Source organism: Spiroplasma endosymbiont of Melanargia galathea (assembly GCF_964031075.1).
Taxonomy (GTDB): Bacteria; Bacillota_I; Bacilli_A; order Mycoplasmatales; family Mycoplasmataceae; genus Spiroplasma_A; species Spiroplasma_A apis.
This window is the reverse complement of sequence record NZ_OZ035000.1, coordinates 461370-692055: the sequence shown is the minus strand read 5'-3', so window position 1 is coordinate 692055 and position 230686 is coordinate 461370. Positions and strand designations below refer to the sequence as shown.

At 25.8% G+C, this 230686-nt stretch carries 196 protein-coding genes, 1 pseudogene, 1 CRISPR repeat array and 1 other annotated feature (2 of these 199 only partly in view); of the genes and pseudogenes, 44 read left to right on the top strand and 153 right to left on the bottom strand.

Going from position 1 to position 230686, the window contains the following annotated elements; all coding sequences use genetic code 4:
• Positions 1-32, bottom strand: partial view of an amino acid permease gene (locus AAHM92_RS03100; protein WP_500221889.1) — the 5' portion only. The gene continues 1348 nt to the left of window position 1, outside the view; the window shows 32 of its 1380 coding nt (coding positions 1-32); it begins with the start codon at positions 30-32; its stop codon lies beyond the left edge, outside the window.
• Positions 22-1059 carry an alpha/beta hydrolase gene (locus tag AAHM92_RS03095; protein WP_500221887.1) on the bottom strand — a complete coding sequence of 346 codons (1038 nt, stop codon included), beginning with the start codon at positions 1057-1059 and terminating at the stop codon, positions 22-24. Before AAHM92_RS03095 ends, AAHM92_RS03100 begins: the two co-directional genes overlap by 11 nt.
• Before the next feature lie 210 nt (positions 1060-1269).
• Here AAHM92_RS03095 and AAHM92_RS03090 point away from each other — a divergent pair, with 210 nt between their 5' ends.
• Positions 1270-3588, top strand: coding sequence for a lipoprotein (locus AAHM92_RS03090; RefSeq protein ID WP_500221885.1), 2319 nt, complete (start codon positions 1270-1272; stop codon positions 3586-3588).
• 172 nt (positions 3589-3760) lie between these two features.
• On the opposite strand, the gene AAHM92_RS03085 is transcribed toward AAHM92_RS03090, so the two are convergent.
• Positions 3761-4621, bottom strand: a complete 861-nt coding sequence (locus AAHM92_RS03085) for a DUF7941 domain-family protein (protein WP_500221884.1) — start codon at positions 4619-4621, stop codon at positions 3761-3763.
• Between the two features lie 893 nt (positions 4622-5514).
• On the opposite strand from AAHM92_RS03085, the gene AAHM92_RS03080 reads away from it, so the two are divergent.
• The 4 genes from AAHM92_RS03080 (at position 5515) to AAHM92_RS03065 (ending at position 11031) form a co-directional block, all read left to right on the top strand.
• The gene (locus AAHM92_RS03080; protein ID WP_500221882.1) at positions 5515-7824 is read left to right on the top strand and encodes a hypothetical protein; all 2310 of its coding nucleotides are present in this window, start codon (positions 5515-5517) and stop codon (positions 7822-7824) included.
• A 157-nt stretch (positions 7825-7981) separates the two neighbouring features.
• Entirely contained in the window at positions 7982-9013 is a 1032-nt protein-coding gene (locus AAHM92_RS03075; RefSeq protein WP_500221880.1) for a formate/nitrite transporter family protein, read from the top strand.
• Between the two features lie 180 nt (positions 9014-9193).
• Positions 9194-10009 (top strand): hypothetical protein, encoded by an 816-nt coding sequence (locus AAHM92_RS03070; RefSeq protein WP_500221878.1) that lies wholly within the window; start codon positions 9194-9196, stop codon positions 10007-10009.
• A gap of 317 nt (positions 10010-10326) precedes the next feature.
• On the top strand, positions 10327-11031 hold the full coding sequence (locus AAHM92_RS03065) for an ATP-binding cassette domain-containing protein (protein ID WP_500221877.1): 705 nt from the start codon (positions 10327-10329) through the stop codon (positions 11029-11031).
• A 198-nt stretch (positions 11032-11229) separates the two neighbouring features.
• On the opposite strand, the gene AAHM92_RS03060 is transcribed toward AAHM92_RS03065, so the two are convergent.
• Complete coding sequence (locus AAHM92_RS03060) at positions 11230-11583, bottom strand: hypothetical protein (protein ID WP_500221875.1); 354 nt, start codon at positions 11581-11583, stop codon at positions 11230-11232.
• A gap of 291 nt (positions 11584-11874) precedes the next feature.
• Here AAHM92_RS03060 and AAHM92_RS03055 point away from each other — a divergent pair, with 291 nt between their 5' ends.
• The 6 genes from AAHM92_RS03055 to AAHM92_RS03030 all read left to right on the top strand — a co-directional run bounded on the left by AAHM92_RS03055 (position 11875) and on the right by AAHM92_RS03030 (position 21033).
• Entirely contained in the window at positions 11875-12783 is a 909-nt protein-coding gene (locus AAHM92_RS03055) for a hypothetical protein (protein WP_500221873.1), read from the top strand.
• A complete protein-coding gene (locus tag AAHM92_RS03050; RefSeq protein WP_500221871.1) occupies positions 12771-13892 on the top strand; it encodes a hypothetical protein in 1122 nt (373 codons plus the stop codon). Before AAHM92_RS03055 ends, AAHM92_RS03050 begins: the two co-directional genes overlap by 13 nt.
• Before the next feature lies 1 nt (position 13893).
• Positions 13894-16527 (top strand): endo-beta-N-acetylglucosaminidase, encoded by a 2634-nt coding sequence (locus AAHM92_RS03045; protein WP_500221870.1) that lies wholly within the window; start codon positions 13894-13896, stop codon positions 16525-16527.
• 1146 nt (positions 16528-17673) lie between these two features.
• Positions 17674-18912, top strand: coding sequence for a TRM11 family methyltransferase (locus AAHM92_RS03040; protein WP_500221869.1), 1239 nt, complete (start codon positions 17674-17676; stop codon positions 18910-18912).
• Positions 18913-20125: 1213 nt separating this feature from the next.
• A complete protein-coding gene (locus tag AAHM92_RS03035) occupies positions 20126-20500 on the top strand; it encodes a hypothetical protein (protein ID WP_500221867.1) in 375 nt (124 codons plus the stop codon).
• 62 nt (positions 20501-20562) lie between these two features.
• Entirely contained in the window at positions 20563-21033 is a 471-nt protein-coding gene (locus AAHM92_RS03030; RefSeq protein WP_500221866.1) for a hypothetical protein, read from the top strand.
• Between the two features lie 91 nt (positions 21034-21124).
• Here AAHM92_RS03030 and AAHM92_RS03025 read toward each other — a convergent pair whose 3' ends face one another.
• The 4 genes from AAHM92_RS03025 to AAHM92_RS03010 form a co-directional block, all read right to left on the bottom strand.
• Positions 21125-21337: a hypothetical protein gene (locus AAHM92_RS03025; RefSeq protein ID WP_023789573.1), complete on the bottom strand. Its 213-nt coding sequence runs from the start codon at positions 21335-21337 to the stop codon at positions 21125-21127.
• An 87-nt stretch (positions 21338-21424) separates the two neighbouring features.
• A complete protein-coding gene (locus AAHM92_RS03020; RefSeq protein WP_500221864.1) occupies positions 21425-21580 on the bottom strand; it encodes a hypothetical protein in 156 nt (51 codons plus the stop codon).
• Positions 21559-21798, bottom strand: coding sequence for a hypothetical protein (locus AAHM92_RS03015; RefSeq protein ID WP_500221863.1), 240 nt, complete (start codon positions 21796-21798; stop codon positions 21559-21561). The genes AAHM92_RS03020 and AAHM92_RS03015 overlap by 22 nt, the downstream gene beginning before the upstream one ends.
• 362 nt (positions 21799-22160) lie before the next feature.
• Positions 22161-22469, bottom strand: a complete 309-nt coding sequence (locus AAHM92_RS03010; RefSeq protein WP_500221861.1) for a hypothetical protein — start codon at positions 22467-22469, stop codon at positions 22161-22163.
• A gap of 225 nt (positions 22470-22694) precedes the next feature.
• Between AAHM92_RS03010 and AAHM92_RS03005 the strand changes: the two genes are divergently transcribed.
• The 10 genes from AAHM92_RS03005 (at position 22695) to AAHM92_RS02960 (ending at position 34222) form a co-directional block, all read left to right on the top strand.
• The gene (locus AAHM92_RS03005) at positions 22695-23081 is read left to right on the top strand and encodes a TraM recognition domain-containing protein (RefSeq protein WP_500223118.1); all 387 of its coding nucleotides are present in this window, start codon (positions 22695-22697) and stop codon (positions 23079-23081) included.
• Between the two features lie 182 nt (positions 23082-23263).
• On the top strand, positions 23264-23491 hold the full coding sequence (locus AAHM92_RS03000) for a hypothetical protein (RefSeq protein WP_500221860.1): 228 nt from the start codon (positions 23264-23266) through the stop codon (positions 23489-23491).
• A 126-nt stretch (positions 23492-23617) separates the two neighbouring features.
• Positions 23618-25363, top strand: a complete 1746-nt coding sequence (locus tag AAHM92_RS02995) for an AAA family ATPase (RefSeq protein ID WP_500221859.1) — start codon at positions 23618-23620, stop codon at positions 25361-25363.
• A gap of 144 nt (positions 25364-25507) precedes the next feature.
• On the top strand, positions 25508-25660 hold the full coding sequence (locus AAHM92_RS02990; protein WP_500221857.1) for a hypothetical protein: 153 nt from the start codon (positions 25508-25510) through the stop codon (positions 25658-25660).
• An 18-nt stretch (positions 25661-25678) separates the two neighbouring features.
• Positions 25679-26359 (top strand): hypothetical protein, encoded by a 681-nt coding sequence (locus AAHM92_RS02985; protein ID WP_500221855.1) that lies wholly within the window; start codon positions 25679-25681, stop codon positions 26357-26359.
• Between the two features lie 623 nt (positions 26360-26982).
• Entirely contained in the window at positions 26983-27666 is a 684-nt protein-coding gene (locus AAHM92_RS02980; protein ID WP_500221853.1) for a hypothetical protein, read from the top strand.
• 476 nt (positions 27667-28142) lie between these two features.
• Positions 28143-28317: a binding site (T-box leader), on the top strand.
• A 41-nt stretch (positions 28318-28358) separates the two neighbouring features.
• On the top strand, positions 28359-31010 hold the full coding sequence (locus AAHM92_RS02975) for a valine--tRNA ligase (RefSeq protein WP_500221851.1): 2652 nt from the start codon (positions 28359-28361) through the stop codon (positions 31008-31010).
• On the top strand, positions 31003-31530 hold the full coding sequence (locus AAHM92_RS02970) for a GNAT family N-acetyltransferase (RefSeq protein WP_500221849.1): 528 nt from the start codon (positions 31003-31005) through the stop codon (positions 31528-31530). The genes AAHM92_RS02975 and AAHM92_RS02970 overlap by 8 nt, the downstream gene beginning before the upstream one ends.
• A gap of 135 nt (positions 31531-31665) precedes the next feature.
• A complete protein-coding gene (locus tag AAHM92_RS02965; protein WP_500221848.1) occupies positions 31666-32193 on the top strand; it encodes a hypothetical protein in 528 nt (175 codons plus the stop codon).
• Between the two features lie 163 nt (positions 32194-32356).
• Positions 32357-34222 carry a ComEC/Rec2 family competence protein gene (locus AAHM92_RS02960; protein WP_500221846.1) on the top strand — a complete coding sequence of 622 codons (1866 nt, stop codon included), beginning with the start codon at positions 32357-32359 and terminating at the stop codon, positions 34220-34222.
• 16 nt (positions 34223-34238) lie between these two features.
• Here AAHM92_RS02960 and rpsT read toward each other — a convergent pair whose 3' ends face one another.
• The gene (gene rpsT, locus AAHM92_RS02955) at positions 34239-34481 is read right to left on the bottom strand and encodes a 30S ribosomal protein S20 (RefSeq protein ID WP_023789539.1); all 243 of its coding nucleotides are present in this window, start codon (positions 34479-34481) and stop codon (positions 34239-34241) included.
• Between the two features lie 132 nt (positions 34482-34613).
• Between rpsT and holA the strand changes: the two genes are divergently transcribed.
• The 7 genes from holA to coaE all read left to right on the top strand — a co-directional run bounded on the left by holA (position 34614) and on the right by coaE (position 41994).
• Positions 34614-35564 carry a DNA polymerase III subunit delta gene (gene holA / locus AAHM92_RS02950; RefSeq protein WP_500221844.1) on the top strand — a complete coding sequence of 317 codons (951 nt, stop codon included), beginning with the start codon at positions 34614-34616 and terminating at the stop codon, positions 35562-35564.
• A gap of 25 nt (positions 35565-35589) precedes the next feature.
• Positions 35590-36960 carry a hypothetical protein gene (locus AAHM92_RS02945; protein WP_500221843.1) on the top strand — a complete coding sequence of 457 codons (1371 nt, stop codon included), beginning with the start codon at positions 35590-35592 and terminating at the stop codon, positions 36958-36960.
• 77 nt (positions 36961-37037) lie between these two features.
• Positions 37038-37316, top strand: a complete 279-nt coding sequence (locus AAHM92_RS02940; RefSeq protein ID WP_500221841.1) for a hypothetical protein — start codon at positions 37038-37040, stop codon at positions 37314-37316.
• The gene (locus AAHM92_RS02935; RefSeq protein ID WP_500221840.1) at positions 37309-38403 is read left to right on the top strand and encodes a hypothetical protein; all 1095 of its coding nucleotides are present in this window, start codon (positions 37309-37311) and stop codon (positions 38401-38403) included. Before AAHM92_RS02940 ends, AAHM92_RS02935 begins: the two co-directional genes overlap by 8 nt.
• A 42-nt stretch (positions 38404-38445) precedes the next feature.
• On the top strand, positions 38446-39750 hold the full coding sequence (locus AAHM92_RS02930; protein ID WP_500221838.1) for a phosphatase PAP2 family protein: 1305 nt from the start codon (positions 38446-38448) through the stop codon (positions 39748-39750).
• 123 nt (positions 39751-39873) lie between these two features.
• Positions 39874-41376, top strand: coding sequence for a hypothetical protein (locus tag AAHM92_RS02925; RefSeq protein WP_500221836.1), 1503 nt, complete (start codon positions 39874-39876; stop codon positions 41374-41376).
• Between the two features lie 42 nt (positions 41377-41418).
• The gene (gene coaE, locus AAHM92_RS02920; protein WP_500221834.1) at positions 41419-41994 is read left to right on the top strand and encodes a dephospho-CoA kinase; all 576 of its coding nucleotides are present in this window, start codon (positions 41419-41421) and stop codon (positions 41992-41994) included.
• Between the two features lies 1 nt (position 41995).
• On the opposite strand, the gene AAHM92_RS02915 is transcribed toward coaE, so the two are convergent.
• The 20 genes from AAHM92_RS02915 to AAHM92_RS02820 form a co-directional block, all read right to left on the bottom strand.
• The gene (locus AAHM92_RS02915; protein WP_500221832.1) at positions 41996-42685 is read right to left on the bottom strand and encodes a hypothetical protein; all 690 of its coding nucleotides are present in this window, start codon (positions 42683-42685) and stop codon (positions 41996-41998) included.
• A gap of 156 nt (positions 42686-42841) precedes the next feature.
• Positions 42842-43477, bottom strand: a complete 636-nt coding sequence (locus tag AAHM92_RS02910) for a SprT-like domain-containing protein (RefSeq protein ID WP_500221831.1) — start codon at positions 43475-43477, stop codon at positions 42842-42844.
• Position 43478: 1 nt separating this feature from the next.
• Positions 43479-44780 carry a DNA polymerase IV gene (dinB, locus tag AAHM92_RS02905; RefSeq protein WP_500221829.1) on the bottom strand — a complete coding sequence of 434 codons (1302 nt, stop codon included), beginning with the start codon at positions 44778-44780 and terminating at the stop codon, positions 43479-43481.
• Positions 44773-45594, bottom strand: a complete 822-nt coding sequence (locus AAHM92_RS02900; protein ID WP_500221827.1) for a TlyA family RNA methyltransferase — start codon at positions 45592-45594, stop codon at positions 44773-44775. Before AAHM92_RS02900 ends, dinB begins: the two co-directional genes overlap by 8 nt.
• 11 nt (positions 45595-45605) lie before the next feature.
• Positions 45606-46409, bottom strand: coding sequence for a hypothetical protein (locus tag AAHM92_RS02895; RefSeq protein WP_500221825.1), 804 nt, complete (start codon positions 46407-46409; stop codon positions 45606-45608).
• An 18-nt stretch (positions 46410-46427) separates the two neighbouring features.
• On the bottom strand, positions 46428-48065 hold the full coding sequence (locus AAHM92_RS02890) for a 1-deoxy-D-xylulose-5-phosphate synthase N-terminal domain-containing protein (protein WP_500221823.1): 1638 nt from the start codon (positions 48063-48065) through the stop codon (positions 46428-46430).
• Positions 48066-48116: 51 nt separating this feature from the next.
• Positions 48117-48323: an exodeoxyribonuclease VII small subunit gene (gene xseB, locus AAHM92_RS02885; protein ID WP_023789511.1), complete on the bottom strand. Its 207-nt coding sequence runs from the start codon at positions 48321-48323 to the stop codon at positions 48117-48119.
• A gap of 14 nt (positions 48324-48337) precedes the next feature.
• Complete coding sequence (gene xseA, locus AAHM92_RS02880) at positions 48338-49663, bottom strand: exodeoxyribonuclease VII large subunit (protein ID WP_500221821.1); 1326 nt, start codon at positions 49661-49663, stop codon at positions 48338-48340.
• An 11-nt stretch (positions 49664-49674) separates the two neighbouring features.
• A complete protein-coding gene (locus tag AAHM92_RS02875; protein WP_500221820.1) occupies positions 49675-51141 on the bottom strand; it encodes a hypothetical protein in 1467 nt (488 codons plus the stop codon).
• A 4-nt stretch (positions 51142-51145) separates the two neighbouring features.
• A complete protein-coding gene (locus AAHM92_RS02870) occupies positions 51146-51562 on the bottom strand; it encodes a transcription antitermination protein NusB (RefSeq protein ID WP_500221818.1) in 417 nt (138 codons plus the stop codon).
• 92 nt (positions 51563-51654) lie between these two features.
• Entirely contained in the window at positions 51655-52644 is a 990-nt protein-coding gene (locus tag AAHM92_RS02865; protein WP_500221816.1) for a lipoprotein, read from the bottom strand.
• Between the two features lie 54 nt (positions 52645-52698).
• Complete coding sequence (gene rmuC, locus AAHM92_RS02860; protein ID WP_500221814.1) at positions 52699-53811, bottom strand: DNA recombination protein RmuC; 1113 nt, start codon at positions 53809-53811, stop codon at positions 52699-52701.
• 74 nt (positions 53812-53885) lie between these two features.
• Entirely contained in the window at positions 53886-54650 is a 765-nt protein-coding gene (locus AAHM92_RS02855; protein ID WP_500221813.1) for a TMEM164 family acyltransferase, read from the bottom strand.
• A gap of 59 nt (positions 54651-54709) precedes the next feature.
• Positions 54710-54904, bottom strand: coding sequence for a hypothetical protein (locus tag AAHM92_RS02850; protein WP_500221811.1), 195 nt, complete (start codon positions 54902-54904; stop codon positions 54710-54712).
• Between the two features lie 277 nt (positions 54905-55181).
• The gene (locus AAHM92_RS02845; RefSeq protein WP_500221809.1) at positions 55182-55316 is read right to left on the bottom strand and encodes a hypothetical protein; all 135 of its coding nucleotides are present in this window, start codon (positions 55314-55316) and stop codon (positions 55182-55184) included.
• Positions 55317-55442: 126 nt separating this feature from the next.
• Entirely contained in the window at positions 55443-56270 is an 828-nt protein-coding gene (locus AAHM92_RS02840) for an MIP/aquaporin family protein (protein ID WP_500221808.1), read from the bottom strand.
• Between the two features lie 183 nt (positions 56271-56453).
• Entirely contained in the window at positions 56454-57353 is a 900-nt protein-coding gene (locus AAHM92_RS02835) for a deoxyribonuclease IV (protein ID WP_500221806.1), read from the bottom strand.
• A gap of 10 nt (positions 57354-57363) precedes the next feature.
• On the bottom strand, positions 57364-58251 hold the full coding sequence (locus AAHM92_RS02830) for a riboflavin kinase (protein ID WP_500221804.1): 888 nt from the start codon (positions 58249-58251) through the stop codon (positions 57364-57366).
• 16 nt (positions 58252-58267) lie between these two features.
• Positions 58268-58570, bottom strand: a complete 303-nt coding sequence (locus AAHM92_RS02825) for a hypothetical protein (protein ID WP_500221802.1) — start codon at positions 58568-58570, stop codon at positions 58268-58270.
• 9 nt (positions 58571-58579) lie between these two features.
• The gene (locus AAHM92_RS02820) at positions 58580-59266 is read right to left on the bottom strand and encodes a hypothetical protein (protein ID WP_500221799.1); all 687 of its coding nucleotides are present in this window, start codon (positions 59264-59266) and stop codon (positions 58580-58582) included.
• A 124-nt stretch (positions 59267-59390) separates the two neighbouring features.
• Between AAHM92_RS02820 and plsY the strand changes: the two genes are divergently transcribed.
• On the top strand, positions 59391-60170 hold the full coding sequence (gene plsY / locus AAHM92_RS02815) for a glycerol-3-phosphate 1-O-acyltransferase PlsY (RefSeq protein WP_500221797.1): 780 nt from the start codon (positions 59391-59393) through the stop codon (positions 60168-60170).
• Between the two features lie 241 nt (positions 60171-60411).
• Here the strand turns inward: plsY and AAHM92_RS02810 are convergent, their stop codons facing one another.
• The 8 genes from AAHM92_RS02810 to AAHM92_RS02775 form a co-directional block, all read right to left on the bottom strand.
• Positions 60412-61107 (bottom strand): MBL fold metallo-hydrolase, encoded by a 696-nt coding sequence (locus AAHM92_RS02810; protein ID WP_500221795.1) that lies wholly within the window; start codon positions 61105-61107, stop codon positions 60412-60414.
• Between the two features lie 246 nt (positions 61108-61353).
• A complete protein-coding gene (locus tag AAHM92_RS02805) occupies positions 61354-61569 on the bottom strand; it encodes a YneF family protein (RefSeq protein WP_023789479.1) in 216 nt (71 codons plus the stop codon).
• A gap of 53 nt (positions 61570-61622) precedes the next feature.
• Positions 61623-63593, bottom strand: a complete 1971-nt coding sequence (gene tkt, locus AAHM92_RS02800; protein WP_500223117.1) for a transketolase — start codon at positions 63591-63593, stop codon at positions 61623-61625.
• A 218-nt stretch (positions 63594-63811) separates the two neighbouring features.
• Positions 63812-64030: a DUF896 domain-containing protein gene (locus AAHM92_RS02795; RefSeq protein ID WP_500221793.1), complete on the bottom strand. Its 219-nt coding sequence runs from the start codon at positions 64028-64030 to the stop codon at positions 63812-63814.
• 12 nt (positions 64031-64042) lie between these two features.
• A complete protein-coding gene (locus AAHM92_RS02790; RefSeq protein ID WP_023789473.1) occupies positions 64043-65005 on the bottom strand; it encodes an ROK family protein in 963 nt (320 codons plus the stop codon).
• 78 nt (positions 65006-65083) lie between these two features.
• A complete protein-coding gene (gene yqeH, locus AAHM92_RS02785) occupies positions 65084-66382 on the bottom strand; it encodes a ribosome biogenesis GTPase YqeH (RefSeq protein WP_500221791.1) in 1299 nt (432 codons plus the stop codon).
• Positions 66369-66959, bottom strand: a complete 591-nt coding sequence (locus AAHM92_RS02780; RefSeq protein ID WP_500221790.1) for a YqeG family HAD IIIA-type phosphatase — start codon at positions 66957-66959, stop codon at positions 66369-66371. The genes yqeH and AAHM92_RS02780 overlap by 14 nt, the downstream gene beginning before the upstream one ends.
• Before the next feature lie 46 nt (positions 66960-67005).
• Positions 67006-67968: a hypothetical protein gene (locus AAHM92_RS02775; protein WP_500221788.1), complete on the bottom strand. Its 963-nt coding sequence runs from the start codon at positions 67966-67968 to the stop codon at positions 67006-67008.
• 93 nt (positions 67969-68061) lie between these two features.
• On the opposite strand from AAHM92_RS02775, the gene AAHM92_RS02770 reads away from it, so the two are divergent.
• Positions 68062-68880, top strand: a complete 819-nt coding sequence (locus tag AAHM92_RS02770) for a hypothetical protein (RefSeq protein ID WP_500221786.1) — start codon at positions 68062-68064, stop codon at positions 68878-68880.
• Positions 68881-68909: 29 nt separating this feature from the next.
• On the opposite strand, the gene AAHM92_RS02765 is transcribed toward AAHM92_RS02770, so the two are convergent.
• The 12 genes from AAHM92_RS02765 to rpsU form a co-directional block, all read right to left on the bottom strand.
• Complete coding sequence (locus tag AAHM92_RS02765; protein ID WP_500221785.1) at positions 68910-69728, bottom strand: hypothetical protein; 819 nt, start codon at positions 69726-69728, stop codon at positions 68910-68912.
• Positions 69718-70668 carry a hypothetical protein gene (locus AAHM92_RS02760; protein ID WP_500221783.1) on the bottom strand — a complete coding sequence of 317 codons (951 nt, stop codon included), beginning with the start codon at positions 70666-70668 and terminating at the stop codon, positions 69718-69720. Before AAHM92_RS02760 ends, AAHM92_RS02765 begins: the two co-directional genes overlap by 11 nt.
• Positions 70669-70793: 125 nt before the next feature.
• Complete coding sequence (locus AAHM92_RS02755) at positions 70794-71318, bottom strand: hypothetical protein (RefSeq protein WP_500221781.1); 525 nt, start codon at positions 71316-71318, stop codon at positions 70794-70796.
• Between the two features lie 76 nt (positions 71319-71394).
• Positions 71395-73194, bottom strand: a complete 1800-nt coding sequence (gene thrS / locus AAHM92_RS02750; RefSeq protein ID WP_500221779.1) for a threonine--tRNA ligase — start codon at positions 73192-73194, stop codon at positions 71395-71397.
• Positions 73195-73206: 12 nt separating this feature from the next.
• Positions 73207-74460 (bottom strand): serine--tRNA ligase, encoded by a 1254-nt coding sequence (serS, locus tag AAHM92_RS02745; RefSeq protein WP_500221778.1) that lies wholly within the window; start codon positions 74458-74460, stop codon positions 73207-73209.
• Positions 74461-74606: 146 nt separating this feature from the next.
• Positions 74607-76235 (bottom strand): sulfite exporter TauE/SafE family protein, encoded by a 1629-nt coding sequence (locus tag AAHM92_RS02740; protein ID WP_500221776.1) that lies wholly within the window; start codon positions 76233-76235, stop codon positions 74607-74609.
• A gap of 8 nt (positions 76236-76243) precedes the next feature.
• On the bottom strand, positions 76244-76618 hold the full coding sequence (locus tag AAHM92_RS02735) for a RidA family protein (protein ID WP_500221775.1): 375 nt from the start codon (positions 76616-76618) through the stop codon (positions 76244-76246).
• The gene (gene ilvA, locus AAHM92_RS02730) at positions 76619-77854 is read right to left on the bottom strand and encodes a threonine ammonia-lyase (protein ID WP_500221773.1); all 1236 of its coding nucleotides are present in this window, start codon (positions 77852-77854) and stop codon (positions 76619-76621) included.
• 97 nt (positions 77855-77951) lie between these two features.
• Positions 77952-78896: a Holliday junction branch migration DNA helicase RuvB gene (gene ruvB / locus AAHM92_RS02725; RefSeq protein ID WP_500221771.1), complete on the bottom strand. Its 945-nt coding sequence runs from the start codon at positions 78894-78896 to the stop codon at positions 77952-77954.
• Entirely contained in the window at positions 78883-79449 is a 567-nt protein-coding gene (locus tag AAHM92_RS02720) for a helix-hairpin-helix domain-containing protein (protein ID WP_500221769.1), read from the bottom strand. The genes ruvB and AAHM92_RS02720 overlap by 14 nt, the downstream gene beginning before the upstream one ends.
• 59 nt (positions 79450-79508) lie before the next feature.
• Positions 79509-80060 (bottom strand): hypothetical protein, encoded by a 552-nt coding sequence (locus AAHM92_RS02715; RefSeq protein WP_500221768.1) that lies wholly within the window; start codon positions 80058-80060, stop codon positions 79509-79511.
• A gap of 139 nt (positions 80061-80199) precedes the next feature.
• Entirely contained in the window at positions 80200-80364 is a 165-nt protein-coding gene (gene rpsU / locus AAHM92_RS02710; protein ID WP_023789442.1) for a 30S ribosomal protein S21, read from the bottom strand.
• 150 nt (positions 80365-80514) lie between these two features.
• Between rpsU and coaBC the strand changes: the two genes are divergently transcribed.
• Positions 80515-81699 carry a bifunctional phosphopantothenoylcysteine decarboxylase/phosphopantothenate--cysteine ligase CoaBC gene (gene coaBC, locus AAHM92_RS02705; RefSeq protein ID WP_500221766.1) on the top strand — a complete coding sequence of 395 codons (1185 nt, stop codon included), beginning with the start codon at positions 80515-80517 and terminating at the stop codon, positions 81697-81699.
• Here the strand turns inward: coaBC and AAHM92_RS02700 are convergent.
• The 25 genes from AAHM92_RS02700 to udk all read right to left on the bottom strand — a co-directional run bounded on the left by AAHM92_RS02700 (position 81682) and on the right by udk (position 106265).
• Entirely contained in the window at positions 81682-83469 is a 1788-nt protein-coding gene (locus AAHM92_RS02700) for a PTS transporter subunit EIIC (protein WP_500221764.1), read from the bottom strand. The genes coaBC and AAHM92_RS02700 overlap by 18 nt on opposite strands.
• 13 nt (positions 83470-83482) lie before the next feature.
• Complete coding sequence (locus AAHM92_RS02695; RefSeq protein WP_500221762.1) at positions 83483-83905, bottom strand: hypothetical protein; 423 nt, start codon at positions 83903-83905, stop codon at positions 83483-83485.
• 251 nt (positions 83906-84156) lie between these two features.
• The gene (locus AAHM92_RS02690; RefSeq protein ID WP_500221760.1) at positions 84157-85170 is read right to left on the bottom strand and encodes a hypothetical protein; all 1014 of its coding nucleotides are present in this window, start codon (positions 85168-85170) and stop codon (positions 84157-84159) included.
• Between the two features lie 331 nt (positions 85171-85501).
• Positions 85502-85885, bottom strand: coding sequence for a hypothetical protein (locus AAHM92_RS02685; RefSeq protein ID WP_023789432.1), 384 nt, complete (start codon positions 85883-85885; stop codon positions 85502-85504).
• 248 nt (positions 85886-86133) lie between these two features.
• Positions 86134-86295: an IS3 family transposase gene (locus tag AAHM92_RS02680; protein ID WP_500221757.1), complete on the bottom strand. Its 162-nt coding sequence runs from the start codon at positions 86293-86295 to the stop codon at positions 86134-86136.
• Between the two features lie 38 nt (positions 86296-86333).
• On the bottom strand, positions 86334-86846 hold the full coding sequence (locus AAHM92_RS02675; RefSeq protein ID WP_500221756.1) for a DDE-type integrase/transposase/recombinase: 513 nt from the start codon (positions 86844-86846) through the stop codon (positions 86334-86336).
• A gap of 39 nt (positions 86847-86885) precedes the next feature.
• Positions 86886-87332 carry a helix-turn-helix domain-containing protein gene (locus AAHM92_RS02670; protein WP_500221755.1) on the bottom strand — a complete coding sequence of 149 codons (447 nt, stop codon included), beginning with the start codon at positions 87330-87332 and terminating at the stop codon, positions 86886-86888.
• A gap of 129 nt (positions 87333-87461) precedes the next feature.
• Positions 87462-89291: a hypothetical protein gene (locus AAHM92_RS02665; RefSeq protein ID WP_500221753.1), complete on the bottom strand. Its 1830-nt coding sequence runs from the start codon at positions 89289-89291 to the stop codon at positions 87462-87464.
• A gap of 1013 nt (positions 89292-90304) precedes the next feature.
• Positions 90305-90484, bottom strand: coding sequence for an IS3 family transposase (locus tag AAHM92_RS02660; protein ID WP_500221751.1), 180 nt, complete (start codon positions 90482-90484; stop codon positions 90305-90307).
• Positions 90485-90557: 73 nt separating this feature from the next.
• Positions 90558-90833, bottom strand: a complete 276-nt coding sequence (locus tag AAHM92_RS02655) for a DDE-type integrase/transposase/recombinase (protein WP_500221749.1) — start codon at positions 90831-90833, stop codon at positions 90558-90560.
• Between the two features lie 3 nt (positions 90834-90836).
• Positions 90837-91070, bottom strand: coding sequence for an IS3 family transposase (locus AAHM92_RS02650; protein ID WP_500221748.1), 234 nt, complete (start codon positions 91068-91070; stop codon positions 90837-90839).
• A 39-nt stretch (positions 91071-91109) separates the two neighbouring features.
• Positions 91110-91556 carry a hypothetical protein gene (locus tag AAHM92_RS02645; protein WP_500221746.1) on the bottom strand — a complete coding sequence of 149 codons (447 nt, stop codon included), beginning with the start codon at positions 91554-91556 and terminating at the stop codon, positions 91110-91112.
• Between the two features lie 181 nt (positions 91557-91737).
• The gene (locus AAHM92_RS02640) at positions 91738-91887 is read right to left on the bottom strand and encodes a hypothetical protein (protein ID WP_500221744.1); all 150 of its coding nucleotides are present in this window, start codon (positions 91885-91887) and stop codon (positions 91738-91740) included.
• A 12-nt stretch (positions 91888-91899) separates the two neighbouring features.
• A complete protein-coding gene (locus tag AAHM92_RS02635; protein ID WP_500221742.1) occupies positions 91900-92067 on the bottom strand; it encodes a hypothetical protein in 168 nt (55 codons plus the stop codon).
• Positions 92055-92357, bottom strand: a complete 303-nt coding sequence (locus tag AAHM92_RS02630; RefSeq protein WP_500221740.1) for a Fic family protein — start codon at positions 92355-92357, stop codon at positions 92055-92057. The genes AAHM92_RS02635 and AAHM92_RS02630 overlap by 13 nt, the downstream gene beginning before the upstream one ends.
• Positions 92358-92793: 436 nt before the next feature.
• A complete protein-coding gene (gene deoC / locus AAHM92_RS02625) occupies positions 92794-93459 on the bottom strand; it encodes a deoxyribose-phosphate aldolase (protein WP_500221738.1) in 666 nt (221 codons plus the stop codon).
• Between the two features lies 1 nt (position 93460).
• Positions 93461-94447 (bottom strand): Gfo/Idh/MocA family protein, encoded by a 987-nt coding sequence (locus AAHM92_RS02620; protein WP_500221736.1) that lies wholly within the window; start codon positions 94445-94447, stop codon positions 93461-93463.
• Positions 94447-95034, bottom strand: coding sequence for a hypothetical protein (locus tag AAHM92_RS02615; RefSeq protein WP_500221734.1), 588 nt, complete (start codon positions 95032-95034; stop codon positions 94447-94449). The genes AAHM92_RS02620 and AAHM92_RS02615 overlap by 1 nt, the downstream gene beginning before the upstream one ends.
• The gene (nagA, locus tag AAHM92_RS02610; protein ID WP_500221732.1) at positions 95024-96169 is read right to left on the bottom strand and encodes an N-acetylglucosamine-6-phosphate deacetylase; all 1146 of its coding nucleotides are present in this window, start codon (positions 96167-96169) and stop codon (positions 95024-95026) included. Before nagA ends, AAHM92_RS02615 begins: the two co-directional genes overlap by 11 nt.
• Positions 96170-96242: 73 nt before the next feature.
• Entirely contained in the window at positions 96243-97472 is a 1230-nt protein-coding gene (gene scm1, locus AAHM92_RS02605; RefSeq protein ID WP_500221730.1) for a motility-associated protein Scm1, read from the bottom strand.
• 41 nt (positions 97473-97513) lie between these two features.
• Positions 97514-99712, bottom strand: coding sequence for an SF1B family DNA helicase RecD2 (gene recD2, locus AAHM92_RS02600; protein WP_500221728.1), 2199 nt, complete (start codon positions 99710-99712; stop codon positions 97514-97516).
• Between the two features lie 72 nt (positions 99713-99784).
• Positions 99785-102409: a DNA topoisomerase IV subunit A gene (parC, locus tag AAHM92_RS02595; RefSeq protein ID WP_500221726.1), complete on the bottom strand. Its 2625-nt coding sequence runs from the start codon at positions 102407-102409 to the stop codon at positions 99785-99787.
• 11 nt (positions 102410-102420) lie between these two features.
• Positions 102421-103392 carry a hypothetical protein gene (locus tag AAHM92_RS02590; RefSeq protein WP_500221724.1) on the bottom strand — a complete coding sequence of 324 codons (972 nt, stop codon included), beginning with the start codon at positions 103390-103392 and terminating at the stop codon, positions 102421-102423.
• A gap of 28 nt (positions 103393-103420) precedes the next feature.
• Entirely contained in the window at positions 103421-105361 is a 1941-nt protein-coding gene (gene parE / locus AAHM92_RS02585) for a DNA topoisomerase IV subunit B (protein WP_023789412.1), read from the bottom strand.
• A 262-nt stretch (positions 105362-105623) separates the two neighbouring features.
• Positions 105624-106265, bottom strand: a complete 642-nt coding sequence (udk, locus tag AAHM92_RS02580) for a uridine kinase (RefSeq protein WP_500221722.1) — start codon at positions 106263-106265, stop codon at positions 105624-105626.
• A 191-nt stretch (positions 106266-106456) separates the two neighbouring features.
• On the opposite strand from udk, the gene AAHM92_RS02575 reads away from it, so the two are divergent.
• The 3 genes from AAHM92_RS02575 to AAHM92_RS02565 all read left to right on the top strand — a co-directional run bounded on the left by AAHM92_RS02575 (position 106457) and on the right by AAHM92_RS02565 (position 108361).
• Positions 106457-107059, top strand: a complete 603-nt coding sequence (locus AAHM92_RS02575; RefSeq protein WP_500221720.1) for an FMN-dependent NADH-azoreductase — start codon at positions 106457-106459, stop codon at positions 107057-107059.
• Between the two features lie 77 nt (positions 107060-107136).
• Positions 107137-108099 carry a GMP reductase gene (locus AAHM92_RS02570; RefSeq protein ID WP_500221718.1) on the top strand — a complete coding sequence of 321 codons (963 nt, stop codon included), beginning with the start codon at positions 107137-107139 and terminating at the stop codon, positions 108097-108099.
• A gap of 82 nt (positions 108100-108181) precedes the next feature.
• Positions 108182-108361 (top strand): hypothetical protein, encoded by a 180-nt coding sequence (locus AAHM92_RS02565; protein ID WP_023789404.1) that lies wholly within the window; start codon positions 108182-108184, stop codon positions 108359-108361.
• A gap of 63 nt (positions 108362-108424) precedes the next feature.
• On the opposite strand, the gene AAHM92_RS02560 is transcribed toward AAHM92_RS02565, so the two are convergent.
• From AAHM92_RS02560 to AAHM92_RS02540, 5 genes are all read right to left on the bottom strand, one after another.
• Positions 108425-109738, bottom strand: a complete 1314-nt coding sequence (locus tag AAHM92_RS02560; protein ID WP_500221716.1) for a hypothetical protein — start codon at positions 109736-109738, stop codon at positions 108425-108427.
• A gap of 23 nt (positions 109739-109761) precedes the next feature.
• Entirely contained in the window at positions 109762-111033 is a 1272-nt protein-coding gene (locus tag AAHM92_RS02555) for a hypothetical protein (protein ID WP_500223095.1), read from the bottom strand.
• Positions 111034-111675: 642 nt separating this feature from the next.
• Positions 111676-112596 (bottom strand): hypothetical protein, encoded by a 921-nt coding sequence (locus AAHM92_RS02550; protein ID WP_500223093.1) that lies wholly within the window; start codon positions 112594-112596, stop codon positions 111676-111678.
• Positions 112574-113431: a hypothetical protein gene (locus AAHM92_RS02545; protein ID WP_500223091.1), complete on the bottom strand. Its 858-nt coding sequence runs from the start codon at positions 113429-113431 to the stop codon at positions 112574-112576. The genes AAHM92_RS02550 and AAHM92_RS02545 overlap by 23 nt, the downstream gene beginning before the upstream one ends.
• 375 nt (positions 113432-113806) lie before the next feature.
• Complete coding sequence (locus AAHM92_RS02540) at positions 113807-114964, bottom strand: hypothetical protein (RefSeq protein ID WP_500223089.1); 1158 nt, start codon at positions 114962-114964, stop codon at positions 113807-113809.
• Positions 114965-115703: 739 nt separating this feature from the next.
• Between AAHM92_RS02540 and AAHM92_RS02535 the strand changes: the two genes are divergently transcribed.
• Positions 115704-115934 (top strand): hypothetical protein, encoded by a 231-nt coding sequence (locus tag AAHM92_RS02535; RefSeq protein WP_500223087.1) that lies wholly within the window; start codon positions 115704-115706, stop codon positions 115932-115934.
• A gap of 1002 nt (positions 115935-116936) precedes the next feature.
• Here the strand turns inward: AAHM92_RS02535 and AAHM92_RS02530 are convergent.
• The 6 genes from AAHM92_RS02530 to AAHM92_RS02505 all read right to left on the bottom strand — a co-directional run bounded on the left by AAHM92_RS02530 (position 116937) and on the right by AAHM92_RS02505 (position 123315).
• The gene (locus tag AAHM92_RS02530) at positions 116937-117848 is read right to left on the bottom strand and encodes a lipoprotein (RefSeq protein WP_500223086.1); all 912 of its coding nucleotides are present in this window, start codon (positions 117846-117848) and stop codon (positions 116937-116939) included.
• Positions 117849-118043: 195 nt separating this feature from the next.
• A complete protein-coding gene (locus AAHM92_RS02525) occupies positions 118044-119909 on the bottom strand; it encodes a hypothetical protein (RefSeq protein WP_500223085.1) in 1866 nt (621 codons plus the stop codon).
• A 163-nt stretch (positions 119910-120072) separates the two neighbouring features.
• The gene (locus AAHM92_RS02520) at positions 120073-120582 is read right to left on the bottom strand and encodes a lipoprotein (RefSeq protein WP_023789386.1); all 510 of its coding nucleotides are present in this window, start codon (positions 120580-120582) and stop codon (positions 120073-120075) included.
• A gap of 347 nt (positions 120583-120929) precedes the next feature.
• Positions 120930-122342, bottom strand: coding sequence for a glycoside hydrolase family 1 protein (locus AAHM92_RS02515; protein WP_500223084.1), 1413 nt, complete (start codon positions 122340-122342; stop codon positions 120930-120932).
• On the bottom strand, positions 122332-122739 hold the full coding sequence (locus AAHM92_RS02510; RefSeq protein WP_500223082.1) for a hypothetical protein: 408 nt from the start codon (positions 122737-122739) through the stop codon (positions 122332-122334). The genes AAHM92_RS02515 and AAHM92_RS02510 overlap by 11 nt, the downstream gene beginning before the upstream one ends.
• Before the next feature lie 36 nt (positions 122740-122775).
• The gene (locus AAHM92_RS02505; protein ID WP_500223080.1) at positions 122776-123315 is read right to left on the bottom strand and encodes a hypothetical protein; all 540 of its coding nucleotides are present in this window, start codon (positions 123313-123315) and stop codon (positions 122776-122778) included.
• 719 nt (positions 123316-124034) lie between these two features.
• Here AAHM92_RS02505 and AAHM92_RS02500 point away from each other — a divergent pair.
• Positions 124035-124415 carry a hypothetical protein gene (locus tag AAHM92_RS02500; RefSeq protein ID WP_500223078.1) on the top strand — a complete coding sequence of 127 codons (381 nt, stop codon included), beginning with the start codon at positions 124035-124037 and terminating at the stop codon, positions 124413-124415.
• 19 nt (positions 124416-124434) lie between these two features.
• Here AAHM92_RS02500 and AAHM92_RS02495 read toward each other — a convergent pair whose 3' ends face one another.
• Genes AAHM92_RS02495 through AAHM92_RS02485 form a run of 3 tightly spaced genes read right to left on the bottom strand, consistent with a single transcriptional unit; the run spans position 124435 to position 128391 of the window.
• Entirely contained in the window at positions 124435-125682 is a 1248-nt protein-coding gene (locus AAHM92_RS02495) for a hypothetical protein (protein ID WP_023789379.1), read from the bottom strand.
• A gap of 11 nt (positions 125683-125693) precedes the next feature.
• A complete protein-coding gene (locus AAHM92_RS02490; RefSeq protein ID WP_500223076.1) occupies positions 125694-127631 on the bottom strand; it encodes an ABC transporter ATP-binding protein in 1938 nt (645 codons plus the stop codon).
• Between the two features lie 28 nt (positions 127632-127659).
• A complete protein-coding gene (locus AAHM92_RS02485; RefSeq protein WP_023789375.1) occupies positions 127660-128391 on the bottom strand; it encodes a hypothetical protein in 732 nt (243 codons plus the stop codon).
• 70 nt (positions 128392-128461) lie between these two features.
• Here AAHM92_RS02485 and AAHM92_RS02480 point away from each other — a divergent pair, with 70 nt between their 5' ends.
• Entirely contained in the window at positions 128462-129154 is a 693-nt protein-coding gene (locus tag AAHM92_RS02480) for a hypothetical protein (protein ID WP_500223074.1), read from the top strand.
• A gap of 16 nt (positions 129155-129170) precedes the next feature.
• On the opposite strand, the gene AAHM92_RS02475 is transcribed toward AAHM92_RS02480, so the two are convergent.
• Genes AAHM92_RS02475 through AAHM92_RS02465 form a run of 3 tightly spaced genes read right to left on the bottom strand, consistent with a single transcriptional unit; the run spans position 129171 to position 132643 of the window.
• The gene (locus AAHM92_RS02475; RefSeq protein ID WP_500223072.1) at positions 129171-130985 is read right to left on the bottom strand and encodes a M3 family metallopeptidase; all 1815 of its coding nucleotides are present in this window, start codon (positions 130983-130985) and stop codon (positions 129171-129173) included.
• Between the two features lie 49 nt (positions 130986-131034).
• Positions 131035-132018, bottom strand: coding sequence for a hypothetical protein (locus AAHM92_RS02470; RefSeq protein ID WP_500223070.1), 984 nt, complete (start codon positions 132016-132018; stop codon positions 131035-131037).
• A gap of 13 nt (positions 132019-132031) precedes the next feature.
• The gene (locus AAHM92_RS02465) at positions 132032-132643 is read right to left on the bottom strand and encodes a LemA family protein (protein ID WP_023789367.1); all 612 of its coding nucleotides are present in this window, start codon (positions 132641-132643) and stop codon (positions 132032-132034) included.
• A gap of 500 nt (positions 132644-133143) precedes the next feature.
• On the opposite strand from AAHM92_RS02465, the gene selD reads away from it, so the two are divergent.
• Both selD and AAHM92_RS02455 read left to right on the top strand, forming a co-directional pair.
• On the top strand, positions 133144-134130 hold the full coding sequence (gene selD, locus AAHM92_RS02460; protein ID WP_500223068.1) for a selenide, water dikinase SelD: 987 nt from the start codon (positions 133144-133146) through the stop codon (positions 134128-134130).
• 2 nt (positions 134131-134132) lie between these two features.
• A complete protein-coding gene (locus AAHM92_RS02455) occupies positions 134133-134762 on the top strand; it encodes a hypothetical protein (RefSeq protein WP_500223115.1) in 630 nt (209 codons plus the stop codon).
• Here the strand turns inward: AAHM92_RS02455 and prdA are convergent.
• From prdA to AAHM92_RS02430, 5 genes and pseudogenes are all read right to left on the bottom strand, one after another.
• Positions 134651-136273 (bottom strand): annotated as a pseudogene (prdA, locus tag AAHM92_RS02450) (D-proline reductase (dithiol) proprotein PrdA); the annotation flags it as partial. The gene AAHM92_RS02455 and the pseudogene prdA overlap by 112 nt on opposite strands.
• A 39-nt stretch (positions 136274-136312) precedes the next feature.
• Entirely contained in the window at positions 136313-137635 is a 1323-nt protein-coding gene (locus AAHM92_RS02445; RefSeq protein ID WP_500223066.1) for a proline reductase-associated electron transfer protein PrdC, read from the bottom strand.
• A 95-nt stretch (positions 137636-137730) separates the two neighbouring features.
• The gene (locus AAHM92_RS02440) at positions 137731-139572 is read right to left on the bottom strand and encodes a hypothetical protein (RefSeq protein WP_500223064.1); all 1842 of its coding nucleotides are present in this window, start codon (positions 139570-139572) and stop codon (positions 137731-137733) included.
• A gap of 144 nt (positions 139573-139716) precedes the next feature.
• The gene (locus tag AAHM92_RS02435; RefSeq protein WP_500223062.1) at positions 139717-140262 is read right to left on the bottom strand and encodes a hypothetical protein; all 546 of its coding nucleotides are present in this window, start codon (positions 140260-140262) and stop codon (positions 139717-139719) included.
• A 113-nt stretch (positions 140263-140375) separates the two neighbouring features.
• Complete coding sequence (locus AAHM92_RS02430) at positions 140376-140981, bottom strand: hypothetical protein (protein ID WP_500223060.1); 606 nt, start codon at positions 140979-140981, stop codon at positions 140376-140378.
• A 230-nt stretch (positions 140982-141211) separates the two neighbouring features.
• Between AAHM92_RS02430 and AAHM92_RS02425 the strand changes: the two genes are divergently transcribed.
• On the top strand, positions 141212-141673 hold the full coding sequence (locus AAHM92_RS02425) for a hypothetical protein (protein WP_500223059.1): 462 nt from the start codon (positions 141212-141214) through the stop codon (positions 141671-141673).
• 218 nt (positions 141674-141891) lie between these two features.
• Positions 141892-142239, top strand: a complete 348-nt coding sequence (locus tag AAHM92_RS02420) for a hypothetical protein (protein ID WP_500223057.1) — start codon at positions 141892-141894, stop codon at positions 142237-142239.
• Positions 142240-142414: 175 nt separating this feature from the next.
• Here AAHM92_RS02420 and AAHM92_RS02415 read toward each other — a convergent pair whose 3' ends face one another.
• From AAHM92_RS02415 to hisS, 18 genes are all read right to left on the bottom strand, one after another.
• The gene (locus tag AAHM92_RS02415) at positions 142415-143338 is read right to left on the bottom strand and encodes a carbohydrate kinase family protein (RefSeq protein ID WP_500223054.1); all 924 of its coding nucleotides are present in this window, start codon (positions 143336-143338) and stop codon (positions 142415-142417) included.
• Between the two features lie 3 nt (positions 143339-143341).
• Positions 143342-144790, bottom strand: a complete 1449-nt coding sequence (locus AAHM92_RS02410; RefSeq protein WP_500223053.1) for a GH32 C-terminal domain-containing protein — start codon at positions 144788-144790, stop codon at positions 143342-143344.
• Positions 144791-144807: 17 nt separating this feature from the next.
• Complete coding sequence (locus AAHM92_RS02405) at positions 144808-146709, bottom strand: PTS transporter subunit EIIC (protein ID WP_500223050.1); 1902 nt, start codon at positions 146707-146709, stop codon at positions 144808-144810.
• A gap of 16 nt (positions 146710-146725) precedes the next feature.
• The gene (locus AAHM92_RS02400) at positions 146726-147424 is read right to left on the bottom strand and encodes a GntR family transcriptional regulator (RefSeq protein ID WP_500223048.1); all 699 of its coding nucleotides are present in this window, start codon (positions 147422-147424) and stop codon (positions 146726-146728) included.
• A gap of 202 nt (positions 147425-147626) precedes the next feature.
• Positions 147627-148976: a DUF2130 domain-containing protein gene (locus AAHM92_RS02395; RefSeq protein WP_500223046.1), complete on the bottom strand. Its 1350-nt coding sequence runs from the start codon at positions 148974-148976 to the stop codon at positions 147627-147629.
• Between the two features lie 859 nt (positions 148977-149835).
• Complete coding sequence (locus AAHM92_RS02390) at positions 149836-150867, bottom strand: hypothetical protein (RefSeq protein ID WP_500223045.1); 1032 nt, start codon at positions 150865-150867, stop codon at positions 149836-149838.
• A 408-nt stretch (positions 150868-151275) separates the two neighbouring features.
• On the bottom strand, positions 151276-151608 hold the full coding sequence (locus AAHM92_RS02385; RefSeq protein ID WP_500223043.1) for a hypothetical protein: 333 nt from the start codon (positions 151606-151608) through the stop codon (positions 151276-151278).
• A gap of 11 nt (positions 151609-151619) precedes the next feature.
• Positions 151620-151805, bottom strand: coding sequence for a hypothetical protein (locus AAHM92_RS02380; protein ID WP_500223041.1), 186 nt, complete (start codon positions 151803-151805; stop codon positions 151620-151622).
• 101 nt (positions 151806-151906) lie between these two features.
• Positions 151907-152182 (bottom strand): hypothetical protein, encoded by a 276-nt coding sequence (locus tag AAHM92_RS02375; RefSeq protein ID WP_500223039.1) that lies wholly within the window; start codon positions 152180-152182, stop codon positions 151907-151909.
• 73 nt (positions 152183-152255) lie between these two features.
• Positions 152256-153908, bottom strand: a complete 1653-nt coding sequence (locus tag AAHM92_RS02370) for a hypothetical protein (protein ID WP_500223037.1) — start codon at positions 153906-153908, stop codon at positions 152256-152258.
• Positions 153909-154316: 408 nt separating this feature from the next.
• Positions 154317-155357, bottom strand: a complete 1041-nt coding sequence (locus AAHM92_RS02365; protein WP_500223035.1) for a hypothetical protein — start codon at positions 155355-155357, stop codon at positions 154317-154319.
• Positions 155358-155379: 22 nt separating this feature from the next.
• Complete coding sequence (locus AAHM92_RS02360) at positions 155380-156282, bottom strand: hypothetical protein (RefSeq protein ID WP_500223033.1); 903 nt, start codon at positions 156280-156282, stop codon at positions 155380-155382.
• Positions 156276-157715 (bottom strand): Z1 domain-containing protein, encoded by a 1440-nt coding sequence (locus AAHM92_RS02355; RefSeq protein WP_500223031.1) that lies wholly within the window; start codon positions 157713-157715, stop codon positions 156276-156278. The genes AAHM92_RS02360 and AAHM92_RS02355 overlap by 7 nt, the downstream gene beginning before the upstream one ends.
• Positions 157708-159525: an ATP-binding protein gene (locus AAHM92_RS02350; RefSeq protein WP_500223029.1), complete on the bottom strand. Its 1818-nt coding sequence runs from the start codon at positions 159523-159525 to the stop codon at positions 157708-157710. Before AAHM92_RS02350 ends, AAHM92_RS02355 begins: the two co-directional genes overlap by 8 nt.
• Before the next feature lie 55 nt (positions 159526-159580).
• Positions 159581-160846 (bottom strand): DNA cytosine methyltransferase, encoded by a 1266-nt coding sequence (locus AAHM92_RS02345; RefSeq protein WP_500223027.1) that lies wholly within the window; start codon positions 160844-160846, stop codon positions 159581-159583.
• A 445-nt stretch (positions 160847-161291) separates the two neighbouring features.
• Positions 161292-163181, bottom strand: coding sequence for a DNA/RNA helicase domain-containing protein (locus AAHM92_RS02340; RefSeq protein ID WP_500223025.1), 1890 nt, complete (start codon positions 163179-163181; stop codon positions 161292-161294).
• 165 nt (positions 163182-163346) lie between these two features.
• A complete protein-coding gene (aspS, locus tag AAHM92_RS02335; RefSeq protein ID WP_500223023.1) occupies positions 163347-165068 on the bottom strand; it encodes an aspartate--tRNA ligase in 1722 nt (573 codons plus the stop codon).
• A 5-nt stretch (positions 165069-165073) separates the two neighbouring features.
• Complete coding sequence (hisS, locus tag AAHM92_RS02330) at positions 165074-166309, bottom strand: histidine--tRNA ligase (RefSeq protein ID WP_500223021.1); 1236 nt, start codon at positions 166307-166309, stop codon at positions 165074-165076.
• Positions 166310-167772: 1463 nt separating this feature from the next.
• Between hisS and AAHM92_RS02325 the strand changes: the two genes are divergently transcribed.
• Positions 167773-169356, top strand: coding sequence for an ATP-binding cassette domain-containing protein (locus tag AAHM92_RS02325; RefSeq protein ID WP_500223019.1), 1584 nt, complete (start codon positions 167773-167775; stop codon positions 169354-169356).
• Positions 169357-169482: 126 nt separating this feature from the next.
• Here AAHM92_RS02325 and AAHM92_RS02320 read toward each other — a convergent pair whose 3' ends face one another.
• Positions 169483-170796 carry an FtsX-like permease family protein gene (locus AAHM92_RS02320; protein WP_500223017.1) on the bottom strand — a complete coding sequence of 438 codons (1314 nt, stop codon included), beginning with the start codon at positions 170794-170796 and terminating at the stop codon, positions 169483-169485.
• On the bottom strand, positions 170797-171507 hold the full coding sequence (locus AAHM92_RS02315; protein WP_500223015.1) for an ABC transporter ATP-binding protein: 711 nt from the start codon (positions 171505-171507) through the stop codon (positions 170797-170799). It lies immediately after the preceding gene.
• A gap of 532 nt (positions 171508-172039) precedes the next feature.
• Between AAHM92_RS02315 and AAHM92_RS02310 the strand changes: the two genes are divergently transcribed.
• Positions 172040-172231, top strand: a complete 192-nt coding sequence (locus tag AAHM92_RS02310) for a hypothetical protein (protein WP_500223013.1) — start codon at positions 172040-172042, stop codon at positions 172229-172231.
• A 273-nt stretch (positions 172232-172504) separates the two neighbouring features.
• Positions 172505-172819, top strand: coding sequence for a hypothetical protein (locus AAHM92_RS02305; protein ID WP_500223011.1), 315 nt, complete (start codon positions 172505-172507; stop codon positions 172817-172819).
• 1557 nt (positions 172820-174376) lie between these two features.
• Here AAHM92_RS02305 and AAHM92_RS02300 read toward each other — a convergent pair.
• From AAHM92_RS02300 to AAHM92_RS02120, 37 genes are all read right to left on the bottom strand, one after another.
• Positions 174377-175096 carry a hypothetical protein gene (locus tag AAHM92_RS02300; protein WP_500223010.1) on the bottom strand — a complete coding sequence of 240 codons (720 nt, stop codon included), beginning with the start codon at positions 175094-175096 and terminating at the stop codon, positions 174377-174379.
• Between the two features lies 1 nt (position 175097).
• Positions 175098-176015 (bottom strand): lipoprotein, encoded by a 918-nt coding sequence (locus AAHM92_RS02295; RefSeq protein WP_500223008.1) that lies wholly within the window; start codon positions 176013-176015, stop codon positions 175098-175100.
• A gap of 925 nt (positions 176016-176940) precedes the next feature.
• Positions 176941-179289, bottom strand: coding sequence for a PTS fructose transporter subunit IIABC (locus AAHM92_RS02290; RefSeq protein ID WP_500223006.1), 2349 nt, complete (start codon positions 179287-179289; stop codon positions 176941-176943).
• A gap of 10 nt (positions 179290-179299) precedes the next feature.
• Positions 179300-180238 carry a 1-phosphofructokinase gene (locus AAHM92_RS02285; RefSeq protein WP_500223004.1) on the bottom strand — a complete coding sequence of 313 codons (939 nt, stop codon included), beginning with the start codon at positions 180236-180238 and terminating at the stop codon, positions 179300-179302.
• A gap of 3 nt (positions 180239-180241) precedes the next feature.
• Positions 180242-180964 (bottom strand): DeoR/GlpR family DNA-binding transcription regulator, encoded by a 723-nt coding sequence (locus AAHM92_RS02280; RefSeq protein WP_051372143.1) that lies wholly within the window; start codon positions 180962-180964, stop codon positions 180242-180244.
• A gap of 81 nt (positions 180965-181045) precedes the next feature.
• Positions 181046-181321, bottom strand: a complete 276-nt coding sequence (locus AAHM92_RS02275; protein ID WP_023789247.1) for a SemiSWEET family sugar transporter — start codon at positions 181319-181321, stop codon at positions 181046-181048.
• Positions 181322-181639 (bottom strand): SemiSWEET family sugar transporter, encoded by a 318-nt coding sequence (locus AAHM92_RS02270; RefSeq protein ID WP_500223002.1) that lies wholly within the window; start codon positions 181637-181639, stop codon positions 181322-181324.
• Between the two features lie 327 nt (positions 181640-181966).
• Positions 181967-184168: a S8 family serine peptidase gene (locus AAHM92_RS02265; RefSeq protein WP_500223000.1), complete on the bottom strand. Its 2202-nt coding sequence runs from the start codon at positions 184166-184168 to the stop codon at positions 181967-181969.
• A complete protein-coding gene (locus AAHM92_RS02260; RefSeq protein ID WP_500222998.1) occupies positions 184149-185159 on the bottom strand; it encodes an ATP-binding protein in 1011 nt (336 codons plus the stop codon). Before AAHM92_RS02260 ends, AAHM92_RS02265 begins: the two co-directional genes overlap by 20 nt.
• A 355-nt stretch (positions 185160-185514) precedes the next feature.
• Positions 185515-186876: a hypothetical protein gene (locus tag AAHM92_RS02255; protein WP_500222997.1), complete on the bottom strand. Its 1362-nt coding sequence runs from the start codon at positions 186874-186876 to the stop codon at positions 185515-185517.
• 1455 nt (positions 186877-188331) lie between these two features.
• Positions 188332-188895: a lipoprotein gene (locus AAHM92_RS02250; protein WP_500222996.1), complete on the bottom strand. Its 564-nt coding sequence runs from the start codon at positions 188893-188895 to the stop codon at positions 188332-188334.
• Between the two features lie 847 nt (positions 188896-189742).
• Positions 189743-189973, bottom strand: coding sequence for an N-6 DNA methylase (locus AAHM92_RS02245; protein ID WP_500222994.1), 231 nt, complete (start codon positions 189971-189973; stop codon positions 189743-189745).
• A gap of 892 nt (positions 189974-190865) precedes the next feature.
• Positions 190866-192515, bottom strand: a complete 1650-nt coding sequence (locus AAHM92_RS02240) for a hypothetical protein (RefSeq protein ID WP_500222992.1) — start codon at positions 192513-192515, stop codon at positions 190866-190868.
• Positions 192516-192561: 46 nt separating this feature from the next.
• Complete coding sequence (locus AAHM92_RS02235) at positions 192562-192765, bottom strand: IS3 family transposase (protein WP_500222991.1); 204 nt, start codon at positions 192763-192765, stop codon at positions 192562-192564.
• Between the two features lie 1094 nt (positions 192766-193859).
• A complete protein-coding gene (locus AAHM92_RS02230; RefSeq protein WP_500222989.1) occupies positions 193860-195158 on the bottom strand; it encodes a hypothetical protein in 1299 nt (432 codons plus the stop codon).
• Between the two features lie 179 nt (positions 195159-195337).
• A complete protein-coding gene (locus AAHM92_RS02225; protein ID WP_500223113.1) occupies positions 195338-195520 on the bottom strand; it encodes a mannonate dehydratase in 183 nt (60 codons plus the stop codon).
• The gene (locus AAHM92_RS02220; protein ID WP_500222988.1) at positions 195477-195764 is read right to left on the bottom strand and encodes a mannonate dehydratase; all 288 of its coding nucleotides are present in this window, start codon (positions 195762-195764) and stop codon (positions 195477-195479) included. Before AAHM92_RS02220 ends, AAHM92_RS02225 begins: the two co-directional genes overlap by 44 nt.
• An 85-nt stretch (positions 195765-195849) precedes the next feature.
• A complete protein-coding gene (locus AAHM92_RS02215) occupies positions 195850-195987 on the bottom strand; it encodes a hypothetical protein (protein ID WP_500222987.1) in 138 nt (45 codons plus the stop codon).
• A 44-nt stretch (positions 195988-196031) separates the two neighbouring features.
• Positions 196032-196163, bottom strand: a complete 132-nt coding sequence (locus AAHM92_RS02210) for a DpnII family type II restriction endonuclease (RefSeq protein WP_500222986.1) — start codon at positions 196161-196163, stop codon at positions 196032-196034.
• A gap of 112 nt (positions 196164-196275) precedes the next feature.
• Complete coding sequence (locus tag AAHM92_RS02205) at positions 196276-198396, bottom strand: UvrD-helicase domain-containing protein (protein ID WP_500222984.1); 2121 nt, start codon at positions 198394-198396, stop codon at positions 196276-196278.
• 504 nt (positions 198397-198900) lie between these two features.
• Positions 198901-199197 carry a DDE-type integrase/transposase/recombinase gene (locus tag AAHM92_RS02200; protein WP_500222983.1) on the bottom strand — a complete coding sequence of 99 codons (297 nt, stop codon included), beginning with the start codon at positions 199195-199197 and terminating at the stop codon, positions 198901-198903.
• A 169-nt stretch (positions 199198-199366) separates the two neighbouring features.
• Positions 199367-202189, bottom strand: coding sequence for a hypothetical protein (locus tag AAHM92_RS02195; RefSeq protein WP_500222981.1), 2823 nt, complete (start codon positions 202187-202189; stop codon positions 199367-199369).
• A gap of 821 nt (positions 202190-203010) precedes the next feature.
• A complete protein-coding gene (locus tag AAHM92_RS02190) occupies positions 203011-204183 on the bottom strand; it encodes a hypothetical protein (protein ID WP_500222979.1) in 1173 nt (390 codons plus the stop codon).
• Positions 204183-204509 (bottom strand): CRISPR-associated endonuclease Cas2, encoded by a 327-nt coding sequence (cas2, locus tag AAHM92_RS02185; RefSeq protein WP_500222977.1) that lies wholly within the window; start codon positions 204507-204509, stop codon positions 204183-204185. The genes AAHM92_RS02190 and cas2 overlap by 1 nt, the downstream gene beginning before the upstream one ends.
• Entirely contained in the window at positions 204502-205443 is a 942-nt protein-coding gene (cas1, locus tag AAHM92_RS02180) for a type II CRISPR-associated endonuclease Cas1 (protein ID WP_500222976.1), read from the bottom strand. Before cas1 ends, cas2 begins: the two co-directional genes overlap by 8 nt.
• A gap of 226 nt (positions 205444-205669) precedes the next feature.
• Positions 205670-208347: a CRISPR direct-repeat array (repeat unit 36 nt; unit sequence GTCGTCTATTCCTTAGATATGTCAGATAACTAAAAC).
• A 6-nt stretch (positions 208348-208353) separates the two neighbouring features.
• A complete protein-coding gene (gene cas9 / locus AAHM92_RS02175) occupies positions 208354-211803 on the bottom strand; it encodes a type II CRISPR RNA-guided endonuclease Cas9 (RefSeq protein ID WP_500222974.1) in 3450 nt (1149 codons plus the stop codon).
• 436 nt (positions 211804-212239) lie between these two features.
• The gene (locus tag AAHM92_RS02170; protein WP_500222972.1) at positions 212240-213676 is read right to left on the bottom strand and encodes a glycoside hydrolase family 1 protein; all 1437 of its coding nucleotides are present in this window, start codon (positions 213674-213676) and stop codon (positions 212240-212242) included.
• The gene (locus tag AAHM92_RS02165; protein WP_500222970.1) at positions 213663-216110 is read right to left on the bottom strand and encodes a glucose PTS transporter subunit IIA; all 2448 of its coding nucleotides are present in this window, start codon (positions 216108-216110) and stop codon (positions 213663-213665) included. Before AAHM92_RS02165 ends, AAHM92_RS02170 begins: the two co-directional genes overlap by 14 nt.
• A gap of 249 nt (positions 216111-216359) precedes the next feature.
• Positions 216360-217991 (bottom strand): APC family permease, encoded by a 1632-nt coding sequence (locus AAHM92_RS02160; protein WP_500222968.1) that lies wholly within the window; start codon positions 217989-217991, stop codon positions 216360-216362.
• 311 nt (positions 217992-218302) lie between these two features.
• Positions 218303-219952 carry an amino acid permease gene (locus tag AAHM92_RS02155; RefSeq protein ID WP_500222966.1) on the bottom strand — a complete coding sequence of 550 codons (1650 nt, stop codon included), beginning with the start codon at positions 219950-219952 and terminating at the stop codon, positions 218303-218305.
• A gap of 311 nt (positions 219953-220263) precedes the next feature.
• A complete protein-coding gene (locus AAHM92_RS02150; protein ID WP_500222964.1) occupies positions 220264-220389 on the bottom strand; it encodes a hypothetical protein in 126 nt (41 codons plus the stop codon).
• A gap of 146 nt (positions 220390-220535) precedes the next feature.
• On the bottom strand, positions 220536-221354 hold the full coding sequence (locus AAHM92_RS02145; protein ID WP_023789204.1) for a hypothetical protein: 819 nt from the start codon (positions 221352-221354) through the stop codon (positions 220536-220538).
• Positions 221355-221462: 108 nt separating this feature from the next.
• On the bottom strand, positions 221463-223199 hold the full coding sequence (locus tag AAHM92_RS02140) for a hypothetical protein (protein WP_500222962.1): 1737 nt from the start codon (positions 223197-223199) through the stop codon (positions 221463-221465).
• Between the two features lie 64 nt (positions 223200-223263).
• Positions 223264-225570 (bottom strand): RelA/SpoT family protein, encoded by a 2307-nt coding sequence (locus AAHM92_RS02135; RefSeq protein ID WP_500222959.1) that lies wholly within the window; start codon positions 225568-225570, stop codon positions 223264-223266.
• A 111-nt stretch (positions 225571-225681) separates the two neighbouring features.
• Positions 225682-226398, bottom strand: coding sequence for a hypothetical protein (locus tag AAHM92_RS02130; RefSeq protein ID WP_500222957.1), 717 nt, complete (start codon positions 226396-226398; stop codon positions 225682-225684).
• Positions 226399-227219: 821 nt separating this feature from the next.
• Positions 227220-227732: an adenine phosphoribosyltransferase gene (locus AAHM92_RS02125; RefSeq protein WP_500222955.1), complete on the bottom strand. Its 513-nt coding sequence runs from the start codon at positions 227730-227732 to the stop codon at positions 227220-227222.
• A gap of 17 nt (positions 227733-227749) precedes the next feature.
• Positions 227750-230686: the 3' portion of a protein translocase SecDF, variant type gene (locus AAHM92_RS02120; protein WP_500222954.1), read on the bottom strand. 960 nt of this gene lie beyond the right edge of the window; 2937 of the gene's 3897 nt are visible here — the last part of the coding sequence; the start codon falls outside the window, past its right edge; it ends in the stop codon at positions 227750-227752.

Sequence of the window (230686 nt, the reverse complement as noted above, 5' to 3'; positions counted from 1 at the left end):
ACTGTTCAAAAACCCATCTTTTTATTTTTCATTTATTAATTTCTCACTTTCTTTTGCAAATTCTAGTGTTTTAGTTATATATTCATTGTAATAATCACTAATCATATAAACGTGTTCTGAGCCTTCTGGTGTCCATATTTTACTAATTGGGGGATTAGGTTCGCTCTTAACCTTTTTTTCATACATATCTCAACTCATTTCATATGCAATGAAAGTGTCTCCTTTTCCATGTACGAAAAATATAGGAATGTTCTTGTTTAAATTCATATACTTCAATAAGTTGTATTTATTTTGATTAGTCTTTGTCAATTTACTTAATTTCTTTGTATAACCAAAACTAACTATTCACCAAGGCTTCTTAAATAAATTATTTTGTATGTAGTATCGATATTGCAATTTGATACTACTAAATCCACAATCAGAAACAACTCAACTTATTAGGTCTTTATAATTACCTTTTTGCGAGTATAGAACAGATGTTGAAGCTCCCATGCTATTTCCTATTAAACCAATGGATGTAACTTTATGTGTCTTTTTAAGATCTTCAATTATTGCATCCATCATTTCAATTGAAGAGTAACCGATATCTGTGTTTTCACCATAACTTTTTCCATGCGCAAATGAGTCGAATGTTAGTATATTATATCCTTTTTCATAAAAGTGTCTAACTAATCTTAATCCTAAGTATTTATCTTCAGTTCAGCCATGCAAACCAAAAACTCATTTGCTAGAATTATTTACTATTGCTTTTAAACAACTTATATTACCTTTATCGGTTTGAATTTGATATTCTTGGAGTTCATCTTTTTCAAATGATTTGAATTTTAAGCTCATTTTTTCTAAGTCTCAATAGTGGTATTCTAATGTATTCGTTTCTGTGGGTATTTTTTTATAATATTCACTATTACCTTGATATCTACCAAATCTCGGGTAAGTAAAACAAAAGTCTCTAAAGTTATTGAACCTTCTCTTGGAGATGATAGCGACTATAGGAAATAACATAATTGTCGAAAATACTCTACTGAAATTGTACTTATATTTTTTAGTTGTTTTTGTCATATAAACCTACTTTAAGTGTTTTTCACAATAACATTTTAAAGTTAAAAAAATGAATTATTTTTTCAGAGTAAAAAATAATTCATTAGGTTAATAAAGGCGACAGTTATGAGTATTTGTAAAATAATATATTCTTTTGAAAATTTTTTATTTATCTTTCATTTTAAGCTACTTAATTTATAAATGTTGTATTATTTATAAGAGGTAAAAAATATGAAGAAAATATTAAACTTATTATCATCAATAACGCTAGTGGGTTCAACACTTGTAACCGTTGTTTCATGTAGTAAAAAGAACATAAAAAACGAAGGTAGTTCGGCAACTAATAATCAAAAAGAAATGATAGAAGGTGCTGAATTTATGACTAGACTTATTATTGGTGGTAGACACGAAAATTTAAACTACAATTTAAATGAAGTCCTTTCAAGCTTTATTACACCATCAAATACTGCACTTAAGTTACCAACAACATATTCTTATAACGGAAAAGATATAGATTTATCTAAAAAACTAAATAGTTTTAAAAACGTATTGGCTCCTGGATTAAACACATTCAATAATGATAGTTATTTAGGCGTTTATGCTAGTTACATAATGGGTATGTATGATGATGATTTTTATAAAAATATTATATCTCCTGAAAACAATAAACCTTATTTTGAAGATACCTTTTCTGATAAAGGGAATGTTGGAAATAATAAAAAGAAAGATAATGCTTTTGGGTACTTAGCTGGTTTGAATAAAGACATAAATCTATCTTCTAATCAAGAAAGACGAAATCTAAGCTGAGGTATTCAAGATACTGGTGCATTAACAAACTTCTTGTTAAATAACGGTTTAGATGGTGGTTTTCCTGGTGAGGTGAATAGAACAAAAGGTACAGATTCTGACCCAGAGGATAAAGATGGTGGAACAAATGCTAGTGGTTACTTATGATACAATAGTGTAATTAGTAATCCTAACCCTAGTTCTAAAACTAATACAAGAGAGACTAGACCCAAAAAATATGACAACATAAATAAAAAATTAAAAAATAATTTAAAAATAACAGGGATGTCAGGTCCAAACAGTTTTGGATCTAAGATTGAATATAATAAAAAGCCTTTAGAATTTAACAATACGGGTTCTCTTTTTGTTAATAAAGCTGGTGAGTTAAATGTCAATGGAAATATAAATGCCATTGGAAGTATGTTGGATAATATTGTGGAAACAGAATCTGGTGCCTTAATACTAGGGGAACTTTTGAGTTATATCTTACCAATTAAAAGAATAACATCAGGATATACTGCTCAATTAACTCAAAATAATGGTTTTGGTATGATAAATGATGCATGAAAAGGAATTTATAATTTACTTAAGTCTGACGAGTATTCTGGTGCAAAAACGTTTTTAGAAGAACAAGGGTTTAAATTAAAAAATAAAGATTATTTAAATTTGGATGATGCTTTATCATTTGGTCTCAAAGACAATATAGGTTTCGAGCAACTTTATAAAACTCAAAATAATGATAAAGAAGAAGGTAAAAACGGAACTAATGCAAAATATATAATTAAGTTCATTGAAGATATTGAAGCTTTTTATAAGAATTTAAAGGATAATGACAAAAATAAGTTTGCTGAAATAATTATCCTAGACAAAGAATCCCCTTTTTTCAAAGCCTATGAATCTAAGTTATCTATCATAGACAATGAAGGATCGTTGTGAAAATCAGTTATTAAAGAAGATGGATCAGGTGGTATAAAACTTTTAAACATCATAAAAAGAGTATTTCAAGATGCAACTAACGATAAAATAAAAGAACAAGTTGAAAATGCAAAAGATTTTATGGAAGATATTGGAAATAGTAATTATAGTACTTATTCATTGGCGAATAAAAAAGAATATCTAAAAAGGTTAGGTTATGTTGATGGTAAATATGAGAAAGGAAGTTTCTTACAAAGATGCTTTGAAGGTTTAAAAGATTCTTCAATACCAGGATCTATTGAAATCGCTGGGTTATTATCTGGATTCAAAAACATTGCATCTAATGAAATGAAAGAATTACATGAAAACGTCATTCAATATTTATATGAAGATAAATATTGAAAACAAGATAATATTGTTTTATCTACCACAAGCAGTACAAGTATTGGTGGTAAAATGGAGTTTGAATTAACATACACTGGTAACGGGGATAAAACTTCCAATGCATCAACACAAACAAAAGAAGTAAATGTTCCAGAAAACTTTAATCCATATCAAACTAACATCAAACATCAACAAGATGTTGCTAATTCCTTGAAAAGAAAAATAGATGAATCAAGAATTTCAGGTGAAGTTTTAGTAAAAAATAAAAGTTTCGGTTGAGATTGAGATGACGACAAGTTTATAGCATATGACGGGTTAGGTAATTATCGTGACTACAAACCTGTGAATAATAAATATAAAGTCGTTTGAGAAAATATCAGTCAAGACCCTCAAGCACCTTATTGAGTAGTTACTTCTATCAAATGTTTTAATGAAAATGGAAAACAATTTTACAATATCTACTAAAAAAATCTTTACTTTTTTAAGTAAAGATTTTTTTAGTATTCGATACTTAATAATACTAATAAAAACTTTGAGTTTTACAGTACTTTGAAGTATTTTAAATAAATTTAGACAAAAAAACATTGTAATTAGTCATACAATGTTTTTTATAAATAAATATTAAATTAATATTTTATTATGCTTTTGCGTTTTGTAGAGTGTATGTTACGACAACTTGTCCAGTGTAGTTTGATGAATCCTTAGCTTTTATAGTTGCATTAGCAGCCTCTGCCTCTCCAACCAATTCAACATCATTTGTAGTTAAATTAGAGCTTGAGTTAGCAGTTTTAATTGCTACTAGTAATTGATCAATAGTTGGTAGTTTTGATTGGTTTTTCAAATCGATATTTCCCAATTGCTTTTCTGCTACAACACTATCTAAAGATTTTTTAGCCTCTGCTTTTTTAACAGTGTATGATACTTCAACAGTTCCAGTATATTTTGATGAATCATCTTTAGCTTTTATTTTTGCATTTGTAGATGTTGCTTTTCCATCTAATTCAACATCATTTGTAGTTAAATCAGAGCTTGTGTTTTTAGCTTTGATTGCTTTTATTAATTGATCAAGAGTTGGAACTTCTGCATCACTTGCAATTTCTATTTCTCCTAATGATTTTACTTTTACAACACTTTCTAAAGTTGCTTTTGCTGCTGCTTTTTTAACTGTGTATGTTACTTCAACAGTTCCAGTATATTTTGATGAATCAGTTTTAGCTTTTATTTTTGCTTTTGTAGCTGTTGCTGCTCCATCTAATTCAACATCATCTTTAGTTAAAGTAGAACTTGCGTTTTTAGCTTTAATTGCTACTAGTAATTGATCAAGAGTTGGAACTTCTGCATCACTTGCAATTTCTATTTCTCCTAATGCTTTTACTTTTACAACACTTTCTAAAGTTGCTTTAGCTTCATCTTTTGATTTATTACCACATGAAACTACAGCAGATCCTGTTGAGGCTACCATTCCCATTGCCCCTAATAATCCTAATAATTTTTTCATAAATTTGTTTTTCCTTTCAAATATTAACCACTTATGTAATTAATATTTATAAAATTATATATTAAAAAAGTTTTTATATCAACTTAAATGTTTGAAATTAAAAAAATATTTCATTATTAAGTTGTAATGCATTGATTTTTTTCATTTTTCCTCTACGATTAAGTTTGTATGGAAAAGGGGAACATCTATGAAACTTAATAATAAGAATGCTTTAAGATGTTATCTTTTCTTTTATTTTTGCTTGTCATGAACAAAATTTGTATTACGTCATCTTAAATTATCAGTTATGACGATAATTAGCGGTTATTCTATAATAACTAGATCTTTCTTTTTAAGCAAAATTAACTTTGTTAGTATTAAAAACAAACTTATTTATTCTTTAAACATTTTACATTTTTCTATTTTATTTATTTTTGCAATTTATATTTATGTAACTAATTTTAATATGTTTGATTATGACACCATTTTGGATTTAGGATATACACTAAAGCTATTGTTTTTCCACGGTAATTTTGTAAAACTAATTATCATGACGCTTTTATATTTGGTGGCATTTTTCTTCTTTTGTTTGCTTTGATTTAACATACTTATAACATATGTATTATTAATAGATTTTTTGATCATTAAATTAAAAAAATACATTGTTAAAAATATTAATCATTCTTCAATAATAAATATAAAATCTAAGTTTATATTGGTCAACTTAAATTTTAGTTTCATACTAAAATCATTTAATAACATTACCAAGAATTTATTAAATATTCGAAAAAATAGTGTAGTACTCAAAGTTAATACTATTAAAACTAAAATTACTATTGATTTAAAAAACGGTAATACTCCCCCAAATTTAATCCTTATCTAAACAAAAATGGATAGGAAAAAGGAGAGATTTTATGAAAAAATTACTTAATTTTTGGTTGGCTGGAAGCTTATTGACAACTTCTTTATCATCAGTTATTTCTTGTAACAAACCAAAAGTAACATCTAAAAAACAAAAGGAAACAAATAACCAAAAAGATATGCTAGAGGGGGCAGATTTCATTTCAAGATTGGTAGTTGCCTCAAGACATGAGAATTTAAACTACAATTTAAATGAAATTTTATCAATGTATTTAACACCCAATAACTCTGTTTTGAAAGTTCCAACAAGTTATGTATATAACAATCAAGAAATCAATGTAACCGAAAAAATTAGCAAATTCAAAAGACTTTTAGAGCCAAATTTAGACTTATTTGATGACAATCATTTTACAGGGATGTACGCAAGTTACGTTATGGGTATGTATGATAATGAGTTTTATTCAAATTTTATAACTGAAGGTAGTGATAATGCAGTTTATTTTAATGATACATTTTCTAAAGAAGGTAACACTGGTAACAATAAAAACAAAAATAATGCAACTGGTTATGCTGCAGGTTTAAATAGAGATATTAACTTAGCAAAGGAAAAAGAAAGAAGATCATTAAGTTGAGGTATACAAGATACTGGAGCATTAACTAATTTTTTACTTGTTAATGGATTAGATGGTGGTTTTCCAGGTGATGCAAATAGTACTATTTCACCAATGAATCCAGCAAGTGACAGATTAGGTGGTACCAATGGTGGGGGTTATGCTTGATATAACAGTTTGATAAGTTCAACAAAAGGTAACAAAAACGCAAACGGTATAAAACAATTAGATGTCAATCGAAAGTTAAAAAACAAACATATCGAACTAATAAAAAATGAGAACAAAGAGAGCTTTGGAACAATATTACAAGAAAATGGTGCCGAAATAGAATTTAATAATACAGGTTCTTTACTTGTTAAAACTGCTGGTGCATTAAACTTTGATGCTCATATTAATAACATCGGTAGCTTTTTAGATAATATTTTTGAAACAGAATCTGGAGCAATGATATTAGGTGAATTGATGAGTTATTTATTACCAGTAGTTCCAATGTCTAGCAAAAACGGTTTTGACGCGCAAGCAATATCTCAAGTTGAAGGTTTTAAATTGGTGACATCAACTTGAAGTGCGTTAAAAAATATAATAGACAATGAAAATGTCAAAAAATATTTACAAGGAGTTGGACTAGATATTTCAAAAAAAGCTTACTCTAATTTAGATAAAGCACCAAACCCAGGATCATCAATAGCAGGGAATGAAGATCAAATTGGATTTGATAAGTTATATGGGTTAATGCCAAACGACAAAGAAAATAATGGAACTAATGCCAAGTACATTTTAAATATGATTGATGATATAGAAAAAGTTTATTCAAATTTAAAAGACTCTAAAAAACAAGAAGAGTTCGCAAGAATGATGTTCATGGATGACTCACCATTTAAAAAAGCATTTGAAGAACAATTAAAAAGTATCGACGCAGATGGAAGTTTATGAGAAAATACCATCCAAAAAAATGGTATTGGTGGAATCAATATTATGTCGCTTATGAAAAGACCATTCGAAGATGCAATTAATGACGATATTAAAGAGGAAATGAATAAAGCTGCTGATTATATGAGAGAACTTCAAAAAAAGAAATTCACTAGTTTGAATTTAAAAGAGAAAAAAAATTATTTAGAAATGCTTGGTTATAAAAATGGAAAATTCACCAAAGATAGTTTTCTAGGAAGAGCTTTTGAAGGTTTAAAAGATAAAAATATTAGGGGAACTAAGGAACTGGAATATATTTTTAAAGGCTTTAAAAATAAATTATCAAATAAAATGAAAGAACCACATGATAAAGTATTTAAATACTTAGTTGATGATGAATTCTGAGATAAAAATGTAACTTATGTTTCTTCAACAAGTAATACAAGTATTGGAGCAAAGATGGAGTTTGATTTAACATATAAAGGAAAGGGCGACACTACTTCAAATGCTTCAAAACAAACAAAAGAAGTAAATGTTCCAGAAAACTTTAATCCTTATCAAACAATAAAAGATAATCAAAAAGATGTTATTGAAAAGTTAGGAAGTAGAATAGACACTTCTAGAATTTCTGGGGAAGTATTAGGCGTTAACAGTGGTGTTATTAGTAAAGAGGATCTCAAAGCTTATGATGGTTTAGGAAACTATAATACATATGAGTCAGTTGAAAATAAATATAAAATAGTTTGGGAAAATATCAGTATAGACCCATCTTCACCACATTGAGTTATTACATCATTTAGATCTTTTAATAATGAAGGTAACGAATTCTTTAATATTTATTAAAATGTTGCAAAAAAATAACATTAACCGCCGAGAGTGGCGGTTTTTTTCATTTTCTCCACTTTTAGTAGATTTTTTTCCAAATTAGTATAAAATTTTTCTAAGTTTGGATAAAGATTTATTTTAAATTTAGTTCAGACAGTTTGAAAGGAGTTATAAAATGGATTTAAATAATATTGATAAAGAAGAGCTTTTAAAAGTTGAAAAACCACTTTATTTATTTGAACTTGGTTATGTTGAAGCGTTAAAAGCTGTTGGCGATACAATAAAATTTTCAAATATGAAACATTTTATATTAGGAATATTAGCTGGAATTTGAATTGGGGTTGCTTTTACTGCTGCATTTTATGCATCATATGCAATATCAGCACCATCTGCACAAAAAATACTATTGGGGGTAGTTTTTGCAACCGTCCTTTCTCCAATCTTTTTTGTTGGTGGTCAGTTTTTAACATCATATTTTTTTATTACTTTTAGTGTCATAAAAGGATCGGATAAAGTGATGACCCTATTAAGAGCTTTTGCCTTTATTTATCTAGGAAATATCATTGGTCAGCTATTTTTTGCTGTTCTATGACAATTTAGTAGTTTTGGACAGGATTTAGAAATGAATACTTATTTATATAATGTTGGTGTCTCTAGATTATTTGATATTGGTAAATCAGCATTAGCATTATCAGAATTTAATACAGGAAACATTTCTGTTAAGGATTATGCTATTACTATTCTTAAATGTCTTTTTTCTGCTATGATGTGTGGATTTTGCGTTACTGCTGCATTACCTGCATCTAAGTCTGTAAAAGGTACAAACGACCTTTGTGCAACTATATTTTTAATGTCAGTTATGATTTTCTTATTTGCAATTTCTGGTTATCAACACTGTGTTGCTAATTGATATTTATATATATTAATTTTGTTTCAAGCAATCTGTCAAAACGATATTTTAATGCATGGTATTCATCAACACTCATCCATTATGGTATTTATTTACTTAGTAATATTCAATTTACTGCCAACATTGCTTGGAAACTTTATTTCTGCAATTTTACTAGGTTGATTACTACATTTAATTAATAAAAGAATGAGCAATAGATATATAGCTTATAATGGTGCAATCAATAATGTTTCAAGATCTCTAAAACTTCAAAAAAAAGTAGAGGAAGAATATTTAAACTCTAAAAAAAACAAGTAACTTTGAGAAATAAAACTACTATTAAGTAGTTTTATTTTGCCAAGTTTTTAAGAGGTTATTGGTTAGTTATCCTTAGTTTTTTATACAGCAAATATGAAACTTAAAAAAATTTTTTCATATTTTAGTTATAAAATATATACATAATGTATTTAAATTCATAAAAGAAAGGTAGTATAAACAATGGTTTTCATAAGAGGCAATAAAAAATCATTTTTAGAGTCAAAAATTAGTTTGTCATTAGTCATTTTATGTTCAATTTTTGCTATACTTCCTTGCTTAGATATTCTTTTCAAAAATGAGTTTGGAGTAAAAGCTTATTTTACTGCTAAGTCAACAATAAGTTTTGTAATCTCTTTGATTTTTATAAAGATCTTTGTATTTCAATTCAAAAATTTTGTAAAAAGTTATAATGAGGAAAAGAAAAAAATCACTTCTTACTTTTACTTTTTTAAGAATAAAATGTTTCATAATATTATAAAAACAGGTTTAATTTTAACAATATTTATCTTATTAACTTTTTACTATATTAACTTTTTACAAAAAAGTGAATTTACTGAGAATTTTTCAAGAAATAACGGTTTGATTTACAAGCAAGGTAGTTACTGAGATTTAAATTCTGTCACAGATATAATGAATATTTTTAATAATTATTATGTTAAAAACATAATTTATCTATTGGTGTCTTCATCATCATTGTTTTTTGTTATTCTTGGAACAGGTATTATTATATCTTATACTTGCTTAAAAGTCTCAGAAGTAAGAATGCAAAGAAAAATTATTAAAAGTATTGAAAAAGTATATAGAATGTCAAAAATATCTAATAAAAAAGAGTCTAAATCAGAGTTTAAGAAATTCTTACTTGAAAAACAAGCTGAAAATAGAATTGTTTTTATTGAAACTTATTTATATACTTTATATAAAGTTATTTTTAGTGAGGTTAAAATACTTCGAGATACTAAAAAGGCTACAACCCCACCATTAGAAAGATACATTTAATATTTACAAGTGTGATTTCTAATTGCTAATTAATTTTTTAATAAAATAATATATTAATAATAATAGTCGGGATAAATCGCCAGAATTTTTATAATTTAAGGCGATTTTTTTTTGTAACATGAAAAGCAATTCATAAACTTTTTATATAGTTGTGAATTGATAATTTTAACTACATTTAAAAGTTTCTAGAAAAATTAAGGTTATAATAAAATAAATATAATTTTTTTTTAAAATTATATAAAAAAGACAACAAATGTTTTTCTTTTTAAAAATTGATTTAAATAAAAATTTTAAATCAAACAGGGAGGATAAGAAAATTGATTGAGATTAAAAATATTACAAAAAAATACGGAAATAAGGTTGCCTTAAATGATGTATCATTAAACATTTCTAAAGGTGAAAATGTAGCGATAATTGGCGCAAACGGTAGTGGTAAGTCAACCCTTGTAGAAATTATTTGCGGAATCCAAAAACCTTCAAGCGGTAGTGTAAAAATGTCTAAAAATATAGACGACATAATCGGTATACAGTTTCAGGAAGGTAACTGGCCGACAAAAACAAGACCTTTAGATTTAATAAAGTTTTTTAAAGGGCAAAAATGAGCAGAGGATAAGTATGTTGCAGAGATTTTTGAAATCTTTGAAATTGAAGAAATCTATAAACGCGATATTAATAAACTTTCACTAGGTCAAAGACAAAGGTTAAATTGCTTTTTAGCAATTATTAACGATCCATCATTGGTTGTTATAGATGAACTTATAACTGGTCTTGATTTGAGAATACATTTAAAACTTCTTTCATTTTTTGAAAAGATGAAAGAAAGTAAAGAGAAAACTTTATTGATAGTTTCTCATATACCTGACGAAATTGAAACCTTGTGCGATAGATTGATTGTTATGAAGAATGGGAGTATTTACGAAGATATAAAATTAAATAAGGTTATTGACGATCACAAAACAGTAAAAAACTTTTTAGAAAATCATTTTAGAAATTCGAAGGTACAAAATGAAATCAAAAATTAAATTTACAAATTTAAATAGGTTACTTTTCTTAGTGACAAAGATTCTTTTCAAAGACCCAAAAATTTATGTTGTTTCAATTTTGATCCCGATGGTATTATCATTCTTACTTTATTGAGTTTGAGGAAAAATGATTGTGAATGTTATTTATACACCTCAGTTATTTGGATTTTTATCAATAGGAAGCATAATGGTTGGATTTTATCTTTCTCTTGTTGTTACAGAATGAAAGTCAACTAACTTCTTGAAAAAAATAAAAGGGTCTGGAATATCGTCATTAGACTTAATGCTTGTTCTTTTTGTTAATGCTATTATCTTTTCTTTTATTTCAATTGTCTTTTCTGCAAGTCTAGCTGCAATAACAACTAGATTTATACCAATGTTTCCAATTGACTTTTCTATGCTGATTAATGCAACTTGATACATTTGAATATTTTTTCTACTATCAAGTTTCTTAATGTCAATTGTTTCTTTAATGATATTTATATCAATTTCAAATATTTCAAACAATAAATATATCATCTTAGCAATCAATACAGCAGCACTATTTATCATTATATTACTTTGTGATTTAACAATTATTCCTTATATCACATCTAAGATAAAGTTTATTGCTGTTTTAGAATATTTAAACCCTTTGAAATATTGTGTATGAATAATATATTTAATCACATCGTACCAATTCCTAGATAGTTTTGGAATACAACAAATATTATCTACAAATAATATAAGTGGTTTATTTGTATCTTTTAACAATATATACATACCTTTGTTCATATCAGTTTTAGTTCTAATATCTATGTGTCTATATATTAAATATAAATTTAGTTGAGGGGTGAAAAATTAATGAATAATTTAACTTCAAAAAACAGTTTTTCTAGAACTATTCTATTTACTTTTTGTTCCTCAATTAAATCTTTTAAACTTTATGTGTACATGATACTAATACCATTTATTGTTTATTTGTTTGCTTATTTTTATACATCTAATTTTGACTTAAAAGTAGTAAATCCTGCAATTATGGTAGTCAAACTAACATTACCATCTATTTTCTCGATCTTTTTCATTACTTCAATGATTTCTGATTGAAATAATTCAGTATTTAACAAATATCTTTCAATATTTAAACTAAAAAAGATATATATGATACTTTCTATATTGTTGGTTTTTGTTATTTTAAATATTTTATCTTTATTTATCTTTATGATACTTTGCTCAACTGTAGATATATTTCTTCAAAATAAATCATTTTTAAATGCATTGAATCTTAACTATTATAAGGAACTTGTTAATCAAGATACAATTACTTTTTTATCAACTTTTAGAAGAACACTGGGAATTATATTTGTGCTTCTTTTATCTATTATATTTAGCTTTATTTATGGATATTTCGTTGGAACTTTGATAAAGCAAACTGCTTTAGCACAACTTATCAATATTTTGATAATATGTTTGATACTAATATTTAGCGAACATATAGTCAGTCCAAACGATGCAACTTTTACAAACAAAATAATGTATTTTGGATATTTGATTCCAAATAAATATTTAACTTGATTGATCTATTTATTTTATATCGATATACAAGTTGATAGTGGGTTGATTAATCTAGTAATCACTAACTTAACGACTCATCTGTTTACAACAAATTACTTAATTACTTTCTCAATTATTAGCGTTGAGTTTGCAACAATCGTTGGTCTATATTTAACTACTTTGTATCTTAAAGAAAGGAGACTAACATGAAAAAATTAATTCTATCTATACTATCTACATTCTTACCGATATCAATTACTTGTTCATCAATTTCTTGTTCTATTTCTAATTATAATGAATCAAAAATAGATGATATTCTAAATTTTAGAGAAACAAAGGTTGATTATAAATATATGAATAATTGACAAGACTTGTTACTGCAAAATGCCACAACTCTTGCTAAGTATTTCAAAGAGTTTAATAATAACGTTTATGCAGAAGCAAGAAAATGGAGAAAAGGAAATATTAACTCTCTAAAATCACAATTTCAACCGTTACCTCAAAAAAATTTGGATAATGATATTTATGAAACTAAAATATTCGTTGATTTAGAATTTCCATATAAAAACTCCCCCGAAACTCCTGTTAATGGTTCATTAGTTGCTGCATCAACCTTAGGAGAAGAAGAATTTATTCAAGTTTATAATTACAAATATCTTAAAGATAAGGGTTATATTTTTAAAGTTAATATAACTTCTGAAGGTTCATCCAGTTTAGATTTACCAATTAGGTTAGTAAATGAGAATGAACCTATCGATGAAAATGGTGCAATTTATTTCAAGGGGAGTGATACAGAAGGTTCGTCGTATATTAATATTGAAGCGATTAAGGATAATAAAACTTTAAATTTTAAACTTAATGTTAATAATTATAAAAATGACAATGTATATTTTTTACAGTGGAGAACGTTTGTTTATCTTAAATATTATCTTAGCGAACAATACGTTATGCAGTCAATTGCAGCTTGTTACTTAGTTCAAATTTATGCTCAAATGATGTATAATGCTTGCTACAATAGTCAAAAAGACTTAACAGCGAAACTTCCTTTATTAGATTCAAGGATGTTAAATTTATTGTTTTGTGCTAAGAACTTCAGTATGTTTCTAGGGTATATAGAGTTTTGGGCATCAGTTGATGATGAAGAATTAGAAAATACTAGTTATTATTTCTCATTCGATTTTTATGTTCACCCTATATTCAACTCAAGTAATCCAAATGATACTCAAGTTTTATTTAGTAACCCGGTATTAAGACTCTCAAATAAGCTTTTGAACTTTGCAATAAAATCAGCTGAGAAGTATGAAAGTTTGAATAGAAAGGAAAACTAAAATGAAAAAATTAATAAACTTTATGTTATCCTTATCTATCGTACTACCAACCACTCTATTTGTAGTATCGTGCAATATTGGTGAACTATCATCAAACAAGTTTCTTTCTTCTTTGAAGGATTTTGATTGAGAAAAAGATTCAAGGGGAAACGACATTAATGTACCTACAGTTAGTGATGATTATTTACTTAAGAATGAATCAGACTTCAATTTTGAGGAATCAAATGAAATTGTAGAACCTAATTTCAAAGGAAGTTATTTTGATTACGATGTGCTTGACACAAATTTCAAAGAATCGTCTTCATTAACAAAACAAGCGGTTACAGGAGTACCTATAAATAAAATATATTCATCAGGTAATACTTGAGCGGAGTTTGGAATTACTTCAAAAGCAAGAAAAGGGCTTAGAGCTAATACTATCTTGGAATGAAACAATAATAAAGACATTGATTTAAAATACGGTGTTTCATCTGAAAAATTACAAAAACGTACCAAAACTGCTTTAAAGTCAGTAGAGACACAAGACGAAAGAATCTCATTCGGAGACATTAGAGATCATTCGAGAGTAAATGGTTCATATCAAGCAACTAACGTTGGAACAAGAAACACATTTGAAAAAACTATTTCAAATTATCAATATAGAGACTATTTATTTGATTGAGGTCAACACGGTAACATCTCGCCACCTGCTGCAGATGTGATAGACGCTGGACATATCAATGGAACACCTGTATTTGGACTAATTTTCTTATCTGGATATGGTGGTCTTTCAAGAAATGACGTTGCGGACTTTTTAGAAAAAAACTCTGATGGTACATATAAAATTGTTGATGTTTTAATTGATATGGCTATAACTTATGGATTTGATGGTTGGTTCTTTAATGATGAAGCAAATGGTGGTTGACCAAATGGTACAGTAACTCCATCAAATTATGCTTTTGATGTTGTTAAGCAATATAGAGATAAAACTAAAAATAGTAACGATGAAAAAAAGAAAAACTTAAAATTAGCCTATTATAAAGATAGCGCAACTTATGACCAAGTTAATGGAACACCTACTTATGGTGACTATGTCAAAACTGCAGAATACGCAGACATTGCTCAATTAGATTTTAGAGTTACTCCAGATACAAATAATCGTTACTTAACTGATAACAAAATAAATCCTAATAAAGTTCATAATCTAATTGAATTATCAGCAAACTATGGATTTATTGGTAACTATGATTTTAGAAATTTAGTTTATGGTAAAGCAAGTACGAATCCAAATGAAAATGAATACAACAAAAATATCTATCAATCTTTTTCTTCTTTTTCGGGTGCTGGTTCAGGGGAATTTGGTAGTCAAGCATTCCAAATAGCAAACAAAAATGTTGATTTGACAAATTATCAACAAAGATTAAACTCGTTCTTATATGCTCAACAAGTAGCTAATTTATATGAAAATTATATGTTCTCAGGTGTAAACTCTTCATTATCGTCAAAAGACAAAGGTTTAGATGCTAGTTACCGTAATAATGTTTCCAATATGATTAAAGCCGATCCAAGAATTGACACAGGGAATGAAAAAGTTGATGATAATAATCCAATTTATAAAGTTTATGATTATAAAGAAAATAACGGATTAATTTCTAATAGTTTCGGGATTGGTAACATTATTCAAGAATTTACAACAATCAATGATGAAAACTTAGCAGATAAAGGTGGTATAAAATCAAACTTTTCACTTGGTAATGGTATAACTTTCTTAAATAGAAACAAAAAAGGTAAGTTAATAACAAAAACTAGCAATTATCCATGAACAAATAGAAGATTCACAGACTTAAACCCTACATACAATTTTGATATGAAACAAAATAAGCAAAATAATTTATCTTCACTACCTATTAACGGTGGTTTGAATGGTTTTTATGATTACTATGATGTTTATCAAAAAGGTAACTCACTCGCTTTTGGAGGACAATTAAAACTAGATGGTTCAATTACTGAAGGGTCTTGAAAAGCAAATTCTACTTATGATTGGAATATAATGGGTAGCAACCTTTCAAAAGATTCTTATGACATCAGTTTTATAGTGAAAGCAAGTCATGATAACCAAGTGTTGAATGATGTAATTAAAAATATAAATGTACTTACTACTTTTACTAATGATGGGAAAAGAGAGATAATCGAATCTCATAAACCAGTTATTGAAAATCTAGAAGATGGTTGATCAAGAATTACAATTAAAAATATTGCAACATCAAAAGAAAAAACTCTAGCTAAAATTGGACTTAAAATTAATGTAAATGATAATACACAATTTAAGTTTAATGTTGGTGAGTTTAATATCAGCAAAACTACTAATCCTTATAAAGGTGCTAAAGTTCAAAAGTTAAGTTCAGAAGCTATCATAACAAGAGGAAATGGAAATACAAATGTTCGATTAGAATGAGAGACAGACAATAATAATTATGATTATTTCGAAGTCTATTATAATCTAGACAATAAATGATATCGTGTTGGTGAGTCAAAAATCAAGGCAGCATATATACCAAATCTGCCATTTAATGAAAATATGCTTAAAATTGGATTAAGACCTGTTACACAGGATGGAAAAAATAATACATTAAGCATTTTCAAAATAAAATTATAAAATTTAATACTCGAAATGATCGATAACTAAAATTATCAAAATAAGAAAATTCTCTAAGTAATTATTGTGTTTAAAAACATAAATCCTACAAGGAGATTTTTTTTTTTTTTTATGAAAATTTGTACCTTGAGAAATACGTCATATTATTATTTGATACCAAATATGAAGTTGTGATTAATCATTATATAATCAACGTTTAAATACAAAAAATTAATCAACATAATGGAAAGGGAAAATCAACATAAAATAACAAGAGTTATTAATTTGTGATTTAAATAAAAAATTAAATTTACTAGAAGTGAGAAATGTAGTAAAAAAAATTTAAATGAATCAATATGAGATAAGCGTTTAATAATAAAGTATCATACGACTATGAATGAATATTTAAGAAAAGTAATTAATATATGAATTTCAGGAATAAATATAGCTTGTAACAAAAGAAAATTACTTTGAGTGCAATAAAGATGGCAATTAATATATGAGTTTTAGGATTATATTGACATCTAGAATTAAAACATTGATTTTTAAGCTCAAATAAAAAATCGATGTGAAATGAATATTTGTAAATAAGATTTATATAAAATACAAAATTAATTAATCTTGAGTTACAAGATCACATATACGTTTAAACAAAATATTTTTATTTATGTTTATTAACAATTAAAATCTTATTAATCATGAACAATGTTTTTTCTTTATCAAAGAATAAAAGTTTTATAGGAAAATTCTTAAAATGTTTTTATTCATATAATTAAGGCATTTGAAAGTCTGATCTTGAAATTGATAATGTAATTTAGTAAACCCTTATATTTCCGAATAAATAGGCTGAAAAAAATATTACTATTTTGTCAAAAACCTAATAATACGAAAGAAACAATCTCGTTAGGAAATCAACCAATTAGTGAAGCGAGATAATTATGCAAAAGTAAAAGGATATTGAATAAAATTAAACAAAAAAAAGTTTATTTATGTCAAAACAAAGATCAGTTTTAAGTTTGATGATTTTTTTTTGGAATTGGTTATACTTCACACGTTAATTTTTTATTAAATTTCGTAAATGTGTTAAGGTAGAACAATTTAGTATGAATAATGTTAAAAAAGCAAAATTTTAAATAGAATCTTCTAAAATAAATATAAAATTAAAATATGAAAATATATGATAAAAATTGAAATTTTAAAGATTTTAGTATGAAAGAATTAGTTCACGGGATACATCCTTATCCAGCTATGCTTATGCCGAGAATTATAAGAGCCATACTAAAGGAAAATGAAGATATTAAAAGTTTTTTGGATCCTTATATGGGCTCTGGAACTTCAATTGTAGAAGCACAAATGCAATGTGTAGATAAAATATATGGAGTAGATTTAAATCCTTTGGCTGTATTAATTGCAAAAGTTAAAACAGACACATATAATATAGACTTACTTAAGTCAGAGATACAAAAATGTATTGATTTTGATTTTTTACAAATTGATTTCAAGATGTTTACATTTAATATAATTGATACGTGATTTAAGAAAAACACTATAGAGGATCTTTCAAAAATAAAAAGTTATATAGATAAAGAAGTTAGTTTGGAAAATAAAAACTTTTTCAAGGTTTGTTTTTCAGAAACTATAAGGGCTTGTTCTATGACAAGAAATGGAGAATTCAAGCTTTATAGAATTCAAAAAGAAAAAAGAAATCTTCATAACCCTAACGTTTTTGATTGCTTTTTCAATATATTAAAAAACAATTTATTTATGATAGAAGAATATTCAAACTTCAAAAAAAGAAGTATGATAAAGTTGTTTAATAAATCGGTTTTAAACATTAGTGAACAAGATATTCCTGACAATTCAATCGAACTTGTTGTTACATCTCCACCTTACGGAGATAGTAGAACCACTGTAGCTTATGGTCAATTCTCGAGATTATCAAATGAATGGTTAAATATTGAAAATGCTAATAAGTTAGATAACTTGCTTATGGGTGGCACAAAAAATACAGAGGATAAAAATTATGTTTTCGATATTAAAGAACTCGACGAAACAATAAACGAGATAAAAGAAAAGGAAAAACATTTCAAATCTAAAAGATATTTAGAAGTAATTTATTTTTTTGTAGATTATTATAATTCTATAAAAACGGTTTCTAAAAAAGTTAAAAAAGGTGGAGTAGTCGTATATGTTGTTGGGAACAGAAGAGTGAGAAATATAGAAATACCATTGGATGATATAACGGTAAGAATGTTTGAGAAAAATGGTTTTAAACATAAAAAAACAATAATAAGAGATATTTTGAATAAGAGAATGCCTAGTTTAGCTTCAAACTCAAATAACAAGGTTGGTGTTATTCCAACTATGTCTAAAGAATATATAGTTATAATGTGTAAAGTTACCTAAGGTAACTTTTTTATTATTTATTTAGGAGAAAAAATGGAGACTATTAATAATGAAGTGGGTCTAGTGAATCTTACTTACAATGTTTTATTTAAAACATGGATTCAGACATCTACAAAGAATTAGTCACTCATTTTCATTCAAGTGAAGAATCCATTGAAAGCGTGTTGACCTACAAAATAGACTTAATATATTAACTTATTTAAAGTATCAAAATGTTAAAATGTATCTATTTTTTTCATTTTTCCTTACTTAAGAAACAAAAAAACATAATAAATAAAGTTAGAATTTTAGAAACTGTAAAGAACTTTGCAATTAATAAAATTTTGGTCAACCTAAAGGTAATATTTTTTTTATTATAAAAGATAGAATTGAATAGAAGTGTGGTTGATTTAATATATTACACGAACGAAAATTAATGACTCAAGCTTAGATGATAAATATTGTGTAGATAGATATATTGAATTCATGATAACTATTCAATTCTATTAGCTAAATGATCGACAATTAATCAACAATAGCAATGATAATTGAAGATGTTCAAAAACAGAAAAAATTCACTCATTTGATAAAATGTAATATGAAAATTTAAGTTTCACAATCAAAAAGTTAAAATTAATGGAAGTTTGTATATACCCAATAAATTAAAATAGAAAAGCAACAAATTCAAGGGGTAGGAGATTAGGGAAATCTACAAGAATAGATAATATAAATTATAAAAATATGATAGGTGATGTGAATACTTTTAAAAGAAAACTCATCTTTTAATATATTCCTAAAAGTTCTATCATTTAGTTCCATAAATATTCATTATATAAGTTATTTTTTTTGTATACTAAAATATGGTATGTTAAACTCAAAAAAATCTATATTTTTTATCAAACATAATTAGAATAATAACAAAAAATACAAAAAGTATCAAATTGAAAAAAGTCAGCTAACGCCAGCACTGTTATTTTATAACTGTAGAACTTAATTTTCCAAACTATAAGCAATTTTAATTTTTTACTTGAGAATAATTGAAACTTTTTTGATTTGAATAAACCGAATCAAAAAGTCCAATACCCCCTTATTTTTTCCCACAGCCCTACTTTATTGACATTTTTTGCTTTTAATATATGATTATATAAAGAAAAAATGTGAATTATATTTAAAAAATTATTAGCTTCTATATCAGTTTTATTAAAAGAAAGGATATAAAAATGAAAAAAATATCATGCTCGCTTACATCAATGTTTTTTTTTTAATAAATTCAGGGGTTATTGTAAATGCATGCAATGCCAAGCTTTTTGATCCAGATGCACCTAACATAAAAGTTTCTAACATAGAATTGAATAAAAATAAATTAAGTGAAACTAGTACAATAGAAGTACCTGAATATTTAGACGGAATAACATTAACAGCTACTGAGGATCAAAATGATCCTAATACAGCTTACAAATTGAAATTAGAAAAACAACCTACGAAAAATAATTTAATTGTAAGCTTTACTGTAGATAAAGATAATTTACCAGATAATGATTATGAAGAAGTATATCGTGTAACATATGGAGAATATGTAGCAGGTTTTCTTATACGTTTCATTGTATAAGCCCAATTAATAAATTAATTTATTAATAATTTTATTTAACTAAGTAAAAAAAAGAAAGGATAATGCACATGTTTATTGATTATGTATTTCAAACAATTTTTTTTGTATGCAGTTGATGTACATACAATTATTATAAAAAAGATTATAAAGAAAAAATTTTGAATAAAAACCCAATAATATTTTATTTATTTTGAGGAATAATTCAATTGATTGTAATAATTTCATATTTTATATTTCTTACAATATATTTATTAAATAATTTAAAAAATTTAGATTACTTATATATTCCTTTTACAACATCTGCTGGAATATGTCTATTACTTTTATATATAAAACAAGTATGATTTTATTGATCAATTAGAAGATTGATCTTAGAAGTTGTGTTAAAAGATGAACATAAATCTAAAAAAGTAGCTAGTGGAATCAGTTCATTTATTCCTATAATTGGGTATTTTACAACTTTAATATTTTATTTTTGAAGTCAAAAACAACTATTAAATAACGACTTTAAATTAAAATCAATATGATATTAAGGATTTTAAAAAGCAATTAGTTTATTTTTATAGTAATATGTGTTAAAAATAACCTGTCAATAATAAGCAATTATGTCCCAAAATACAAGAACTAGTAAATAGATCTTGTATTTTTTTTATTGAATAGATATCAGTTTGAATACCTTCACGGAGTATCAATTTTAGAAATCTTTATATTTTCACATTCTTCTTCAAACAAAGTATCTTTATTTTCATATAATCTGTTATCTTCAACTTCAAACAGGTTATAAATTTCATTCCCATAAGATGCAAACAATTTATCTTCACTAGTTTGCATAATCATTATCTTTATTTAGGTTTTAGATAAACTGGTGTAAAACCAACGCAAGCAAATCATTTTTGTTTTGAAAACTAATACTGTGACCACTATCTATAACTCGCTCTGTTCTATATGAAATACAATATTTTCATCTTTATCAAATGGTCTTTTAATGTTTGCTAAACTTTCTATTGGAATACAAAACATTGCGTAATATTGTTCAATTAACATTGGTAAATGTTCGTTTAATTTTTCAATGCTATTCAATCCCATAGTTCTAATCAGTGAGGTCATCTATTTTGTAATGTACCAAAAGTTCTTTCAACAAGAGCTTTTTCTTGAGGAATAGAAGTAGTTTTTGTTCTAACTCCTAATGAATGAAAAATAAATTGTAATTGAGTCTTAGAAACACTATTTCCCTCTAGATCTCTATTATTTTTACTACTAAAAACATTTCTATTATCACTAACATTTAACTCTGGCAAACCATAAGTTTTAAATGCTAATTTATAGATTTTGTAGTAACTTTCAGTAGTCTCTTGTTCACTAAAATAACCAACTAAAATTCTTTTGCCTGCTTTATCAATTACAAAATGTAAATGACATTTTATATCTTTGATTCATTGATGATTTGAAGCATCAGTTTCATAAATCTCTCCAAATTTTGTTATTTTTCTTTGACTTGGATGGGGTTTACTTGTTATAATTCATTTTGAAATATACTCTTCTAAAAAATTTTTGTGCTTTGCGGCTTTTAAATTTCTACGAATATCATTTTTTTGTTTTTCTATGTAAAGTTTCGATTAAAATTTTTTCTTGAAGCAATATTTTTCTAATTGAAGATTAACTAATTTTGTTTTTTTCAAACTAATTCTCAATAATGTTTAATGCTGAAGTCATAATATGTACTTTTAAATAGTTCAACAATTTCATCTTTTGTACTTTGTTGAATTTTATTAATTGGTGTCTTAAAAGAGGTTTTGTGAATAAAAGCTTTTGGCCCAATTTTTTTATACTCATTTAATTTTCTTCTTGTATGTTTAATGCTATATCCAAGTTGAAATGCAGTATTTTTAATTGAGTCTTTATTTAGAGATAGTTCTTTAATTAATCTTAGTTGTTCTTGTTTCATGGTGTTTAAAAAGTTCCTTTTCATAATTTCATCCATTTATTATAAATGAGTACATAATCGCTTCTTATTCATATAAGAAAAAGAAATTAAACTTATTTTTTTAGTATTTTTTTAAAATTAATGTGATATTAAAAATTTAAATAAAATTAATTAAAAAGTAGTTTGATTGATTTAGCTTATTTTTAAAATTAGAACCAGTTTCTAATTTTAAAAAATCTTTATGCCCCTTAAAATTTCTCACGACCAAATTTAATTAAATATGGTAAAGAGCAATTAGAAAGAGATGTGATTTTTTATCAAGATAAGTTCGGTAATTTCCCAGCAATTACAAATTTTGCAACCATATTAACAGTATCTAGAGGAAGAAGAATGTTTTTTAATTTAGTATTGCAGTCTTTTGAACAATTAAGTTCAAAATATGGAACTGATACTGCAAGTACAATAATGGCTAACTGTTTACTTACTGTTTATTTGAAGTCAGCATCAACAAAAACTCACGAGCAAATCTCAAAAATGTGTGGTGATACTAATGTAGAGGTAAAAAATAGTAGTCGAAATATTTACAAAAACGGTATAAAACATTTTCTTATCATCTGCAAAAAAACCCCTTGATTGAACCAACAGATATTAGATTAATATTTCCTCCCGATAAAACTCAAAATAACAAATATGCTATTGTAATTTAACAAGAAGCAAACCCAAACATAGTAACATATGAATATTTTTACAAAATTAAAGAATTTTTTAATATAAAAGTTAAAGATAAAGATATAAAGTTAAATAGGTCCATTAATTTTGAGAAAGACTACTTTATAAATTTGTTCAATTTAGATATAAAATCTAAGGTTATTAATGAAGAAATATTAACTGATGATGTAAATTTAAATGAAGCTTTTAAAAAGGAAAAAAATACTACTAGAGAAGATATATTTTCAATTTTAGAAGACACAAGTAATCAAGATATTGATAAATTATTGGATTTAAAGACTAAAGAACGAAATATAAGAAATGATTTGTACATATTACAATCTAAATCAGAAGATTAATTATCAAGTGAAGAAAAAGAAGAAATAAAAAGACTTCAAAAAGAATTAAAGTCTTTAATAAAACAAATTCAACACCTTTTATGGTGTTTTTTTGTTATTATTTATGTAAGCGAAAGGATAATTAAAATGAAAATTAAATTTTGAATAGAAAATTTTAGAACAATTACAGAAAAAAATATGATTGAAATTAATAGCGATCAAATTACTCATATTTTTGGTATGAATAATTCTGGTAAAAGCAATTTATTTGATTCTATTGCATGATTTTTTAATAAGCTAAAAGATACATCAAATATTCATACTTTTTTAACAGATCAAGGCTTAATGAAATATTTTAATAACTATGATAAATATAAAAATACTCATCCACCTAAAGTAAGAGCAAAAATAGCTATAAAGTGTTTCTCTTTATCGGGTTTTGATGATATTTTTTATTTCAAAGAATTAGTTGAAAAATTTGATTTGGATTTCAAAGTTAATGAAATTAACTTTGAGTGTACAAAAGAATTTTCAAAGGGATATATTGATCTATTTTATAATTACTATGAAAATTATGAAACTGATCTATCAAAATTTTATAATTCTTGTTATAAAAAATTTGCCAATTTTTGACCAAATAATATATTTTTAGAATTAGAAAATAAAGGCTCATCTACTTTTGTTCCTGATTTAAATATAAATGATTGAGAGCAAAAAATTTTGAATAATAAAATAACAGGTATAACTAAAGGAATTAAAGATGAAATGCTTTATTTATATAAAATTTTAATTAACTTATATTATAAATTAAAAACAGAAGGCAATAATATAATATCTTATGAATGGAAGTGTGAATACATTTCAAATTTAGAAGTAGAAAATCAGATTTTGCAAAGATTTTCATTAGATAAATATTTCAATAATAAAGATGATTCGAGTAGAACATTAGAAATAATTTTAAATTCTATTGAATCTAATGATCAAAAAATAACTGATCTTTTAAAAAAATATTATAATTTAAATATTGAAGATTCTAATGATAATTTGGTTAAACAAAGTATGAAAAAAAATATAATAAGCTTATTTAATACAAAATTTGAGAATATTTTTAAAGAGTTAGAAATGACAAAAAAAGCAATATGTGATATTAATGATAATGAATTCTTAATACTTATTGAAGAAATTGAAACTACCAATGAGCTATTATTTAATCATCCTGACCCAAATAAACAAAGTTCTGGATATAAATCTATAATTTGGTTTATTGTTTTATTTAGTTCTTCAATAAAAACAGAATACTATACATTATTATTACTTGATGAACCAGATAAACATTTACATTACAAATTGCAACAAAAATTGGCAAATTTTATTAGAAAAAATATTAAAAATACTAATAAATATAAAGTATTTATTAGTATAATTTCACACTCACCATATTTTATTGAAAATTTTTCAGAAGAACAAATTTTAATGATTGATTCAAATAAAAAAGGTGAAACAAATATTAAACAATTGAAAGATTTTGAAGATATTTTGGATGAATCATTAATTCCAATTGTTTCAATAAGTTTATATAAAAAATGATTCGAGGATTATTTGAAAATTGTAAATGACCCAGAAATGTATTTTCTTATTTTAGAAGATGATAAAAATATAAAAAAAATTTCTATTATTGAAAATTCAATAGATAGAATATATGAGAATAAAAATTTTAAAATTAAAGTAGTCAAAAAAGATTATATAAATATCCCATTTAAAGAATCTACCGTTAAAATTAATGATATATTAATTTTAAATAGTATTTTAACCACTACATTTAGGGGAAATAATTCAAAAAAAGCTATAATTACTAATCATTTAGTAGAATGCTTATTAAATGAAAATGAATAATATTTATGTTATACTTAAATTAAGGTAAATAGAGCACTAGCAGCGCTAGGACTCTATTTTTTTGTTTAAATTAATATTTTGTTACTAGCAATTGCTAGTTTTTTATTTACCAATTTTCCCTGGGGAAAATAGAAAGGTTTAAAAATGATTATACAAGATGAAATTTATGCTTATAGTTGTGAACTATGTTGTATTGATCTAAAGGAAGAAAATATCAAATTAATAAGTTCGTATAAACAAGGAGCAAAAACGCTTTTGAAGTTTGTAACAATTTCTATAAAGAAAATTTCATTTTAAAAGAAAGGAATATTAAATATGTTGTTTAATAGAGATTTTTATAAACAAGAATTTATAACCATGGATAAGAGTATTAGAGTTTTTGTTAAATTAAAAGATTCTGCTACAAAAACTTATCAAGAAATGTTTAAAAAAGATAATGAAATAACTTGTCAAATAATGTTTAAAAAAGATAATGAAATTTGAACAGAAGGAGAGAGTTTGATTACTTTCAACGATTGAACTAAAATAGTAGATAATAATTTGAAAATAGGAAGTTATAATATATATAATTCTCCAATAAATGATTATGACTATAAAAACATCTTATCGGGTTCTAAAAAGAAAGAATGTTATGGTTTTATAGGAAATTTAGATTTCTCTTTCCCTAACCGTGAAAATAAAGATATAGATACTTACTTGACTTTTAAATCACTGTTTAAGGACTTAGTGGAATATAATTTAAAACTCAAAGATGAAGATATTCAACAAAGTTGAGAAAAGAACTACATGAAGAATCGTTATATTGATTATTTAGCTGATAATTTTAAAAATAGTACTATTTGAAATAGTTTAAATAATAACGAAGAGTTACCAATAATGTTTGATACAGACCCTGATTGTAATATTATTGTTAATGTTGCAAAAAATGATGTTAGAACTAGTTATTTGAGTCGTGAACCTCTAATTTTAAATGAGCAGTTTTTAAAAGATTTTTAAAATAATTACTACAAAAATTTAATATTAGATAAAAATGAAGGGATGAGAGAAAAAAAGGGGGTAAAAAATAGATCGAGTAAATATTTATAACTGATGTAAAAACAGTTTTTATTTTGATTAAAAAAAGGAAATAAGGTGATTTAAAGCGCAAATACGCAAATAATGAATAAACATAACTTAATTAAATGTGCTGTGATCTGCTAAAAATTAAAAAAAGTCATGACTAACTTAAAGTAAATAAATCAAATATCGCTAAAAAAATAAAAATGTATGCAATTTTAATTTATTGTATTGCATAAATGAGAAATTAAAAAAAAGGAGCGATTATATTTACCCCTAACTAAGTAAAGTTTCTTTAAATGATTTAAATTTAAATAAAAGTTAAATATAATAAAGATATTAGGAGTTGCCTCAATATCTTTCAACTAAATATGTTGAAAGCCAGTAAAAGTCGAAAAAAGATATACTAAATAAACAAAAATTAAAATTGAGGCTTGAAAATTATGAATACAAACAAGTAAGTTAAAAAATTTAAAAAAGATTATGAAAAAAACTTATTAAAAGCTATTTTTTTTGAATCTTTTACTGAATTTAATAGTTTTGGAAAGTATACTTCTCAAAACGTGCCTTTAGTAAAACATGGTTATGAAGAATATATTTATCCTGATATATCTAATTTAAAGCAAAATGATAAAAGAAGAAAGAATCTAGAATTTAAAAATGAAGAGACAAAAGTATATTTGAATATAAAAATAAATCTTGAGAAATTAGAAAAAGATGATTGATATAAAAAAGAAAGCTTTGATATGTCACTCTTTGTACAAAAGTATGTAGAATTCGATTTTAATCGTAATTTTGCAAGATTTTTAGATAAGTTTAAAAGATCGTATCATTTATTTGTTGAAGGTTACATAAAAACTACCTATATTAAGATAAAATATATCAGATGTGATGCAGCTAATAGTATTTATTACAATAACGAGAACAACGTGAAAATTTATGAAAATTATAATTCGGATGAACATAGTGATTTTTTGAATAATGCAAAAGCTTTAAATGATGTATTTAATAATTTTCATTTTAGAAATTTTAGATGTAGTTTAAGTAATTCCTCGAGTAGGGAAAGATTTTTTCAAGAGTTATTTTTTAAAGGTGATCAAAAAATAGGATTGATATATTATGAATTGACGCCTACTTTAACTTGCAAAGGATTAGAGTTAAGTAAAAATTGATTTATCAAAAACTGAATGTTCATTTTAAATCCAGTCTTCTCAATAGTTTTGACTCTACTAGGTTATTTTTTATAATTTTTTCAAATAAAAATCGCATCTAAATTTATCATAACTTCTTAGATGATTTTGTAAGAGTGTTGTACACTGGTTAAATTCAGATATTTATAAGTGAAATAATAGTTTCTTATTTACTCATTTGTTTGAATCAATTAAAACAAGGTTAATAAAATGCTTTATTTTAAAATAAGTACAATAATAAAACAAAGCCTTATAGAAAAAAATATCTAAGTATTCACTAAGATTATAGTAATGAAGTAATTTATATGCATATATAATTATAGTAATTAATAAACTTATATGAAAACAATTATAAGATGCTTTGGGTTAAAAAACCTATATAAATACTATAAGAATCTCAAGATATATTTTAATTAATATCATTAGTTCATAAACCAAGATATATAAAAACTTAAAGGAGCGAAAAGTAACGAAAGTTTAGACTTTAAGCATGTAGGTTGAGTATATAAATGATTAAAACCCAAAAAAAGTGTATAATATTTCTAGACATAAGGAGTAGGTATCTTTATTCTTCCAGAGAGTTAGTGGTTGGTGCGAACTAATATTATAAAATACCGAAGGTTGTATGGTTAATTAAATTAAATATTTTAGAGTGGACTCACTATTGAGTCAATCAGGATGGTACCGCGGATTTAATTCGTTCCTTATATATAAGAAGGAACGATTTTTTTATTTAAAAAGGAGAAAGTATGAAAAAAGAGTTAGAAAAAAAATATAATCACTTAGCAGTGGAAGAAAATAAATATGATTTTTGAATGGAAAAAAATCTCTTTGTAGCAGAAAATGATTCAAATAAACCACCATATTCAATTGTTATTCCTCCCCCAAATGTAACTGGTAAGCTTCATTTAGGTCACGCGTGAGATGGTGCCCTACAAGATGCACTAATTAGATACAAAAAACTATTTGGCTATGATACCTTGTGAATTCCTGGAATGGACCATGCGGGAATTGCAACTCAAGTTAAAGTTGAACAGAAATTAAAGGAACAAGGAACTTCTAGATATGAAATAGGTAGAGCGAAGTTTTTAGAAAAAGCTTGAGAATGAAAAGAAGAGTATGCCAATACTATCAGGGAACAATGGAAAAAACTTGGTTTAAGTTTAGATTATACAAAAGAGAAGTTTACATATTCTCCAGAAATGAATAAAATTGTTAATTTTGTTTTTGTAGAAATGTATAAAAAGGGATTGATATACAAATCTAAAAGAATAATCAATTGAGATCCTAAACAAAAAACCGCTATTTCTAACATCGAGGTTATTTACAAAGAAACAAATGGTGGGATGTACCACTTCAAATATATTTTAGAATCTAATAGTGATAAATATTTAGAAGTAGCTACTACAAGACCAGAAACAATGTTTGGTGATGTTTGTGTTGTTGTGAATCCCAACGATAGTCGTTATACAGACTTTATCGGTAAAAATGTTATAAATCCAGCTAATAAGCAAGTTATCCCTGTTATAGCAGACGAATATGTCGATATAGCATTCGGAACTGGGGTTATGAAGTGTACACCCGCACATGATATTAACGATTTTGAACTTGGCTTAAAATATAATTTGGAAATGCCAATTTGTATGAATACAGATGGTACTTTAAATGAGCTAGCTAAAGATTTAGAAGGATTAGACCGTTTTGAAGCAAGAGAAAACTTGGTTAAAAAATTAAAAAATGAAGGAACATTCATAAAAAAAGAAGATATTGTCCATCAAGTAGGTTATTCTGAAAGAAGTGGTGCTATTGTTGAACAATATCTATCAGAACAATGATTTGTTAAAATGGAATCTCTAGCAACAGAAGTTATTAATTTACAAAATTCTGAAAAAGAGATAAACTTTTATCCTTCAAGATTTAATGAGGTTCTTTTAAAATGAATGGAAAACGCTAATGATTGAACTATCAGTCGTCAGTTATGATGAGGGCATCAAATACCAGCTTGATATCATAAAGAAACAGGTGAATTATATGTTAATACCAATCCACCAACTGATATTGAAAATTGAGTACAAGATGAAGATGTTTTAGATACATGATTTTCTTCTGCTCTATGACCTTTTTCAACAATGGATTGATCATCAACCAAAGATTCATATTTAATGAAAAGATATTTTCCAGTTTCAACAATGGTTACAGGTTATGATATTATCTTCTTTTGAGTAGCTAGAATGATTTTCCAAAGTCTTGAATTCACAGGTTATAAACCGTTCGAAAACGTTCTAATACACGGACTTATTAGGGATGAAGAAGGCAGAAAAATGTCAAAATCACTTGGCAATGGCGTGGACCCTATGAAAGTTATCGAAGATTATGGTGCTGATGCATTAAGATTTTTTCTTTTAACTAACTCAACCCCAGGTCAGGATTTACGTTATAGTGAAGAAAAAATAAGATCAAGTTGAAACTTTGTAAATAAAATTTGAAACGCTTCAAGGTTTGTCATGATGTATATTGATGTTATTCCTGATGAAACAAACTTTATTTTAAGTACGTCAAACTTTTCTTTTGAAGATAACAAACTAGAAAAATGAATATTAAATCGCTTGTCTGTTACTAAAAAAGAAGTTAAATCTGCTATGGACAAGTTTGAGTTCACAATTGCTGGCAAAGCTTTATATAATTTTATTTGAAACGATTACTGCAGCTGATTTTTAGAGTTAGCAAAAGCTAAAATTGGTGAAAATAATAAAGCTGCAGTAAAAACTAAAGAAACTCTTGGATATGTACTTAAACATATACTTATAATGTTGCATCCATTCATGCCTTTTGTGACAGAAGAAATTTATCAGAATTTTGATTTAAAAGAATCTATAATGTTAGAAAGCTGAAGTGAAGTTAATTTTGCATTTGAGAATGACTTATTTGAAGAAGTTATTTTAGAATCAATAACAAAAATACGTGAATTTAGAGCAATACATAACATAAAAAATTCTATTTCATTATCTTTTTACCTTAATTGTTCAACCTCTCAGGAGTCAGAAAAAATAAAAAGTCTTGTAAATATTTTGAATAAGTATTTAGGTTTATTATGTAATTCAAATGTTTCATTAGAAAAAGCTCCTTCAAATGATATTACTTCTATACCTTTATATGATTGTTTTTTAGAAATATTAAATAGTGATTTCATCGATAAAGAAAAACAGTTACAAGAACTGATTTCTAAGAAAATAGAATTAGAAAATGAAATTACACGAAGCAAAAACTTATTAAATAATGAAAACTTTCTAAAAAAAGCTAATGCTTCTAAGGTCGAAAACGAAAGAAAAAAATATGATCAGTATGAAATTCAATACAATATAATTTTAGAAAAGCTTTCGGATATCAATAAAAATGATTAAATGAAAACCAATTAAGTTCATTGGTGGTGAAAGAATTAATTTAATTCGGTGTGAAGAAAAATATAAACATGATATATTTGAGTATTGTAGTGACGAAAAGATAAATTATTTTCTTTCATTTGAAGTTCATAAATCAATTACTGATACAGAAAAAAATATTCAGGAATATTATTTAAATGAACCAGAAGGAAAGTTTCTAATTGAATTAAAAAATAATAACAAGGTTATAGGAGCGATAAATATAAGAAGTTATGAGAAAGATTATGCAATAGGTTATGTTGTTAATAAAAGTTTTCAAAATCTCGGATATTGTACAGAGGCTGTAAAAACTTTAACTGACTTCGCATTTGAAAAATTTAAATATAAAAAAATATATGCTTTACACGATATTGAAAATGTACCATCGGAAAGAGTCATGGAGAAAGCAGGATTCATAAAGACTGGAATGTATTATGATACTATCAACAAATACAATAAACCCGCAAAAGATTGTGTGCATCTTAAAAAAATACAATCTTAAAATTTTATAAAGATAATAAAAAATCCTTAAATAAGCGATGATCGAATTCTATCAAAGGTCTATCTCGCCTAAAGGTTTTTTTTTTTTTTTTTAAAAAAAAAAAAAAAACGTACGAATATATTTGTGGAGGTTACTTTGAAAAAGATTCATTACTTTTTTATTATTTTAATTTTGTTATTAATTGCATTTTGTATTTTCTTATTTACTCGTAACAACAGTACAGCAACTATAAATAAAATTGACAACAAGATTACTCTGAAAGTTAAATATAACATACAACTAAAGGATAAAAATCTTATGCCTGATTATATTGAAAATATAAAAGATGCAAAAGATGAGTATGATTTATTAAAGAAAAATAAACTCCTACATTTGTATAATATTTTTTACGTAGAAAGTAACAAAGATTACAAAAGTAAAAAAATAATAAACTTATTGCCAAAAGAACATATACAAACTATAAAAGTATCAAGATTTAAAACTACCGTAGGGTTTTTTGAAACTAGGGGAATATCAACCAATGTTAGTAATAAAACCGTAAAAATATTTACAGATTATTCATTAAGTTTCGAAATGTGTTTAACAAAACTTAAAAAAATCTATGTTGGGAGTGATTATAATAGGCAATTTTTTAAAGAAGCTTTATGGCGTTTGGTTAACTAATGTTAACTACATCATATTGACAGCTATTAATATTGTATTAGTTTGTTTAACAAAGAAACTTAATTCTGATTATTTTATTTGATCAATTTACTCGATTCTATTTTTAACATACCTGATTGATATCAAAAATAGCTATAAATTCCTAATAGTGTGGGTTATATTTTTGTGTCTATTTTTAATTTTCTATAAATACAATCTGTTTGTAATCAATAGTATAAATTTTTACCAAGTCTATGACGTCAAAGATAACTATTTTCTCTTATCGAAGGGACTAGATAAATATTATTTAAGAGTAGGGGAGATAAAATTAGCGGTAGGGGAGTATGTAAAGATAGTAGGGGAGTTTAAAAAACTCAATGGTTATGCTAACTTTTGAGAGTTTGACTTTGGTTCTTATTTAAATGACAAAAATGTTATTTATGAAATAATGAATTATACAATTGAAAAGTATAGCTTCCATAATTTACGTTATTATTTCTTTAATAACAATCAAGGTACTGAATTGATGAACCTATTTTTCTATCAACAAAGAACAAATGACCCTATCTATAAAAATCTTGTTGAGTTAGGTTTAAGTTTTATGTTAAATCTGAGTGGTTTTTATTTATACGGTATAGCTTTGATTTTTAATAAAGTTATTTTTAGAAAATGCAAAAAACTTCAAAATTATAAAATAATTTTTACTTTTTTACTTTTGATTTATTGTTATTTATTAAGGTGACCAAGCATTTTACTAAAATTTATTATATTTTCATTCATAAATTGGTTTGCCAAAATAAGGGGTATCACTCTGAAACGGACAATAAAAAACTCCTTGGTATGGAGTATAATGCTAATTTGAGACCCTTTATATGTATATAATATTGGTTTTATATACTCATCGGTAGTTATTGTGTTTTTAAAAAAGTTTCAAAATAGAAGAATGTTTTCTAATATAGTATTGAATTTTATAAATTTAAATTTAGTGTTTATTCCTATTCAAATGTACTTAGATTATAAAGTTTTTTGAATAAGTGAAATACAACAAATGTTCTTGCTTCCAAATATTTCTATTTGCTATTTTTTATCTTTTTTTGGGTTTCTTCAGTTTCTTGATCCTATATTTACTTTTTTTTATTCCACTTTAAATGAGACAGTCGCTTTCTTGAAAACTAATAATGTCATTACTCACTGTGGACATTTCAGTGTTTTTTTGATATTTGCTTATTATTTGTGTTTGTTTGTTTTCGTGAAAAGTGAATTAGCTCGTAGAATAACAAAAAATTTAATAAAAGTGACGTTACTATTAATCATATTTTTTATGATTCAATGAAATCAATTTAAATTAAACTATTCATCAGTTGATATGTTAAATGTTGGTAATGGAAACAGTTTTGTATTGATACATCGTGGTGAAGCTTTTTTATTTGATACAGGTAAAGGTAAGGGTGGTTATGGTAAAAATCTTTTAAAAGATTATTTGAACTATCTCGGGGTTCGTACTGTCAATACTGTTTTTATTTCACATAATCATGAGGACCATTATAATTTATTGGAAACTATCAAGGATGAATATAATATTGAAAATATTTTTTACAACTATGACAAGGTGCAATATTTTAGTTATAAGGATTTAAAAATAGACAACTTTGTCGAAAATGGAAATAAAGATGAGAACGATAATTCACAAATCTCAGTCGTCAAAATTGGAAATAGAAAAATGGTGTTTACGGGTGACACTACTAAGAAAAGAGAATATAGAGTTATAACGGAAAAAAGATTTATAGAATCTATTGGAAATGGAGTGGATTTATTTCAAGTGGGTCATCATGGAAGTAAGACAAGTAGTTCAAAAGAATTTATAAGCTTATTAAAACCAAAGTATTGTTTTATTTCTGGTGAAAATATTCCTAGTAGACCTTTCCCTAATATAGAAACTATCAATACTTTGAATGAAGTTCACTGCAAAACTAGTGTTACATATTCTAGGCATAGCTTTAGATATGAAATTGATGACAATATTGTTAGAGAAATAAAAAAAGAGTTATAAAACTCCCATAAAATAATTATTTCATCAATCTTGATTTTTCTCTAGCTGCTTTGTTTGCTTTTCAAATTCCTTTAGTTACTGATTTATCAATTAAGCTCACTGCAGTATTGATTAAAGTTGTTTGTTCTTCAAGTCCATCTTTTTTTGCAAGCGCTGCTTTTTTGATAGCAGTTTTGACTTGACTTCTAAAAGCTTTATTAGCCAAACGAGATTTTTCGTTAGTTAAAATACGTTTCTTTTGTGATTTAATATTTGCCATCTAATTCACCCCTTTATAGTAAAATTTCACATATACAAAATGATTATAGAGTATTTTGGACAGCAAAACAAATAAAAATACAATATTTTACAAAAAATAGTGTTTAATTATATTGAAAGAAGAGTGTTAAGTATGTTTTTTATCTATTCTAGTGACAATTATTTAATAAAAAAACAAGTAGAAAAAATAACTAAAAAACTAACGTCTGATCAAGATTATGAAATATATACATATTCTTTGATAGATCACTCAATAAGAAATATCGATGAACAAGCCAAAACATATTCTTTATTTAATACCAAAAAACTAATAATTATTAATGATTGCTGGTTTATGAATGAATCAAAAGTTAAATTAAATAGTGACTTTGATTTAAAATATATTGAGAATTTTCTAGAATTAAAATCAAATAATGTTACCTTTATATATACCTTAAACAGTGAAAAAATCTCAAAAAGGCTAAAAATAGTAAAACTTTTTGAAAGTAAAGTGAAAATTATCAAACTTGATCAACCAACATTTGAAACAAAAAAAGAATTAGTTATAAAAAAACTGACCACTTTAAATAAGGAGTTTGAAGAAGATGCAATTTTAGCATTTTTAGAGTTAATACCGATAGACATGTCTATTTTTTCAAATGAGTTGAACAAATTATTGAGCATAGAAAAAAAGATAACTAAGGAAGTTATTAACTCATTTTTCAACAAATATATGCAATATGACACTTTTGAAATAGCCAATGCATTTTTGACTAATGATATTGAAAAATTTTTAAAAAGCTGAAAAGATTACTCAGAAAGTAATAAAGATATATTCGGGTTTTTGATGCTTTTAGCAAATAGTTTTATAATACTAAGAAACGCAATAATATTAAAAGAAGAAGGGCAAAGCAATTCACAAATAGCTTCATATTTGTCTCAAAACCCCTACAGAATACAAAAATTAATGGAGCAAAATAAGTGAGATATCACACAAATTAATGATAAAATCAAATTGTTATATATATTAGATAAAAGTATCAAAGAAGGTATTATCGATAATAAGATTATTCCTTCTGTAATGTTGTTAAAAATGTTTGTTTAATATAATTTGAAAGGTAAAGATTGTCTTGGAAGCACAAAAAATATATGATAGCACTGTAATTTCTTTATTTAATATCGTAAAGAATGAAAAATTAAGAACAAAAATTGTTTTGGATGATAATTTTAAAGAACAAGTAATTCAAATGGTTAACAATCTACTTTTTTTAGAAGTAGAAGAAAAGACTTTGTATAAGGATATAAAATGAAGTCCTATTTTTGGAAAGTCAATTGTAAACATCTTAAAACAAAAAATTAAATTCGAAAAACCAGATAATAAAAAACTTGAAGACATATATGCCGATTATTCTTATACACTTACTTTTTGTTTAAATAATTACAGTGTATCTAGAAATGAATTGAATAATAGTTTGATTGATATCAGTGAGAAAGAAATCCAATTAAATAGTAGAGTATCAGAAGAAATGAAAAATCTTTATAATGAAGATACAAAAGAAAACCCAACTGTTGAAGTGGTGGAAAAATCTAATGAACAACCTAATCAATCAAATAGTAATGCCAACCAAAATTTCAACAACAACTATAACTATCAGGGTGAAGCTATACCGATCCCACCAATGCAAGATCCAAGATTTTACCCATATTTGACTAAACCTAAGTATATTAGGTGAGTGAAATTAGTATTTGGTGTTATGTTCGGCTTGACAGGGTTGTTCTATCTTGTTCTTAATCTATTATTTTTATTTCAAAAACAAAATGTAGGAGCATCTGTTGATGAAATTAAAGATTTATTTGAAAATTGAAAATTCCTTGGTGGAAAAACAGGGATTATCGATAGTGGTTCTTTACTAGGAATTAAATCAGGTCAAGCCAATTACGTTATGATTATTTTAATAATGTTACTGCTTTCATGAATTGTTTATACAATAGTTGCACCACCGAAGAGATACAGAGAACAATTTGTTTTTCCAATTTATAACCTTATTGTTCCAGTAATATTCCTTGTCGCTATCGTTATAACACCTGGGATTGGCGGGTTTTCATATATTTTTGGTATGAATGATTTAGAAAAAAATATTACAAATCTCCTTTCTACTCAAAAAGATATTCAAATAAATGATGGAGATATAAAAAGATTAGTAGATTTCTTAGTAGGTAAATTTAATCTACCTTTAATAAAAGCGGTTATTTGACTATTATTTGTATTTTTAATAGCATCATTCGCATCATTAATAGTGTTGATTTCAATTAATCCAAGATTAGATAGACAAAAAGTTATCAGAGCTACACAAGAATACCAAAAACTAATTAATGAAGCTCTTCAAGGTCGCAAATATCAAATGGACCCAACTTTATACGAAAATCAAGAAGAGGTTGACAATTTCTACAGAAAAATTAAAGAGAAAAGAGAAGGTCGTAACAAACCTAAAAATGATTAGACAAAAAAATCAAACTATATAATTTAGTTTGATTTTTCATTATAATAATATTATAAAGTAATTAGAAGGTGTGTATTATGGGTTATTATTATCGTCATCAGTTTAATTTTTCAACCCACAGCATTCACAGAATTCGTCAAAGACTTTTACTTCCTAATGAAGAAGAGTTTTTATTAAAAGAAAAGGTACTTGACTTGATTGAAAGCTCAACTGAACACTTTGAAACTACAAAATACATTTATATTAAAGTTAATAAAAAAGACATTTTTTTAGTTATAGATATAGGTACGAAGACCATAATTACAGCAACACCGATTTCTCCAACTAAACAATTATGATTGATTGAGAATGAGTAAAGAGGATAAAAACATGTTCGAAAAGTATAATGAAATTTCAGAAAAAAAAAGGATCAAAAAGAACTTAATATTACCAAGTAGTTTTTTAGATAAATGAATAAGTACCAAAGAAGATGGTACAAAATGTTTTAAATATATAGATTTTCAATCAGATGAGATAATTGAAGTTGATGTATACAATGAACCTCTCATAAATGTTTTGTTCTCTTGAGACACGAGTTTTAACATTGATAGAATAAATAAAAGATATAATCAAATCTCAAAAATTGCAAAGTCTATAATCGAAAGAAGAGTAGATAAAGAACATGGTTATATTTCTTTGACAGGTAAAGAAGTTCTTTTTATAAAATATTTCTATTTTTTAGTTAGTTTACTAAATGGCGACTACAAATATTTTTTTATGTCTAGGGATAAAAGATATAGACTTTTCGATGCTGTAAATAAAGAAACACCATCAGAAGTTAGAAGAACAATCTTATCAATAATAAGTTATGTTATATTTGAAATGTACGATTACATATTTACTTCTAGAACTTTTGAAAGTTTATATGATTATGTAGAAAACTCAGGAATAAATTTTAGTGAACAAGAATATAAAAAACAAATAATAATTCCTAATGATGTTGATCTTGAACAAAATTATAAGTTTGTCGATTATTATTTTCACAATATTGTAAATAATACTTTTTTAAAAATGTATAAAATCTCAATGTTGGAAAAATCTTCATTCCTACTTACTAACAAGACAATTGCACATTTTATGGATGAAAAAACAAAATTAAATGTTTTGAGCGTTTTTGTTGTTGATCCTAGATTTGCATTTGGTTTAGTTAATATGGGACCTGGTAGAGGTGAGTACCGACCTATGTTTAAATATTTAACTAGTCAAAATAAAATGGATAGAGAAAATATTTCTGCTTGTGTAAAACCTGAACATATAATTGAAGAAGAGGGTATCTATTTAGGAGAAACTCAAAAATTCTCGTTTAAACCATTCGAACTTGTAGAGAATCAAATTCGTTTAATTAATGATTGTCTTACTTATCGAGATCTAAAACTTGACTTTGAACAATTCTTAAAATATTAAAATCACTAGTTAAATATTTTTGCAATATTTGTGGAGGACCTTATGATTATCAAAGATAAAAAAATGTTCAGGTTTATTTTTATTCCCGGAGCAATTGTGTTTATTTTAAGTTTCTCTGCTTTTATTTATGCAAGCCCTTGAGAAAATGATTTAGAGTTAGCTAAAATATTTGAAAAAGCATTGAGTTATGAAGTTTGAAAGTATTGGTCACAGTATTATTTGATGGCTGGTAATATGGATTTATCTGTCTTATTTTTATTATTAGGGTCGATATTATTACAAACGCATTTTCAATATATGAGAATAAAAAAACCAGCATCTTGATACTCTAATCAACATTGATTAACAAAAAGTATAATCATTTTTGCTGGGACTGCTTGATTAAGCGCATGAGCATATGAACTTTGTACTTTGTTTTTTGTGGACAATGGAATTGGTTTAGGTAATGATATAGAAATATTTGATAGTATAAAATATAAAATTGTTGGTAAGTTAGTTGCTTCTTCTTACGAACTACCATTTTTATTTTTTATTATGTTTTATATGATCGTAAGGTTCCCAAAGCGTAAAGATATTTTTGAACAAGAGTATTGAATTGACGCCATCAAAGGTTTGATGTTTCTTTTTTTAAATTATTTTATTATTGTTTTTTTAAAAGTTTTATTTGGTAGACCTTATTACTACAATATCTTCTTTGGTGATTTTTATTCTAAATTTAGCGAAGATTGAAAACAAAGTTATTTGAATTCAGGCTTAAGGTTCGGCAGTTTTGATGAATTAACTAATGGTTATACGAGTAATATAAACGGGGAATGACCATGATGAAAAGTTAATGCATTCTTTTTACGAGACAATAACTCTTTTGCGGGTCGAAGTTTTTTTGATTATGCTTTTCCTTCTGGTCATGTTGTATCAGCATTTACTAACGGAATATTCATTTATTTACTTGTTGGAAAAAATAAAAAACGTAAGTTATCAAATTATAAAATAATATTGATGTATATCATAACTTTACACGCAATTTCAATGAATTTTGCAACGGTTGTTATGAGAGGGCATTATATTACAGATACGTCATTCTCTATTTGTTTGTGTTTGGTATCAATACCCATTATTAATAGATTGGTGGACAAAAATGTCTGAAAATTTGTAAACAAATCAAGAATGAAGAGACAACTTGAAAACGAAGGTTTATTTATAAATAAAGGGCAAAATATAATTTTTTATGTAATCAATAATAATAGAAATAATTATATAAGTACTTTTAAAGCATCTAATGAGCATAAAAAAGAGAATTTAATTAAAAAATATTCAATAACTGAATCTAAAATTAAAAAGAATAATTAATATTAGTTATATAATTAATAATTTTTTATAAACACACTTAAATTAATTATTTATTACTCATTTGCTTATATAAAGTAACTTAATATTATATAATAACTTTAAGATAGTTTTGGAGGAAATGTTTTGAAAAAAATAAAGATTTTAAAAAATAATAGAAAATCTAAATTTATGTTAATTTCACTAGCTATTTTTGCTTTTTTATACCTCTTATTCGGAACTCTAATGTTTTTCTCACCAGCAGTTATTGGTGAAACAGGAATTGATGAATCATTCGAAAAAATATACTCATTATTCTATGACAGAGACTACAAGAGAATGCCAAGTATATTAAGTTTTATTTTTTACAAAGATGGTTATTTTATTTTTGTACCAAATAAATTTACATTATTTTATCTACCGTGGATTATAGGTGGCTCAATTTTATTTTTGATTCTAACCAGAATTATTATTCATAATGTAGGTTATAATAACAAAACTAAAAAAGGAGTTGCAAGAATAGTTAAACCTATTAGGGGTTATCAACTAACAATGATAATTTGTTGAATAGGTATAGTATTATTGGTATTAGGAAGTTTAATCACCTTGAATGCTTCTGCACCATTCTCGATAGGACTTTTATGAGAATATAGTTTTAAAGGCACTCCTATGGTTAATTCAGAAATTGTTAAATCCTTGTCAGATATATTAACAGAATCAGCAGATAAACTTTATAAAGCATTCTACTGACCTAGTTTAGTTTGGTTTTACGATGGTTTAATTTACATGGCAGGTGATAATGAATTATTGAAATGAGGGTGAATTCTAATGCCAACATTATTAATATTGCCTATATTATTTATATCTTTTATTGGTGTTATTATAGGAGAATGTGCTTGATGAAATATCAATATAGCTGTTTTAAAAGATATTGATGCATACGTTGGGACACAATTAACTCCTGAGTATGAATATGTTAAAAAGCCAAATCTGAAATCAATAATATTGGAAGCTAAAGAGAACAAAAGTCAAACAAGTGAGTTGAGTAACGAGAAGGAAGAATTGAAGCGAAAATGTTTAAATTATTATAGAACATTATTGAAAATGCTTGAAATATCTAAAAATACTAATAGCAGTCTTTATACAAAAAATAAGAATAAATATGATTTTATTGTTAAAACTAAAGACTCACAAAACTGAAACTTTATTTTTGAGGAGATCAAAGAGAATTTTCAAGATTTAACACATACTGATCAAAGATTTGTAAAAATGATTGAAAATTTAACCAAAAGAAAAGATTTAAATATTTTTGGAAGGTATCTTGATGATTTAACAGAACTAATTAATGATTATTGAGTTGCAATTGAAACATGAAATATTTTAGTTGCTGAAAGTGTTGTAGAGCAAATATTTGCAATCGCATTTAGAAAAGAAGCATTACTTGCAAAGGTTGGATATTGCATCAAAGAAAGATTGACAACTCATTTCAGACATATACAAAAAGAAGCTAATTATCTTAGAAGACTTGATGAAGCAAAGCAAGCTGAAGACTATGAAGATTATCGAGATACTTGTCTAGAAGTTCTTCAATTAATGTCTCCTATCAAAACAAAGCTATCTAATTATGCCAATAAAATAATATATAATTAATCTAATCTAATGTAAATTAGATTTTTTTGTGGAGGGTTTATTTTGAAACTGGTAGGAGTAAGTGGTTTTATTGGTAGTGGTAAAACAACTTTATTAAAATATGTTAAAACTATGAAAAATGTTTTAGTCATCGAAGCTGATGAAATAGCAAGAGAATTTTTATATCACAAAGATGTTGTGAGATTTATTGAAAATAATGTATCAGAAGCAATAAAGGATAATATAATTGATAAAAGTATATTGAGAAATATTGTATTTAATAACACATTTTTAAATAACCAATTTACATCTCTCATGTGACCGCTTATTTCAAATAAAATAAAAACAATAGTTTCTAATAATATGGATAAAGATATGATAGTTGTTGAAGCTGCTATGATCAATGGTATTGATATGAAGTTTGATAAGAAAATACTATTAAAGAAAAAATGAACTAAACGTTTTTCTGATACTTTGAAGCGAGATAAAAGGGGAATGAATGAGTTTAAAAAAATAACTAAGTATCAAAAAGAACAATTAAAAAATTGTGAGTTCGATTATGTTATTAAAAATAATTATAATATTTCACAATTTCATAAACAAATAAAAAAAATTATAGACGAAATCTTAATGAGTTAGTCTATAATTTTTTACTTTTTGTTTTACTATTATTATTTGTTATTTTTTCTTTTACATTTTGTGGTTTGGTTGTTTTTTTTGTATTACTAGAAGTTGTCTTAACTGTCTTTAGTTTAGTATCATTCAAATACCCAACTTTTTTTAAAGCTTCTTTAACAGCGTTTTGAATTAACTCTTGTGTTTCTTCTTCTGTGAATAATTTTTTACTTTTGTTTGATTCTTCTAACTTTTCTTCTTTAATAGGAGGTGTAGATTTTTTTTGTTTTTTGGGTGAAGAACTTTTATTTTTCTTTGTTGTTATAGGCTCAACGATAGGGGAGTTATCAGTTTTGATAATATCTTCCCCTCCTAACATTTTTCTTCTCAGTGATGCCATTCTGTCAGATATTTCTTCTTGAGTAACTGGTTTAGAGTCGGTATCACTATCAATCCCAGTTTTTTTAGTGTACTCTTCCTTTTCTTTTTTTATTTTTTCTTTAGCTCTGGCTAAAATATCTCCCAGAGTACCTTTTTGTGGCTTTCGCTTTGCTTCTTCTTTAAGTCTTTCTTCTTCTGTTTGTATCCCGTGCAACCTTCTTACCTTAGCTCCTAAATCATTCTCAATATTAGAAACCTTTTTAGTTACATTTTGTAGCTCACATACGTGAATTTTTAAATGTGTGGGACAAAATTTTGGTGCGAAACCTGACATGTGCTTACCTCCAGTAGTCTTAAAGTAGACTTTAATATACTAATTTTACCATTTTTTTTAAACTCAAAACAATAGGGGGTCAAAAAAAGTAACTTATAATTATATTATCCGAATAAACCAAATACATCAAATAAAGTGTATATTTAAATATACACTTTATTTGATGGTAAGAGTTAAATCACAATCTAAACATTTTAAATTTAGTTCTTTTGAACTACTTATCTTTAAGTTGCAACCTAAGCAAGTGTAAGTATTTCTACTACTATACCCCTTTTGTGCTCTATTTATTGCATAGTTATGTTTAAGACTAAATACAGATTTATTAAAATCTAGTTTTTCGTCTATTATTTTTTTTAAACTTTCACTAGGTTCTGTAAACATGAAACCTTTTTTAGAATTTGTACCATCACCTCTCACAGTTTTAGGTAACGAAAGTTCCACTCTTAATGCCGCATCTCTAAATTTTTTATTATGTCTCTGATTGTTTTCAACATCTTTTATTCCGTTTTCGTAATTGAATTGATGTACCATTTCGTGTAGCAAGATGGCTATTATATTATAATAATCACCGTCTAATGAAGATGTTCATATTGTGATTTGACTCTCTTTTGAACTTCAATTATCATTTGGTTCGAAAGTACCTTGGGTTAAAACTTTTCTACGTCTAATGTTATTTTCTATATTGATTTGAACAGAATGCAGCTTTCCTTCAAAAAATATTTGATTAAGTTGCCTATGAATTGATCTCAATTCTAAAATGATATCATCTAATTTAATATCTACTTGTGACATGTTATTCACCTTTTCATTTATCCATTATTTGTTTGTTTGATAAATGTACATCATCATTTTTTAAATATTTACTTTGACTTCGATTTTTTTCATTATACATCAATAATTTATTACCAGTGAAGATAAATTCTTTACCAAACTTGATATTTAAATCATAAATTATTCTTTCAATAAAATTTAAATTAGCAGTATCGTTTAAATCAATTTCATCGAAGGTTATTTGTTTCTTCTCTTCTATCTTATTTGATAACTTGGTTAATCGAACTCCTAATAACAAGAGTGGATCACCTTCTCAAATATCATAAAGACATTCTTTCGCAACTGAATAAATAACTTCGACATCATTTGTTGGATCGGTGATAGTTTCTTGTCTTATTAAGTGTTTCTTTCTTTCCTTCTTGTTGTATTCGCCATGACTATCACTTAAAAATTTTACAACTATAGCAATAGTTTTACCAACCAAATATCTTTTCTTTGCTCTTTCACTAACTTTTAGTGATAATTCGTATATTATTTCTTCAATTTCATCTTTGTTGGTTGTTGTAAAATGAAGTGTCATCTCGTTTCCAATAGATTTCAACTCACTAGACTCTCTAGTTACTGAATCATCACCTATACCATTCGCTCAATTTCATAAAACATAGCCACGTTTTCCGATGGAAGATATTACAGCATTGACATCAGCTTTCGCTAAATCTCCAATAGTATTAATATCTAAGCTCTTCATAATTTTTTCAGTAGCTTCTCCAACCATATGCATTTCTTTTATTGGTAATGGTCATAATTTTTCTGGTATATCTTTTTCTAATAAGAACGAAATTCCAAAAGGTTTATTGAAATCAACTGCAGTCTTTGCTAAAAATTTATTTGTACTAATTCCAATTGAACAAGTTAAACCTGTTTCTTCGAATATTTTATTTAAAATCGCTTGAGCTGTTCTCTTTACTGTGCCATGTTTTTTTCAAATATTAGTCACATCTATATAGCATTCGTCGATTGAAGCTACTTCAAAATTTTTTGTAAAGTGTTCGTATATTATATCAAAAACCCTATGAGAGTATTGTATATAAAGATTAAAATCACTTTCAGCAATATATAAGTCCGGACATAATTCTTTAGCTTTAAACACTGGTGTTCCTGCTGAGATTCCAAACTTTCTTGCATTATAACTTGCAGTTGTAATTATTGCTCTTCTATTGGTTGATGCCACAACAACATTTTTATTTTTTAAACTCGGGTCCTTAACCATATGACAACTTGCAAAAAAAGCATCCATATCTAATAAGAAAATAACTTTATTCATTGTTAACCTCAAAATATTTTCAAGCAGTTTCAACTATATCTAATATGTTATTTATTGTAGGTTGTTCATGACTAACATTACTTAGTTTTTCGATGTAACAAATGTATTCAATATTTTTCTTTTTATTTCCTAAAATAGGGGAAAAATCAATTCCGTTTACTCTGAAATTATTAGCATTACAATAATCAACTACCCTACTTATCGCTTTTTTATGATCCATCTTAGAGTTGATTTTTCCTTTTTTAACATCTTCTTTGTCTAATTCAAACTGAGGTTTTATTAAAAGTACACCAAAAGTATTATCGTCAACTATATCTTTTAAAGGTTTTAATATTTTATCTAAGGATATAAAACTCACATCACAACAAAAAAAATCAATGTTTCTATTGAAATGTTTTCTTGTTACATTCCTAAAATTAGTTTTTTCCATAGAAGTTACCCTTTTATCGGTTCGTAACCTATAATCTAATTGATTTGTACCAACGTCCACAGCAAATACATGATTTGCTCCGTACTGTAAACAGCAATCTGTAAAGCCACCAGTAGAGCTACCAATATCTAAACAAACTTTGTTTGTTATATCTAATTTTCATAAGTCTAAAGCCTTTGATAATTTAGCTCCAGCCCTACTTACAAATTGGTTATCCTCATTTACTAAGTTTAGCTTTATTTTTTCACGATCAAATAATGTTCCTGGTTTAGTTATTTTTTCATTATTGACAATAACCTTTCCATCCATTATTAAACCTCTTGCTTTGCTGCGAGTCTCAACTAGTTTTAAGTCTAATAAAATTTGGTCCAACCTTTCTTTCATCCTTTCACCTCCTATTTAAATCTTTTTCTTTTTGCATTTATCTTTTCTTTCTTTAAATTCAATGCCTCAAGTTTTTTTTCTTTGTCAGCATTGTGGTAAAGAATATTTTCTTCAATTATTCACCCTCTAATTTTCTTAAATATTTCTGAACCATATGTATCAATAAAGCCTTGTTTAATTTTATTTAATTTTTTCATATATCTATTGCATGTTAAAGACATTCTTCTATTTAATTTAAGTTTATTATAATTACCTTTGTTTAAATTATTTGCTATTTCATTTAAACACTCTTGTTTTTCTTCTTCTGAGTTCAAATAAATTTCTTTAACTTCATCGGATAAAGTTTCATTTTTATTATCTGATTCTTCTTGGTCTATAATACTTTGTGGAGATAAAATTGTTTTCATATCATCAGAATTTAGTTCTTTAGTGGTTTCCTGTATATATGGTTGAGATAAATTAAAAATATTTTTTTTAATTGGTTTAGGTTTAGTGAACTCCTTTTTTAGTTCTTTTATTTTTTCTGGAAAATCTAAATTATAGTGTTCTGGAAAATCATCATACATGTTTTTGTTAAAAATATTTAACTCTTCAATTAATGTTTCTTCACTACCTGTTGGTATGACAATTTTATTATTGTATTCTTGAAATATTTTTTTATCATTCTTTTCTTTTATATGTAGTATTTCTTTTATTTGATTTAAATTTTCAAGAAAGCTTTCTAATTTTTTTTCAGATTTTGAGTCTAATAAATTATTTAAAAGTTCTTCTTCTGCTATTTTTTTAAGTCAGAACTCTTTATCTGTATCATTCATAATTTACCTCCTATTGTACTAATTGTTTTTTAAAATTATATTCACTATATCTTCTGAATCCATTTTCAAATAACTTAGCAAATCTTTTTTAGAACCGTGATGAATATCATTTCTATTTAAAGCATAACTATATATATTATCTTTCTTTTTATAAAATAAATCTATGTTTGTAAATAAATTATTTTTATTTATAACTTGTTCGTATACATAAATTTTATTTTCTTTATGTTTTTCCAATAATTTTTCATCTATGGGGTTTATAAATCTGGCATTTATTAAATTTATAGGATAGTTGTTATTGGTTATGATGTCGTAAAACTCTTTTAAGATCACACCGTATGTAATTATAGTTGATGAGTTATTTTTATTGTAAATAACTTCCACTCATCCTTGATCATTTTGATTTTCATTATAATTTAAATTTATCACTTCTGCTTTTTCATATCTTATGAATAATTGTTTTTTGTTATTAACAATTAAATTTTTTATATTTGAAATATCGCTTGAAGTAGCTGGACAATAAATAATTGTGTCATTGAAATTTTGGATTAAACTAACGTCATAAATTCCGTGATGACTTATACCTGTTGTATAATTTATACCTGCTCGGTCTATTAGAAAAATAATATTTAAGTTATTTCTAAAAATATCGTGTGTTAACTGATCAAACATTCTTTGGAAAAATGTTGAGTACACTGATATAAAAACCGTTTTACCCAAATTAGCCAACGAGCTTGCAACTAGTGCTGTTAGTTCTTCGTTTATACCACAATCTATGACGTTTTTAGGATAATTTTCCCATAGTTTTGTGAAGCCACTGGCATTAATCATTGCAGGACAAATCAAGTAGGAGTTTTTGTTAAAACAACTTTCAATAAGTTCAGGTATTTTTTTTTGAAATGTATTATTTTTATTTTCTTCTATTGTGTGATTGAATGTTAATTCCTTTTCACCATTATATTTAAATCCTTTTTTAGTTATCACATGTATGATTACATGATTGTTGTATTTTTCACATTCATTGAAAGCATCAAATAATTTGGAAAAGTCATGACCATCATCACAATATACATAGTTGAATCCAATTCCTTCTACATATGATCTTAAGTTCTTTATTTTGATGGAGTTTCTACCAATTGCTTCATTATTATCATTAACAATAGTTATAGTTTTATTTTCACTTTTAATCAAGTTTAACAACCCTGCATTGGTATATGAACCGTAAAATGCAGCATCTCCAACAATAGATATAACTTTTTTTTCTGATTGCCCAACGCTATATCCCATAGCATATCCAATTGCTGTTCCGCTATGACCTGTTGATATATAATCAAAATCACTTTCTGAAATCTCTTGAAAGTTAGAAATACCATTAAATTTATTTATAGTTTCAAATGTTTCTTTTCTATCTGTAAGAAGCTTATAAACATGAGATTGATGTCCTGTGTCAAAAAGATAAATATATTTTTCTGGACTATACCTCGAAAGTAAGGCAATAGTTAGTTCTACTACACCAAGATTACTTCCGATATGACCACCATTCAAGTTTGTAAAATTAATAAGATAATTCCTTATTTCCTCAGCCAAGGAAGCAAGAGTATCAGTACTTTCACAACCTGATAGATCATTGTAATTATTGATTTCCTTTCAGTTCATAAACATCAACCCCCCTCTCTATATTTAAACATAAAAAGACCTAAAAAGGTCTTAATTAAAATCTTCTAACTCATCATTATCTAGAACTTTTTTTATTTCACCTTCTAAAGTTTCTAGTTGAGTTTTTGCTTGAGATATGATCTCCTTACCTTCTTTAAATAAATTAATTGACTCCTCCATTGATGTATTTGGGTCGTTTAATTTATTAGATATTAACTTAATATTTTCTAACATTTCATTAAAACTTTTATTTGACATTCTTTAATTCTCCTTTAATTTTCTACTTTCAAATTGATTTTACCGTCAATCAGAATAGCTTCTATGTTATTTTGTTTGTTGATACTTGTGACTGATTTTATTATCTTTTCATCTTGTTTTAAAATTGCAAAACCGTGTTCTAAAGGTTTTAGAGGGTTTAATAAATCTAACTTTTCATCTAATTGGAAAATACTATTTTTCAATACATTATAGTTTTCTAATAATTTTTTGTTTCATCCTTCATTGGTTGCAATTAAATAATTTTTTGTTTTATCAAAATTATGTTTGAATAGGAATCTTACATTGTTGATGTGGTTATTTAAACTTGTTTTTGCCATTTGGAATTTTCTAATTAAACTTTCATTCAAATAGTTATCCAAGTGAGATAATTCTTTATCCATGAATAAAATTTTATTTATCAAAACTTTCTTTTGTTCGTTCTCAAAATTTAATATTTTATTTTTTTCAATATTTATTTTATTTGATAACACATTACCCAACTCTTTTAGTTTATTATTTAAAGCTTGGATCAAGTTAGTTTTCTCAGGCGTAGCTCTTTCCCCTGCGGCTGTTGGTGTTGAAACTCTCAAATCAGCAACATAATCGGCCAATGTTACATCAGGTTCGTGTCCTACAGCAGAAATAATGGGAATATTAGATTTATAAATTGCTTCCAATACTGCCATTTCGTTAAATGTTCATAAATCTTCATAACTTCCTCCACCTCGACCAACAATCAGTAAATCTAATTTTTTATGAAATCTATTAGCCTTCATTATTTTATTAGCGATATCATTAGCTGCAATTTCTCCTTGTACTGATGCTGGGAATAAATAAATATTTACTGGTGGATATCTTCTTTTAGCTGTTGTTATAAGATCCCTTACTGCATCTCCCGATGCAGCTGTAACAATACCGATATTTTTTGGAATTTTAGGAATATTTTTTTTGATTTCATTATCAAATCAACCCTTTTGTTTCAACTCATTATATCGTTTATCATAAATTATCGATAACTCACCTATACCATCGAGCTTAACATTCACAATTGTAAATGTTAATTTTCCTGTTGGTTTATAAAAACTAAGTGATCCTGATGCGATAACTTCCGTACCTTCTTGTGGATTTAAGTTGATAAACTTTTGTGCATTACTTTTTCAAATAGCACAATCTATTTTCGCTTCATTATCTTTCAAAGAAAAGTATATATGACCTGATTTGTTATAAGTAAGGTTTGCAATTTCACCTTTTATATTGATATTTTTAAAATTATTTGATGACTCTATAAAAAATTTTAAGTTTTCATTCAAATCTTTAATTTTTAAAACTTTTGTTTCCAAAATGTATACCTCTAATTATAGTTTTCTAAAATTAATTTGATTTCCTTCGTTGTCGTTATGACTTTCATGTATAACTGATAATAATAGTGATAGGAATTAAGGTCTAAGTTATTTGTCTTAATTATTTCTAAAATGCGTTCGCAAGAATTGTTGACTAAGACATGCAATTCTTTCAATGTGATACCATCTAATGATGAATGGTTTCATTTATTTTCTGTGTTATTCAAACTCACATTAGTATTACTTTTTCATAATTCCTTAAATAGATCAATATATCGATTCAAACTTTCCTTCAATTTGTTGGAGTCAAACTTGAATGAATCTATATCACTATAATTATTATCGCTTAATAATTTATCAATTAGTAAGGTGTTTTTGTTTTTAAAAATATTAAATTCGTGAGGTTCATTGATGTCAACAGTTTTCAAAAGATCACTATCTTCTCACATACTTTTTTCTTGTGCAGAAAAATTATCATCATCTTTTAAAGTTTCTTCTAATAGTGTTTGATCTTTTAAAATTTCTTCTCAATAATTATTTAAGATATCAGTTGGCTTTATTGGCTCTGAAACGTTATCTTGACATAACAACTTTTTCAAATCTTCTAGATTTTCAAAATTATATATTTCTAAAGTTTTAATTAAGTTGAATAAACTAGTATTTCTTATTGAGATTACGGGTGTATTATTTTTTAACAATTTTAAAAACGTACTTATATTATTCAAATACAAAGATTTATAAAGTGAATTCATTTTAACATTATTGTAAAAAATAACTAGTGTGTTTTCAGTAATTGCATCCTCACTCATTTTTATTTTTTTCTCTAAAGAATCACTATCGACTTCTATGTATGTATTCATAAAAATTTTAAATTCGGGTATTATATGAGAATTTAAGTAGTTTTTTCAATCGTTTTCAAAGTTTAAACTTGTATTTTTAAATTTGTAATTTGTAATATTGTTAAATAATGAAACATCGTAATTTGCAAAATCATTTAATAGGTCTGTTTGCAAGTAATTCAACATCGAGTGATGAAATATGAATTTATGAAAGTAAACCTTATTGTATCAATTCATATTTTTTATACTTAAATTCTTATTTGTATGTTTTGCTATTTTATTTACGAGGTCAACCATTTTTTTATTTTCTTTTGTTACATTATTGGCTCCAATTATAAGAATATTATCATACTCTTTATTCTCAATTTTTTTTGTTGCTTTAGAATTATAATTAGTTAAATATTTGTAATTGTTTTCTGTAAAGTTTTTTTCAATTATTTTCTTTAAATAATGAACAGCTACAAACTCAGAAAAGCCTTTATTCAAAAAACTTTTTTCTACATTATCAAACTTTTCTAATTTTGTTTTATAGATATAGTTCTTGAAATCAATCATAAAAAAAACCCGTATTTTTTCTTTAACTTCAAGAAAAAGTTTTTGTGCTTCTGAGATTAAAGTATCATAGTTTTTTAATTCCACAATATTAACCTTCCTTAATAGGATTTATTTGATCTAAAACTGCATTGATGAATGTTGGGTTTCAGTTTGGTAAAAATTCTCTTACTAACTCAATTGATTCGTTGATAATAACAGGTTTAGGAATATCTGTTTCGCTTATTTCGTAGACACCATTTAATAATATAGCCTGAATCATTTTAGGTAATCTATCTCAACTTCATGTTTTACCAATGAAAGGTTTGATGATGAAATAAGCTTTCTCACAATAATCTAAGTTATTTAACAAATACTCACTAGTTTTATCATCAATATTTTGTAATTGAAATCCATCAAGAACGTCTTGCTTTACTCTATCAATATTTTCATCGAGAATAAGCGCTCTATAAATCATTTGAATAGACATTCTTCTTCTTTTTTTCAAAAAACTAACACTAAGAGCCATTATATTTACCTCACTCAATAATTGTTTATATTATAACAAAAAAAAGACCTTGAAAAAGTCCATTTTGTTTATGAAGTTATTTTATTTTACTATTATTTTACTATTATTATACCTTTGATACATTTTATAGTAAATTTTTGACCAAAGATGGTTGCATCAAAACTTTTTTTAGCATCTAATTGTGAAACTGAGGTTGTTTGAATATTATCCCCGATTTTTTCCTTGTATCCAATTAAATAGTTTATTAACATTTCAGAGCTAAAGTTTTTATACTCTTCTGTTTTAGATTCATCTGTTGAGGATTTTCTTGTGTCTTTTTTTATTAGACTATTTATGAATAAGGTATGATTAAGATTCTTGTTTAAAGCTTTTAAAATTTCTACTTTCAAATCTAACTCTGTTAGTTCACCCTTGACATTTTCGTCTAAATAAAATGTTGGATTATTAGTAGTTTCTTGATCTGTTGATGCTTTCATATTGTTATTTCAATTTTTTAATAATTTTAAATTTTCATTTCAACCGATTACATATGTGTAATTATCATCAGCGCTTGACTTTGAATTTAAATAAATTGTATGTTTATTTGTAACATTGAAATCGATAATTCCCAAGTTGTCACTTTTTAAATAGAATGTAGCCATTACAGGTTCATTACTTGATAAACCAGTATATTCTAAATAGTCTTTTAAATTATCAATATTGATTTCTTCAGCTTCTTTATTTTTTTGTGGATTATCAAAGTAGACTTTAACATCTTCCTTATTGAACTCGGTATATGCCTTTTCTTGACTACTTTCATCACCATCTGTTGCACTAAATCGATATGCAACTAGTTTAGATAAAGATAGTTTTAATTTATCTTTTCAATTATTTTCATTTTGAAAACTTTCCTCAACTTTTGATTTTACATAAAATTCTGATAAAGATATAGTTTTGAAATTATTTGTATTTCAAAGCTTTCCAATATCCGAGATGCTATTGAATTTTTTATTTGATGTAGATGTGTTGCATGAGATTACCATAGAAGTGATTGGAGTTGTAACAAGACCAACTGATGCAATTAGAGATAGAATTTTTTTCATTTTTTCACCTATTCTTATTTAGAATGATTTTATCATAAAAGTAATTTAGTAATCTTATAATTTAATTTCACTAATTTCTTCAATGTTGCTTTCATTTAATAATTTTTTATATATATTTTTCAAAGATGTTTCCTTTACTTTTACTTCTTCATAGCTTTTCGAAAGTTTAACAATATTTGAGAATAACTCTTCCATTTTGGCGTCATAATTTTCTATATATTTCATTGTTTTAATAAGAACTTCTACCTTTTTATCGAATTTACTAATATCATCGAATAATGACATATACTTGTCAACCGACTGAAGAATCGCCATCAATGTACTTGGACCTGCTATTATTACTTTTTTCTTGTATGCATTGTCTATTATATCTGTATTAGCATTTATGTAAGAGAATATTCCCTCACTTGGGACAAACATTATGGCATATACAGTGTTATCTTCGCTACTAACATATTTTGATGTTTCTTTGACTCTTGCATTAACATCTTTTTCAAACTGTTTAACTAAGTCTTTATAGTTATTTGAATCGACTTCTGCATTTAGAAGCGCTGTATATGCATTGAAAGGAAACTTAGAATCAATCGGTATATTAACAAATTTTGAGTCATCACCTTTAATGAAAAGATCGACTATCAGTTTTTTACCTTCATTAAGTTTTTTCATTGTATATTGTCTTTCATAGATCAAATTGTGATTTTTGATAAAACCTGTTAAGTTAGAAAATATTCTTTCTAGTAAATACTCCCCTGAACTACCCGCCTTATTATTCTGACTTAATAGATTGTCTAATTTATTAACTTTTTCTTTTACTTCTGCTATTGGTAGCGATTGTTCTGCCACCTTAGATATCATTGACCTAACAATTTCGTTTGCGTTTACTAGTTTATCTTGTGTTTCTCTGGTTTTTTCTGCAATGATTTCTCTAAAATTATTTTGAACATTGTATAAACTTTCTTGTTGTTTATTCATATTTTCTAATAACATTACTTTCAACTCACTAGAACTCTCAGAGTTAGTTTTGTCAAACTCTAGTTTTAAATTTTCTAGGTCAGTTTTTCTAACACCATCAGTGCTTTTTACTGATTTTTTAAAAACAAATATGAAAATCAAAACTAAAACCAATACTATTAGTACTATCAATAACGATAATGAAGCTGTTTGCATTATAAATCTCCTTTATTTTCTCGAATATTATTTTACTCGCATAACTTAATCATAATAAAAAAAAGTAATATAAATTACTTTTTAGACAATTTTAACTCTCTTTTTTCTTTTACTTTGATTAAAAAATTCTCTCACCAAGTATTATGAACTTTGGTACCTTCTTTTATATAAATTGGTTTGAAAAAGTAGGTAAAGCTCAATCCAATAAATACAAATGGGACACCCCCAACAAATGTTATCAATAATTGTAAAGGTCTTTTTAGATGAGTGATATTAAATGCACCAGCAACATCACCAATTATGAAATTTTGATCAAAGTAAAGATTATATACTTCAACACCAAATACCACTATAAAACCTGTAACTGCGCTTCAAACTATTGAATCTTTTGAAAGTTTATAGTCTGTATAACCATATAAATAAATATACATTGCAGTAAATAGAGTACAAGCATGAGATAAGTAGAAAGTGAAAAAGTTTATATCTCACAAAACTGGTTTTTCTGTTGGAAAAATAAATGTCACAACAGGACCCATTATCATATATGGGAAAAAGCAATTTAGAGTTCTTTTATTTGGATAGATCAAAATCACAATTGCAGCTCATGCTGATAATGAACAGAAATACAATAAGAAGTAGTCTGCAGGGTTACCTCAACCATTAACTCTTAAATGTAAATATCATGTTCTTTGGAGTTGAACAAATAGTAAAAATACTATTAATATAAGTCTTATTGATGTGTAAGTTTTTTTATTTTTATAAAATTTCGGAAATAATGATAGTGAAGTTCATAAAAATAAAGAGAGAAATATTGCTAATAATCATGAAAATATAACCATAACGGCCTCCTTGAATACTATAAGTTTACTTTTAAAAAAGTAAAAAAAATTTTCATATGTTAATATTTGTGATATTTGGTTATTAGTCCTAATACCGACCTAAAGTCAGAAATAACTCATTTTTCAAATATATTATTAAATATTTCGAATTGTCTTATTTTATTATTATTGAATAAAATAATTACTAGTAATAAAGGTATTAGATAATCAGGTAATTCCATTATAGTTGTAGCTGCTTGCAAAATTTCTAACACTAATATCGATCCAAAAGTTAGGATTTTTATTAAATATGCATTAAAAAACAATAAAATCACTCATTTCTATACTAATAATAAAATAATTTATGAGAATATTATATAAAAAAATATATTTTATAAATAATTTTTAATTAAGTAAATTATTTTAAGTATTTTTCTCGTTATTTCCATCTATTATAAAAGTTTCTATTTCAAACAAACTATCTTCCTCTTTATTTGATGTCATTGAAAGTTTTCTTACAGTCAAACACTTACTTTAGTTGATTCACCATGGTTATTTTTTTTGATTTTTCTTCAAATTTGACATTAAACAAATTTGTTTTTGGTTTTTTAAATAGTAAGACTGAACTGAAGAAACGATCATTAAAACAATCGCTAAACTAGTAACTAATTTTGATGTCCTTTTCATTTTATGACCCATAAACTTAACTTATAAAATTACACACTTATAAAAAAATGTGCAACAAAAAAACACTTTATATAAATATTATGACAACAGTCGTAATTTTTTATATAAAGTGTCTCAATAATTTTTTTATATTGATTGTAATCCTAAGAATACACCTGCTGCCAATGTAGCACCTAGTAAAGGTCCTACGATTGGAACTCATGCATAGTTTCATTCTGCAGATTTCATTGATTTATTTGGTAGAGGTAGAATTGTGTAAATAATTCTAGGGGCTAGATCACGAGTAGGATTTAAAGCTGGACCAGTAATTCCACCAGCTCCAATAACTAAAGTCATAACTAAAAGTCCTGCTGTGATTCCAAAAATGAAGTTTTTAGAACTTTCAGTTAAATCGAATGTCCCTTTTCCGGCTGCGAAATATAAATCTGCACCCTTTAATCCTATCAATAGAATAAAAGTACATACTGTTTCTACACAAAAAGCTATTAAAAATTGTCCTTTTACTGAAACTTTATCGCTTTTGATTCTTGTTGTTGCGTGCATTGCAAAAATTTTGCTTGAGTCATCAGTTTCTTTAAAACTAATATAAAATAAACCATCTAATACTAATTGTGATGCCATTGCTCCAACAAACTGTGCAAGCAATGCAACTGGTACTAGTCAATAACCATGTTCAAATGTATTTCCTTTACCTCCAATTTGCAATATTATATCTAAAAGTGTTGCTGCTGGGTTTAATTGATGGTTTGAAAAACCTGAACCAATTACCCCTATGAATACAGCAAGTCCATAACCAATACCAACACCAAGTCAACTTAGTCCACCTACTGGTCTTTGAGTACCTTTTGTAGCTTTTAGGTCGTAGCAAGCTACTGCACCATTTCCTAAGAATATAAGAACAAATGTTCCTAGAAATTCACTAAAAAAGAATTTTAATGCATAATGATAATCCATAAATGTTACCTTTCTATAAAAGAGACAAAAAAAATAAAACTAAATACCGTTTAATTTTACAAATTTTGACCAAGATAATAATAACATTTTTTTGAGTTTTTTTCTAAAATAGTATTTTTTTTCGTTATTACAGTTGTATAATATTTTGCTTTTTTTAAATAAAAAAAATAAAAAAAAGATTTGCTAAATCTCAATGTCAAATCTTTTCTCAAATGTATTTTGTTTCAATAGTTCTATTTCATCTTTGTATGGACTGTACTTGCCATCAATTCAAGGTGTTTCTAAAATTATTGGAATATCTTTAAAAAGTGGATTATGCACAATACTTGCTAATGCTTCAAAACCTATATGTCCATAGCCAATGTTTTGATGACGGTCTTTGTGTGCTCCAATTGGATTTTTTGAATCGTTTAAGTGTATTACCAATAGTTTGTTTAAACCAATCATTTGGTCAAATTTTTTAACAACTTGATCAAAGTTATTTTTAATATCATAACCAGAATCATGCATATGGCAAGTATCAAAACAGACCCCTATTTTTTCTTTATGTTTCACATTATCTAATACATACTTCAAATCTTCAAAGTTAGTACATATTTCTGTACCTTTGCCACTCATTGTCTCTAGAGCCACCTTTACTTCTATATTTGGTAACTCATCATAAACTTTATCTAAACCTAAAATTAAGCTATCAAGAGCCTTGTTTTTAGGGGCGCCAACTGCCGCCCCTGGATGTAACACTAAAAGTTTAACTCCTATTTGTTCTAATCTAATCAATTCCTCTTTTAATAATCTAACTCCTAAATCAAATGTCTCTTGTTTAACGGAATTAGCAAGATTGATGGTATAAGGTCCATGACATACTACTTTTTCAATATCTATGTTATTTTCTTCCAAAAGCTTTTTAAATTCGCTTATATTTAATTTTTCTACTGCTGTTCTAATGGTATTTTGCGGTGCACCAGTAAAAAACATTAGTGTATTAGCGTTGTTACTCAACGCTTCTAAAACACTTCCAATAAGATATTTATTCTTTGAATTCATACCTACATGACTACCTAAATAAAATTTTTGTTTTTCCATTTTTATCTCCTTAAGAAATGTTTATTTCTCTTTGTCTAACTTTTTCAACATCTTGTTTTAAAAGTTCCTTTAATTCTTCTATTGTATTAACCTTTTTATTATTACGAAGTTTGCAAATTGGTGTTATTTCAACTTCTCAGCCATAGATATCCTTATCAAAATCTAAAATGTTTATTTCTAATACTTTTTGATTTAACTCATTTATTCAGTAACAACCAGCACCTTTATAGTTTTTTGCAAGATGCTTTATATGCACATCACAATCGTAAACTCCTTCTGATAATAAGATTGGCTCAGGGGTTAATAAATTTATTGTTGGAAACCCAAGGTTTCTACCCATTTTTTTACCCTCAGAGACTTTCCCAGATATTTTGTAATAAAGACCCGTTTTTTCTTTAAATTTTTTGAAATCGGCTTCTAATAGGATTTTTCTTAAGGAGTTTTTTTGCTCATCAATAGTTTCTTCGATAAGAAAACAATTATTATTCCAGAATTTTTTAAAGAACTCACTTGAAAAAACTATCTTATTTTTTATTTTAAAATTATCAACAACAATTATTTTTTTTATATTTAGAAATTCATAAAGATTTGAATGCAGATACTCTTGATTATCGTTGGTTGTAAAATCATTAAGAACATAAAATATAACGTTAGTGATATTCTTTTTATCTGCTAGTTTTTTAATATTTTCGTAGTTTCATAGTCCAGTATTGATTTCGCTGGTTACTGGTACCAATAAGGTTGTGTTTAATTCATATTTTTTTGCCCACTTTTTAAGGTTTGATACTAGTTCCTCTTCGTAATTAGATCAATTTTCAAAGTCACAAACTAATGCCATACTTTCTTGTAAATTGATCATTATTCTAGATAAGTTATTGTAAAAAAATGAATTAACCATTAAAACCTCCTGATTATTATTTTTCTTTATAATTTTCTATTTTAGTTTTTATTATCATCATTTCTAACTCAACAAATCCTAAATTATTTTTTATTTCGTGTAGCTTTTCGAATATTTCTGGTTTAGATTTCCTTCTTGTTAGATGAAAATAATAAGCAAATAAACCAAAGACTGGTAATATAAACCAAAAGTATAAATTCTTTCTTGCTTTTTTTTCGTAAAAATTTTCTTCTTTAGTTAAAACTTCTTGCTTTTGCTTTTGCTTTTCCAACGAGTTATTAAGATCGTCTAATGACATATCATTATATTTTTCAAACATATAATTCCCCTATTCTACTTTAACAATGCTTAGCAATATTTCGTTTATAATATGATTCATTGATTGAAATACTATTTTGATTTCGTTTGTGTGAGCTAAAAATTCCTTTTTTTCACTTTCAATACCAACAGCTTCAAGTGATGCGTAAATATTCTTTGTATCTTGCAAGAATTTTACTAAGTTTTCTGAACTTGCCAATCCTTCAACGAAGTCATCCTTATTATTAATATCATTGATTATATTTATTAAATCTTGTCCAAATTTTTTATTTCATTTCAATATATTAAAAGATTCGATTAAGTTCAAATAATTATATGTATAATTTTTGATTTGAGTTTCAAAGAAAGGAGCAACGTATTCCAAGAAAAATGTACCAGGATTTATTTCCATTGTCATTTCTATCCCAATAGAATATTTCTTTCACTCATTTTCTGTAACAAAGAAATAATGATACCTTTGTAAAAATAAAGTCAACATCAAGCTCAACTCAAACTTATCGTCGGTCAAGTTTTTTTCGAAAACATTATTTAATCCCTCGTAAAGAGTTTTCAAGTTATCGGTTTTAGCTAAAACAATTATTTCAGATACGTCTTTCTCGCTAAGTTTGTAATCTTTAGATTCTATTAATGAATGAACATCTTTTTTGTATAAATTAAAAATTATTTTTTTTAAATCTATTTTGTTGTATAAATTCATTTTTTATTCCTTCTTATGATTTTTTGGTAAATCACATTTATTTTATCTTATTTTAATATACATAACCACCCTTTTGTAGTATCATAATTAATAGTTCAAAATAAAAGTATAGGAGTGTTAATTTATGTTTGTGATAGGTACGATTTTAGCATCAATAATTGGTTATTTTGTTGGTAGTTTCTCATTTTCAATTACTGTTGTTAAAATTAAAACCAAAAAAGACATAAGGCAAGAAGGAAGTAAAAATGCTGGTGCCACTAACGCTAGTAGGATATTGGGTAAAGCATGAGGAGTTGTAATTGTTTTTTTAGATGCTTTTAAAATACTATTCACAGCAATTATTGCAATGCTATTTTCTTACATACCGTCTCCAGCATTCAATGAGACTAGTTTCTTTGTAGCATCTTTTTTTGCGGTTTTAGGTCACTGTTTTCCAATTTATTATAAATTCAAAGGTGGTAAAGCGGTAAGTTGTTTTTTTGGTTTAATGATGGTTACAAATTGAGCTATCTTATTAGTGTTTTTTGGTCTTTGATGATTAATATTACTAATAACCAAAAAAGTAAGTGTTGCATCAATATTTTCATCAATTATTTCTATGATTTTACTTTGGGTCCCACAAATAACTGGTGGAAGTTCATTCATAATAAATGGAATAGAATTTTTCACCCCTATTTATGATAATGGTAATCATTTGTGTTGATTCAATTACTTATATGTTTGAAATAAACATAGCTATTTCGAAAGTTTCTTAACAATGAACATTGTTGTGACAATGTCAACAATAGTTTTAATTTTAAGACATATACCTAATATAAAACGTTTAATCAAAGGTGTTGAGCCAGCTTATTTAAAATCTAAAAAAGATAAAAAAGAACAAACACTTTCGAATGAAAAGAAATAAAATTTACATAATCCTCTTTGAGTAAATAAATATAGTGATTCGTCAACTACGCTCATTGAGGATTTTTTTTATTATTAAATATCATAAAATACATTTTAAGATTTAAGTTCAATTGATAATTAGTTTTCAAATCATGTTTATAAAGTATCGTAGATATTTCGGTACTATAGTAGTGATTAAAAATAATTCTCCCTTAAAGTAAAAAAAAAACAAATACTTTAAAGTATCTGTTTGAATGCTATTATTTCTCTTTGTTTTTTTTGGGAAAAATGTATTTAAAATATCTTTTTTTTATTATATTACTTTTTTCATATACATCACGAATCGTGAATCCACAATCAAAATGACCCGGATATATTGAGTATTCTCGAGAATAAGTTTCTAAGATTCATTTAATATTTTCTAAGATGCTTTGATTACTTTTCTCAGAAGGTTTTGAATTTAAAACATCAAACTTTAAAAACAATGAGTCCCCATTAAATAAACTCTTAAGATCAACAAAATCTAACATTATAGAACCAATTGTGTGTCCTGGTTTAGTATAAATTTGTAAATTATAACCATTTACCATCATTGAACATTGTTCTGTAATAACTCTTAAGTTTTTTATTGGTTTTGCTGCTCAAGGTTTTTCAAGAACATCATAAAGACCACTAGTGTTTTTGCTTGGATCAAATAATGCCATTAAATCATCCTTACCAATATATACATTAGGATAATTCAATATTTCTGTTATTTCATTTATTCCATAAAAGTGTCCAAAGTGTCCATGTGTTATGAAAATATCTGTGATTTCAATATTGTTGTTGATAGCAAAATCGATTATTTCACGATATTTTCGAAAAGCTGTATCAATTAAAATTCCTTTTTTGTCCTCATTATAAATAAGATACGCATTTGTTCTTTTAAAATCTATATCGCTAAAAATTTGTATCACAACATTCACCTTCTACTTAACTTTTATAAGACCTTTATGATTATACATATTATTAATCTAAAAAGTCTTTTATTTTAATTTATTTTTTTTAAAAATACATTAATTTTCTTATGTGTTTTATTCTTTAGTAATTTGTATCAATCATCGCAAAGTATATTTTTTGTTACCCTTCAAATGATTGCATTGAATTAATAAACAAAACTCAGCCATAAAAAGTTTAAAAAAAAAGCACATTGGTGCTTATAATTATTTACCTCTTTTAACGGCATTCATTGTTTTTTTGATATCTGCTTCAGTTGGTTTACGACCCATGCTTCTATACATTGCTCTGATTTGATTTTCATTGATTGGGGGATTATCTTTTAATTGTTTTTGAATTATTTTTCTTGTTATTATAAAACCTAAAATTCCACCAACAAGAGCGGCAACGATAGCTATTATAAGGACTCCTCATCATACCATAATTTAAATTCCTTCCTATGTAAATTTTACTTTAATATTAATATAACATAAGTTTATTGATTTATAAACTTGACGATTTTTTCTGCTATTGACTTAGCGTTAAAATCTAAGTGATTCATGATTGCATCATAAGGTGCAGAATATCCGAAATTATCGATACCAAAGGCAACTCCATCATCACCTAAAAATCTATGTCAGCCATAAGTTGTTCCTAATTCAATTGAGAAACGTTTGGTTTGTTTGTTAATGATTTTATTTTGATAATTTACATCTTCTTTTAAAAATGCATTCATATTAACCATAGAAACTACATTTACTTCAAATCCTTTGTTTTTAAGAATTTCTTTTACTTCTAAAGCGATTAATACTTCACTTCCTGAAGCGATTAGTGTGATAGAAGGATCATCAACTTCACTAATTAAATAGGCACCTTTTTTTACATCATCAAAAACATTTTTGTGATCAAGTTCTTTCAAGTTTTGTCTAGTTGCTAGAATTACACTTGGTTTTGTTTTATCTTCCAACGCATGCAGATAACTTGCTTGAACTTCAGCCATATCACAAGGTCTAAAAACGTTTATGTTTGGTATACTTCGTAACATTGCTAGTTGTTCAATTGGTTGATGGGTCGGTCCATCCTCTCCTACCGCTATTGAATCGTGTGTGAATATAAATAAAGTTTGTAGTTTCATCAATGATGCAAGTCTTATTGCTGGTTTTAAATAATCAGCAAATACAAAAAACCCTGAAGAAAACGGAAGAAGTCCACCATGCAATGCTATTCCGTTATTGATAGCAGCCATAGCAAACTCTCTTACACCGTACATAATGTTTCTACCCAGTTTATTTTTGTAATCGTAGTTACCATCGGCTCCCTTGGCCTTAGTTGACTCTGCTAAATCGGCGCTCCCACCAATTAAAGAAGTTATATTAGAACTTAGTAGATTTAAAACTTCACCAGATGATACTCTTGTTGCTTGATCGACTTTTTTATTTAAAGATTTTAACTCCCCTATTTCTATTTTATAATCCTTGTTTAATGAAACTTCGAATTCACTGGCTAGTTTTGGGTTTTCTTTTTTGAACTCCGCAAAAGTTTTAACCCACTCTTCATTCGCTACAACTCCCCTATCGTAAACTTGTGTTTTATAGTAGTTGTAGACATCTTGATCAACATTAAAATCATCATTTTCTCAGTTGAAATATTTCTTTACATTTACGATATCTAGTCCTAAAGGAGAACCATGAACCTTAGTTGTTCCTTTGTTTGTTGAACCAATCCCAATTATTGTTTTAACTTCAATATATGTTGGCTTATCAGAATTTTTTGCAATTTCGATAGCCTTCAAAATGTCGTCTAAATTTTCACCATCTTCAATTTTCAAAGTATGTCATCCCGCTGCTTTAAAACGATCGGCTATGTTTTCTGATTGGGCAATTTCCACTCTTGCATCTAATTGAATATCGTTAGAATCGTGTAAAACAATTAGTTTATTTAATTTATATCTTCCAGCAAAAGAAATAGCTTCATTTGTAACCCCTTCTTGTAAATCTCCATCACCACATAAAATGTAAGTATAGTGATCAACTATCTTATGTTTTTCTGTGTTATATTTAGCTGATAAATGGCTCTCTGCAAGAGCCATTCCGACACCCATAGCCATACCTTGCCCCAATGGACCTGTCGTAGCGTCTACACCCTCTGTGTGTCCGTATTCTGGATGTCCTGGAGTTAAAGAATTTAACTGTCTAAAATTTTTTAAATCGTCTATTGATAAATTAAAACCTGATAAATGTAACGCAGAGTATAACAATGCGCTACCATGACCAGCACTTAATACAAATCTATCTCTATTAATCCAACTTGGATTAGAGGGATTAATATTCATCACTTTAGTGAAAAGTGTGTAAATAATAGGAGCTGCACCCAATACTATACCTGGATGTCCTGAGTTTGCCTTATTAATTGATTCAATACCTAGAATTCTCATTGCATTTAAATTCTTATTGTTTTTGTTCATTATTCGAATACCTTACCTTCTAAGATAATTATATATTTAGATACATATAATATAGATTAAGAAATAAAAAAACTTCTAATTAATTTTAGATTCAAATTATTTATTGTTGATGCAAATTCTGTTTCATTTTACTTAAGTTTTTTCATTATGTATAATGAAAAAACTTTATTTTTTATTTACGCCTTAAAAACGTATGATAAAAAATAAAGTATTGCAATCTATTAAACTTGTTGCTTTAAATCCTTGATTTTTTGTGGCGTTATATCTTCACCACTTTCATTTACAACTTTTATACTTTTTAATTGCTCTAATAATCCCTCTCTGAACAAACTAATATACTTTTCTCTTAAGAAATCTCTTTCTTCTAATTCTTCATTAGTTAATTCTCTTTCTTTTTTTATTCTTGCTAATTCGTTAATTCTATCTAATAATTTTTCCACAAAATTTTCCTCTTAAAATATTTTTCAGTCATTTAAGGCATAATAAGCTGTTCCAATCACTGCTGCATCATTTCCTAATTGACCAATTTCGACAATGATTTCATCGGCGAAGTTTTTTATAATATATTTTTTTATATTTTTATAGATAATATTTACTAATAAATCACCCATATTACCAAGTCCACCAGATATTATTATTGCTTCTGGATCTAATGCATTTACCATCGTTGCCATATGCATTATTAATGGGTTCAATGCTCTTTCTAGTAGCTCTAAAATAGCGACCGGCTCATTGTTTTCTTCATAAGTTGATACGATATCTTTTGTTTGGAAAGATTCTATTTCTTTGAAATAAATTGCAGCAGGGTGATTTGGTTCTTCTCTAAAGGTATCTTCAAAAAACTTAGCAATACCTGGTCCTGAAGAAACTGGCTCAATACATCCGGTTAATCCACATTTACAAATGTATTTATCTTGGTATACACCACCACCGTGACCAAATTCTCCTGCAAAACCTCTTGCTCCAGAAATTAATTTTCCATCTAAAACAACAGCACCACCGATACCACTACCAATTGTATAAAAAATAATTGAGTCATGTTGTTTTGCAGCCCCAGTTCAAAATTCTCCTAATGCAGCTGCATTAGCGTCATTTAAAACAAATATGGGTTTTTTGAAAAGTTCTTCAGCTTTGTCTTTTAAATAAAAGTTACTTCATTCTAGGTTTGCAGAATATCTTACAATTCCTAACATGTGATCCACAAAACCAATTGCTGCTATGCCAACTTTATCAATATCATCTTGGTAATTGATACCTACTGTTTCGATGCCTTGTACTATTTTTTCATATAAGTTTTCTAATAATCTTGAATTATCATGTTCAACATAAAATTTAGCTTGTATATCACCGTATTGATTAACCAAACCAACTTTTGATGCATTCACGCCTAGTTCAATGGATAAAATTAATTTCATAGTATTTACCCCCAAAAAAGAATTTCTTCATATTCATAAAAAATATCTATTACTATTATATATATAATTTCCTAATTATTAAATCATTGCAGGTAATAGAGATATTTTAACCCCGAATTCTGTAACTGGTACAGTTACAGATAATTTCAAACCATTGTAAGATCTGAAATTTATTCAGCCTAATCCTGAAATGTTTATATCGTAGTAACTTTCATCAATAAAATCAAATACTTTTGTTGTAAATTTAATACTATTATCCTTCAATCTAGGTGAAAGATTGTGTCTATTTTTTCTAAAATACCTATCAGTATTAGCTTCTTTTGTTCTATGTAATGGTAACTGTTTATTGACGTAAAAATGAAAATTCGTCTTTAATACTTTATTTTTTTTATTGTCAATATTTTCACCTTCTAAAAAGGTAAACCATCCTAAACCACCATAAAAAATAGTTTGACCAGCTAGTAACTGATATGTAACTTGTTTAATTTCTTTTTGAAAGAAAAAATAATCTCAATAAGATGGTGCTGTTGCTATAGCTATGTGATTATGTTTTACTAAACCGGGTGTATCGTAAATGAAATTAGATTCTGTGAAGTTTATTTTTATTTTATCTAATGTAGTGTTTACGTATTTTGAAGTTACAATTGAAGGTATTTGACTGTTAGCCTTTAAGCAAGCATTGATCAAACTAGATTTTCCAGCATTTGATATTCCTATAATGTATTGGTCATATTCAACAGATTTTAATTCATTAATTAAATTATAAATATATTGATTTTTTATTGAAGAAGTTAGAAGTATTTTTGAATCTTTAAGTGGCGAACTTGAAAAAAGACTACGCACATATTTATAAATTTTCTCTTTTTTTACCGCTTTTGGTAGTAAATCTATCTTATTTACCAAAATTACAACTTCTTTTTTTGATATTAGTTGCTCTAATCAAGTTAATCGGCTTCCAGGTAGATCGAATATGTCAACCACATAATAATATCTTATTTTATCTGTGGTTCTATTTATATTATCTAATATATCTATGAAATCTTTGTCATTTATTTCTTGTTCAACTAATCTATTATAGTGTTTTATTTTAAAACATCTTAAACAGTAATCTTGATTTTTAACATCGATAGCAAAACCAGGTTTAGTATCGTCATTTGTCTGTAGTTCTTTCCCACAACCAACACATTTTTTAGGACCACCTGAGTTGATGTTGGTTGTATTTCCGATTCCAGGTTTTATTTCATGTAAACTAACTTTATTTTTTTGTTTAAATTTTCTTTTTTTTGGACTTTCAATATGATCAATGAGAATTTTGTCTTCCAAAATATCAATATCTTTTTCAATATCCTCTAAATTATTATCGCTAGAGTATTTCATAATTACCTCCTAAATCTCCTTCATTATAAAAACCTTCGTGAAGTATATTTTTTTGTGCTAATTTTTTTAATAAGTGTTTTTCTAAGAACTGAACAAATTTTCCCTCACTATTATTTCTGTTTATTGGTGACACTAATATACTTTTAATATGTGCTCTATTAGCTACTAAGATATCAGTAACTACTTGATCTCCAATAAGCACCATTTCGTGTTCCTTATAAGACAATAATTTTTTAACAAGTCTCATTTTACCAAGCAAAGGTTTTTTACAATCTCAAAAATAGTTAATAATACCAGCTTTTTTTGCAAAATTTTCTACCCTACTTCTTATATTGTTTGAAAATAAAACAAACTCCATATTATGGGCATAAACATTCTTTACAAAGTTAATTACATCAGTGCTTGGAATTCTCTCATTTCATCCGATTAATGTATTATCCATATCGCACAAAATCAATTTTATTCCATTATTTTTTAATGAGTCAAGATTAACTTTTTTGTAATTTTCTAGGTAGATAGAAGGTTTGAAATAGTTTAATAGTAGAGAAATACCATTTGTTTTCACTTTATTTTCCAAAAAATAACACCTCTTAACAAATATAATTATACATTAAATTGATTTCCTACTTCTTATTTGTATTACTTAGTATGTCACTTTTTTTGATATAACTGTTTTTAGACAAAGGTAAGTAAGTAAACTCGTAAACAAACGCTAAAAAGAAAAGTACTTTTAAGACATCGTTGTAACAATGGTCTATCACTTTTTTAATGATCTTATTCAATTCTCGATATTGTTCGAAACTCATTTTTTTATTTACTGGGTAGGAATAAAAATTATAGGCACTGCAACACATACTGTAAATGTCTTCATTTTCTTGTTTTAATGTATTTTCAGATATTAAAGCAAATCAATCAAAGAACTTTTTACTACTTGTTAAAGCTATAGAGTCGTGTCCCTGTTTACCAATAGGTAGATAATTAGCGTTTCAAAAACTTTCTCCATCTTTATTGGTATTTGTAAAACTCATAGAGTTTTCTAAAATATCATATATATCGAAATAATTTGCATTTAACTCACCTTTTTCTTTGTTATAAAAAGCTAAATTTAGTGTTTTTCGAGTGAAAAAATGTTTGTTATCGTTTATTCATTTATTAATTATTTTTATGTCATTTGTTGCACCAGCACAAACTATGGTTCTTATTTCTTTATTTCTACACATATTAAGAAAACTTGTTATCATTTTTTTATATTGTTTATGAAAGTCATAATCTGTATCATTATGAGCTCTTTTGATAGTTATAGATTTAATCGCTTTCTTATTATCTCTATGCGATATTTCTTTTAAAGATTTTGCAAAACTATATTGTATTACATAAACTAGGTCTTTATCATTCTCGTTATACAATTTTTCTGATATTTCGCCATTGTCATGTGAGTGATTGAAAAACTCTGTGTCTAATACTATTATTGGAAACTGTATGTTTTCTAATAACTTCCTTGCAACAGTTTTATCAAATCAAAAGCTTTGGTGTTTATTTAAAAGAAAAGAACCATCATCAAGATACTTTATCAAATTTCTTTTCATTATTTTACCTACTTTAATAGTATATTATCATAATATATATTAAAATAAATCAATAATAATATATTATATAATTGTTAGGCGGTATAAATTAAAATGAAAAATTTTAGTATTTTGAATGAGTTCACAAACAATGTGAGTTCACAATGATTTAAAAACTTTTTTACAACTAAGATGGATGAACTTAAAGTTGGTTTTTTTGATGTAGGTATCGATGAAGATGCGGATTTCACACCAAATTTAGCTACATTAAATAAAATTTTTACAAATCTTAAGAAAGATGTAAAAATTATTGAAACTCTTGAAGAAGTTAATTCATTTATTGACAGGATGATACTTAAAACAGCGGATGGTAAAGAAGATGTTAAAGGAAATACCTTGCAAAATGAATTAATAGAGGCCTTTAAAACCAATGCCAGTGATATAAATGAAAAAGTTACTGAAGTAATCGTTAAAATGCAACTAGGTAGCATATCGAAAAGTACTCAAAAAGCTTTGAAAGTAATAGAAGTTTTAAAAAATAAGTTAGGTAAAGATACAATCTTCGAAGAAATTGAACGAGAAGATATTGAGTATATATTAGACAGTGAATTAAAAACAAGTATCGATAAATTATTACATTGGTCGACAATCCACCCTACTCATGCAGAAAATTATAAAGAAGAATTAGATATACTTCAAAATCATAATAATGAAATAAAGGATAGAAATGAAGCAGCCACTATAATTGCACATTATTTTGGTACAATAATTGGCAACGAAATTGATCAATTTGATATAGAAGAATTAAACACTGGTGTTATTGATAAAAGATCCAAAGTTGTAATCTTTAATCAAGGTATATCAATATGCGATGAAATATGTGCAAAAATCGACTTAATTATCGATGTATATTCAACTTTAGATCAACATTAATTTAAAACTTGTAATTATTGTTATAAGTTTTAAATTTTTTTTGTCTCTAAGTTAGTGTCTTTGTCTTTGATATGCATAAACTTTTTATTTAAAAATATAAAATAATCTTTATTTAATTCAATATCACTTTTTTTAACAACTAATCCATTCAAACTTTTGCTTTTTTGAATCAAGGTTGTTATAAGTCCTTCATTTTCAAAGGAAAAATCATCATTAATATAATAAATGGCTTCTTTATCGTTATACTCTAAAACCTTAAAATTATATAAAGTGCTCTCCATTCATTTACAAATAAATGCATAAGCATCTATTTCTGAATATGGTTCTGATGTTTTTACTTCCAACAGCATTTTTCCTTTAGTTTCTCAACCTTTATTTACAGTAACCGCTAATGTTGTTTGTGTATTTGTCTCGAGAATTTTTTCTTTATAGTTAAATGTTAAGCTATCAACAAAAATATTTTCTATTACAAAAGTTAACCCTGTAAAATCATACTCATTATTAACTAAAGGAGTATCAAATATCTGAGCTAATGATGTAAAAAAAATTTTCTCAGCAATTTCCTCTACTGTTTCGCCATATAAATTTACAATGTGATTGTTTACTTTATAAGTATCTAAACTACTTTCAAAACCATTGTGTTCTCAATAACCATTTATGTATTCTAGATATTTAAAATTAACCGGTGTTATTTTATTGTCACCAGAAAAAAGTTTTTCTAAACCATCAGTTGTTATACGTGAACTTATAGAAGGAAATGTTTGTATCGGTTCGCAAGAAATAACTGTAAGAGGCGAAAAAGAAACTGGTATTAACGAAAAAAGAGTTAAAAACTTTTTAAACTTCATCTTTGCTTTCCTCACTTACTTTTAAAACTTCTATTTTTTTTATTAATTTCTTTTCAAATGAAAATGGTTCGAATTTTTGAGATATATTTCCTTCAAAAACTAAAGATTGATCGTAATTATTAAAAATTTTTTTAATATAATTCTTTACATTATTTATCCTTGAATCTTTTACGGTAATAACTATTTTATGTCCTAAATTTTCATCTTCTTTTATTTGTTCAGACATTGAATTATCCTTCTTATCTTTATCCTCTTCTTCTTGAATTTTGTTTTTTTGAACTTCAATGTTTTCATGACCTTCTTTATCAATATTTAACAAGCTTTTCAAAGCTTTTATGTTTAGTATAAAAGAAGTGTTGTAAAATGCCAATCTTTCTCTGTGGTTATTATTAGAATTATAAGTCACGTTTTGTTCAGAAAATAATATTAAATCTTTACTTTCTTCCAATGCGTTGAAATAATATGTATTTTCTGTTTCATCGATAGTAATTTGTTTACCTTCCGTCTTGTAAAAGATTTCACCATTAGATGGCATAACATTTAATGATCTTGCTAACTTGTCATAAGAGAACTGTATTTTTTTGATATTGTCAAAATCCTTCTTATTTTCTTTTAAAGGATTATTATAGTCGCTACTCATTATGTTTTGAGCTGTGTACTCTTTTTCTCTTTCGCATTTCATCGCATCATTGCAATTCAATCCAAAATAATTGTCCTTCATTACAAAATTTTTTAAATTATCAAGATTATCATTGTTAAAATCTGGAAGCATTGAAAATTTTTTATCATTTGTTTTTTTTGATGAGAAAGTGTTAACATAGACAAAATTATTGTTAAATTCTTCGGCAACTATAACTGGTTTGCTAGTTCCACAAGATGTGCTTAATAATAAAGGTAAAAATATAAAATTTCCACTAATGATTCTTCAAAATTTTTTCATATAAGCACCTCATTCAAATTATAACAAATTGAAACCTAACATTTAACTATTACTTGTTTGTTGGTTAAAATAGTTAATTCAAAATAAAAAAAAGGTATAAACCTTTTCATAAACATTATTTATTGTTATTTTATAGGATCACTATTTTTTGGATTACCTTCTTCTCAAAAATTTATTGCTAATATATTTTTTACAAATTTTACAGTGATTTCAAATTCCCTAAATGGTAAAGATAAATAACCATTAGTAAAATTTATCGCTATATGAGCTAAGGTTAGTGGTGTCATTTCAGGTTCTTTTTTTATTCATTCTATTGGATCTTGATTTAGAAATTCATCAAATCCATATTTTTCAGCCATTCTTTGTTTAAAGGTAGTTATACCAGGATCTAGTCAATTTTCTATTATTCAATTCGTAATTTCGTTTCTCATAAAACCTTTATCTTGAATATATTTTGAAGTTAAATCAAAAATTCAAGTTGGAAGTCTCTTAATACCTTCATCAATTGACCCTACGATTAAAACCTCATTAATTTTTTGTCCACTGTCTGAAAGGAATGACACCGCTAAAAAAGCTGTGCCATCTAAAAATGTAATTTTACCCAAGCTAGACTCTTTTAAGTTATAAATTTTATTTTCCAACTTATTCACCACACCTTTAATTGAGTTGATTATACACCACTTTTTATAATATTTTTTTCCATTTTTAAAAACGATTGTTTATTTTTTATATTCTTTCTTCTATTTCTTTTCTTATCATTGATATAAAATCATCTATTTTATATTTGATTTCTGTATTATTTGAGTATTTTTTCACTGTTAATATATTATTCTCTTTTTCGTTCTTTCCAATAACTATATAGTATGGTGTTTTTTTTATGATTGAGTTTCTAACCTTGTAACCAATTCTCTCATCACTATCATCCAATGATGTTCTTATTTTATTATTGAATAGAATGTCTTGGATAGATTGTGCATAATCATTCACATCTTTTCCTAAAGATAATATATCGACTTGAACAGGAGAATATCATGTACTAAATTCCCCGTTAGTTTGTTCTAATAAAACAGAAATAAATCTTTCGTATGTACCAACTAATCCCCTATGTATCATAATTGGTCTAATAAGATTACCATCAGGTCCTACATATGTAAGGTCAAATTTTTGTGGTAGTAAAAAATCTAATTGAATTGTAGAAACAGTTATTTCATGCCCTTGAGAAGTTCTAGCCTGTATGTCCAATTTTGGACCATAAAATGCAGCCTCTCCTACCATTTTTTTATAATCGATTTTTAGCTCATCTAATAGTTGTTCTAAGTTATTTTCTGCTTCATTTCACATATCATCATCATCATAGTATTTTTCTTTATCATTAGGGTCTCTTAAAGATAAAGAAATATAGTTGATAGTTATATTGAATTTCTCTAATACTTCATTGATAAGTTTGTAACAATTTAAAAACTCGTTTTTTAATTGTTCCTCTGTTGCGAAAATGTGAGAGTCAGTTAATTCCATCGCCCTAACTCTTTCCAATCCTGTTAAACTTCCAGAAAATTCATATCTATGTTGTATTGCGTGTTCAGCAAACCTTAGAGGTAATTCTTTATAACTTCTTTTTTTATAGTCATATACCGAAATGTGATGAGGACAATTCATTGGTCTTAAAACAAGATTTTCTTTATTATCCATCTCAATTGAAGGAAACATATTCTCACGATAATGGTCTCAATGTCCTGATGTTTTATATAGCAATTCTGTTCCTAATACAGGTGTTTCTATTTGTATAAATTTATATTCGAACTCCTTTTCTAACAAGTATTTCTTTATCTCGCTTTTTAAAATTGTTCCATTCGGTAATCAAATAGGTAATCCCTGACCAATTAATGGGTCTATATTGAATATTTCCCATTTTTTACCAATAACTCTATGATCTCTTTGTTTTTTTTCATCTAAAAGCTCACTTTTTTTTAGAATTTCTTCATTATCGAAACCGTAGATAAATTCAATTTTTTGTATTGATCGTTCTTCATTTAAATGAAAAGCAGAGATGTTTATGATTTTAAATATTATTTCTTTATACTGAATATCTGTAAAATCAAGTTCTTTTGTATCAAACAAATTCTCATTTTGATCTTTTTCAATCTTGTCACTTATTGATAAACTTTTTATAGGTTTAGCAATTTTTATAATAGTATTATTAACTCCGCTTAAATTCTCTGTTGTGTCAAATAATATAAAATTGTCATTTGTAAAATAGTTATAAATTTTAGAATTGTATTTAGAAATTAATAAAGAGTAAAGATAATTTTTTGCTATATTGTTCATAGTTATTTCAGTTAACTCGTCATTTTTTTCGCAAAGTTCTAGTGTGCATCCCATTTTTATTATCACTTCATCGTTTAGTATTAAATCGTTGTGTTTTAGAATATATTTTTTTCATTCTATATTTATATTTTTTTTAATATCTTTAACAGACATGTTTTCTTCTACAATTATTTTTTTAAAATTAATAATATCTAGTTCCATACATATACCTCATTATTCTATAAAACTTTTATTATCAAAATATGGTCTTAAAACATCTGGTAATACTAATTTTTCTCCATCATAATAATTTTCTAAAATGGCTGCAAGCAATCGGTCAATTGCTAAACCTGATCCATTTAGGGTATGTAAATATTCCAATTTACCGTTAACTCTATATTTTGAGTTCATCCTTCTTGATTGAAAATCTAAACAATTTGAACAAGATGATATCTCTCTATATTTATTTTGACTTGGAAATCAAACTTCTAAATCGTATGTTTTTGCTGATGCAAAACCCATATCACCACTACACAACATCAATACTCTATATGGTAAATTGAATAATTTTAAACACTCTTCAGCATCTTCAACCATTTTTTCTAATTCTATAAATGAACTATCTTTATCAGTGATTTTGACCATTTCAACTTTATTGAATTGGTGTAATCTAATTATTCCTTTAGTATCCTTACCAGCACTTCCTGCTTCTTTTCTAAAGCATTGTGTAAATGCAGTGTAATATAATGGAAGATTTGAATGTTCTATTACTTCTGAATTTAATAAATTTGTTAATGGAACTTCTGCGGTTGGAATTAAATATTGGTCCCCTTCTTGTAGCTTATAAAGGTCTTCTTCAAACTTTGGTAACTGACCTGTTCCAAACATAATATTATCGTTAACAATTAAAGGTAACCAAAACTCTTGATATCCTTTTTTTGAGTGTTTTTTTAACAATATATCAATTAAAGCCCTTATTAGTTGTGAACCTTTATTTTTATAAACAACATATCTAGATCCAGCTAATTTAGTACCTAATTTGAAATCAATCAATCCTAATTTCTCAGCAATTTCTCAATGACTTAAACTTGATGCAACTTTTTTGTCATCCTTTCAGTTTCTTATCTCTTTATTATCATTTTCATCAAAACCAGTTATTACACTTTTATCAGGAATATTTGGTATGTTGATATTAATTGTAAAGATCTTAGACTCTATATCACTTAAAATCATTTCTAAGTACAAAATTTCTTTTTCTATTTCTTGAAGTTTTACTTTTACAGATTCTAAAACAACAATTTTGTTTTGTACATCTTTGGTTATCTTATTTTTCTCAAACTTTAAGTTTTCTAAATCATAAATAATTTTCTTTCGTTTTTTATTGAGTAACAAAAGTTCACTAATCTCTTTTGTATAATTTTTTTGCCTAGTATTAAGCAATCTAATTATTTCATCTTTATTATTTTCTATGTAATCAATACTTAACATTTTAATGTCTCCAGTCCATGAGAAAAAATATATACTTTTGGAATTTTAACTATATGGTACTACCGCGACAAAATTCAAAAAACTTTTTTCTAGTGTCTTATTATTAACAAGGCATTTGAAAAAGTTTTTTTATTAAGTTTTATAATTTACTTCCAACTTTTTTTCTCTATTTTATTTTTATCAATTTTTAAATTGATTTTAGTAATATCAATTTGTTTAGAATCCATAATTGATGAGAAATTTTTATCTAACATTTTTAAATAATTAGTACCATACTTCTCGTAATAATTTTCTGGCTCAGTTTTAATGAGACCGAGCGATTCTTTTCTAAGATCTAAAAACTTACGAAATAACATAAATGATGCGTAATACATAACTATAACAGCAAATCATTTTAAGTAATATGTAAAGTCATTCATCTTGATATTTAAACCACCTTGAATACCTACAAATATAGCGAAAAATGCAAATACTGTACCAAATACTCCACCAATTAGCAAACCGTATGCTACTTTAGGATTATAATTATTATCTCTGTGGAAAGTTCATGCTGTTGTTGGCAATGCAAAACCAGCTGCACAGGTCATTATAGGAAATGCAATAATTGTTTCCATTCCTAATAACGAAACTATCGCTAATGCGGGTGCATATAAACCGATACCAAAACTTTGTAAACCACCAATTATAAAGAATGCTAATATACCAACACCTAATTTTCAACCAGATAGCCCTTTAGTTCCTGCGTTTTCAAATAAACCAACTTGTGCAAGAATCATTAATATACCAGCAACTGCTAAGCAAACTGATACAAACAAAGCTACTACTTTTTTATTAACTAAGTTAACTATTTTAGCTGCTAGAAATGCACCTATCATAGCTGATATTACAAGACTAATCAATGTCACTAATTCAACTTGTATAGCACTCACGAACAAAGTACCAGCTAATAAGTTTGGAATAGTTAAGCCAATATTTAAAGTTCCAGGTAAATTCTTCACATTTTTTACTGTGTTAGTGGCATTTAATGCAGCAACTGTAACAGCAAATGAACCAACACCAATTGTGTCAGTAAAACTACCTATGAATCCAATAGAAGAAGTCTTGAATAGGTTTTCTTCTTTATCTAGAAAAATTCTTTTCGTTGTTTTGGTAACTATAAAGACTAAGAACCCTATTATCAAACAAACACCGATACACATAAATATAAAGGCTGTAATCTGATCCTTATCTTTAAAACTAAATGTTTCTCCATTATTAGCTACTTTAAAATAATATAAGTAATTAACAATCAAACTAATAATCAATAAACTGATAGTCCCTAAAATCGCAATAAAAGCTATATTTCTAGGTTTTAGAGTTTTCTTTAAAATTAAGTAATCTTGCTTTACTTTCTTGATACTGTCTTTGTTATTTTCTTGTTTTAAACTCTCTAGTTTTACTTGAAATTCAGCTTTCAATTCAATATAGTTTAAATTATTTTTTATTAAATTTGATTGATTATACTCTCAAATAGCTAGTGAATAATTTAAATCTAAATAGTCTTTAATTTTGGATACATACTCAGAATATAAATTTGTTGACTCCACAACTTTTTGATCAAATTCTTCTTTAGTTAGCCTCTGATTCTTAAATTCTTTTCTTAAAAATCCTAGTTGCTCTTTGTAGAATATCTTCATTTCTATTTTTATCTCTGCTAAATTATAAAGGTTAGATATATGAGTTTGTAGTTCTTCTTCGTTTTCCATAACATTTTTGATTAACTTTTGATTACTCATTCTTTATGCTACTTAAAAGCTATAACTTCTATTTCTATTAGACTATTTTTTGGTAAGTTTTTTACAGCAAATGTACTTCTTGCTGGTTTATGGTTTTCGAAAAAGTTCTCATATAAATTATTAACTTCTGAAAAATCTTTGATATCTTCTAAAATAATAGTTGTTTTAATAACATCATTTCTTGTGTAACCCGCTGCTAATAATATTTCAGAAATATTAGCAAAAATTTGTTCAGTTTGACCTTTTAAATCAGATTTCAATTCCACAGTATTAGGGTCTAAACCAATTTGACCTGAAACATACAAGAAACCGTTATCTAATTGAATTGCTTGTGAATAAGGACCAACAGCTTTTGGTGCTTTTGGGGTATGAATATATTTCATTTAAATGATAGAATTTAAAAATTCTTTCTCCATAACTGAATATCCATCTTTTTCCAAGTCATTAATCACATTTTTTAACTCTTCTTTAGTATTGATATCAACTACTAATCTTATAATTTCTCTATTAATTCCCAAAGTATTTTCCAATTGTGAATCTGAGATTTTATGTATTTGCACTCCATTATTATCTACAATATTAGTAATTTTTGAAAGATGTCCTTTTCCTAGTGGAGCATCTATTTTGATAACCACTCTACGATTTAAATCAATCAAGGCTCTGTTTGTTATATTTAAAAATGTTGTAACATCAATGTTACCACCAGATAATACACAAACAACTTTTTTACCTTTTATGTTTAGTTTATTAAATAACATTGCCGCACTCGAAACAGCTCCAGCACCTTCTGCAACTACTTTGCAATTTTCAAATAAGAAAAGAATTGTTTTTGCTATTTCTTCCTCAGTTACTAAAACCACATCATCAACATATTTGTTTAGTAATTCAAAAGTTACGTCCCCTGTTTGTTTAACAGCGATACCATCTGCTATAGAAAGTTTACCGTCAACCATGAATGGTTTTTTGTTTTTTCTAGCTTCATAATAACTTGGTACATTCTCACTTTCAACACCAATTAGTTTACAATTAGGGTTTACATTTTTGATATAAGTAGCAATTCCAGCTAATATACCTCCACCACCAATTGGAACTAGTACATAATCAGCATCTTTCACTTGTTCCATTATTTCTATACCAATACTTCCTTGACCCATAACAACATCGATATCATTAAACGCATGAACTAATGCCTTATTTGTTTCTTTTACAATTTCCATTGCTTTAGCATTTGCGTCATCAAAGAAATTTCCGTGTAAAATTACTTCCACACCGTAATTTCTAGTTGCATTTATTTTAGCTAACGGTGCAGTTTTTGGCATAACAATTGTAGCTGGCACTTTTAACAGATTAGCTGCAAAGCTTACCCCTTGAGAGTGATTCCCAGCACTGGCAGCAACAACCCCTTTTTTCAAAACTTCAGGATCAATTGACATCATTTTAGACAAGGCTCCTCTAAGTTTAAAAGAACCTGCTTTTTGTAAATTTTCTAATTTAACATAAATTTCGTTCCCGGTAAGTTGACTCATTTTGGTCGCATATATCATAGGAGTTTTATTTAAGAAAGGTTTTATTTTTTCGTATCTTTTTTCAATATCTTCTTTTGTGATATTATTACTCATATTAACACCTCTTTCATTCGTGGTTTCTCAACCACCTTTATAATAAACCCATTTTCGGTAAAATTTCCAATATAATACTTTATTTTAAAAATTATATCTATTGACTCATATTAAGAAAGTTTTCTAAAAAACTTACTCCCTTACTTGTTAACTTCCTTCCTCTTGCTGTTTTTATTATTAAGTTATTTTTTAAAAGATTTGGTTCTATTAAAGTTATAATAAGTTGTTGCGACATATTTATGATTTGTTGAATACTCTCAATCCCTAAACAACCGTTTTTCCATAATATTATTAAATAATCTATTTCTAAAGATGTTAAGCCATACTTAAATAAATTCATTTTTTTGAAAGTATCTTTTATAAACTCAATATTAATACTTAAAGGTTTTTCTATCACAACATAGTCATTTATCCGCTTTAATAAGTTGATAGCTACCCTTGGATTTAACTTACAGAAACCAGATACGAAACTTGCAATCTCATCATCTATGTTAAAATTCATTTTTTTAACATTTATTTTAATTATTTGAGAAATATCCTCATTTGTATAATTGTCGAATGTAAAGTTGATAGGAAATCTATTTACAAATGGATGTATTATTTTGTTTATCTCAGTTGTGGCACAAATCAAAGTAAATTCTGGTAGCTTGATATTAACTATTTTAGAGTTATATTCTTTACCTATTATGATGCTCAATTTTCGGTCTTCAAGAGCAGGATATAAAATCTCAAAAACCTCTTTTGATGCAGAATGTACTTCATCAATAAATATAATTTCATTATTTTTTAGCGCTGTTAACGGTGAAATTATATCGCTAGCTTTTTGCAAACTAGGACCATTTAATATATAAATCTTTTGTTTTAATATTTTAGAAATTAAATAAGCTAAACTAGTTTTACCAACTCCACTGCCACCACTTAAAAAAATATGATCTACACATTTACCTCGAATTCGTGCAGACTCAAGGCACACTTTTAAATTTTCAATAATATTTTTTTGACCAATATATTCGGAAAAAAACTCAGGTCTAAACTCATTCATTTATATTTTTCCCCAACAAAATAAGAGATTCTTTCAATATGATGTCTTCTTTTTGACTAAAATTTACCTTATTTACAACTTGATAAACATCAGAAATTTTATACCCAAGTCTATGTAAAGAATTGATGACATTCATTTGTTTTTGTGAATATTTTTGCTTGAAATACTTCTCGCGCAATTTGTACATGATGTTTTTTGCATTTACTTCACTTATTCCGCTAAGATCTGTTAATCTAGAAATGTCTCCTGACTTTATATAAGCTAAAAAATCATCTAGTTTGACATTATCAAAGATATTTTCTATAGTTTTTAAACCTACATTTTTTATTTCTAGTAATATTTCAACTAAATCACGTGTTTTAGAATTATAAAAAAATAATATTTTATCTGTAAAATCATTTCGATAATGTAATATATAAAATAAATCACAATCTGTTTTACAAACACTTTCGTCTTTTGATGCTATTAATATACCTTTATAACCGATTCCATTAACCTCAATCAACAAATCCTTATTGTTATGTTCAATAACTTCCCCTTTTAAAAAATACATGTGAAACCTCCAATATGTATAATCTAGTTGGGAAATAAAAAAATTACACTTGCGTGCAATTATTTACTAATATTTTTCTTTTTTGTTGTAGTAGCACTTTTCTTAATTGTTGATGCCACTTTGGTTTCTTTTTTCTTAGTTGATACGCTAGCTTTTTTACCTTCAGCTTTTTTGCTTAAATTAACTACCTTGCTTGTTTCTGTTTCGGTTGGAACAGAAATTGTTTTTTTATTTCTATTTGAGTTGAAAAAACTATTTCTTTCTTCGGTGATCATCTTAGCTCTTTTTAAAGTTAAAGGTTTACCGTCGATGTCATATTTATTTTTCATAGAATCGACTGAGTTATTATTTTTTCTATTTATAATTGAATCTATTCTTTCTTTATTTTTTATAGAATCTTGAACCCCTTTAGGAAGTTCAGAAAGATTACTTTTACCACTTTTAGAAGATGCAACGATAGCTGATTGCTTCAAAAGGTAAATCTTTGAGTGTTTTTCTTCTAACATTTTTGGTCTTGTAATAACTTTACCAGATGACATTTTATTTTCTGTATTTTTCTTTTTATCATTGACAAACTTTTGGTTAGTGCTTGCCTTAGTTGCTTTAATCATAATCGATTCTCCTCAATACTTGTAAACATATTAATTATATCGTATTTAACACTATATTAAAACAAAAAGCTAGATTTAGTAAAATTATTTATAATTTACAAAAATATGAAAATAGTGGTAAAAAGTAAAAAAATTGGAATTAACCAAATTTTCTGTTTTGTTTTTGTTTGTAAATACGTTTTTCTTTTTTGCTTAAGTGATATTCTCTTTTTCTCGCTTCTGCTTTAGAAGAGGCAGCTACTTTTTGAAAACGTTTAAGTGCTTTTTCGATTGGTTCACCTTCGCGTACTACTACACTTGCCATCTAGATTTCAACTCCTAATTCAAAATTATTATACATATAAATGTATATCTTGTGAATAATTTTACATATTTTTTTCATTTTTTTTTATAAATTATTACTTTTGGAAAAGAAATATAGTTAAAATAACTATAAATAAGGGGTTATATAGATATGAAACGTTTGAATTTGATTGTTACAGGTGGAATAGCGGCTAGTAAGTCAAAAGAGTTATATCATTTACTAGCTAAAAAATATGATGTGAAATTGATACTTAGCACAAATGCTGGAAAGTTTGTTGATTTTGAGTCGTATGAAACACATGACAAAATTTTTACTGAAAGTTTTTATGACCCACATCATTATGGTAAACATATTAAAATGTCTCATGAGTCTGATTTGAACATAGTTTATCCAGCTAGTTTTAACTTTATTGGTAAAATAGCTAACGGTATTGCTGATGACCTACCTTCTCTAGTTTTTGCTGCTTCTAAGTCAAAAACTATTCTCTTTCCAAGTATGAATTCCAACATGTATTTGAGTCCTATATTAGAAAAAAACAAGAAAACTCTTTTAACCCATACAAATATAAGATGAATTGAACCAACATATGGTAAACTGGCAAGTGGACATGAAGGTATCGGAAGATCATTAGAACCAATTGAAGCAATCAAAATAATAGATGAAGAATTAACTGATTATCTTAATATCAATAATAAAAAATTTATGTTGAATTTCGGAAGAACAAGAAGTTACATAGATAAGATAAGGTATATAACAAATACTAGTAGCGGTAAAATGGGATTAGCACTTAGAAATGCCCTTCTCAATTATTCTCAAAGTGTATTCAGTGTCTTTGGTGATACAGATTTTAATCTTCAACAGAATGAAAAAAACATTTATTGTAACACCAATGAAGAAATGTTGGAAGTAATGAAAAAAAACTTTTTCGATAGTGATGTCGTTATTTGTTGTGCTGCACTTAACGATTTTGAAGTTTTAGAGTATGTAGATAAAAAAATTGAAAAAAGAAATTTGAAAAATAACTCATTGAAATTAGATTTAAAATACTCAATAGATGTATTGAAAGAATTAGGCAGTATAAAAAGAAACCAGTTTTTAGTAGGATTTAGTTTATCAAATGAATTCGATTTTCAAAAAGCTAAAGAAAAACTAGTCGAAAAAAATTTAGATATGCTTGTTGTTAATTTATTAGACTCTGTTGGAAATGATAAAACGAGTTTAAAAATTATGTTTAATGATAATACAAATATTATTCACCTAGATAACTTACCAAAACATTCAGTGGCATTTGAAATAATTAAAGCTATCAATGAAAAATTAGCGGTGCATAATTAATTTGTTTGTTACTTGAAAACTTTCTACAAAAGTTTTCATTAATTTTTTTCTCTCTTCATTTATTTCGAAATAAAGAAATCCGTTTTCAATTCTAAAATTCTTAAATCATTTATGATAACCTTTGAAATTAGACAAGCTTCTCAACTTTACTTTCAAAATATCATTATTAATTTCTATACTCAAAATGTTTTTTGCACCTTCAAAATATTCAATAAGTTCTAAACACTGTTTTTTTATTTCTCATGAAGATATTTTTTTTGTCTTCTCAATATTGATGTCAAAGAATTTAAATCATAAGTAAAATGAGAAATAACCTATTAGCGAATAAATGATCCCTACTAAAGGAATTCAATATATACCAGTCTTCTGACCATTTATTGTTGGTATAACTCCATTCATTACAAAATCAAAAAGTCCAGTTGAAAAAGTTGTACCGACTTTTACTTGTAACAATGATGTCGTCATTCCCATAAGCCCTGTTAACGGTGCATAAACAAGAAAAAAATAACCAGGCATTATAAAACAAAACATATATTCTACTGGTTCAGTGATTCCTAACAAGAAAGAAGTTAATGCTGCCGAGATATAATAACCATATTCTTTTCTATTAGAGTTTTTTAAAAATAAAAACAGCGCAAGAGTTGGTAAAACAAACATAGAATTTACAAATCCACCAGTTAAGAAACGAGTAACTCTAAAACCTATATTTCAACAATCATCAATAGAAACATATTTACTATTTAATATGGCAATAGATATTCTTTGGTCACCACTTATTTCCCAAAGTTTTTCTACGGAACTTGTTTGATATATTCATTCTTCAATATTATTTAGTAAGTATTCAATGTTATTGGCTCTTAAAATATCAGATATTGAGTCTATATCCAAAGATCCTAAATTATAAATTTGATCATAAATTTCTCTTGATATACCATTAGTTCTAGATAAATACTCTGCTAATAATTGACTTTGATATTGTGAAAGGTCTCCCCCTATTTGCGTATACCACATCGGAGCTTGCCACAATAAACTAGATCCGAATGGTATTAACATTCTTTGTATAGTTCTAAATACAAATGAATCTAAACCATTTGGTGATTTTGCAACTTGCGACCCAAGTCAACTTAGTAAAAATCCTAAAATCGGTCATATCATAATAAAAATTAAAGAAAATACAAAAGAGTAAAGCGGCATAATTAACAATGCAAATTTTTCTTTTTCAAAAAAACTTAAACTTTTTGGTAAGCTAACATTTTTTGTAAAGTTAAAAAAAATAACATTTAATGAACCGATCAATATTCCTCCAATAACTCCAGTATTGAATGTTTTATAGCCGAACAAATCAGTTAAATATATTTTTTGATTAAGGGCTTTTCAAAATAATATGCTAAAAGTATTTTTGTTGTTATCATTAAACTTTAAAAATGAGTTAATGATTACAATAAAAATAATATAACTCAATAAGGTAACATAAACAGCTGCACCTTTATTCTTAGAAAAACCAATACTAATTGCTAATGCAAACCAAACACCAATATTTAAAAAAAGTATTTGTCCAACACTTGTAAAAAGTTTAGACAAAACATTATCGCTACCACCAGGCAAATATATTCTAAAAATATTTCCAAATGTAATTATCAAACCAAATATTGGCATTAGAATAATTACAAAAGAAAAACTGGCACCCAACTTTCCTACAAAACTTCTAAAGCTTGCTTTTGTATAATAGGATATATCTAATTCTTTTTTTCTTAAACCAGTTATTTTCATTTTGCATTCAACTCTATTTCTTTAAATACATTTTAACCTTTATTTTTTTTGAGTTATATTTTTTATTTAATAATCCTTGATTACTATGACTTTTATATTCTTCCAATTCTACTTTTTCTTTTTTGGTAATGGTGTTCAAAATTTTTTTACGTTCTAAATAACTAACTCTTTTTTGTATTTGTAAGTTATAAGCATCATTTATTAATAATTTCAAGTTATAAAACTTATAATTATTTTTATTTGTTTCCTCTTTTTCGAAATCAAAAATATTTCTTGCTTGAGTTATTTTCTCTTCGAAAGTAAGTTCATCCATCAAAGGAGTTTCTACTAAGTCATCATTTGATAAATATTCTTTATTTTTTAAGTTATTATTTTTTTGTTTTAAATTTTTTATTGCTTTTACGAACAAATGTTTTGTTGCTAAGTTTATTTTCATGTTGAACGTTTTTCATTTTTTTTCTAAATGTTTATAAGCTAAGGATACTTTGTATTTATCTCTAAATATAATATAGTCTGTTTCTTTTTTTAAACGTTCTCTATCTATTAATATTCTCTTTTCTTTTTCAATCTTATTTTGTTCTTTTAAAAGATTTAATTCTTTTAAAAGTTTTTCTTTTTCCTTGTTTAGCTTGTCTAAACTTTTTTCTTTTTTATTTACTGTTGACTCTAACGTAGTAAAAATATTATTTATTTTTTTATTAGTTGCTTTTTTTTTACTGTATCAGATTCAATTTCATCCATTATTGCATTATACTTCGATGTAAAATTAATTCCATCTTCACTAAATATATTTTGTGAATCACTTTCATAATTATCATCAAAACCTTCTACAGTAAAGAAACTATCTACATAAGGTTTGTTAGTTTTTTTGTTTGTTGTATTTTTATTTATTTTATTTTGGTTAAACCTTATCATATCTTTTTGTAGTTTTTTCAAAGCTACATTATTTTTTTCTTTTAAATAATCCCTAACGTTTTTTTCATCTCTTTCAATGTCGATGGTCAGGTCATCAGCTAAAAGTAAATCTAATGGTAAAGATTCTACAGTTTTATATGTTTTAATTGCGTCATCTATCTTAACTAATTTATTATTAGCTTCATTTATTAAATTTAAATTTTTTTGTTGTAAAGCAATATCATTTTCTTTTTTTGCTTTCAAATAATTTTGTTTTGCAAGTTTAATTTTTTTATTTTCATCGTCTATTACAACTTCAAGCATTCTCTTTTTATTTGCTAACTCTCTAAACTTTTCTTTCTCTCTTTGCTCTGGAGTTTTATTATCTTGATTAGTTACCATGATCTTTTTGAAATCATTATTCAATAAAGAATTAGTTTTTTCTTCAGTTGCCGAGTTCTTACGGTTGTTATAGGTCTTATTTTTTTCGTTATTAAATAATTGTTGTATTCTTAATAAATTATTTTTTCTTTGTTTCAAAACAAACTCTTGCTTATTATTTCCAAAAATGTTTTTCTCTTTTAAAAGATTTAGGTGATTTTCTAATAACTCGTTTTCAATTATTAATAATCCTTCTATGTATTTTCCAATATTGCTTCTGATTTCTTCATCGAAATTAGAAAACTCATATGTAAGCAAGTTTACTGTTGTAGGATTTAAATTCAAATTCACTAATTCATCTATTCTACTTCTTATAGACTTTGGTAAACCAAATGTATTAACTTCATTTTTTCTTATTTTAGCCATTATATTCTCCTTAAAATAAGTGATTTAACTTAATTATAACAAAAAAGCTCTCTAATCCTGTAAGCCTTTTGTGTTTCGTGTAAACATATGATTATGATCATTAATAATCATAAAAAAAACTTCTTATCCGCTTTGATAATATCACATTATTCAATTATAAAACACATAAGTATATTGCTATTACTATTGAATTATTGAGTAGAACACTGTTTTTAGATATAACAAGTTGGTTTTTTTGAAATTATAGGTTTAGTTGTTACCTATCACTACATGTTTAAATTTTAAAATAAAAAAACCATCAATATGGTTTTGATTTTGTATTGTCGTAATACTAATATTCAAGTGTTTTTATTCTTTCAGAAAAGTTTACAACTATAATACTTACATAAAATAGTAAAGTAAACACCAAAATTCCTGAATAAACAATGATAGTTCCTATAGAATAACCAACAATTATTGGGTATAAAATAAATAACACAATAACCAGCAATGTATACACAAAAGATAAAATCAAAGAGACTTTTAACTTTTGAACTTTTTTGAAACAAAAAAGAAAATTAAACATAGCTGCAACTATTATTAAAAACCCAGTTAGTAATGATGGAATAATAATAGTTAATGAACTTCCTGATATAAGTACAATTATTGTAGATAAAAATCCCAAAACTGCGACAATACAAGAAATAACTAAAATAGATAATTTTGCACGATTCATATAATTCTCCTAAATAAAAAAATATCGAGTTTTTTCTCAACATTTATAAGTTTATTATATCATAAAATACTTATTAATAACACACTTCTGTGTTTTGAAAGTGCACGTAATTTAATGTAGATTAACCTTCAATAAAACAAGGAATTCCAATTTTTTCAAAATTAAATATATTTTGTCAAGTATACAAAATGTTTTTTATAAAAATACTTAAACCAAGTTTGAAATATTTTTTTTCATAATTTGAAATATTAATAAGTATACACTGGAGGGCTCTTGTGTTTAATCATTATTCTTTCATAATTGTAAAACTCTATATAATGGTCGATTGCTAATTTCAACTTGAGAAACTCATCCTGCTTTAGTTTTATTTTTCACTCTTCTTTTAATGATGAAAAAAAGGTTTCACACATTCCATTATCAATAGAATTACCTGGTCTAGATAATGATATTATAATATTATTTTTTTAGCATAACGCTTTGCAAATATAGATGTATATTGATTTCCGTTATCAGAATGGATAATAAGTTTCTTAGATAGATCTTGTCTATGAAGCGAAGCTTTCTCAAGTGTTTTTCTGTAAATATCTATGTCATTTTTTAAAGATACCTCATTACCTACTATGAATCCAGTGTTTGCGTCTTTCAAAACACTTAAATATGCGATTTTTTTATTGAAAGGTATATATGTAATATCTGTAACTCAAAGCTCATTTTTTAAATACAAAGATCAATTTCTATTAACATGATTAGGATCATAAGTTATTTTTTTGACTTCTTTTGGTTTTCTATACATCTTTTTTATTCTTATAACTGAATATAAATTGAATAATTTCATTATTCTAGCAACTTTAGATTGAATTACTACTATGCCTTGATTATTTAAAATTATTTTTATTCTGGGTGCACCATAAATTCCATTGTTTATTATGAATATATTTTTTATTTTATATGCTAAGTCCATATCTATTTTTGTTTCATAATCCGGTTTATTTTTACCACATTAGCGATAATAACTTGCTCATGTGACATTAAATAATTTACATAAAGAAAGAACCGTATATTTGCTATTATATTTATCTATAGTTTTATAATACGTTATAATTTTTTTTGAATCCTCCATCAGTTCATTGAACTTTTTTAAAACCTCATTCTCCATTTCTAATCATTTCAATTTTTTATTAAGTTCTGCAATTTTCTTATCTTTTGGATCTTTTGAATTGTTTCTAATCTTTCCGTTGTGCTTATTGTGTTTTCCAGTTTTTGAAATAAGCGACTCATCACCAAAAACTTCTCAATCCATACACATTCTTCTAGCTGTTGAATATGAAATATTGTACATTTTTGATAGGTCTTTATAAGATAAATTTTTATCAAAATGCTTGATAATCAACTCTTTTTTAGTATCAAAATTTAAGATGTTTGATTTGTTTCCTTTTAAATTAGCCATATAAAAAATTCTCCTTGTATAATTTTATGTTTTTTTTAACATAATGTATACTTAGAGAATTATATTCACTTTTTATTTTAATGTAAAGAAAAGTAGTTTTTTTAAATGTAATTAAAGCTTTTTTATAAATTATTTTTCTATTATTGTTAATCCAGTGGTATATGCTCAAATACCATCAATTGTAAAGTTAATATTTAGAAAATCTAAACTAAAGTTAACGTCAACAGCTTTTTCACCATTAGTATAAATTCCAGAAATGTACAACCCGGTATTATTTATAAAAATTCTAACATCAAATGCCTCTTTTAAAAATTTTCAATTAAAAGTTGATTGATTTCCTTCCAATAATAATTTATCTAAATATTCTTTTTGATTAGGAAGTTTTAATGACAATGATTTATTTAATTCCGTTCTATATTGATTATCTTGTGCACTAAATAAATCCCATAAATTAGTTTTTATTCCAGGTGTAGAACCTGTAAATGCCGACATTGCTCTTTCATTTTTGGGACTTTTAATTCCAAAGATTTTATGAAATGATTCGATACCATTCAATGTATTATAGTAAACAGATGACAAAGTTTTTGATGTATCTATTGAAGCGAATCGAGTATCATCTCAGTTTTTATCATCAAGATCAACTGCATATCCTGTTAAAATTCTAAACTCAGGTAGTTCTTGAGAATAATCATTACCAATTTTAAATTGTAGACCTTTTAAGTTGACATATCCTAATTTAGATGTGCAAGATAAATCTTTTGTCAAAAGTTTCTCTTTTTCAGCTTGATCAAAATAATCTAAATTGTTTATAAATGTTTGCAAATCCTCCTTATATTTTTTTAACATAGAAGTTGTTTCACCAGACAAATATTTATATAAAGTAGGTATCTTATTATCATTATTATTTGAAGAATCTGATTTAGGTTCTACATACTCTTTTTTAAAAATGAAATCATATATGTCTTTACCATTATCTTTTTCATCTTTTCATGCATAGGATTTAGGTGATTTATTTTGTAATTTTACAAGATAATCAATTTTTGAGAAAGTATCTATGTTAGAAGCAAACGATAGGTCAAGTCTTTGAATAAATTCATTATTTTTTGTTGAACTTAGATCATTTTTGATAAATGTTAGCAAATCATTTTTAAAAGACTCATTATTGAAATAACTTGCAACAAGAGAATCCTTATTGAAAAATTTATCTTTTTTAGAATCTAACCCCAAAGCTGATGCATCTAATAATGAATTTTTCTTTGTTTTATTAGATTCAATGAAGTACTTATTTTTTAATTCTTTTATTGTAGTTTCACCAAAATATTTTATAGCTTCATCATTAGTTAGCGAATAAATAAACGAACCATCAATTTTATGTTCCTCTAAAACACCCTCTTTATCTTTGTAATTAATAACTAAAGCGAAATTAAGTTTAACATTTGATGCAAACCCCTTTTCCTTATTTTCCGATGTGCTTGTATCTCTATCATAATTTTTGTAAGTTATGTTCAAAGTATTCCAATTTATTTCTAATTTATCAAATAAATTATCAACACCATCTAAAATAATGTTGTACTTTGTATCATTCTTGATAGTGTTAAGTTTACTTTTTATATCTTGGATAAATAATTTATTATTTAAGTCTACTAATAAACTATACTTATTTTCTTTATTTAATGTATTTTCTTTACCTGCAAAAGTTGTAATATTTGACTTCTTCAAAAATTTATTTCTATTTTCATCTTTTGTAAGTTCAATTAGTTTTTCATTAGCTTTCATTAATTCGCTAGACACCATTGAATTAACTTCTCTTTTGAATTCTTCGATTGTTTTTAAATAATCTTTATCCTCTATTGGATTAACTGGTTTATTTGCAGTATTTTTTGTGCTGCAAGATAAAATTGTTAATGAGGGAATTGTTGCTAAAGAAATTGTTGCTAAAATGTTTAATAACTTTTTCATACTTATGTTTCCTTTCATAATTTCCTTTGTCATAGTAACAAAAAAAAAAAAAAAAACAACTTTTGAAAGACAAAGTAAAAAGTTTAACAACTTATAAGTTAGTTACATTATCTTTAAAGGTAGGTTTTATAGGACTTATATTTAACAATCAAAATAAAATAAAATATTTTTAATTTGAACTTTTATATTAAAAAACCAACAAGTGTTGAATATCATTTTCAATAAAATAAAAAACCATTTATTAAATGGTTTTACAGAAAAAATATAAATTATCAGTTATGATAATCATCATTTACAAAATGTTTATTATTTTTTTATCTTTAATATATAATAAAAAAAAATAAAAATATTTATTCTGCTCAGGTTCATTTTTGAGCCAACTTTCTTTAGCTTTTTTTATTAATCTTAAAAAAATTTTTGTAACCTTGAAATTAAATAATGTCTCTTATATTCGTTCACAAGATTAATCATAAAATAGGTGTCATATTTATTATTACAAAGCCCCCTGCTAAGGGTACATCTTGCTAATATAGATCTTTTTGTTTTTTCATTTTTTATAACCACCATAATTATGTATGATTTCAACAAACTTCAACCTATGACCAGTATTTTAAAATTATATTCATCATCTTGGACTTTATCTTTAAGTTTAATATTTTTTTCGTATGATGGTAGTAGATTTAATTCATTATATAAGTCATTATCATTAGTGCATCTTTGTCTAATAAATACGCTATATAATTTTATTAATGACTATTTGAGAATCTAAACCCTTTTTTTGTTTAATACATTGGATTTTAAATGTAGTCAAATATATATTCTATTATATTTTAGCTTTTATTTACTATTTTTTTAATCCATTAATCCCTATATTAATGTCGTGTTTCTTAGGAAAATATTGAGAAATATAGTCAACTAACTTTTAAAGAATGTTTCCTTCATTAAAAAAAAAAAAAAAAACATATCTTTTATAATCAAGTAAATATATTTTGTCAAGTATACAAAATGTTTTTTTATAAAAATACTTCAACCAAGTTTAAAGTATTTTTTTTTCATAATTTGAAATCTAAATAAGCATACGCTGGAGGGCTCTTGTGTTTAATCATTATTCTTTCATAATTGTAAAGCTCTATATAATTGTCGATTGCTAATTCAACTTGAGAAACTCATCCTGCTTTAGTTTTATTTTTCACTCTTCTTTTAATGATGAAAAAAAGGTTTCACACATTCCATTATCAATAGAATTACCTGGTCTAGATAATGATATTATAATATTATTTTTTTAGCATAACGCTTTGCAAATATAGATGTATATTGATTTCCGTTATCAGAATGGATAATAAGTTTCTTAGATAGATCTTGTCTATGAAGCGAAGCTTTCTCAAGTGTTTTTCTGTAAATATCTATGTCATTTTTTAAAGATACCTCATTACCTACTATGAATCCAGTGTTTGCGTCTTTCAAAACACTTAAATATGCGATTTTTTTATTGAAAGGTATATATGTAATATCTGTAACTCAAAGCTCATTTTTTGAATACAAAGATTAATTTCTATTAACATGATTAGGATCATAAGTTATTTTTTTGACTTCTTTTGGTTTTCTATACATCTTTTTTATTCTTATAACTGAATATAAATTGAATAATTTCATTATTATAGAAACTTTAGATTGAATTACTACTATGCCTTGATTATTTAAAATTATTTTTATTCTGGGTGCACCATAAATTCCATTGTTTATTATGAATATATTTTTTATTTTATATGCTAAGTCCATATCTATTTTTGTTTCATAATCCGTTTTATTTTTACCACATTAGCGATAATAACTTGCTCATGTGATATTAAATAATTTACATAAAGAAAGAACCGTGTATTTGCTATTATATTTATCTATAGTTTTATAATACGTTATAATTTTTTTTGAATCCTCCATCAGTTCATTGAACTTTTTTAAGACCTCATTCTCCATTTCTAATCATTTCAATTTTTTATTAAATTCTGCAATTTTCTTATCTTTCGAATCTTTTGAATTGATTCTAATCTTTCCGTTGTGCTTATTGTGTTTTCCAGTTTTTGAAATAAGCGACTCATCACCAAAAACTTCTCAATCCATACACATTCTTCTAGCTGTTGAATATGAAATATTGTACATTTTTGATAGGTCTTTATAAGATAAATTTTGATCAAAATGCTTGATATTCAACTCTTTTTTAGTCTCAAAATTTAGGATGTTTGATTTGTTTCTTTTTAAATTAGCCATATAAAAAATTCTCCTTGTATAATTTTATGTTTTTTTAACATAATGTATACTTAGAGAATTATATTCAGTTTTTTCATTTTTTTTTTTTTTTTAAAAAAAAAAAAAAAAACTTTCACTTATAAAGAAACATTGGTAACAAAAAAAACAAGTAATCTAGTTGTAACTACTTGTTTTAGATAAATTACTTTTTACTTAAATTAGCAAATAAATCGGACATATTTTTATTGTTAGAAACAAAATCTACTGAGCTATCTATTTTATCTATATCAATTGTTAAAATATCCGTATTTTTAAAATTTTCTTTTGTTATTTCTACATTATTTTTTTTCAATGTGATCACTCCTTAAAATAATCTCAAATACGCTTTATCATATAAATATTTGTATACATATAAAAATAATTCATCTTCAGAAAATACTTTACTTGAGTTCTTTTCTAAATTAATTTTACTTTTTTTCTTTACATAAATATATTTACAATTGTCTATAATTTCTGACACTAATTTTCTCATTTTTTAATAAACTCATTACTTTCGAAAGAGTTATATAAGTAAATACAATATTTATGTAGAAAAGATGTCGTTAATAAGACTGCGCTTCGTTTGTTACCATTAATTAGAAAATGGTCTTTACAAAATCTAATTAATAAGTCGCTAGCTTTGCTAATTCAATTACTTTCTTGATTTTGAAACCATTTATAATAAATAAATGAGTTAATGCAAGATTCTTGCAATCCTGATGGTTTATCCCCAACATTTAATTCATACCCTATGCGTGTTTTTAACATTGGCAATTTTTTCATAACTGTTTCAAGTAAAGCATTACATTCGTTGTACAACTTACTACATATAAAATCATATCTGATAAATAAAAGAGAGTGTAGTCAATGATTAATTCCCAGATTTATATTTAGTGAGAACTTTGATAACATTTTGATCTAAATGAATTAATTTATTATTAAAATAACTCGAATTTAATGTTTTCTGTAATAAATCATTAAATAATTTGATATCCGCATCATTAGTAGCGATATAGTTAAATTTATTTACGATCATATAAAACCAACTTTCATTATTGAATTAATTGTAGTATATATTACTTTGTATTTTGCAAAATAAAATTCTAAATTAATTTGATATGGAAAACTCGATAAACACATAAATTCATATAAGATATAAAATTTTAGAGCTGAATCTAGCTTTTATCATTATTCTTGTTTGGTTATTTTAACACAAAGATTAATAGCTGTTATTCTCGATAGAAATTCCTTCTATTATTTTTACCCCAGAACTTGTCCCTATTCTAGATACCCCTAAATCTATCATTTTTTTAGCATCTTCATAAGTCTTTACACCGCCAGCTGCTTTTACTTTTGCTCTTCCCTTTACAACTGAAAGCATTAGTTTAACAACTTCAAATGTTGCCCCTTGTGTCGAAAACCCAGTTGATGTTTTTACATATTCAACACCTGATTCCAATGCTAACTCACAAACTTTTATAATTTCCTCATTAGTTAATAAACAAGTTTCCAAAATTACTTTAACAATATTATTTGGAGCTTGTTTTTTAACTTCTTTGATATCCTCTAATACAAGATCTCAATTTCCATCTTTTACAGCGCCAATATTAACTACCATATCTATTTCATTAGCCCCTCTATTTAATGCTTCTTTTGTTTCAAAAGCCTTAACAGATGTTAAGGTCGCACCTAAAGGAAAGCCTATAACTGTTGTAATGCCAACATTACTTCCTTTTAAGGTTTGTTTTGCAAGTTCGATTTGAGTAGGGTTGACACATACAGTAGCAAAATCATATTTGATAGCCTCTAAACATAACTCTTTGATTTCTTTGTTAGTGGCTGTTTGTTTTAGTAAAGTATGATCTATGTAATTATTTATTTTCATGTTATATAACACCTCTTTCGTCTTGGTTTCTTTCAATTACATTAAGCACTTTAATTGCCTCACAAGAAATATTCAATAAATAGTCTCTTAATTTGTAATCGTTATTTAATATCATTTTTGAAAAAACTGCTAATTCGTAATCAAATAAGTTTACTTCTAACGGAGCATTTTCTTCATAAACAGTATTTTTGTTCATATTTTGATGAGAAAGAACAGAAATATTTTTTAAACTTATACAATCATCAAATATAATCGTAGCCATATCAGAAGATATTTCATTTTTTATTGTTCCTGCACTAGCTTTACTACAAATTATATTTACAATTGCTTCATTTTCGTGTCTTAATAATACACAATCGTTTAAACCACTACCATTAGGTAATTTCAAACCCATTGCTTTCACTTCTTTTACAGGACCGAAAAGCGATATTGCTAATTCAACAGGATAAATAAGCATATCATAAGTTGAACCTTTACCTAATTTATCATCAAATACAGAATCGTATATTCCTTTTTTTACATTTTCCATTCTTGATGAGTATTGCTTTAAATTAAATGTTGCTAAAAAAGGATTTATATTATTTGAGTATTCGAATAAGATTGCGAATTGAGGTAAATGGATTGTTTTATATGCCTCCATTAAAATGACATTGTTCATTCTTGCTAATTCTGATAACTCGAGTGCTTGATTATATTCTAATGTTAAGGGTTTTTCTAATAAGACATGTTTTTGCAATTGTATGAAATATTTAGCCTGTTCAAAATGTAAACCATTAGGTGTTGCAATATAAACAGCATCAACCTCATCAATCATTACATTAAATGAATCGACTGCCCTTGCATATAATTTGTATTTTCTAATGATACTTTGTGCTTTGTCTTTTTTTCTTGAGTAACAGCAAGCAATTTCAAGATTTGGATTTTTTAAAGCAGCCTTGATAAACTCTTCAACAACTTTTCCTGTCCCAATAGTTCCAATTTTTATCATTAATTATCATTCTCCATAAACGGATTGTCAACCTTTTTTTTATCCAAAACTTTTTCTTCTATATTTTTTGTTTTGTTCATAGGGTTAACACCTGTTTCTTTCAATTTAATTTCTTCATATCAAGTTTTATTAATGTGATGTTGTTCAGTTAGTCTTGATAATGTTTCTAAAATCGAAATAGAAACACCAAATATAAATAGTACTATAATTACTACAATTGTTGATATTAATCTTGTTCATGGGTCTAGATTTTTGAATAAAATAGTAGCTAAACCAAGTAAAAAAACAACAATCATGAAGCAACAAGACATTGATATGTATATTTTTTCATTCTTTGTAAACTTTTGTTTAGTTAATTTATGTATATAAAATCTTAAAATAAAGTAAATGATGCCAGCTAGAATTGCTAGAAAATAAAGTGTAAATTGAATTTTGTAATAAATTTCACTAAAGGCTAGCAAATCATTGTTTTGAGTTTTTATAGCATATACTAGACTAATCAAACCAATTGAATACATCAAAATTAAAGATAAAGTCAATAAAAATTTAATGAATACAAACGTTTTTGGATTTATTTTATTTTTCATAAGCTAATTCACCTTCGATAATGGTTTTAATGACATCATAATTATTGTCTAAAACAACCAAATCTGCCAACTTACCTACTTCAATGCTACCTACTTGCCCGTAGATGTTAAGTTGTTTGGCAATATTGATAGAAGTCATTTTGATCAAGTTATTTAATGTTAATCCAGGTATTTCTTTCATCATTACACGTACATTATGATCATATGTTGCCCCTGCTCCAGCAAGTGCACCCCCCTCTTTTAAATAAACTTTCATGCCTTCCTTAATGACATCTAAGTTTCCTAATTTGTAATTACCATCACTTAAGCCTTTTGCACTCATCGCATCAGTTATAATACAAATTTGATCGGGTCCTTTAACTTTATATATAAGTCGTAGAGTTTCTGGTTTTATATGAATTCCATCTGATATGACTTCACACAAAATGTCATCAAAATATAATCCTGCAGTTGCTAAACCTGGTTCGTGTTGTGAAACACCACTCATACCATTAAATAAATGAGTGACATGTTTGACACCAAGATTATAATCTTTTATAAAATCCTTCAACATCAAATTTGTATGTCCTGCAGAGGGTAAAATATTGTTTTCTAATAAATACTTTGTAAAAGTACCATCTTGTAAGTCAGGAGCATAGGTAACAATTTTAATATTATTATCTGATGCTTCTATAAATTCATTTAGAGTATTGATATTTGGAGTTTCTAATAATGCTAATTCATGAGCACCTTTTTTTGAAGGCGAAATAAAAGGACCTTCTAAATGGCAACCTAAGTTTTTAGAGTTTTTTGATCTTTGATTTTTCATAAACTCACTAAAAGCTTTCAAATACTTCAAATTGTTGTCTTTTGAATTTGTAACACTTGCTTGAATAAAACTTGTTATTCCTTCGCGTTTTACAATATTTGCAAATTTATGATATGATTCTATATCTCCAGATTCAAAGTCGACACCATAACCACCGTGTACGTGACAATCTATAAAACCAGGAAGTATAAAATTGTTGTCTAAATCAATTCCATCTTTTAAACATTCTCCCTTGTTAATAGACTTGATATTCTTATTTTCAATTTCTATTCAACCGTTTTCGATAATTTCATTTTCTAGAACAATTTGTGCATTTTTTAAAATCATTTTTACTCTCCTAACACATTAATTTTAAGGTAAATTTCTTAATATTCCGTTATTAAATAAAAAAAATCTTTTTTTAAGATTTTCATTTAATGAACCCAAAAACAGATGCGGTTGAGAATGATATTAATACTAATGGCCAAGATGTCATTAACCATGTCGGCGCTGCAATCTCTTCTCTAAATAAAGTTCAAATAGTTAATTGTATAATTGTTGTTACAGTTCATAATATTATCAATTGATTAAACATCAATTTATTATAGTTAAAACGTTTTATATTTATTGCCATAATCCACCCTACTAAAATAGGAGTTAATGCGAAAGGCATAATTACAATACTTAAAACTGCAATAGTTATTTGTGTTGGACTTTTATATGGGTGTACTAACCCTGGTAAAATCATTGTTAATATGTAAGTTATAATCAAAAATCAAAATCAAGTATTTTTTAATATCATGCTTTTGAATTCTCTTTTAGAATCTATTCTAACGTTTCCGAGTCATCCTGTGAATTTTGACATACCATTATTTCTTGTTGAAATAAAAGTTGCTGCTCACATAGTTGAAAATATTATCAAAGAAGATAGTGATATTGGTAATAAGATTACGATAAATACAAGAGATGCTTGTAAAAGATTTAAAGAAACATTACCATTATAAGTATTATTAATTTCGTTAATACCATTAGCTAGCAAACTACTTAATCCATTTTGGAAATGATATCTTATTATTGTTAAGTAAGTAAAACTATTCTTTAAGTTAGATGAAAAATAATTTTTATCTAGACTGTTTCATATCTTATTAACATTTTCTAATTGGTTTAATTGTCCTTCCAACAAAGAAATGGTTATCAAACCAACAATAGCTATAAAAATAAAGATTCCAAAAGATATATACATACCATATTTACCAACAGTTTTGATTGCGTCATATTTGTATTGTCTTTTTATTTTTTCTATTATTGTTAGAAATACTGAAATTGATAGTAAAAATCCTAAAATAATACCTAACATTGGTAGTAAAAAAGACCACATAACAGCAATAAATACTAGTAATGATGAATGAACTTTGATCATTGTTGGAAGCCCTTCCAATCCAAAAACAAAATACGCTAAATCTACTGGGTTTTTAAGATTGTTTTTTACACGTGTAAAATATTCTTTGCCTTCATGACCTAAAAACTTCATTATATTATCGATTTCATTAGAAATGTTCACTTTATTATTTAAAACTAAAGAAATGATAAGAAATGTTAGAAAAGTAATGGCAAATGAAGATGTTATTATTATTAATGTTTTATGCTTCATAATTTGACCTCTTTAAATATTATATAATGTTTGATTTGTAATTAATTTATAATTTTCTCTTTTAAAGTTGATTTTCGGTGATTCATTTCTCTTGAACAAGCTCTCAAAAATAACTCTTTATTTGATAGGATAAATAAATTTTTCTTGGCTCTAGTTATGGCAGTGTAAATCATTTTTTTATTTGTAAAGAAGTTAGTAGACTTATTTGTGTCATCTAATACTAAAATTACTGTATTATATTCACTCCCTTGAGTCTTATGAATACTACAAGCATAATTTAAATTGATTTTAGAAAAACCCTCAGGTTTAAAGAATTTTGATCTAGTATTGAAATTTATGTAACCATATTCTAGTTTTTTATTATCGAAAGTTAATTTTTCTATGAAACCTACATCTCCATTTGATAGCTCTAATTTAGGGTCGTTTTCAATATACATTACTTTATCATTTTTTCTATATTCATATGCACCACGTTTATAAACATTCTCGTGTAGACGAGATGGATTTACGAGTTCTTGAATTTCTTCATTCAAATTAATGATCCCCAAGTTATTTTTGTACATTGGTGCCACAATTTGAATGTCTGTTAACTCATCTTCCAATATAAGTGGTCTATATTCTGAATAAATTTTTTTAATTTCACTTAAAAGAGCATCATTATTTTCATTAAAAATAAAATGTAGATTATCAGAATCAACAAAATCAAAGTTTCTTATAGTTGATTCTTTGATGGAGTTTGCCAAATTTATTATTTTATTTTCTTTACCTTCATGATTTGTTTGACGATTATTTTTTGTCAAAGTGATAATTTTGAACTTATTACTTTCAATTAAATCTTGAAAAAGGTTACCGTAATTTACACTTGGAAGTTGGTCAACATCACCAACAAGCACTAGTTTTTTTTCTATCATCACACCTTTTAATAGACAAGCGAACAGATGATTATCAATCATTGAACATTCATCAAGAATTACAAGGTCCTTGAATGTAGGATTTTTTTCATCTAAATCAAATTTATCGTTACCAGAGTACTTCAATAGTTTATGGATTGTAGTAGCTGAATAGCCTGATGCTTCTTTAATTCTACCAGCAGCTCTTCCTGTTGGAGCTGCTATCGCATAACTTTCTAGATTAAACATGATTTCATACATTTTAACTAATCCCATAATCACAGTTGTTTTACCAGTACCTGGCCCACCTGTAATTATAATTAGGTTGGAAGTATAGAAACTTTCTAATGCTTCAACTTGTTCCTCATTATATTTAAATCCTTCAATATTTAATGTATTTGAGATATGTTCTTCAACTTCGGTCAATATTTCATCAAAATTTTTATCACATTTATCAGATGGATATATTTCGTTTGTTTCATTAAGAATTTTTGCTATGTATTCTTCATCTTCAAAGCTTTCTTTTGTATACACCTTTTTATTTTGAAAGTATAATATTTTTTCTTGTTTTGCATACAATAATTTAGAGTCAATATTATTAATATCAGGAAAATGCTTAATAAGTTCTTTTCTAAGTGTTATTAAATCAGTATAAGTATCTCCTGTTTTAAAAAGTATGTTGGTTGTCAACATATTAGCTCATCAAGATATTCTTTTTTCACTATCGTAAGGTTCACCGAATGCCAAAGCTACTTTGTCTACCTCTTCAAATGGACTCAATCCGATGTTATTTGCATATTTGTAAAAATCATTTTTTAAGACTCATGACATCTCTTCTTTGTTTTCAAAATCCATTTGCAATCTGTTATAGAATTCAATTTTCAAATTATTGTTTAAAAAAGTATCTAAAATTGGGTTCTCATTGAAATTTTTTTTAACTACATCTTGAATTATTTGTGATTTTTCTTTAGTCATCCCTTTTACTAACATAAGATCATTTGGGTTATCAAGAATTTTTTTGAATACATCGTCTTTAAAGAAATCAAAAATATTTTTGGCAAGAGTTTTACCAATAGTTGGGAATAAAGATGAACTTAAATAATGTATTATTAAATCACTTGTAAGTTCTTTAACCTGTTTAACTGTTTCAACAACAAAACTTGTCTTATTCAATTTGTTGTTTATAAAAAGTTCTCCTTCTATTTCGTATATTATACCTAGTTTCATAATTGTAATAGGACCTGTGATAACAATAGATTTCTTTTCATTATCTATCAAGTTAAAAATGGCAACACCAAAATTATCGCTATTATATATAAATTTTTTTACTTTGCCTTTAAGTGTTTGCATATATTAATATTCTCCCATAGTTATTTAAATTAGTTACATTTATTTATAGAAAAAAAATACTCCCTGAGTATTTTAAATTAAATCATCAAAATCTATTTTTAAGTCTTGAGTTGAATCTTCTTTATTATCATCAGTTACTTTATTGTCAATAATATTCGATTTTTCTTCCTTAGAGTTTGTTTGTTCTGATTTTTGTTTTGCTTGTTTATTTTCTAAAGGTTTTTTTATAATATTTTCCTTAGGTTTTTCTTCGTCTGCTGATTTTGGAGGTAACGGTATATCATTGTTTTTTATGATAAATGATTTTTCCAGGGTTGTTGTTAAAATTTCATTCATGTCTAAGTCTTCTGGAACATCTTCTAGATCAGCGTATTTGAAAGTGTTTACATTTAATTGGGTAAGGTTATCTTCCTCATCTAAAATGTTTAAAATATCTTTTGAATTTACGTTATATAGGAATGTTGCAAACTCATCACGTTTTTTATTTCAAGGATATAACCTAATACCTCTTTTTGGTCTTGTCATTATAGGAACTAAATCTTGTTTAATTTTTTTAACATTTCCTTTATTTGTTAGGATCAAGATATCTCCTGAGTCAAATGCCTTCCCTGCAATTATGTCTTCATCCCTTACAACTGTTGATTTAACCCCTTTTGCATTAGGACCAGCACTTGGAATTTCAGAAATATCATATCTAACAGAAAAACCAGTTCTAGTTAACATAGTCACATATTTAGTTTTAGAAGTAACAAGTGATGCAGAAACCAATTCATCATCTTCTGCTAATTTCATTATTCTAAATGATTTTGAGAACATCTTTGTTTCTAAATCTTCAACAGGTGTTCGTTTGATCATCCCTTTTTTAGTGGCTAATAATATTTCTTGTTTTGCATTTTTATAATCTCTAACCACAAAAGCTGCTAAGATTTTTTCAGATTGACCACTTAATGTTGCTAATTTATTAAGGTGCATACCAATTTCTTTTCACTTACTTGGAATTATTTTATAAACAGGTATAGAATAGTAAGTCCCAGCACTTGATACTAATAAAATGAAATCTAAACTAGATGCTGGAAACTGTGATATTCAAATATCATTAGGTTTTCTTTTAAAGTCATCTGGAGAGAATTTTCCAAGTTGTGATTCCTCAATCGATTTTAGATATCCATCTTGTGAAACTCAAACTGTATAGTTCTTTTGAACAATTGTTTTTTTAATTTCAACATCGATATTTTCGATTTCATCTACAACTTCACTTCTTCTATCGACACCATAATTTTTCTTAGTGTCTTGCAATTGTTTGATAATTTCTGAATTTAAAACTTTGTTATCATTCAAAATTGCTTCGTATTGTGAAACTAATCCTATTAACTCTTCTTTTTCCTCATTAAGTTTTGTGATATCTGTTGAAGTCAAACGATATAATCTCAAATCAACGATTGCAATTGCTTGAACTTCACTGAATTGATATTTATTTACTAAATTTTGTATAGCATCAGTTCTGTTGGTTGATTCACGAATTATTTTAATCACTTCATCAAGAATTGAGATAGCTTTTATCAAACCTTCTATTATTTCAAGTCTTTTCTTTGCTTTATTTAAATCAAATTGTGTTTTTCTTGTAAATACTTCTTGGTAATGTTTAATGTAAGCATTAAGAATTCCAATAATTCCAAGTTGTTTAGGTTGTTTATCAACAATAACAACATTATTGTAATTATAAGAAACCTGTAATGGTGTATTTTTCAGTAAAAATTTTCGTGTTAATTCATAATCTGCTTTAGGAGATAATTCAATAACTATTCTTAAACCAGTTCTATCTGTTTCGTCTCTAACTTCTTTTACTTCTATTTGAGGGTTAGCATCTACAACGTCACCAATTTTTCTAACTAAATCTTGTTTTACGATTTCATAGGGAATTTCATCAATCACAATTGCATTTTCCTCTTGATGCATTTTTGATTGTAAAATTATTCTCCCTTTTCCGGTTTCAAAAGCATTTAAAATACCTTCTTTACCCATAACAATTGCCCCTGTAGGAAAATCAGGACCTTTAATAATTTTTGCAATATCAGTGATTTTAGCTTTTTTGTTTTTAATTAAGAATATAGTGGCATCAATAATTTCATTGATATTATGTGGAGGCATATTTGTAGCATAACCAGCAGCAATTCCAGTAGCACCGTTAACCAAGATATTTGGAAAGTATCCTGGTAAAACTGTTGGTTCTTTTTCAGAATCATCAAAGTTTGGTGCAAACAAAACTGTATCTTTTTGAAGGTCATTTAATAATAAACTAGCTGTTTTTGACAATCTTGATTCAGTATAACGCATTGCGGCAGCGCCATCACCATCAATTGAACCATTATTACCGTGCATATCAACTAACGGTATATTTAATTTTCAATGTTGACTCATACGAACTAATGCATCATATACTGATGTATCACTGTGTGGATGATATTTACCAATAACATCACCAACAATACGAGCAGATTTTTTATAAGGCTTGTCATGCGTTAAATTTATTTCATTCATCGCATATAAGACACGTCTTTGAACTGGTTTTAGTCCATCTCTGACATCTGGTAATGCCCTTTCTTGAATAATGTATTTAGCATATCGTCCAAAACGATCACCCATCAAGTCTTCCAATGAATAATTCAATATTCCTTTTTCATTTTTATTGTCAGCCATAATTGTCTCCTTTAGTTAATTTCAAAATTTATCTCTGATATATCATTGTTTAAAAAATCCATTATATTTAAATTTTGCATAGTATTTCTACCCTCAGTTGTTAAAATTCATAATTTAGTTATCTTATCTTGGACATACATTCTTGGGTCATTTTTCGATATTAAATCTCTTGCTATCTCGATCATTTGTAATGAGATATCTTCAACAAGACCGATGTAGTTATACATGTTTTCTACTTCCGATGCGATTGTCTTGTTAACTTTTAAGTTATTTTCATTAATTTTATTGTACTCTTCAATTTCTAGTCCGAAGTCAGTTGTTACAAAAGATTCAAAATAAATAGTATCGTTATCTTCTTTATAAAAACAAATACACCTAGGAATTCCTTCTATCTTACGTAATCTGGTTTCAATATCAATAATTTTATTGATTTTTTCTTTGCTTTTCTCACAAACTACATCAAGACTATCACCAATAATCTCAGATACTCTATCTTTTTCAATCAAAATGGATCTTAGATTAATGAAAATCCCAAAAATATCAATTCTTGTCGAAGCTATTTCTTTAGCAATTTCCTTTGATTTTAAAAGAACAGGTCCAGAGGTTGGATTTAAATAATATGAATCGGTGAACTCATCATATACCAAGATTCCTACTTGTGGTTTTGCTAATTCACGGGCCTTTTTCATAGATATTTTTGATTTTTCAATGAAACGGTTCATAGTTTTAATTAATCAATTAAACTCTTTATCGTTTTCAATATTAATCATTATAGATTGTTCACTTGAAGCGGAGGTTACTAAAAGTTGGTCTTCATCATCTGTATTTCTCATTTCAAAATAAAGTTTACCCTGATCAAATTGATGAGAAACACTAAAACTGTTGAAAATACCAAACCGTTTAATGTCTTTATTAATTTTGTTGTATTCCAAGAATTTCTCTAAAATTGCTTGCACCTTTTTTTCGTAACTTAGTTGCTCCAAGATGTATACCTCCGGAATAATATACTTATTATACTTCTACATATTCATTATTATCTTCTAGTGTAAATTTAACATTCTCTTCAATTCACTCTTTTCTTTTTTCTGCATTATCTCCCATCAATGTTCTAAAAGCATTTTCTGCAGCCAATGCATCATCAATTGTTACTAAAATTAATTTTCTTGATTCGGGGTCCATTGTAGTTTCTCAAAGTTGTATGGCATTCATTTCACCAAGACCTTTATATCTTTGAATTTCTACTTTTGTTTTTACCTTTTTCATATAATCAACTAATTCATCTTCTGTTCATAAATAAATGAATTTACTTTTGTTACTTGCTTGTGTGATTTTAAATAAAGGAGGCATTGCTATATAAATGTGTTTTTCTAAAATAAGTTCTTTCATATATCTATAAAAGAATGTTAACAATAATGTTTGAATGTGTGCTCCATCTGTATCGGCGTCCGTCATTAAAATTATTTTTCCATAATTAATATCTTCAACATCGAAATCACTTCCAATACCAGCCCCGATCGCGTTAATAATTGTAGTTATCTCTTCATTTTTTAATAAATCTACTAACTTTGTTTTTTCTGCATTTATTACTTTTCCTTTAAGTGGTAAAATCGCTTGAAATTTTCTATCTCTACCTGATTTTGCACTACCACCAGCTGAATCCCCCTCAACTAAGAATAGTTCATTAATTGCTTTGTTTTTCCCTTGAGCTGGTGTTAGTTTACCAAGCATTGTTTTTCCTTTTGTTTTTGTTTTTTGATCTCTTATAGCTTGTCTTGCTTTTCTTGCTTCTTCTCTTGCTTTTCTTGCTAAAAGAGCTTTTTCAATAATTGCAATTGCAATTGTTTTATTTTCTTGTAATCAGAAATTAAAACTTTGTTCTGTTATTTTTTCACAAGCTTGTTTAGCTTCGCTAGTTCCTAATTTTCCTTTTGTTTGACCTTCATATTGAATTAAACTTTCAGGAATTTTAACTGTTACAACAGCAATTAATCCTTCTTTAATATCTGATGAATCTAATTTTTTGTCTTTTTCTTTAATTAAACTATGACTTTTTGCATATTCGTTAAGTGATTTTATTAACCCAGACCTAAAACCTGTAATATGTGTACCACCATCACTTGTTTTAACGTTGTTAGCAAATCCAAGAACTGTTTCTGAGAAATCATCTGAATATGTAAGAGCTATTTCAACATCAATGTCAAGTTCGCTTCCTTTTATTATAATTGGATTACACAAGGTTTTTTGTTGACCTTTTAATTCATTTACAAACTCAATTAATCCGTTTTCGTACTTGTATTCAACATACTTCGTACTTCTTTCGTCTTTAAGAGTAAGTTTTAGTCCTGAATTAAGTAATGCTGATTCTTTCAATCTTTCTGATATAGTTGAAAAAGAGAATTTTGTTGTAGAGAATATCGTTTCATCTGGTGTAAAATTAACCATTGTACCAGTAGTTTTAGATGTTCCTACTTGTTTTAGAGGTTGAGATAGTTTACCACCCTTAGAAAATTTAATTTTTGATATTACGCCATCTCTATAAATTGTTACTTTAAACTTACTTGATAAAGCGTTTACAACTGATGAACCAACACCATGTAAACCACCAGAAGTTTTGTAACCATCGCCCCCAAATTTACCACCAGCATGAAGCACGGAGAAAATTATTTCAGGAGTTGATTTATTGGTTCCTTTATACATTCCAATTGGAACACCACGACCATTATCTTTAACTGTGATTGAACCATCTTTTTCAAGAGTTACATTTATTTCTGTACATACACCTGCTAATGCCTCATCAATTGAGTTATCAACTATTTCTCATACTAAATGATGTAATCCTTTTACATCTGTTGAACCAATGTACATTCCAGGTCTTTTTCTGACCGCATCTAAACCTTCTAAAACTTGAATGCTATCTTCTGTATATAATAAATCTTTTTTTGTCTCTGCCATTTTTTAAAACTCCGTTAATTTAGTTAATAAATTAAATATAACACAAAAAATTTATAAATGCTAAAAATTAAAAAAATGCGATTAAATCTTACTTTTTCTTAAAAAAACCGCTAAATTTAATAAAAAAACATTGATTTTCAAGTGATTTAAGAATACTTTTTAGGTTTTTTAATCGGAAAAATCAAAATACAACAAGTTTTTTAGACAACTCAAATTAAAAAAACATCTTAATAGATGCTTTTAATATGACTTTTTATTTCAATTACTTTAAATTTCTTTTATTTTTTCTACATATACTTCTTATTTTCGTTGCAATCATATCAATAGCGATATAATTTCCTTCGTAATAAGGAATTATTATATCTGCAAAATCAATAGAAGTCTCCACAAAGTGCTTATACATTGGACGAACTGTTGTTAAATATTGGTTAACAATATCATCAAGTTCCCTACCGCGTTCTTTAACATCTCTAATCATTCTTCTAATAAACCTGATATCGTCATCAGTTCTGATGAATATTTTTATATCTGCTCTCTTTCTTAGCTCTTCGATATGTAAAGCTAAAATACCATCTAAAATAATCACATCACTTGAGTTGATTATTCTGGTTTTTCCTGATTGAGAATGTGTTGTAAAATCATAAATTGGAACATCTACACTTTTACCTTCTTTTAATTCATCCAAATGTTTGCATAATAATTCTATATCAATTGAATTTGGATGATCAAAATTGAGATTACTACGTTCTTTTTTGGATAAATTACTATAATCCTTGTAATAACTATCCATACAAATTCTAACTACAGATTCTTTATCTAATATTTCATCGGCTATTTTTCTAGAAACAGTAGATTTTCCGCTAGCACTTCCACCAGCAATTAAAATTATTGTGACTTTTCTCATAAGTTTCTCCACAATATAGTTTAGCAAAAAAAATATTAAAATGTTAAACTAATGTTGCAAAGGTTATGAAAATCACCAGGTCACATGACTTTTGGGATTTAATGCCTTATTGTATGGTCATTTTCTATTTGTAAATAAAATAAATTTTTCTATAAATAAGTTATAAAATAGTTACAAAGGAAGAGGTAAATATGTCAAAAAAAGTATTAGTAATTTCTGGTACAGTAAGTCCAGCTGATAAATCATATTCAATTGCTTTATCTGAAAAATTTATCGAAGAGTATTCTAAAATAAACAAAGAAGATGAAATTATTTATTTAGACTTGAATAAAGAAGCGATGGCTCAAAAAACTTTAACAAGAGATAATTTCAAAGAATTTTTTAATGAAGAAGATTCAATAAAATATATCAATCAATTAAAGTCAGTTGATAAAGTAATCATTTCTAGTCCAATGAATAATTTTGCCGTTACTGCTATGATCAAAAACTATTTAGATCATATTTTGATGGCTGATCAAACTTTTTCGTATAAGTATGTTAAAAAAGGTGATGCTAAAGGTTTGTTGGAACACTTAAAAGTTCAAATCCTAACAACGCAAGGAGCTCCCTATGGTTGGTATCCATTTGGAGATCACACTGCTTATCTTAAAGGCACATGGGAATTTGTTGGGGCAAAAGTTAATGAACCAATATTATTCGCTGGTACTAAAGTTGAACCAATATCAAAACAAACACCAAAAGAAGCAATTGAAAGCATTTCTTCTAAGATAAAAGAAATTGCTGCCAAATTTTAACGAGTTTACTCGTTTTTTTATCTTTGGTTTATAAAAATAATTAATGTATAATTTTTTAGGAATGGAGATATTAATTTATGTACGCTTTTGATTATGAAGATATCCAGTTAATACCTAATTTATGTGTAGTTAACTCAAGAAGTGAATGTGACACATCGGTAAAACTAGGAAATCACACTTTTAAAATGCCTGTAGTACCCGCTAACATGGCATCAGTTATCAATGAGGAGTTATGTGTTTTATTAGCAAAAAATAACTTTTTTTATGTAATGCACAGATTTAATATAGATACTTTTGAATTTACTAAAAAAATGAAAAGTATGAGTTTGATAGCATCAATCTCTGTTGGTGTTAAAAAAGAAGATTATGAAATTATAAAAAGACTAGCAAAAGAAAACTTAATACCTGAATATATAACTATCGACATTGCTCATGGTCATTCTATCAATGTGAAAAAAATGATCGAGCATATTAGAGAATATATGCAAGATAAAACATTTATAATTGCAGGTAACGTAGGTACCCCACACGCTGTTAGAGACTTAGAGTATTGAGGAGCTGACGCCACTAAAGTCGGAGTTGGACCTGGAAAAGTTTGTATAACAAAACTTAAAACCGGTTTTGGAACTGGTGGTTGACAACTTGGAGCAATTAAATGATGTAGTAAGGCTGCCAATAAGCCTATAATTGCTGATGGTGGTTTAAGAGTAAACGGAGACATTGCTAAATCAATACGTTTCGGAGCTACTATGTGTATGATCGGTAGCCTATTCGCAGCTCATGAGGAATCTCCTGGTAAAAATGTTGAAATTGATGGCGTTTTATTTAAAGAATACTATGGTAGTGCCAGTGAGTATAATAAAGGTGAAAAACGTTATGTTGAAGGAAAAAAAGAACTTATTCAAGTAAGAGGAAAGTTATTGGAAACTTACAAAGAAATGAACGAGGACTTGCAATCATCAATTTCTTATTCTGGTGGAAAAGTTGTTAGTGATATTAAAAAAGTAGACTATGTAATTTTAAAAACAAGTAACTTTTAATAAACTATAGTACTATAAGTAATTATGAATGTAATTAATAACCTTTTACTATAAAATAAGATTGTAAAAGGAGATGTTATTTATGGAAAAATGTTTATTAAATGGTTGTGGAAAAGCAATCAATCAATTGAGCCCAAAAAGAGTATATAAATATGATGAGAATATTGAAGATGAAGTTGCTGTTCCAGTTTGTGATGAGTGCTATGATAATGATAAAAAAGAAGAAAATGATATCGATTGACTACACTCAGTAGAAGAATAATTAATTTACTAAATAGGTAATTATGTAAAAAATCGCTAATTAGCGATTTTTTTCTTTTTCCTATTAAAAAAAGTTGTTTCCTTTACTAAATCCTGCAAAGAACTTCATTTTGATATACTCTTGACCGATACTAGGATTTTCATAACGGAATTTATTTAAAGCAGAATATAATTGCTTATCTTCATTTTTTAATTTATCTCATCAATCTTTATTAAATAAAATATTGTCGCATAATATTAAAGAACAATTTGAAATAAAGGCAGTCTCATTTTTCAATTTACCTTTGATCTCTTCCATATATTGCTCAAAAAAACTAGAAAGTCTATCATCTTTTGAATCATAAACAATTGTTACATACGAATAATTATCATGATTCTTTAAATTTATTGTTGCTGCCCTATTTTTTATATAAATATTATTTACTGAATTTACAAGTAGATAATCTTTTGGACAAACTTGTGGCTGCAATATATCTGATATTTCAAATATTTCAGTTTGTGGAAGATTGAAAGTAAGCACCTTAAAAGTTGGTTTATTGTTAAATATATTTTCTATAAAACCTGTATATAAATTAATCAATGATTTAACATGGTTAGAAAGTTTTTTTAATTTATAAATTTCTAAAGCTTTGTAACCATCTTCTTTAATATTGTTAAAATTTTCAACAAACTCTTCTTTAGCTACTTCTAATTGAACTCTACTAATAAATAATCTGTAAAGGACTATTTTAAAATGTACTTTATAAATATCAACATTTTTAGAATTCTTATCTAACTCAATTTTTTTAATCTCGTTATCATGTTGTCTACACAGACCAAAAAATTGGAAATTATTGTCTGTTACTTCTGAAAAAAAGTTCTCACCCATTTTATAATTATTGTCGAACGGATTTACTTTATTTGTTGTTACCATAGGATTTTTATCAAAATTCAAATTGTATAATTTATTTTCTGTTGCTTTATTACTACAATCTTTAAAATTACACTTCTCTTTTTTAGCTAAATCATTGAAGTGTTGCGTAAATAAGTTACTTGAATAATTCAAATATGTTTCGTAGTCATTTTTTGATAATAGACTCTTAACAAAAGGAACGTACTTGCTACTTACAGATGACTTCATAGATTTTTTACAGCAATCTTTGAAAACTAAGGTACTCAAGCAATAGCAAAGTTCTTCGTTTTTAAATCTGAAGAAATCGATATCATTTGATTGCAAGAAATTAATATTATCATTATCTAAAAAATAATTTTCAAAAATAGAGTCTACAAATTTTTGTGCTTCCTCATTTGATATTTTATTATTTTTAATTGAGTCATAAATTGCGGTTCTGTCGACTAGAGTATTAAAATTTTTGTCTTCTTTTTCAAATTTTTTCACTATATATTAACCGCCTTTATTTTTTAACGCTTTTTAGAAAGTCTTTTTAATTGTCTTTTTAAATCTTTTTTCTTATTTTGAATGTTTCTTTTTATGTCTAACTTTTTCTTTTTTTCCCTTATTTTATTTTCTTGTTTTATTTTCTTTCTTTGTATTTTTCTATTATCTTTCTCTTTTTTTATTCTAATTTTTTCTTGTTTTATAGCATTTTGATTCTTTTTAACTTCTTTAGGTTCATCAACAACTATTTCTTGATAAACAAACTTTTTATTTTTCTTATCAAAAATATTAAATGGTTCTTTATCTTGATCAAGTAAGTCATCGTCATTTATTACTAGTTTTTTAAATAGTAAAGCTTCTTTGTCTGAATCATGGTGCAATTTGAAGTTAAATAAATTCATGAGCTCCTTAGTATAAATTGCATTCTCACAATATGAGTCAAAAACTAGTTGTTTTATTTCTAAAGCATCATTAGATGATTTTATTGTATATATTCATTGAATATCTCTAAAATAGCACTCATATAACATTTCGCAAAAATCTTCTCTTATTTTTGGTTCACTTCTCATAAGAGGAATTGAATCAATGAACTCTTCAAAAGCTTTATTCTGAAAAAAGAATTCTGCTTGATCTCCGTAGTTTAAAACATCACCATCATCCATATTAAAAACGATTTGTCCTAACTTTTTAATAAATTGTTCATCATTTCTAAATGTTGATTTTAAGACTTCTAGATATTGCTTATGTAATAAAATATCTGTTTTTTCAATCGGCATTTTTGAATACTCAAAATATTTTTCTCTCAATAAACCAACTGCGTTCATACCTGTAACTGTTAATAAATCCTTTTTACTTGAGTTGTATTTAGTAAATTTGTCGTAATGATTCCCTATTCCGATAGTTTTATCAACTGCAAATTCTGCTGGTTTTAGTGAAACTATAGGGAATATATAGGGATATGTACATTTGATTGAATAAAATCAAAGTTTTGATTTGATAAGTTTCAAATAACTTGATTTCATAATCACATTTAACTTCATAAGTTCTTCGTCTGTAAACTCAATAAGAGCATCTAATTGAAGATCCATGTCTGGTATTTTTTTCAGAAATTTTGGATAATACTTTTCGAAACTAAGTGTACTTTCTAATCACTTACCGTTAAACATTTCATTAATTAATTTTAAATCTTCTACATTATAAAATTCACCATCTATAAGTTTTTGATCATCATCAAAAACAAAAGTTTGTTTTCCCGGCATAATAAAATTATTAACAATTATTTTTCTTACGTACATAAAAAGACCCCTTTTACTATATTTGTATTATTATATCAAAAATGAGTCTTTATTTGAAGGGATATTTCCTAAGGTCAATCTAAACAGGAATGTATTAGTATTATTGGATATAAATTAGAATATATATAGTTAAGTAAAAGGTGTTCTTTGTATGCTAATTATTGAATGATGCATACAAATATACGATCATGGTTATTTACTATAAATATTATGGGTAAATACAGGACAATATCTTATGAAAGTGAAAGCCTTTTAGTACTTGAGTTAATATATATTTCAAGATTCAAATAACATCAAATATGAAGCACTTTTTATGATTATTCTTATTTAGCCTATAAATTAATTTTTAATTTCTTAGAGATTTATTAAATTTGCTCACATAGTAAACTTTACTTTTAATAAAACTGTATATTTATACAATTTTGAATCTATTTGGTAAATAAATTTAAGTTATTCAATAAATATTATTTAATAAAATTAAATGCCGTACTAAATACAATTCTCTTATATATAGATTATATTAGAATTTTCTTATTCTAACTAAATACATAGAGAATTATAATCATAAAAAAACATATTCTATACTTGACAGAATATGTTTGTGACAAATTATTAATACATACTTTAAATAAAGTTAATCTCCTATTGCTTTTTTTTATTTTTTTTATGCTTTTTAACAATAACTAATGTAATTATAGTTATAAAAATTATTACTCCAGGGACTATTGTAAAAACCAATAACAATGTTGTTATTGTTCAAGAAGATAACCCATTACTTTGTGAGTTTGTGTTTGGTGGTTTAGGTTTAATTGGTGGGTCTGGTTTAATTGGTGGATCTGGTTTAATTGGTGGATCTGGTGGTATAGGTTCAGGTTGAGGATAACCTTCTGGAGCAATTGTATCTAAACCTAAAATAGTTTTTTTAAAAAGATTTCTATTATTAAAAGAAGTTTCTAATTTCTTTTTAAAATTTTGTTTTTGTATAACTTCATATTGTTTAGTTTGACCAAGGAAATAGTCCAATGAGTGCCCCATTTCATGACTTATTGAATTAATGACAACTGGTGTGGAAATAATATTATTATAATACTGTGCGTTATATTTTTCACTTTTATATCTAGTGAAAGAATCTTTTGAATACAATTGATATGTTCCAATACTAGAATCATTAGATGTGTATATGAATGTATAGGCGGTTGAAGCAGCTCCTTCAAAAAGCGGTCTAGATGACGTATATATATTTGTATATATAAAATATGCAAAATAATTTTCATTTTCATACTTTGTTATATATCAAGCTAAATTATATACTTTAAGAAGTAAGCTTTTAAATTGTTCCACTTTTTTAAGATACCAATTATTAACATATCCTAACGCATAAACGCTTTTTTCAAAATCTATATTAGAGTATTTATATTTTTCTATATATGTTAAATTTTTATAAAAGATTGAAAGATCTTCAAATGTTTTAAATTTTGAATTATCAAGAATATTGTGAAAATTTCTGATTGATTCTGGAGATGCTTTTGTATAAATATCATTATTTAGTTTTCCTGAGTTCATCTATATTAAAACTTTCTTGATTAAAACTTTTTAAAATTTGTTTGATGTTTACACTATTATATTTTTTAAAAGAGTATGCAAAAGAGTATTGATGCAAATTATTATTTAATGTATATGTTCAAGCGTTTAAAGAATAATCAAGAATGTTTGGTACAAATCCATATCAATAAGCATTGGAATTAAAATTTCTCATTCCAAAATTAGCATCTTCATAATAAAGATCTTCATAAGTTAGATCGGTTTGCGGTTTTTCTAAAGTTGTACGATATATTAAACTTTTGCTCTCCTCTTTTTTAAAATCTTCATCGATTATATTCTTTATGTAATCAAAATCTTTTAAAGCTCCATGAGTGTTTGCTTTTAGTAGTTTATAAATATTTAAGAAAAAATAATTTAAAACCTCTCATGATTTATTTTTTATATTATCGTTGAATGTTTGTCATTTTGAATTAGACTCTGCAAAAAATTCAGTATAATCTGTTGTTGAATATAGTGATAACAATAAAGCACTCGAGACTATGCTTGAGTAAAATATGTTTTGTCTACTAGTTAATGTTTTTTTATCTTCAAAAGATTTTGTGTTTAAAAAACTATCTTTTAATTCTGTTATATATTTATTTTGCAATATATCTGAATGTACAAAAATAAAATATTGAATAGCAAGTCCGCCTCATCCAAATGAATCGACCTTTTCATCTTTCCTTTTATTATATAAACGATTATCGTATGAATTATATTGCTTTTCATTTGTGATATTTGATCCTAATATAAAAAATTGCAATGTGGTTAAGGTAGTCATTATAAATACTAATAAAATTTGTAAAGTTTTTCTCATTTGATTCATTCCTCATTCATTCCTATTTAAAATTTATACAAATTATATTAAATACTTATATGTGCATCACCTAATAATTTTTATTACCATATTATAAAAGAATAATATTTTTTTACGGTTTCAAATTTACAAAAATTGATAAATAGGACTCAATTAAAATAATAAATTTTATAATTATATTAATAACTATCTTACAAAATTATTTATTTTTTTTGATTACTATATCTATTTGATATATTTTAGAATCATTGAAACTTATTAAGAAGTTCGATTTATAATAATTTATATTTAAAAGATTAGAGTGAACACAGCTCATTGGTTAATATTATCTTTAAAATATAAATTATTTTGTAATTAAACTTAAATATTTACACTTTAAATAAATAATACATTATCAATTTCTATATATGCTGCGGCCTTTGCTCAATAAGCATTTCACGCTGTTGCATATGAACTAACTTCTACTCAACAATTTATTGATAAAGTAAAGTCATCGGTCCAGCTTATACTAATGTAACCAAAACATTTCATTCAGTTTGTATTTGAATAAATTCTATCAAAAACTGTAGTATCATTTGTACCTCTAACTCCTATTTTTTTTGTTGTAAATTCGATGTTATCGGTAGTACCACTAAAGTGATCGTTATTATGTCATCTCTCACTATCCTGATTGTTTCAAGAATAACCTTTTCAATTGATACCTATATAATCAAATGAGCCTGCTAATGCATCTTTTCCTAGTGCAATGTTAAAATCTAAGCTTGCAGATTTTGTCATTGATTGTTCACTATTATATGCTTCCACTTGTGCTTTTTGAGTTCTAAAACTATTATTTTCATTTTGTTCACTAACAAATTTGCTATCAAAATCAACTAAAACAGATCCATCATAAGTTTTTGAACTTATCATTTCTTCTTTGTAGCTAATTGAGTCAATATTTAAATCATTAACAACTAAATCATTATTTAATTTAACATCATTTGTTAATACAAGTTTCTCACTTGGATTTTTTATTGTACCAATGTGGGTATTTTTTAAAATATCTTTTAATTTAGCTTTTTCCTCTGTGTTTGTTTCTGGTTTTGTTTTAGAACAACCTTCTTCTCCATTTGTTCTACAAAAGTTTACATTTAAAAGTAATGAATTATCAAAATTTAAGCTTTCAATCATAGGAACAAATGCTATTGTGGTTTCTACTTTTTGGTTCGACTGAGTGGGTAGTGAATTTGGTAATCCTATAACTTCTCAATCTCTAGTATTTCTTACAAAACTATTGAAGAACTCTTTCATACCCTTTATTTCTCTATTTTTATTATAGGCATTTAATGAGACTTCTTTAGTTAAATCTTGAGTATTAAATGAGCCATCTTTATTATATTTATCTACTATAAAGTCAGATGTATCATTATAAATTTCACCAAGATCTATACGTTCATTAATATTAGATATATTATTAATGACATTTGCGCTATATGTAGTTGCTAATGGTTGGCTAATTAATGTCATTGAGTTTAATAAACCCATTATAAACATTCATATTCCTCCATTCGTAGTTTTCATACATGTTGATTATAGCTTATAGTAATATATTTTAATGAATTATAAAAATTTAATAATTTTTCCATAATACTTATTATCGGTTTTCTATTCAAGTGGCTATGATTATTAAAATGAGTTGTTTTAACTCTGATAAAATTATAAAAAAAGTTGTTTTTTTATAAATAAAGTTAATTTAAGTTATTATCTTTTTATTATTAATAGCACATTATTAATTTTTATCAAAAATAATTATTGATTTATTGCTTTTATAATGCTTAAATTGTGTGTTTTTTATTGAGTATGTTGATGAACGGCTTTAATAGTTTTCATCTTTCTTCAGTAATTAATTTCCTTTTAAAGTGTTAGTTAAATCAATTATGTAATCCATATCAATGCTAAATTTTATAACCTTAGTTCTAAATGATTATTCATGCTTTCGCTAATCTTAGATTTTCTTTTAAATTAGTGTGAATGTAACATAAATATCACATACTTCTATTTATACATGTTAATTTATATAATTCTGAGTTTCCTTAAAGTAACAGCTATTATCAAATCAAAATTGATAAATTTTATAAAGAGCAAATTTAAAATGAAGTTATCAGTATAATTTAAAAATAACTGTAGATCTGCGTGACCTTTAATTGAAGAAATTTATTTAATTGAATAACAGAAATTACTTTTATATCCCCCCCCCATTTAATATTGACCATAGTTATTTTTATATGATAATATGAAATTGGAAGATGTAGTAATGAGAAAAGCAGCATATATAATTTCAATTATTAGTACAGTGTTATCTGGTGTAGTGTTAATACCGTTATTGTGATGTATTCCAATGACATTAGCTACTAAAAAAGCGATGGATGATAATCAAGAACATATAACATTAGGTATTTGCCATATATTCTTTATGCCACTTGGTTTGATCTCTGGGATTTTATTATTAATTCCAGAAAAATAATATAGTACGAAATAAATGAAAAATAAAAACTTCTTTTTATGTAAAAAGAATGTAAAACTTATTAAGTATACAATGTGTTTTAAAAGAATACTTCTATAAAGTTAGAAGTATTTTTTTATGTTAGTTAAAAGATAAGCAAAAGTTAGTTAGTTACTATGTTTAAACATTATATATATGTAAAAGTAAAAATTAACATATTTATAAAAAACTCTTTAAAAACTATGAAAATAATTTTTTTTCAGATTAGATTATTATTTCCTTTTATCAGCGAAAAATAGTGTCCACACATTAAATTGTTAATTTGATTTCCTTGTACTGATAATGACATTTTATAATTGATATTTTTACTATACCATTTTGTAAATATATAGTCATACTCTATTTCTTTATCAAGATAAATAGCTGTTTTTTCAATAGTTTTCTATACAATTAAGTATCCTTTTTTCTAAATGCATTATGAGACACATTAAATCTAGTTTTAGAGTCCTTGATCACTTCTGAGTAAAAAAATGATGTAATATCCATGAGAGAAATAATTTAAATTAAAAGAACAATAAAAATAATTAAATATCATGGACAATATTAACACAAGCACATAAGTTCTCTGGGAATCTAAAACACATACATATACACAATTTAAAGAATATAGAGATTTGGATTATAATGCTTTTGTTCATAAAAATAATGGAGAAATAGGTAAAAATAAAATAAATAATGAGGTATATATAACAGTAAAGATATGTTTAACCTGAAATAAACAAAAAAAGAGAATTACATCCTCTTTTAGATAAGCGTTGTTTTAAACACCTTTTTTCAATAAAATCAACTTTCGGCAAGTACGTCTACTTATCTCATTTTCATATTAACAAATGTTTTATGAAACTTATGTTTTTTTCTTTATAAATAGGTCTCAATGTATTAAATAAACATCAAACAAAATTTGTAATGAGTCTAAAACTTTTATAAATCTCTTTAAGTTAACTATTTAATAAAAGAATTATGCTAATTATTATTTTCACACCTATAATGAGTTAGATTTATAGTACCCTTATACCAAGTTGTTAAATTAACTATGGCTTTCAAACCATATTTAAAATTGTTTTGTATTTTTTGACGTAAAACTTCTACATCTTTTCCTAATAATAATTTATTATCTGGATTAGCTTTGTTTCATGCAACAATAATTTGTTCTTCAGTTGCTTGTTCACTAGAATTTCAAGTACATTTGATAGAAGTATTTAGATCGCCCAAATAAATTCTATTCACAGTAATTTCAGTATTCTTAGTTACTCCTCTATATTTAAGTGACATTGTCGCTTTAATATTATTTTTTTCTTTTTCTACATCCTTAGCTATATAATCATTAACTTCGTAATTAACTATGTATCTTGATTTATATTTATCGATAACATTATTTTCTTCCAACTTTTCAATAGAAGCTACTGTAATCATTTTTTTATCTCTTTCATCTTCTATAGTTGCTTCTAATTTAGCTGTATCAATACTGTTTTCTATATCAACATAAATTTTATCACTTTGACCAACTTTAAGGTTTTCTCTTGATGATGATGGCCAAAGTATTGGTTCTTCAAGTTCATAATTATAGTTAAATGTAACTGAACCAGTGATTCTTGCAGAGCTTTCTAATGCCTCTAATGTAGCTTTAGATTTTGTTGGAGTTCCTACAAACTTAACATCATAAACGGTAAATAAATTGTCTCCTGTTTTTTTCACATATCATTTAACAATTGTTTCTAGTGTTGGGATGTCTTCAACACCTTTTATTTCACCTAAATCCTTTATAGCTAAAGAATTTAAATCTCTTTTTGAGATTCCTGAGCTACATGATACAACACTAACACTTAATGGTGCTACTAAAAAAATAGAACCTAAAATACTAATTAACTTTTTCATATTAATACCTCAACTTATTATGGAATTATTTTAATATGAACGGGATGAAAATTTTTTTCAAAAATAGTTGCATTAATTTATGTCGATCTTTGTATATTATTTAAAAAATCTAAGTAGAAGTCATATGTCCTTTGACAAAAAGTCGAAGTTTTAAAATCATTCATATATTATTTTTATAAGATAAATAAGCATATTCTAACTATTAAATAAAGGTTTTCCTTTGTGGTTATATATGAAAAAAAAAAAAAAACTATTTTCATCATTGGAAGCTTGACTAATACTTCAAGCTTTACCAATTCAATTTAGTCCAGACATTAAATTTGAACCAAAACTTCTAGCTTTATTATTGTCTAAACCCTTAAATCCCATACCTTTATATATATTGATACTATTATCTCTTATTATATTTTGATTTTTTACGTTAATATTATTCATTGATTTATCTATTTGTTGTTGTGAAGTGTTTTTATTAGTAAATGTATCTTTTATATCGTCTTTAATTTTACTTATATTTTCAATTGGATTCATAACGATTTCAGCCAATTTTTGGAACTTGGTTACAGCATTCAATATTTTTTGATTAACTCCACCCTTGTTGTAAAATTTGTTTACATTTATAAATAAAGAGTAAATATCTTTGAAACTAGCATCTTGTAAAACTTCCAATCCACTTTGCGAATCATTGCTAAAAATATTTGACACCATTTTATCTTGTTGATTGATTATATCAGCCAATATATGAACACAATATCTTTCTAATGGTAAATCATATTGAGTACTTGATTGATTAACTTTATCTAAAAACAAGAATTTATCAAAAACTACTAACAATTTATGGAAATTTTTAAACTCAGGATCTTTTATGAGTTCCAAATCGACCGCAACCTTTTTTAACTTATTTACATTAGAGTCCTCTAATAATATTTCTAACCCCTTTTTCCCTTCTTTGCTTCATTTAATTTTATTTCCTAAGTAATTTAAATATTCAATTGGGTTATATGAATTAGGTCCCTTTCCGTTTGATCATGGTGATGTCAACTCAAGTGAAGTTGAAGTCATAGATGAAAAAGTCATAGCATAACTATATGCAATAACTGGATTGATATCAACAGAATCAATCTGCTCAAATGAAAGTTTTGTGTTATCTATTTCTTCGCTTGATTCAAAATATTTTGGTCCAATTAAATAACCATTGTTCAAATCCAAATCACTTACTTGTGCTCAATAAGATTTCATATCAGCATTAACTACTTCTTTTATATATTCTCTTGAAATTTTTTGGTCTAACGGCTTCATACTATTCAAAAATTCTGAATAATTATACTCCGAAAAGTTTTTTCCTTGATATTCATATCCTTTAACTATGTTTTTTCTTAATCAACTTTTTATTTCTTGTTCTGTTTGACATATACCACTTTGTAAATAACAAGTTGACTTACCACCATTTTTTTCAAGTTCTTTTATTTTAATATCTTCATAATATTTTCTTGCATCTGATTCATTGTTGAATTCGATACCATCTGCGAATACAGAAGATTCGTAATTCATATAACTTTCTAATGCTTTATCTTTTGTAAGATATGCACTTTTATCATATCCCTTATAGACTTTTGTTTTGTATTCATTTTTTGAAGTTATAACATCAGAAGACAACTCGCCAGAACTATTAATAGTAAAATCTCGAGGATTTCTCATTGTGTACTCTTCTGTTATTTTAAATTTTTGTTTGATGTAATCATTCATACTATTTTTTGTATTGAATAACTTATTATTATATTTATATGTATTTGTATCATACTTGAATGATAATTTATTAGAATTTTCATATGCATATTTATAAATATCGTCTTTATTTTTAAAGTTTTTTCCTAAAAAATCGTAACTCTTGTGTTTTTCTTCTTTTTTAGATGTTAATAGGATGCACCCCACAGTTATTGGTGTTATGACTAATATGGAGGTTAAAATTGGAATATAGATCATTTTACTTTTAAATTTTCTTCTAATATTTTTTTTAAATAGTTTGTCAACTAGTTCTGTTAAAGCACTTTTCTTTTCTTTCATATATTCACCTAAGAAATAATCATATTAATTAAAATATTTGATTTTTATTTCATTAGTTTTCCTTTCTGGAATCAATCTTTATTTAACAATCTTATCTTTTGTTAATTAAAAATTTATTCCATTGAATTAAACAATTTTTGTTGAGATTATATTTATGGTTTTTTTAGTTTTCTGTTGAAGCATCTGTATAGGTTCATACTTTGATAGCTTTTAAATAATCCTTAGTTTTATTTGTTATCCCTGAGTCAGGTTTATTTTGTTGGATCACATATCAATCATCAAAAACACTTTTATTATATCTTGGGGTAGTTCAAACATTTTTTTCAGTTTTTGATTCAAATGACTCGATATTCAGTTGAAACAATTTATATGAACAATATGCTCTAATAAAACCTTCTTTGATTTGAATATTTTGAAAGTCTTCACTCTCATATAAAAAATCTAGTCAATTTCGCCTTTCCGAATTACTTCATGCTTCCCCTAATTCATAATTCAAAGCGGATTCCTCCAAAAATAACTTATCTAATGCTTGTCCTATTTCTTCGCGTGTTTTTGGTTGTTTTGGAAGAAAATACTTTTGATATTTTTTTGTTTCGCTTTTACATGATATTACTGAAGTTCCAGCCATAGTAATTAAACTCAAACTTGAAATTATATTTAAAAATTTCTTCATTATTCTTCTCCTTTAAATAAGTGTATACACTGTTTATGTGTTAGTTTTATAGTATTTATATTTTTAACATTAAATTAAATAAACAAAAAAGCAATATAATTGTGTATTATTTTAATTAATTAACACTTATCGACAAATTAAGAAATTAATAGTAATACATAAATATGAAAAAAAGATTTAACAATTATTTAGTATCAAAAAAACTTTTATAAAAAATGTTCAATATAAGTAATAAATAAGTTACATCATTTTTAAAAGTTGATCAAACATAAAAAGACGATATGTATCGTCTTTTTATTATCTCTTGTTTAAATCCATAAAAGATATGTACACATATTATTTAATTACTATTTTATTCCACCATTATTTTTTATTGTCTTCTGATATCAATAAAAGGAGTCCTTTTTATACCTCATCATTGTGCCATTTTCTTGATCATCTTTATCCACATAAACAAAACCATATCTTTTTTCCATTCCTTCATGAGTAGACACTAAATCAATGGCACTTCAAGGTTGATAACCAAACAAAGGGATGCCTTCATCTATGATTTCAGGTATTAATTTGATATGTTGCTCATAATAATCTATACGATACTGGTCGTGAACTTTTTTATCTTCTGTTAAACTATCTTTACCACCAATGCCATTCTCTGTTAGTAACAATGGTAATCTATATCGATCATACAACTCTCTACAGCATTGTTTAAAACCATCAGGATCGATTTCTCAACCAAATTGTGTTCTTTCCAAGTATTTGTTTTTAACAACTTTATACAAGCCTGGCATATCATATGGATTTTGTTGATCAAAACCTTCAAAATTTATTTTTATTTCATTGTTATCAGCAACAACAGTCATTGTGTCGTAGTAATTGAATGCAATAAAATCTGGTTTACCCTTTTTAATTATTACCATATCATTTTTCTCGATCTCGGGTTCGTATTTTTTTTCAACCAACCAGTTTCAAACTAATTTATTGTATTCACCGTAAACAACTATATCTAAATACATTCAATTTCTTAGAGCTGAAGTTCTGTATGCAGCGTCGATATTTTTTGGATTAGAATCAACTGCATAAACCGGAGCGATATTTGGTGCAGGTCCGATAAAAGATTTTTGGTAAGCAAATTTAGTATGTAATAAGTTTATTACATGCGCTTGTGCTACAAACATATTATGTGCTTCTTGAAATAAAACTTTAAACTTATCTTCGGCATCATTTATTTTTTTAGCTGACAATACATGACCATACAATACCATCATATTTAATTCATTAATTGTTAATCAATATTTAACACGATCACCAAACAATTCAAATAAAGTTTCTGCATACTTACAATAAGCATCTATCATAAGTTTTTTATTTGATCAGCCCCCTTGTTTTTCGAGTTCTAATGGAGTATCAAAATGATAAATAGTAACGATCGGTTCTATATTATATTTCAATAATTCATTTATTAAGTTATTATAAAAATCGACTCCTTTTTGATTGACTTTATCTTTACCCGTTGGAAAAATTCTTGTTCAAGAAATGGAAAACCTATAAGACTTTAGTCCTAGTTCTGACATCAATTTTATATCTTCTTTTCATTTATTGTAATGGTCTGAACAAATATTGAAACTACATACATTTTCTTTAGCTTCTATTACATCGTGAATATTTAATCCTTTACCATCCAAATTATAAGCACCTTCCACTTGATAAGCACTTGTTGATGCTCCTCATAAAAAGTTCTTTTTTCAATTTTTATTTAACATGATTCACCTTTACATCTTTTTTGATGTATTCTAATTTTTGATCTAGTATTTGAAATGAAATTTCAACACAATATATAGCATTATAAAATATATTCTTAAACTCTTCTTTTACTTGACCGATATCTTTAAGTTTTGTAATTGTGTCAGAATAGATTTTATTTTTCTTTGTTGTTAGTGCGTTTACAAAGTTTGAATTTTTCTTTTGTAAACTACTGATATTATTTCGTACATATTCTTTTTTTAAATCTAAATTGTAATGATCGTAAAAATCATTTAGCGTTTTAAATTTATCAAGGATTTTTTTGTTTTGTTTTTTATCATATAATGTTTTTAAATGATTTAATTTTTTAAATAATTGTTCTTTCTTTTTTTGTTCTCTTTCTTCTAAAAGTTTCAATTTTAATTCAAGTTTAGATATCTGTGAAAGATATTTTTAATAATTGTTGTAATCTTTTTTAAATTGTGAAATATCTTTTAACTCAACATCAAATCTCTCAATTAATTTTAAGTAATTTTCTTTTTTTTCTTTTTTTTCTTTGAATAAGATACTTTTATTTATTAAGTTAATTCCTTTTTTCATATGCTTTAGTTCATTTTTTCTTTCTTTATAGAAAAAGAAATTTATTAGCAAGCTACTACTAAATGATAATATTCAAATAACTATTATTTGTCCTTTTTTGAATGTAGTCTCATAACCAACAATTTCAAATACACCTCAACCAGAAGGATAATCAAGTTTGATTTTTAATAAACCAGATAGGACTCCAATAGGAAATGCAACAAGACAAGGAATAACAAATGGTTTCAATTTAGGAAGTGTTACTCCATAAATAATTGGTTCTGATATACCTAAGAAACTTCCAGCAGTAGATGCAATTGCTACTCTTTTAAAACTAAAGTTTTTTGTTCTAATTGTAATTGCAATTGCTGCACCAACTTGAGTAAATATTGCAATATTATATGCTAGGTACAATAAACTTGCATTACCTTGTTACAAGCTTAAATCAATTGGCGTACTAATTGCAATATGAGTTCCTGTTAAAATAAGAGGTTGTCAAAACATTGCATATAGTCCTACCCCTATTCCGAATGGTATTTTTTCAAATAAACTAAATATTTTAAATATACCAAACTCAACCAATCCATTCCCTAATGTCCTCGACGCAAAAACCTTATCAGAGCATTTTTCAATTTCTTTTATTTCGCAATCAACTGGTGCATATATTTTGAGTTCAATATTCTACTTCCTTTCAGATATCATTATCCACTATTTATATAAAATTTATGTTTTGCTATCACTTTATAAAAGTAGTTTCTCTATAAAAAAAGTAGTTTAGTTTTCGAACAAGTCTTAAAACTTTATAAAATCCTTTAATAATACATATCAAGTAATACTAAATGACTTTATTATCAACGAACTTATTATTTATAATGGAAAATTATTTTTTTTTATAGAATATTAAGGATAATTTTTGCAAGAAAGAAAGTGTTTACCTGAAAATTTGTTATACTCTCATTAATAGGAAGCTAAGAACTTTAAACAACTCATACATTTAAAAAATTAAGAGTATTATTCTATATTAGTTATTTATTTTTATTGAGAAATGCTATTTCTTTTTTAATTTAGTAAAAAAATTTATTATTGTTTGCTTTGTTGTAACATTATCAATATTATTATAGTGAGGTTAAAAAATGGAAAAAAAAGAAATTGGTTATATTATAAGAATATACGAATTCAGAAAGTTAAAAGAAAGATTTGGCAATAACTTATTAGTAGACTTTTCTGATTATTTTATTACTTCTAATTCAGTTGAAGAAGATGTTAATATTGCTAATGAGAAAATAAATAAAATACGAGACTATAATTTTTTGTTTCTTGACAAGTACACAAACATTAAGGCTTCGCAAGTCTTTGAGAATATAGAAAAACTATTGGTAGAAAAATATGGCAAAAAAAACTACCCTCTAAGAGTAGCTATTTCATTTATTCCTGAAGTTGAAAATTATTTAAATCAAAAACAAAACTACTGAATGATTTTTATTCAAGATAACTTAAAAATAAAAAGAAGTTAATAACTTCTTTTTATTTATTTTAATTATTTGTAAAGTAACTTATAAAAATTCAAGAACAAGTTCAATAAATGAACAATATCGAGAAGTTAGCAAAGTATAAATCAATTGGTAATGTTTTAAAAACAATCATGAAGTTTATTACTGCAGTTAGAATGAATATACTTAACGGTATAACGAACATATAGATAATACTTAACACATTATATTTTTTTTCTTCCAGCATTGAAATAAGTTGTGCAAAAGAATAAACAAGTAACATTGTAGAAAGAACAATGTAAAGTAATGACATCAAGAATTGAATCAAGTTTGACTTATATCATTCTTCACCAATTTGATATTTTGGAAAGAAGACTATATTGATAACAATATTTATAAAAATCAAAGCAATAAAAAAGTATAGAACTAACATATTCAATCAATAAATTGTCAAATTATATTTTTTTGCTGCTATTATGATTCATATATTATAAATAACCATGGTTGTTAAAAAGATTGATAATATAAATGAATAGAAGAAAACATTTCCTAAAGTAATGTTACTATAATATAATCCTAACCCTGTAAATGTAAACATAACAAGATTTAATATAATAGATAAATTTAATGCGCTATAAATTTTAGAAATATATAAACTTGATATTTTTCATTTATTTAAATTTGATTCCCCGTTTACTTCCAGTAAGTAATCAATTGTATTTCAACTATTTTTTGAGTAATAATCATTGACCATTTTGAAATCAAGAAAGGTTTCATTTTTTTTATTTATCTTTCTTTGTTTTTCTTTTTCAAAGTTATTTTTTATTTTTTCCTCGACTAAAGTACATGCATTTTCAAGACCAACTAATGATTCCTCAGCTAAAACTTTTGAAGTTATAACTTCTATTAGATCAACTAAATAATGAGGTCGATAGCTTAATGATTGAAATTCCTTTAGTAATTTTTTAGCTTGTGTTATGTCATCATCTTTAACAGTGCCTTTTAATTTACCTATAAAGTTTATACAAATCTCAAAATCATATAAAATATAATTTTTTAAATTTTTTTTATAACTCTTTATATTTACAAAACGAGAAAACAAAAGATTTTTTATTGCTGCATAAACAATTGAAAAGATAACCCCTAATATTATTAACTTAAAGGGGCTGAATATTTGATAAATTGTTGAGTCTAGATTAGGTTTTTGTAAACTTTCAATTCATGAACTGTATAAATAATACATGAATGTCATAATTGATATAAATACTATTTGGTATATTAATTTTTTCATACTTAACCTTTCTAATTATTTGAAATATCATTCAAGGTTTTGAATACTCCGGGAGTATTAGATAATTCGTTAAATGTTCCTTCTTGTACAATCCCCTTTTTGGGTTCTATTACAAAAATTTTATCAAAAGATTTTATTGTTGATAATCTATGAGCAATGGAAATTGTTGTTCTTCCAACCATAAGTTTTTCTAACTCCATTTGAATTTCTTTCTCTACTATATTATCTAACGCACTAGTAGCTTCATCGAGCACTAGGACTTGAGGATTTTTAACAAACATTCTTGCTATGACTAGTCTTTGCTTTTGTCCACCAGATAATTGTGAGCCTTTTTCAAATAAGACTGTATTATATTGTTCAGGTCAACTCATTATTAAATCATGTAGCTTTGCTTTTTTACATGCTTCAATAATTTCTTCATCGGTTGCTGAATACTTTACATATCTAACGTTTTCAAATATGTTCCCACTTAATATTTGTGGTTCTTGACCGACATATCCAACCTGATCTAATCAAGACTTCATTTCAAAACTCTTTAATGGTTGATCATAATTTAAGAGAATTTCTCCTTTTGTTGGATCATAGAATCTTAAAAGAAGTTTGGTAATCGTTGATTTACCACTTCCAGTTTTACCAACGAAGGCAAATTTTTTTCCTTGCTTTAAAGATAAACTAAGATTACTTATAATTTCTTCTTCTTTATTCGGATAAGAAAAACTTACATTTTTAAAAACAATGTCACCATCTAGTTTTTTAAATGTTTTCTTACCTTCCATTTTTATATTTGGTTTACTATTAATAACTGCTTTTATGTTGGTACATGCACTTTCACTAATATTTAATGTAGCTAGTACATCTTTCAATTGCAAAACAGGAAGAACAATAATAATAACACCAGTAGTAAATGAAGTTATAATACTTAGTAAACGTTGCATTTCGTTGTTGTATAAGACAACTCCAAAAATTAATGTCGCCATAGCAAAACAACCAACCCCACCAACTAATATAGCTGTTGACATTTCATTTAATCATAGATTGTTTTTAGTTTTTTTGGCATTTTGTTTATTTAGGTTTTCAAATCTTTCAATCTCACTATCTCAAGTCCCAGATGCTTTTATCAATTCCATCAAATTTATCTTTTCACTTACTTGACTATTGATATCTGATTTAAAACTTTCTAACTTAATAGAGTTTTTTTTGTTTATAAATATTATTAAAGATACGAGAACTATTATCGATAACAATAGACCATAAACTATTACTGAAAGCTTTCAATCGATAGTTGTCATTATAACAATTGAAAAGAAAATGGTTGTAAAGACTTGATAAATTACAACTGGTGCATTTTTTAATTGCATTCCGATTATTTGAGTGTCTTTGACAACAACTGAAATCAAATCACCGCTCTTATGTACATTAAAATAATCTAGATCATTTTTTAACAAGGCTTTAATTGAGCTGTTTCGTAATTTCATTTCCTCGTTAGCAGCAATCGCTCCACTAGTCATATAAGCAAAGTATGTAAACAAGACAACAAACACAATTGAACCAACCATACAATAACATAAATCCAACATATTCAGTTTTAGACCGAAAAGTTCCTTATACAAATCATTGCCATCATAATTGATATATTTAAAATAAAACTCATGAATTATTTTTTCTAATGTTTCATTATTAATTTTATTACTAAAAATAGGAATCAAATTTTTATCTAAACCTAATATATCGAATAGTTTCTCTAGATTTGGTGTGTTGTTAAAAAGATCAACAATATTTTTAGAAATCAGAATAGCTGTAATTCATTCAACTAATTTAACATTTATAACTAATAAAAACACAACAAATGAAGAAAAGATTATCGTCAATAATGCAAATATTTTATTATTTCATCATGTTCGTAACAGTAGTTTAAAAAACTCATTTTTTTTAGTTTTAGTTAGATTCATAGTTATCTCCTGAATTACGTCTAATAATTTATTCCAAGTTATCAGTTACTAATACTTTATTGATATTTAAATTGTCATTGATATCACACATAGCCTCAATTTTTACAAATAATTCTAAAACAACTCAAAACTTATTTGCGTCATCTTCAAAGTAATTTTCTATTTGTTTTGAATTTTCGTATTTATCTTCATAGATATTTAAAATAAATTGAGTTCCCATCCCTCACTCTTCCATATGTTTCATATTGAACATATCTCTTAATATGTTTCTTTGTTCATTAGTCAGTAAAATTCGCTTCTCACTTACTATCTTTGCAATTAAAGTCGCATAATCTAAAATATTATCTTTTAAAATAACTTTAATTTCTTTTAGCGAAAGTACATCCTTGCCAAAGTTAACATTATTATAAGACTTTTTAATTAGATAATCAATTAATAAAAAAACTTCCTTAATTGAATAAAGTAGTCTTTGCAAATCCAATCGATTATAGTCATAATTTTCACGATCCCATTTATTGAATAAAACAATTGTCTTTTCAGTAAAATCTAAAAACTCATCTTTATATTCTTGAAACTCATCGAAATATTCCATATTTATAATTCTAGTTTTCAAATTTAGAAAACCTTCAATCAATAATTTATTCCTTTCTAAATAATCTTCAAATAAATCTAATGAAGCATAAATACTTGCATAAATCGGGGTAAAAAAAACCATAATTTTATTTATATTTTCCTTAGAAAAATCATATTTTCCTAACATTTTTTCACCTTCTTTAACTATTTAAATATGTTATATAATACAAATGTATTTTAATAGAAAGTTGATAAGAATGATAGAATATTTTAAAACAAATAAAATAACTAATAATGATATAGAACACTTGAAAAATATCAATCCTTTCTGAGCAAAAGATTTATCAAAAACAATAAAAAAATTGCAATTATGATTATTAAAGTTTAACAAAAAACAAGAGGATTTCCCCCTAAATAACGAAAAAGGTATCAATGGTTACATTGTGTTATTCCAACAAATCAATAATTACAGGAATTTTATAAATCAAAAGTATGATTATTTAAAAACTAATGCGAGAGTTTTAAAAAAATTTCATAAATTGTTATTCGATTATTGTAATATTTTGGGAATAGCAAAAGCTATAGAGATTATTGCGCAATTTTTTGAAGATTTCTTAACCAAGGATATTGTCAATAAAAGAAACCATTTGGTTTCTTTGTCAAATAGTTTTATTGAAAAAAACTTGAATATCTATAAAAAAGAGCTTGATAAACAATTACCAAATGATAAATATATTGAAATGTGTTTTGAAGGCATTGTGATAACTGAAGTCGCTATATATAATGTCCAAAATTTAATAAGCAATATGATGAAATATATGAAATTATTGAGAAAAAAACAAAAAATATCTGAGAGTATATTTTTAGAAAATAGCATCAACTCTATTGAAACAGGTGTTTACTTAATGACTATTTCAAATATTCTTTCAAGGTTCTCAGAAAATTTATAATTAAAAAATCAGTTTTTTAAACTGATTTTTTTTGTTTTTCTAGAAGTAACTCTAATTCTTCTATCAAGTTTTTTAAATAACTTATCAATGGTACATAAGCTCTTTCTTCATTTGGATCAAAACCATATTTTTTAAATAAATCTATTGTTTTCATTGAACCACCATCTTTAAGATAATTTAATATATTTGTGTAGTCATTTGTTTTTTTAAAATCTTCGTATAATTTAAAAGATACTGCAATCGATACGGCATATTTATATATATAAAACGGTTGCTCAAAAATATGAGAAATTGATGTTCATCCATATTCAATAACTTCATCGTTATATTTATCAAAAATAGATTCACCAAGAACCTCTTTAGATGATTGTTTTAATAATGATATTATTTTTTCAAGTGTTAGAGTATCCCCTTTTTCGACTGTTTTAAAGCAATTGTACTCAAATAATGATTCACTAACAGCTGAATAAAAATTAGAAATTATAAATTCTATTCTATTCTGTATTAAAACAATTTTGGTTTGAATATCAGTACTTTCTTTTATTAGATAATCAAATAAAATATGTTCATTAAGTGTTGAAGAAACCTCAGCAATCAAGTTACCGAATGTATTAAGAGGTTCCTTTTGATACTTTTCTGAAAAACTATTATGAACTGCATGTCCGATTTCATGAGCTAAAGTGGAAATAGATTCGTAATCATCTGTATAATTTAACGAAACAAGTGAACCATATCCATTACTATAAACAGTAAAAGCACCCGATGATTTATTATCATCTTCGAAAAAATCAATTTTGTTATCAGCGATGCATAAATCTAACATTTCAGAGTACTCTGAACCTAAAGAAGACAATGCTTTTTTTAAGATAGATATCCCTTGTTCAACTAATATTTGTTTTTTCTCTATATTCGCTAGTGCAAGACAAGAATCTGTTGAATAAAATTTGTTATCAAATTGAAAGTATCTCTTTATTAGTTTATAAAAATCATTATATGGCTGATTATTATTAGAAACAAGCTTAATCAGGCTTAAATAATTGTCTAAGGAAAAATTATCATCTTCAAAATAGTTCTCTGTAAAAGATTTCATACCAACAAGTTGTGTACTTTCTACTTCTTCTTTTACAATAGAGTCATAAAGTTTAGCTAATGTAAACTTTTTGTTTTTTTGATTCTTTTTATAAGCAAGACTTAATTCAATTCGAAGTTGTTGATCTTCTTTTGGTTTAGAATAGGTTAACACATCACTTAAAGTGTATTGATCTAGCTTATATTCTTTTCCTTTATAAGTCAAAGTTTCAATTTTGTTATCTTTAAATCTTAATGTTTCGTATAATTCATAAATCATTGAGCTTGAGTTAGAAACTTGAGCTATTAATTTTCTTTCGCCTTCTGGTAATAAGTACTTCAAATTTTTAAAAAAATCTTGGTAATGTAGCTCATATGACATTAAATCTTGATCACTCTTGATTCATTTTAAAAAAGTTTCTTCTCCTATTTCCTTTATTTGCTCTGTGATTCATGTAAACTGACCATCGAATTCTTGCAATTTTAAGTAGTATAGAGATTCATTTTCGAGAGCGAGCGCGTTATTTTGTTCAACAAGTAAGATTTTTAAATAATGATTTATTTTGTTTCCTAAGTCAGAAACTTTTTTTGATTCTAAAAAAAACTCCTTGAATGTGTCAAAATCATTTAAACGACCTTTATATTTTTGAAGCTCACGATAGTTTTTTAAATAAATTTCTAAATCACTTTCAAAAGTTTTTTTATCTTTGTACAAGCTACCTATATTTCACTTATATTTTTCTGAAGCACTGTTACGATTCATACACTTCCTCATTTATTCTATTTAAAATGATAGTTTTTTTAATTTCTAATTAATAAATATACTCAATATACTTCATTGCTTTAATCAAATTGTGAATATCTTCTTTGACTTTGTTTGCTAATTTCTTTTTGTAACTTTCATAGCTAAATACTGTGTCGAAACTGATAACACCTAAACTTTCTTGAGGAGCATTATCTCGGAATGAAGTGTGTTCTATCTTAAAATCATTTTCTATAATTAGATAATTAAAATCCTTATGCTTTATATTTGAAAACCCATCGATTAATTTTGGAGTTAGAAATTTCGCTGCTCTAATATCACCTTTTTTTAAGTTGATATCATATAATTTATTAAATACCACTGATTCAGTTTGATAATTCTTATCAAACATTCTTCCACGAGTTATTTTTAAGCCATTGAAAGTGTTATCATATAAATTATTTTCACACTTTAACAAAGTAGAGTTTTCATAATAGACATGTTCTTCGGTTTCACCATCAACAGTGTGACGTTCAACATGTCTGATTGGTAATTTATTTCTAAAGTTAACGGGAATATCTTTATATGAAAAAGTCACATAATTAACTTCATCATCTCTTTCCAAATAACTATTATTTGCAATAGTTGTCTTTGGATTAACAAGGAAAAACTTTAAATCTTTAATGTAGTCTTTCCCCTTTTCTTCAATTATAGAAATGCGATAAACTTCATCAAGTTTACCTTTTGAAAAGTGATGATTTATAAAGTTTTTAGTTAGTTCCTTTCGATCGCTATTTATATGTATTTTAATTGCTGATATCAAGAAAAAAATACCTACACCTAATATAATCAATCCAATACATAAATATGGTAGTGGTAAAAGAAGACCAAGAGCTGTTGAAACACAAACCCCCACCATTAAAATTAGAGAAGCAACACCAGCGTAAATATAAAATTTTTTATTTACTTTACTTAAGGAATTAATAATATTAACAAATTCTATATCCTTATCATAGATATTTCCTATAATTGTTTTCAAAGCGGCTTTATCCATACTTTAATTCTTTCTAATTAAAAGATACTTTAATATCTTCACGTTCATTATCTGTGATTTCAAAAAAAGGTTGAAAACACAGACCAAGTTGCCTAGCTGCTATATTTGTTGGATAAGAGTTTATAGATTGATTAAAATAACTTACATTAGAGTTATAAATCCTTCTTGCTGCTGCAATATTATCCTCAATATTACTTGTTTTTTGCATTAATTCTCTAATTAATTCATTAGATTTTAGATTTGGATAATTCTCTACTTGTAAAGAAATAGTTTTTGTTATTTTATCTAAATCATTTGAGTTTTTTATCATTTGGTTGACATCACCACCAACCCTCATTTTTGTTAAATTCATAAGCATGTCTTTTTCGAAGTGAATACTTTCTTTAACTTCATCTATCAGTTTTATTAAAGTATCTCTCCTATTCTTTAGTTGAACATCTATTCCTGATTCTGCCTCTGTTATTTTTATATTTAGAGATCTTAACTTATTTAAGTTAACTAAATGTACTATAAAAGGAATTATTAATAATCAACTTATCACAAAAAATACCTTACCTATAAAAAGTATTTTTGGTTTGTTTCCTACTTCACTATTTAAAGTTTTATTATCTGGATATACAATCATATTTCTCCTTACAATGTAAATTATACATTAAATTAATTTACACTTAAATTTATAATTATGTTAATTAATATCACATTAATCTAAAAACTTATATATTTAATAAAATACTATTTATCAAATTTTTATTCTTTTTTAAGTGTTAACTTTTTTATTATAATAAAAAATAAGTCAAAAACATTAAAAAAGACAAGATATATGTTTGTATATGGATGTTTCGTTAATCTAGATTCGAGTAAATAAATGAGTTTAAAATTAAATCCTAGTTATTATAATTTAAATTTGTCACAAACGTAATCAGACAAGATATAAACTATTTAAATCATACGGCATTCTTATTTCAAGCTTTTCTAACATCAAGATTATTATTGTCAAAATAATTATTTTGTATTAAAGAGCACAATTGATAATATTTATAGAAAATTTTCTAAAAACATTTTAATTTGTTATTAATTTTTCTTTATATTAGTTAGAATATCAATGAGAGAAAGAAGAGTGAGAATTTGAAAGATATAAACTGTATGGGTGGTTGTAGTTCTAAATTAGATAATAATAGATTAACTAAAATTTTAAAATTGGCTAGCACAAATTTAATTGGAAACGAAGACTCTAGTATTTGAAATTTAGAAAACGGAAAATCCTTAATAGAATCTTTGGATTTCTTTCCACAAATTTCAGATTCATTATATACCTATGGGCAAATAACGGCTTGTAATTCTATAAGCGATATATATGCAATGGGTGGCAAACCTGAGTTTGCTTTATCCATTTTAACAGTGACAAAAGATATGTCAGATGAAGATATTGCCTTAATTATAAAAGGAATGAAGTCAATATTGGATCCATTGAAGATCAAAATACTAGGAGGACATACAATTATAACTAATGACTTATTATGTGGTTTAAGTGTTACTGGATTTGTTGACAATATTGACCTTAAATTAAATAACACTCCAAAAGTCGGAGATATCTTAGTAATTTCTAAGCCTCTTGGTTTTGGAACAATTATGGCATCTAAATCAATTAATATGGTTAATTCAAATGATTATGAAGAAGCTATTAGGTGAATGACGACACCAAATGAATTAGCTAGTCTTCAATCAATTAAATATAATTTTAACTCATTAACTGATGTCACTGGTTTTGGTCTTGCTGGACACTTACTTGAAAAACTAAATAATAAGTTCACAGCATCTATTCAATTCAAAAGTATCCCATTAATTAAGAATGTTTTGGATTACCTAGGCAATTATATTGTTAATGGTGCTTTGGCTAATAATAGACGTAATTATTCAAAAGATATATATTTTGATGAAGATACCCCTTTTGCTATGAGACAAATATTTTTTGATCCTCAAACTTCTGGCGGACTTTTAGGAACACTTTCTGAAAAAGAGTATCTTAAATTGATTCAAGACCCTAAAAATGTTTTTACTAAAATTGGTGTAATAAAAGAAAAGAGTAACTATCTTATAAAGGTTGAAATTTAAATATGTCAAATTTATTTAGAGCTATTCCAAGCATTAGCGAACTACTTAAAAATGAAGATATTAAAAGCTATCCAATTGATGAAGTGAATAAACATTTTCTAATAGAAGAATCTTTATATGAGTTAAGGTACAGTATTGGAACAAAAAATATAAGTACTATTAGTTATCAAGAAATAGTTCTTGAAATATTAGAAAAATTTAAGAATAGTATTCTATTCTCCTTAAGGAAAGTCATCAATGCTACTGGAGTTATTTTACACACAAATTTAGGAAGAAGCATTTTACCTACAAGCTCTATCAAGAATTTTATTGAAGTAAATTCTGGATATTCAAATATTGAATATAATTTAAAAACTATGAAACGTGGTGACAGAGAAACGCATTTAAATAAAATACTGAGCGAGTTAACTAATTGTGAAGACTCATGTGTGGTAAATAATAATGCAGGAGCTGTATTTTTAGTTTTAAATACTTTTTCTAAAAACAAAAAGGTTCTAGTTTCAAGGGGTGAAAATGTCAATGTATTATTAGAAAGTATTTCATTTTCAATTCCTTGTTTTGATTTGTTCATATCTATTTGGGCATACATATATTCATTACCAACAACAAGACCACCTTGCACAGCAGAATAAGTAACACCAACAACTTTGATTCCTCGTTTACCTATTTCTCTATGATGTTCTGCATAATCAATATGATTGTTACCAAAACCTTCTGTTGTAATAATCACTCCATCTGGTTTTATATATTCAAACATCATTCCAGCTCTTCTTGCTACATAAAATTTTTCGTTATTTACTTGTGGAGAACCTACAACAACAAGCCCTACAAAATCAATATCTTGATCATTTAAGGCTTCTATAATTAATGGTTCTCTAAAATAATGTCGTGAAGTTTCTTTTGAAGCTGGACCGATACAAGTTAATGCATGTATTCCACCATCTAACAATTCTAATGGTGAGATAGCAATTGGTAAATTACCTAAATCAACATTAGGTACAGCACCAATAGTTCCAATAGGTTCGACAGGTAATATTAAGTTGTCATGCATAGCACCTTGACCCATTATCTCTTTTAAAATTGCAACTTTTGGTTTACCTGCACGGGAAGTTTGTTTAAATTCTTCGGTTTTTGTTATGGTTAAATCTTTCGCTTCTTTTAGTGCATCACGTATTTCTTGCACAATAACATTTGAACATAAGTGAGCAGCAAGTGGACCGGGTCTTTCCATACCAGCGTTAGCTTTAATTACAACATGACATCTTATGAATATATCACCATAATCTGGTGCACCGGGTCGACCTCACATAATGTTTCGTTTTATTTCACCTTCTGATGAACCGAACTCCCCTATTTGTTTATTCTTTTCATCAACACCTGTTAATAAAAGAATTACTTTATCTAATACTCTTGTTTTCCCTTCTCCAAGAACTCCTTCAACCTTTACTGCTATTGGTTGAATGTCCATAATTGTGTCGATAACTTTTCCATAATCTTCTTCTGTTAATATATCGTACTCTAATTTTTTAACTAAATTATTACCTTTTGATATTGCTAATTCTGACAAGTTTTTATTTATAGTTAATACGTTATTTTCAATACTAGTTTTTTTACCTAGAACAACTTTATCAACTTTAACATACTCTTTAGTCAAAGATCTTACAACACTTTCTGTTGCATCTTCTTTTATTTTATCCAAAGGTTTCTCGTTAAAAGATTTATTAGAATTATAATCATAACTTGAATTAGTAATTGGAAATGATATATTAATATTTTCACCTTTACCAATTTTTATATTTACAATACCGTTGTTTATCAAAGGTTCATTTATCATTACATTTGTATCTGTTTTTTTATCTTCGACTATTTTTTCATCTTGTATTGATGCACTTGTTCAACCCTCAACATTATCAGAGGTAAGTGGTGTTAAAGCATCAACAGTCATTTTTAACTTACCACCAATTACCTGCCCAATTTTTAATACATTGTCTGGTAGTACTACTAATCCAGAATCAATAAAGTCGGGTAATAAATTTGGATCTTCCAGTATTTTTTCATCTACAAGTGAACCTTTTTCAAATCTACAACAAGTAATTGCTGGTTTGTCTTTAAATTTCTCAATTTTTTCTTTACTTAGAGACATATTTTCCTCCTTTTTTGAAATGTATTTGTTTCAAACCGTTTAATCTTCAATCTTTCGATAAAGTTTATGATTTGAAGCTCTTAATACAAAATCTGTCTTATGGATTAATTTCAAACCCATATTTGGAGTTACCTTAGCAACAGTATTAGTCCGGGACTCACAGGTACCAATTAATATTGCTGTAGCTCCTTCTTTTTTTAAAGCCAATACTGTTGGTGCTTGACCTGGACATATACCAGGTAAATTATATCTTAGTCTTCCGTTTTGATCAGGAAGCATTCTTTTACAATTTCTTTCACCAACAACTTGTCCACCCATAATATTTGCTAGTTCTCTCAACTCTTCGAGTTGAGCGCCACACTCACAACCAATAAGTCCAAATTTTTCTTTTTCAAAATGATAGAATGGGGTCGCAACTAAAAAACCCCCACTAGTTTTAGTGATGGGGGTTTCCATATCTCTAATTTGTCCTGTAAATGGTCCTCCAACATACAATGGACCAGACGAATCTATAGAACCAAAAACTTTTTCCAAAATACTTTTGGCAGTTAATCCTATAGGTGTATCTAAAAAAACTTTTCCTTCTGAAAGAGAAACTTGATTTACTCTGCCACCAACGGTTAAATCTTTTGTTATGACTGGTCTGAGTTCATCGATTGCTCTACTAACATTTTTAACAGTCTCCACATTGGTTACAATCGACTTGGTTTTCCATGGTAATTCGCCTGGTTGCAATTCAATACCGGTTATTTCACGTATGATAACTCGTTCATCTCCGGCAGGATACATATCTGTTAAATCAAAAATTTCAATATTTTCTTCTTCTAAAAGTGCTTTTCTTATAGTTAGGAATACTTTAGTGTACTTATGTTTAGTAGCAAAATATCCTTTTTTAGCGTTAGTGATTTCCATCAAATGCTTTAGTCCTTTAACTAAGAAATTTATATTGTTTTCAACATAGCTGATGTTATGATTCAATATCGGCTCACATTCTGCTGCATTAACAATAATTTTTCCATTATCATCATCACTAAATTTTATTTTAAATTTTTCATAAGTAGGAAATCCCGCTCCACCAGCACCTACTACTCCAGCACTTTTTATTAAGTCTAATTTAGATAGTTTTTCGTCTAGTCTTATATATTGCGAATCATCTTCGTTCAAATCATAATTAAGAAGCTCAATTGACTTTTCATCAATCTTACCTATTTGCGCACTAAAACTAGAATGTATGTTGGAACCTAATCCATTTGGAACGGCTATTAATTGTCCCCTTTTTACCATATCACCAGTGTTGACGATTGGTTTACAAGGAACACCAACGTGTTGCTTTAATAAAATTTTTAAAGCCGTAAAAACCATCTCCTTCACAAATATGATATACCCATTAGTGAAAAAAGTAATTAAAAGAAAAAAAAGATTTGCATCTTTTTTTACGTATATTTACTTTGGAAGTACTAGCTATTAAACATTTTTACTATGTCTATTTTTACAGTAGTACCATTTATATAGAATCCACCAAAAGTATACTTAATTTCCTTAGAAACATTATTTTGACCTTTTTTAGCTTCAATAACGACACTAAATTGATTACTAATAACTGCAGTTCCTTTTCTTATTTGAATATCTTCAAGCTTCATTGGATTTAAGTCTTTGTTTAAACTCATAAATTGTTTTAATATTGATTCTTCAACTTTAATAGGATTATCAACATCACTCATACTTAGAAAATCTTGGGTAATAAAGTTACCACTTTCTTTTATTTGGTTTGCACTATCACTTAAATCTAATGGTGCAACTCTTATGAATACATCATCTAATGATCCATTAACTTTTGTAGAGTTTGAGTTTGCTTTTAGATTAAATTTCCTATTTATTTTTTGTCCTTGTATAACATGGAAGTTTGATAATTGAATTTGACCAACTATATCATCTGAAATATCAGCGTAACCATTTTGTTTGAAAAACTCTTTTATCAAGTTAGATTTATCTGTTGAATTTAGGTCTAAATCAGTATTTTTATTTGCATAGCCTTCAACATATCCTAATATAGGATCAAACTTAGAAATATTAATGCTCTCATAAACTTCTAAATTAAAGCTTACTGAGTCAGCGTTTTTATATGATATCGTAACAACTGTTTTTCCTTTAGATAAAGGAGTAATTGTAATTGCTTTAAGATTAGAATTGTATTCGACTTTAGCAACTTTTTCTACCGAACTTTTAATTACTGGTAACTCATTTGCAATTGGATTCTTAATAGATAATAAAACGTTTTTTGAACCATCTTTTTCAAATAGCGCTTGATCAGCAACTTTTTCAATAACTGGTTTTTCTACTACTTTTTCTGTAACTTTTACTTCTACTGTTTCATCACTAACTGCATTATCACTTCCAAAAATAAGAGATGCTGAACCAGCTTGTTTGACATTTAATTTTATCTCTTTATTTGATTCGTTAATGTTTATATCTAAAAATGAAGGTTTTTGTGATTTTAATTTAAGGTTTTTAATTTTATCACTGTATGTTATTGTTGCAGCTGGCAAGATATTATTTTCTATGATCAAATCAATTTTATTTTTACTTAAACCTAGATCAAATTTTTCCTTTTTAATACTTACAATTAAAACTTCTTTTAACTGATATTCTTGACTAAAAAAAGCAACAGAATAATGATCACCACTAAAGTTTTTATCGATTTTAATAGTGATTTCTTTTAATTCATTATTTATATCTACTGTTATACCCATAGTTGTGAATATTTCTACAACTTTGAGGTCGTTTATTTTTTCGTTAAAGTTTATAATTTTTTTAGTTTCATTAGTTTCATCGAATGCTATAGTTTTTTGAGGTAAAATATTTCCAATAATTGGCACATTTTCATTAATGTCTGGTGAAGTATTAGGTTTAGATAACCCTTTTCAAACCCCAAAGCTTATAGCTGAAATTAAAGGAATCAAGAGGACAAAAAACATATAATACATTTTTTTAGGATTTACTCTCCTTATTTTAGTTTGCATATGAGATTCATAAGATAGATTTGAAGGTTTTCTTTTTGAAATACTCTCTTGTATCTTTGTTTCTATTTGGCAACTTTGGATACTTGGACTTTCTTTAAAATCATATTTACCAACAATTCGTGACCTAAAATGTAAATATTGTTTTTTATTTTTAAAGTAAAATTCTGTGTAACAATTTATACACTTGTAATGCCCACAAATTTTATCATAAGCAATTTTTAAATGTTCACACATGTCACCGTCATTTTTTGAATAAAATGAGTTAAATCTTGTACTCATACTTTATTCCCCCTTTCCTCAAAAAAATTTGTAATTAATTTTAGCAAAAATGCAGCTAAATATAAATAAAAAAAGATATTATTTCTTATATTATAACATTTTATGTGTATAAAAAAATCTCTTTGTAAGAGACTTTTATGTTGTTTAAATTATGTTGATATTTTTAAAAAATAATAATTTATATTTTCATTCTGTCACACTAATTTTCAATGTGCTTGAGTATGAATATGTAAATTTATAAATATATATTTTGAAAGTTGTACTATTTTTTTGACCTTCAATAGTGGGTATATAAGAAACACCATGTTCTTTAATATCAGATAAGTTATTTAGTTCTGTGAAGTTTTTGATGAATGGTTCAAGAGTATCAGTATACTCACCATCTAAGGAAATATCTTTAATTTTTAAAGTGTCATTTAATTTGATTGAACTAGTCTTTGTATAACTGTCATTTAATTTATCCTTTTTTTCACTTAAATTGAATACTTTCTTTTTTGAACAATCAAAATCATTACAAAATTCTGCTTTGCTGTCTTCTAAGTCTTTTATGAATGTTTTATCGTTTTTTTCGTTCTCAAAGTTTAATTCCTTAGCAGGATCTTTAATCCCACAAGAAATAGTTAAAGATGATGTAGTACCTAAAGAAAACGAAAGTGATAATATACCTAATTTTGATAAAAAAATTTTCATTTTATTTCTCCTTGTTAATTATATTTTATAAAAAAATAATGCAAAAAATCAAATAAAGCAATGAATAAATAGTTATTTTTTCTTAAAAAAAGCCTTCTATTAAGAAGGTCTTTTTAAGAAATAGTAATTGTATTTTTATATATCAAGGTTGATTCCCCTTTAATTCCTGATTGTTTACCATCTTCTGATAATTTTCCATTAAACTTAAAGTTGTATAAAAAAGTTGTAAAATCAGAACTATTTTTAGTTCCTTTAATGGTAAAGAAATAAAAACTTATAGAAACAGTTTTTTCTACATCATTTGTAGTCTTTTCATTTTTAAGACCTTTTACTTCATTAAATATTTCATTAATAAAATCGGGGAAAGCCTCAGTTGAATTTGCTTCTTCCCTATTTTCAAAACTTTCTTGACTAGGGAAAACTACCATTGTTCCTTCAAAGTTTCCTAAATCAAAGTCTTCGTCTTCAACTTTCTCATCAATATAATCTCTTTGTAATTTATTACCTTCTATTAATAATCCTTTTGTTTCTGCATTAGTTCCTATTAAAGCTTTATTTTTTAAAACTTCAATAAAATCGTTGTCCTTCTTTCCTTCTTTGTAAGTTAATGATTTAACTTCTTCTTTTTTTGGTGTCGAACAAGAAACAACATTAGAAAATGTAGTTCCTGTTGATGATACTAAGCCAATTGCGGCTACAAAACTCATTAATTTTTTCATTTTTTTTATTCACCTCAATTAAAATTATAACACAATATAAGTGTTAATACACTGCATATTATGAGTTTTTTCTTGTTTTTGAAGTGACTTAATTTCTTTCTAAGTTAGACACGACAATTGTGAGATAACAAAAAAATAAAAAAACTTTTTTATTTAGATTAGAGTGTAATATCAATAACTAATTATGAAATTACATACTTATGTAATATAATAAGTTTTTAGGGGGCTTTATGAGTAAAGAAAATAATTACATAAAAGAAAAGCGACAAAAAGCGAAACTAGAACATAATCAATATGTGCAAGATAAAATAAGTCAAGTCCTAGATAATCCTATTGAAAAACAATTATCTTTTAGGAATTCTAAAAGGTTAAGATATTATGATTACATTATAATTATTTTGGCTTGTTTGTTTGCTATTGGTATATCTTTTTTAATTTCAATATATTTACTAAAGAATATATCTCGAACAGAGTGAGTAACAGCAGCTTTTACAGTTTTTTCTATAATCGGTAGTCTCGTAACAAGTTGATTAAAGAACAATTATGTAGCAAATTACTATAATGATAAACGTAAGAGATATCAAACAACTCTTTCTGATGAAGAAGGAACTATGAGAAGAATAGCAAAAATTTTTCTCATAACTGGTGCAATCTTATTAATAGTAAGCATCGTTTTTATATTTGTGCTTTAAATAATTACTCTCATGCATATAGTATGGGAGTATTTTATTTAGAATCGCTTTTCTTACTTAAATAATTAAGGACCAAAGTTACTCACCTTTAAATTGCGACTCAACGTCTTTATAAAAGATAACATTATTTAATAATAGATAGCTCAAATCGTTGCTTTTAACCTTTTTTTTAGTATCATAAATTGCGACTCAATGTCAAATAGAAAGGTAATAAAAAGATGAACGGATTAGCCAAAGGTGGAATAATATCATCAATTATAGGAGCTAGCATTTGTTGTCTGGTTGGTATTCTATTACTTGTCGAAGGATCAACAATTGCTAAAACATTTAAATTTATGAGTGCAACATTATTAGTAATGGTCAGTGCTTTTTTAATACTTGGTCCTCTACTTGTAATTATATTTGGTGGGTTGGCATTATCAAAAAAATCAAATACATTCAAAATTATTTGTGGTATTTTATCTTTAATATGTGTAACATTTGCATGATCAGCTTATTACGTACCATTAATTTTATTTCTTGTTGGTGGAATTCTAACACTGTGTGGAAAAGTTAAAAACGCATAATAATAAAACTATAATTATATATAAAAAGAATTTCTTAAATAGAAATTCTTTTTCTTTTTTAGCTACTTTTAAAAATATTTAAATATCAACAAAAAGCCCTATTCATTTAAAATATTTACTTTTGTCTATAATGATAATTAGATAATAAACACATTTTAAAAAAAGGAGTTACCTCCTATTTTTCTAGATAATCAAGGAACGTTAATGCTCCTAAATGTCTAACTGTTTGATTAGCAAATTTATTAGACTTCATAACTATTTCAAAAATCTTTTCCTTGCTTGAGTCAGAATCTATATTTTCAGAAACAAATTCGTTAATAAGACTTGAAACAAAAGCATCGCCAGCCCCTGTTGTATCAACCAATTCTTCACATTTGATTGTTGGTACATATAAAATCTCATTATTTCAACCACACATTGTATCTTTTGAGCCACGAGTTATACATATTAATGCCTTTTTATTATTTTCCATTAATTTTTTTAAAGCTATTTCTTCATCCTTGATACCTGTTAAAAGTTGCAACTCTTCGTCACTAAGTTTGATTAAATCCGCTTTTAATAAAAACTCGTTTGTGAACTTACAAAAATTATTAATATCTTCACTTGTCAACCATAGCTTATCTCTAAAATTAGGATCAAAACTGAATCTTATATTGTTTTCTTGAGCAAATCTAAATAAATCTCAATAAGATTTATTTAGATTACCTGGCAAAAAACCTGTGGCACTACCGAAATGAATGAAATCAATTTCTTTTAGTGATACATCTTCAATCAAGTCAAGATTGAATTCAGCATCACTATTTCTAATAAACTCAAAAAATCTTTCTTTATTTTCATCTAATGTAACTCTAGCTATAGTGGTTTGCAAATTTGAATCTTGGATAAAATTTGTTTTAACATCAAATTTTTTTAAGAAAGAATTAATTGTTTCTTTATGATCATCATTACCTAAAGAACCCATAAAATAACTTTCATTTGTTCCTAAAGCAGCAATAGAACATGCAACATTAAAACTTGCTCCCCCAACTTCTGCCTTATCAATACCATCAGCATAATAGACATCCATTAAGACTTCACCTATTGAAACTATTTTTTTCATATCTTATTCCTCTATTTCATTTTTAAAGATTATATTATTTCAAATGTACTTGTTTGAAATCAGCTGATACGCTTCAAATTCTTTTAAATTTAATTTTATTTTACTATGATTTTTTATGAAAAATCTTAACGAAATTGCATACTGACCATTATTTATAAATAACTCTAAACAACTTCTATCAATCATTATTCTAATATCTTCGATGTTTAAATCACCAAAATTTATTTGCGAAGGTAAATTAACTTCATCGATATAATCCATTTTTAATCTATCTATTGAAAAAACATTGTTTACGTTTTTCAAAATTACATAGTTACTATCATTACCTATAGAGATTTCGAAGTCATTATTATTTATGTTTGTTGATAACAATTCCACAATTCCATTATAATAATTTATTTCGTTATTGTTTGTTTCAATTTTATTAGAACGTAGTGCTTCTAATTCTTTTATTGGTAGTTGATGAATGACTCCGTTTTTTAAAAATAACTCTCTTGGAACTGTTAAATGATTACTTCAAGTCGTTAACTCATTAGGATATGGATTAGATTTTGAATTACCTAATCAACCCATCATAATTACACGCTCATTTGTATTAGCAAATACTTGAGGAGCATAAAAATCATAACCTAAATCAATTTTTATTAGTTTAGATTTGTATTTGAAGTTTATTTCATCATCTAATTCTATTTCTCTATATTTTACAAAATGACTACCTTCATTTAAGGGAGCATCTTGTTCAAGGCAAGCAAAGATAAATTCCTTACCTTCCAATTTGAAATAATTAGGGCATTCTAACATATATGAGTTTTGTTCATCACCAGAATCAATATTAATATCTTTAAATCATTCTCAAGTTGTTCCGTTGAAAACGTAAAGATTAAGAACACCTTCTTTTTGTTTAGTTTGTGCCCCATTTAGCATATATAGCTTTTCATTTTTCTCAAATACAACTGGATCTCTAAAATGACCAGTATATTTATCCAAATCACACTCGAATAATAATTCTTTTTTCACAATCTTTTCTTTTAAATCTATGAAAGCTTTTAATGTGTAACTTGTTCTATTAATATCATCAAACTTTATGTTTCCTGTATAGTAAATTTCTATTTTTCCATCTGAATTAACTCTAGCACTTCCTGAAAATACACCATTTTTATCATACTTATTTGAAGGTATTAGTGTAAGACCTTCATAAACATAATTAATGAAATCCTTAGTTGTAAATAAAGCCCAAGATTTATTATGGTGTTCAATGCTAAAAGGACAATTTTGCATAAATACAAAATATTGTCCTTTGTAATAAACTAAACCGTTTGGATCATTTGTAGAACCACAATAGCCAGATAAATGGTATTGGTTATTATATCAGTCTTGTTCTTTTTTCATATGATATTCTTCAAACAAGTTTAAGTGATCTTCATTAATTAAACTATATTTTTCTCACTTCATTTTATATACCAACCATTCTATCGTTGACTTCTTTTACTTTCAAGCTTTTCTTTTTTGATTTTATCCAAGTGAGCTTGTCATTTTTGAGGGTCTTTTTTCAGATTTTTTAGTTCTTCTTTGTTTTTAAGTTTTGCTTCTTTTTCTGCTTTTTCATTTATTTTTAGTACTTTAACTTCTTCAAGATAACTATCGTACTTTTGTTTCGCATTTTTTAGTTTTTCTTCTTGTGATTTATATTTTTTTAATTTACTTTCTGCTTTTTCTAATAATTTATCATGATTATCAACAGAAGTATCTTTTTTAATTCTCTTAAGATCTAATTCAGCATTAACAACTTTAGTTGAGAACACTTGCAATTGTTTTTCTGTAACTTTTTTTCCTGATTCTCAATAAAAGAAAATAGTTAGTGCAAATGCAGATGAAAAGGCAACAATATTAACTAAGATTATCAATAATAAGTTTCTTACATTGTTTGAATATAATAGTAATCCAGGAAGTACTGTCACTCCCATTCCAGAACAAGTTACTTTTAGTAAACCTGCAACAAATCCACCAACAAATCCACCAACAGAAGCAAATATAAATGGTTTAATTTTAGGTAAGTTTACTCCAAAAATTGCGGGTTCAGTTATTCCGAAAACTGTCGAAACAGCTGATGAAATTGCTAGATTTTTTTCTTGCTTAGCTTTTGATTTCAAGGCTACTGCCATTGCAGCACCTCCTTGAGATATAATTGAAGCTGTTCAAATTGCATTAAAGATAGATCCTTGTGCAACTCCATTTTCAGGAATGCTTCCATCAATTACTAATTGCATTTCAAGTCCTTGTAAAACTTGATGACATCCTGTTATAACAATTGCTTGTAATAGTCCCGCAATTAAAGCAGTTCCAAATCCAAATGGAATATTTAAGATTGCTTTTGTACCGATTAGTACCCCTTTTTCTACTAACAATAGGATTGGTCCTAGTGCTAGTAATGCGACAGCAAGTGAGATTGCTATTGTTAAAAACGGTGTAAATATGATATTAACTGATTTAGGCATTCAAGTCTTTATTCATTTTTCTAAATAAGCGACTCCAATCCCAATAATTAAAGCTGGTAAAACAGATCCTTGATAACCTGTTATTGGAATAATTCATAAATATAGAGGTTTAACTGGAGTATCCATGATACCTAAACCAGTAGAAGCCATTCATTCTTTTTCTCAACCTTCACCATGTTTATTTTGGAAGGCGCTTTGAGCATCTCAAGTAGCGATAGCTCCTTTATCAGGTAGTAACGGACTTATTAGCATCAAACCAATAATTATTCCTAATACAGGGTTACCCCCAAAACGTTTTACAGTTGATCAACATACTAAAACAGATAATGAACTAAAAGCTGTTTTAGTTACGATGTCAATGATTTTTCCAAATAATGAGCTTTTATCGTAATGAAAAATATTTTGAAATAAAGCCGCAAGTCCCATTGCTAAACCAGCAGCTACTATTGCGGGAATAATTGGTAGGAATATATCCCCTAAAGTTTTCATACTCATTTGTATTCATGCAAACTTGCCCCCTTTGTTTCTTAAGGCTTCTTTGTTTGCTCTTGCTTTCATTTTGAATTCTTCAAAGTCAGTATTTTTATTAGTTTTTGAAGCATTATTGCTTTCAATAGTTGTTTCTAGAAGTTTTTTAACTTCTGCATAGGCAGCCTCTACAACACCTGTACCTAATATAATTTGTAATTGATTTTGACTTCAATTAATTCCTTTTGTAATTGGTGAGCTTTTGATTGAATCTATGTTTACTTTTTCTTTATCATAAACATTAAATCGCAACCTAGTGACACAATGTAAGTATGTATCAATATTTTCTTTTCCACCAACTGCATCAAGAAATCTTTTTGCCTCATCAGCATAATTAATTTTTGCCATTGTTTATTAACCTTTCTTATTTTCTTCACTCAATAAAGTTTCATTCAAAAAAACTTGGTTGATAATAACTTTTTCTGAACTCTAATAGTTCACCAAAAATATCGTAAACCCTTCCTTCATCTAATATCAAACCGTTATTTATCTCATCTTTTAAAGCGAATTCTTGTTTCAAAGATTCACTTTCAGTTATAAATGAGATTTTCTTAGAGGAGTGGCTCAATATTGACTTTGATTTATTTTCAATAAAATAAATCAAACCATGGTTATTTAAGTCATCTAATGTTAGATTTTTAAATTTTTCTTTAGCTAAATAACTTTCTTGAAATAAGATTAATTCATTTTCTAATGTAAATCTAACACACTTATATTTGATAATTCTTTGGCCCACTTGATAACCAGTAAGTTTCGAGATTTCTTGATCACAAACTACTTCAATAAAATCTTTGTAAATATTTTTAGATCCTGGGAATAATTCTCGAAAGCTAAATAAAAGATTATTTGCAACTTTATCTTGGACAATGAAACCTTTACCATTGACAGCTTTTACTATTTGTAATTCTATTAGTTTATTAAAAGCCATTCTTATAGGTTGTTCAGAGTATTGAAACTTGGTTTTTAACATATTTTGACTAGGTAATGATTCTCCAGGTAAAACTTTATTTTCTCTTATCAAATACATTAAATAGTCAAATACTATTTCTCATTTTTTGTCCATTATACGTTTCCTTTATTGAAATTATACAATGATTATCAATAGTTTAGTGTTAATCAATCATTTTATCTAAATATATAATTTATTTTGTGAATTGATACATAATGATTATTTAATAAATACATCAATAGAGAAACACCTATAATCATAAGTTTTGTAAAATAAGGTCAAAAAAAGAAACCTTAGTGAATTAAGGTTTCTTTATTTAAAAAGTGAAACTTTCTATAAAATTAATTATTAATTCTTGGAATTTTCTAACAATTATCTCTCGATTTTTGGTAATATCAGCAACTTTATTTATGATAGTTTTTTCATCACCTTCAATATTATTTATACTTTTTTGGAACACTGATTTAAATAATTCAAAAGATGATGTCTTTCATTTACCAAAATCATCCATAACATCATTCGAAGCACCTTGATTTTTTAAATTATTTTCCATGATGATGATTCTTCTAATCATTCCTATAACGAAGGCAAAACTTTCTGGATCTGCTATGAAAATGTTTTTATTTTTATCTGATACTAAAAATGGTATTTTGAACTTGTCAACAACCGAAGTTGCCACTAATATAGCATAAGAACCAGATTCCTTAGCCATGTCTTCAGCCAATTTAGTCTCTCAACTTTCTTTTCACTCTCCATTTTTACATTCAAACACTATTCTTCCTATTTCTTTGTCATCTACTTTAACAATTTGTAGGTAATCAGCTTTATTACCTACTCTTGTTATTTTTTTGATTTCATCATTCGAAATTGCAGCTAACTTTCTTAATTCAGTTTCAACTTCTAATTCTCAATTTTCCCCTTTTATTTTATTATTTAAAATTCTATTTGTGGCATTTGCTAATTTTAATTCATTGATTATTTTATCTTTCTCTTCCAATAATTCGGCATTCATTTTTAATAGTTCTTGCTCTTTTAAAAGTAACTCAGTTTTTAAAGAGTTTTTTAAGTTATTAACTTCTTCTGTTAATGAAGCAATCATATTGTTTTTACTTAACTCAACTTCCATAACTTTTGATTTTAAAATATTATCTACTTGATCTTTATAAGATTGGAATTCTAGTGTTGTAGTGTTTAACTTATTTTCAAGATTACTATTTTTTTTATTAACTTCTTCTAATAATTTTGAGTATGTGTTATTTATTTCTAACTCTTTTTGTTTTAGAGCTAATTCTTTAGTTTTGTCACTAGAATCAAGAGCTTTTTCAAGTTCATTAATTTTTGTTAGATATTTATCAGTTAATTCCTTTTCCTTATTTAAGATTGATTTCTCTTTTTCTAGTTGTAATCATTCAATTTGTTTTTCTAGATTGTTGATTTTGTCTTTGTTTTCGCTTTTAATGTTTAATTCCTTTAACTCAACTTGTTTTCTTAATTCTTCTTGATAGTTTCTTTCAAGCTGTTTTTTAATCTCTTGATAATGCTTTTCTTCGTACTTACTTACTATCGAATTCTTGAACTCGTTGAATTCAGAAGTGTGTTTATCTAAATTTTCATCCGATATATTTACTATTTCTAAACAGTTCGGACATTTAAATTTGAATTCCATGTTTTTTTCTCCTTTTTTTTTACAATAATACTTATTTTTAGAAATATCTATATAAATTGCTCTATCGCAAATAAATAATAAATTACTTGTAAAATTTTACTTTTCTATTTTTTAAATAATAACAATATTATATAAAATAATATTTTTTAAAATTATGCTAAAAGTAATGTTCGATATTTTAGTTACTCTTTTAAAAAAGTGTAAATTATAAATATTTTATTTAAATAAGCGTTACTCATCATGATCTATTTATCAATCAGATATAAGTTATTAATCTTTAAATATTATTTTAATATTTATTATTATAGGTTTTTTCCTAAATATTTTTTTTAATTTTCTTTTAATAAAAAAATACATATTAAATCCTCCTTTTGAGTGTAATAGACAAAAGTTTTATTTGTTTTTAAAACTACTTACAAATTAATTTAACAAACACTCAAGAAAAGAGGAATATGAACTTAAATTTTTAAAAATAAAATATTTTGAATGATATATAAAGGAATTTTGTGACTGATGTACTAAGGTGTTAATTATTCCTTAATAATGATGGTTATATAAATCCTTTAAAAATATTATCTTTATAAAAATAAGCATTACTCATCATGAACTATTTATCAATCAGATATAAGTTATTTTTGGGCTATTACATATTTATAATAACATATAAGTTGTCTTTTCTTTTTTTTTTTTTTTTTATTATCATTTAAACCTTTAATAATTGATAAAAAAGAGATAATAATTATTAATAATCATATATTTAGGTAAAATGTTTCGATATTTCAAATTATAATTTATCACTAATCAACAAACTTTTACTTATTTTTTATAAAACTATACATATTTGTTTGCAGTAATTATTTTAATAATCTTCTAAGATGTTTAAAATAATAGAAAGTTCATCAACGTCAAATTCTTCAACTTCCTTATTATTTGTAAGTGACATATAAATTTTTTGAGATAATTTAACCTTATCTTCAGCGGCAAAATGAATAACACATTTGTCAGTTTGATTGAAGTTTCTTATTTGTTCTTTTGACAAGTTAAATAAAAATGATAAGGCAACAATTTTAATATTATAGTTTCTAGCTTTAATTTTAGTATTCTTTTTATATGCTTCAAGTTGTCTTTTAATTTTTGCTTTCTTACTTTCTAAGTTAGTGTTATTTCAGTATTCAGATCACTGTTTTAATTCTAAAATCACTATATTATAATCATCTGCTGTTTTGGCAATTAGCATTAAATCAGGTCTAAGAGGAAAATATGTTTCTTTAGCTCTTTCATTTTTACTTTTTCAATGTACTTCTTTTTCAAAAACTAATCAAGTATTTTTTATAAAGTTTTTCTTATTCTCGTTATAAAATAAAGCTTTTAAAGGCACGAAGTTTGCAAATCAAGATTGTTTTTCTTTATTTGAAATATCATTTATTTGATTACATGCTAGTAAACTCATAACAATCATTCAACCATTATCTGATTTAAAATCCTCTAATGTCATGATAAATTTTGCATTATTTTGTGTTCCTTTTTCTACCTTATCAAATACAAATTTTAATGCTTTTCTATAATTACTATTGCTAATAAATTGTCGTTCTAATCTTTTGAAAAAGCTATCAAAATGAGTTTCCTTACTATTATTGTTATTTAAAAAGTTTTTAATTGATTCTTGTTGAAAAAGTAATAATTCATTTTCTTTTTGTCGATAGCGACCAATTATTATTCTATTGTTTTGTTTTAAATTTAAATTTTCACTAGATAATTTAGATAATTTTTTCTGATTATTTTGTAATACTTCCTTAATTCGCTTATTCTTATTTTTATTCCAAAAAATATAAACCATTAATACAAATATTATTAAAGTAAAAAATATTATAACTCAATGTAAATAACTCATCTTTCTTTCATCCTTTTTTTGATTATAGAATAAAGTAATTGAAAAACTTTTTAAAATTGTGAATATAAATATAATGTTCGTTTATTTATACCTTTAGAAAAGTATTTTGTATATTTCTTTAAAATTAAACTCCAATAAATTTTTAATTTTGAATAATTAATATAAATAAATCATTTACATAATGATAATAATCATCTATTAAGTTAATGAAAAATCTATTTATATGATTATCTACCAATAATTTTGAATATGATGAATTAAGAATACAAATCTAACATGTTAAATCTTGAAACGTTCATATCAAGTAGAACTTTAATAAAAAATGCCTCAACATAGTCAAGTAAATATATTTTGTTTTAAAATAAGAAGTATTTAATTCTATTTTTAGATTTGTACCATCAACTCCAACTACATTAGGAGTATTGTAATTCATTTCAATCAAATCATCTCTAACATAAGAGTTATGTTTTTTTGATTCATTGAAATAACTTGATTTTTTGTAATTGTCCCTATTAAATGAGTTTTAAATACCTCAGGTTTTTCTCTTTTGATTAGGTTAATCATTTTTTCAGAGACTCTTTTATTCTTATTAACAAAAATTCATTTCCTTATTAAAAGAGAACCTGTTTTTAAATCATTATTTGCTTCTTTAAAATCTTTTACTAAGTCTACTGCATTTTCAAATCTTTCATTTTCATAGCTATTAATAGTTGGAATCTTTAGCTTGAATTTGTATAACAAAATAGGGTTTTCTAATTTAATCTTGTTTTAAATTTCGAATATGTATTTTTATGAACTTTAAAATAATTTATTAACCTATTAGTTCCCATACCATAATTAGCAACTAAATAATACATTTGAGAGCATGCATAATATTTATAAGCTTTTGTTGCCATTATCATTATCTTTTCATTCTTACTCATTTTCAATAAATTCATCAATATTGTTACCGTGCAAGAAGGAATGGACTTTTCCAATATTTCTTTACTCGCTATTGCTAACAATTTTTCTTCTATCTCAAACTTTAAGTTTTTTCTAATTATTTTATTCAGTCCTTAAGTATTTTATTTTCCTTATTTTTTTTAAGTTCCTTAGAAATAAAATCTTTTTTTAACTTTTGACTCATCAATTTAACATCTTTGCAATCCTTATATATACTATAAGAATAACAAGATTTTGAGGACTTATATCAGATTCTTATTAATTGCGATCCTGCTTTAATATTTAAATCATTAGTTATTTTGTCTATATTTTCACCGTTTTTGTACCTTTTTACGGCCTCAGTTTTTATGTTCTTATCATAAGTTTTTGGCATTATTTCTTTTCTATCAAAAAACCAGTAATTTTATACTGGTCTACTTAGCTTCCTTTTTGCTAATTTTATTTAGTTATAATTTAATAGTTTTTTTATATTTTAGATAACCAATATACCACAAAATAATCATTGATATAAAGTACATAAAGTACAAGTAAATATAATTTACAAACTCAATGGTTTGTTCTTCTAAATTTTCAAGTTTTACTGGTCCTTCCTCATTAGAAGTATCAATAAAATATTTATATTGTAAAGGTGTGGTTGGACTTTCAAATAAATTATTTGGTGAAGTAATTGAAAATTTATCATGATAATATTTATAGTTTTCTCGAAAATAATTACCATATGAAAGTTGTGATAGTTGATTAAATGGGTTGATATGTGTAATTAATTTTATTTTATTTAGTAGCTCTTCACTTGGTGTTAACTTTAAATCTATACCTTTTTTGTAATTTACTTCATAATAGTTATTTCAATAAGTTATTTCAAAAAACATTGAGGAAATAAAATAATATAGGTCAAACTGATCTGGTGTTTTATAATTTATAAGTGTGTTTTTAAAATAACCCTGGTTGATGCTATAATCTATAAAACTATTGGCAGGATATGAAACATTCCCTTTATAGGTCATTATAAATTCAAAATAATTATTTGAAATATCTTTAAGAGCATTTAATATATTTTTGTATTTACTTTCATTTGATAAACTAATAACTTTATTTAATATGTTGTAAATTCTATTATTATTTTTCATTAAATAGTTAAAATTAAGAACAATGGGTCTGAAGTTGTAAGTAAGAGTGTCTTCCATTTTAAACCCATTTAAATTATAGTTAGTAAATTTAGTATAATTTTCATCAAACAACTTATTTAAATAAACTATGAAATCAATATAGTTAGTTCCAAAAGTATCAATTGCCTCTTGTTTATATTTTTCTAGAATATAATCATAATTTCCATATTGATATTGAATGAAATCTGGACTTGTGTAATTATATGCTTTTTTGAAACCTTCAAATATATCAGTAAATATATCATCATTTTTAAATTTATTTATAAAAGAAGTTTGTTTTTCATACATAAATGTATTTGCCTGATAACGATATAGTTCATTGATTTCGCTATATTTAATTCCTCCAACTGCCTGAGAAATAGATATTAAAGAAGCTAATATAGAAATTAAAGTAAGTGATATTTTTGCTTTAATTAACATTAATAATATAAATGCTAAAGCAGAAACAATAATTATTAATAAAAACTTATAGGCAAAAAAACTTAAAACTTTTAATTTTGCCTCTATAAAATAGTTACTTATAGAAAGCATTAATAAGCTTTGGACTATTAAATTAAATATAAGTATTACAATGCATGTAACAAAAAATATAATAAATCTTGAAAAAAAACTTTGAAATACACTAATTCCACCTTTTATTTCCAAATCTATTTTACCTTCTTTTTTATCTACATAAAAAAGCAATGTTATAATATAAATAACAATGATTGACAGTAAAATTACATCAAAAATTATTTTTAAAAAGAAAAAACAATCAAAATAATAGTCAATTTTATCAAAATACTTGTTTGTGATATCAAAATAATTGTAAAAAGATATTATTTCAAGTAACGTTGAAATAGATAAATAAACAACTGTTAGTATTATTAAAATTCTATTCTTTATTAATTTCTTAAAATTGAAATTAAATATTTTAAAATTAATATTTTTCATTTTGTTTTCCTCACACTATTTATAAATTCTTTAAAATTATCATATAATTTTTAAATTTTTTAATTAATAAATATTTTTTGGATAAGTTTTAAAAGTCAACTAAGTAAAAAGAAAACTAAATACACAAATATAAAAATTCATTTACTATTTTCATTTTTTCATCTGCAGTAAATAGTTTTGTTTTAGCTATAAAAAAGACACCCTCCTATAAAAATTATATACATAATTTTTGTGTAGTTTGGGGTGACCCTTTAATTTAATGTTTATTTTTTATTGTAAATTAAAATTTCGAAAATTCCATTAACAAACGGATTTACAAATTATAAAAAAGTCTAAAAATAAAATACTCAAAAGGAAAAATCTGAATTATAATACACCCCAAACAACAAGTTTTATTGAGATGATAGACTAGATAAAATCTTTTACGTAATCAGCGATATGATAATATTTAATTTCATATTTATCCATAGCTTTTGAAATATGATCTGAAAACACATATTTTTCATCAGTTATGATTATTTTTTCAACATATTCATTTACTAGAAATTGATATGATAACAATTGACCAATAGCTTTATATACTTCCTTTTGAGATGTCTTAATTTCAAAAATGATATTTTTTTCATTATTATGAGCATATAAATCTATAACTTGGTTATATTCCATAAAAGTTTTAAAACCTTTCAAAATCATAAAACTATTTAAAAAATTTTGTAATTTATTGTGTTTCACACTTAAATCTCTTTCACGAGTTATTGTTAATAAATCTTGTTCAACAGTACTTAGATTATGTTCATCTATATAATCTAAGAGCTTTTGGTTTGTAGTGTCTTGTTTATAAATATATAAATCACTTAGTGCTTTCTCCAGTAATACATCATCGACAACGTGATCTATCTCTCGTGTTACTCTATTTATTCTCAATGTAACAAAATTATAATTTGTACCATTATATTCTCCGCCAAAAAATCCGCCAAAGATAAAGTTTTCAAACAACTTATCATCATAAGTAATTTTTGGACCATTACGCATAGGACTTTTTTTTCCAAAATTCAATGTGAATTCTTTTCTGTAACCCGCTCTTAGCCCGAATGAAATCGTACCCAATAACGTTTTTTGTTTAAAATTTCCTAGTTTTTCAAAAGAAAAAGCGTTTCCTTGAAATAAACTATTGTGAAATTTAGCTTTTATATAATCTATATGCTGTCAGAATTTATCTATATCAATATAAAATTCACCCACAACTTGAAATACATTCTCTTTTGATAAATTAATAGTTTGGACATTAAAAAAATTCTTAAATTTTTCCAACTCATTTTTAGGTAAAGTTGGGGATTTCATATTATTAGTATCTTTATCTTCATTTTTAAACTGTCTTGATTTGTCAACTATCCTTTTAGCATGATATCAAATCATTACATCGCCATCAATAATAAATCTATTGCTCACTTTAATCCACCCCTATTCTAAATTAGATGATTACTTTTATAAACTCTTCTAGCGAGTATTTTTTTACTTTATCAGCTTTAAATTTGTAAGTAATGTCAAAAATACGGCTATCTAAATTTTCTACTTTCAATAACGGTAGATCTGTTTTCTCAAAAACATCTATATGTACATCTTTCAAATTTATTTTGTAATCTAATACCTTCGGAAACTTATCAACAATTGACTCTAATTCCTCTATCTTGGCTTTTAGAAAATCATTTTTTGAATGTCTAAATTTGTCAAGGAAGTATATAAGATTCACACCATTGTCATCTTGTTTGAATGTAACACCTATAATATAGGGATTTTGATTTTTTATTTGATCAAACTTTACTAAGAATTCTTCTTTGTAACTACTGTTTGTTTTAACCTCTAAATAAGCATTTTTTTCTTTAATATAAAAATCATATTCCATCAGATCGTTATGATGAAATCAATACTCTGCTGAGTTGCTTATTTTCATAGCCTTCTCTAAAAATACAAATTCTCCTAAGTAACCAATTAGTTTTTTTTCTTCCAAAACTCTTTTTTGTTTTTCAAATATCATTTCACATTCTTTAATAATATTGTGTAATGATAATAGTTTGTTATTTTTCTTGATGGATTCAATAATTTTAAATAGATTATTAGTCATTTTAACATCAAGTAAATTTCTATCATTTACTTTTAAAATTTTTATAATTTCTGAATTTAAGATTTTAATTTCCTCTTCAGTTTCTACCTTAGCAATAGTTGAATGATATTCTCAATATTTGTATTTCTCATAAACTTCATTTTTAAAGTTCTTCTCTTCATTTCAATATATAATTAAATACTCGTCTAAATTATTTCTAATCAACTTTAACTTCAATTCTTGATTTTCATTAATAACATCATAATCTAACATTTTTTTACTCCTCCCGTAATATCTATTACATGAAAAATCATATTTTTTAATTCCTCGATAAGTATATTATCTACTATTAATTTGTTATCTATAGCTTCATTTTTCATAAATGTATTTAGTTCTATTATTTCGTTATATGCTTGTATAGAATTTTTAGGCATAAAAATAATCATATATTTATAATAGTCATTACGGTAACCCAACCATCTTGCTCTTTGCGCATGGGTGTCGGCACTTATTTTTCCGTTAGGAACGTTACACATAACCTCCATCAAAAGATTTTTGAATGTAAATCCCCTAGAAATCAAGTCACCGCCTATAATTATTCGATTCTGAGATCCGTCTGAAACATACTCGTTAGTTTCATTATTATTCAATAATATTTGATTTTCTTCTCTCTTTAATTCCTCGTAGATTGATATAATCTCTTTGTAAAGTAAATCTTCATCAACTATCAAATCGGTTCTTATTCTTAAGAGTTCTAACTCATCCTTAAAGTACTTTTTTCAATTGAAGAAAGATAAATAATTTGATAGTTCTTGAAGACAATCATTTATTAGTAACATTTGAAACTTTTGCTTTTTATTTTCTCTATTAATATTGAAAACTAACTCAAACTTTTTTTTCTCTTCTAGAACATTATATCCCGCATTCATTACTAAGAAATATTTAATCACTCTTATTACGATGTCTCAGATCTCTTTTTCATTTAAATCAGAATTTTTTATATTTTCAATTTCTTTATAGATGAAGTTATTTTTCTTAAAAAACTCTAGACCATTATATGTTGATGGTGGTGTCAAAAGATATATAACTTCTGCTTTCAAATCATCACTTAGAGAATTTACAATATTTGCATAAGGGGTGGCAGTAAACATACAATATTTATTAAAATTACTCAAGTTTAAAATTTTTCTAATAGTTGAAAAAACTGCTTTTGCTTCATTTGTTTTAGATGTATTTACAGAACCAAAATCAGATTCATCATCAATAACTAAAAGTCTTTTGTCTTTTATAGCTGAAACGTTTAACTTTTCAAATAGCTTAGTTAAATTAGCTCTTTCCTTCATTGTATTTATAAAAATAGTTTTATTATTTTCTAACAATAAGTCAAAATTACAATCCTCAATATTTTTTTTATCTAAATATACTAATCCATCTTTTTGGGTTTTGGAAGTATTGAACCTTGATTGTGTTTGACTCAATAGTAAATTGGAAGTACCTCCAAATAAAACCACTATATCATATTTATTAGAGAAAAGTGAAATTTCTATCAAACTCAAAATATTTTTAGTTTTACCTGATTGCACATCACCGAAAACTAAAACCTTGTTATTAGTTTCTAGAAGTTGAATTATATTCTTGGGGTCATTAATAGGATATTCTGGTGGCTTGTTTTCAAACCCAAACTCAATTTTAATTTTCTTATTCAACTAAACAAATTCTATTTGATATATAAGAAAAAATATCTGATATTGAGTTTGGGTTATCCACTTCAAAAATGTCAAGGTCATTAAAAATACTTCTTTCATCTTTTTTAAGAACTTCAAATTCTTCTTTTTTCAAAACAACAAAATCTGTTAATGCAATCACTATCGCAAACTTATGCATTTCAATCATAATGTTATCATAGATTTCTTCACCAACAATTGGTGATCATATTGGATGTTTGGAGTTTAAACTTAACACACAACTATCAATGTCTTTTCAAAAAACATCGAACAGTTTATCTTCGTTCTTCATTTTAGTTACTATATTTATTTTTATATTTACTCTTTTAGAATCATCTTTTAAAAGTTTTACTATGTAATTAGCCTCTAAACTTTTATTATCCATCTCAGAAAGTGTCACAATATTTTTATTCATTGAATTATTAAGTTGTTCAGTTATTTTGTTAGATGTTTTATTTGAGACCTTAAGACTTTCATTTTGTGCATTAAAATAAGTTCTAAAAACTAAGTCATATTTTTCTATGTGATTTTTTAAAACTTCGTTAAACTTTAGTCTAGCTTCTTCATCTAATCATTGTATTCCCGACTTGTTTGAAGTTAGGTCTAAATAAATACGTTCGCCATCTTCGTTCTTAGCATCGTATAGATTGTCTAAATTAATATAACCAAATCAACGTCTTTTGTGGTTATTCGAACCACTAATGTCATCATCAAAAATATTTTCAATGTAATTAGACATACCAAGTTCTTTGTTATTAGGTCCAGACATTATGGCTCTATTAGCCTGAAATAAAGTGAAACCGTAATACTTAACATATGTTTGACTAAAACCAAGTATATGTTTGCTAATATCTTTATGAGCTAGTATACCGATTTTACCGCTTATTTTTATTCCATTGAGTATTGTTTCATCAATATCTCAAACGAGATTTTCACCTCTCCTTATTTTATTAATAAAATCTTCCTTCGATTCTTCGGAAATTGTTTTAGATAACTGAATTTTATCAATTATATATTTAATAAAATCTTTAATTGATTTTCCAGTTAAAATATCATGTTTTTGTGCTTCTTCTAAAAATATTGAAGTATTATCAAATAAAGGTAAACTTGGTTTTAAATTTTCTTTTAAAGTAATCTTGTTCTTTTCTTCTAAACTAACATTAATTGACATACCATTTAATAAATAAAAATAATATTTTGTTCTTAAATTGCTAACCATACTCTCTAATTTAGTTTTAGTCAATTTTCCTTTTCTTAATTTTTCAATCTTTATTCTTGTACCTGACTGACTTTCAAAAGAAGAAGTTACGATTTTACCTTCTACGGTTTCTATATCATATCTAACGACTTGATCATCACTTCTCTTGATTTCATCGATATCAATTATTGTTTTCAAACCTTGATTAGTACTTTTTGAAAAGGTTAAAATACTTAATTTTTTACCTAAGAAAAAACTAGCTTGTTTTAGACCAACTCCATAGATATTCAAAGGTGAATCTTTTGCTTCTTTATTTTTATCACCAAACTCTAAACATTTATCTAATTGGCTATAATTCATTCCATTAGCATTATCGATTATTTCTAGTCAGCTATTGTTTATGTTGTTCCTATTAATATTAATTTCTATTTTCAACTCACTAACATCACCACTAGGGTTGTGTTTTTGGTTTATATAACTGGAAATTGAATTATCAATTAACTCACACAACATCAAATAGTCATTAGAAGGAAAACTTGCATACTGTTCCAAAGTAGCATAAGTCATCTTGATTTCTTTACTATTATTTTTCATATATTACTCTCCATTTATTCTATTATAAACAAAAAAATAAAGTTATTTAATAACTTTATTTCAACATTTTTAGGATAGCGGTTGCAATTGCCTTGGCCATTAATGGTGGGACAGCATTACCAATTTGAACAAGTTGTCATTTTTTGGCACCTTCAAATACAAAATCATCAGGAAATGATTGTAGTGCTGCCATTTCCCTTGGAGTTAGAACTCTAGGTAACTTAGGATGAATATTAACACCACCATGATTCTCTTTGATCGTGCATGATGGTTGTTCTCATGGAGATTTTTTTCAGGCATCTGAATAATTTTTGTAAAGGGATTTACCTTCTGGAACTTGTGATAATTTTGTTTTCATATTTTGACTATGTTTTGTAAATATATGATTATTTTCTTTTTTTTCTTCCATTTCTAAAAATCTTTCAATTTCTTCACCTAAAGTTTTATAATTTTGTTTTTCTAGAATTGGTTTAGGAAATAAATTAACTTGGTCTAAGCAATTTGCTATAAAAAAAACACGTTTTCTTATTTGTGCTACACCAAAGTCAGCAGAATTGATTGTATGGGCTGAAATTTTATAACCAATGTCTTTGTAGTCGCTTAAGATCTTCTTCTCGACTTTTCCACCAAGCATATTTCTAAGACCCTCAACATTTTCCATAACAACAACTTTTGGCCTTACCCTTTTAACTATTTCAAGCATATCTAAATACAAAGAATTTCTAGGATCAATGAATACTCTATTTCCTGACATGCTAAATCCTTGACATGGAAAACCACCAATAATTAAATCAACCTTGTTTTTTAAAGCATTATTAATAATAAATTCCTTAGTTTCTCTTAATTTAATATCTCTTGTTTCAGTATTTTCATGTGAAAATTTGTTAGAATCTATGAAATTTCGTTTATAAGTATTAACTGCACATTCTAAAATTTCTACATTTCCAACTGGTTCATAACCCGCCATTGCAAAGCCACAACTCATTCCTCCAGCTCCTGAAAATAAATCAATAAATTTTAAGCCATTACGATATTCAGAATTTCATCCATCCTTTTTTGAGAATTCCTTCTTTATATCGATAAACTCATAATCATCATTATATACTTCCTCGTTTATTATCAAATCATTTGAAAAGTCTAGATTATATGGATTCTTACCTTTTTTCCACTCGTTATAATCTCTTTCAGAAACTAATATTGCACCCTTATTACTTTTCTTATGAACTTTTATTTTTTGAGCTGATATTACTCTTCTTATCATTTTGATGCTCTTGTTTTCTCTATTAGAAATTTCTTTTATAGTAAGTAGATTTTCTTCCATATAACCACCGTAATTATTATAAAACAAAACAAAATTTATATAAATAAAAATAATTATATAAATAAAATAAATGTATAAATAAAAATTATTATTAAATGATTAGAACAGTAATATCGAAAAAATCAAGCTATTTCTTAGTTAGTTATTTTTCATATTTCTCCGAAATAACAATTTCAATATATGTTAGACACAAAGTTTATCCTCTTATTACACTCTACACATAATGTAGTTTAATAAAACGAGTATTCTAAAATATTTGTAATGTTTCACCAAAATATATATGATCAAGTGAAATATCTTAAAGCTTATTTAACAAAAAAAGTAACTTCTAACTTCATACTACTTTTATCAACTTTAACATGATATATGCTTAGAATTGTTATATGAAACCTTTTTTTATGTGATACTTTACTAAATGTATTTCTTTTTATTCAAATGCAATGATCTAATTTTTGATTTTTTTCTTTAAAAAGGTTGCTAATTTTTTATTTTCACAATAAACATAAGTTCCTTTTATACCTCTAGTAAGTAAAACTTTATAAGTGTTTTTAATAATTTTATCTGCAATTTCTTCTGCATATTCTTTATTAATTTTATGCATTTTTTTTAATCCTTTTAATGACTTATCTGTTTTTGCTCTTGCAAATAAATTTGTTTTGATATCATTATCATAAAATATATCATTACCGATAATTACACCACAATAATCTATTTCCAAGCCTTGACATGTATGAATACAACCGATTTGATCAATTGATGAAGGATTAACCATTCAATAATTGTCTGTACTTAGATTTCACTTCTTTTGAAAATCACCAATGATGATATCATTTACATTTGGATTATTTTTAGATTCTCAATTTCAGCAATAACCAGCTACACACCTAGCATTATTATTTGTATTTTTTGCTTTTACAGCATCAAACATTTCTTGAACATCATCAAATATTTTAAAATCGTAATTATGTAAAAAAGATATATCTATAGGTAGCTCATCACCATATATTATATGATTAACAAAGTCAATATATTTATCAGCACCAGATGTTCTAAATTGAGTTTTCAACTCAGGAAGTTCTTTAATTAATTTAACATCAATACCCTCTTCATAAGCAGCTCTTTTAATAGTTTCAATTGTTCCTATATCTTCTGTAGTAACAATCTGACGTTCATCTACAAAAAACACAGAAATTAAACTCTCACATATTATTTCTCTTATTTGATTATTATATCCTTGACCTTCTTTAACATATTGTGATTTGCTAATCAACCTATGTGCTTCATCAACAATAGAGGCATCATACTCATTTTTTCTTAAAGATATAAACGATCCAGAACCTTTGAATAAATTAGCAATTCTAGCTTTTGTGTATTTTTTATCACCATTATTATCAATGATTTTTTTCTCGTAAATATTTCTTAGATTTTTATTTTTTGAAATATAAAGAGAATTCATATCGTATTGTAGACATTTAGATAGTAAACGTAATGCAATCACTGTTTTGCCAGTTCCAGGACCACCAGGTAAAATTAATACTCGTTTTTTCTTATCATTTCTAGATTTCCTAATATAAGAAAGAATTTTCTCAAAAACTATTTTTTGATCATCTAATAACGTAAATATCTCATCTCCATCAATTATGTTTTTTACAAACTCCTGAAGGGACTTTCCTGGTCTAATTTGTCCTTCATCTATGTCTGTTATCAATTGACCTTCATCACCCTTACAAATTAATTTTTTTATATACTCTTTAAGCTTTTTTTTATCTTTTTTAAAAAATAAAGGTGCTTTTTCAATATATTCTTGATACTCATCTGCAATTATATCGGGATAATTATCTATATCATAATTATGCAGAAAAGCACAAGTGTTAATACCTATATCATTGTTTGAGTAAACAACTTCTGAATAATCTTTTAAAAATACTCCATATGAGTGTGCTTGATAAGAAGGATGAGTTGTATCACGATATGATTTACTTAGAAAAGTTCTCACAATCATATCTTGTTCTTGTACTTTTTCACATTTCTCTCATTGCTTTAATTCAATAATAATCAAGTTTCTTTTATTTTCATTAATTCCTGTTATTATGAAATCTATTCTTTTTGAAGTTCTTGGTAAGTTATATTCTAAAGCAATTCCAATATTGTCATCAATTTCTTTATCACTTAAAACAAGAGCCATATCTTTTAGAGAATTATCTCAACTTCTCATTTCTCCTTGAGAAGTTGATCTATTTAATCTGAATTTAATCTCATTTTCTAATTTTTCCGTTAACTCACCAGAATTAATATCTTCTAAAAAACCAGCTTTATTCGTTTTATAAATTATCATTCAAATACCCCTTTTTTATCTTTTTAATATTATAATGGTTTAAAAAATAATTGAGAGTTTACATTAAAAAAAATAATACTAAAAAAACACCTTGTTTTCAAAAAAAAAAAAAAAAAGACTACAAGAGGATTCTTGTTGTCCTTTTAAAACTAGACGTTTCATTAGTTATTTAGCTATCTTAATTGATAACTCTTTAAGTTGTGTTTCAGTTACTATGTCAGGTGCATTTGTCATCGGGTCAATACCAGAAGAGTTTTTTGGAAATGCAATAACTTCACGAATATTTGGTGCACCAGTTAATATCATTGTTATTCTGTCTAAACCTAGAGCACACCCAGCATGATAAGGAGCCCCATAATTATAGGCATTTACAAATCAACCAAAATTCTCTTTAATTTGGTTTTCGGTTAACCCGATAGCATCAAACATTCGTTTTTGAATAGTTTGATCAGTAATTCTTTGACTTCCACCACCAATTTCAAAACCATTAAGAACTATATCATATGCTTTTGCAAAAGCTTTTTCTTTATTTATGTCAAAATCTTCTAAACAATTTTCTGATGGCATTGTAAATGGATGATGAGCAGCAACATAACGGTTCTCTTCTTCAGAAAACTCAAATAACGGAAAATCAACAACCCATAAGAATTTCAATTCATTTGGGTCTAAGATATTCAATAAGCTTGCGACTGTGTTTCTTACGGCACTAAGTGCTTTACTTGCACGATAATATTCATCAACTACAAATAGAATTGTACTTTTTTCTTTAATATCAAACTCTTTGATTAATGCTTGTTTTTCTGCATCATTCAATTTTGAACCAATTGAACCAGATCATTCATTTTGATCAAATTTAGCAAAGGCTAAGATATTCACGCTATTTTGCTTAGCTACTTCGCTTAATGTTTCTAAATCTTTTTTAGTTAAAAGTGTGTCAACACAAATCGCTCTAATTTTCTTATCTTGAATATTAGAAAATAAAGGTATTTCTGTATTATTAAATATATTATTTAAAGTGTGAATTTCGTATCCAAAACGAATATCAGGTTTATCATTTCCATATTTTTCCATAGCTTCTTGGTAAGTTAGGCGTAAAAAACTACCTTTTATGTCAACACCTTTTAAATCTAATACTAATTTTTTCAATAAACTTTCAATTGTTTGCATAACATCTTCTTGTTCTGCAAAAGCCATTTCCATATCCAATTGAGTGAACTCTAATTGACGATCAATTCTTAAATCTTCATCTCTAAAACATTTAACTATTTGAAAGTAACGATCTAACCCTGCAATCATGAATAATTGTTTATATAATTGTGGAGATTGTGGTAGAGCATAAAATTTACCAGGATTTAATCTTGAAGGAACCAAAAAGTCTCTAGCACCTTCTGGTGTAGACTTACCAAATATTGGTGTTTCAATCTCGATAAAATCGTTATTTACAAAATAATTACGAATAATATTATTAATTTTACTTCTTGTTACTAAAATATTTTGCATTTCAGGGCGACGCAAGTCTAAATAACGATAAGTTAATCTTGTGTCTTCTTGTGAGTCAATGTTGTTTTTAATCTCAAAAGGAGTTAATTCTGATTTATTAATTAACTCAATTTTATTTACTTTAACTTCAATTTCACCAGTGATTAAGTCTGCGTTTTTTGATTTTCTTTCAATAACAACTCCCGAAACTCTAACAACATATTCAGGTTTCAAAAACTCTAAACTCATATTTTCATCTACCACTAATTGTGTAATACCATAACGGTCCCTTAAATCCACAAAATTCAATGCTCCCATTTTACGAACTTTGGCAACTCATCCTTCAAGAACGACATTTTGGTTAATTTCCTTAATTGTTAATTGACCACAGGTGTGACTTCTTCTCATTATTTTTATTTCTCCCTTATTGTTTCTATAATTTTATCAAAAGGTACAGTTATTTCCTTTTTGGTTATCTGATTTTTAATAACCACAACATTGTTTTTCAATTCATTTTCTCCAATAATTATTATATTTTTAGCCTTAAGTTTTTCTGAAAACTTGAATGCTGACTTTAAATTCCTCTCTTGGTAATTGAACTCCGACTTTATACCCGCACTACGCATCATTAGTAATAAAATACTTGAAAATTGTTTAGCTTTTTCACACAAAGTGATAATATAACAATCAACACTTTGTTCTTCAGCTAATGATATTCCTAGTGTTTCCAATTTATTGATGATTCTTTCGATACCCATCCCAAATCCAGCTGCCTGTAACTCAACATTTCCTAATTCTTGAACTAAATTATCGTATCTTCCACCACCAATAAGGGTGCTTCCAGTATCATCAATAACTTCAAAAACAAAACCAGTATAATAGTCTAATCCACGAACAAGCATACCATTTTCTTGATAAGTTATTCCTAAGTTATTAAGATTATTTTTAAGTTGTTGATAGTATTCTTTCTCATCATCACTCAAATACTCTTTCATATCTTTTAAATTTTTGAATTTAGGTACATCAATTTTGCAATCTAAAACACGTAAAGGATTTAATTCGATTCTCTTTTGACAATCTTGACATAAATCTAAACCACTTAATGTTTCTTTTAAATATGCAATATATGTTTCTCTTTTTTCTCCCGTAATTAAGTAATTTAAGTTTACTTGAAACTCTTCTATTCCAACAGTTCTTAATATTGAAACAGCTAAACATAGTATTTCTGCATCTAATTCAGGGGTTTTTTTACCAAAAACTTCAACTCCAAATTGGTTAAATTGCCTTTGTCTTCCTGATTGGGGTCTTTCGTAACGAAACATGCTACCAAAATAAAATAGTTTCAATGGTAAGTTTTCGTTTATATAAAGTTTATTTTCAATAATAGATCTAACTGTTGGTGCAGTTCCCTCTGGTTTTAATGCTAGTTCACGGTTTTTTTTATCATTAAATACGTACATTTCTTTAGAAACTATATCAGTTTGCTCACCAACACTTCGTTTAAATAGCTCTAATGACTCAAAAATTGGTGTTCTTATTTCTTGATAATTGTATAAATCAACTAAATTTCTAATAATTAACTCTAACGCGAAGAATTCTCTCACCTTTTCATTAAATAAATCTTCTGTTCCTCTTGGTTTTTGAATCATATTAATCTCCTATTTCTAACCATATAATTTTACACCATTTTTAAAAGGTTAAAAATACTAATTGAGCATAATAAAAACCTTCATAAAGAAGGTTTTAATAAATTATTTAATAGTTTTATACTTATCTCTAATTCCATCAGTACCCAAAAATACTAATTTTAACTTTTGATATCGGATATAATTGCCACAATTAAGAATGCATTACGAAGTACTTTTGATAAGGCTACATCAATAAATACTAATGAATTTGTTAAAAATGCTACGAATATTCCGTCAAGTGAATCTGTTATATTTATTTGCTTTTACACTCTAAAATGGTGCATAACACCATCAATTAGTTTTTTTTCGATCTTTATACCATTTTATATCCGCTTGTTTGATACAAAACTAGCGAAATTTTATTGTCAATTCTTTTCTTTTAATATACTTAAAAATTTATAATATTTCATTTTTTTAAAAATTTTTGACAGTTTAAAAAAATAATCAAAAGTATTTACTATCAAGTTGGTTGTTAGAAATTCACTATGCATAATAATTTAAATCGTTAACAGACGAACGAAATCTCTTGTTTTGTTACAAATAAGATTCTTGTCGAATCTTATAAGTGCTATTTTGTTTGGTCTCTGAAGTATTTTTCTCATTTCAAAGCAAAAGATAAAATTCAAGTAGTTTGACTTTCAAAGAACAATCACTGAAAAAATATACGCAACGAGTAAAGAAGATTAAGTTTTTTTAGCAAGCAATAAAAAAATAAATTTAACTAGAGGTGTATACTAAAACTAGGTGATGATATGAAAATAAGGCTAAATAATAAAATAATTATAAATCATAAAATGATATCGATATTCTTCATGATACTTTTGTCTCTAACACTTACATTTATATATCATAATTTACAAAACTCTTTATTATTTTTATTTACATCTTTGATTAATTTCTTTAGTCTTTTGTTTTTTGTATCTACAATGTTACTTTTTATAAACTTAGTTAAAACAATGTCTTCATATTGTTATGAAATAATATATTGATTTAAATATTATTTAACTATTTCTCTTATATCTATGTTAAATATCATCTTTTATTTGTATACAAATAATAAACAAGTTGATTTATTTGTTTTTTTTAATCTTTTAACAATTTTACTTCTGATTACATATGCTTATACTTTTTTGATTTTGCAAATAAGTTTTGCAAAATCAAATTTAATAAAGATAAAAGTTATAGAGAATATTTTTTCTGTGATTACAACTTTTTATGAGTATATTAAATCTTTAATTTTCTTTATGTTTCTGATTAGTTTTGAGATTTACAAAAGTTATAAAAGAATCACATATTTAATTGTAAGTTTTTTGAAAACACAATTTATAAAAAGATTAAGATTATTTTATGGTGATCAGTTTGCTTAACAATTTTTTGAACATTTCACAAATTATTTGTAAATAATTTTAGAAAGGATTAAAATTGTGAAACTTACAAGATTAACTAATAAATATTGGTATTTGATTTTCGCTTACTTTTTAATAACATCCGTTTCAAACGGTTGTATGGTTTATGCAGGATATCAATTATCTAGTGTTTTAAATAATGTCTTTGAAAAAAATATTCAAGGTGTTACAAAAGATACGATAATAGTGGCAATATCGTTTTTATTATCAATAATATCAAACTATATATCTAACATATTAAAAATATATACTGTTAAAAATATAAAAATTGAATTAAAAAACCTTATATGCAGAAAAATAATTTCATTTAGTGATCAAGAATATAACAGTTATAAAAAAGGAGAACTCATATCATGATTTACAAATGATGTCAATTCAATTGAAAATTTATGCATAGAAAACTTGTTCAATGTGATCAAAAGCTTGTCTGCTATAATTTTAGCAACGTATGCTATTTTTACATTTCATTGAATAATAGGTTTATCACTTTTAGGGATAACAATACTTATGATAGTACTACCGACATTAGTTCAATCAATTGTTACTAAAAAAACTGAGAAAATGTCAAAAGAGAGAGAAATTTTTTCAAGCAAGGTTGAAAACCTACTAAATGGTTATATAGTTTTTTCGTATGCAAATGAAAAAAGAAAGTTTGCAAACTTGATAAACATAGCTAATAAACGCGAAGAAAAAGCTGTCGCTTCTTATCAATATGTAAACGCTTTTCAAGGTTTAATCTTATTCTCTTTATTTATTTCTAGTCAAATGATTATGCTATTTGTTTCAATTTTCTTATCATTAAATAATTACACAGAAGTTGGTTCAATACTTGCAGTCACAAATATATCAGGTACATTTTTTAATGGTGTAAACGGTTTATTCGGTTCTGCTTTTATTATAAAAGCAGGAACTATCATAATCAAAAAATTTAATTATAACGAGAAACAAGTACATCCAAAAAAATTTATTGCTTTTGAAAAGTTAGAAGTAAAAAATTTAAGCTATAAAGTTGCTGAAAAAGACATATTCAAAAATATTAATTTAACTTTTGAAAAAAATAAAAAATACTTGATTGTTGGTGATTCTGGAAAAGGTAAAACTACTTTACTAAATATTATTTTCGGTTTAATAGATAACTATCAAGGTAATTTGATAATAAATGAAAAACACGATTATAAATCATTGAGTAAGGAGGATATTAAAAATTTAATTTGATATATGCCCCAAAAAACTATCATTTTTAATGATAGTTTGAGAAATAATATTTCTTTGTTTGATCCAAGTATTGAAGATGGAAAACTATTCAAAGCTTTGGAAAACGTTAATTTGAATGAATTAGCAAATTCCGCTAGTTTGGAAAGTGATTTAAATAATGACTTCAGCAATTTGTCTGGTGGTGAGTTACAAAGAATATCAATAGCAAGATCTTTAACACAAAATAAACAAATATTGATTTTTGATGAAATAACTTCAAATTTAGATAAAGGAAATAGAGAAATAATAGAAAATATTATAGGTGGTTTAAAGAAAACTATTATATTTATTTCCCACACAACTAATATTTTAAACAATCAAAATTTTGATGAAATAATAAAATTATAACTACAATTCTCCTTATATACATTTATGTTTATTTATTCATAAATTCTATATATGGAGATTTTTTTTATGACTAAATATAACATTATAAAAAAAATAAAATATCTATACTACATTGAGATATTTTATTTAATCGTATTTGTGCATTAATTTTTTGTTGTTGTAAATACAAAATGGAATCACTAATAAAGTAGTTACTAATAAAATTAAAATATTTATTATTGCTATATTTTCAAATAACTTTAACAAGTTAAAATTTGAAGCATTAAATCCATAATAACAGAATATAAATATTGAGAAAAATAATGTTGAAACAAACAGACTTATAAGAGTTATTACAAAGTTTGTAATAATAATGACGAACATTATCTGCTTTTTACTAAAACCAATTTTGTATATCACCTTATAATTACTTTCTTGACTTGTAAAAAATGCTACTAACGTGTTTGTGAATACTATTAAACCAAATATAGAATTTATGATTAAGAGTATATAAATCCCCCTATTGTTTTGTGAGTTATTTTTTTCTACTGCACTAAACGAATATGTAGAATAAATATAATAAGCAAACATTGAAAAAGCCATTAACAAGTTAATAAGAACAAAAATTTTATTAATATTTTTAATTAGAGATTCTAAAACAATTGTTTTATAAATGCTTTTTGATCTTTTGTTAAATAGTTTTAAAAAGTAACATAAGAGTTTTTTTCCTATAAGACTGAAAGCAAAAACAAAATTTATAATAACTATTATCAATAAACCTAATCCTAAACCTCCTCGCATAGTGTAACTGTTTGACAATAATGCAATGAATATCAAAGAGAAAATAGAAGAAAAAATAATACGTAGATTTCTTTTCTTCTTACTTTCTGGTATATCAAAACTCACGCTCGTTATTTTTCTTAATCTTTTTGTTGAAAAATATGTTGAAAGCATTGTAATTAAAATAGTTGCTAGCACAAATATATAATGATATGAGTACTCATTATATATTTTAAAATTACTTTCAATTACTTGCTTATTTTTTAACTCCTTTAGAATAAAATTTGCAAATGGAATATTTAAAAAGAAGGAAAATAAAATTGCAATAGTCATGTAAATAAAAATTTCAAGAAAAATAAATACTCTCAGTTTTGTGTGACTGATACCAATAATTCTAAGCAATTTAAAACTAGAATCTCTTAAACTTATAGATAATGTGATAAGACTAAAAATAGAGAAAATTGATACAAAAAATATTATACCTACTATTCCATTAAAAAAAGTTAATGGACCTAAAGGGTTTGTTAATTCCAAAACATCTTTATAAGCATATGCATAAATAGTATTAGCAAGTAGTAAACCAAAAGTGAAAATGAGAAATGTTGATAATATCAATGTTAATAAAACCCCGATTGATATTACTATATTCTTTTTAAAATAAGATAAAAATAGATTATTCATTTATTTGGAGTTAAGTAGATATCTTTCTACATTTTCAACATTTTTTATTCCATTATATTTCTTTAAGGTTTTATTATCAATTATAAATATACTATCACTTTCAATTGCAACATAAGGATCATGAGTAACTAATATCAAGGTTTTATTATACTCTAAGCAAAGATCTTTAAGTAGTTGTGTGATGTTATTTCTATCCTTTATGTCCAAAGAACCCGTTGGCTCATCAGCTAAAATTATATTGCTATTGCACATTATCGATCTTGCGATTGCTACTTTTTGTTTTTCACCACCAGATAAATAATTTATTTTATTCTCGAGTTTATTTGCTAAATTTAGTTTATCAATTACATACTCAAATTTTTTTAAATCAAGCTTTGTTTTAGTTAATTTAGAAATTAGTAATATATTATCTCTAACGTTTAAATAATCTACTAAGTTTAGATCTTGAAATATGTAGGTCATATTCTCTCTACGATATTTTGTTAATTTTGATTCCTTTAAAGTATTAATACATTTATCATTAATATAAACTTCGCCTTTTAAAGGTTTTTCTAAACCATATAAAATGTTTAGTAAAGTTGTTTTTCCAGATCCTGACAAACCAATTATTGATACAATGTCACCAGCATAAAAAGTACAATTTATGTCTTTTAAAATTTCAACGTTTTTTATGTGGTGACATATATTTTTTAACTTGATGGTTTTATTCATGTACTTCAACTCTCTTCTTTTTTTTAAATTTCAGATAAAAAATTTTATATGAAATTCTGTTTAAAAAATACCAAATATCAAAGATTTTAAAAATAGTATTTTTAAATGGTTACGATTTTATTTATAAAACAAATCTAATAATTTAATTAAATTTGTTTTTCAATACTAGTATAAACGAATTTCCTAAATTTACTTTTTCAATTTATGTTAACACTAAATATGAACTAACAAAAAAGCAAAAAAATAGTGAAAAGGTTGATTAATGGATATTATTAAATACAGTAAATATACTTTGACAAGTAAAGGGTCACCCCAAACTACACAAAAATTATGTATATAATTTTTATAGGAGGGTGTCTTTTTTATGGCTAAAACAAAACTATTTACTGCAGATGAAAAAATGAAAATAGTAAATGAATTTTTAACATTTGACATAAGTGCAGAAAAATAGCAGAAAAATATAATATTAAACAACCATGTACTATTTATCAAGGACAGAATAGGTATGTAACTAGTGGGGTCCCTAGTTTATTTGATCAAAAAAGAGGTAGAAAATCCAATATTGATAAACAAAAAAAACATCGAAAACATCAAACAAGAGTTAAGTTTTTTAAGAAAAGAGATGCAAAATAAAAATAAGGAAAATAGAGAGTTAATTAATAAGGTCGAAATTATGGAAAAGTTCACAGCATCTCTGGTAAAGGATTTTAAAAACAAAAAATAAACATTGAATTTTATAAAATAATAAGTAAATACTTGCAAAAAAAATATAAAACTTTCATGACTATTAAATTTATTAAACATTAATTTTAAAACTTATAAAAGTTGAGTTAATAATGGTTCGAAAGATTATAAAACAAAAAGAAATAATTCTTATGATCTATTCATAAAACTAGTATTTAATGATTGTGACTTAAAATATGGTACACACCGTAAATGAGGTCATAAAAAAATAGCTCTAAAATTCGGTATTGGTAGAAAAACAGTTTTAAGCTCAATGAAAAGTCAAGGACTTTTTCCTGATAATTGTGAAAAAAGTAGAAAGTGAAAATCTTATGTTAGTGGCAAAAAAGAACCTGTAAATACTGCTCCAAATTTATTGAAAAATCCAATTACTGGTAAAGTAGAATTTTTTGCTTCAAGACCATTGGAAAAAATATGTTTAGATATATCAGAATTTAAGTTTAGTAACTCTAAATTATATATGTTTGCATATATTGATGTTTATTCTAGATTACCTTTAAAAACTTATTTTTCAAGTAATCAAACTACAAAAGAATTAATAAAATCGCTATATATATTAAAAAAATAACTACAATATATGTAATTCAATTATCCATACAGATAGAGGAGCCCAGTTTAGAAGTATTAGTATGATGGACTTTTGTAAAGCAAATAAAATACAACAAAGTATGACGGATGGTTATGCTTCATAACAAAACGCAATAGTAAAAATTTTTTTTAATATTATTAAACAAAATTATTTTAAAGGATACAAATTTTTAAACAAAACAGAATTTCTATCTTGAATGGAAAATTGTATCTGAAATTATTCAAACAATAGAATAATAAATAAAAAAAATACTCCTATAGAAATGTACAAGAGTAATTTGTTAAAATAATTGTAGTTTGGGGTGACCCTTTATTAAATGTAATTTTTTTTAATAAATTTTATATATAAAATGCAAAAAAATCATAAACACTTATAATATAATAAGAATTGAAGATTTGTATAGATAATGTTGAATCAGCAACTTTAGACTAATAATAATGTATTAAAAATTATTTTTAATTGACTTTAAAAAATTTTAAAATGTTATATTTCTTTTTATTCAATAAATAATAAAATTAATTTCATTGTATAATTATTTATTACATTTCATAAATTAATAATTAATAAAATTGAAACAAAATCTATTAAACATTTAATAAATAATTATTTTGGTTCTAACAAAGTTTCAAAATTAAATCCACTTTTATTATTTCGTTTTTACACAATTGTTCCATCATTTAATAAATTTATTTGTTTTATCAAACACTTATCTGTTTGAAATTTAATTCGTATTTCTAATTTATTTTTCACTGTGTAATTTTCTGTTAGTATCTTTAAACCATAAATAGTTAAGTTAGTCACTATATTATCATCTCTAAGCAAGAAAAAAATCAATAAATAGAATCTAAATAATTGCTTTTACCTGAACTGATCTCTCCAAATAAATAATTTAATTTATTATCTAAAATTTCAAGTGTTTTATGGCCATTAGTTCAGTTTCTAAAATTTTTTATTCAAAATTTAAATTTTCATTTTTTGTTACCTTTCTAATAGATTACCAAAAAATTTTATCAAATATGTATAAAAGAAAGAATTTAGAAAGTTTTATGTTTTAAAAGTGAATATAGGTAGCTTTTATAAAACTTAAAAAAATTTATTCAAAATTAAAAAAGTAGATGAAAATCATTCATATGAATAGTTTTATAGTTTTTATTACCAAGTATTGAGTCCTGACTAGGACTATCATAATAACTAATATTATGAATGTAATATTTAAATATATGTTCAATGAGATCGCATATATAATGATTGAATTTCTATAAGAAGCGGTTTTATTTCCATTATATTGATGATTTGGTAAATTAACATTAAATAGTATTGAATAAGTTTCAAAGTTAAAAAAACTTATTCTTATATTTTTATGACTTTACAATTATTATTATTATTATTAACTTGTTTGTGAAAGACATTATAAAAAAAACTTAGCACCTTGTAATTCATTAAACTCTATCTACAATAAAAAAACATATTCTATAATTGACAGAATATGATTAAAATTAATATTGACTGTTTTTATATTTTAATTTAAATATAAGTCTAATTAGCATTATTTTTTTGAAAAATTTCATACGCATTGCATCAAAAGTTTTTAAAAATAATTTCTGGCATATTTTTAAGTTTTGCTTGAATTTCGATACTTAGATCAATAGATTCTTTTACTAAAATTTGGTTTAAAATCCAGGAATTAGCTCTAATATATTTCAAAAATAATTTGTATAATTTTTCATAATTTAATGAATAATTAATTTTATTTATATATCTTTTTCGTGCTAGTTCTAAATATTTTATATAATTATTAAAAGGTAATAAATTTAAATCATATGATATATCTTCGTAGTTTTTAGCATTTATAAATTGACTATTTATAAATTCTTTTACTTCGTTATAATTTGAAAACTTGATTAATTTCATTCTTTTAGAGCTTATATAGATAAAATACATTATAGAAAAGATTGAAATTGTATAAACAATAGAATTAGATAACATATATTGTAAATAACCATTGTCATTTTGTGAATATATAAAACAACTTCCAATAAAAATTATTGAATTTAAAATAATGAAAAAAATATAAGAAGTATATATTTTTCATTTTTCATTTTTTATGTAAATTGGAAAAACTGTTGTAAGGGTTTCTTTATTAAATATTTTTTTAACTGAAGTGATATTTCTTCATAAAATATATTGAAAAATCATAAATCCAAAATAACCTGAAGATATAATAGGAATAATACCTAAAGAAATATAGTATCACATTCTAAAATTTTACCAAATCTATTCATGCAACTATTGCTCCAATTGTTGCACATAAAGCAATTAAAGCAGGCATACATCAGCAAAGAGGAGTTATACATGTCAATGTGGGTAACAATATATTTCTAGCTGTTGATGCTAACACTTGACCTAATGCAATTGTAGCAGTAAGTGCTGAACCAAACTTACTTCAGTTGTTCATTTCGTTGTCATATTCTACCAAGGCTATGCTCAAACCACCTGCTGTAGCACTCAATATACCCGCTGCAGTTGAACACCCAATAGCTCAAGGAATAGTTGAACCAAAACTTCAGAAAGCACCTGCTCAAAAACCTGCTGCAGCTATCGCAGAAGCTGCGGCTAAACTAGCTATAGTAACTTTTGCTATTTTTAATTTTGAAACTAGTTCACTATTTTTTTGATATGATGATAATTTTTCAATATAATTAATATTCTCACCAAAAATATTTGAATTAGTTTTTTCATATTGATTCAAAAAATTTGTATAGTCTTTTTTTTGATTCATGTCCTTGAATTGATTAAAACCATCTTTATAGGAATTTTCAAATCTTTCATTATTCAATTTAATATAGTCTATAGTTTGTTCCAAACTTAAATTCTGATTTGAGAGTTTACTAAGAATTTCTTGTGATTTACTTTGTGAAAATTCAATGTATTTTATAATTTCACTTTGATTTATTTTTTTAGAAAAATTTGAATTGTTTTCATTATTGTACACTATGCTTTTTTTTACATTATCGAATAAGCTTATAAGTGCTTGATTTGTTTCACTTCAGTTTAATTCATCTTTAATTTCATAATTTGAATTATTTTTCTGAACTTCGCTTTTTGAACTTATTAAATAACTAGCTCCTGAGGCTGTTATAGAAAAAGTTCCTACTATGCTTAGTAATTTTTTCACATTATAATACCTCCATTAATTACTTAATAATATAATAACAATTAATTGTTTATATTTGTGAAAAAAAATAAATAAATTTATTTTTTTCTACCTAAAATTGAAAATTTTTGGTGGCAGGATAAGCGTGGTTAGCTCTTTTTTCAAAAAACCCTTTAATAAAGGTTTTTTTTCTCAAAAATTGTGCTAGCACTTACCATTTTTGCACTAGCATAAATGCAGCACAAAAAAAGTTTGGAAGACAAGTTGGTTTTTTCTTATTTTTGCAAATTTATTTGATACTTTTGTTTTATTTATTGATTAAATTTCTTATTATATCACCATATAGGTTTTTAACAGCTTTTATTATAGGTATATTTACTCTATATAAACTTTTATATTTTGATTTAATAACTTCATCTACTAATATAAAGTAATCATCAACTATTTTATCTTCAAGTAATTTATCACTGTAATGATATAAATATGGATATATGTTTACCCCATTAATTCTTGCTACATTTATATTAATTAAAAATTACTCCAATAGAAATGTACAAAAGTAATTTGTTAAAATAATTGTAGTTTGGGGTGACCCTTTAAAGTATACGAAATGTTTTTTATATGATTACTTCATTAATGTTTGAGTTTTTTTAGTTATATAAAATTATATGATTATCAGATGTTTTTTGACTAAAAAAGTTATTATGTTTAATTTCATTTTAATTAAAAATTTATGTGCTGATTTTTAAATAAAGTACTTGCACGGCAACTTTTTAGTATCGAGATTCAATTTGTTTGATTTGGTTTTATGAATTTTATATAATAAAAATTCTCCTTGTATAAATTTATGTTTTTTACATAATAATACTCAGAGAATTATATTTACACTTGTTTTATGTGTAAAATTTTTTTTAAAAGATATACTTCAATAATATTATTGAATAAATTATTTAGCTTTCAACTTTTGTTTTTCAGCCAACTGTTTTTGATATTCATTTTGTTTAATTTTCAAGTTTTCCTCGAATTGATTATATTTATTTAGTTTGCTTTCTAAAACAGCAATTTTTTTGTCATTACCTGTATACTTAGAAATTCTATTTTGAATTGATTCTCTAACTCCATTAGTACCTGAAAGTACTAATTTACCGTTTTTGATATCTGCCATTCTTCAGAATCCTAAGATTATACCCATAATTATTGAACCAACCATAAATGCTGTAATAAAGAAGGCAATACCAAGTCCTTTTGATAAGGCTACATCATTAAATACTAATGAATTAGTTAAAGGTGCTATGAATATTCCACCATGTGGAGCTGTAATAGTAATTTGCATTGCACCAGCGATGGCTCCAGCGATTGCACCACCAACCATAGCTGATACTGAAATTCTTTTTGGATCTTCAATCATAAATGGAATTGCACCTTCTGAAATGAAACATACTCCCATTAATCAGTTAGCTTTTGCAGAGTCTTTATGTTTTGCACTTCATTGTCTTGGGAATAAAACAGTTGATATTGCTATTCCGATTGGTGGAACCATTCCACCAACTAAGCTTGCTGTCATAATCATAGTTTGTGATGAATATGCTGCACTATTTGGGTCTTTAACCAATTGATTTCCAACAGCTAAAACTCCAAGTGAGTAAGCGATTTTATTGATTGGACCACCCATGTCAACACACATCATAAATCCGATTAATGTACATACTATGAATAATAAATTTTTGTCTGCTAAGAATACAATACCTTCTTGTAGCCCTAACATTACGTATCCTAAAGGAATATTAATTGCTAACATAATTAAAGCAATTGCTGCTAATGATAACACAGGAACAAAAACAATGTCTCTAGCTCCTTGTAATCCTTTTGGTAGATTTTTCATCATTTTTGCTAAACCAAATACTGCTAAACCTCCAAGGTAGGCACCAATTAAAGCACCAATAAATCCTGATGAAGGAACTTTTGTGATTGCTTCAGGAAGGAATCTTGATCATCCTCCACCTCATGATTTAACAGTACCATAAACGAAACCATCTCCATTAGAAATAAGTCCAGCAACTGCTCCAACCATCAATCCTTGTGCTCCTACTAATGAGTAACACACGTATGCTGCCAAGATTGGAATCATTAATTCCATTCCTATTTTACCAACAGCAGTGACTGCTTGAGCAACTCCCCAAACAGAACCAAAACTGCCAGAATAATAATACTTAGCACCATCAGATGCTACTCAATAACCAACCGCGTTTTTGAAATCATCAAAAACTTTTCCGTTAAATATTTGATTGAATTTATTTTCATCAGCGATAGCAGTAATTCCTAAAGATGCTGTATAAATATAGTCTAATAGGAAACCAAATCCTAGAATAATACCACCTGCAACAACAAATGGTAACATTCTTGATACACCTGCTAATAAATTATCTTTTACTTTTTTAAATTGCTTTAATGTTAATTCTCCAGATCCTGAATCCTCATCATCTTTTGCATTTTCAACTTTTTGAGCTCTTGGGTGATTATCAAATCCAACGATTAGATCTTTTCCCTTATAAATAGCTTCTTTAGTTGTTGTATCGATTACTTTGTAACCGTTAAATCTAGCCATTCCTTGAATAGCCTTATCATGTGCTAAAATAATAACTTTTGCATTTGCAATATCATCTGCAGTAAGTTTATTTTCTACACCCCTACGACCTTGTGTCTCTATTTTTACACTTAAACCTTGTTGTTCTCCGTATTCTTGTAACTTTTCAGCTGCAAGATATGTATGAGCAATTCCAGTTGGACAAGCAGTAATTCCGATAACATCATATTTACCATTTTTTGGTGCGTTATCTTTTTTTTCTTTTGGTTGACTAAATAAAGTTTTTACAGTGTCAACACTTTTTGCACTTCTTAGTCCTGCTTGAACTTCTTGTTTTATTAAATAACCTGATAAACTTGCTAAAGCATCTAAATGCTCATTTCCATCTTTTCCATTTGTCATGATCATAAAAACCAAATCAACTGGTTGATCATCTAATGATTGTCAATCAATTTTATTTTTTAGTTTTACAAATGCAATTGCTGATTTTTCAACAGTTGGATTTAATACGTGTGGAATTGCAATTCCATCACCAATACCTGTTGAACCTTCGCCCTCACGTTTGTAAACTGCGTCTTTAAAATCTTTTTCGTCTTTTATGAATTTTTGTGATTTTAATTTTGAAGTTAAAAATTCAATAACTTCGTCTTTTGTATTTAAATCTTGTTCAAAAAAGGCGATTTGTTTATGAAACAGTTCTTTTAATTCCATAAGAACCTCCTTATATTTTTTCTACTGTTATTTTATTAACTAATGATTGTATTTCTTCTTTTGAAGCTAATCATTCATTAAAAGCTGTTGCAGCACCACTGGCAGCTGCATATTGTAGTGTTTCTTCAATAGATAACTTTTGGCCTATCCCATGAACAAAACCAGCGAGCATACTATCTCCTGCTCCAACTGAGTTTACCAACTTACCTTTTGCTACACCAACTCTATATATTTCACCTGACTCTGTAAAGTATAAACTACCTTGTGAACCTTTACTCAACAATATGTTACGAGCTCCCATATTCTTCAATTGAAGAATAAGTTCTTTTGTTTCATCAAAAGTAATGTCTTCTTTGAATTCGATATTTAAAGTTGAGCAAATTTCTTCTAAATTAGGTTTAATTAAAAATGGTTTCTCTTTTAAAGCATACTTTAATAACTCGTTTGTGGCATCACAAACGAGTGTTGCATTGTGTTTATTTGTTAATTTTCCGATTTCTTGATAAATTGTTTTTTCAATTCCTCTTGCAACACTTCCTGTGACCATAACAATGTCATTAGGTTTGATAACTCCATCTAAATATTTAATAAGTTCATCAATGATAGAACTCTGAGTTTCAAAACCTAAACCGTTAAGTTCTGTTTCTTGTTTAGACTCAAGATTCTTAACTTTATAATTAACTCTTGTTTTGCCTGGATTTAATAAAAATTTATTATTTAAATTTACTTCATTAAATTTTTCTAAAAATATGTCTTTATTTTCATCACCAAGGATACCTATTGCTTGGACATCAGAACCTAAATTGTTCAAAATGATACCAGCATTAATTCCTTTACCACCGACTACTTTATACTCATCATTGTAGTAGTTTGTTACACCCAATTCAACCCGCCTATCTGTTAAAATGATATGATCAATTGCTGGGTTTAATGTTATTGTATATATCATATTTTATACCTCTTCATTTATAAGAGCTATTTTGCTCTTGTCACTAAATCTTACAAAGGATTTAGAATTCATTTTACTTGTGTCTGCTAAACCAAAAGCAAACTGTGCGTTTTTGATAATTTTCATTTTAATCTCTGCTTCGTCATCGTCAGTAGTATAAAAATTAAATTCCTTATCTATGGCGTTAATTCCTAAGAAAGCTACATCAAAGTTATACTTCGAAATTGCAGCAATAGTTTCAACCCCACAAATAGCACCCGTCGATAGTTTTAATTTACCAGGTAATAAATAAATGTCTCTTATTCCATTATTTGCTAAAACCTGAGCATTAATTATTGAGTTTGTGTAAACCTTAACATTCAAATCCTGTGTGATAAGTTTAGCTAAAAAGTAAGTTGTTGATCCTGCATCTAAAAATACAGTTTCAAAAGGTTTAATACAATTTAAAGCCTTTGAAGCAATTAGTTGTTTTGCATCAATGTTAGAAGTTAGTTTTTCATCTAGTTTTGCCTCTAAAATAGACTTTTCTTTAATGGATTGAGCTCCACCATGAACACGTTTTAATTTTTGTTCATAATTCAAATCCGTTAAATCTCTTCGCAAGGTGGTAAAAGGAATATTAAGTTCTTTAGAAATTTCTTCATTTGAACAATAACCGCTTTTATTTACAAAATCGATTATCAGTTTAAGTCTTTCTTCTCTCAACATATTTAGCACCTCACTCATATAGTACTCTTATAAAATAAGAAAAACAACCAAAAACAACCAAATTTTCTAAAATACAACCAAAAACAACCGATTATATTGTTAATCTTTTTTAGATTTATTAATTTCTCATATTTTGAATGTTAAAATGAAACTTGCAATTATAAAAACTATTACATTAGTTACTATCAAGGGATAGTTCATAATCATGACAGCTGCTATCAATCATAACAGTGCAGCTAGAACTGCAATAATGTACATTATCAGGGAAACATCTTTTGAAGATTTTGTTACTATAATTTTAATAAGTTGTGGAATAAATCTAATACAACTTACTATAGTCGCAAATCATGAAACTATTTGAATAAAAATTTCCATTTAGAGTTCCTCTTCTTTCAGTTGGTTCTTAGGTACTTTATTTTTCAAGATTGAAATTGACTTCAAAATCATCAAAATAACACCAAAACTAAATAAAAGTGTGTTTGTAAAAGCTAGTTGAATCAAAGTACTTTGACCATACAAAAAAATTTGTAAATAAGCATAAATACATCAACTTCCATTCCCAAATACAAAACACAAGATTGTAAATAAACTTACATCTCTGGCACTTTTTGTTCTTCACATTTTAATTATTTGTGGTATTAGTGACGATGCTAATAAGATTGATGCAACTCAACTAATTATTAAATAAGCCATATATAATCTCCTAGTAAATTCATTATAATTATTAAACTCTGAGTTTTTTTTTTTTTTTTAAAAAAAAAAAAAAAGCCTCCGAACCTTTTATTTTACAAATTAGAAACGGATTTACATTATTATTAAATATTGAAATTTATATATCGTTATTTATAGAAAAATATAAATTTATTATAATAGTTATTACAAATACACGAAACCTAGATAGTCATAAAAAAACTCCTTACAAAAGTTGTAAAGAATTACAATGAACTATTTTTGATAATTGTTATAAAAAAGTAAAACTAATTTAAAGTCTTTATATTTTAAGTATGGCGATTAACTCCGTTAAAGATTTTCGTATAAAATCTCATGAACTCCTTCTTGAAGTATGTTTTTTTCATTAAGTAATTCAAAGTTATTTAACGAACCTAAATTTTTTTCCTTAAGTAAGATTGCACATCCATACCTGATTTCTTTGTCATTTCTATTAAATAAATCATTACAAGTTACTCTCAAGTAGAACTTATCAGAATGGCTTACATATCCATGAGGGTTGATGAAATCCTTATTAATTAATACTTTGTTTGGATCATATTTTTTAAAGTGTCTTATCAATTCTACTTCAAAAGCATTTTTGCCGTTTGTTTTTGAAGTTGTTTTAGATTTAAATATATCCTCTTTGCCACCATCTTTTTTTTGATGCACTATTTTAAAAGTTATATCAACAGAGGAATATTCGTCACCTAGTTTATTTGAAGGTATAACAAAATAAGATAATCCAAGTGCATATGTAAAATCTTGTCTAATTTTTTTTGTATTATCAACATCATTAATAAAAGTCGGAAGTTTAATTTCAATAATATTATCTTCCTTAGGTTTAATTTTTCCTTCACAAATTAATAATACTTTGTCTAAATTATTATCAAAGTGAATGTTTGGTAACTTGTAAGTTGATATTTCTGATAATAAATTTATGATGGCCTTTACTGATTCTAAACTCAAATTATATTTATTCATTAAGTAGCAACATTTTCTAGCTGTTAAAGGTGCTGAAAAAGATGTTCCTGTATCTCAAACTAGATAGCCATGGCTATCAATAGTGTATTGAAAATTGTTAGAGCTATTTTGAGCTTCTAAATCATTAGAAATCTCATATGTATTAGGTTTTTGGAATCTTCCGAAAATATTTTTAGAACCAGAATAACTAGCTATTTCTAGTTTACCGGTATTTGTTTCATATAAAGAACCAACAGTTATTGCAGACAAGGAATCAGCTCCCCCAGCAATTGCTCCTTTAATATTGCCAGCAGAGATTACAAACAACACATTATGTTTGCTTTGTAAAATATCAAAAAATTGACCTAATAATGAAATACCATTTACTTCATTTATAGAATCGATTGATAAATTTCAAATTTTTATTTCACTTGAAAAGTCTTTGATAATTTTTTCTAATTTTTTCATAAAATAAAATATATTAATTTTTCCAAGGGGTAAAACTCCAAATAATTTCACTTTGAATATTCCTAAATCATCTTTATATCTTGGATTAATTATATCGTGACCTACTATTAAAGTAGATACAGATGTTCCATGACTATAGTCTTTTTGAAACATATTACCTTCAATTTGAGGTAGTGGTTCTTCAATATAATCAACATAATTTTCTCAACCTTTACTAAAGGAACCGTAAGTATCAATAACACCGATTGTGCCATTTGTTTCTAAGTTAGGTTCAATAGAAATGGAATCATTCATTTTATTATCACCTTCTGATATCTCAATCATTAAGTTTCTTGAAGCACTTGAAATCAAAAAAGGAAAAATTTGAATTATTTTATTTATAGTTATTTTATCTAAGTTTATAAATTTATCCAAAGCTATTAAAGAATCATCAATTTCAATACCTTTAGTTTTTAACTTCTCAATCAAATTTACAAAAGTATCTAACTCAAAAAAAGTTATAATTTGACCTTCTTGAAATAAATTTTGATTAGAAAACTCAATAAATGCTATTTTATAAAAATCATTGTAAGATTTTTCAAATCAATGAAGTTTATTGGTTTTGATGTAATTATTAATTTTAGCATTCATATTCTTTTTATTAATTTTAGAAAGTAGATAATCTTTTTTTAGTTTTTTAATCAACCCAACTAATTCACTAGGTCAATATTTTATTAGATCTTCTAATTTATTTTTCGTATCTTCCACATCAACTTTAGAACATGAATAAACAATATCTATTTGATCTTCTAGTTTACCATTTTCAAAAATATAGTTCGACCCAATTTGCATTGGTTCTTTTTTGTTGTTTTTGAAGATGTGTTTTATTCTATCACTTTTTGGTAGTAATCTATTGAATCTAATTTTTATTGGCAGCTGATAAAAGTCTTTTTCATATACTACAAATTTATCTATAACTTCATTTAGTTGTTTGCGAAATCTTAATAATAAATCAAAATCTAGTGTTCATTTAAAATAATCAGGAGATTGCCTTTTTATATTCTCAATCCTTAAATTTGGATTTTTAAAGTGTATTAATTTCATTTTTTTGTCTCCTTAAAGTTGAATAACTTTTATTAAGAATCTTTGCTTTGTCCTTATCAGAAAGTTCCTTAGATAATAGTATGTCTTCTTCCTTAAAACCTAATATTTGAAAAATAGCGTGTTCAAGATTAAATGCATTAAACAAGGAGATTGTAATAATATCTTCTATTTGCGAATAATATAAATCCACATTTTTGAAACTCAATATTTTACTCACAACGTTTTTATCAAATTCAATATCTTTTTCGGTTGCTAATTTAAACAATCTTTCTTTGAACATCTCAATTTCAATAGAATAAAAATGTATTTTTACATTAAACCTTCTTAATGTAGCGGAATCAATCATATCAATTCTATTTGTAATTGCAAATAGAATTGATTCTGGCAATAACTTATCAAGCATTAAATTAAAACTTCCGATCATTCTGTGATATTCCTTATTCATATATTCATCTCTTGATCCTATAACTGAATCAAACTCATCAATAATAAATATGCTATTTTTATAATGTGCGAGAATATCTTTAAAGAGTAAATCAATATTTTTTTGGGTTTGTCCAATTAAAGAAGAAACTAATGACGAGGCATTAATGCTATAAAGTTTTCTATTTGTTAAGTTGGCTATATCTCTTACAAAAGTTGTCTTTCCTGTACCAGGTTTACCATAGAGAATAACTTTTAAACATCCAAATTGTCTTAATTTTATTTTATTATTGATAATGTCAACAAATTTATTCAAATCTTTACTATTTTTATTAAGAATTTCATCGCTGATGGGGCTTTCTTCAAGGATATTCAATTCACCTATATCGTTATTATTTGATGAACTCGATACTGTTTGTTTTGATCCCAAAATACTTAATATATATTCTGCATCCTTATATTTTCCTTCACCTCTTAGTAATTTAGCGTAATTTTTTAATTTTAGTATTGCTTCATCAGAATTTGATAATAAAGCAAGATCAATTATATCTTTGATTGAATTGTCCATATAATTCGCTCCTATCTAATCATTTTGATTTTAACATTATATAAAAGAAATGAGTAAATAATAATTATTTGTGGTCAAATAATGAGTGAATGTGAGTAAATATCAATCAGTTTTGAGTAATTTTCTTAAAGATTTGAGTAACATAGCAGGAATAAACATTATCAAGAAATTAAAAAACTCACGAATAAAAAGTAGGAAAAATAAATCCAAGACCAATAAAATAATTTTAAAAAATAGTTTGTATTTGTTTTATTTTACTATAGATAGTAATTTGTCATCAAAAAAAACATCTTTGATAAAATTTCACAATAAAAATCTCTCTTTTATTGTTAACTTTATTTCGGATGTTTAATGATTAATAATTATAATTTGTATCGATTTTTGAGTAAAAAACTTTATTAGGTATACCTGATTTATTAACTGGTTGTATTCCTATATAGATAAAATGGTCTTCATTATCGTTCAACTCTCTTAAATAGTACTTATTGATGGTTGTCTGACCAAGACGATATCAATTAATCCCATCATTTGAATAAAAGATATTGAAGTAATCACTTTCCTTGTTGTCTATATCTCAATTAAATCTTATATTTACATTGTTATTGTCAGATGATCTTTTAACAACATACTCGTTTTTTATTTTTTTTACCGTAGTTTCATTAGTTAATTGCTCAGCATCCAAGTTTTTAGAAATGTTAAATCCACCAACAGAATATAAAAACTTAGTTTCATTAGCAGGATTTATTTTAAGTCCTAATTTAGCAATCCTATTTTCACTATTAATACCTGATAGCTTACTCAAATCAGCTGTAACTTTATACCAACCATCATTAATTTCTGTTATTTTTGTATCATCAATGACTTTTGGTCCTTGATTTTCATTTGATGTTGTATAAGTTATTTTGGTATTTTTATCATTAATGATGTCATTTGACTTTGTATCACTTTTACTTTTTTTGACAAAATAACTAACATTGTAATTGTTTTTACTTAGATTAGTTCCCATTATATTTCAATAATAATCTTGATTTGGATATCATATACCTGGTTTTACAACTCCATCATTATCAAAGTCATAACCCATACCAACAGAAATGGAATTACCTTTCATGTAAGGATTGTAATAATCAAAATATGGTGCTAATTGCCCTTTACTTGTAATTGTACTTACGTTTTTCTCACCATCTAGAGTATTAATTTGAATTGTGTCATGAACTTTTTCTTTACTTCAAAAATCTCATTGATATGTTGGCATAACATCTCCTAAGCGAGAATTTGTTCAAGGAGTAATTTTGTCATAAAGTGCTTTGCCTTTACTATCTCTGTTAATAAATTTAATTCCCGAACCAGTAGAAAAATAAGTTGTCATCGATGGATCATTTTCAATTTCTTTTGGTTCTTTGTTACTGTAACTACTGTAATCGTTATCAATAACTGTATCTGCTACTACGGTTTTCTCTAAAAATGAACTCCCTACTCCAACACTATATTTGTAAACATTATTCTCACTTCGTTTAAATAAATAATCGATAGGAGAAATTGATAAACTTTTATTAAATTTTTTGAAATTGATTCTTGGATCGTATTGATAAAGTTCATCAATATCTTGTTGTCCTTGCGAAATCATATCAGTAAAACCTTTCTGATCGTTTTCAAGATAACCATTTTTTCCAACCATTTGATAAGTTGAGTATAAATTTGATAATTCTTGTTGCATTAGTAAATATTTATACTCGTTTTGATCATTTATTAAGTTTTCTGAATTAGTGTTAATACACCGCTTAATGTTATTGGTAATAAATATCTACTTCTTATTTTTTTCTTTTTCATTTAATTTCTCTTAAATTGTTTATATAAGTTTACAAGGACAATATCAATCATAAGTTTCGTAACTTTTTTAGTGTTTTATTAAAATTAATATCGTTTTGGGTAAGAAATATCCAAAAAAATCATGATATATGCGTATTTTTGCTGAAAGCTTGACAACAGTTGCTCATAACCCTTTCAAATATAACCTAATCTTTTAAAAGTGTTCACATTTGATTGATTAAACATTTAGAATTAATAAATACAAGATTATTTACTACTATATTATTAATTCTCACTTGTAATTAATAGGCTCAGTAATCTTACAATTTTATTAATGAGAGCACTTATATATTCTTTAATTTTTTTTCTTAGCTTAGAGTTAGATTCATCATTCGTTATTATACTTATATATAGTCTTGTAATACTTTTTATTATTTCAGAATGTTCAATCAATTCATTAACTTTTTAAAAACCTTATTCTCTATTTCTAATGAATACAATTTTATGTTGTATATGCAAATTTTTTTATTTTTTAAATTGCTTTTAATCTTTATGTTGTGCTTATTGTGTTCTCTGGTTTTTGGAAAAAATAACTCATAACCAAAAGCTTCTCAATCTACAAATATACTCCAAACTGTTGAATATGAAATGTAGTACATTTTGATAGATTTTTATACAATAATTTTGATCAAAAAACTTGATTATCAAATATTATTTATTATCAATATTAAGAATATTTGATTTGAATTCTTTCGAATTTACCACATGAAAAAATTTTATTTGTTAATTTCATGTTTTTTTAACATAATGTATACTTAGAAAATTATATTAAAAACTATTATATAAAAAATTATTTATTTTAAAATATAAAAATATATTCTCTAGTGTATATTGAAAGGAAAGTTATTTAGCAAACTCAACAGTTTTGAAATTTTTATTATTTTTGTGTGGTTTATAATTATAATTCCGTTTTTAAGAACTTTATATTTTTACTCATAAAAGCATTTCTTAAAATAATAACCTTTAAGATTTTTTTATTCATGCACGTCTTAAATTTGACAAATTCTTATTTAAATATTATCGTATATGAACTTTCTTTTTTTTGTGACCTTATACTAAATTTCTACTGTGATACTACCATATATTCTATTTGTTATTTAATTCTTTAAAGGTTACTAGTTTATACATTGTTTTTTACTAATTATAGTTTCAGTTTAAAATTTAACAAAAGTATTTTTTTATTAAATTTTTCATATAAAAATCCTCTATTTATAGATTATATTAGAGATCTTTTATTCTAATTCTATAATCAGAGGATTATATTTAGTTATATTTATTTTATTTTTTTATGCATTTCAATCAACTAACTTATTTTGATTATTTTAAAATATAAATTTTCGACACTTATTAATTCAAGTGTTTCTTTTTCTTTATTATGTTTTACTTTTATAAAAAAGTAATTTAGTTTGAATTCAGTATCACCCTTATTACCTTTAATTGTAAAAGTGTTAAGCTCATCAAAAGTTTCATGATTTTCATCATAGTTAATTTCTTTTAAATTTTTTGTTTGTTCAAACAGAGGTGCATGTTCATCAAAATCAGTCATTGCAGTACCTTCCAAAGAAAATGATTCACCCAAACCAAACTCGAATAATTTATTTTTGGTATCACCGTAATCATCAGCTAGGCTTTTTTCGTCTGCACTTAACTTAAATTTCCTATATGTATCATCGCCTCCCCCATTAGATAAATGTAACTTACTATTAGATTTTAACAAACTAATAAAATCGGAGTCTTTTTTACCTTCAATGTAACTTAATTCTGTTGCTTGTTTTTTTTCTAACGGTTTATTTGAACAAGATATTGCAACAGGTGAAGCTGATACAACTACTCCCATTGCTCCTAATAAACTTAATATTTTTTTCATATTTTTTTATATTTCCTTCCTTTATTACTATTTTTATTTTAAAATATAATTTCACTTTTTCAAGTTTAGTAAAAACTTAGAAAAAAATTTTCAGAAATAATAAGTGAATCTATACCAAGTAATTAATAAAAAATTATTTCCATAATTATAACAAATAATTGGAGAAACTATGAAAAAGAAATTTTCAGACAATAAAAACTAATGTTATTTTGGGATCTTTCTCTAAACAAAGAAAAAAAAGAAAGAAATACTGCACGTCAATTTGGATGAGTCATTAGGCTCATAAAAAGAAAGTTAAGAAATTATCAAAAAAGGACGCAAAGGATTTTATTAATAAAAAATCTTGAAAACGCCAATCAATAATATTTAACAAAGTCTTAAAAATGAAATCTTTAAATTTTTTAAAAAGACTTATATTGACTTTAATATTAAACATTTTAAGAAAATAGTTTGAAGAGATAAAGATAGTTACTCATAAATTAAAAAACTTCTCAAAGCCAAAAAATCAATAAGACTTTACAAAAAACAATTATAAATTTGAGATTCTTAAATAATATTTTTTTATGGTAATGTCTTTAAAATCACTTATAACAAAAAAGCCCGATCCAAGTCAAAAAAAGCAAAGAAACTTTTCTGATTTTATATCAAAAATTATTGCTTTATTATAGGATAAATAATAAAAGACTTGAATTATATTTACTTTATCATAGATTCAAATTTTTTTATTTGAAACTAAGTTTTTTACAAAAAGCATACCTTTATTTTCTTATAATAACTCTAGAGTTTTAATAATAAGATTACCCGGTCCGCAAGCAACATCTATTAAGTCTTCTTTATCATAATTTTCTTATAAAAATTCGCCCATAAACCTCGCAACATCTTCCGGTGTATAATATTTACCTAAATCTTTTTTATATGATTTGTTTATATATGCTAAACCATATTCATATAAGTATGATAAATTATTATAATTTAAAAAATCATTTTTATTTTTACTATTAGTTTTTAATTTCTCTAAAAATATATTTCAGGTACTTTTTAATCCTAACTTATTAAATAAAAGTAAATTTATGTCCATCGAGTAATTTTCAAGTCCCCATTTATTTAGAAAAAAATCTTCAAAATTTTCATATTCTATTAGAGTATCCTTAATTTTTTTCTAATGAAATAATTCATAAAACTAGTTCGATTCATAAATACTCTTTTAAAAATATATACTTCTAAAATTAGAAACCAGCAAACAAAAATTAACTAATGTTCTTATCAATAAAAATAAACTATACATTTCAAAACAAGAATCTGCAAATATTCCAAAAGTGCCTTATGAAGTTTGAATTCTTTTTTATGTTGAATATTTAAATTAATTTCAGTATTCTGCAAACATGAAAAATACATCATTAATTCAATGCTTTTACCAAATACTTGTGCTTAATGCTAAATTCTAACATTTACAAAGTAATATTATATTATGACAACCTTTCATAAGTTATTTTACTACAAAAGATAAATTTAAATATTTTAATCCATTTAAATGATTACAAAGTCAGCTTCGTAAATATTTAATTAATATAATGACATCTATAATATTTTCATATTAATTTTAAGTTTTTTGCTTAAAGAAATATTATACGCTATCAAATTATTATCAAATCAGTTATAAGCAAATTATCCAATCAATTTAACATTTTTTATCGCAATAACGAGGTATAAATAGTAAACATTTGTCCCTAGCTTATGTAAATCAATTTTTAAATTTTTTCAAATATTTATTGTAGAACTTTACTTTTTTGTCACATGTATACACTTAATTTTATTATTATTTTTTTAAAAAAAAACATACTTTATAATTGACAGAATATGTTTATAAAAATAATTTATTGGCTAATTTTATTTTGTGACGTATCGAGTTATAAATTATTTTCAAAAATAAATATTATTATCAGATTTTTAGATTTTTTACTACCCTCTTATTAATCAAGTGCTACTTTTCTATATCTTAAGTAAGATAGACCTCCAATCATAATAAAAATAGATAAGTAAGAAAAATATAAGGCAAAATAACTTGAAAAACTTACATTTACTTCTTCAAGATCATCTAATTTAATTGGACGGTCATTTTCATCCCTATTTTTAAAATATTTAAACTCTAAAGGAATAGTTGGTGATTCAAAAGTATTATAAAATACTCCTCCCGATAAACTATTGTAATAATATAAACTGTTTTTTGAAAAGTAATTACCAAACTGTAATTGTGCTAATTGATTAAAAGGATTGCTATTTGCATTCCTTTTTAAACCATCAACCAAACTTTGTTCTGGTGATAAATCAATTTTTATGTTTTTTTCATACTTCTGTCTAATGTTATCTTGTCAATTAAAAATATCATATGCTATCGAAGACAAGAAATAGTAAAAATCATATTGATCACTTGTTTTGTAATTTTTAAAAGTTTCATCAAAATAACCATCAAGTACAGATCTAGAAATAAATGATTGATTAAGGTATGCAATGGACAATGGTGATTTTTCTAAGTATTCTAAAAAGTAGTTAGAATAATCTTTTAATATATTCAAAAAATTAGAATATTGTTCATTTTTTGATAATCCTATAATTTTATTAATGATGTTGTATATTAAGTTTTGTTTTAATGTTTTATAACTAGCATAGTTTTTTCTATAATTGTATACAAAACTATCTTCTAATTTAAAACCAGTTGAATCTGGATTATTAAATAAATGATAATTATCATTAAATAACTTATCCATATCTTTAATAAAATTTATAAAATTATCACCATAGAACTTTTTATCATCAGAAGTTAAATTGTTCATAACATATCAATAATTTCCATAAGCTCATTGATACTTGTCGAAACTACCTCTATTTTCATATATTTTTTCAAAGTTTGGTAAAAAATCATTAAAAGTTTTATCTGATTTTAATTCATTATTAAAAGACGTTCATTTTTGAAATGTTGTTGTGTATGACCCATATCTATATAAATTTATACAGTCATTATATCTAAAAGAACTAAGTGTACTAGATAATGAAATCAAACAAGAAATAATACTAACAATAGTTAAGACAACTTTTGAATTAAATATCATAATAAAAAAGAATGTTATTGAAAATATCATTATTGCTAAAAGAAAGTAAAAATACATAAAGTTAATAACTTTATGTCTCGTTTCTACAAAATAATCATTAATTGTTAATGTAAATAGCGATTGCATTGCTAGTAAAAATAATATTATAATTAATATGAATGATGTTATTATAACTATTCTTTGAAGATATGTTTGAAATAAGCTTATCCCACCTTTTAATTCAAGATTTATTCTGCCTTGTTTTTTATCGATATAAAAACATATTGTTGTTAAATAAATAACAATTATTGAAAGCATTAGCATGTCAAATATTTTTTTAAAAAAGAATATTTTGTTAAAAAGATCATTCATATTGTCGAAATAAATATTAGAATTAAAATAATAATTATAAAAAGAAGCTATCTCTAACAAAGTAGATATTATCAAAAAAGTTATTGTAATTGATAATAGCATTTTGTTTTTTATAACATTTTTATAGTTAAAACTTAATAATTTGAAATTTAATTTATTCATTTTATAACTTCACTCTCTAAAATAATTATAAATGTTTTTTATAAGATTACTTCAACAAAGTTTGAAGTATTTTTTTTCATAGTTTAAAATCTAAATAAGCATATACTGAAGGGCTCTTGTGTTTGATCATTATCCTTTCATAATTGTAAAACTCTATATAATTGTCAATTGCTATTTTCGACTTGAGAAACTCATTTTTCTTTAGTTTTATTTTTCACCCTTCTTTTAATGATGAAAAAAGGTTTCACACATTCCATTATCAATAGAATTACCTGGTCTAGATAATGATATTATAATATTATTTTTTTAGCATAATGCTTTGCAAATATAGATATATATTGATTTCCGTTAGCAGAATAGATAATAAGTTTTTTAAATAGACCTTGTCTATGAAACGAAAATTTCTCAAGTGTTTTTCTGTAAATATCTATATTATTTTTTTTAAAATACCTTATGAACTAATATGAATCCAGTGTTTCCGTTTTTTAAAACTTTTAAATATGCATTTTTTTTATTCAAAGGTATGTATGTAATTCCTGAGACTCAAAGTTTATTTTTTGAATACAACGATGAATTTTTGTTAACACGATTAGGATAATGAGTTTTTTTTGTTTTATATACATTTTTTTATTCTTATAACTTAATTTTAATAATTTGTTATTCTAACAACTTTAGATTGACTTACCATTACGCCTTTATTATTTGAAATAATTTTTTATCGACGTAACATAAATTTCACTGCTTATTATAAAGATTTTTTTTTATTTTATAAACTAAATTATTTTTAGCACACCATGATAATAACCCCCTCTTGTGCAATTGAATAATTTGCATATATAAATAAATGTATATTTGTTATTATATTTATCTATATTTTTGTAATACTTCATTATTTTTTTTCTGATTTTCCATCAGTTCATTAAACATTTTCGAAACCTCATTTCCCTTTTCAAATTACTTTAAATTATTGCTAAGTTCTGCATTTTTTATCTTTTGAATTAATTCTTATCTTTCAATTGTGCTTATTTGTGTTTTTTGATTTTTAAAATAAGTAAATCATCACAAAACTTTTCAATATAGACACAGTCTTATAACAATTAAATATGAAATGTTGTACATTTTCGATAGTTTTTTATAAGATTATTTTTTAGCAAAATTATTGATTTTAAACTTTTTATGGTATCAAAAATTAAAATATTTGATTTGCTATACTTTTAATTTGCTATATAAAAAATTCTCCTTGTATAATTTTATGTCTTTTTAAACATAAATCGAACTTGGAGAATTATATTAACATTTATGAATTGAAACTTCTTAAAAGATTGTTTATTATAAAATATTTTATTAATTTTGATATGTAAATGTTATTTCAGCAAAGATTTTATCATCGTTTGTTTTTAATATTTTACCTACATTTGAAACATCAAAATCATTATCAATTTTTAATATCACTTGTGATGGTATATCGGTTAAATAGTCTGTGTCGCTATTATTATGCGGTAAAATTTGATTATCTTTATTTTTGTATTCTAATTTAAAATTTGTTTTATTTTTATAAAATTCTCTAAATTCTTTTATTACACTTGTGTTCATTATTTTTGTAATTTCAGCATTGATGTTTGCAATTTTTTTTCTATCTTCCTCAGATAGATTACTTAAAGAAACTTTTGTATCTTTAAATATAGCTTTACTTGTAATAATTGTTTCAAAGTTAACAGTTACTTCATTTTTGAAACTTTCATCACCAGATTTTGCGCTTATTTTTGCTGTTGTTCTAGTTTTATTGCTTATAGTAACATTGTCAGTAGTTAAATGTATATTATTATTTTTTTTATTAATAGCTTTAACAATATACTCATCTGAAACTATTGTAGTATCTGTATTATCCAAGAGCACATTTCCTATTTCTGAATTAATTTTAGAAAGATCTACTTTTCCATCTAATATCTTTACTTCAAATGAATCACTAATAGCTTCATTATTCAGTTTAACAATTAATTTTTCTATTACATCGTTCTCTGGTAATTTATTATCCTTTAGTTTTATATTAAATGTGTAAACTTTTTTATCTTGATCATTAACAATTAGATTGTCATAAGTTAATAATGAATCACTTCCCTTGTCAGAAGTTATACTTAATATTTCATTTTCTTCAAGTTCATTATCAAGAGTAATTTTACCTTGTAGTTGTTTTTTAGACTCATTAATTACAGCGTCACCCTCAAATTTAATTTGTGCTTTGTTTTTTTCTTTAGCAGAAATTTTTATAACAATATTATTGTCAATAATAGAATCATTCAATTTGACACTTATTTTTTCAGTAACTAGAGTGTTTGGTAATTTTTTGTTTATAAGTGTAATTGATGCGGTAAAGGTATTTTCATCATTATTTTCAACAATCGGATCTGTTATCTTTAAAAGCGATGAACCCCCTTTATCAGAAGAAACTGATATTTTATCAGTATCCTTTTTCTTTTCATTTAATTTAATTTTTAATTTTAAAGCATCATTCTTATTTTCTATGATGTTCTTATCGATTGAGACTTCCCCTAACTTTGTTTCGTCAACTCCACATGCTACTGCGCTAAAAGATGAAGTTGTTATAAAACTTGATATTGCAAGTAAACTTAATAATTTTTTCATTTATATTTCCTCCATTTTAATTAGAATAAAATTATTTTATTATATTTAAAAAGGAGTGTATACGTGTTATTTAACTTAAAAATATTTTATTTTTACTAAAATATTTTTAAGTTTCAAAAAAAGTCTGTTTTTTTTAAAAAATAGTATCTATTTTTAAAAAAACTCTTAATAATAAGAGTTTAAAAATATTTATTTATTTTTTTGAAAGCATCTCATAGACCATTTATATAACTTAGCCCCAGTGCACGATCATTTAAACCGTATCCTGGATTATTTGGTTTTTGTTCTTCTCCTCAAATCATTCTACCGTGGTCTGGTCTAGCACACCCTTCATAGCCGTTTAAATAATATGCTTCTACTATTTTTTTTTAAGTCCAAAACACCATTTGCGTCTGCATGAGCTATTTCATGAAAGCTATGGTCAGTGTCATATCTTATATTTCTAATATGTGTAAAATCAATTCTTTTGTGAAACCTATTAATTATTCTAACCATATCATTTTCCAGGTTTGTTGACAGTGATCCTACGCATAATGTTAAACCATGATTAATTGAAGGATTAATATTAATAAATCTTTCAATATTCTGGGTTTTAATGTTAAACAAAAAAATAGTTTAAGTAAATAGTGAGTTTAATACATTTATTATCGTTTTGCAATTCTATACTTTTATAAAATGATGAGTATTTTATTTATTTTTTATAATTAGTGATTAATACTTCTTCTATTTTCCCTCTTTTTTGGCCATTAGAATTAACATTTCTCTTCGCCATAACAACATCTATACTATACTCCTTATATGAGTTTTTGCAAATTGCTATTTTCTTCAAAAACTAATTTAAGTATGTGTAAAGGTTCTTTTGCTAAAATTGCTTTATTTAAAACTTCTATCTCTTTTTTTGTATATATCTACATTTTTTATAGCTTTGTCATAATCAACGTAAAAATCTAAATTAAAGACTTTATCTTTAAAATTATTGATAAAATTATCAAAATTTTTTTTCATTTTAATTTGCCCCTTAAATCTTTTTTAATTATACAATGAAAAAAATACTTAAATAAATAGAAAATAAATTAGTTTATGATAAAAAAATATATTTATATGATTTACAAACAAACTATATAAAATAATTCATTTCTTTAATTTTATTGATTTCATCTAAAAAGCTATCTAAGTTTATTTCTACATTATTCATGTTTTCTTTTATAAACAAAATATTGTAAAACATTCTTTCTAAGTCTTCATATTTCATACTGATACGTTCAACCTTATTTTTCTTTAAGTTAAATAAATAGTATTGAAATTTATCAAATTTAGATCTTAAATCACTATTTTTTGAAATAATTAATTTATATAAAAGTAACTGTAATCTGTGGATATCACTTAATTCATTTGTAAATTTAAATTCTCATATTCTTTTATTTTCAAAATCAACACAATCAAGTATTCCTATGTAGTTTCTACCATTTATATTTTCCATTTTTATATTATATTCGAACTTAAATTTCTTGCTTAAAACTCCTGAATTATCTCCCAATATGATTTCAAATACATCATTGGCTGTTTGATCATCTTTTTTTGTAATTCAGTCTATTTCTTGGATTTGATTTATTCTTGAAATGTCTTCATTTTCTATTGCCGAAAGCAATAGAACTACTTTTAATATATTAATATTATTGTTTTCATATTCATCAATAATACTTTTAACCCAAGCTTTTTTTGGTTTTAGAAAACTTAATAAGGTGTCAGAGTCGGATTTAGATTCAGATATTTCTTTTAAAACTTGTTTAATGGATTTGATTATGTCATCAAATTTATTTACTTTTTCTAGAAACATAATTGGAAAGTATTTACCGTTAAAGATTGATAAATTTTCAGAGTATTCTTTCTTTTTTTTAAAAAAAGTTTTTGAGTTTGGCACTTTCTCCAAAGAATAACTTGGTTTTATGACAAAACGCTCAACTTTCATTTTATCTAAATCTTCTCTTAATTTTTCTAAAGGTAAAAACTTCAAGAGATCACTAACAGATGTGTTTAAAACTGTATTTTCAATTCTCCTATTAATACTTTTGTTAGCTTCTTCTCAAGTTCTTTTTTTATCTTCTTCTACTTTAAAATCAATAAACTTATTCAAATTATCAAAGTTTAAAAACTTAAATGCTGAGTTTTTATAGTGGTTGATTATTATTGTTTTTTCAGTTGCTCTTGTAAGAGCTACATAATGAAGATTACTGGGTTTCATATGATCAGAATTTCTATCATAATATTCAAAATAACTATGTTCCATAGAAAAAATGATGGCTACTTTTCTTTCTCTTCCTTTTGATTGGTGAATAGTTGAGAAAGCAATTTTGTTTTTCAATTCTTTGTCACTTAAATTTTCTTCCTCACTTAAAGATATATAAACTAAATGACCTTTTTCCGATAAAAGCGTTGCTAATCTTGACAGAGGAGTATTTGTCCCCTGAACTTTATTCGATAATATAAAAATATCTTCATCTTCGTATTTCTCAAAAACAGGTTTCAAATATTCATATAAAGCCTTAGTATTAAATGCGTCAATCACCGTATAAAATAAGTTCTTTTCGTTGTTTTCTTGATTTGAAGTAATGAAATTTTCGTTAAAATAAACTTCATTCAAAAAAGTTGCATTATCTTTTGTGATTCTGTAACTAGTACTTAACTTAGTGCTTTTTCAACTAAAATTATTAAGATTTCCAAAAGCAATTTCTGCTTTTGATAAAAAAAGTGGATTAGCCCCTCTAAAACTATATATTGATTGTCTTGAATCTCCTAAAATACATAGTTGTGAATTAAAATATTTTTCTTTGATAATCTTGACTAAAGGTTTAAAAATATTGAAGGACATATCTTGAACTTCATCTAAAATAAGTAAATCAAAGTGTTCTAGATTTTTAATTACTTCAATTTTATTGATTATTATATTATTTAGAGCTTGATCATCTTTACAAGTGTCACCAAAACAGTTTCCAATAAATGAGTGAAATGTCTTGCATTTAATATTTGTTAAACTATGCTTCTTAATTTTTTTATTAGTTTCATCAGCTAACTTTTTATTATAAGTTAAAATTATTATATTTTTGTCCTTAAAAGCATCTGCTATAAATAAGCTAGTTGTAGTTTTACCACTTCCAGCTACTGCTTCAATTTTTAAATTATAATTAGCTTTAAGGTAGTTAATTATTTTTTGTTGTTCATCACTAATTTTAAAATTCATATTTTTCATGCTCCGCATTACACATTTAATTATGATTTATTATAACCTAAATAAATAAAAATATAATACTAAAAGTGTGAATATAATTCTCTAAGTATACATTATGCTAAAAAAACACTCATTTATACAAATGAATAAACCCTCATGTATAGAGTTAAATAAAAAAATTTAATATAATCTATAATTTGAATATAATTTGTCAAGTATGCAAAATGTTTTTTATAAAAATACTTAAGCAAAGTTTAAAGTACTTTTTTTTAGTTTGAAATCTAAATAAATATATGTTAGGTGGTCTTATGTTTGATCATTATTATTTTATAATTGTAAAATTCTATATAATTTTCGATTGCTATTTTTAACTTATTAAAATTATTCTGCTTTATATTTATTTTTGCACTCTTCTTTTAAAGAAAAAAGGTTTTACACATTCCATTATCAATAGAGATACATGGTCTAGATTATGATATTTTTTTTAGCATAATGCTTTGCAAATATAAATGTATATTAATTTCCGTTATCAGAATGGATAATAAGTTTTTTAGATAGATCTTGTCTATGAAGCGAAGCTTTCTCAAGCGTTTTTTTGTAAATATCTATGTCATTTTTTAAAGATACCTCATGACCTACTATGAATCCAGTGTTTTCGTCTTTCAAAACACTTAAATATGCAAATTTTTTATTGAAAGGTATATATGTAATATCTGTAACTCAAAGCTCATTTTTTGAATACAAAGATCAATTTCTATTAACATGATTAGGACCATAAGTTATTTTTTTGACTTCTTTTGGTTTTCTATACATTTTTTTATTCTTATAACTGAATATAAATTGAATAATTTCATTATTCTAGCAACTTTAGATTGACTTACTACTATACCTTGATTATTTAAAATGAGACAATATATTTTGAAATCTTTTAAAATATATGCAACCATTTTTTTCTATGAAACTATACAATATTATTTTTTGATTATTTTAAAGACACTCATTTGTTTTCCTTTAATTTAAACACTTCCATCCCTAGTTCACTTGTATCAAAAACTTCTTGAAAAAATACTTCTTTTTTATTATATTTTAATATTATTCATCTTCTTATTATATTACCAGTATTTCAACTTTCGCAATAACAAACATAATATTTAAAAAAATTCTTTTTTCTATCATTATTAGGTATTTTGAATCAAGTTTGTGAATCATCATCGAAAAAAACAGTCCCCACTTTTGTCGATCAATTGATTCTTTTTTTGGTCGAGGGATTTGATGGAAAAAAAATTTTTAATTCACCGTTATCATTAATACAAATATCTTTATGATTTAAAAGTTTCGAAGAGAATATTGTTTCTGAATACAACTGAATTTGGAATATGAACTGTTCCTTTGAAAATTCTGATACTTCAAAAGTATCTATGTAACAATTATTTGTTACAATATCATAGATTTTTTGATGATAAAACTCCTTTTCGAACTTTATCTCTTTAAAAATGTAATATATTTTAAAACCCGTCTCTAAACTAACCTTATTATTAAAGGCGTAAAATTTATTTTCTAATAAAAATTTAATGAAGTTATTCGTAATCTTTCTAAATTTTTCTTTATCTAAAGGATAATATTTTATATTTCACATTTTTTCATCAGGAATTTTATTATCGCAAAAAATTAAATTGGAGCATATAAAAAAATTATTGTTTATCAATGGTCATTCAATTTTTAAGTTATTTTCTAAATATATATCAGAATAATATATTCTATTCTTTTTTGCGTCGCATTTTTTCTTTTTAAAATACTTTAAAATAATAAAATCTATTAATTCAATAACTTTTCAATCAAAACTATTATATATTTTTGTAGATGTTGTGTAATGGAGTTTAAAATAAGAATTAATTTGTACATTTCTTGGAAATGAAAATTTATCATTTATTAAATTCATAATTTCTTTTATCTCTTCACATGTATGGTATTCAGTTTGTTTGAAAAAATAACATAAAAATATATACGCATTTTGAATTAGGCTATTATTTATATTGATTAAATATTTTTTATCATGAATGTTTCCAAAGTTGTTATTTACAGGTGTATTTATTAAATCTAAGTGCAAAAAATAGTAATTATAAAAGACATATTTATATGTCAATGTTTTTTTATATTTATAAAATGTTTTTTTTAAGTGATATTTTAAAATATTTACATGACTGTTAGCTTTTTGAAATATCTTAATTCTTAGAAAAATATTGGCCCATTTAACAAAGGTTTTATAACAAGAAAATGAGTTAAATAATCTTTTATAAAATATGATTGCATCATTTTCAGATAAATTTAATATACGATTTGTAAAATAACTTATATAAAAAATTTCCATATTTCTGTCATTAAAATCTGTCAAATCAATAAAATTACATAGAATATTTTCAAACTTCATAATATTTATATTATCTATTAAAAATTTGATACATTTTTCATAATCTTCCCTTTCCAACTCAATACATTCATTTAAATCTTGAACGTTGAAGTTTGATATCAAAAAATAAAAAAAAGATATTTTATATTCATGATTCTTATTGAGTACTAGTTTTTTCCTTTTTTCCTTAAAAGAAAAAAGAAGCATAAGTTTATTCAAAATACTTTTATTAATTCTTTTTACTAGTAAAATATCATCGTCTTTATTTATAATAAATTCTATGTTAACTTCTTCCATTTTTTCAGATTTTAACAACAGAACAAAAGCTGTATATCATTCCTTCAATTCTACGTCATCCCTATATTCTTTATCATCCTTACATTTTCTCATATGCGTTAGTAACAATGGTAGGTATAACATTCTATCTTTCAAAACAAACTTTTCTTTTTCTTTTGCCACTATACTTCGAGAGTTAAAAAAAATTATTTCACTTTTATTTTTTTTAAAGAATTCTGATTTCTCATCAATACCATAGTAAAAAGTTTTAATATTATTTTTTAAAAAAGTTCAATAACTTTTTCAGTCTACACATTTCTCTCCTTCGAAGTAAAACTCAAAAAAGTGCTCCAGAATATTTCTTCATATAAATATGAAGTGATCAGTATTTTTTTTGATTACAAATCCTTTATTAGATAATATAATTAATGAATGGATAAAGTAATTAATTTCTCTTAAAGACAGTAAATTAAAAGAAATAGTTTGAATTATCTTATAATATTTCTCATAATTACTTGGACTTATAAGAGTAGACACTCTATACATATAGTTACTTTCCAAAGAATTTTTAAATTCAATTGTTCCTATATTTAAATCAAGTTTTTTTATTTCCTTTTCGCAAACACCAGTAATTATAACTTTGATACTAATAGCTAAAAGATTTATTATGATTTTTTCAAAAATGCGTTTAAGAGAAAAATCAAATTCATTTATCCCATCAAAAATTACATATTTTAAATTATTGGTATTTATGTTTTCTTCCAAGTCTTTAATTTTTTCATAACTAAGATCTTTTAAATAATATGCTTCAATATCTTTATGATTGGCTGAGTTTTTTGTGAACATAGTTTTACCACAGCCTCTGCTACCATAGTAATAAATGCAATTAAAATTCAAAAAAATTTTAACATCTTTTTGATAGAGTTTATCAGTGTTTTTTGTTATCTCATCAATAGCATTTTCCTTATTTTTATTATCTTTGAAATTTATAATTGCTTTTTTATACTCATCAAATGTGAATATTTTCTTCATAGGATACTTTATATCACTTGCAAATAAATTAAAACTAAAAAAATCAATAACTGAGAAAATTTTATCTTTATTATTTAATAATTCATCCATATTTTAAAACTCCATTTTTAATTTTTTTTTATTATAAATGAATTTATTAACTTTTGTTTGTTGAATTAAAAAAATATATTTTTAAAGCATTCAACAAAATGATATAGCTAATAAACAAAATGCTTTTTAGAAAACAATATATAACTTTAGACAGATATTATAAGTTGAATATATTAAACATCATGAAACTCGTAAAAGAGAGGTTGCTAAAATTAAAAAAAACTGATGTTATTAGAAGAACTACAATATGCACTTCATTATGCTAATGGCCACACATATAGAAAGCTAGACTATTGAAAAGTATAAGTCTTCATAACTTTATACATATAAATAATGTTAATGCAGGAAGTGAGCTAGTGAATAAATAACAAGGTTGAAGTTTGCTAGTTAAATTATTGAGTAAAAGATTGAATAAGCATATTTGTTACTATTTGCAAGAAAATTTATAGATTAAATTTACAAAGTAATTTCCCCAATATAAAAAACTACATAAATAATGAGTAAATTTATAACATTTTATTTTTTTATTTATACTCATTATTAAATGTATTTAAAACAAAAAATAATCAAATATAAATTATTAGGATGGTATATTTTATAAAATTCTGTTTATATTTAAATAAAAAATTTAAAACTATAAATTTTATATGAAAAAACAACTATGATATTTTTATTACGTTGACGATGTAATAAAACACATTTATAAAATAACAAAATAGGTTTGTATAAATTAAAAAGATTATAGAGAACTTATTAAAAATTGTTGTTTGAATAAAAATTTGAATTAATTTAAAAACATCTTATGTAGTTAACAAATATATTTAATAGTTTTCTATCAATGCTTTCAATTTAATATTTTCTATATTTCAATCGATTTTTTTTGAGAGTTCCAACTCAAAAGATAAAACAAAAAGGAAAACAATATCTTTGTAGTTAATATTTAAAGTTAAGGCATTGTGATCAGCATTTCAGTTACTTACATCTTTACTTTCAATTACAACAATTTTTCTAAAGATATGAGTCATATATAAGTAATGTTCAATTCTCTTCTTGTAGTAACTATATTCAAAATGTAAGTCATCATTATTAATTAAACTAGTAATTTGTTGTTTGTATATTATTAAATCTGTGCTTTTAGATTCAATAAATGAATAGCAAACTGCTATGTTTTTAAAAATACTTTTTAACTTTTTTAAATTGATAATCTTTGAGTCAGATATGAAGTTTATTGATCGTAAATCAGGGTTGAATAATTTTAAGGTAAAAGAACTGTTAACGGTAATAATAACATTAATATTGTATTTACCAATCCACTCTAATATAGTTGCACTAAGTTTTAGAATATTATTATCATCTGCACAAGCATCGGGAAGATCTAATAATAAAAATATTGGTCGTTCTTTATCATTGAAATCAATCTCTAAAAACAAGATCTCTAATATCAACATTCTTATAGTAAATCTGCTATATGATTTCTCATCAACTTCTTTAGATTCATCTTCTTTATATAAATAAACTTTTAATAATTTATCAATAAGGCTATCTATTGCTTTGGTATCAATATTGAACTTAACAGATATTTTTTCATCTAAGTCAAACATTTCTTTGAACTCTAATGAATTAATAACCTCTTCTAAATCATTGTAAAAAGTATTTAGTCGGTTTTGAAAATTCTCATTATCTTGTTGCATTATTATGTGACTATTAATTTTCTTCAAAATACAATTACGTAAAAGATTAGATTTTGTTAGTTTTAATTCATTTTGTAAATCAAATAGTTCTTTTAAAAAAACACATTGATATCTAGCAACACACGAGCTAGAGGAATTAAATGAAAGTTTGTATATTTCTTTACCTTTAAGACCTTCATAAATTTCATGTAATAATAAGCTTTTTTTAGAGTTATTAGTACCATATAAATATGCTATATTATTATGAAAATTTATTGTGGTTTTTCCAAAAAAGTTACTATTAAGTACTAAGTTAGTTTCCACTATAATTCCAATATAAAATCAATGTTTTGATTTTCTTCTTGAAAAGTCTTGCTACCCACTAAAATTTTCATATCTTTATATTGTTTTTCTGTTATACCTATCATTCTAACGTCTCCTTTTTTAGGCTTAAAGTTCTCAATCTTTTTTTGATAGATTAACATTTGATCATAATTTATACATAACTTTACATATATAGAAAATTGAATCATATAGAAACCATTTTGAATTAATATTCTTCTAAACTTAGTGTATTCTTTATTTTCACCTTTAGTTGTATTAGGTAAATCATAAAACACAAATAATCTCATTTGTCGAAACCTACTCATACTCATAGAAATCATCTACTTTTTCTTCATAATATATTATTGTAGGAAGCTTAAGTTTTAGAGAACTTGTTGTTTTTAAAACTGTTACATAACTTCTAACCATTATATCAATTGCATTTGTGATAGTTTGAAACTTACCATCAACTGATACAAATTGATTAAGTAAGTTGATTAATTCCAGTCTTTTATTATAACTAAGGTTCTCCCCTTCTAAACCATCAAGATTTTTAATTACTCATAAATCAACAAGTGGTCTAAACGGTTCCAATAAATCATAAGATAGGTTTCAATTATTAGTTTTACCAATATGAAAGATACCTAGAAAACATAGTAATCCGTATTTAACTAAGGTTCTAGATATTGCAGAAGCTAAAATTGTGTAACCATAATTTAAAGTTTTGTTTATGATATCATCACTAAATCTAATAAAATTACTTCCATATAACTCTCTAAAAAAGACTTTAGCAGCAAGTCCTTCTCTATTGGTTGTATCGTTTAATTTAACTGTTTTTTGAAAGTTCGATACCATTTCGATTGATCTATCACTACAACCAATCATGACCATAACATTCAAAGAATTTTCAATCTTTTTTTCAATTATTTGTTTTCATATTATTTTTTTATAATCTGGATTGATACTTATTTGCTTTTCTATAATAGCTAATGGTTTTCAATGATTGTGATATGAGAGCATAATTCCATTAGGTTCATAACTATCGTTACAAACAACTAGAAACACATTATTATCTAATAATTTAGAAATAAGTTGTGTAGAAATTAGTGTGTAGTTATTTTCTAATATTATACAATTAATATCACTTAATGAGAATGTTAATGATTTGTCAGATTCCTGTTTAGTATTTTCTATTTTTAATAAATTATTTTTAAGCGATAATTTATCATACTTATTTATAATTATTGTTTTCCAAGACAAAACGCTATTCCTTTCCTATATACATAAATATAAGTTCATTTTATGTAATAAAAAAGTAAAAGACCATACCACTATAGTTTGAAAATGTTAGTTTTCAAATAATATTTTCAAAAACTAACAAAATTAGTAAAATTTTAAAGGTAATTTTGTAAGGTTTTTTAGTCCTTATGTATTAGATATGTCAGATAACTAAAACGGTGCTGCCAAAGTTTTTATAAGAAAAGATGTCGTCTATTCCTTAGATATGTCAGATAACTAAAACTAGTGTTTGGTTCCTAAATGATACTTAATCGTCGTCTATTCCTTAGATATGTCAGATAACTAAAACTATGTTACACCACCAACACCCTCGGCTTCGGTCGTCTATTCCTTAGATATGTCAGATAACTAAAACATATCAGCTTTAATTGAAGTTACATCAATTGTCGTCTATTCCTTAGATATGTCAGATAACTAAAACGCATTGGTTGCGGGTAATTAGTCGAGAAATGTCGTCTATTCCTTAGATATGTCAGATAACTAAAACTTTGATGGAGAGTTCTTAAAACACTGATTAGTCGTCTATTCCTTAGATATGTCAGATAACTAAAACAAATGAGCTTCATCAACAATAACTCTTTGAGTCGTCTATTCCTTAGATATGTCAGATAACTAAAACTCTAACAAAAGAAGTTGAATCAAAATAATAGTCGTCTATTCCTTAGATATGTCAGATAACTAAAACTAAATGGAAGCAATTGGTAAATCATATTTTGTCGTCTATTCCTTAGATATGTCAGATAACTAAAACAATGTATGTGTACCTTCATAACGGAAGTTGGTCGTCTATTCCTTAGATATGTCAGATAACTAAAACTTCAAAAACGTTGTCTACAAGGCCCAAACTGTCGTCTATTCCTTAGATATGTCAGATAACTAAAACGTCAATTTTGCCTTTATTTAATAAAACTATGTCGTCTATTCCTTAGATATGTCAGATAACTAAAACAGATGTATAAGCTCACTCTGCAGTATAAATGTCGTCTATTCCTTAGATATGTCAGATAACTAAAACTAATTTTTTTTAGATAATGTTTAAATACCTGTCGTCTATTCCTTAGATATGTCAGATAACTAAAACACTCTCAACAACCTTGTCGATCAAGTGTATGTCGTCTATTCCTTAGATATGTCAGATAACTAAAACTTATTAGAAAGTTTTTCCGTTAGATATCAAGTCGTCTATTCCTTAGATATGTCAGATAACTAAAACACTCCATAATAACTATTAACTCCGATGTTAGTCGTCTATTCCTTAGATATGTCAGATAACTAAAACTTGCTTCGTCTTCTGTTTTAATTTTAGAAGGTCGTCTATTCCTTAGATATGTCAGATAACTAAAACACACAACCTATGATTCCAATATCTCGCCAAGTCGTCTATTCCTTAGATATGTCAGATAACTAAAACAAAGCATTATTACTTTTCGACAATATTTTTGTCGTCTATTCCTTAGATATGTCAGATAACTAAAACATATCGTGTATTCTTTTTTGAAGCTCATCCGTCGTCTATTCCTTAGATATGTCAGATAACTAAAACCAAACGATGATTCTAAATACGATTTATCTAGTCGTCTATTCCTTAGATATGTCAGATAACTAAAACTCGTGAACTATGAGGAATTAGAAGCCTTCTGTCGTCTATTCCTTAGATATGTCAGATAACTAAAACTCAACAATATAACAGTTAGTTCAATATTCAGTCGTCTATTCCTTAGATATGTCAGATAACTAAAACTAATGCAACTTTATTACATATATTTTGCTGGGTCGTCTATTCCTTAGATATGTCAGATAACTAAAACATCTATTTCTCTATCTTTGCAGAAGTACTTGTCGTCTATTCCTTAGATATGTCAGATAACTAAAACATTGGTATTATATGTGTTAATATAGAGGCAGTCGTCTATTCCTTAGATATGTCAGATAACTAAAACGTTACACCAATTAACTCAAATAAAAAAATAGTCGTCTATTCCTTAGATATGTCAGATAACTAAAACAAGTTGGCACAAAACAATAAGGTATATCCAGTCGTCTATTCCTTAGATATGTCAGATAACTAAAACAGGTTCTTTTATTATATTATTTAAAGAAAAGTCGTCTATTCCTTAGATATGTCAGATAACTAAAACCAAGTACGGGGCAATCGATACAACAAACGAGTCGTCTATTCCTTAGATATGTCAGATAACTAAAACGAAATGGAAGATTTAGAAAATTATTTAACTGTCGTCTATTCCTTAGATATGTCAGATAACTAAAACGATATTTGAAAATCTTAATTTAGCTGAACAGTCGTCTATTCCTTAGATATGTCAGATAACTAAAACCTTTATAATGGAAGTTGGGATATCGATTGAGTCGTCTATTCCTTAGATATGTCAGATAACTAAAACCCTTGGAAAACATAATTACTAATTTAGCAAGTCGTCTATTCCTTAGATATGTCAGATAACTAAAACAGTTTAGCGCAGGGAAGTATGGATGTAGCCAGTCGTCTATTCCTTAGATATGTCAGATAACTAAAACACACCTGATAATAAGCCTACCGAGGATGCAGTCGTCTATTCCTTAGATATGTCAGATAACTAAAACTGAAAACATATCATTAAAACTCATTGTTGTGTCGTCTATTCCTTAGATATGTCAGATAACTAAAACATACCTTTGTCTTTCCGTTTAAAGTATATAGTCGTCTATTCCTTAGATATGTCAGATAACTAAAACGCATATAAACTGATTGAAAAAGAAGAAAAAGTCGTCTATTCCTTAGATATGTCAGATAACTAAAACATCGATATCTCTATCTTTGCAAAAGTACTTGTCGTCTATTCCTTAGATATGTCAGATAACTAAAACCTCAAATTATGCTTTACCTAAAATATCTATTGTTATTATCTTAATTTCTTTTAAAATATTTGATAATGAGTCATAACAGTTTTGTGTACCGAATATCTCTTTATTTTTGTGTAACGTTGAAATATATGTAGTATTTATTTTTGTTGCACAAATTTGTGCTCCCATTTTAGATTTAAACACTTTATACTCATAATTGTCGTCTTTATTCTTATAGAATACTGTGTCATTTTGTCTCAAAATCAGCTCATTATCTCTTAGTTTTAGAATGTTTTTATTTTTAAATATATCTATTTTTTTAATTCATCTAGGTTTATTAATACCTTCTTTGTCTATTATAACTCCATAATAAACATTAGTTTCTCAGAGGTTTCCATGTCTATCAGTGTGAAATTGATCTTTGTTGGAATCTTTTAATAATTTTTTTGCAGCCATTTTTTCACTTGATGTAACAGATCCAGAAACTTTATGATTTACTTTATAGGAAACAAAAGGATAATGGATATCGCCAGCAACATTAGCATTCTTTAAAGTTTCAATGTATTCTTGTGGATGTTTAACCTTCACAAATACAGGTCTTTTAACTTTTATTTCTTTTTTAAAGTCTTTTTCATTTAAAATAGATAACTCGTTTAAATTTTTGAAATTTCTCTTCAATTCTTTTTCGGTTAATTTTACTATATCAACATCAACTTTAACTGATAGTTCAATCGGCATTCTTAAATCAATTAATTTATCTAATTTTTTTACTAAAGGAAACATCTTAATTGCTTGGCAATCTGAATTTATAAAATCATCAATTCTCTCAATTGGCTTTGAAATTTGAAACTGTCACTGATAACCACTATTATCATGTCACTTACTACATATTTCTTTAACGTTATTATGATATTGTTCTAAAGAAATGTTTTTATATTTAAAACTTTTAAATTCATTTTCAATAGCTATCAAGTCAGAAGCAAAATCAACACTTCCTTGGTTTTTAAACTGTGATAATACTATCGCATCAACAGCATGATGAAATGGTGTTATATCACGAACTTTTATATCTAATCCTCATGGAGAAAAGCGTAACCATTTTCTTCTAAATCTTGAGGTGACAACCCCTTTAATCATTAACACATTAGATTTGTATTCTTTATTTTCTTTCTTATATTTGTGAATTAAATTATTTTTAAGTCAATTAGCAAAATATCTAGCAATATAAGAATTATCTACTAAATTTCTAGAAGAAAATTTATTTTGATCAATATCTAAAACTGATTTAACTAATAGGTTTTCATACTTATTTCAAGTGATATTACCCTTACGATATAAATCAAGACAATTTTTTTTATAGCTATTTATAATATCTGGATTTTCAGCATTGAAATATTCTAATGGGGTACGATTTTTTTTAAGTTGATTCTCTGTTGTGTAAACTAACACTTTATTATCAAATGAGTCATCTGGAAACTTCGAAATCGGTAATATATGATCGACTTCAAGTTCATGTGAGTTTAATTGTTCTATTTTAATATCTCTAAGTGAGTACAAACATTTTTTATCTTGAGCTAACCATAGCTTATATTTCAATATTGAGGTTGTGTTAGCTACAATACCAATTTTTTCAAGTTCAGATTTTATTACTTCATTTTTAGCTCTTGAATCAAGATTTTTTTTGTTCAACTCGTTTCTGACTTCACCAGACTTACCAAGTTCACGAGATGTTTCCACATTTATTTTTTCGAAATCATTATACTTTCTGAAAAGTGCTTTTAACACTTTTCTTGCTTCATTGATTGCTCTAAAAACTACTGGATTTCTTACCAAATCTCCGTCAACAATAGGTTGTAAGAACTTCTTGATGTTTAAGTCTGTATACTCATTTGCTTTTGCTTTTAATTCATCTTGATAAACACCAGCGATTTCACCTTCAAGGAAGTGTTTTATTACCATTAACATCGCCTTTTTACAAAGATTACTTGTTGTAGTTACTTTTGAAGGAGTTAAAAGTAATTGATTTATATTTTCGTCGTCAATTGTTACATTATTATCGCTTGCTCATTTTTTTATGTTACTTTTTCTCAACTCTGGAGTTATATTCTTATTTAAAATATTCCCTAAATCATCTATTATATTTGAGTCTAAATTATCAATATTTAATTCTTTTAGTTTTTCCATTCCAAAAACTTTGATGAATCTTTTGGTAAATCCAAATAAATCAGTTTTTTTAGCATTATCTAATGCCTTTAAGTTTTTTAAATCTTCTGATTTGACACCAAAATCAGTTTTTAAAACACTTTCAATTTGCTTTTTATTATTTGAAATAAATTTTTCATCGGTTAAAGCTAAGTTGAATAGTTTATTATGAAAGTCTTTTATTGTTTGTTTATTCTCCAAAAATGAAGAAAACTTAGAGACTTCAACTGCCATTTGATATAAATCAAAAATTATACTTGACTTAATATATCTCTTTTCATTAGGGAAAAATGTACAATTTCCTACTAATTCAGTAAATGGTTTATATAATTTATATGCCCTTAAAGAATCTCTTAATGCAATATAATGATTATTTTTGTCTTTAATGTTTGATAATTTTTGTTTAATTAATTCAATGTTTTCTGCTCGAGAGATATTTTTAGGTCCAAAACCATCCTCAAAGAATCTTTGTCTTAATATAGTATCGATGATTTTATCAATAATTTCATTGTTTAGTTGAGGAAAATACTCTGCTTGTTTATTTAAAATAAGTTCTAGTTCGTATTTATATGCCGCTCTTGGAAAAAGAAATCTATAATGTTTTTTATGATTACGAACATTTAACAAATTTTTATTTTTATCAAACCTTGTAGAACTTTCTTCATCAATGAAAGCTTCTGCAATTGTTTTTTTACAAGTTTTTGTGGCTATATCGTAACCTATCAATTTTCTAGCAAATATAATTGAATTTGCATATTCTTCTTTTTCGTTAATTTTAGCATCATCTTTTAATTCGGATTTATCTTCACCTTTTTCTGGATCAAATAAGTTTTCAAAACCTCTATTTTTGGCGATGTGTACAAGCGCAATAGTTAGTTCTTCACTACTTAATTTTTCTTTTAACCCTTTTATTCTAATAACATATGGATTGAAATATTTCTTTTCATCATATACAATTTTATTTGTTGGTTTTAATGAAGAAATAGAAAAATCAAAAGTTTTTTCATATAAGCTCTCAGTAATGATGCCCGAATCTATTAATATTTTTTTCAATAATTTTATTCTAGCTTTTTTTCTTCTTTTTAATCTTCTCGAGCTTCTAAATACTCTTCTTTTTGCAGCTAAAGACGTTTTTTTCTCTGGATCCTCAGGCACTTGGAATAATCTAACACCAAAATCATCTAATCAAGGTTCTATAGCATTCTCATCATCATAACCTGTGACAGCTCACCCTACTGATGAAATACCAAGATCAAGACCTAATATATATTTTTTCATTTTTTCATCCTTTTTTACTTTCAAAAATATTTTATCAAACTTATATAAATTTGTTTTGAAAATAAAAAAAAGAGCAGGTTTAGGGATGCTCAACCCTTCACTAAGAAGTTTATCTTAGTTTCTGACATATCTAAGCAATAGACGAATAGTTGCCTGACAAAAATATAATAACATAAAATATAAATTTTTCAGCATTTTTTAAAAAAATATTTAAATAATTCTTAAAAAATGTAATATTTAACAAACTATTCCTTTAATTATATAAAATATAGAATTTTTTTAAAATCGTGTAATTAAAGATAATTAATCAAAGAGATAAAAAATATCAGAAACTGAACACAGAACAAGTTTAATATAAGTTATAAAGCGATAAAAAAACAAGAAGTTAATAATACTCCTTGTTTTTTAACATAACTAATGCTTCAAAGCAATATTGTTATTCCAAAGATTCAATGAATTTTTTAAATCAATAAAAACTTTCTTTTTTATATCTATTTTTTGTTCCCTTACCATAATCATCTTGATCAACATAAATGAGACCATAACGCTTAGACATCTCATTACTTCCACTAGATATTATATCGATTGGAGTTCATGTAGTATAACCAAATACATTAACACCATCTTCAATAGCAAAACTTATTTGTTCTAAATGTGACTTTAAATATTCAATTCTTTCATTATCAATTACTTTGAATTCATCATTTAGTTTATCATTAAGACCAATCCCATTTTCTGCAATGAATAATGGTAGTTGATATCTATCTCATAGATCATTTAATGTAGTTCTTAAACCAACAGGATCAATTTGTCAACCTCATTCACTTTCTTGCAAAAAAGGATTTTTTCCCATTTTTACTAAATTAGCTTCTACTTTAGATGTATTTTCAGTTGAGTTAACTCCACTCATATAATAGCTGAATGAGATGAAATCTATTTTGTATTTACTTATTATTTCCATATCTTCATTTGTATAATTTATTTTAATATTATTTAATTCTCAATATTTGAGAATATAAGACGGATAGTACCCTTTCGTAAACACATCATAATAGAAGTATACTTTTGTTTGTTGGTCTTGAAGATTTAAGAAGACATTCTCTGGCTTGCAATTTAACGGATAACATGTGAATTGAGCAAGCATACAACCAAATTTAAAATTCTTATCAATTTCTCTACCAATTTTAATAGCTTTTGCATTAGCAACAAATTGATTGTGTAACGCTTGATAGCAACTTTCTAATACATTCACTTCTTTATCAACTATTATACCGACACTGACCCAACTTGAAAATATCGCAGCGTTAATTTCATTAAAAGGAATTCAATATTTTACATAATCTTTATATTCATTAAAAACGACTTTTGCATATTCTAGATAAATATCAATTAATTTAGGATTTTTTCACCCACCATATTTTTCTACTAATATGTAAGGTAAGTCAAAATGTGATATTGTGACTAATGGTTCTATGTTATATTTTTTACACTCTTCAAAAACCTTTTTATAGAAGTTTAAACCTTCTTGGCAAATAATACCATCATCACAATTTGGAATAATCCTGGCTCAAGAAAGTGACATTCTAAATGTATTCATACCCATCTCGCTAAATAGTTTTATATCTTCTTTATAGTTGTTGTAAAAATCAACACCCATTCTTTTAGGAAAATATAAATCTTGTTCATTTTCAATTGCGTAATTGATTTTTTCGCTTGTTACTTCTTTAGAATCTGTAATATTTTTTCGATTCTTAATATCTTCAAAATATTTTAAATCAGCCACAGTCAAAGATTTACCATCTTTGTTGTACTCTCCTTCAAGTTGAGGTGCAGCAGTTGCACCACCCCATAAGAAGTTCTTAGGAAATTTCATTATTAACCTTCTTTCTTTGGAAACTTAAAGTATCATCTTTTCTTTGATTGATTTCAAAGTAAATATCTAATGAATGTACAGCATTATAATAATTATTTTTTATCAGATCTATTTTTTTATCATACTTTATTTTACTTTCTACAATGTTATTGATTTTTTCTAAAATTGTACTTTGTAAAGTTTTAAGCTTATTTTTACTATTTAAATAAAGCTCATTTAGTTTCTCTTTTTTCTCTGTTAGTATGATCATTTTGTTATTATTTTCTATTTTAACTATATTATTTTCAACTTTTTTTACACTCATTAACTTATTTTTGCTTTTTAAAGCAACTATTTTTTCATTTAACTTAACTAACTTTTCATTTTGTTCATCTTTCATTTGTGAAATCTTGGCTTCAAAGTGTGAGTTATTTTTGAATACTTTTTCAATATCTTTAAATTGATGTTTTTCATCTTTTGAAAATTTTAAATCCTTATTTAAGTTTTTTAATAATTCTTTTTTTTCTTCAAGTGAAATATAGTTATTTTTAAATAAATATTTTGTAAATCTTTTATTAACTTTATTAATAGATTTGTTTTCTTTTTCTCTTTCTACAAAGAATAAGAAAGTTAATAGATAGGCAGAACCAATTGAAATAAATGACCCTAACACAAAGAGACCAATTTGATAGGCTCCACCAGGTAGAAATCTTGTTACTCCTAATACACCCATTCCTCCTGCAACAGTTGCATTAATTCCAAGTAGTCCAGATGTTAAACCACCAATTGCTGCTCCTAGACATCCAGTTAAGAATGGAGTTACTCTTGGTAAAGTAATACCATAAATGATTGGTTCGGTAATACCAACAATTGCTGAAGGTATTGAAGAGTAAGCAATCTCTTTAGTTTTATAATTATTTGTACTATTACCAACATAAATTACAGCACCAAGTTGTCCACAAACTCCAAACACTGACACCGCATAAAGTGGACTTGGTAAGTTTTGTATAATGGCCATAATAACTGGAACATGAGTTCCAGTTAATACAAGAGGTTGTCATAACATAGCGAATAACATTGTTCCAATACCATAAGGGATGTTACCCAATCATTTTACAGCAACACCAATCAGTCCCTCAACAACACCAAGGATCGGTCCTAAAACAAACATAATTGAAACCATAACAATTAAAAATGCTATACCTGTTCTGAAACAAATATCTATTGAAGTTGGCATTCAAGATTTAACTCATTTGTCTATGTAAACATATAATGCTCCTGCCACAATTTGAGGAATTATTGAATTGTAATAACCACCTAGCTTAATTTTAATAAAACTTCATTCTATTAAAGTGAAGTTTACTCCTCACATCAAATAAGGACTAGCTACCGCAACACCAATTAGGGCTCCAACAATTACATTTCCTTTTAAATATTTCACTGTGCTAATACATAGAAATATTCCTAACATTCCAATCCCTACTTCTGCGATTATATAAATGAATGCTGAAAATAGATGTGCATTTTTCATTTGATCATAATTTTTTATATCATCAATAAGATTCGATTGTATTAAAATAGCCTTTAGTGCCATCAATAATCCTGCTGCTAAGATAATTGGTATTGTAGGGACAATAACACCACTTATAAATCCTAGTGCTCTATCTTTAAATTTCTTTTTGTTATTATTTTTAGTTTCAAATATGATCTCTTTATTCATTATTTTTTGTACTTCTTCGTTTACTTTATAAACATCTCCACCAATTATAATTTGTAACTCTTGACCACTTCAGTTTATTCCCTTTACTAAGGGAAGTTTTTTTAACTTGTCTTCATTAACCAATTTTTTATCGATGATACTAAATCTTAATCTTGTCATGCAATTGTAACAGTTTTGAAAGTTTTTTACTGTTCCAACAGCCTCATAAACTTTTTGTGCAGCTACTTTAAATTTACTTTCTTTGACAATTGATTTATCATCATTTTTTTTAGTCTTATTTATCGTTAATATTCCTATTTCCTCACCATGCTTTACATAACCTGTTTTTGTTAACTCAAATTCCATATCATCATCGTTATCAAAGACAACAATAGTTTCAGTAGACAATTTCTCTTTTTGAATCATCTTATAATCCACATCAATTAAGGGTTCTTTATAATTAAAAGTATCTTCAACTTTTTTCAAATACTTGAAAGGTTTTCCTTCTAATCTTACAGTGTCGATACCAATATGTATCATTGCTTTTAATCCAGAAATTGTTTCTAGAAACACTGCATGCTTAGTATCAAAAATCATCTTAATCTTGGACTCTTGAAAAATACTATATATAAAGTTATTTTCGGGTTCGACCAAAAATCCATCACCAAGCATTTTATCAGCGAAAGTTTTATCTATACATTTATCAATTGATTTGATAGTCCCGTCAACCGGGGCAAAGATTTTAATTTTATCCATGCTTTTTTCCTCCTGCATTTATATAATGCGGCTTAAAAGCGATTTTTGATACTAAAAATGATCAATAACTAAATGGTTTCCAAAAGAGAAAGTAGTTGGGTACTTTTGATGTCTAAACTATCAAAATATCAAATTAATATTCTTAATTTGAATAATCGAGTTTGTAGTTTTATATGAAACACTTGATAATATAAAAATCTACTAACTTAACATTTACGTCAAATTAGTAGATTTATTTTTTATCCTTATTTAAATTGATTTAGTTTTTTTATTTTCTTTTCCTTTTTCTTTTTTTGTAATATTGGATGTCATAATTTCATTAATCTCAGTATTATTTAAACTAAGTTTTTTATTTTTTCTTTGAACATTTAAGTATCACATCAACATTGCAAATCCCATAAAAATAACTAAGCCACCAACCGAAAGTAATAAACTAGTTAAAGAAGTAACTCAATCACTTTTTCATGACACTGGTGAAGGAATTGCTCCAAATATTATTGCTATTATAATAACCATTAAGGATATTGAGGTTATTGTGATCGCAATATATTTATTTTTGAAGAACTTAGTAGTTCTTTCTGTATCTTCCAATTTTCATCTTAATTTTATATACGATATAAAAAAGAATAAGAATGGAAAAACCGACATAGTTGTAGTTGTTTGAGTTATCAAAGTCAAGAAATTAGAAGAACCTTTTCCAATAGCTCCAGTTGTAGTAACTCCAACAATTAATAAAATAATTGTCACAACAATTGCCTGCGCAATAATTCCATTAGTAGGAATTCCTGCTTTATTAGTTTTTTGTGATCATTTTCCCATTACACCTTCTGGTATTTCTGAAAAGAAAACTTTAACTGGTCCTACAGTTCAAAAGAACAGGGCTCCTAATCCATTTAATGCTGTTACTAATGCAACAACTCTGATTATTATTGTTCCACCAATTGAATCAAAAGGTAAATTAAACATATATGAAAATACGTAATAATAAGTATTTGAAAGACCTCATTTAGTAATTAATCCTTGTTCAATTACAAGACTTAATGCTAATCCTCCACAAACCATTAAGAAAATAACAATCAGCATTCCAATCAATGTTGATATTTTGAAAGCTTTTGGACCTTTTTTAGTATCTCTCATAAATACAGCCATTGTTTCAATCCCATTATAAGAAATCATAATTCAAGGAAAAGCTGACATAAATCCTCATCAGTCACCATCAAAACCTCAAGAACTCATTGGATTTAAATGTTCTTTATCAAAAGAACTTGGTACTTGTCCATTTTTGAATACTGGTAATGCTACAAATAAACACAAAACAATAAATACTACTCCCAACATTAGTGAAGCAGTTCCACCAATGTTGGTAATGATTCCGATCCAACGTGCTCCTTTTTTTGCAATAAATGAACCAATTCAAAATATAACAATGGCGATACAAGCTAATAAGATAGCTGATACTCGACTAGCATTATCTTCGTCCATTCCGTTTTCATTTAATTTTAAAGCCAACAAGTCAAAGCCATTTGTTCCTGTAATAACAAAACTAATTGCTATAACAGTAAATGGTGCCAAGGTAGCAAAGTAAAATAGGTTTGTAAAAAATGATGATCAACTTGCTAAGAACCCACATTTTTTACCAAGGATTAGGGAACAATAACTACCTAATCCTGCTTCAGCATTTTTTAATTTTTTGATACTTGCAAATTCAGAAGATATGAATACTATCGGAATTGCATAAACAATTCCCCCTACTAAAAATAGTAACATTGATAATAAACCAAACTGAACCTGATTGTTGATAATATTTCTTAAAGCGAAAACTGTCGCAAATACCATAAATATAATGGTGAGTTTCGACAAGGTTTTTTTACGCTCGTTCATGATATTTTCCTCCTTTAAAAATAAAAAAATATAAATTTTATTTAAATAAAATTTATATTTCCATAATATTTGAAAACTGTAACTCTACACAAAGTGTTTGTTACATTATTATTAATAATATTATTTAAGATAACTATAAAAGGTTTCACAATAAATACTATGAAAACTTATCTTAGTTAAACTACAGATATATAAATTTAAGTTTTTGATTTTTGATTTACACTTTATCTTCTTATCAGTTATCATAGTATTCACCTCCAAATTTTTTTGCAACTCTATGAGTATAACACTCCAGAATTAATTATTTTAATTTAATTTCTATTTAATTTACTATAGAAACTTTTGTTTTTGTTTTTATAATTTTCGATTGCTTCTAAACGATTATAAGATTTACCTCAATTTTTAGGATTTATTTTTAATATAAAATCATTTTCATCTATGTTAGCTTTTGAAATTCTCAACTCATTTATTAAGAAAATTAATAACAACAATGTTGTAAAGATAATAACAAATATTGGTTGTAATATTTGACCAACATCATCTGATCATAATTTTTTAAATATATCATAATAAATGTATATCAAAAATAAAATCATAATACTTGAAGCTATAACATTATAATAAACACTACCTTTGACATTTAAAACATCATCAACTTTTTTGGTCTTATGATTAACAAGTGCTGCCACCATCAAAGTTAAATAAGTTGTAAAAGCAATAACAACTACTGAGTCAGATATTTTGTCAATCAAGAATGTCACTGCTTGACCAACATAGTAATAATCACTCACTTGATTAGTCCTATCAAGTGAGTTTCGATAAACTAATCATGAAGTTGTTGTAATAATGACTAGAGTTAATGAAATAACAACAGCATTTATATAACCACTCATTTTATGTGAAATCATTGCTTTACCTTGTTTGTAATATATTAATTGCGGACCATTATTGTCAGTTGTGCTAGATAAGTTAATTACTCCAAAACTAGTGAATCCAGCAACCGATCCTAGTACAACTACTGCAATTAGTAACTTACAAAATAATGCTCAATCTTTAGGAATAATTGCTGATATCAATGAAAATGAATCTGCATCTAATGTTCCAAAATATAATGAAACTGCAAATAAGATATTTACCATTACCACTAAAATAACACCAACAACTTGTCCAGCAACTAACATTTTTTTATGTTTGATTTCTTTTTCAATACTAGAACCATACATAAATCCATCTAGTTCAAATAAAAGCATTGGTATAACAAGAATAAAATAACTAAATTTTCATTGTGTAGTATTTGCTTCATTGAAAGCTGTTGTACTTAAATGGAACTTTGCATAAAAACCTAATCCGATGACAAAAACTAGTGGTAAAAACTTTAAGTTGTTAAAAAATATATGTAAATATTTAAATCATCCATTTGAAGCATGAGCATTTGATATACACATGAAAAAGATAATTAATACCGCTATAAATATTATCAAGAAGGCTTCTGTATCTGGATTGATTCAAGCTTCATTATTGTGGTAATCATCAATTACTCTAAAAATATAGTAAGAAACTGTTATAGCCATTAGTCCAACATAAACAGGAACATATATTATTGAATAAAAGAGCGAGAATAAACTTCCTGTTCTTCTTCCAATAAAAGTCTCTGCAAAACATGTATGCGTATGATATCTATTTTTTGCACTAGTTCCTAACTCAATAAATACAAACACCATTGAAATACCAATAAACGCCATTAATCCTAAAATAATTAAAACAATATATGGGTTATGTGCTGCTAACAATGCCTGTTTACTTTTTAGATAAACTCCAACACCAATTGAATTTCCAAAGACTATTGAGAATACTCTTCAAAAATCAAAAGCTGCAGAGTTTCTACTTTTTTTGTTAATAATTTGATTTTGCATACTTTCAGTAGGATCAATCCTTTGGTTTTCTGCATTTATACTCTTCATTTAATTCTCCTCGTTTTCTATTTGATAAAAAAATATAAAAAAAATATAAATTTAATTTTTTTAATTAAATTTATATTTACTTCTGTATTAAGGTGGTTTAATTATTAGATATTAATTGACAACCTTTATAAAACTGTTTTCATCATTACACGCAAAATAATTCAAAAAACGTACCAAAAGTAAATACTTTGTGTTTCTTAAATGCCATAAACTTATTTTTAATGATGTTATATTTACGCATAACTTGATCTCCGTTTCTAATAATTTTTTTATCTCTTTAATCAGTAGATAAATTAAACTCATTGTCTCTTTTATAAAGTTATAAATGAATTTTTTAAAGTTAGTACATTCTTAAACATTAGTTTTAAGTAAAATTTTGTATTAAATACAAATAAATTTTGTTCTAATAAAGTACCAACTTTATTATCTTTTTTCATTATACACTATCTAATAAAATTAATTTATTAAGTTATAGTAATTTTAATTTATAAAATTATTTTTATAAATAAAAAACAACCTTGAAGAAATGAATAGAATAATAATTAAATTAATTCATTTCTTTAAAAGGTTGTTTAGTTTTTTATTATCTTCTTCCTTTTTTATTATTTTTAGTTTCAATACCTCTAACTTTTTTCATAGCATAGTTTAAATCTTTGAATTTCTCTTCTAGTTGAATTGCTTCATCCCATAAAGGGTTAATTGCCTCACGTTTTTGGCTTTCTTTTTTAGCTTGTTCTGCAACTTGTGCAGGATTAGCACCTTGTTCAATTTTAACTGCTTGTTCCATTGTAAGGTATGGATCTTCAGGTCTTACCCCTTTATTAACTAATGAAGCTATTTGCATTCTAATTTGTGAGCTAGATAATTTTTTATCTTTAAAATCAACTTGTCATTGAACTGGACTTTTGTCTTCAAATTTATATGGTTCTTTAATTATTGCATATAACATATTAACAAATTTTTCAAATCCAGATTCACCTTTTCAAAAACTTGCTTCGTCATTCAAGACTAGTTGTCCACCATTAATCAAATCATATTTTGAGTAATGCATTTCAAATACTTTTGAAGATCAATCAGATTCTGGTATTAAATAAAAATTAGTAAATAAAGTACAGTTGAAGATATGATTATCAAATTCATAAATAGAGAAGTTGAATCTATCAACAGTTGTTGTATCAATTGAAACATTAAAGTTTTTAACATCAACAACTTTTGTTAATCATTGTAGAACTGCTTGTGCATACTTTAGTACAAACTTAAGTTTTTGACTTGAATAAATCAATGTTTTTCATCTTGTAAAATTAAAGTCATACTCTGATTCTTTTCTTGTTGAGGCTAAATTGAAATCCAAGTTTGCATCAACAAATTCTTGAATAGGTAAATAAATCATTTCTCTTCTCATTACTTCGTCCCCTTATAAGTTACTAAGCTTATTATATCACAAAAATACCAACTCTTAGTTACCAATTACCAAACGGCTTAGGGGATAGGTTTCAAATAAATGATGTTATTAAACCTCAGTGCTGTCGTTTCTACTCATAATGTCGTTATCTGACTCATTAGGTTTTTTTACATCAGTGTAACCTTTTTTCTTAAATCATTTGAATTGTTTTTCTCATGGATAACTTTCATTAATGTATTTTTTTAATTCTTCATTATTTTCTAATTGTTTAATGTTATGTCATTTATAAATTTTAAAAAAGCCTAACTTAGTGAAGAATTTGTTTTTATATTCTTCCATTTCTAAAATATCCAAAGTATTGGTTATTTGTTTTCCTTTGTAAGTACCAAAACAAATCTCTCTATTTCTTTTAATTGCTCCATAAATTCCTAAGGTTATAAAAAATAATAAAAATAAGCTCAAGAAACCAGCTTGTTTTAGTAAGTACAAGGTATCTATAATGTTAAAACCATTCTCGCTAATACTAAAGAAAATAGCTCCAAATCCACTAATGGAATAACTAAATATTGCGAAATGACTTAAAAAATGAAAGATACCAAATTGCAAGATTGCAGGGAAAGTTCCTCAACCACTCGAAATGTTCATAACCATATATAATATAACCATAAATCTCCCAACCGTCTCGTCTCTAAAACTAAATCATAATGCTTGTACACAAATAACTATTATCAATTCTATGAATAACATTCATAATCAGGTTGATAATAAGGCACTTGAACCGATTATATTAAATGGTGACAAAGATAATGTTGCTAAAAGTAAAGTCGCTTGTAAAACACCAGTCAAATACATAAGTAGTGTTTTTGAAAAATACCATTGGATCGCATTTGCTTTAATAAATCTTTTTGCACGATCGTAAATGAAAGTTTGTACAAAGGCACCAACAAATAGTCCAAGAGTTATAAATAGTTGACCTAAACCAATTCCATAATATCCCTCTTTAGAACCACCACTTTGAGTGTCAATGAAACTATCTAACTTTAATTTATCAGCTATTTCACTTCATTGAGGAAATAATCCACTAAACTCACGTAATGTTTGTATTAAAATACCTGCCATAAGTGCATCTTTATTTTTTAATATATTTTCAAAAAAGTAACCTACAACATAATTTCTTTCGAAAGTTGTGTATAACTTAAGTTTTTCTGTTGTAAAATCCTTTAATTGAATAGAGTGCGATAATATTCCATAAAGTTCTTTTAATAAATGTGCAGAGAAATTCTCAGGTACATAAACTTGCACAAAATCGGATTTGTTTTTATATTCTTTTTTTGCTTCCTCACCTTGCAAGTAGCTGAAATTATTAAATGTAATATTTGATAGATTTTTTGTTGACCATTTTGTTTCTTCTTTATTTTTGTAATTCGCATCATTTGGTTTAAATACACCGTTTTTAATTAAAGTATCAAAAAGACTTGTTTCACTTGTGAGTTTATCATCATACATGTAAGTAATATTTTCATTAGTTGTATTTAAATAAAGATTATTACTATCCTTAGCTTTTACTATTTCATCTTTAGTTTTGAATACTTTACCATTTTTATCAACTAAAACACCATATTTTTTAGCAGCTAAATTCTTATAGGTAAAGTATGTTCCTTCGTTATCCAAAAAAGAAGCTGGTACTCTTCCTAAATTTGCCATTGGATTTCAAAATGCCATGATTAAAACAAAGGCATATAAAAAAGGTACTATTAATACACCAAAGAATTTAATAATTCTTTTTGGTGATGATAATACCCGTGTTTGTATTTCGATTGATAAACTTTTAAATAAATTTCTCATAAAACCCTCTAAACTTAATATTTTTACAATTCATAAATACTATGTTAATGGTTGATAAATATTATTATTCAAAATTATCTCCTGATGTTAATGCTCTTGTCACCTTAGAAACTCCAGCAATTTCAGCAAGTGCTGTCATAGTTTGGTTCAAATGTTCAGTATTTTCAACTTCAATAATTAAACTACCTTTTCCTAAAAATTCTTCTTCCACTGTTATTAACTTTGCTTCTGTAATATTAACTCTACGGTTTGTAAAAACTTGAATTATATCTGCCAAGATACCGACTCTATCGTAGGTTACTAATCTAATTTTTGTTGCGTATTTTTTTCCAACTACTTTTTTTGGAACTCACTCAGTTGGTAAAAGGTTGTGGACCTTCCTGATATTTACAATATTAATACATTCACTCCTATGAACTTGTATTCCTTTAGTTTTTGACATAAAACTTGTTACTTTTTCCATTGGAATTGGATAACAACATTGAGCAATTGAACAACTAACTTGTTCAATCCCATTGATTTTTAAGTCATCTCTTCCTTTTACAGAAATATATTTTCTTGTTTTAAGATCATTAATTTTTTCAACATCTCGTAATTCTTCTTTAGAAACATAAACGACTTCAACGGCTTCAGGAATCGAAAAATCACCTTTACCAATAGAAAGTAAGAAAGCATCAATATTCTTGTAATCTAGTACTTTAAGTTTCTTTTGAATTTCATCTATCGAATTTATCTGTCATTTTAAATTGTTAGCTACAATGTATCTATCGATTTCTCTTTTAGTATTTCTAATTATTTTTTGATTAGTTATTTTTTCTTTTTCTTCTTCTATTTTTTTACGTTCAGCTAAATAAGCTTCAATTGCCTTACGGGCAGTAGAAGTTCTAATAAAACGAAGTCATTTTTCTGTTGGAGCTGCTTCTTTTGAAGTTTGAATCTCAACCATTTCACCAGAGTTTAAGGTTGTATTATAAGGAGAGAAAACCCCATTGATTTTTGCACCGATTGTTTTATTACCAATTTCAGTGTGTATTTTATATGCAAAATCTAAAACTGTAGAACCAAAGGGTAACGTAACAACATGACCATCAGGGGTTAAAATATATATCAACGGAGCAAGATAGTCTGATTTAACAGTTTCTTCAATTTCTTGTTCTAGATTACCAATTCCACTTTCGTTATATTCGACTTCCATACCATCAGAAGCTAGTTTTTCAAGATTCATTAGTCTTGTAAACATATCTACTTTTTCATCTATTTCTCTTTGTTTTGTAGCTACGTCAACATTTCCTTCGCCTTCTTTATATTTCCAGTGAGCTGCAGCCCCGTGTTCAGCGATATCATCCATTTCCTTAGTTCTTATTTGTACTTCAAAAATTATACCGTCCCTGTTGGCTAGAGTTGTATGTAAAGATTGATATAAATTATTTTTAGGTGTTGCAATATAATCTTTAAACCTTCCTGATAAAGGCGTATACATTTGATGAACTCAACCTAATAATTTATAACATTCATCAACAGTATTGGTTATAATACGAACAGCTAAAATATCATTAATATCTGAGAAAGACTTTCCAAAGATAGACATTTTTTTATAAATAGAATATATTGTTTTCGATCTACCAAAAATAGTTAATTGTTCATCTTTTAATTCATTTTCCACTCTTTTATTTATATCATTTATGATTTCACTAATCATTTGTGTTCTTGCTTCTTTACTTTCTTCTAAAAGCTGAGTTATTTTTTCAAATTCTTCTGGATTTAAAAAATAAAAACTGTGGTCTTCTAAAAGGTTTTTCGCAGACTTCATTCCAATCCTGTGAGCGATTGTTGAATATATATCCAGAGTTTCTTTTGCAATGATTTTTTGCTTTTCTGGTGTCATATATTTAAGAGTTAATAGGTTATGCATTCTATCAGCGATTTTTACAATAATAACTCTTATATCCCTTATCATAGAAACAAAAAGTTTTCTCAAATAATTTGCTTTCATCTGTGCGCGATTTTCTTTAGTAAAATAACTCACCTTAGTAACTGCTTCAACAATATCAGCAACATCATTTCCATATAATTCTTCTATTTCATCAAATGTTACGGGTGTGTCTTCAATGACATCATGTAATAGTCCAGCAATTATTGTTTTGGGTCCCATTCTTCATTGAGCTAAATAATATGCTGTTGATAATGGATGTATTATAAATGGATCTCCATTTTTTCTTTTTTGAGGTCTATGTTTTTCTTCGGCATAGTCATAAGCTTCTTTGATCTCTGCAATAATTTTTGGATTATGAATGTACTTTTTTATCTCAGTTATTAAAATTTCAACGTCTCGACATTCTACAAAATTAAAACTACCTGAATCTTCGAACATCTTGACACCCCTCTCAATAATGCTTTTCTTTGATTAATTATAACTAATTATAGTGAATAAGTCTATAATTACCCCAGTGCCCAAAAAATAAAAAACCAAACAAGTTTGGTTTTAAGATTTCATTTTTTCCAAAAAGTTATCGATGTCTTTTTTAGACAATCTAAGTTCACCAGCGCTTGGAGGTTCCATGGTTTCTTCTACAATCCAATCATTTGTATCAGTAACTTCTTTTTTCTTGTTTAATTTTTTTTCTTGTTTAACAACAAATTCATCATCCAAGCTTTGAAGATTTAATGTGTCATCAGAATCATCAAATGAAGCTTTTGATTTTTTAGATTTTATATTGTTGTTGCTTTCAACATAGTCGTTTTCTTTTTGTTCACTATCAAGATCTTTTTGTTTTGGAATCTCTTGATTAAATTGAACTGGGTTAATTGGTTGTTGCAAGAAAGGCATTTGTTGAGGAACAAAATCACTAAACTGTTTAGGTTGTACAAAAGGTTGTTGACCATATGCTATCGGACTTGATTGTGGATATGGTGAACAATTAATTGTTATGTTACCGTAACTAACTGGTAAATTTCTCGCTTCAATTCCATAAGGTGAATCTAATAAATTTTTTTGTATTGTTGGGAAAGAACTAGGTAAAAAATTTGCAATTGCATTATTTCCAAAACCTCCTTGGAAATTTGTGTTTAAACCTTTAGATTGAAAATTTAAAGAGTTAGCATAGTTTTGTGCTTCTGAGAAATTAGTGAACTTAGCTACTCTGTTAAAGTTTCTGTCAACTACTCAAAAATTCATACCGTCTGCAAAAACATAATTCATATGCGCGACCTCCTTAATTTATTAACTATATTATAATACAAAATACAAAAATAAGCAACCCACTCCTAGTGCTAGGTTACTTCACGTTCAATAACTAAATTAGCTTTAGACTTATTAATTTTATTATAGTTGGTTTATTTGAATTTAGCAAATATTTTATCTATATTTTAAAAAAATTATTAGCTAAGTGAATGATGTTTATTTTAGTATTGTGAATACATCAAAGCTGATCATCTAGTAAAATAACAGGAAATAAACAATAATAACCATTTACAAATAGGTTTATAATGGTGATAAATGATTATTGATACTAATGTGTTTTCATACAAATTAATATTAAAAAACACGAATAAAGAGACTAAATTATTGAGAAAATAAAAATAATAAATAATAAATATACTTTTTCTAGTATTAATTTACTAAATTGCGTTTGTTTTTAAAACCGTTGCTATTTTGAGTGTAAATGTTAATATGAAATAGTAAAAAAATATTGTGGTTTTTTTACACCTATCAAAATTTAGTATATAAAAAAATATTATTCAAATAAAAATGCAAATAAATTATTTATCGCAGAAGATAAGTAGTTTATTTAAGATACCATAAATTGCACTTCTATTAGTAAATTCAACACATACTTTTTATGTAAGTATTAAAGTTCAATTAGTCTGTATTATAGTGTAACTTGTATAATAAGTGATTAATTAACTGAATTTACTTTATTTTAATAATATAATCAAATTTTGACAAGGAATTGTTACAAAAAACATTTCCACTCTATTTATAAGTTATTAATAAAAAAAAGCCCTTTATAAGGGCTTTTTTTAGTAACTAACTAGTGTTTTTCAATCGTATTTATCAAATATTTCTGGTTTATGAAGTGAAGTTATATCAGCTAGAAAGACAATTCCTTCAACTGAAGCATTGCTATCTTCGACTAAGTTTATAATAGCCTCCATAGTTCCACCAGTTGCAAGAACGTCATCAATGATAACAACTTTATCATTCGCTTTAAGATCGTCCTCATGAATTTGAATATGACCAGAACCGTATTCTAAATCATACTTAATATCTTTTACTTTTCTGGGTAGTTTGTTTGGTTTTCTTACTAAAACAAAACGGCAACCAGTAACATATGCAACAGCACTTGCGAAAACAAATCCTCTTGCTTCTGGAGCTACAATTACGTTTGCTCCTCTGTTTTTAACATATTCAGACATTTGGTCTACAGTATATTTAAAAGCTTCTATGTCGTTTAAGACAGGTGTGATATCTTTAAAAGTTATTCCTTTTATTGGAAAATCTTGAACATCTCAAATATATTTTTTTAAATCCATAATATTACTCCTAGTTATTAATCATTTATACCTTCAATAATTTGCTCTTCACCAGAAACTTTAAGGTTGTTGATGAAATGTTTTCTTGAAAGATGATTTCTAATTCTTAATTGTTCTAAACCAATTCATATTGGTATTGCTACAAATAATACAACTAATGCCGATGATAATATACCTATAATCAAACTGATACCAAATGCTAATAGTGGTGATAATGTCATCGCCAATAGTAAGGCAACAGCTATATATACCGATCCAATTAAATAAGTTCGTTTAACACCAAACCTAAACGTTTGAACCATCACTTCTTTAAGGTAATTATTCTCTTTTGCTACTCTAGAAATTTTGATTTTGTTTTCTTTTTTAATATCTTTGAATGATAAATATTTTTCTTGTTTTGTCTTACTGAACTGTGCATACAGTTCTCTTTTTTCTTTAACAGTTAAATCTTTACTTTTGAGTGCTAATTTAAGATCTGCTTTAATTAAGAAAAGTTCATCCTTGATACGTTTTTTTTCTGATTTAGTGTTAAATGAATATTCAATTTCTTTTTTGAAGTATTCATTTAAACTCTTTTCGTCTTTTGAAACAATTAATGACCTTGCTTTTCCAAAAATTATAAATAATGCCATACATACAAATGAGATAGAAGCAACAATAGATATTAATGAGCTCATTCCTAATGGTATTTGTAATGCAACAATAGCACCAAGGGTAATTGCAGGAGTTAATATGATTGCCACAATCATCGCAATATAGTATGTTCATTTGAATCTTATCAATATATAAATTAATAAGCCTAATATAATAGCTAGAACTGTTCATAGCATTTGGAATGACATTCATAGCATAGTAGCTGGTCTAATTCTTTTTGAAATAAACCCTCTGTCTTCACGAGCATTCGAGATGTTGATTCCCATTCTTTGGAAAACGTTTTTAGCAATTGATGATTGCTCTGAGTTAGTTGTTGCTACTGATAAAGAAATTCATGGATAGTTTTCTTCATCAGATGTTTTAGAATTATATTCAAATTTAGAACCATATGAGACACTGTGATTATGATTAACATATGTAGTTATCGCATTTGTAGTATTCGCTAGGTAGTTTACATATTCTTTGTTAAGAAATACTGTATCTATGAAATTACTTACTAATTGAGTTTTCTTAAGTTGTCTTTTAGATGAACTAGGTTCTAGATTAGGATTCTCAATTTCAAAATCATTGAAGTTTTCAACTGTGTTTTTCGCAATATTTATTAATTCATTATTTGGTTCATCTTTATTAGATACCGCTTCGATATTTTGATAGAACTCATCAATGTTACTTCCTCAAATTGTATACTCGGTTCTGTTACCAAATGTTGCGTCATAATTAGGTCCTCATAAACCACCAACCAAGGCTGCTATTGAAGTTAAAATAATTAAAATAAATGCGAGTAGTTTAGATCCGTGTTTAATAACCTTTTCATAAGTTTTTACTTTCAACTTTTCTCTAGTTGAAGTAACTATTTCACTTTCTTGCTCGATAATTGTTTCTGTATTATCGTTCAAAACATAATTTAGTTCTTCGATAGCTAAATTTAATTTATTTATCTTAGTAATATATTTTTCTTGATCTAACTTAGAGATTTTAGTTTTGATTTTAGTTATTTTTTTGTTTATTTTTTTGTTATGTTTCTCTTTTATTTTTTCAGCTTTTAATACATGCAGTTCTTCGTGTTTCTGTTCTTTTTGTGCTAATTTAGTTTCTAAAGTTGCTAATTTAGCTTGTAAAGCTTTTCTCTTATCTATATCTTTTGAATCTATTTTGAAACTCTTTAGATTTAATAATTTCTTTTCTATTTTCTCTATTTTTTTAAGCGTAGCTTTTTGACTTTTACTTGACAATGAATGAACTGAGTCATTTAAAGAAGACTTTTGTCTTTCTAAAACTTCAATTTTTTTATCATTAATTGTTGCATAATCTAGCTTTTGAATTTTATTTTTCAAAGTGTATATTTTGTAATTTAACAACGGTTTACCATTTTTGGCGAAACTAGTGTTTAATGCAAATAATCATAAATTATTATTGAATATATTTGTATTTATTAACATTTTGAATAAGATTACAGCAAATAAAACTGTCAACAATATTGAGAAAGCCATCCCCATTGAGATTATTATTGCAAATGACTGAAGTGCATTAGAAGTAATTCAAAATAAACAAATACTTGGCACAATTAGGGCAACTATAACATCAATGGCAATACCAAGGTTTTCTTTAATTGAAATGTTGAAACTTGTCTTGACTCCCCTTTGTTTATTGAAAATATTGTACTTAATATTTTCAAATATAAGGACAAATATTTCAAGGTTGAGAGCGATAATTAAAATTATTCCAATGATTGTTTCGGGTCCTAAAGTTAGTCCAAATCAAGTAGTAGATAACAATGTAAGGCCTGTAATAGCTAATATTATTGCAATCATGAAAATACCTAATACCCTATATAAAAAGGCTATATAAATCATCAATGCTAAGGCGATAACACCCATAAATATGATAGCGAATGAAAGCATCAAACTAGTAATTGAACCAGATATTTCTGAAATTTCGTTTACTGTGAAAACAAAACCTTTTGTAGAAGCGTTAAATACAGATGCACCCATTTTAGCTTTAGATTCAGGATCTTTAGGATACTCTGTAATAAAATGATTATCTTTTATATAACCATAAGCACCATTAACTGATGTAGAAGCTTCATTTAATTTTCCACTATTTGAAGCAGTACCATCAAATAAGAAGTAATTTGTTAAAGAATTATAAATCTTTTTATTCAATGAGTTAGCATTTGTATTAAGGAACTTAGCCATAACAGGGTTAAACTCATTGAATAATTCATTTACTTTACCTAATTTTGTACTGTGGTCATTACCGCTTGATAATGAATAACCAATAACGTCTTCGGCATATTTCCC